The organism is Enterobacter cloacae complex sp. IR5418 (assembly GCF_049238105.1).
Classification (GTDB): domain Bacteria; phylum Pseudomonadota; class Gammaproteobacteria; order Enterobacterales; family Enterobacteriaceae; genus Enterobacter; species Enterobacter hormaechei.
Genome location: NZ_JBMKHS010000002.1, coordinates 1 through 230,184, shown reverse-complemented (window position 1 = coordinate 230,184; position 230,184 = coordinate 1). Strand labels below are relative to the sequence as shown.

Sequence of the window (230,184 nt, the reverse complement as noted above, 5' to 3'; positions counted from 1 at the left end):
AATGCCGCCTGTCGCGCCGTCCAGGTAATAGCTGGCCCACGCGCCGAGGAAGCTGGTGATGCTGCCAATGGCGACGGCAATCATCAGCAGGCGCGGAAAGCGATCGGTCAGCAGCCACGCGGTCGCGCCGGGCGTGACCACAAGGCAGATCACCAGAAACGCGCCGACGGTTTGCAGCGCCGCCACGGTAGAGACCGCCAGCAGCGTGAAGAAGAGAATTTTCAGGCGTTCCGGACGCAGGCCGATGGCGCGGGCGTGGTTCTCATCAAAAAAGGTCACCATCAGATCTTTCCATTTGAGCAGCAGGATAACCATCGACACCGCGCCGATAATCGCCAGCTGGACGATATCTTCCGGCGCAATGGCGAGGATATTGCCGAGCACGATGGTCTGAATGTTCACCGAGGTCGGGTTGAGCGAGACCATAAACAGCCCCAGCCCGAAAAAGGAGGAGAAGATCAGCCCGATAATGGCGTCCTCTTTCAGACGGCTGCGCTGGTTGAGAAACAGCATGCTGCCCGCCGCCAGTCCGCCGGATAAAAACGCCCCCAGCGAAAACGGCAGCCCGAGCATGTAAGCGCCCGCCACGCCGGGCACGATGGAGTGCGACAGCGCATCGCCGATCAGCGACCAGCCTTTGAGCATCAGATAGCAGGAGAGAAACGCGCACAGCCCGCCCACCATCGCCGAGACCCACATCGCGTTGAGCATGTACTCGTAGCCGAAGGGTTCGAGAAGCGCGTTCATTTGGCCTCCTGGCGGTGCGTCACGAAGGGGCGCTCGTCGTCGGTAATAATGCGATCTTCCGAGCCGCTGAGCACCACGTGGCGCAGCACGCCGCTGAAGGCGCGCTCCAGGTTGTCGGCGGTAAAGGTGGTGTCCGTCGGGCCGCTCGCCAGCACGGTGCCTTTGACCATCACCGTGTAATCGCAAAACTCTGTGACCGAGCCTAAGTTGTGGGTCGAGACCAGCATGGTTTTGCCCTCGTCGCGCAACTCCCGCAGCAGGCTGATGATCCTGGCTTCGGTTTTGACGTCCACGCCGGTAAACGGCTCGTCGAGCAGGATCACCTCACCCTGCTGGGCAATCGCCCGCGCCAGAAACACCCGCTTCTTCTGCCCGCCGGACAGCTCGCCGATCTGCCGATGGCGCAGCCCGAGCATATCCACGCGCTTCAGGGCGTCGGTGACGATCTGCTTATCGCGATCTCTGGGCCGACGCAGAAATCCCATATGCCCGTAGCGGCCCATCATTACCACGTCTTCAACCAGCACCGGAAACGACCAGTCAACCTCTTCCGACTGCGGCACGTAGGCGACCAGGTTCTGACGCAGCGCCCGGTGAGGCGGCAGCCCGAGAATAGAGATAGTGCCGCTCGCCGCCCGCACAAAGCCCATCACCGCCTTAAACAGGGTTGACTTGCCGGATCCGTTCACCCCCACCAGCGCGGCAATCGATCCGCCCGGTACGCTGAACGATGCGTCGCGCAGCGCCGTGTGGCCGTTGCGGTAGGTCACGGTTACGTCTGAGACAACAATCCCCTTCTGCATGGTTACTCCTTCATCCCGTCACGGATGCCCTGCACCAGCGTGCGGGTGGTGACGTTCAGCAGATCGATATAAGTCGGCACCGGGCCGTTTTCCGCGCTCAGGGAGTCAACGTACAGCACACCGCCATAGTGGGCGCCGGTTTCCCGCGCCACCTGACGGGCGGGCTTATCTGAGACCGTGCTTTCGCTGAACACCGCCGGGATGTGATGTTTTTTCACCAGATCGATCACCTTGCGCACCTGCTGGGGCGTGCCCTGCTGATCGGCGTTGATCGGCCAGAGGTAAAGCTCCTTCATTCCAAGATCCCGCGCCAGATAGGAGAAGGCGCCTTCGCTGGTCACCATCCAGCGCTTGTCTTCCGGGATCGCCGCGACCTGCTTACGCAGCGGTTCGAGGGTAGCGGTGATCGTCTGCTTGTAGGCTTCCGCGTTGCGCTGGTACGTCTTCGCGTTGGCCGGATCGTACTTCACCAGCGCGTCGCGGATGTTATCGACATAAATCAGGGCGTTGTCCGGCGACATCCACGCGTGCGGGTTGGGCTTGCCGTTATACGGCCCTTCGCTAATCCCCATCGGCGTAATGCCTTTGGTGACAATCACCTCCGGCACGCCGTTCAGATGCTGATAAAAACGCTGGAACCACAGCTCCAGATTCATGCCGTTCGCCAGGATCAGCTGCGCCTTCTGCGCGCGTTTGATATCCCCCGGCGTGGGCTGGTACTCGTGGATTTCCGCGCCCGGTTTGGTGATGGAGGTGACGTCTGCGGCATCCCCCGCCACGTTTTTCGCCATATCAGCAATGACGGTAAAAGTGGTGATAACCTGGAACTTTTCAGCCGCCAGCGCGCCCGTGGTGGTCGCGGTCATGAGCAGCGCGCCGAGCAACAGACGCTTCAATCCTTGCCGTGGATGCATCGCAGAAGTCTCCTGAGGTGATTAAATTCAAAGCAAAATTAGCCCGTGCTATAAGGTATAGCACAGGCTATATTTAAATGAAAATAGTTATCATTAAAGTTGTGTCAATGAAGGGCGTGCCTGATGGCGCTTCGCTTATCAGGCCTACGGTAAAGCAGATTGTAGGCCGGGTAAGCGCAGCGCCACCCGGCAAGAGGGCTGCCTACTGCCCGGCAAGGGCCTTATAAAACGCAGGATTCTCCCGAATCACGTTAAGTACCTTCGCCGCCAGCCCGGTTGGGTTACGGCGTTTGGACTCCCAGCTTTTTATCGTATCGACGCTCGTGCCAAGCGCCTTCGCCATTTCGCTTTGCGTGATATTGAGTTGCTCTCTAATGGCGCGCACATCAGCAATTTCATAGCGGGTTACTCTGGAAGCTGCTTTCCTTCTGCTGTGGATCTCAACGGCTTCTTCAAGCGAAGTTTTGAGTTCATCATAGATGCTCATTTTATACCTCGGAATAACATAAAGGTGTACATAGTACACTCTTAGTTAAAGATATAATAAGCTCTATTCGAAAAGTACAGGGCCAGATTCATAACAATCTGGCCCTGTACTTTCATGCGCTTTATTCAGATCAAACTTTAAACATCCGGAAACATCACGCTGTTCCCCGGCGCTTCCCTGTGCAGATGGATAAAGTTCAGGTGCCGTTCATACTGGTCCAGAATGTCCGTGATCACCTGCTCCTTGCTGTAATCCATCAGATCATTCCCCTGGCTGCCCTCCAGCAGGAAGGTCTCCAGCCGGTAGTAGGTCGACTTCCCGCTGCGCGCCCGGTAGGTGAACCCGGGCACCGAATACTGCTGCGGCCAGATCTGATAGACAAAGTTCTGCTCGTCGCCCATGTGCACCAGCAGATCCAGGTGCCCCAGGGTTTCGCCCTCCTCCGGTGGCAGGTTTTTCAGCTCCACGTAAGCACCGCGCAGCTTCAGCTCCTGCGCCACCTCTTCCATCGCCGGGAAGCACACCGTCTCCATCATCTGGCTGGTATAGCGCGTGCCCGGGTAGTTCATCAGGCGCGAGAGGCGTTTTTTCCAGCTCAGCCTGTCCTGCGCGCCCAGCGGACGCGGGGCGGTGTCGCGACTGGCGCTGACGCGGCGGTAGTCTTCCACCTTAAGCGATTTATACAGCCCGGCCATCACGAAGAAGATCACGAAGCTGAACGGCAGTCCCATGATCACCGTGGTGTTCTGCAATGCCGAAATGCCGTTGGTCATCAGCATGCCGAGCGTCAGCAGGCCAATGGCGACAGACCAGAAGATGCGCAGCCAGTTCGGCGCGTCGCTGTTAATGTCCTTCAGCTTCGAGGTGAAGTTCCCCAGCACCAGCGCGCCGGAGTCTGCCGAGGTGACGTAAAACAGCAGGCCGGTGATGGTTGCCACAGAGGCGCTAAAGGTGAACGCCGGGTACTGCGCCAGCAGGCTGTAGAAGCCGCGCTCCGGGTGCGCCATCGCTTCCTGGGCAAAGGTCGCGTTGCCGTGGATGATCTCATGCAGCGCGCTGTTGCCGAAAATCGACAGCCACAGCAGGGTGAAGGTGAACGGGATGATCAGCGTGCCCATCACAAACTGACGGATAGTGCGCCCGCGTGAAATACGCGCCAGGAACAGGCCGACAAACGGCGACCACGCCACCCACCACGCCCAGAAGAACAGCGTCCAGTTGTTCATCCACTCCACCGGACGGTCAAAGGCGAAGCTGTTCAGCGTCATGCCCATAAAGCGGTTCACATAGTCGCCCACGTTCAGCACTAAGGCATTGAGCAGGAATGAGGTGTCGCCCATAAACAGCACGAACAGGATCAGGCCCAGCGCCAGCGCCACGTTCAGCTCGGAGAGCACGCGGATGCCTTTATCCACGCCAGACGTCACCGAAATGGTGGCGATGATCACCGACAGCGCAATCAGCGCCGCTTTGGCCGCCATCGAATCCGGGATATCAAACAGCACGCTCAGCCCGTAGTTGAGCTGCACCACGCCAATCCCGAGCGTGGTCGCGATGCCGAAGATGGTGCCGATCACCGCCGCGATGTCGACCGTGTGACCAATCGGACCGTTAATTTTTTTACCGAAGATCGGGTAGAGCGCGGAGCGGATGGTAAGGGGCAAATTATAACGATAGCTAAAGTATCCGAGCGCCATGCCCATCAGGGCGTACATTGACCAGCCCGTCAGGCCGTAGTGGAACAGCGTCCAGACCATCGCCTGGCGCGCGGCCTCCATGGTCTGCCCTGCCCCTTCCGGCGGCTGCATATACTGCGTGACCGGTTCCGCCACGGAGAAGAACATCAGGTCGATGCCGATGCCCGCGGCAAACAGCATCGCGGCCCAGCTCAGCAGGCTGAACTCGGGCTTGGACTGCTCCGGCCCGAGCTTCACCGACCCAAAGCGCGAACAGGCAATGCAGACGACGAAGACGATATAAAGCGTCGCCGCCAGCAGGTAGTACCAGCCGAAGGTCTTCGACACCCAGTTCAGGGTGTGCCCAATCCACTCGGCAGAAAAATCACGAAAGAAGATCGTTGTCAGGGAAAACAACAAAATCAGCCCGGCGGAAGTATAAAAAACGACCGGGTTGATTTTGTCTTTTTCTCTGTCCTGTGAAAGGTCTGTCATCCAGTATCCCCACTGTTTTTGTAACTATTGAAATCCAAAATCGTAACAATTAAGACACATTTTATATTGAACGTCCAATCAAAAACCGCTTTAATGTATTACCAACGCTGATGAATGGAGTGGCAAAAATGCCCAAAGTGGGGATGCAGCCGATCCGGCGCAGGCAGCTTATCGACGCCACGCTGGAAGCAATAAATGAAGTGGGAATGCATGACGCAACCATCGCGCAAATCGCCCGTCGGGCGGGCGTGTCCACGGGGATCATCAGCCACTACTTCAAAGACAAAAACGGTCTGCTGGAAGCGACCATGCGCGACATCACCGGTCAGTTGCGCGATGCGGTATTAAGCCGTTTACGCGCCCTGCCAGACGGCAGCGCAGAGCAGCGTTTGCAGGCGATCGTCGGCGGCAATTTTGATGAAACCCAGGTCAGCGGCGCAGCGATGAAGGCCTGGCTGGCCTTCTGGGCGAGCAGCATGCATCAGCCGATGCTCTACCGTTTGCAGCAGGTCAGCAGCCGCCGGTTGCTCTCAAACCTGGTGTACGAGTTCCGCCGCGAGCTGCCGCGTGAACAGGCTGAAGAGGCGGGCTACGGCCTCGCCGCGCTGATCGACGGGCTGTGGCTGCGCGCTGCGCTGAGCGGCAAACCGCTGGATAAAACCCTGGCCCAGTCGCTCACCAGCCACTTTATCAGCCAGCATTTACCGACCGACTAACCGAGGAGAATTTATGTCCCGAATGGCAGAACAGCAGCTTTATATCAATGGTGGTTATACATCCGCCACCAGCGGTCGCACCTTCGAGACCATCAACCCGGCGAACGGTGAAGTTCTGGCGAGCGTTCAGGCTGCCGGATGCGAAGATGTCGATCGCGCCGTGGAAAGCGCAAAACGCGGGCAAAAAATCTGGTCGGCGATGACCGCCATGGATCGTTCGCGCATCCTGCGTCGCGCCGTCGATATCCTGCGCGAGCGCAACGACGAGCTGGCGAAACTGGAAACCCTCGACACCGGTAAAGCGTATTCCGAAACCTCAACCGTCGACATCGTCACCGGCGCGGACGTGCTGGAGTACTACGCGGGGCTGATCCCGGCGCTGGAAGGCAGCCAGATCCCGCTGCGCGAGACCTCATTCGTTTATACGCGCCGCGAACCGCTGGGCGTGGTGGCGGGCATCGGCGCGTGGAACTACCCGATCCAGATCGCCCTGTGGAAATCCGCTCCGGCGCTGGCGGCGGGCAACGCGATGATCTTCAAGCCGAGCGAAGTCACCCCGCTCACCGCCCTGAAGCTTGCGGAGATCTACACCGAAGCGGGCGTGCCGGACGGCGTGTTTAACGTCCTGCCGGGCGTCGGCGCGGAGACCGGCCAGTACCTCACCGAGCATCCCGGCATCGCCAAAGTCTCCTTTACCGGCGGCGTCGCCAGCGGCAAAAAGGTGATGGCGAATTCGGCGGCCTCGTCCCTGAAAGAGGTGACGATGGAGCTGGGCGGCAAATCCCCGCTGATTATTTTTGACGATGCGGATCTGGATCTCGCGGCGGACATCGCCATGATGGCGAACTTCTTCAGCTCCGGCCAGGTGTGCACCAACGGCACCCGCGTGTTCGTGCCTGCAAAATCGAAGGCCGCATTTGAGCAGAAAATCGTTGAGCGCGTGGGCCGCATCCGCGCGGGCGATCTGTTCGATGAAAACACCAACTTCGGCCCGATGGTCAGCTTCCCGCACCGCGACAGCGTGATGCGCTACATCGCCAAAGGCAAAGAGGAAGGCGCGCGCGTGCTGTGTGGCGGCGACGTGCTGAAGGGTGACGGCTTTGACAACGGCGCGTGGGTTGCCCCGACCGTGTTCACCGACTGCACCGACGAGATGACCATCGTGCGCGAAGAGATTTTCGGCCCGGTGATGTCCATCCTCACCTATGAAAGCGATGAAGAAGCCATTCGCCGCGCCAACGACACCGACTACGGTCTGGCGGCGGGCATCGTCACTGCCGACCTGAACCGCGCCCACGGCGCCATTCATCAGCTCGAAGCGGGCATCTGCTGGATCAACACCTGGGGCGAATCCGCCGCGGAGATGCCGGTGGGCGGCTACAAACACTCCGGTATTGGCCGTGAGAACGGCGTCATGACGCTTCAGAGTTACACCCAGGTAAAGTCCATCCAGGTTGAGATGGGTAAATTCCAGTCCATATTTTAACCGGGAGGTTTATTTGCATTTTGACTACATCATTATCGGGGCCGGCTCTGCCGGCAACGTTCTGGCGACACGACTGACTGAAGATCCGAACACCACCGTCCTGCTGCTTGAGGCGGGCGGGCCGGATTACCGCTTTGACTTCCGCACCCAGATGCCTGCCGCGCTGGCCTTCCCGTTGCAGGGTAAACGCTACAACTGGGCGTATGAAACCGAGCCAGAGCCTTTCATGAATAACCGCCGCATGGAGTGCGGACGCGGCAAAGGGCTGGGCGGCTCGTCGCTGATTAACGGCATGTGCTACGTGCGCGGCAACGCGATGGATCTGGACAACTGGGCGAAAGAACCGGGTCTGGAGCACTGGAGCTACCTCAACTGCCTGCCCTACTACCGCAAGGCCGAGACCCGCGACGTGGGGCCGAACGACTACCACGGCGGCGACGGTCCGGTGAGCGTGACCACCTCCAAACCGGGCGTGAACCCGCTGTTTGAAGCGATGGTAGAGGCGGGTGTGCAGGCGGGCTACCCGCGCACCGACGATCTGAACGGTTATCAGCAGGAAGGCTTCGGCCCGATGGATCGCACGGTCACGCCACAGGGCCGACGCGCCAGCACCGCGCGCGGTTATCTCGACCAGGCGAAACCGCGCCCGAACCTGACCATCCGCACCCACGCCATGACCGATCATATTATCTTTGACGGCAAGCGCGCGGTGGGCGTCGAGTGGCTGGAGGGCGAAAGCACCATTCCCTCCAAAGCGACAGCCAACAAAGAAGTCCTGCTGTGCGCAGGCGCTATTGCCTCCCCGCAGATCCTCCAGCGCTCCGGCGTGGGTAACGCTGAACTGCTGAAGCAGTTTGATATCCCGCTGGTACATGATTTACCCGGCGTAGGGGAAAACTTGCAGGATCATCTGGAAATGTACCTTCAGTATGAATGTAAGGAGCCGATCTCCCTCTATCCCGCCCTGCAATGGTGGAACCAGCCGAAAATTGGCGCGGAGTGGCTGTTTGGCGGCACCGGCGTGGGCGCAAGCAACCACTTCGAAGCGGGCGGGTTTATCCGCAGCCGCGAAGAGTTCGAGTGGCCGAACATTCAGTATCACTTCCTGCCGGTGGCGATTAACTACAACGGTTCGAACGCGGTAAAAGAGCACGGCTTCCAGTGCCACGTCGGCTCCATGCGCTCGCCGAGCCGCGGACACGTGCGCATTAAATCCCGCGATGCGCACCAGCATCCGGCCATTCTGTTCAACTATATGTCCCACGAGCAGGACTGGCAGGAGTTCCGCGACGCGATCCGCATCACCCGCGAGATCATGCACCAGCCTGCGCTGGACAAGTATCGCGGTCGTGAAATCAGCCCGGGCGTCGAATGCCAGACCGACGAACAGCTGGACGAGTTCGTGCGCAACCACGCCGAAACCGCGTTCCACCCGTGCGGCACCTGCAAAATGGGCTACGACGAAATGGCGGTGGTCGACGGCGAAGGCCGGGTTCACGGGCTGGAAGGGCTGCGCGTGGTGGATGCGTCGATTATGCCGCAGATTATTACCGGCAACCTGAACGCCACGACCATTATGATCGGTGAGAAAGTTGCCGACGCCATTCGCGGGCGCGCGCCGCTGGCGAAGAGCACGGCAGCGTATTATGTGGCGGATGGGGCGCCGGTTCGCCGTTAAGGTGCGTTTTTCCCCCTCACCCTAACCCTCTCCCCAAAGGGGAGAGGGGACGATGACACCCTCCCCCTTTGGGGAGAGGGCTGGAGTCTTTTACTGCCGAAATGCCTCAAGCCTTTTAATCTGCCGCCCTTGTTCGTCAAAATTCTCCGCTGCCAGCCAGGCGCGCAGTTCCGCATACCTTTGCGGCCATTCGCGGTCAATAATCGAAAGCATATCGCTGTCGCGGTTGCGGCCTTTGCGCACCAGCTTCTGGCGCAGGCGACCTTCCCAGACAAACCCCAGCCGCTCCGCCGCGTTGCGTGAGGCGATATTCATCGAATCGCACTTCCACTCCAGCCGACGGTACTTGTGCTCAAAGGCATTTTTCAGCAGCAGCCACACCGCTTCAGTCCCCACGCGCGTGCCCTTCATTCTGCGCGACCAGGTGACGTGGCCGATTTCCACCGAGCCCTGAAAGCGCTCTATCGCCATATAGCAGACCAGGCCTACCGCTTTTTCAGTGCGTAAATCGATGACGGCAAAGGGCACCAGGTCATCATCCAGCACCTTTCCAAGCACCCAGTGCGCGGTAGCCTCAACGCTCATGGGCTGAGTGCTGGCCAGCCACGTCCAGTCGCTGTCATCCCCCAGCGCGTAGGCCTCGTATAAATCAGCCGAATGACGATCGGCATCCAGCGGCTCGAGGCGGCAATACTGGCCGGTAAGCGGGGTGCGGGTTAACGCGCGGGCGCATTTCCAGTCCGGGACGATATCGTTAACGGTTTGACCATGTTGATTGATTTCGGGCACGGCAATGACTCCCTGAAAGGTAAGGAGTTTGTTATAGCAGGTTAAAAAGCGGGCGAAAAGAGAGAACGTGCAGGCCGGGTAAGGCGCAACCGCCACCCGGCACAAGATTACTTCAGCAGCTTCACCGTGGCGTCGATGTCGATTTCATCTTCGGTAAAGATCATGGTCGTATTCTGGAAGGTGGTGATCGCCAGCTTCTTCACCGTGCGCATTTCGCCCGGCTTTTTCTCGGTTTTCGGCTTGATGCTGTTCATCAGCAGCCCCACCGACAGCACCGCATTCTCTTTGTCGATTTTGGTGTCAACCGGCTCTTCCTCGCTGAACACCACGAAGGACTTGATTGAGGTGAGCTTCACGCGCTCGCCCGCAATATAGAGGTGCTTGCTCTCCGGGATCACCTTCACCGCATACGCGGAAAGGCCTTTGTTGTTGGTGGTTGGCTCGAAGGTCACCGCCGCATCTTTTTTAATCAGTTCAGGGTTGGCGACCTTAATCACATGAAAATAGCGGTTGTCGCCGTTTTCATCTTTGATAAATCCAAAGCCTTTATCTTTAAACCACGTTGTGATTGTACCGTTCATCGCTGTTACCGCCTGTCAGATCTTAAGACTAAAGTTTTGCAGCGCGCAGTGTAATGCACAATGGCTGAGGAGACAAAAAAAAGCCCCTGCACGGGCGCAGGGGAAAGTTCATGTCAGAGCTTTTTAGTATTGGTATTTAGTTAAACACCATCCCACCATCAATCAGCAGGGACTGGCCGGTCATGTAGTCGGAATCCGGTCCGGCGAGGTAAGAGACGCAGGCGGCCACGTCTTCCGGCTCGGACAGACGGCCAAGCGTAATGCGTTTGGCAAAGGTTTCCGTTCCGTAGCCGAGCGGTTTACCCGCCGCCTCGGAGACCTGACGGTCGATTTCTGCCCACATCGGCGTTTTAACGATCCCCGGGCAGTAGGCGTTAACAGTGATCCCCAGCGGGGCGAGATCCCGCGCGGCGGTCTGGGTTAAGCCACGCACCGCGAACTTGCTGGAACTGTAGACAGCCAGCTCCGGGTTACCGGTGTGGCCCGCCTGGGAGCAGGCGTTGATGATTTTGCCGCCGTGCCCCTCTTTGCGAAAGGCGTCAATCGCGGCCTGAATGCCCCAGATCACCCCTTTCACGTTGATGTTGTAAACCTTGTCGACAATTTCCGGGGTGATGGATTCGATTGGCGTGGACGGCGCGACCCCGGCGTTATTGACGATGACGTTGAAGCCACCCAGCGCGGTACGGGCTTTTTCCACCGCCGCAAACACCTGATCGCGGTCAGAGACGTCCACCTTCACGGCGACAGCCTTCCCGCCGTTGCGGGTGATCTCATCCGCGACGGTTTTCGCCGTCTCTTCGTTATAATCCGCGATAGCAACGGCAAAACCATCCTTCACCAGGCGAAGCGCGATCGCTTTCCCAATCCCCTGGCCGGAGCCGGTTACGAGAGCCACTTTTTGCATTTCTCTGTCCTTATGTTGATTCACAAAATCTGGCTGAGATGGAGCTGGCCCATCAGCAGCGGGTTATCGCTGTAGTCGACGGGAATGGCCACCACGGCCGGGCCATCGACATCCATTGCCGCACGCAGCGTCGGTTCCAGCGCATCGGCGCTTTCGACGGCAAAGCCTTTCGCACCGAACGCGTCGGCATAGGCTTTGAAATCGACCGGACCGAACTCCACGCCGGAGAGGCGCTGGTATTTTTTCTCTTCCTGAATGGCCACCATGTTGTAGGCGTTATCCACCCAGATGATGTGCAGCACGTTGGCGTTGAGGCGCACCGCCGTTTCCAGCTCCATGCTCGACTGTAAAAAGCCGCCGTCACCGGAGACCGACACCACCTTGCGCCCCGGGTTGACCAGCCACGCGCCAATCGCCCACGGCAGCGCCACGCCCATGGTCTGCTGACCGTTGGAGATCATCACCTGACGCGCGCGGAAGCTGTAGAGGTAGCGGGCGATCCAGATGTGGAAGCTGCCCATATCGACGGTGAGCGTCACGTCGTTGTTCACGATGTCCTGCATAGCGCGCACGATGCGCAGCGGGTGCAGGGCAAACTGGTTAAGCGATGCGCCGCGGCGGTCGAGGAGGTCCCGCTGATGCTGACGATCGACAAGAATTTCCGAGGCGCGCTGGCTGAGTTCAAGCTTGTGCTCAATGCGGCTGGCAAGCAGGTTTAGCGTGGCGGCAATGTCCCCGACCAGTTCCAGATCGGGAACATACTTGCGCTCCTCATAGGCGGGCAGCACGTCGATATGTACCAGCGTCGCGTCGCCGCTGTTCCACATGGACGGCTCGTACTCCACCGGGCTGTAGCCGATGCAGATGATCAGATCCGCCAGATGCAGCAGCCGGTCGCCCGCCTGGTTGTTAAACAGGCCGACGCGTCCGGCGAAGCGGGTAAAGTGCTCCTGGTTCACCGCCCCGGCGGCCTGGTAGGTGCTGGTGACCGGAATGCGGCTTTTTTCCAGCAGCTTGCGCAGCGCGGCGCTGTTCGCGGGCTGGCTGGCCATCAGCCCCAGCAGGATGACCGGGTTTTTGGCTTTGTCGATGAGCTTCGCCACGTCGTTAATGGCCGATTCGGGAGCCGGGCCCATCAGCGCCGGGCCGCTGGCAGGCAAAATCGCCCCCGTGGTGGGCTGGTCGACAATATCCTGCGGCAGGCTGACAAACGCCCCGCCCGGTCTGCCCTGCTCGGCAGCGCGAAACGCGTTGGAAACCACCTCGGCAATCGCGTCCGGTGAATTCACTTCGACGGCGTATTTGGTGACCGGGCTGAACATGGCAACGGTGTCCATGCTCTGGTGCACCAGCTTGGCTTTATCCGCCCGCTTCACCGCCCCGCCCAGCGCCACCACCGGGTCGCCTTCGCTGTTGGCGGTCGCAATGCCGGTGATCAGGTTCGAACAGCCCGGTCCGGAGGTGACCAGCGCCACCCCGGCTTTACCGGTCAGACGCCCTACCGCCGCCGCCATAAACGCCGCGTTAGCCTCGTGACGCACCGGGATAATCTCGATGGAGGAGTCCAGCAGGGAGTCGAAAACCTTGTCGATTTTTGCGCCGGGGATCCCGAACACCTGCTTCACACCCTGCGCTTCCAGCTGGCCGACAACCATATCGGCGCCGTGCGCCCACTGACGTGACTGTTTTTCACTGTTCACGGTAGTTCTCCTGTTAGTTTTCGACGGCGCGGATAGCCGCATCAAGATTGCTGGGGTGCAGGTTGGCCTGTAAAAACGCGCTGTCGGCGGGCAGGTCAATCATCAGCTTGTGGATCTCCCCGAAGGTGAGCACGCCGTTCTCCAGCTGGTAGTCGAGCAGGTGGCCCCCGCCCTGACGGTCGTCGGTGATAAAGTGTTCGTGATAGCCCGCCACGTTGATGCCCTGCATATGCTGCGGGGTGCGGAACCCAACCAGCACGCCTTCGCGCTGGTTAAAGCGGAACACCGGCTGGTCGTCCAGCACGTCGGTCATCGCCCGGTACGGCGGCGTCTGGCGTGGTACGGTGCGGGTGTGGGCGTGGCGGAAATTGCCGTCGATGCGCAGCGCACAGAACAGGTTATCGGAGGGGATTTGCTGGTCGATGACGTCGTGGATCTGCTGACGGCTAACCGGCCCGTCGAAGGTTTTGCGGTACTGCGGCTGGAACCAGGTCATCACCGCGAATGGCGTTTTCTGCTCCGGCTTCGCGGCCCGGGCGCTGCCGTCGGCGCGAAGCTGGTAAACCTGGCTGCTGAAGGCAATCATTTCGCCGTCCAGCTCGTTAAAGGTGCCGAGACCAAAATCACCGTGTGCCAGCAGGTCGGCAATGGTGGTCTCCCCTTCGTAGACGCCGCTTAGCAGGGCGCTCATTAGCGATGTCTGATAGATCACGCTGTCAGGATGCTGAGCCGAGAACCCGCGCAGGGTCTCGCATAAACTCGCCTCACAGTCGCATGCAGATGAACGCATCATCATGCCCGTCCTCTTCAACTTTATTTATAAAGGTTAAATAAATGTTGACCCGATTCAGCAGAGAGTTCCAATATAGAATCCATGCTGGTTTGAGACGTTTTTGATATGGAACTTCGTTATCTGCGCTATTTTGTCGCGGTAGCACGCGAGCGACACTTCACCAGGGCGGCCAAAGCGCTGGGTATTTCACAGCCTCCTCTGAGTCAGCAGATCAAACGGCTCGAAGAGGAAGTGGGCACGCCGCTGTTCAGGCGCCTGACGCGGGGCGTGGAGCTGACCGAGGCGGGGGAAGCCTTCTACGAGGACGCCTGTAAGGTCCTGGCGCTGAGCGATGCCGCGCTGGAAAAAGCCCGGGGCATCGCGCGCGGGCTGAACGGCAGCCTGTCGATTGGGATCACCAGTTCAGATGCTTTTCATCCCAAAATCTTCGCCCTGATACGTCAGTTTCAGGTGCAGAACATGGCGGTGCAGGTTCACCAGGTGGAAGCCAATATGTCGTCGCTGACGACAATGCTGGCGGAGGGCGAGCTGGATATCGCCTTTGTGCGCCTGCCGTGCGAGAGCAGCAAGGTGTTCGAGTTAAAAATCCTCGATCGGGAGCCGATGGTGGTGGCGCTGCATCGCGATCATCCGCTGGCGGCGTGCGATTCGCTGGCGTTAGAGCAGCTTCGGGATACGCCGGTGGTGCTGTTCCCGCAGGAGGTCGCGCCGGGGCTGTATGACCGCGTTTACGGCAGCTGCGAGCGGGCCGGAATCGATATGCAACACACGCTGCAATCTTCACAACTCTCCTCTTCCCTGAGCATGGTCTCCGCTGGCGGCGGGTTCGCGCTGGTGCCGAAATCCATGGCCGCTATTTCTCCGCCGAATGTCACCTACTATGCCCTGCGCTCACCGGAGCTTTATACCGATATCGCGCTCTGCTGGCGGCGCTTTGAACGCTCGCGAACGGTGAAGCGGTTTCTGGCGATGATGAGCGAGGGGTAACGACGGTGCGGCTGTGCCCGGCGGCGCTGCGCTTGCACGGGCCTACGGTTCGTGTCCCGGGTTAGTTGGCTTGTTCGCGGTTTTGTAGGCCGGGCAAGGCGTAGCCGCCACCCGGTAATGCCCTTCTGGAAGCCGCCTCGCAAACTTTTAAGCAACCTTATGTAATTCAGGGTTATCCCTTTTCATCACTTCTCCGCGGTCGTAAAGTGCCTGCGTTGCGGCACATCCGTAACCGGGCGTAGGAACCCGTTAGCATGACGTAACATTTTTGGACAAAGAGGATGCTAAATGGTTACTACCCCTGGATTTTCATACGTACGCGCTGAAGAAAGCGCTGTTCATCACCTTCTCCACCTTCAACTTTCCGATTCTGCGGATCTCTTTGAACTGGCTGACACCTGTGCGGCGTACGTAAGCGTACTGGTGGAAACGGACGATGCGGTGACATTTGCCACGCTTTGTAAACAACTGCTGGCTGCGCTGAAACGGCTGCGGGAATGCTGCGATGCCGAATTGCCTTCGTATCTGGTTGAACAGCTGATCGCAGGGGAAAAGATCGCCTCCTGTGCGCCGGACTGCTGGCAGGATACGGCGTTGCAGGTGGACTATGCCGTGGCGTTAACGCTGGCGGTGATGGGCGGGACGTTGCCTGGGGGCGTGGCGAAAGAACTCACCGGGCTGCTGCATGATATGGTCTGGCTGCTGGCGGAGTTTGTGAAGGAGCCTTATATAACGGCGCACTGAGGCGGGTGATGGGAGGTCGGGGTTCTGCTGGGTAAAAAGCAGGACTTTGGCCTTACTAAAAGAATAGCGTTGTTTGTTGAATGTCCGTTAAGAGCGAGGTGCGGACGCTCGCATCTTGCATCTTGTATCTAAACGCGCGTTGACTCAGGAGTTCCCTGATGAAATATCAATTGCCATTGGCCATTGCCACTCATCTCCCAGCATGAGGAACGAAGAGAGGCATTACTGCCATCTGGATCAAAAGTCTTGTAATGCAATATGGCGAAATTTTTTCTAACGATGATAAGTCTAAACTCGCCACTGTGAATTATTGGACGTTTATCTTCAGTAGAAAGCGCCTCTATTGTTTCTGCCCTATCAACCAACATGCCAGATCGCGTTATCTCTCGAAATTCCTCATGAAGTATCTCTTCAAGCCATTCCCGATCGTTCCGCTTATAATCATGTAGAGAACATTCAAGAGTTTTTAATCTCTCAAGGAGCATAGTATTGTCCTTATTACATTGGGCTATTAACTTTTAGGACAATGAACGCTGGAAAGCAACATCCGCTCCTGGCACAGAGTGGACATTCATATTCTTCTCCCTTCCTCTCTATCGGCTCGCCGCCACTTTCAGGTATGAATGCGTTTATCACCTTGTTTAGAAAAGCGATGGGCAGCACGGCCGCCCATTACTTTGCCGAACGGAAAAACAGTGGCCGTTAACCCGGCCCCTCGCTCCCCGCCGCCAGTAGCGGCACCACCACGTCGCTGATGGGCACCGCAATACCGTGCCTGCGACCGTAGCGCTGGATCACGCCGTTGCGGATATCCCACTCCATCGGGCGATCCGCCTGACGATCGGCGAGGATCGACGTGCCCAAATCCACTGGCGCACGCTGGAAGTTTGTCAGAATCTCCTCCGCCACCGCATCGTCCAGCTTCGCCCCTTCGGCGCGGGCGACGGTAAGCCCCTCGCGCAGGTAGGCCAGCGCCAGCTCGCTGATATCCTCGCGCCTGAACATCCCGGCGCGGCGATTGGCCAGCACCATCAGCCCGGCGACTGCGTTTTGCAGCAGCTTGCGCCAGGCGACGGTGGCGAAATCTGTCGAAAGTTCAACCGCGCAGCGCGTAGTTGCGAAGCGCCTCCACCACCCGCTGCGCCTGCGGCACGTCCGGCAGCGTCAGGCGCGGTTTTGCCCGCAGCCATACGGAGGCATCCGGCTCGCGCTGGGCCGGGAACCAGACTACCGAGGGCAGCACCGTTGCACCATTGACCAAAGGATAAAGCTGCGCCTTCTGCTCCACGCCGTTTTGCAGCGCGCAGACCACAGTGTTTTCATCGCACAGGGCGCGCAGCCACCCGGCGCTGTCGGCATTTTGCGTCGTTTTTACCGCCACAAAAACGAGATCGGCGGGGCGCGTAATGACGGCAGGATCGGTGAGTACCGGACCGGGCACCACGATTTCCCCCTCATCGTGACGCAGGCGCAATTCCGGGTGCGCGGTGCGACCGCACAGCAGCGGCGTGCGGTCCGCATCATGCAATACCGCGGCAATGGTGGTGCCAATCGCACCAGGACCAATCAGCGCAATGGATGGATAGTCAGACATGGGTCACTCCCCTTTTGCTAAGCCTGAAATCAGTTATACCACCCTGAAAAGAGCGCGCCACGCCCATTGTCTATACTCAACACATAACAGACAATGGAGTGCGCCATGCCCTTACCCGATTTTAAGTCCTCTGAACCTTATACCCTCGGCATTGAACTCGAACTCCAGGTGGTTAACCCGCCGGGTTACGATCTGAGCCAGGACTCTTCTGCCCTCATCGCCGCCGTCAAAGACGACATCAAAGGGGGCGAAGTCAAACACGACATCACCGAAAGCATGCTCGAAATCGCCACCGGCGTGTGCCAGACCATCGACCAGGCAGCGGCGCAGTTCTCGGTGATGCAGCAGAGCATCCTGCGCGCGGCGGCGGAGCAGCATATCCAGATCTGCGGCGGTGGGACGCATCCGTTCCAGAAATGGCAGCGGCAGGAGGTGTGCGACGACGATCGCTATAACGTCACGCTGGAGCGCTTCGGCTATCTGATTTTACAGGCGACGGTGTTCGGCCAGCATGTGCACGTTGGCTGTCGGACCGGGGACGATGCCATTTACCTGCTGCACGGCCTGTCGCGCTTTGTGCCGCACTTTATCGCCCTTGCGGCCGCCTCACCGTATATGCAGGGCACCGACACGAAGTTCGCCTCGTCGCGGCTGAACATTTTTTCGGGCTTCCCGGATAACGGCCAGATGCCGTGGGTTAACAGCTGGCAGGAGTTCGAAGGGCTGTTCCGCCGTCTGAGCGCCACCAGCATGATCGACAGCATTAAAGATCTGCACTGGGACATCCGTCCCAGCCCGCACTTCGGCACCGTGGAGGTGCGGGTGATGGATACCCCGCTGACGCTCGGCCACGCCATTAACATCGCCGGGCTTATTCAGGCGACGTCCCACTGGCTGCTGACCACGCGGCCCTATAAGCATCAGGAACGGGATTTTCTGCTGTACCGCTTTAACCGTTTTCAGGCCTGTCGATACGGGCTGGAAGGCATTCTGACGGACGTGCATACCGGCGAACACAAAACCGTGGCGGACGATATCGCCTGGCTGCTGGAGCAGGTTGCGCCGTCGGCCGAGAAGCTCGGCGCAACGAGCGCAATCAATGAAATTGCCCTGCTGTTAAAGCAGGGCAAGAGCGAGGCGCAGCGCATGCGGGACTTTATCGCTGACGGCGGCTCGCTTATTTCTCTGGTGCAGAAGCACTGCGAGCTGTGGGCGACGAGTCCGTAAGGCCGTGGCCCCACTCGCGCAGGCGCTGGAACAGCACGAACAGCGCGGGGATGAACACAATCCCCACCACGGTCGCCACCAGCATGCCGCTGAACACCGTGGTGCCGATGATGCGGCGGCTCTGGGCACCCGCCCCGGTCGCCAGCATCATGGGCAAAACGCCGATAATAAACGACACGGCGGTCATCATCACCGCCCGGAAGCGGCGCGATGCCCCTTCCCGTGCGGCATCGACAATCGCCATCCCGTCCATGCGCCGGGCGCGGGCGAACTCCACGATCAGGATCGCGTTTTTGGCCGCTAACGCGATCAGCAAGACCAGACCGATCTGCACGTACACGTCGTTGGCGTAGCCCGCCAGCCACAGCCAGACCAGCGCCCCGCCGATGGCGAACAGCACCGAGAGCATTACGCTCGCCGGCAGCGTCCAGCTCTCATACTGGGCGACGAGGAACAGCCACGCCATCACCACCGCCGCCAGTACGATCCATATTGCCTGATTGCCGGTCTGCTGCTCCTGATAGGACATGCCGCTCCAGGCGTAGTCGTACCCGGCTGGCAGGTTTTCCGCCAGGATTTCCCCCATCGCCGCCATCGCGGTGCTGCTGCTTACCCCTTCCGCTGCCGAACCGCTCACCGATACCGACGGGAACTGGTTGTACTGCTGAATAAAGGGTGCACCGACGGTCGGCGTGATGGTGACGAGGTTGCTCAGACGCACCCGCTCGCCGCTGTTGCTGCGCACGAACAGCTCGCTGATTTGCTCCGCGCGCTCGCGCCACTGCATTTCGTTCTGCATTACCACGTGGTAGACGCGGTTGTTGACGCTGAAATCCCCGGCGCGCGTGCCGCCGAAGGCGGTTTGCAGGCTGCTGAAGATGCGCGACACCGGCACGTCGAGGCGCGCGGCACGCTCGCGGTCAACGGTCAGCGTCAGCTGCGGCACGTTACTGCTCCAGGTAGTGAACACACGGCTCAGCTGCGGATGCTGATTAGCTTTCGCCAGCACCTCACGCGTCACCCGCTCCAGCTCCGCCGGGCTTTGCCCCGTCTGCGCCTGAATGCGCAGGTCGAAACCGGAGGCGTTGCCCAGCCCCGGCAGCGTCGGCGGCGCGAAGGTCATGATGGTCGCTTCCGGCAGAGCCAGCAGCTGGCGCTGAAGGGTGCCCATGACCTCATCCAGCGGCGGGCGCTCACTCCAGTCTTTGAGCATGATGGAGATAAACCCGCCGTTGGAAGCGCTGGTACCGTTGAGGATGTTAAACCCTGAAACCTGAATCACATCTTCCACCGCCGGGTTTTTAGCGATGAGTTCGCGCGCGGTGGTCATCACCGCTTCGGTGCGCTCCAGCGACGCCGCTTCCGGCAGCTGGACGCTGGCGAAGAAGTAGCCCTGATCCTCCTGGGGCAGGAAGCCCTTTGGCATCGACATAAAGCTGAAAACCACCACCGCCGCCGCGCCTGCGGTGGCCAGCAGCGCCAGCCACGGGCGCAGGTTTAATACGTTCACGATGCGGGTGTAGAAACCGCGTGCGGCATCCAGCCCACGGTTAAAGGCGCGATAAACTGCCGCAGGTTTCTCCGGGCGCGGACGCAGCAGCAGCGCGCACAGGGCGGGCGTCAGGGTCAGCGCCACCAGGCTTGAAAGCGTCACGGCGGTCGAGAGCGTCACCGCAAACTGGCGGTACAGCTCACCGACAATCCCCGGCAGGAGCGCCACCGGCACAAACACCGCCAGCAGCACCAGCGTCGTCGCGATGACCGGCCCGGCGATCTGGCGCAGCGCGAGCGAGGTCGCCGCCGTGCGGCTCTGCCCTTCCGCCATCAGCGTTTCGACGCTCTCCACCACCACGATGGCGTCATCCACTACCATGGTCAGCGCCAGAATAATGGCAAACAGGCTCAGCGTATTGGCGGAGTAGCCGAGCGTATAGAGCACCGCAAAGGTGCCCACCAGCGACACCGGAATGGCCAGGGCGACAATCAGCGTTGCGCGCCAGCTTTGCAGGAACAGGGACACCACGACCACCACCGCCAGCATCGTCAGCGCCAGCGAGACGCCGATCTCTTTGATGGTGGCGGCAACGAACGAGGTGGTGTCGAATTTAACTTCATAGACCAGATCGTCCGGGAAACGCGTGGACAACCGTTCCAGTTCCGCGCGCACCGCATCGGCCACGCGCAGGGCGTTGGCGGACGGCGTGGGGTAAATGCCGAGATAGGCGGAGTCGTGTCCGTTAAGCTGCGCGCCAGAGCTGTAGCTGCGCGAGCCAAGCTCGATGGTGGCGACGTCCTTCAGGCGCACCAGCTGGCCCATCTCCCCGGCGCGAATGATAATGCTGGCAAAGTCGTCGGCCTGGTTTAAGCGCCCCAGCCCGTTGATGGTCAGGGTCTGCTGCTGGCCGTTAAATACCGGCGGCGTGCCGACCTGACCTGCCGCCCCCTGCACGTTCTGCTCGCGCAACGCCTGCGCCACGTCGTCGGTGGTGACATTCAGGGCGTTCATGCGGTCCGGACGCAGCCAGATGCGCATGCTGTAATCCCGCGCGCCAAACATCTGCACCTGCCCGACGCCCTGCAGGCGGGACAGCGCCTCGCGCACCTGCGTGCTGGCATAGTTGCTGACGAACAGCGGCGTGTGGGTATTGTTCGGTGAGTAAAGACTTACCCCCAACATCAGGTTGGTGGCGCGCTTGCGCACCTGCACGCCGTTTTGCTGCGCCTCGGTCGGCAGCTGCGCCACGGCCTGCGACACGCGGTTCTGCACGTCGATGGCGGCGAGATCCGGGTCGGTGCCCGCCGCAAAGGTGATGTTCAGGCTGTACGTGCCTTCGTCCGAACTGGTGGACTCCATATAGAGCATGTGATCCACGCCGTTCAGCTGCGTCTCCAGCGGCGTGGCGATGGCCTCCGCCACGTCAGCCGAGCTGGCGCCCGGCCAGCTGGCAGAGACATTCACCACCGGCGGGGTGATCTGCGGGTACTGCTCCACCGGAATAATCCTCAGCGCGATGGCCCCCAGCAGGGTGATGACCAGCGCAATCACCATCGCAAAGCGCGGGCGTTTGATGAAAAACGTCAGCATGATGGCTCCTTAATTCAGTATCTGGACGGCAGCGCCGGGCTGCACGCGCTGCGCACCGTCAGTAATCGCTCGCTCACCGGGCTTCACGCCGGAGGCAATCTGGAACTGCTGGCCGATCTGCCCGGCAACCTTCAGCGGGCGCATTTCGGCTTTGCCGTCGGCATTGACCACCCAGGCAAAAAACCCGTCGCCGTTCTGCTGGACCGCGGCGGCGGGCAGGGTCAACACCGGCTGTTCGCTGGCCGGGCGCAAATACACGTTTACGTTGCCGCCGGGCAGGAGCTGATGGCGCGGGTTGGCGAACTCGGCGCGCAGCATCACGCTGGCGGTGCGCGGGTCGATGCGGTTATCCACGGAGGTCAGTTCCCCGCTGATGCGCTGGCCGTTGCTGTCAATCAGCGCCTGCCAGGCCTGCTTCATGGCTCGGATATCCGCATGCTGTCCGGCTTTAGTGGCAAACGCGCCCTCTTCCAGCGCAAAGGCAATGCGGATCGGATCAAGTTGCACCACCTCCACCAGCACGCCGCTGGCAGGGTTGACCAGGCTGCCGACGTGGAAGTTGCTGTGCCCCACGCGCCCGTCAATCGGCGAGGTGATGCGGGTGTAGTTGAGAGTGACGCTGCGGGTCTCGAGCCGGGCTTTCGCCTGCTCCAGCGCGGCGCTCGCGACGTCGCGCTGCATGCGGGCGTTGTCCACGTCGTGACGGCTGATGGCGTTGCTGCTGCCCAGGCTTTCGAAGCGGGACAGCTGCTGCTGCGCCTGACGCAGCGTGGCTTCGGCGCTTCTCACTTCGGCCTGCGCCAGACGGAGGGCGGCGCGCGGCTCGGCGTCGTCCAGTTCGAACAACACGTCGCCTTTTTTCACGTACTGCCCGTCGCGGAAGTGGATTCTGGTGATGACGCCCTCCGTACGCGCACGTAGCTCAACGGTGTGAATGGCTTCGATGCGGCCCGGGATCTGGCGCTCGGCGGCGTGGGCGGTCTGCTCCACGGTGGCGACACGCACGGGAATGGCGGCGGCGAAGACGGGTTGCAGGGTGCTGGCGAGGAGTGCGAACAGGAGCGGGAATTTCATTAAGAAGTACCTCAGTGTTTTCCCCTCACCCTAACCCTCTCCCTAAAGGGGAGAGGGAACTTGAACACCCTCTCCCCTTTGGGGAGAGGGCAGGGTGACGGGGGGCTTAGTTATGCAGACTTACGGAACCTGCGGGTCAGTCGCTTCTCGATTTCGACGACGAAGAACATCACCCCCGCCACCGCCAGCGTCACGAACCAGTAGCGCAGCGGCAGCGCTTCGGTACCGAACAGCATCTGCATAAACGGCAGGTAGATAATCGCAGCCTGGAGCAGGAACAGTACGCCCGTTACCAGCCAGATCCCTTTGTTCGCCAGCAGGCCACGGTTCAGGGAGAACCCGTCGGTGTTGCGGCAGTTAATCATGTATACCCACTGGGCGCAGACCAGCATCTGCAACAGCACGGTGCGGATGAACTCCGCGCTGTGGCCGCGCGGGGCCAGCCAGGCTTCCAGCGCAAAGGCGGCGATAGCAATCATGGTGCCGACGAAGGCCACGCGCCACACAGCGTAGGCGTCCATCACGTGCTGCCCGGTCTGGCGCGGCGGACGACGCATAATGTTGCGCTCGGCGGCCTCAAAGGCCAGGCCGAAGGAGAGCGTGGCGGAAGTCGCCATGTTCATCCACAAGATCAGTACCGGCGTGAGCGGAATGATGTTCCCCGCCAGCAGCGCAATCACAATCAATAGCCCCTGCGCCAGGTTGGTCGGCATAATGAACAGGATGGTCTTCTTCAGGTTGTCGTAAACGCGACGCCCCTCTTTCACCGCGCTGGCGATGGTGGCGAAGTTATCGTCCGTCAGGACCATGTCCGCCGCCTCTTTGGTCACTTCCGTGCCTTTGATGCCCATCGCGATGCCGACGTCCGCCTGGCGCAGCGCCGGGGCATCGTTCACGCCGTCGCCGGTCATACCGACGATTTCGCCTTTGTCCTGCAACGCTTTCACCAGGCGCAGCTTATGCTCCGGGCTGGTACGGGCGAAGATGTCATACTTCACCGCCGCTTCCGCCAGCTCGGCGTCGTCCATCTTCTCCAGCTGGTAGCCGGTGACCGCCTGCTCGCTGTTGGTGATCCCCAGCATCTGACCGATGCTCATCGCCGTCTGCGGGTGATCCCCGGTGATCATCTTCACGCGGATCCCCGCCTGCTGGCAGGCATTAATCGCCTCAATCGCCTCCGGGCGCGGCGGATCCATCATCCCGGCGATGCCGAGGAAGATCAGACCGTGGTTCAGGTCGTCGTGGGTTAATGCCTGCTCGCCATTTGCTGGCTTGAACGCCGCGGCGACCATGCGCAGTCCCTGACGTGCATAGCGCTCCATCTCGTTTTCCCAGTACGCGCGGTCAAAGGCTTGCGCACCGTTGCGGGTCTGCTGCTGCTCACACAGGGCGAAAATCACGTCCGGCGCGCCGGTAATCAAAATCTGCTCCTCACCGCCAATCTGGTAGTGGGTGCTCATGTACTTGTACTGCGAGTCGAACGGGATCTTGTTAATCAGCGTGGTCATGACCGGCGAGAGGTGGGCTTTCGCCGCCAGCACCTTCAGTGCGCCCTCGGTCGGCCCGCCGGTGATACCCCACAGGCCGCGCTCGTCCTGAATCAGCTGGCTGTCGTTGCACAGGTCGATGGTGCGCAGGTACTGCTCCAGCACGGTGCCCGGCTGGATCTGCACCGGCTCGTCGCTGCCTTCCAGATAGATGTGGCCCACCGGCTCATAGCTGTTGCCGTCCACGCGATAGCAGGCGTCGGCGGTGATGATGGCTTTCACCGTCATCTCGTTCATGGTCAGGGTGCCGGTTTTATCCGAGCAGACCACGGTCATTGCGCCCAGGGTTTCAACCGTCGGCAGCTTGCGGATAATCGCCCGCTTGCGCGCCATCGCCTGCACGCCCAGGGAGAGGATGATGGAGATAATCGCTGGCAGACCTTCTGGTACAGACGCGACAGCCAGGCTAATGAGGGAGAGCAGCAGCTCGCCCATCGGGATCTCGCGAAACACCAGGCTGAAGACAAACAGCGCGGCCATCATCGCCAGAATGATGGCGAAGATCGCTTTACCCAGCTTGTCCATCTGCACCAGCAGCGGCGTACGGTGTTTTTCAATGCCCGCCATCATCTGGTTGATGTGGCCGAGTTCGGTCTCCTGCCCCGTGGCAATGACCACGCCAACGCCGCCGCCTGCGCTTACCGTCGTACCGGAAAAGACCAGGTTCGTGCGGTCGCCCAGCGGTAATTCGCCGTTCAGCGGATTCGTGTGTTTATCCACCACGGTGGATTCACCGGTCAGAATCGCCTCTTCCACGCGTAAATTATGCGCTTCGATTAAACGCATATCCGCCGGAATACGATCCCCCGCGCGTAATACAATAATATCGCCCGGAACGATTTCCGTCGTCGGTATGGTTTCGTGGGTGCCATTACGAATAACACGCGCCTCGCTGGAGAGCATATTACGAATGCTCTTCAGGGATTTTTCCGCGTTGCTTTCCTGAATGTGGCCAATTAGGGCATTGATTACCGCCACGCCCAGAATAACCAGCGTATCAACCCAGTGTCCCATTACCGCCGTTAATACGGCTGCCGCCAGCAGGACGTAAATCAGCACATCGTTAAAATGCGCGAGAAAACGCAGCCAGCCCGGCTTGCCTTTTTTCTCCGGCAGCGCATTCGGGCCATGCTTCTGCAAACGCGCCTGCGCCTCGGTGCGGTCCAGGCCATTAGCCTGGCTCTGCGCCTGAGCAAGCACCTGCTCTACGGTCTGCTGGTACGCCTGCCCACCTGCGGGTGGCATATTCTGCGAGAAATTTTTTTTGGTCATGGTATTTTTCCTTCAATATCCGGTGGACGGAAGCCGGAATTCCTTTCTGGCTTTAAATAATTCATTTTAAAGTCTTGCGGGTTAAATTGATCTACCGCAATATATTGACTACCCGGTTATTCAAAACTGATTAAAATTATTTCGACGCGTTGATTTTTACAAAATATTTCTAAACCAACACTAAACGAGGAGGAAGCATGTTTGGTATTTATCGCGGACGGCGCCTGGCGTTATACATTGTCGCAGCCATTGTTATTGCGACGTTAATTGGATACAGCACCTATAGCTTTGTAAAATTATTTTCGTGATACAGACATTTATTTACATAGCGCGATATTAATTTAATCCTCAAGGTTAAATTAATCTCTTTCCGTACATTATTTGTCGGGGCATGGAATTATTTAATTAAAAAAGGGCCGGAGGGTTGATATTGCTTTACGTTAAAGGATGCCGGACAATGACATTTTTAACTGACGATTAACATTACGATGAAACACCCGTTGGAATCGCTGCTGACTGCGGGGGGCATTTTATTGATGGCCCTGATCTCTTGCTTACTGCTGCCCGCGCCGTCGCTGGGTCTGGTGCTGGCGCAGAAGCTGGTTCAGACCTTTCATATGGTCGACCTGAACCAGCTCTACACCATTTTGTTCTGCGTGTGGTTTTTACTGCTCGGCGCTATCGAATTCTTCATCCTGCGTTTCGTCTGGCGCCGCTGGTTCTCACTGGCGTCGTAAGCCAATAAAAAAGCCGGGTGGCGGCGATGCCTTACCCGGCCTGGATTTCTAATTTTAATGTGTCTGGCTGTGATTCTCTTTGCGGTACGCCCCGGGCGGCTGGTTGAAGGTGCGGGTGAAGATGCGCGTAAACGTCTGCTGCGAGTCAAACCCGTAGCGCAGGCAGATTTCGTACACGCGTTCGTCTGATTCACGCAGATCGCGTGCCGCCAGCAGCAGCTTGCGTTCGCGGATGTAGCGCCCCAGACTTTCACCTTTGTATTGCATAGACAGCCGCTGTAAATGCCACTTGGAGTAACCCGCATGACGGGCAATCTCTTCGATGCGTAACGGCTGATGCAGGTTGTCATCGATCCATTCGACAATCGTATCAATGACCTGAGCGGAAATCGTCATACTGCTCTCCCCCTCTGCTTCTCGCTTAAACATTATTCCCACCACTCGCGAAATTGTTGCGTGGTATCACTTACCCGTACCGGTTCGCCCAGTTCCGGCGTCAGCAGCCGATAGTTTTTATCCTTGCTGGCTTTCGCCAGCTGGATTAGAGGATCGTTCCAGGTATGTTTCGCCAGCACGAAGCGTCCGTTATGTCCCGGTACGACCGCTTTGGCATTGAGATCTGCCGAGGCCTGCGCCGTTTCCGCCGGATGCATATGGATGTACTTCCAGTCCTGGTCGTACTGCCCGTTCTCCATAATGGCCAGATCAACGCCGCCAAACTGCTCGCCGATAGATTTGAAGTGCGGGCCGTAACCGGAGTCGCCGCTGTAATAGACCTTCCGCTCCGGGGTGACAAACATAAAGCTGCCCCACAGGGTCTGGTTACGCTTAATGCCGCGTCCGGAAAAGTGGCGCGCTGGCAGCACATGCACCGTCAGCGCATCGCTGATATGTACCGACTGGTTCCAGTCCCGTTCATCGATAATGTCCTGGCTCATCCCCCAGTAGCGCAGGTGTGAACCGACGCCGAGCGGCGTGACCACGCGCTTCACCTTCGGCAGCAGCGCCTTGATGGTGGCGTAATCCAGATGGTCATAGTGATCGTGGGAGATAATCAGCAGGTCGATCTCCGGCATGCACTCCGCACGCCACGGATACTCCCCCGCAAAGGCTTTATTGAGGAACGAGAACGGCGCGGCGTAGTTACTCAGAACCGGGTCGATCAGAATGCGTTTTCCCGCCAGCTGCATATACCACGAGGAGTGACCGAGCCACACCAGCGTATCCTGGTCAGGCGACAGACTCGCCAGATCGGTTTTCACCAGCGGCAGCGGCTGCGCCGGACGGGCGTTTTCGGTTTTACGGGTCAGGAACTGCCACCACGCCACCAGCATATTTTGTTGCCCGGTAAAGCCCGGCGTTGGGAGCGTGTTATGGAATTGCCCGTCGCGATAGTGCGGGGAGGCTTCCACTTCAGAGAGCTGCGCGCCCTGCGGTGGCTGGCCAAATCCGGCGTTCAGTACAAACGGTAAACTGGCAGCTGAAGCAATAATCATGACTAATACCACGCAGATGAATAGAGGCTTTTTCATTTCCTGACCCGCCTACGCGCCCCGTCCGATGGTTTGCGCGGGTGATACTTGATTATGAGTGAGTAAGCACTCATTATAGAGAGGATGATTACGCCGTCAAGAAGGTTTTCGATCTTTGACATTCCGCGCTGCAGCGTAACAAGGGAAGTGTTTCAATCAGGGCTTTTACAATTGACGGGAGGAAAAATTTAGTGGCACGTCCGAAGAGTGAAGATAAAAAACAGGCCTTACTGGAAGCAGCCACCGCGGCATTTGCCCAGTCAGGTATTGCCGCCTCAACGGCGTTAATTGCCCGTAATGCGGGCGTCGCTGAAGGGACACTGTTTCGCTACTTTGCTACCAAAGACGATCTGCTGAATGCCCTCTACCTGCATCTGAAGCAGGATCTCTGCCAGACCATGCTGGCGAACCTCGATCGCACCCTCTCCGAGCCAAAAGAGCATACCCGCAATATCTGGAACAGCTATGTAGACTGGGGCATTCGTAACCCCCTGGCGCATGCGGCTATCCGCCAGATTGGCGTCAGTGAAAAGCTGAGCGCCGAAACGGAACAGGCGGTGAAAGAGATGTTCCCGGAACTTCATGAGTTATGCCGCCGCTCGGTGCGCCCGGTGTTTATGTCCGATGAATTCAAAACGTTTGGCGATGCGCTTTTCTTATCGCTGGCGGAAACCACCATGGAGTTTGCCACCCGCGATCCGTCTCGTGCCGTCGATTTTAAAGCGCTGGGCTTTGAGGCCATGTGGCGCGGGCTTGCAGAGGAAGAGATCCATGGACAGTAAATCCTTGCAGGACCATGCCAGACGCGTCGCGCTGGAGATGCCTTTCACCAAACACTGTTGGCCGTTTGGCCCGGAGTATGACGTGTTTAAGGTGGGCGGGAAAATTTTTATGCTGATGGCGACCGCGCACGGTCGGCCCCACGTCAGCCTGAAATCCGACCCGGAAAAATCGCTGCTTAATCAGCAGATTTACCGTGGCGTGGAGCCGGGCTATCACCTCAATAAAAAACACTGGATTTCACTCTACGGCACGGACGACGTCACGCCTGAACTGGTCACCGACCTGATTACGGATTCGTGGAATCTGGTCGTTGATAAACTGCCAAAAAAAGATCAGAAGTGGATTCGGCCAACCTGATTGTTCGTCTGAGACGAACAGAATAAGCGCTCGAATCGCACTTATCTTTTCCCGCTTCGCGCGGTAATCTGCTTTCCTTTCACGCCCGCCCGCGGGCGAATTTCATCACCAGGAGTTGTTATGGATATTATTTCTGTCGCCCTGAAACGCCACTCAACCAAGGCGTTCGACCCAGCCAAAAAACTGACCGCAGAAGAAGCGGAAAAAATCAAAACGCTGCTGCAATACAGCCCGTCCAGCACTAACTCCCAGCCGTGGCACTTTATTGTTGCCAGCACTGAAGAGGGTAAAGCGCGCGTGGCAAAATCCGCGGCGGGCACCTATGTGTTTAACGAACGCAAAATGCTGGATGCCTCTCACGTGGTGGTGTTCTGCGCGAAAACCGCGATGGACGATGCCTGGCTTGAGCGCGTTGTCGATCAGGAAGAGGCTGATGGCCGTTTCGCCACGCCCGAAGCCAAAGCCGCGAACCACAAAGGCCGCTGCTATTTTGCCGACATGCACCGCGTGGATCTGAAAGATGACGACCAGTGGATGGCGAAGCAGGTTTACCTGAACGTCGGTAACTTCCTGCTGGGCGTGGCCGCGATGGGCCTGGACGCGGTGCCAATTGAAGGCTTTGACGCGGCTATTCTTGATGAAGAGTTTGGCCTGAAAGAGAAAGGCTTCACCAGCCTGGTGGTGGTCCCGGTCGGGCATCACAGCGTGGAAGATTTCAACGCCACGCTGCCGAAATCTCGCCTGCCGCTGAGCACGATTGTGACTGAGTGCTAAGCGCTTCTGGCACGCCATCTATCGGCGTGCCCGTTTTCAGTAAAGCGTTATCTGCGGATGCTTTACCCCGCACACCAGCGCATAACGCGTTAATGTATCGAGACTCGCCCGGGTAATATTGGCTTCCATTCGTGATACCGTCGGTGCGCTGACGCCCATCCGCTCCGCCACCTGGGCGCGCGTCAGACCAGCATGATTGCGCCATTGCGCCAGCATCTCCCGCAGGCGTTCCTTGCGCTCTTCCGCATCAAAGGAAGCCTGAACCTCTGAATCGCTTAACAGTTCAGCTCTGAGTTCGTCCCAGTCAATAATCTTCTTGCTCATCCAACATCTCCTGTTGTCGTTTCAGTGCCAGACGGAGTTCAGCAGAGGGCGTTTTTTGCGTCTTCTTGATAAACACCCGCAGCAGAAAAATGGTTCTTTCCCGCTGATAGACGTAGATCCCTCGAGTATGGATCAGCCCGACGGTTCTGATTTCAAACAAACCATTGGGTAAGGGTTTGCTGTCAGGTTCACGCAATACTGTCGGGTTGTTGCGTAATTTATCAAGCTGGCGAATCAGCTTCGCCTGTACTCCCGCAGGCAATGAGAGGATCTCCTCCCTGACCGCCGCATGAACGATAAGTCTGAACACGGTATTTCATCCCTGATAATATTAGCATATAAGGCAATTTGCATTAAAGGCTAATTTTGCCTTTCGTGACTCACCTTACCAGCTTATTTCAGGCAGGACCGGATCCGCGTTGATTCCCTGAAAGCCCCTCGCAAAAAACTTACTTCCCCTGCTCCGCCAGCCACGCCATCGCCCTCTCCCCTGCCTCATCCACGGGTAAATAGACCAGCAGCCGCGATCCGTTTCGCGGCGCGGAGTACCAGTACATCTGCTGAAGATGAAAATCCCCCAGCTCGGGATGGGTAAACAGCTTGAGCTGGTTCTCCACGCCGCGCACGTCGTTGCGCTGGTGCCACAGGGTTTTGAACTCCTCGGACACCGCAAAAAAACGCGCCAGCTTTGCTTCCCAGAGCGGGTCCCCCCGATGCTCAGCCATTGCCGCGCGGAAGTAGGAGACGAAAATCGGCAGCACGTCGTCACGTTTGCCGAGCCGCGCGCGCCAGGCCGGGTGGGTAAGAAACAGATAAATACAGTTGCGATCTTCCGGCGGGATGGCGTTGAAATCGACGCCCATCAGGTGTCCGAAGCTGTCGTTCCACGCCACGATGTCGAAATTGGGTTTCTGAATGCTGGCGGGTTTCGGCAGCAGGGTATCCAGCAGGCGACGCGTGCCTTCGCTGATCCCCTCGCAACACACCGACTGCGGGGCTTCACCCGGCGGCAACCCGGCGAGTACAAAAAGATGCCGGGCTTCGGTCGGGGTGCATTGCAGCGCTTTTGCGATGGCGGCCATCACCGCGCTGGACGGATTGACGTCCCGGCCCTGTTCCAGCCAGGTGTACCAGGTCACCCCGACATCCGCGAGCATCGCTACCTCCTCCCGGCGCAGGCCCGGCGTACGGCGGCGGCCGCTGCGCGGTAAGCCGAGGCGCTGCGGATCAAGGCTTTCCCGCCGTGCTCGCAAAAACGCGCCCAGCTGCTTGCGGGTGTCATCCTGAAGAGAGGTGACAGGTTCAGACATCAGCGCCATAACAACTCCTGCATGGTAGTGTCAGTACCAGTATAAGCAAGAACTGGTACCCGTTTATCAGATGGTTGATGCTACGACTCTACGCTGTTTGACGCAATGGAGTCACCATGAATACGTCAGTTGTTTCACCGGGTCGCGCGGGCCTGATTTTGCTGTTAACCGGCCAGATGCTGCCGCTGATTGATACCTCAATCACCAACGTGGCGCTGGATTCCATCACCCATTCGTTACACGCCACCGCCACCGAACTGGAGCTGATCGTCGCCCTCTACGGCGTGGCCTTTGCCGTCTGCCTGGCTCCCGGCAGCAAGCTGGGCGATAACCTTGGCCGCCGTCGCCTGTTTATGTGGGGCGTGGCGAGTTTTGGCCTGGCCTCGCTGCTGTGCGGCATGGCGGGCAATATCGAACAGTTGCTTGCCGCGCGCATTATTCAGGGCGCGGGCGCCGCGCTGATCATGCCGCAAATTCTCGCGACGTTGCATGTGACGTTAAAAGGAACGGCACACGCCAGAGCGATCAGCCTGTTCGGGGGGATCGGCGGAATTGCATTTATCGTCGGCCAGATGGGTGGCGGCTGGCTGGTATCGGCGGACATCGCCGGGCTGGGCTGGCGCAACGCCTTCTTTATCAACGTGCCGATTTGTCTGGTGGTGCTGGCGCTGAGCCGTCGCTACGTGCCGGAAACCCGCCGCGACACGCCGTCGCGCATTGACTGGATCGGTACCGTCCTGCTGACGGCGATACTGTGCTGTATGCTGTTCCCGATGGCGCTCGGCCCGCAGTGGCACTGGTCGTGGCCGCTGAAGGTCGCCCTGCTGGCGATTGTGCCGCTGGCCTGTTTGATGGTGCTGAACGCGCGAAAAAAAGAGCGTGAGAATGCCCATCCGCTCATCGCGCCGCGCCTGTTGCAGCTGCGCAGCATCCGCTTTGGCGTGCTGATTGGGATACTCTTTTTCAGCGTCTGGTCCGGGTTCATGTTCTGTATGGCGCTGACCATGCAAAGCGGTCTGGGAATGGCGCCGTGGCAGTCCGGAAACAGTTTCATCGCACTCGGCGTGACCTATTTTATTTCTGCCTGGTTCGCCCCGCGCCTGATTGCCCGCTACAGCACCAGCGCCATCCTGCTGACCGGGCTGGCAGTTCAGCTTGTCGGCCTGGTGGCGCTGATCGCCACGTTCCGTCACTGGGGAATGCAAAATACCGCGCTGACGCTGGCCCCGGCCACCGGGCTGGTGGGTTACGGGCAGGCGCTGATTGTAAACAGCTTCTACCGCATCGGGATGCGCGATATCCAGCCTGACGATGCGGGAGCCGCGAGCGCGATTTTAAGCACGCTGCAACAGGCTGCGCTGGGGCTTGGCCCGGCCATTTTCGGCGCGATTTTGCTGCACGGGCTGCAAAGTTATCACGGAGATTACACCCAGGCGGTCAACGTCTTCCTGATGGTGGAAACGGCCATGATGGTGGTCCTGGCGCTGGCCACGCTGCGTATGCGCCATCGTCTCTGTTTACCGGTCGTCAAGGCCTGCCCGGCGACAAAATAAAACTGCCTGAATTTGCATAATAGATCCGCAGCCGCCATTATGGGGCTGCATCAATACAGGAGACGTTATGCAGGAATTAATTGCTCAGGTTGAAGAGTTAGGGATTGAAATTAATCACACCACCTCTTTAGTGATTATCTTTGGTATTATTTTTCTTACTGCCCTTATCGTTCATTTTATTCTGCACAAAGTGGTGCTGCGCGCATTCGAGAAACGCGCGCAGGCCAGCAGCCATTTATGGTTGCAGATCATTACGCAGAACAAGTTATTTCACCGTCTGGCGTTTACCCTTCAGGGGATAATCGTCAACGTTCAGGCGGTTCTGTGGCTGCAAAAAGGCAGCGAAGCGGCGGAAATGCTCACCACCTGCGCAAAATTGTGGGTGATGGTCTATGCCCTGCTCTCCTTCTTCTCGCTGCTGGACGTGATATTCAATCTGTCGCAGAAAATGGCCACCGCGTCACAGCTCCCGCTGAAAGGGATATTCCAGGGCATCAAGCTGGTGAGCGCCATTCTGGTGGGGATTCTGATTATCTCCCTGCTGATCGGCCAGTCCCCGGCAATTCTGATCAGCGGTCTGGGTGCCATGGCCGCCGTTCTGATGCTGGTCTTTAAAGACCCGATACTCGGACTGGTTGCTGGCATTCAGCTTTCCGCCAACGATATGCTCAAGCTCGGCGACTGGCTGGAGATGCCGAAATATGGCGCTAACGGCACGGTAACGGACATTGGTCTCACCACTGTTAAAGTCCGCAACTTTGATAACACCATCACCACCATTCCAACATGGGCGCTGGTCTCTGACGCGTTCATCAACTGGAGCGGGATGTCCGCCTCCGGTGGTCGCCGCATTAAGCGCAGCCTGAATATCGATACCACCAGCATTCATTTCCTCGACGAGCAGGAGCAGCAGAAGCTGATCCAGGCGAAGCTGCTGAAGCCGTATCTGGCCGCGCGTCATGAGGAAATTAGCCTGTGGAATCAGCAGAACGGCGAAGGGGAATCGGTATTAAACCTGCGCAAGATGACCAATATCGGCACCTTCCGTGCCTACCTGAATGAATATTTGCGCAATCACCCGCGCATTCGCAAAGATATGACGCTGATGGTGCGCCAGCTCGCGCCGGATGCTAACGGGTTGCCGATTGAAATATATGCCTTCACCAACACGGTGATCTGGGCAGAATATGAAGATATTCAGGCCGACATCTTCGACCATATTTTCGCGGTGGTGGATGAATTTGGTCTGCGTATTCACCAGTCACCAACCGGAAACGATATTCGCTCGCTGGCAGGCGTTATCGCGCAATAATCAGGTGCTGGCGCGGGAAATAAAGCGCCAGTCCATCATTACCCTTTCCGTGGGCGCATCCGGGTTCTCGATCTTATTCAAGAGCAGATCGACCGCCTTGCGCCCGATATCCCGCGACGGCTGTTCAATGGTGGTGAGTGAAATCATCTCTGCCAGCTCGGTGCCGTCAAAGCCCACGACCGCGATATCCTCCGGCACCCGCAGTCCGGCCTGCTGAATGGCGCGCAGCGCCCCCGCCGCCAGCGTATCGGAAACGGCAAACACCGCATCCGGCGGATTTGTTTTTAACAGGTTTTGCATCGCCGCCATGCCCGCACCGGAGCTAAGCTCACTGGCATACTCCACCGCCTGATAGTCCAGATCCCGCAGGTGAATGACGCTCTTGTAGCCGCGCTCGCGCAGGCGGGCATATTTGTAGCTGAGGTCGTGGTTGATGAGCGCAATGCGTTTGCGTCCCCTGTCGGCCAGCTGGCTGACAACGTGCTGGGAGGCATCGACATCATTAATCCCCACGCAGGAGACCGCGCCCGCATCCGCGTATTCGGCGCACTGCACCCACGGCGCGTTGCCAATCAGCGCGGCCAGCTCCGGCAGTTTCGAGAACGCATCCATGGTGATAATGCCGTCGACAATTTTGCCGGAGAGCAGGCTTAAACCCGAGCGGGAGCGCTCAATGTCCGAGCCGGAATTGCACAGCAGAATGCGATAGCCGTTTTTCTCCGCCTCGGCTTCGATGCCCTTCACCACTTCGGCGCAGAACGGGTTGGCGATGTTCGAGACCATCACCAGGATCATATAGCTGCGGGCGGTGCGCAGCTGACGCGCCAGCAGATTGGGCTGATAGTTACTCTCCTGGATCGCCTGCAAAACGCGCTCGCGGTTTTTCGCCTTCACGGTATCGCTGTTATTCAGTACGCGGGAGACCGTTGCCACGGATACTCCGGCCAGTTGAGCGATTTTCTGAATTGACATAGCGACGATACATCCTGCGGTTAGCGTTTTGTGCAGGCTACCATAAATTGGTTGCCCGGCGAACCGGGCAATGCGTCAGTATCTTACGCGCACCCAGCGCTGTTGCTGATGGCTTTTCACAATGGCATCAATGATATACATCACGTTCGCGCCATCGTGGAAGGTGGCAAATGCAGGCTTTTCCGGCATCGCGCCCGCCTGCACGGCGCGGTAGAACTGCGCCATCATATTTTTAAAGGCATCCGGCCAGCCTTCAATGTGCCCGCCGGGGAAGTGGGCGCTGTCGGCCACGTCAGAGTTCATCAGGCCCGGATCGTCGCTGAGCGTCTGGTTGGCCCTGGCGCGATGGCCTATCCACAGCTGCTGGGGGATCTCCTGATCCCACGCCAGCGAGCGCTCGCTGCCGTTAATCTCAAACGTCAGGCGGTTTTTGCGCCCGGCGCTCACCTGCGAGACGCTAAAGCTGCCCTTGCTGCCGTCGTCAAAGCGGAACAGCACCGAGCCGAAGTCCTCGGTCGAGACCGGTTTGTCTTCATACTCCGCCTGCTCGTCATGGGAGAAGGTCTGATGACCGCCCGTGCTGGCCTTGCGCGTCGGCCAGACGATGGACAAATCAGCCATTACCTCGGTAATGCGCCTGCCGGTCACATACTGCACCGTATCGCACCAGTGGGAGCCGATGTCCGCCACCGCCCGCGATGCGCCGCCGAGCGCGGCATCCACCCGCCAGTTGTAGTCGGTTTCCAGCAGCATCCAGTCCTGCAAATAGCTGCCGTGCGAGGCAAACAGCCGCCCGAGGCTACCCGCGCGCATCATGCTCGCCGCCTGACGCACCATCGCAAACTGGCGATAGACAAAGCTCACGCCATGCACCACGCCCGCCTGCTCCGCCAGCGCCACCAGCTCGCGCGCCTCGTCCGGGGTCATGCACAGCGGCTTTTCGGAAAACACATGCTTACCCGCGCGCAGGATCTGGCGGTTAATTTCGGCATGCAGGTGGTTCGGCGTGCAGTTGTGCACCACGTGCAGACTGGGGTGGGCGAGCAGTTCCTCCACGCTGGCGTACGCGTGCGGCACGTTAAGCTGACGGGCCTTTTCCTGCGCCTTACCGAGCGCGCCGTCGCAGAGCGCGACCACCTGCACAAACCCGAGACGCCTGAGCGCCTCGATGTGTGCCGGGCCAATAAACCCGCTGCCGATAATCCCGACGTTAATCATGCCCGCCTCCTGCGGCGAAATCATCAAACACCCGCCCGGAAACGGGGATAATATGGCGGCGGATGAACTCGCTGCCTTCGCGCGCGCCGGTATCGCCATCCTTCAGGCAGCACTCCCATTCCAGCACCGCCCAGCCGTCGTAGTCGTACTGGGCCAGCTTGCTGAAAATACCCCTGAAGTCGATCTGCCCGTCGCCGGGCGAGCGGAAGCGTCCGGCGCGGTTGATCCACGGCTGATAGCCGCCGTAGACGCCGCTGCGCCCGTTGGGGCGGAACTCGGCATCCTTGACGTGGAACGCCTTAATGCGCGCGTGGAAGATGTCGATAAAGGTCAGGTAGTCCATCTGCTGGAGCAGCATATGGCTTGGATCATAGAGAATGTTGCAGCGCGGATGGTTATCCACCAGCGCCAGAAAACGCTCGAAGGTGACGCCGTCGTGCAGATCTTCCCCCGGATGCAGCTCAAAGCAGACGTCCACGCCCTGCTCGTCGAAGGTATCCAGTATTGACCGCCAGCGGGTTGCCAGCTCTTCGAACGCTTCCTGGAAACGCTGCTCGTTGTGCGGCGGCCACGGGTAGAAGAACGGCCAGGCCAGCGAGCCGGAGAAAGTGGCGTGTGCTTTCAGGCCCAGTCTTGCCGAGGCGACCGCCGCCTGCTTCAGCTTTTCCGTCGCCCATGCCCGGCGGGCCACGTCGTTGCCGCGCACGGTGGCGGGCGCGAAGTGGTCAAATGCCTCGCTGTAGGCGGGGTTTACCGCCACAAGCTGCCCTTCCAGATGGGTCGACAGTTCGCTGATGACCAGCCCGTGCGCAGCCAGCTTACCGGCGATGTCATCGCAGTAGGCCTGGCTCTCCGCCGCTTTTTCGACGTCAAAGATATGCGGATGGTTACAGGGGATCTGCACCGCTTTGTAACCCTTCGCCGCCGCCCATCCTGCCAGCCCGTCGAGCGAGTTAAACGGCGCTTCTGCGCCAATAAACTGCGAGAGAAAAATACCCGGTCCTTTTATCGTCCTCATACCACCTCCTGAACGTTACGCCTTGTCATCGTCATACTTAAACGTGAGAAGGAAAATCAGCGCGATCGCCGCGGCAGCCACCGCCGGGATCCACCAGAATGTGACCCACGCCTGCGGCACGGTTTGTCCTGCCACCAGGCGGTTATAAAGCGCGCCGGAAATCTGCGAGCCGAGCAGCATGCCGATGCCGTAGGTGAACATCACGATCATGCTCTGCGCCTGGCCTTTCACCTTTTCGCCCGCCACGCGGTCGGTGTAGATAAAGCCGACAACAAAGAAGAAATCGTAGCAGACGCCGTGGAGCAGAATGCCGAGGTACAGCAGGATGCGCCCTTCCTCGCTCACGCCCAGCGCGAACATGGCATAACGCACGAACCACGCCAGCATGCCGATCAGCAGCATATATTTCACGCCCAGACGACGGAACAGGAGCGGAATAACCAGCATGAAGACGATCTCAGACATCTGCCCGAACGACATGGCGGTGCTGACGTCGGCAATTCCGGCATCCGCCAGATACGAGGCGGTGTAGGCGTAATAGGTGCCGAGTGGGACGGAAATCAGCATTGCGCAGACGGAGAAGACGAAGAAGTGACGGGTTTTGAGCAGCGCGAAGGCGTCCGCGCAGAAGAGATCCCGCACCTTCACCGGCAGGCCTTTCGCTGGAGCTGGCGTGTGCGGCAGCGTCAGGCTGTAGAGCGCCAGCAGCACGGAGCTGACCGCCGCCACCTGGAAAATGGTGACGCTGGACGCCACGCCGGTGACGCCGATAAAAATACCCGCCACGATCCAGCCGATGGTGCCGAACACGCGCACCACCGGGAAGGTTTTATCCACGTTCGCCAGGCTGTGGAATGCGATGTTGTTGGTCAGCGCCAGCGTCGGCATATAGCAGAGCGTATAGCCAAACAGCAGGCCAATGAGCAGCGCGCCGTTTTCGGCAATCAGCGCCCCCGGCACGAACCAGAGAATGGCCGCCCCCGCCAGGTGCATCACCGCCATCACCTTTTGTGAAGCGAAGAAGCGGTCTACCAGCATGCCGAGCACGAACGGCGAGAGAATGGAAGCGATAGGCCCGGCGGAGAACGCATCGCCAATCAACAAAGACATGTTGTGCTGAGTCATCACCAGGCCAAGCGTGACCGACCAGCTACCCCAGATAAAAAATTGCAGAAACATCATCAGCGACAAACGCGGCACCAGCAGCCGGTGTTGCGTTATCGCCTTTTCACTACTCTCAGTTGACACCATGATAAGCCTCACCCGGAAAAAGTAATCGATTACAAATTCGCTCAATTGAAAAGTAATCGATTACAAAATAAAGATCCTGTGGATCGAAACAGAATTGGGAGAGGGGTCACGATAAAGGTGAAGGGGTGGTGCCGGGTGGCGGCTGCGCCTGACCCGGCCTGTTAAATAACGTCCACGAACATGTAGGCCCGGTAAGCGCAGCGCCACCGGGCGTGAAGGCGGGGGGATGGTGCGGTCTGGTGCCCTCACCCCGGCCCTCTCCTACGGGGCTGAGGGATCCCCAGTAATTTTTAAGCTGAAGCAATAAAGCGACTTCACAATGAACGATGGCTTGCAGCGACGTCCTGGTCCGGCTGTAAAGCGCCGAAGCGTTTCCGTAAGGCCGGGGCGAGGCGCAGGGATGCGCCGAGAGGGCGTGGCCTGCATGGATGCAGGCTCATGCCCGACCCGATAGCCTGAAGGAATAAGCTGAGGGCACCGCGAAGCGGCGATTTACCGCCGGGAGCCCGGGTCGCCAGGGCGGTGGCGATTGAACCGCCCTGGCACGTTCACCGGTCATGTCCTTACAGAGTAGCAAGGAACATAACGTGAACGGAATGACCACTACCGCCGTATGTGCCCCTCACCCTAACCCTCTCCCCCAAGGGGCGAGGGGATGGTTCACTGCTCGCATTAATTTGTGGGGATTCCTCAGCCTACGGGGAGAGGGTGCAAACACTAAAAACGGCAACCAGGTTGCCGTTTTGCTTTTACCTTCGTGAGAGCTTAAACGCCACAAACAGGAACAGCACCCACACCGGCAGCAGCATCGCCGAGAGACGCATCTCATCCATGGTGCACATCAGCACCAGAATCAGCCCCAGGAACGCAATACAGATATAGTTCCCTGCCGGATAGAGCAGCGCTTTAAACTGCGTCTCGCGTCCCTTACGGCGCATCGCCGCGCGGAAACGCAGGTGCGCGAGGCAGATCATGATCCAGTTCAGCAGCAGCGTCGCCACAACCAGCGCCATCAGCAGGCCAAAAGCCTGTTTCGGCAGCAGATAGTTGATCAGCACCACCAGCGAGGTGATAGCGCCGGAAAGGAACAGCGAGTTGATCGGTACGCCGCGACGGCTGACGCGGGTGAGGAACTTCGGCGCGTTGCCCTGCACGGAGAGGCCAAACAGCATGCGGCTGTTGGAGTAAACCCCACTGTTGTAGACCGACAGCGATGCCACGAGAATAACGAAGTTCAGTGCCGAAGCCACCACGTTGCTGTTCAGATCGTGGAAAATCATCACGAACGGGCTACTGTCGGATTTCACTTCTACCCACGGGTAGAGCGCCAGCAGCACCACCAGCGAGCCGATATAGAACAGCAGGATGCGGTACACCACCTGGTTGACCGCTTTCGGAATGCTTTTGTGCGGGTCGCGCGCTTCGGCAGCGGTAATACCTATCAGCTCCAGCCCGCCGAAGGAGAACATGATCACCGCGAGGGAGAGAATCAGCCCTTTCCAGCCGGTCGCCAGGAAGCCGCCGTGCTGCCACAGGTTGTCGATGCTCGCGCGCTCGCCGCCGTGGCCGGAGAACAGCAGCCACAGGCCAAAGCCGATCATGCCGATAATCGCCAGCACCTTGATCAGCGCAAACCAGAACTCGGTCTCACCATACAGGCGCACGTTCACAAGGTTAACGGCGTTAATGATGATGAAGAAGGCCGCCGCCCAGATCCACGTCGGGACGTCCGGGAGCCAGTACTGCATATAGATGCCAGCGGCGGTCAGCTCGGCCATGCCCACCAGGACGAACATCACCCAGTAGTTCCAGCCGGAGAGGAAGCCTGCGAACGGCCCCCAGTATTTGTAGGCAAAGTGTGCGAAGGAGCCAGACACCGGCTCTTCAACGACCATCTCACCGAGCTGGCGCATGATCAGGAAGGCGATAATCCCGGCGATAGCGTAACCCAGCAGAACCGCCGGGCCAGCCATCTGAATGGCGGGGCCGATGCCGAGAAACAGCCCGGTACCGATCGCGCCGCCGAGGGCAATTAACTGAATATGTCGATTTTGCAAACCACGTTGCAGCGTCGGACTCTGATCCGACGAGGCTTCAGCGCGACCATGGCCTGAAGCGGATGACGCGTCTTTCACGCCCTACCCCTGTCTCTTTTTTAGAAGGGGCACGTTTTAACACTTCATGCTGGTGGTAGCAAGCTTAACGCCGGGCCAGCGCATGCGCCCGGCGGATAAACCTTACGAGCCGATGATCCCGCCGTCGGCTTTGACGATCACCACCGTTGACGAACGCGGGCGTCCGTCCGGGCTGGCGTCTGGCCAGTTGGAAACTGCGCGCGGATTGGCCGGGTCGGTAATATCATCTCCGCCCTCCCCCGGATGCTGAATGTTGATAAACAGCGTCCGGTTGTCCGGCGTAAACGCAATGCCGGTGATTTCGCACCCGCGCGGCCCGGTCAGGAAACGGCGATACTCGTTGGTGCCCGGAATGGTGGCCACCATCTGGTTATTGCCCATCCCCTCGTACGCTTTCTTATTAATGGTGCTGGAGGAGACATCGGTCTGGATCCACAGCACGCCCTGATGGTCAAACGACAACCCATCCGGGCTGCCGAATGCCGCGCCCTGCATGGAGCCTTTGGCCTTCGGATCGTCGCCGTCGGTACGACCGGCCATAACCAGAATATCCCACTTAAAGCGTGCGGCGGCAGGATCAGCGCCGTCTTCGTGCCAGTGCATAATATGCCCAAACACGTTACTGGCGCGCGGGTTGGCGGCATCGACCGGCGCCTTGCCCTCCTTGCCGCGATCGCTGTTGTTGGTGAGCGTACAGTAGACGCTGCCGCTGGCGTGCGGGTCGACGGCTATCCACTCGGGGCGATCCATCTTCGTTGCCCCCACCACGTCCGCCGCCAGGCGGGTTTTAATCAGCAGATCGCCCTGGCTTTCGAAACCGTTGCTTTTATCCAGACCATTTTGCCCGAAGATCAGCGGCAGCCAGTCGCCGCTCCCCTCTTCGTTGAACCTGGCGACGTACAGCGTGCCGGAGGTCAGCAACTGCATATTGGCTTCACGGTTTGCGGGATCGTATTTTTTATCCGAGACAAACTTATAGATGTACTCAAACTTCTGATCGTCCCCCATATAGACCACCACGCGATTATCGGTGGCGAGCGTGACGGCTGCCCCCTCATGCTTGAAGCGGCCCAGCGCGGTGTGCTTGCGCGGGGTGGAGGTCGGGTTGTAGGGATCGATCTCCACCACCCAGCCGAAACGGTTGGGTTCGTTAGGGGTTTTATCGACGCTGAACCGGTCATCCACCTCGTTCCAGCGGTAGGATTCATCGCTGTCGCTGATGCCGTAGCGTTTTTCCAGCGGGTTGAGATCGGCTTTTTTCACAAAAATGTCCGACCAGTTCTCCTCGCAGGTGAGATAGGTGCCCCACGGCGTATGCCCGTTGGCGCAGTTCTGCATGGTACCCAGCACGCGCTCCCCCTGCGGGTCGGCGGCGGTTTTCATTAAATTCTGATGCCGCGCCGGGCCGGTAAGCTGCATCGGCGTATTGACGGTAATACGGCGAGCGAAGGAAGACGGACGCACCACCTCCCAGCCGCTGCCCGTTTTTTTCACTTCCACCACTGACACGCCCATCGCGTTCTGCCCCTTGCGGGCTTTGTCGAGGCTCCAGTTCGCCGTGCCGTCGGTAAACAGCATTCCGTTATCAATGTATTCATGGTTCATCGCCAGCAGGCCATGCTCCGGGTTTTGCCCCCCCTGCGGCAGGCTAAACCACGCCATGCCGTCGTGGTGCATGCCCGCCTGCACGGCCTGTTCGTCCGTGGTGTTGCTGGCGTCCGGCTTAAACGCTGGCATGTTATTTTTGATCCCCGTCGGATCGCCCCAGCGATAGAACGGACGGGCGATGTAGCCTTCCGGCACCCTGACCGTGTCTTCCGTGGAGACGTCAATGCTGGTAAAGCCCAGGGACACCGCCTTTGCCAGCGCGGAAGGCTTCGATACCGCGGCAATGGCATTTTCGGGTGTGATCAGATACGGGAATGATACGGCGGCCCCCGCGACGGCCCCCATCTGGAGAAAACGGCGGCGGGAGAGGAACACCTCAGCAACCTCGGAGAAAACCGGGTTAGCGCTGCGGTTAGTGATGTCGTCGCGATGTTCTTTTTTAAATACGGATTTGAGGGGTCTGCCCATAGCGGCTTCCTGTCATTGGCCAAGAGGTAAGGTTGTGGCGACCAGTGTAAGAAGCTTTTATTACAATTTTATAACACGCTAACGACGGGAGTGGGGCGTCCCTGCCCCGGATAACGAGGTGGAACGCTTAGAACTCGTAGCCAACCGAGACCTTAAAGGTACGCGGTTCGCCCTGAGTGATGTAGGTGCCGGAATCGTCCACGCTGGCCCAGTAGTTTTCGTTGGTCACGTTGTCGATGCCCGCCCGCACGGTCATCTGGTTTGCATTGTGATTCACCGCGAAGCGATAGCGCATGCCCAGATCCAGCGTGGTGTAACTGTCCAGCTTTTTGCTGTTCGCCAGGTCGGCATACTGCGTGCCGGAGTGGTTAACGCGCGCGGTCGCCGTCAGACCCTCAATCGGCTTGATGTCGTACTCTGCGCCCAGCACGGCGTAGAAGTTCGGAATACCAATGGCATCATTGCCCTGATTGACGCCATTTTTGGTTTTGGTCATCTCGGCCTGCAACCAGGTGGCGCTGGCGTTCAGACGCATCCCGAGCATTGGCTCGCCGAAGACGTTCAGCTCCACGCCACGGTTACGCTGCTCTGCGTCCAGGCCGTAGTGACCGCTGTCGTCGAGGATGGCCGACGGCATTTTGATCTCAAACAGCGCCAGGGAGCCGCCCACGCGACCAAAGTCCGCCTTCACGCCCACTTCGTTCTGCTTAGAGTGGACGATACCGGTGCTCTGACCGTAGTTGTTTGCTGAACGAGGCGCGGTTTCACCGGGCTGCAACGCTTCGGTGTGGTTGGCGTAGAGAGAGATTTCCTCCCACGGCTTATAGACCACACCGTAGGTGGGCATCCAGCGGCTGCCGTCAAAGCCGTCCGCGTCGTTTTCCGCACCGGTGATTTTGTTGTACCCGCGAATCACCACCTTCTGATGGCGCGCGCCTGCGGTGAACAGCAGCTTGTCGTCCAGCACGCCCAGGGTATCGCTCAGCAGCCAGCCCTGGGTACGGGTGCGCCCGCTGGTCAGCGGATCGCTGTATTTGCCGCCGGAGCCGCTGAAGTTGGTGCTGTCCGGCATAGCCACGCCGGTGTTGTGGTAGATGTTGGTGGTCGGGTTATCCGCCGCGGCCGACATTTTCCACGCGATTTTTTCGTTTTTGGTCATTGCGGAGTACCCGACGTTGACCTTGTGCGAGACGAAGCCGGTAGTGAAGTTACCGCGAATGCCCGCCATGCCGCTGACGGAATCGCTGATGCGGTTAGTATCAAGACGGCTGACCGTCGCGTTACCGCTTTTGTCCAGGAGCTTCGGCGCGCTGTAGATCCCTTCTTCGTGTGCGTGCTGCGCGCCGAGGCCGGTATACGCCGTCCAGTTATCGGTAATGTCGTACTCGCTGCGCCACATCCCGAATTCGTTTTCGATATCGCTGTAGGCCCATTTCTGCGAGAAATTGCGATCGTTCTTCGGCGGTTCTGGTACGAAGTCCACCGCCGAGATGTTGACGCTGGTCGGGCTGCCGTGGAAAGTTTTCTTCTGATAGCCCAGATCCAGCGAGGAGCGGAAACGGTCGCCTTTGTAGTCCAGACCGGTGGAGAGCAGCGTGGTGCGGCGGCGATCGTTCGGTACGCCGGTTTCCCCTTCGCGATGCACGAGGTTCACCCGCGCGCCAAACTGGTCGTTATCACCAAAACGGCGCCCCGCATCCAGCGTGGTGCCAATCTGGGAATCCGAGGTGTAGTCCACGCCCACTTTCGCCTGCGGGGTGTCGCCCGCGTGTTTTGGCTCAAGGTTGATCATCCCGCCCACGCCGGAGCTTGCCGCGCCGTTCATGAGGGAGTTGGCGCCTTTGAAGATCTCAATGCGGTCGACCATCTGGGCATCCACCACCTGACGCGGCAGCACGCCAGAAAGCCCACCAAAAGTCATGTCATCGCCGTCAAACTTCAGGCCGCGAATGCGGAAGGTTTCCGCGCTGTTACCGTACCCCTGAACGAACTGTACGCCCGCATCGTTGGCGACCACGTCAGCAATGGTTTTCGCCTGCTGATCTTCCACCAGCTTCGAGGTGTAGCTGATGATATTGAACGGCACGTCCATGGCGTTCTGCTGACCGAGCATCCCCATTCGTCCGCCGTTCGCCACCTGTCCGTCGAGGAAGGCGGGTACCAGCTGGTCGCCGCCGGGTTTGAAATCACTCCCCGCGGTGGACTGGACGACGATGGTGTCCTCTTTTTTCTCATCCGCCGCAAAAGCGGAGTGTGTAACCGCGCCAATGGCAAGCGCCAGCAGCGTTTTGTGCATTGTGGTGTTGTTCATTATGAGCTCTTAACGTGCGCGCAAAAATGACCCGTTGTCGGGCCTTAAATTTATTAAAAGAAATGCAAATGAGAACTATACGCATTATGCGTGCGTAATCAAGTGTCAATGGCATCTCTGCGCGAGAAGAGGCAAGAAACAATGCTGGGGGGACGTAAGGCGCGCAACCACCCCGAAACCGGGGTGGTTGCTAAGGGATTATTTTTTCTTGTAAATATCGGCAGTGCCGTGGATCTTGTTGTTGGTATTACCGGAAGTCAGCACCAGCACATCAGCACCTTGCTTATCGGCTTTCTCGATCAGCTCTTTTTTCGCATCGTCGACCGATACTTCATTGGAGGTGTTAACAGTACCGATTTTTTCATACTGTGATTCTACTTTCTCAAACTCGTTTTTCGTCAGCAGTTCAGCCGCAAAGGTATTGGTGGTAAACAGAAATGCAGCGCCCATCAAAATAGCAGTCGTTTTTTTCATAAACTTTTTCCTTGAGATTAATCAGCAACTACAAAAAGCCCCACCAGTAAGAGTGAGGTGTTATGAGCATGGTAGAGGAATTGCAAAATTGCCACAGCGTAAGAAAAATACTGTTATAACAGTCAATTGTGCTGTGAAAAACGTGCGTTAACGCTATTTTCGGCATGAGTGTTTCAGGGAGAAAATCAGCAGGACGTCACGCAGGCGGAAATCTGTGAAATGTAATGGCACGCCCTGTAGGATTCGAACCTACGACCTACGGCTTAGAAGGCCGTTGCTCTATCCAACTGAGCTAAGGGCGCACGGAGAAGAGTGTACTTCGCGGTGGTGAAACGCCTGGAATTATACGGTCAATGCGTAGTGAGTCAATGCCTTTTCCGCCTTCTCTGGCGATAATGACTAGTTGATTGTAAATACGGCTGTTTTTTCAACATTTATCCCTCTTTTACGGGCTGCGAAAAGGCTTAGCCGCTTTTAAGTAACGCCTGCTGTTTTCCTGTTCACTTCGCCTTCACACTGTCCTGCGGTATCCCGGCCGCCAGGAGGCTGGAAGTGGACAGGACGACGGAGTGACAGCGCCAGACCAGACAGGTTTCCCCTCGCACGTGCAACACATCTCACGCGACATTACAGGCATCAAGCTTGAACCCATTGTCGCCCTCTCCTCTTCGCGCACGGTAGGGGCCGAAGTGCTCAGCGTGTTGTCGCCGCATCAGCAAAGCGAAGGCTTTTTCCGCGACTTGTCCGCCGCCCGGGCACTTATGCTGCTGGAAGCACAGATCGCCGCGTTAAAAAACCCCTTCCCCTGTGACAACCTTTTCATAAATTTGCCGATAACCGTTCTGACCATACCGGAAATGTTCCAGCGTTTACTGCAACTGAATAGCCCACCGCTGAACATTGAACTCGTGGAACCTGCCTCGTTCTTTTCACTCTCAGACCCGGCACGTCTGAGGGTGAGTTGTGCACTTCAGCAGTTGACCGCGCAGGGACACCGGATCTGGCTGGATGATATTGATGAAGCGTCAGGACGTGCATTTTTAGCCTGCCGTCTGCCGTTAAGCGGAATAAAAATCGATAAGATCGCTTTCTGGCGTTTACGTGCAACGCCGGCGCTGACACAGCTGGTCACGCTTTGTTCAAAAATCGCTACGAATGTGCTCATTGAAGGCATTGAAACAGAAAGGGATCGTGCATGCGCACTTCAGGCTGGCGCGCGCTTCGGTCAGGGATATTATTGGCCATCCTGGAGATGGCAGGAGGACTGAACGGTCATCGCCAAGAGGGAAGCTATGCGAATGACAGTGCGCCGTTATCGGCGTCGTCGGACAGGAAGTGATTCACTGGGTTCTACGCACTCGCCTTTTGCTCTCCCATTTTTTGATCGTCTCGAATATTTGAGCCAGTCAATCAACCAGACCCGCAAAACCGATGCTCCCTTTATCATTCTGGTCACACAGGATAATTTTTTCCGTTCCGGTTTTCTGAGCGGGCAGTCGCCCCTGAGCAATTGCTGCGACTATTCCACGCTGGATGCCGCCCTCAGTGATTTGAATCACTGGCCTTCATCGCGTCTGGTCGTCGACATCGAGAGCCGCGCCTCGCCGCTCATTGACCTGCTGGACCGATTACGCCGCCACAGCCTGTTCGCCCCCTACCTGACACCCTACCTGCTCGTCCGCGCCGATGATTATGATGCCCGCCTGTTTTGTAAAGCGGCTGGCCCTTTTCATGTGCTTGAACGCCAGCTTACGGCGCTGGCTATGCAACAAACTTTGCTGGAAGCGCCCTCCCCTCCCGGACACCGTAAAGAGTGGTTTTCCCGGGATGAATGGCCGATCTTACAGGCGCTGTCGCAGGGTAGCTCCTTGCGCCAAATCGCGCAGTTACAGAACCGCCCTTACAGCCGCATTATTTACCGTCTCAGCTGCATCCTGGCGAAACTTGGGCTGAATCATCGTCATGAGTTGCTACATCTTCTCAACAACCTCTCAGATTTTACGTATTAACGTATTCAGTAACCCCTTAATTCCTAAAGACCTTTAGGAAATTACTTAGGATATATGTTAAATTTTTGTGTTTTTTAACAAAACTTTCGATTTTATAACTATTCCTAATTCTTCATCTTCAACCCTGCAAAATGCTGCCTGCACGCTCGATGAGAGTGGTTTTATCCATGCGTTAAGGTTCTGGCGTTTCCGTTAACAGGATGATAATGGTGTAAAAACAAGCGATTCACCTGTAAAAGAAAGCGATGAGAGGTGAAGAAAACAGCAGATAATGCTGTTCTGTTGTTTGGATCGTTAATCTGCCATGAGATGTTTGAAACGGGGGGATAACGTACGTACAAGCGGATATCTGGGAGGGCGGACGGGCGGGAAACAGGCTGTCACAGCCCTCGCATTTTTAACATTTGATTAACACACAGTAAGATCGTTTATTTTTTGTTATTACATAAAGATGAAAGTGTGTGGTAAATGCAATATCAGGACATTTTTGCTAATTTTAAAAAGTTAGCGATTCAGATCCAGAAGATAATAATCAGCAATATATGGATATTAATTTACAGGCTTTTCGGACAATACTTAAACGGTATAATAAGACGTGTTTGACACGCGAATAAGAAAAATCATTTTGCCATAACCAGCCTTATGAGATAACTGCGCTGAGGCATTGATATCACCACTACGTAAACAAGGATGCTTTCGCTCTTCCCAGGGACATTTACCGTACAAGGATCTGCGCAATTATCCTTCCGGCTTTTCGAGAGTTTTAACAAAACTCAGCATAACGCTTTTAACAATCTGAGGCATAAAAAATGAAACCGGCATCCGTTATCATTATGGACGAACACCCTATCGTCAGAATGTCGATAGAAGTCCTGCTACAGAAAAATAAAAACATCCAGGTTAAACTGAAGTCAGGCGACAGCCACGAAGTACTTGACTGTATACGCAATCACCCCATTGATCTGGTCATACTTGATATTGAAATGACGGGCACAGATGGGTTCGTATTACTGAAAAGAATCAGGAACTTAAATAAAGACATTAAGGTTCTTTTCCTCTCTTCAAAATCTGAAGCTTTCTACGCAGGGCGCGCCATCCGCGCCGGGGCAAATGGTTTTGTCAGTAAGCGAAAGGATCTGGGGGAAATTTATAACGCGGTGGAAATGATCCTGACGGGCTATTCTTTTTTCCCCTCAGAAACATTGAGCTTTATAAACCATCTTGGCTCCCGGACATGTGCCGCTGTGGATATGCCATTATCGAATCGTGAGGTGACGGTTCTGCGATATCTGGCGAACGGATTATCAAATAAGGAGATTGCGGATCAATTATTACTTAGCAACAAAACAATTAGCGCCCATAAGTCTAATATCTTTTCCAAGCTGGGTGTGCAAAGTATCGTTGAATTAATTGATTACGCGAAAGCGCACGAATTACTGTAACCCTGCACTCTCCCTGCAACGTATAACCGTAACAGGGAGAATATATCCGATTAATTATAATTAATCATGAATGTTGCATCGGCGTCAGCCCGGCCCGGCTGTGGGTTATCCGCCGTGGCGATATAATTGGCATAAAACGACAGTTCGGCATTTCCCTGCGCATCTACCGACACCGTCTGGCTCGCCTGCTGTAAGGCGAGGCGCGTTTTATCCCGGTCGAGGATCTCCACGGCCACGTTGCTGGCCGCGCTGGCATCATTCAGCGCCAGCAGGCTGTTATCATGCCCGTCAACCTTCCCCGTAAACGTGACCGAAGCCGCCCCAGGCGGGCATCCGGTCAGCTTAAGGGTGAACGGCACAGGCTGCGTCCGGCTTCCCGTTGTGCGAAGCTGCTTCGTTGGCCAGGTGCCGAGCGTGACGGTTTTATTGCTGTCGTCCCCCTCTGCCACGCAGGTAAAATCGACAATATTGCCGTAAAGCTGAATGTTAATTTCCCCAAGCGCCGTCTCTGCATACGCATGGGGGCAAAGCGCAAAGAGCGCGACGGCTAAACACCGCATCCCGTTTCGCATACCTGCTCCTTAGTCGTAGTCGACGCGTAAATAGCCGCGCGAGGTAAAACGCCCCTCGGCAGGTTTTTTCCCGGTCACGCTGACAGGCCACGCGCGGATCCCCACCTGCGCCTGCGCGCTGTCGTCCAGACGGAACGGAATTTTACTGGTCAGGTTGTTCGGCGTCAGCGGCACGCCATTACTGTTGGCAATCACAAAGCCCACATCCGCGTTATCGGAAACCAGCGTACTGCCTGAAACCTTCTCCGCTTCAACGCGCATCGTCAGCATGGCGTTCGCCTCGACGTTAGTGCATTTTATGCCGATGGTTTTGCTTTGCGCTGAAACACCCTCCGGCTTATTCCCGATGCCCGCTTTACTGAACAGGGAGGCGCCGATGTCCCCAAAATCGAACTCCACCACATTCCCGGCATTAATTTCACAGCTCTGAGGCACCTGAATGGTCCCGCTGTAGCTGATGGTATAGACCGGCGTGGTGAGGGGATCCGAGGAGGTGGTGGTGACGTAAACCCGGAACATGGTCGCCCGGGGGATCACCACCATATTGATAAAGCGTCGGGTCACTTTAAGCCGAAAGACGAGGCTGGAATCCTGTACGCCAAACGGTTTGTTTTTAGACACATTCGGGTGGCTCCCCATCTGAATGTATTTTTTGGGCGGATAAAACGTGCCAGCGTAGCTGTCGGTGATTTTCATCGCCCCGTCCAGATAGTCGTTAAGCTTCAGATACTGGTAGCCATCGCTGGTGCCCGTGACCGGGAAATCGGTCACATAGCTGCGCTTGGTGGTGTTCCCGATCGTTCCCTTAGGACAGACGGCGTTAACGCCCACCCACTGGGACTTCTCGCTGAGCGTGACCACCTGCCCCACCTGGTTATTGGAACTGTTGAATTTGTCCGTCAGGTCGTAATACACCTCCGTCGGTACGCCATTTTCATTGACGCAGACGGTGGCGAACGCCGCAGATACCGGCAAAAACGCCAGAAGGGATAACCCCAGATAATGGATTTTATTCACAGCGGATCCCCTTAAGTGTGATCGCCTGTTGCAGGCTCTGTTCTGGCAGGCTGTAAGGTGCACGACACTGGGACTGTTTCCCGTCTCCCCACTGAATCAGCAGTTCTCCGCTCAGCGGCAGCCCGCTCAGGTAAATCTGGCCGTCATCTCCCACCATGCTGGTGACGCCGCTTTTGGTTTCACGCACCACCGCCCCAAACGGTACAGGCTGGTTATCGCGCTTCACGGTGAGCAGCGCGCGCACGCCGATGCGGGTGTCAAAACTGGCGCGCACCAGCGCACCGTTCGTCGGCACGACGCTGGAAACGTTATTTTCAATGTCGGTGTTGTTGCTCATGGTGTTGGTGTCGAGCGCCACGCGGTTGTAACGGTACACCGTGGCGTACGGCATTACCGCATAGCCACGCCAGTCTGTTTTAACGCCGGTCTGGTTTTCGACGCTGACGCCTGACGCACCCGGCGCTTTGATCAGAACGTTGGTATCGCCCAGCGGCTGACTGAATGTGACGCCGTCGGAATGCCCCACCACGCCGCCGGAGAGCTGCCAGTTGAGGTCATGCTGATCCCGGGTGTAGTTGTAGCCCACGCCCAGCGTGCCGTACGTCGCCTGCCAGTTGGCACTGGCGCTGCCGCTGGCGCCGTTGTTGCTGGTGTGGCCCTGCGTGACGCTGTAGTTCAGGTTACGATCCTCGAGCAGCGTTCCGCTGATCCCGGTCTGCCAGCTGGTATCACCGTCGCTGTTACGGCTGGCTGAGGCCGTGGCATAGGCCCGGTCGATCGCGCTGTCGCGACGGTAGCCGTGACGGGTAAACAGGCTGAACGGGACGGAGACGTTGAACGAGGCGATCCGGTCGGTTCCGTCAATGCCGACGGACTTGTTCCACGACCAGGATAAGGCGTAGCTGATCCCTTTCACCCCGCCCGCGTAGCCGAGCTGGTACCAGACGTTGGACTCGCTGGTGCCCCAGTAGCTCTGCTGGCTGCCTGATACGTACAGCGAACCGTAATCGCCAAGAGACTGGGAGATATTGAGCTGGAAACGCCCTTTTTTATTCAGCGTCAGGTTGTGATAGCTCTGCACGTCCGGCACGCCGTCATCATCCTGATCGTCGCCATACTGGTAGCCTTCCATTGTGCGCCAGGCCACATCGTCGAGGGTGTAGAAGCCTTTGGTCGAGTAGCGATAGCCCAGCAGCTGGAAGTTGGTGCCGAATCCGTTAAGGGATTTGGCGTACAGGAACCGCAGGGACTGCCCTTCATGGCGGCTGTCATCCGCAAGCTGGCTGCGGGCATGCGTGAGGTCAAGTGAGACCGCCCCCCAGTCACCGAGGTTTTTCCCCGCGCCAATGGCAATGGCGGTATACCGCGAGGCCAGCTGCGTACCGCCGTACAGCGTATAGCCGTCGGCAAGGCCCGCTATCATCGTTCCCTGAGCGAAGAACGGCGTATCCTGCTCGCTGTTGCCGCTGCGATAATCCCCCGCCACCAGATCGTATTTCCAGCGTCCTTCACGCTGGAGCAGTGGGACGGTGGAATACGGTACGGTGTAGCGCTGTTGACTGCCGTCCTTCTCTTCCACCGTCACCTCCAGGTCACCGCTTGAGGAGGTCGGGTTAAGGTCGGTGATCGCAAAGGCCCCCGGCTGCACATAGCTCTGGTAAATCACGTATCCGTTCTGGCGGATCACCACTTTGGCGGGGGTGCGGGCGATTCCGCGTACGGTCGGTGCGTAGCCTTGCAGGCTGTCCGGGTACATGCTGTCGGACGAATAGAGCCGCCCACCGCGAAAACCGACGCTGTCGAAGACATCGTTACCGGTGTTGCTGTCACCCAGCACCAGCTCGCTTTTCAGCGGGATAATTGTACGCTGCGCCCAGGTGCCGATATTTTGCCAGCTGCTGTGCCGCTGGCCGTTGCTATCGGTGTAACGCCACGCGCCGTTATTGCGTAATCGCCAGGCGCCATAGTTCAACCCGCTTTGCAGGTTCAGATAGTAGCTGTCGTCGTCGCTGCCCCGGTTGCCGGTAAAGCTGTAGTTCAGCAGCGCGGCGGGGATGCCTTCATCCCACTGTTCAGGCGGAATATACCCCCGGGCGCTGTTTTGCATCGCCACCTGAGGCAGGCTGACGTTAAGGCGCAACGAGGCGAAGTTAAACGCCGTTTCGCTGCCGGGAATAGCCGTGGTGAGGGGAACGCAGGTATCGCCCTGCACGTTGCTCAGTTCCGGGAAGGCGGCGATATTGACGCCAAAGCGATCGAGCATCGCGCGCGTTATACACGGCGACAAACCGTCCGCGACCGGCGGCGTGTTGTCAGCTTGCTCAAACCGCACGTCCTGCGTGCCAATAAACTCATCGTTACGCCAGATATCGACGCGATAGACGCCCGGTGCCTGCTGGTGGCCTTTTTCAAAACGCGACAAATCCGCCACGTTCGCCGTGTCATCGGAGAGAAACGCCGGGTTAAAGTAGCTCTCGCCCCAGCCAGCGTGTGGCCAGAGCGTTGCCATCAGTGCCAGCGCAACCGGGCAGTAACGCCATTGAGTGTTCATCGCCCTGTCTCTGCTCACAGGCTGACGCTACGCGCCGGGGTAATGGCGCCATAGTCGTTCACACTCTGCCAGGAGAGCATGCCGCTCGTTGCGGTGGGCAGTACCTGCTGCGCCGAGCTTTTGGGGGCAACCATCAGGTTATCCAGGGTCTGACCGCCAAGTTTCAGATTGACCAGCGTGACGTAATACGGCGAGGCATTGCTCACCTTAAGATGGTTGCCGACGCGCTCAAAGCGCAGCTGTGAGAGCGCCTCTTCCGGCGGCATCGCCAGATTAGCCGGGCGAACAAACAGCTTGATGTGAGACAGAATGGCCAGTTGCAGGACGTTGTTGCCGTCCTGATGTTTTTTGCTGACGGAGGGAATCGCTTTGACGTTCATGTAAAAAAGCGATTCGCGATCGGCAGGCAGCGCCGGGCCTGCGTAGATAATGCGCAGGGTGTTTTCGCTGGCTGGCTCGCTGACAAACAGCGGCGGCGTGACGGCAAAGGTTTTTTCCTTTTGCCCGTTAGCATTTTCTATCCACGCGTTAATTAAATAGCGCTCTTGTTTATTGCTGTTGGTGATCGCCAGCGACGTTTGTTTTGCATCGGCCGGATAAATAACGCGCGTCGCGCCCAGCGCAATTCCGCCGGACGCATTCGCGCTGGCAGAAACCATCATCATAATAAAAGATAAAAACAGTCCAGGTTTAATCAGGGTGTTCATCACAACCGTACCTTTAATAATTAGTTCGCAGGCGTCAGGGATAAATCAACGTAAACCAGACATTCGACTGAATAGTGCCTGGTACAAGGTGTTCGGATATTGCCCGGTAGCGGGCGCTGAAATGAAATGCCAGCTCGCGGGTATTAATGGGCAACCAGCTCACCGCCGTCGCGTTCGGGATGATTTGGCGTTGCTGTTCGTCAAAAAGCGCCAGCCCGACACCACTGCTGACCGCGTTTTCCCCCGGCCGCGATGTCGCCAGGAAAACCTGCGGGTCTTCTGCCGGTGTCACTCCCTGGAACTGGATCCCTACGGTGCGGGAGACGTCCACGCTGCAATCCAGCAGGCGTACGGTGAAAGGCACATTAACCGTGGAAAAGCTGCCGACGCCGGAAAAGGCGTTTGTGCGGTATTGCCCCATATCCACGCGCATATTCTGGCTGTCCGGGGCCACGGCGCAGCCGCCGTTAACCAGCTCTCCCCTGAGGTGTACTTTGCCGCCGTCAATCACAACGGTATGTGCGTTTACCGCTGGGGCAATCGCAAGGGCACACAGCAGTATCCCAGTCCTTGTCATCCTTCGCTCCCGGTATAAGCGATTAAAAGACCTCTTCCCTGAGGCCAGCCACATCCCTGTATTCAGGCATTACTCGTATTTCATTACGAATGTTGCGTCCGCGTTGGCCTGGCCTGGCGCGGTGGTTGCCGCCGTGGCTTTATAGCGCGCGGTGAAGTTCAGGGTGTTAGTCCCTTCAATCAGACTCTGCGCCGCAGAGAAGGTGGCGCCATCCGGGGTCAGCGTGGTGGATTTGCTGTCGAGGATCTCAATGCCCACGCCCTTCGCGGAGTTGTCGTTGTTACCGGAGCTTACCGCCAGCAGCGTTTTGTCGGTGGCGTCGATCTGGCCGGTAAACGCGACAGCAGCGGTTTTCGCTACCGCAGGATCGCAGTCGTTCAGTTCGATGGTGAACGGAATATTGGAGGTGGTGTCACCCACTTTGGTGAATTTCGCGGTACGGTACTGGCCGAGATTAACCGTCTGCTCAGAAGAGTCAGTATTTACTGAACACGCGGCATTCACTAATTCACCTTTAAAATGCACCGTACCACCGTTTACAGATACAGGCGCTACCGGATCTTCTGCGTGAGCGGCACCCGCGACCAGGGCCAGAGTTGCAATAACAGTAGAAGCAATGTTGCTGAGTTTCATGTCTATTCCTTTAAAATGTAAATAACCCTTCCCGCGCATATTCGGGAATAAGAAATACGTTCAATTAAAAAATTGAAGGCTTATTTCGGAGAGGACAAAGTAGCTCAGGAATCTATTTTGTAATATGTCAAAACGCTGCCATTTTGCCAGGTCACATCCTAATCCCCTCTAAGAAATTGACCATGCCCCCGGAAGGGGTTTTGCAGTCCAGCGATGAAATCTCGTAAAGGGTGACTGACAGCGGCGCTCGCTTCTGACAAAATACAGGCAATCCCCCCTTTCTAACGTTACAGACGGAATCTTCTCTCTGATGGCAGCAAAGATTATTGACGGTAAAACGATTGCGCAGCAGGTGCGCTCTGAGGTTGCGGAAAAAGTGAAGGCGCGTAAAGCCGCCGGATTTCGCGCCCCCGGGCTGGCCGTTGTGCTGGTTGGCAGCAACCCGGCTTCGCAAATTTATGTCGGCAGCAAACGCAAAGCGTGCGAAGAGGTGGGGTTCGTCTCCCGCTCTTACGATCTGCCGGAAACCACCAGCGAAGCAGAACTGCTGGAACTGATCGACACCCTGAATGCCGATAAAGAGATCGACGGCATCCTGGTTCAGCTGCCACTGCCTGCGGGCATTGACAACGTGAAGGTGCTGGAGCGCATCGCGCCGGACAAAGACGTTGACGGCTTCCACCCGTATAACGTGGGCCGCCTGTGCCAGCGCGCGCCGCGCCTGCGTCCGTGCACCCCGCGCGGCATCGTGACGCTGCTGGAGCGTTATAACATCGATACCTACGGCCTCAACGCCGTGGTGATTGGCGCCTCCAACATCGTGGGCCGCCCGATGAGCATGGAGCTGTTGCTGGCGGGCTGCACCACCACCGTCACCCACCGCTTCACCAAAAACCTGCGTCACCACGTCGAAAACGCCGATCTGCTGATCGTGGCGGTCGGCAAGCCGGGCTTTATTCCGGGCGAGTGGATCAAAGAGGGCGCGATTGTCGTGGACGTGGGGATTAACCGTCTGGAAAACGGCAAAGTGGTCGGCGACGTAGTGTATGAAGATGCCGCGGCGCGCGCGTCTTACATTACCCCGGTCCCGGGCGGCGTAGGCCCGATGACGGTAGCAACACTGATTCAAAATACCTTGCAGGCGTGCGAGGAGTATCACGACGTAGAGGACGCGTAATCATGGCAACTTTTTCTTTAGGTAAACACCCGCACGTTGAGCTGTGCGATCTGCTGAAGCTGGAAGGCTGGAGCGAAAGCGGCGCGCAGGCGAAAATCGTTATCGCGGATGGGCAGGTGAAAGTAGACGGCGCGGTGGAAACCCGCAAGCGCTGCAAAATTGTCGCGGGTCAGACCGTGAGTTATGCAGGTCAGAGCGTGACCGTGAGGGCCTGAGGCCCCTCACCGTAACCCTCTCCCCAAAGGGGAGAGGGAACAGTCCGAACGCCGTTTGTAGGTCGGGTAAGGCGTAGCCGCCACCCGGCAATTTCTCTCACAATCCCCTCACATCCATCACGGTTAATTATCGATCAACTTCAAATAATCACTATTTCATCTGTTGAAAGGTAAGATTTCAGTTGCGCGTTTTTCAGACTTTCCCCACGATAAGTAGAACGTTCTACTAAAACGTTCTACTTACAATAACAGCGCTAAAAAAAGCGCTACTCGGGGGAAATCAGCATGAGTCTGATATCAGGGTTTGTTAAATCGCTGTCTAAATTATCGATGATTGGTCGCGCCTTAATGCTGCCAATTTCACTGCTTCCCGCTGCGGGCCTGCTGCTGGCCTTCGGCGATAAGTTCCACCTGCCGCTGATGATGAACGCTGGCGGGGTTATTTTTGATAACCTGCCGATGCTGTTTGCCATCGGCTCTGCCGTGGGTCTGGCGTCGGAGTCCGGTATCGCGGCGCTTTCTGCGGCGGTGTCGGTGTTTGTCACCAACATCACCATCAGCACCGTGCTGAGCATTACGCCGGAAATGGCCTCTCAGGGCGGGAAATACGCTATGGTCGTCGGCATCCCGACGCTGCAAATGGGCGTCTTTGGCGGCCTGATCTGCGGTATTCTTGCGGCCTGGTGCTACAACCGCTTCCACACCATGCAGCTGCCGGAGTTCCTCGGCTTCTTCTCCGGTAAGCGTTTTGTGGCGATTGCGACGGCGTTTCTGTCGTTCCTCCTCGGCCTGCTGCTGCCGTACGTCTGGCAGCATATTCAGTCCGGGATCGATGCCCTGTCCGTGGTGGTAAACGGCGACAACCAGGCGGCCTCGACCTTTATCTTCGGCCTGGTAGAGCGCGCGCTGATCCCGCTCGGCCTGCACCACATCTGGTATCCGTCGTTCTGGTATTCGTTCGGGGATTACACCACCCAGGCAGGCCAGGTGATCCACGGCGACCAGACTATCTGGTTCAAGATGCTGGAAGAAGGGGTAAAATCCTTTAGCAGCGACACCTACCAGAACGCAGGGAAGTTCATGCAGGGTGAGTTCCCGCTGATGCTGTTCGCGCTGCCCGCGGCATGTCTGGCGATGTACCACGAAGCGCACACCAAAAATAAGAAAATCGCGGCCGGTATTCTCTTCTCTGCGGCGCTAACCTGTTTCCTGACGGGGATCACCGAGCCGGTGGAGTTCACCTTTATCTTCGTGGCGCCGATTCTCTACGTTTTCAACGCCATCATGGCGGGTCTGGCGTACATGACCATGTACCTGCTGCATGCGCATATCGCCAAATCGTTCTCGGCGGGCTTTATCGACTACCTGTCGTTCGGCATCCTGCCGTCGTTTAACGGCTATCAGACCAACTTCCTGAGCGCCATTATCATCGGCATTCCGATGGCATTGATCTACTACTTCACCTTCCGCTTCGTGATCCGCCGTTTCGACGTGAAAACGCCGGGCCGTACTGAAGTGACCGCCAGTGCGAATGACAAGTCCGATTCCGAACTTGCCACCGAAATCATCGGCCTGCTGGGCGGTGCGCAGAACATTGATTCCGTCGGCTCCTGCATCACCCGCCTGCGTCTGGAAGTGGCGAAGAGCGATGCGGTGGACCGCGACGGGCTGAACGGGCTTGGCGCGCGCGGCGTGGTGTTCGTGGGCGACAACGGTATACAGGTGATTTTCGGGGCCAGAGCACAGTTTATCGCCCAGACCATGTCCACGATGATTGGCAAATAATAAGATGCCTGAAAGAGGCGTCTCCTGTAGGCTGGGGGACGCCTCTTATCTGGCTGATAATCGGTAAATTTCAGGGAGCGGTTTTGAAGAAAGTCAGCATTATTGATGTTGCAAAGCATGCGGGCGTGTCGGTCTCTACCGTCTCGCTGGTGCTGCGCCAGAAAGGGAAGATCTCAGAGGCGACGATCGGGAAGGTCAATGCCGCCATCACCACGCTGGGCTATGTTCATAACGTCGCCGCTGCCAACCTTCGCGCCAACACCTCCAACTTAATCGGCCTGATCCTGCGCGACTTCAGTGACAGCTTTTCCATTAAAGTGATGGCGAGCATCGTTCAGGAGCTGGAGAAGCAGGGTTATATGGTTTTTCTCGGTCAGCCGCTGAACGACGGCGAACATCTTGAACGGACCCTGCTCTCGTTTAAGCAGCAGGGCGTGGCGGGCGTCATCTACCTGGCGTCGGACACCCGCGCCGCCTCTCTCCCGGAACACATTCGTCACTGCCCGCTGCCGCTTGTGGCGGTTTCGCAGTCGTTGCTGGAAGAGAAATGCAATCTGGTGATGCGCGATAACCGCCAGGCGGCGAACCTGGCCGCGCGGTATTTTATTGAGCGCGGGCACCGCAACATCGCCTACATTGGCGGGCGCGACGGGTGCCGTATCCGCGAGCAGCGCCTGCTCGGTTTTCGCAGCGCGATGACGCAAAACGGGCTGGTCTGGCGTGAGGAATATTCTCCCGCCTGCACCGATGACACGCAGGCGGCGGCCATGGCGACTCGCCAGCTGCTGGAGAAGAACAATACGATTACCGCCCTGCTCTGCCATTCACCGGATGCAATGCTCGGTTCGATCTCGGGCATTCACCAGGTGGGGCGCACGGTGGGTAAAGACGTGTTTTTAACCCAGCAGGTGGCGCTGATTGGTTTTGAAGATATGCTTCACGTTAACCTCACATCGCCGTCGCTGACTTACGTGTCGTCTGCCAGTGAAGAGACAGGCCGCCAGGCGGCAGGGCTGATGATCCGCAGGCTGAAAGAGCCGGATCTGCAAACGCAGCGCATTACCCTCTCCGGGCAGCTTATTACGCGGGAATCGGCGTAAAATCAGAATTTAGCACAGGTTTGCTGCGGCGGATCTGCTGCTATATTCCCATGATTTGCCATGGATAAATGCAATGCCTACCGTTATCACTCACGCTGCCGTTCCTCTGTGTCTGGGCTTAGGGCTCGGAACCAAAGTCATCCCACCCCGCCTGCTGTTTGCCGGGATCGCCCTCGCCATACTGCCGGACGCCGACGTACTGGCGTTTAAATTCGGTGTCGCTTACGGCAATATTTTCGGCCATCGCGGTTTTACGCATTCGCTGCTGTTTGCCTTTGTTGTGCCGATACTTTGCGTGCTGGCAGGCCGACGATGGTTCCGGGCCAGCCTGACGCGCTGCTGGCTGTTTTTAACCGTGTCGCTGCTGTCGCACAGCCTGCTGGATTCGATCACCACCGGCGGGAAAGGCGTCGGCTGGCTGTGGCCCTGGTCGGATGAACGTTTCTTTGCACCGTGGCAGGTGATTAAGGTCGCGCCGTTTGCACTGTCGCGCTATACCACCCCGTACGGGCATCAGGTAATCATTTCAGAACTGCTGTGGGTGTGGCTGCCGGGGGCGGTGCTGATGGGAGTATTATGGTGGAAGAAGAGAAGGTAAAAAAAAGCCGGGTGGCGGCTGCGCCTTACCCGGCCTACTTTCACCTGTAGGCCCGGTAAGCGTTAGCGCCACCGGGCGTTACGGACTTACTTACGACGCCAGGTGGTCCCCTGCGGGCCATCCTCCAGAATAATGCCCATCTCGGTCAGACGGTTACGCGCCGCATCCGCCGCCGCCCAGTCTTTCGCCTGACGCGCTTCCAGACGTGCTTTAATCAGTGCTTCAATTTCCGCCACTTCGCCGTCGTCCGCCTGCGCACCGCTTTGCAGGAACACGTCCGGCTCCTGCTCCAGCAGGCCGAGCACGGAGGAGAGCTTACGCAGATGAGACGCCAGCGCATTCGCCGCCGCCATGTCTTCTGACTTCAGGCGGTTCACCTCACGCGCCATGTCGAACAGCACGGAGTAGGCTTCCGGGGTGTTGAAGTCGTCGTTCATGACATCAACAAAGCGGGCTTCGAACGCCTCGCCGCCTGCGGCCGGAACAGACCTGTCGGTGCCGCGCAGTGCGGTATACAGACGCTCCAGCGCAGCGCGCGCCTGCTTCAGGTTCTCTTCGCTGTAGTTCAGCTGGCTGCGATAGTGACCAGACATCAGGAAGTAGCGCACGGTTTCCGCGTCGTAATACTTCAGCACATCGCGCACGGTGAAGAAGTTGCCCAGCGATTTCGACATCTTCTCGCGGTCCACCATCACCATCCCGGAGTGCATCCAGTAGTTCACGTACTCGCCGCCGTGGGCGCAGGTAGACTGTGCGATTTCGTTTTCGTGGTGCGGGAACATCAGATCCGACCCGCCGCCGTGAATGTCGAAATGGTTGCCCAGCTGTTTGCAGTTCATCGCAGAACATTCAATGTGCCAGCCCGGACGCCCTTCGCCCCACGGGGATGGCCAGCTTGGTTCGCCCGCTTTGGACATCTTCCACAGCACGAAGTCCATCGGATTACGCTTCACGTCCACCACGTCCACGCGCGCACCGGCCTGGAGCTGGTCCAGATCCTGGCGGGAAAGCGCACCGTAGGTGGGGTCCGTCGGCACCGAGAACATCACGTCGCCGTTGTCCGCCACATAGGCGTGACCGCGTTCGATCAGCTTTTCGGTGATCTCGATGATTTCATGAATGTGATGGGTCGCGCGCGGCTCGCTGTCCGGGCGCAGAATATTCAGGGCATCAAAATCTTTGTGCATTTCCGCGATCATGCGATCCACCAGCGCGACAAAGCTTTCGCCATTTTCATTAGCACGTTTAATGATTTTGTCGTCAATGTCGGTAATGTTGCGCACGTACTTCAGGTTATAACCCAGGAAGCGCAGGTAGCGTGACACCACGTCGAACGCGACAAAGGTACGGCCATGGCCGATATGACAGAGATCGTAAACCGTAATACCACACACGTACATGCCAACTTCCCCGGCATGGATAGGTTTAAATTCCTCTTTTTGGCGCGTCATTGTATTAAAGATTTTTAACATCGAAGATTCCATGTAAACACGTGTGTGGATTGTTTGTTCCTTATAATACCCATAATTCGGAGTATGGTCAGCACACAATGCAAGGTGATCGTGTCCTGTGGTTATGCTATAACAAGCCCCTATATGTGACCCGAGCACGGGTCGACGCACCACAATAACGGAACAGGATGCAAAAATGGTTACTTTCCACACTAATCATGGCGATATCGTAATCAAAACCTTTGATGACAAAGCGCCTGAAACAGTTAAAAACTTCCTGGACTACTGCCGCGAAGGTTTCTACAACAACACTATTTTCCACCGTGTGATCAACGGCTTTATGATCCAGGGCGGCGGTTTCGAGCCTGGCATGCGCCAGAAAGAGACGAAAGAAGCGATCAAAAACGAAGCGAACAACGGCCTGAAAAACACCCGTGGTACGCTGGCAATGGCCCGTACTCAGGCGCCACACTCTGCAACCGCACAGTTCTTCATCAACGTAGCGGACAACGACTTCCTGAACTTCTCTGGCGAAAGCCTGCAAGGCTGGGGCTACTGCGTATTCGCAGAAGTGGTTGAAGGAATGGACGTGGTCGACAAGATCAAAGCCGTTTCTACTGGCCGCAGCGGTATGCACCAGGACGTTCCTAAAGAAGACGTTGTGATCACAAGCGTGACCGTCAGCGAGTAATTGGTGGCGACACTCTTTATTGCGGATCTGCATCTGCAAACAGAAGAACCGGCGATCACCGCCGGTTTTCTGCGTTTTTTACACGGTGAAGCGAAAAGCGCCGATGCGCTGTACATTCTGGGCGACCTGTTTGAGGCCTGGATTGGCGACGACGACCCGAACCCGCTGCACCGTGACATGGCTGCGGCCATTAAAGCACTGGTGGATTCCGGCGTCCCCTGCTATTTCATTCACGGCAACCGTGATTTCCTGATTGGCCAGCGCTACGCCCGCGAGAGCGGCATGACGCTGCTGCCGGAAGAGCAGGTGCTCGACCTCTATGGCCGCAATATTCTGATCATGCACGGCGATACGCTCTGCACCGACGATACCGGCTACCTGGCGTTTCGCGCCAAAGTCCACACCCCGTGGATCCAGAAAATGTTCCTCGCCCTGCCGCTGTTTATCCGCAACCGCATCGCCGCCAGAATGCGCGCGGGCAGCAAAGCCGCCAACAGCAGCAAATCGATGACCATTATGGACGTCAACCCGCAGGCGGTGGTGAACGTAATGGAAAAGCATCGCGTTCAGTGGCTGATCCACGGCCATACCCATCGTCCCGATGTGCATTCCCTTATCGCCAACGGTGAACCGGCCCATCGCGTCGTTTTAGGCGCCTGGCACAGGGAAGGATCGATGGTGAAAGTCACGCCGGAAGGTGTGGAACTGATCGCCTTCCCGTTTTAACCTCTCCCCGTTTTTTCGCCCATTTCTCGACAACGCAACCGTTTTCCTTGCCGGTATTACATGCTATTCTCTGTGCCCTCGAAAGCAGTGTGTTCCGCACCACAGGAGTTTTAAGACGCATGTCTTCCCGCAATAATCCGGCGCGTGTCGCCATCGTGATGGGGTCCAAAAGCGACTGGGCTACCATGCAGTTCGCCGCCGAAATCTTTGAAATCCTGAATGTTCCGCACCATGTTGAAGTGGTTTCCGCGCACCGTACGCCGGATAAACTGTTCAGCTTCGCCGAAAGCGCCGAAGTGAACGGTTACGAGGTGATCATTGCTGGTGCGGGCGGCGCAGCACATCTGCCGGGCATGATTGCCGCCAAAACGCTGGTGCCGGTACTGGGTGTTCCAGTACAAAGCGCCGCGTTAAGCGGGGTGGATAGCCTTTACTCTATCGTCCAGATGCCGCGCGGCATTCCTGTCGGTACGCTGGCGATTGGTAAAGCGGGTGCTGCAAATGCCGCCCTGCTGGCCGCGCAGATCCTGGCGACGCATGATAAAGACTTACATCAGCGTCTGGCTGAGTGGCGTAAAGCCCAGACCGACGAGGTGCTGGATAACCCGGATCCGCGGGGTGCAGCATGAAGCAGGTTTGCGTTCTCGGTAATGGTCAGCTTGGCCGCATGCTGCGTCAGGCCGGTGAGCCGCTGGGTATTGCCGTCTGGCCCGTCGGGCTGGATGCCGAGCCGGAAGCGGTGCCGTTCCATCAGAGCGTGATCACCGCCGAAATTGAACGCTGGCCGGAAACCGCCCTGACCCGCGAACTGGCGCGCCATAACGCCTTTGTGAACCGCGACGTATTCCCGATCATCGCCGACCGTCTCACGCAAAAACAGCTTTTCGATAAGCTCGGTCTTGCGACCGCGCCGTGGCAGCTGTTGTCTGACAAAAGCGAGTGGAACGACGTGTTCGCGATGCTGGGCGAACTGGCGATCGTGAAGCGTCGCGTGGGTGGCTACGACGGTCGCGGCCAGTGGCGCCTGCGCGCGCACGACACCGCCGAACTGCCGGACGACTGCTACGGCGAGTGCATCGTCGAGCAGGGCATTAACTTCAGCGGTGAAGTGTCGCTGGTGGGCGCACGCGGGCACGATGGCCGCACGGTGTTCTACCCCCTGACGCATAACCTGCATCAGGACGGCATTCTGCGCACCAGCGTCGTCTTTCCGCAGGCCAATGCCGACCAGCAGGCGCAGGCGGAAGAGATGCTTTCTGCCATCATGCACGAGCTGGGCTACGTAGGCGTGATGGCGATGGAGTGCTTCGTCACGCCGTCGGGCCTGCTTATCAACGAGCTGGCGCCGCGCGTGCACAATAGCGGCCACTGGACGCAAAACGGTGCCTCCATCAGCCAGTTCGAGCTGCATCTGCGCGCCATTACTGACCTGCCGCTGCCGCAGCCGGTGGTGACCAGCCCGTCGGTGATGATCAACCTGATCGGCACCGATCTGAACTACAACTGGCTGAAGCTGCCGCTGGTGCACCTGCACTGGTACGACAAAGAGGTCCGCCCGGGTCGTAAAGTGGGCCACCTTAACCTGAACGATACCGACACGGATCGCCTGAGCGCCACGCTGGAAGCGATTGTTCCCCTGCTGCCGCCAGACTATGCAAGCGGCATTGTCTGGGCGCAGTCAAAACTGAAGTAAGTATCCCCGCCGGGGAGTTGACCTTCCCCTTCCCCGGCGTACAATCCCCGCCCATTGCTGCTCAGTTTTCTTCTGGAATCATCATGAACGATGGAACGGACTATCGCGCGATCCTCGCGTCCGATACCCCAATAATCGACGTTCGCGCGCCGATCGAATTTGCCCAGGGTGCGATGCCCGCCGCACTCAACCTGCCCTTGATGAACGACGACGAGCGTGCCGCCGTCGGCACCTGCTATAAACGCGAGGGACCCGAAGCCGCACTGACGCTCGGCCATCGCCTGGTGAACGGCGAGACGCGAGAGGCGCGCATCAACGCCTGGCGCGAAGCCTGCCTGACCCATCCTGAGGGCTATCTCTGCTGCGCGCGCGGCGGTCAGCGCTCACACATCTCCCAGGCCTGGCTGAAAGCGGCGGGTGTCGATTACCCGCTGATCCGCGGCGGCTATAAGGCCCTGCGCCAGACGGCGATTCAGGTGACCGTTGAGCAGTCACAGAAACCGATGGTGCTTATCGGCGGCTGTACCGGCAACGGTAAAACGCTGCTGGTGAAACAGCACGTACAGGGCATTGATCTGGAAGGGCTGGCGCACCATCGCGGCTCGTCGTTTGGCCGCACGCTCACCCCGCAGCTTTCTCAGGCGAGCTTCGAGAATCACCTTGCGGTTGAGCTATTGAAAAAAGATGCCACGCGCTGGGTACTGGAGGATGAGGGCCGGATGATTGGCTCTAACCACCTGCCGGAGTGCCTGCGCGACCGCATGGCTGACGCCCCTATCGTGGTGGTCGAAGATCCGTTTGAGATCCGCCTGGAGCGCCTGCGCGAAGAGTATTTTGACCACATGTGGGCCGATTTTTCTGCTGCCTACGGCGAGGAAGCGGGCTGGAAAGCGTACAGCGAATACCTGCACCACGGCCTGTTCGCCATTCGTCGCCGTCTGGGGCTGCAACGCTTCGCGGAATTTACCGCCCTGCTGGACGCCGCGCTCGTCGCGCAACAGCGAACAGGCTGCACTGACGCACACTACAGCTGGCTTGCGCCGCTGCTGAAGGACTATTACGACCCGATGTACAGCTATCAGCTGGATAAAAAAGCGGAGAAGATTGTCTATCGCGGAACGTATGGCGAGATCGCTGACTGGCTTAATCGCTAAAAGAAAGCCGGGTGGCGGCTACGCCTTACCCGGCCTACATGTTCTACCCGTCTGTTCCCTCTCCCTTTCAGGGAGAGGGTTAGGGTGAGGGTTAGAAGTCGTAACGCAGACGCACCAGGTTCATGTCGCCCAGGTTGTCGGTGCTGGAAGTGAACACGTGTTCGTAATCCACACGGAAACCGTAGTCCAGCTGGAAGCTGATACCCACGCCGTTGTCGATACGCTGGTAGTTACGGCCATTCACGTACTCGATGCGGTCACCCATGAAGTAAGGCTGGATGGATTTCACCGCATACTGACCCACCGGGAACTTGTACCCGGCAAAGTATTCAATACCCCATGCATCACCGGCGAAGTAGTCGTTAACAGACACTTTTTTGGTGGTCATGAAGTTCTGATACCAGCCGCCGCCCGCGGAGAAGGTCCAGTTATCCGGCGTCCAGCTCAGCGCAGTACCGAGGATGTTCTGGTCGTAAGATTTGCTGTCGCCGTTGTCCGGGTTACGCATGTCCGCGCGAGTGTAGTTCCACGCGGCGCCCCAGGTCAGGTCGGTGGTCAGATGGTAATCAATACCCAGCGAGCCGCCGCCTTTACGCTTGTAACGCAGGCCGTTGCCCGGCAGGTATTCGCTGTCTTCAAACAGGTAAGAGGCGTAGATGTCGGCATCGCCCACGGTTTTCTTGTACTTCAGCATCTGGCGTGAACGGTAAGAACCGTCGTAGTCGCCGTTGATCCCGTTACCCGGCGCCTGACCAATCATGTCGTAGTCCCAGATATCGGTTTTCGCGCCCACCACATCATAGTACACGCTGTTCTGTTGACCGAAGGTCAGCGTACCCCAGGTGTCGCTCTTCAGGCCGGTGTAGAGCATACGACGTGAGGTGTCGTGCGCGCCGTCGGCATAGTGGTTATCCCAGTTAAACTGCGCCGGAATGTTCACACCCAGCTCGTAGTAGGTGATCCAGCTGATGTCATCGAACAGGTAGTAGTCTGCCGCGAAACGGAAGCGGGTACCGCCGTCAAAGCCGTTACGCTTGTAGCCGTTTTTGCCGTCATCACCGGTCATGTTCTGGAACTGAGGACGGATGCTGCCGCCAACGGTAAAGTTCAGGCGGCTCAGCGGGTTACCCGCCTGCGGATCTTGTTTCAGAAGGGTGATTTCCGCCTGCGAAGCGAAAGAAGCCAATGCCACTGCTGCGCCGATCGTTGTCGCCAGCGCTGTTTTTCTTATAGTCATTCTTTTTCCTTGATAGACACGCTGCTAAATATTTAGCTGGTGAATATTAACCGGAAAAATTCGGGCTGTGTGGGCGGGTTTTTAATGTTTTGTGCTACTAAATGCAGGGGCATTAACGATTTGTGCCGTTAAGCGACGACGCACCAGCAGAAATGCCGGTGCGTCATCATCACGTCAGTAAATTAGCTGACAAACTGGCGGAACAGCGCTTTACCTTTCAACAGCCGGGTTCCGAGCCAGCCGCCGCACAGGGACAGCAGCACGGCGCCGCAGATGGGCAGCGTTACCCACAGCCGCCAGTCAGGCTCCCACGGGAAGTCGAAGACTTTGCTCTGGAGTACCGCCAGCGCGGTTTCCGCCCCGATGGCCGCCACGAGGCCCGCTACCAGCCCGAGCAGGGCAAATTCGCTCCACAGCGTGGCGCGCAGCAGCCGTTTACTGGCCCCCAGCGTGCGGTAGACCATCAGCTCCTGATGACGCTGACGCATGCCCACCTGCACCTGCGCCAACAGCAACAGCACACCGCAGATTGTCACCAGCACCACCATCACCTCCAGCGCACGGCTCACCTGCTCCAGCACCAGCCCGACCTGTTTGAGGATCGCGCCGATATCCAGCAGGCTCACCGTCGGGAACTCCCGGTTAAGCTGGGTCAGCATGACGTTGCCGTTTTCCCAGCGGAAGCTGGTCAGCCAGCTCTGGGGCTGTCCGTCCAGCGCGCCCGGCGGGAAGATGAAGAAGAAGTTTGGCCGCAGGCTTTCCCAGTCCACTTTACGCAGGCTGGTGACTTTGGCGGTGAAATCCTGGGTATCGCCGGTGAAGGTGACGCTGTCTCCCAGCTTCACGTTCAGGCGCGTCGCCAGCCCCTCTTCCATCGACACCTCCCCCGCTTTCGGCGGCCAGGTGCCGGCAACGATCGGGTTATGGTCCGGACGTTTCTCCTGCCAGGTCAGGTTCAGCTCGCGGTTAAGCGATTCATCCTTATTGCCCTCCGTCGACTGGCCGTTGATCTGCGTCAGACGCGCCCGCACGATCGGATAGAACGACTCGGGGATAATGTGATGCTCCGACAGGAAGCCCTTCAGCGGCGTCACCTGTTCGGGGGCAATGTTGATCAGGAAATAGTTCGGGCTTTCCGGCGGAAGCTGCTGCTGCCAGCGATCCAGCAGATCCCCGCGAAGCACCAGCAGAAGCGCCAGCAGCATAAACGACAGCGAAAATGCCGAGAGCTGGCTGAGGGTGGACCACGGCTGATGCAGCAGACGGTTCACCGCCAGCCGCACCGGGAGTGATTTCACCGTCAGCTTTTTAAGCAGACTGAGCAACAGCCAGCCCAGCGCGCCGCACAGCAGCGCCAGCACCACCGCGCCTGCCAGTACCGCCCAAAGAAGCGTACTGCCGCCCATCAGCCAGGCCAGCAGCGCGACCGCCACCGCAATAATCACCGGCAGGTAAACCTTCAGCGGCCAGACGTTGGCCACCACATCGCGGCGCAGAACGCGCAACGGCTGGGTGGCGAGCAGCAGCCGGTACGGGCGTAACCCCACCAGCAGGGAGATCGTCGTCATCGCGCCAATGGCCCACAGCCACGGCCAGAGGCTTGCCGGGGGCAATGCAGCCGGAAGCACCGGTTTCAGCAGCACCATCAGCAGCTTTTCAAACAGCAGCCCTATCGCCCCGCCGGTAATAGCCGACAGCGCCAGCACCATCAGCCACTGGCCGACAATCAGCCTGCGCAGCTGCGCCCGGCCCGCGCCGAGGGTTTTAAGGATCGCCACCAGATCGTAGCGGCTGCGGCAGTAGTGCCCCATCGCCACGGCCACCGCCGCAATAGCCAGCAACAGGGTTAACAGCGCCGACAGCAGCAGGAACTGCTGAGAACGTTCGAGGGATTTGCCGAGTGCCCCCTCGTCCTGCTCCAGCCCGTACCAGCGGTGCTCCGGCTTGAGCTGCGGCAGAAGCCATTTTTCATACGCCTCCAGTTGGGCAGGCGTTCCGCCAAACTTATAGCGCCAGGTGACACGGCTGCCCGGTTGGACGGCACTGGTTTTCGCCACGTCGGCGGTGTTCATCAGCAGGCGCGGCGCAAGCTGGAACGGGTTAAAGCCGGAGTCAGGCTCCTGCACCACCTCCCCGGCGATTTTCAGCGTCGCGTCGCCCACGTCAATACTGTCGCCGGGTTTCAGGTTCAGCAGCGCCATCAGGCGCGATGCCAGCAGCACCGTGCCGGGCGTCGGTTTAAGCCCCGGCGGGCTGGTTTGTAAGTCACCGTACATCGGGTAGATGTCATCTACGGCTTTCACGCTGGCGAGCTGCGGCGTATCGCCCGCGAAGGTCATGGTCTGGAAGGTGATCTGCTCCCCCACCTTCAGCCCCTCTTTGCGCGCTGCCTCAATCCAGCCCGGCGGCACCGGGCGAGAACTTTGCAGGGTTCGATCCCCCGCCATAAATTCCCGGCTCTGCTGGCTTAGCCCCTTTTCCATACGATCGCTGACGCTGCCGAGCGCCAGCACGCAGGCCACCGCCAGGCTCAACGCCAGCCAGACAATCAGCAGCGAAGGCGAGCGCCATTCGCGCCAGAACCAGCGGGTAATCATGCTTCCTCCTGAAGAACACCGTTGACCAGCCGCAGGCGACGGTCGCAGCGTGCAGCCAGCTGGGGATCGTGGGTGACCAGAATCAGCGTCGTGCCGTGCTCACGGTTGAGGGAAAACAGCAGATCGGCAATTTTGTCCCCGGTTTTACGGTCGAGATTGCCCGTTGGTTCATCGGCAAACAGCACTTCCGGCCGTCCGTTAAACGCCCGGGCCAGCGCCACGCGCTGCTGCTCACCGCCGGAGAGCTGTGCCGGAAGATGGTCCAGGCGTTTCCCCAGCCCCAGCTGTTCCAGTAAGGCCTTCGCGTGATCGCGGCTTTCACGGGTATTTTCACCGCGCAGCAGGCCGGGTAGTTCAACGTTTTCCAGCGCGTTCAGCGTCGGGATCAGCATGAAGGACTGAAAGACAAACCCGATATGCCGGGCACGCAGCGCGGCGCGGGCCTCTTCATCAAGCGCGTGGAGAGGCTGGCCGACCAGGTTCACTTCGCCACTGCTGCCATCGTCCAGACCGGCGAGAATAGCCAGCAGCGTGGACTTACCGGAACCGGATTCGCCAATCAGGGCGATGGTTTCGGCACGTTTGACAACGAGTTCAACTCCGGTGAGGATGGAAAGCTCGTGTTCTCCCTGACCGACGGACTTCTTAAGACGATGAACTTCAACAATGTTTTCCGCTGGCATTTGCCCTTCCTGTTTTTGATACTGATGACCTTCCGCGCGGCGGCTGCGGACACGTTATTGATTCTGGGTGACAGCCTGAGCGCGGGCTATCGTATGGCCGCCAGTGCGGCCTGGCCCGCCCTGCTCAATGATAAATGGCAGTCCCGGACGACTGTCGTTAACGGCAGTATCAGCGGCGATACGTCGCAGCAAGGCCTGTCGCGCCTGCCTGCCCTGCTTAAGCAGCATCAACCGCGTTGGGTGCTGGTCGAACTCGGCGGCAATGATGGTTTGCGCGGCTTCCAGCCTCAGCAAACAGAGCAAACGCTGCGGACCATTTTGCAGACCATTAAGGCCGCCAACGCCCAGCCGCTGCTGATGCAAATTCGCCTGCCCGCTAACTACGGCCGTCGGTATAATGAGGCGTTTAGCGCGATCTATCCTAAGCTTGCCAAAGAGTTTGATATTCCGCTGCTGCCATTTTTCATGGAAGAGGTCTATCTGAAACCCCAGTGGATGCAGGATGATGGCATTCACCCCAATCGCGATGCCCAGCCGTTCATTGCCGACTGGATGGCAACCCGGCTGGCTCCTTTAGTAAAACATGACTCGTCAAACAGCTGAGAACCTGACAGGTAAAGTTATGCAAAAATCGGTCTTAATAACAGGATGTTCCAGCGGAATTGGCCTTGAAAGCGCCCTTGAACTGAAGCGTCAGGGGTTTTGGGTGCTGGCAGCCTGCCGCAAACCCGAGGATGTTGAACGCATGAGAGGGCTGGGATTTACCGGCATACTGCTGGATCTCGATTCGCCAGAGAGCGTGGAGCAGGCCGCCGATGAGGTCATCGCCCTGACCAACAACCGTCTTTACGGTCTGTTCAACAACGCGGGCTACGGCGTGTACGGCCCGCTTCAGACCCTCTCACGGGAACAGCTGGAGCAGCAGTTCTCCGCAAACTTTTTCGGTGCGCATCAGCTTACCATGCGCCTTCTCCCGGCCATGCTGCCGCACGGCGAAGGGCGCATCGTGATGACCTCCTCGGTCATGGGCCTGATCTCCACGCCGGGCCGCGGGGCTTACGCCGCCAGTAAATATGCGCTTGAAGCCTGGTCCGATGCGTTGCGCATGGAGCTGCGCCACAGCGGTATTAAGGTCAGCCTGATTGAGCCGGGTCCCATTCGCACCCGCTTTACGGAAAACGTTAACCAGACGCAGGCGGACAAACCGGTCGAAAACCCCGGAATAGCGGCGCGTTTTACGCTTGGCCCAGAAGCCGTCGTTGCCAAAGTGCGCCACGCGTTTGAGAGCGATACCCCTAAAATGCGCTATCCGGTCACGCTGGTGACCCATGCCGTCGGCTGGTTGAAACGCCTGCTGCCGGGGCGGATGATGGACAAAATTTTGCAGGGTTGAGTTGAAGCGACGACGCTTACCCCCATGTAAAGAGTAAACCGATAAAAGAGAATGCCGCATGTCCGTACAGAATATCGTCAACATAACTGAAGCTAACCTGCAACAGACGCTTGAACAGTCGATGACCAAACCGGTGCTGTTCTACTTCTGGTCTGAACGCAGCCAACACTGTCTGCAACTGACGCCGGTCCTGGAAAGCCTTGCCGCGCAGTACAACGGTCAGTTCATTCTGGCGAAACTGGATTGTGACGCCGAACCGATGGTCGCGTCCCAGTTTGGCCTGCGTGCGATCCCAACCGTCTACCTGTTCCAGAACGGTCAGCCGGTCGATGGCTTCCAGGGGCCGCAGCCGGAAGAGGCGATCCGCGCCCTGCTGGATAAAGTCCTGCCGCGCGAAGAAGAGCTGAAAGCGCAGGAAGCCATGGCGCTGATGCAGGAAGGCAAGTACGACGAGGCGCTGCCGCTGTTAAAAGACGCGTGGCAGCTGTCGAACCAGAACAGCCAGATTGGTCTGCTGCTGGCAGAGACCCAGATTGCCCTGCACCGCCCCGAAGACGCGGAAGCCGTGCTGAAAACGGTGCCGATGCAGGATCAGGATACCCGTTATCAGGGGCTGGTGGCGCAGATTGACCTGCTGAAACAGGCGGCGGATACCCCTGAAATTCAGCAGCTTCAGCAGCAGGTTGCGGACAACCCGGCGGATGCCGCGCTGGCAAGCCAGCTGGCGCTTCAGCTTCATCAGGTGGGGCGTAACGAAGAGGCACTGGAACTGCTGTTTAGCCATCTTCAGAAAGACCTGGGCGCCGCAGACGGTCAGGCGCGGAAGATGTTCCAGGAGATCCTCGCCGCGCTCGGTACCGGTGATGCGCTGGCGTCGAAGTATCGTCGTCAGCTGTACGCGTTGCTCTACTAACCCAAAAATGCCCGGTGGCGCTAACGCTTACCGGGCCTGGAAAAACCGATATTACCCCGTCTTTTTCAACTGCGTCACCACCAGCTGGTGGCGCGCGTTGTAAAACTTCCGATAGGTCAGGTAGCAGGCAATAATCGTCGACAGACTCGCCGTAGAGAGCAGCATAAACGTCACCATAATCTGGTACTTAATGGCTTTTACCGGATCGATACCGGCAAAAATCAGCCCCGACATCATTCCCGGTAAACTGACCAGCCCCACCGTTTTGGCGGAATCCACCGTTGGGATCAGCGAAGAACGAATGCTGTCGCGGATCAACCGCGCCGAGGCCACCTTAGGCGTCGCACCCAGGCTTAGCTTCTCCTGAAGCTGCTGCTGTTCACTGCTGAAGCGTTGCCCCAGATTGTTGTAGCACAACCCGACCGCCACCATCGCATTGCCCGCAATCATCCCGGAAATGGGGATCACCTGCATCGGCGTAAACTCAATCGAGCCGGAGAGCACCAGCACCGCCAGCGTTAACGCGGTTCCGGTGGCGATGGCGATAAACGATGAAATGAACGCTTTATCGATGTATTTACTGCGCTTCTGCGCATTCCACGCCGCGTTAAAGCAGATAAACAGCACCATCAACAGGGTCAGCACGGCATGATTGACGTTGAAGATGTATTTCAGCACATAGCCGACGATGATGAGCTGAATGACCGCGCGGGCGATACTCCACAAAATGTCTTTTTCCAGCCCCAGCTTTTCCCGGTAGCTGACCACAATCGCCACCAGTACCAGTACCATCGACAGCGCCAGCGATTCGTTGGTTATATTATGTTCACCCACGGTGAGCCTCCTGCATTTTCCCGCCCTGCGGCCTGAGCGTGATGACGTCATCCGCATGGGTAATTTCGTTTGAATCATGCGTCACCCACAGCACGGCAATATTCTGCTCCCGGGCGTAGCGATGGATAATGTCATTGACGTTGCGTTTGTTAGCGTCATCCAGCGCGCTGGTGATCTCGTCCAGCAACAGCGCCTTCGGCAGGAATTGCAGGTTACGGATCAGCGAGACGCGCTGCTTTTCCCCGCCTGACAGGTCGGCGATCGATTTGGTCAGCGTTTCCGGCGAAAGCCCAAACCGGGCCAAATCGTCGGCAAACTTTTTCGGTTCAGGCGTTTGGTTGCGAATGTCCCAGGGGAACACCAGATTGTCGTACACCGTGTCACCAAACAGGGACGGCGTTTGCACGCAGTATGACACCTGCTGGCGATAGCTTTCCGGTGAAAGCGTGGCGATATCTTTCCCTTCAAACAGAATGGTTCCTTCCGTCGGGCTGAGTAACGAGGCCACGATTTTCAGGAGTGTGCTTTTGCCGCACCCGGAGGGGCCGGTAATCAGTTTAAATTCGCCCGGCGACAGACAAAAATCGACATGCTGAAGCAGGGTAGTGTCACCCACGCGAAAGCCAACATCCCTGATACCCAGAAGATTTTTTTTATTATTCATTCCGATTCCGTTAAGCGCTGTAATAAGAACAGCCTTTAGCATAATCCTTTCCGGTATACAGCGCGAATAGCCTTAATCTATAGCAAGTGTTAAACTTTTTGTTCGCTAATTGTCACCTCTATAACTACAGGAAGTCAGCAACATGACACATATCTTTTATGAGTTCTCTTCCCTGAAGCCAGGTGTTCCTGATGTGGAAACATTAATGGAAGTCATCAATTCTTCAGAACTCACGCGTTTTGTCATGGGTGCTGAGGTGGTCGATTTTGTTAAGAAGGCGCTCATCGTTAACACCACGATCGGTAGCTTTAAAAACTGCTATTTTGCTTTCGATGACGGGGCTTACTTTCTTGAATTTGACGGCAAGGGTAAATCGAGACGCTTTACCGAGGTGCCGGACTGGTTCGTTTCTCCTGCGGAATTTGCCCGCTCGCAATGGCTGATTAACCATGACCTGGCCGATGTGAAGGCGACGACGTTTATTGACGTGCTGATGTCCTATCCGCTCAAAGAGCGCCGGGCGCACTGTAATCTGCTGTTTGGTCTGGATCTGCATAAGGTCAATGTGGTTCCGGCACCAACAGCGCCTGCCGGAAAAATGGGCAATAAAAACGGGAAAACCACCAAGCCGCGCGTCACGGATCTCGGCTCTTTTGAGCTATTTACCGCGTTCTTTGCGCGCATGAAAACCGCCGTCTATGCAAATGAATTCCCTACCCTACAGGTGCTGACCGGCCAGGAGGATCTGACAAAAGCGCCGCACAGCTTAAAGCAAGGGATCAGAACCTGGTTTAAAGCGATTACCGGCGATCTGCCGCCGAACAACAAACGTGTCGGGGCGGGCAATGCAGTGCTGTTCTGCGCCCCCATCCGCGAGCAGATCCAGCAGATAGAGGCCATCGGCCTGGAAAAATACTATCAGGGCTTATCGAAAGCCATCGCTGACGCCGGGGATGGGTTTATCACCGACTTCAGCTATACCTGGTCTGAAGCGTAACGCTTTGCGCCCCGCATCCCGAACGGGGCGTTTTATTTCTACAAGTCCGGTTCCCACCTCTTTACAGGGGCGAAAAGCCGTTCGTTAGCCGATATACTTACGTTCAACAAATACGCAATTTTTCTCGTTACGGCATGCAAAACAGGAGGTTTTTATGCTCATCGTTGTCCCTGTCCTTATTTTCGTTGCGCTGGTTATCGTGGGCGCAGGCGTCAAAATTGTCCCGCAGGGTTACCAGTGGACCGTCGAACGTTTCGGTCGCTACACCAATACGCTTCAGCCTGGTTTAAGCCTGATCGTCCCGTTCATGGACAGAATTGGGCGTAAGATCAACATGATGGAGCAGGTACTGGATATCCCTTCCCAGGAAGTCATCTCCAAGGATAACGCCAACGTCACCATCGATGCGGTGTGTTTTATTCAGGTGATTGATGCGCCGAAAGCGGCCTATGAGGTGAGCAACCTGGAGCTGGCGATCGTCAACCTGACCATGACCAACATCCGTACCGTGCTCGGCTCGATGGAACTGGACGAAATGCTCTCCCAGCGCGACAGCATCAATACCCGCCTGCTGCACATTGTGGATGAAGCCACCAATCCGTGGGGGATCAAAGTGACCCGCATTGAGATCCGCGACGTGCGCCCACCGGCAGAGCTGATCGCCTCCATGAACGCCCAGATGAAGGCCGAGCGTACCAAGCGCGCCTATATTCTTGAAGCCGAAGGGGTGCGGCAGGCCGAGATCCTGAAAGCGGAAGGGGAAAAACAGTCGCAGATCCTGAAAGCCGAGGGCGATCGTCAGTCTGCCTTCCTCCAGGCGGAAGCGCGTGAACGTTCAGCGGAAGCGGAAGCCCGCGCAACGCAGATGGTCTCCGAGGCGATTGCCGCCGGGGATATCCAGGCCGTGAACTACTTCGTCGCGCAAAAATATACCGATGCGCTGAAGGAGATCGGCTCTGCGAACAACAGCAAAGTGGTGATGATGCCGCTGGATGCCAGCAGCCTGATGGGATCTATCGCCGGGATTGCCGAACTGATTAAAGACGGCGGAAACGAGCGTAAAAAATGATTGAACTCATCGTTGCACATCCTCATGCGTTCTGGCTAAGCCTTGGCGGCTTGCTGCTGGCCGCCGAGATGCTTGGCGGCAACGGTTATCTGCTGTGGAGCGGTGTGGCCGCGGTGATCACCGGGCTGGTCGTCTGGCTGCTGCCTGTCGGCTGGGAGTGGCAGGGTGCGCTGTTTGCCGTACTCACGCTGGTGGCCGCCTGGCTGTGGTGGCGCTGGCTGAACAAACGGGTTCAGGCGCAGAAGCCCGTCGACGCACATCTCAACCAGCGTGGGCAGCAGATCGTGGGTCAACGTTTTACGCTTGATAACGCGCTGATCAACGGACGCGGTCATATGCGCGTGGGCGACAGTTCGTGGCCGGTGGTGGCCGATGACGACCTCAGCGCCGGCACGCGGGTTGAGGTCATTGCGGTGGAAGGCATTACCCTGCGGGTGAAATCCTGCCAGGCTTAAGCCTTGCGATGACAGCAGCCGGAAAGATTGTCGATAATCGGGCAGTCGGCGCTGTCATCTCCCGGGCAGGATTCCGCCAGCTGTAGCAACTGCTCACGCATCGCCTGTAATTCGATAATATGGCGTTCGATCTCCGCCACTTTTTCCAGCGTACGTTTTTTCACGTCGGCGCTGTGGCGCTTCGGATCGTTAAACAGGTTTACCAGCTCGCCGCACTCTTCCAGGTTAAATCCAACCTGTCTTGCCTGACGCAGTAACGTCAGTTCATCAAGATGCAGCTGCGTATAGCTGCGGTAGCCATTCTCACTGCGCAACGGTGGCGTCACCAGCCCTTTTTCCTCATAAAAGCGAATCGCTTTGCTGGTTAAGCCGGTTTTTTTCGCAACATCGCTGATATTCACATTTCCCCCTTGACCTTCCCCTTGATGGAAGGTTTAACCTTCATAACAGTTAGCGAAAAGCAGAGTGAAGGTCAACAATTGACCAGAACATTATACGGGAGTTTTGTTATGTCTCACACTATCGACCTGACACTGGACGGCCTCTCCTGCGGCCACTGTGTCAAACGCGTTAAAGAAAGCCTGGAACAGCGCCCTGACGTGGAAAGCGCTGACGTGACGATCGATCATGCCGCCGTAGTCGGCAGCGCCAGCGCCGAGGCGCTGATTGATACCATTAAACAGGCCGGTTACGGGGCGGAGTTAAGCCACCCAAAGGCTAAACCGCTGGCAGAGTCATCATCCCCGTCGGAAGCACTGACAGCGGCCACTCCTGAGCTTCCGGTAGCAGATGATCTTGATGACAGCCAACAGCTGCTGATCAACGGCATGAGCTGCGCCAGCTGCGTCTCACGGGTACAAAACGCCTTACAGGCAGTACCGGGCGTCGCGCAGGCACGGGTAAACCTGGCGGAGCGCACTGCGCTGGTGATGGGCAGTGCCTCTGCCGCAGATTTAGTGCAGGCCGTGGAGAAAGCGGGCTACGGGGCGGAGGCCATCGAAGATGATGCCGAGCGCCGTGAACGCCAGCAGGAAACGGCCATCGCCACCATGAAGCGCTTCCGCTGGCAGGCGATCGTCGCCCTGCTGGCCGGTATTCCGGTGATGGTGTGGGGCATGATGGGTGACAACATGATGGTCACCGCAGACAACCGCACCCTGTGGCTGGTGATTGGTCTGATTACCCTTGCAGTCATGGTGTTCGCTGGCGGGCACTTCTACACCAGCGCCTGGAAGAGCCTGAAAAACCGCACGGCGACGATGGATACGCTGGTCGCGCTCGGGACAGGCGCCGCGTGGCTGTATTCGATGAGCGTTAACGTCTGGCCGCAGTGGTTCCCGATGGAGGCACGCCATCTTTATTATGAAGCGAGTGCGATGATTATCGGTCTGATCAACTTAGGCCATATGCTCGAAGCCCGCGCGCGTCAGCGCTCGTCGAAAGCACTGGAACGATTACTCGATTTAACCCCGCCGACGGCCCGCGTGGTGACGGACGACGGGGAGAAAAGCGTTCCGCTCTCAGAGGTACAACCGGGTATGACGCTGCGCCTGACCACCGGCGACCGCGTGCCCGTCGACGGTGAAATCACCCAGGGCGACGCCTGGCTGGATGAAGCCATGCTGACCGGGGAGCCGATCCCCCAGCAAAAATCACAGGGCGATGCCGTTCATGCCGGTACGGTGGTGCAGGACGGCAGCGTGCTGTTCCGCGCCAGCGCTGTCGGTAGCCATACCACCCTTTCGCGCATTATTCGCATGGTGCGCCAGGCCCAGAGCAGCAAGCCGGAAATCGGTCAGCTTGCCGATAAAATCTCCGCCATTTTTGTGCCGGTGGTGGTCGGTATTGCCCTGCTGAGCGCGGCAATCTGGTATGTCTTCGGCCCGGCGCCGCAGATTGTCTACACTCTGGTGATCGCCACCACGGTGCTGATCATCGCCTGCCCTTGTGCCCTTGGTCTGGCCACGCCGATGTCGATTATCTCTGGCGTCGGACGCGCCGCCGAATTTGGCGTTCTGGTCCGTGATGCTGACGCCCTGCAACGGGCAAGCACGCTGGACACCCTCGTCTTTGATAAAACCGGCACGCTCACCGAGGGCAAACCGCAGGTGGTGGCCGTTACTACCGCTGGCTGTACGGAATCGGATGCCCTGCGCCTTGCCGCCGCGCTGGAGCAAGGCTCCAGCCACCCGCTGGCGCGCGCCATCCTTGAGAAAGCCGGTGATGCCCGCCTGCCGCAGGTCAGCAACTTCCGTACCCTGCGCGGTTTAGGGGTCAGCGGTGAAGCCGAAGGGCATACGCTGCTGCTGGGTAACCAGGCACTGCTAAATGAAAACGGGGTTGATACGTCCGCGCTGGACGCTGAGCTGCACGCGCAGGCCGCTCAGGGCGCGACGCCGGTTCTGCTGGCGAGGGATGGTCAGGTGGCGGCGCTGCTGGCCGTGCGCGATCCGTTACGTCAGGACAGCGTGGATGCCTTACAGCGCCTGCACCGCGCGGGCTATCGTCTGGTGATGCTGACCGGGGACAACCCGACCACCGCCAACGCCATTGCGAAAGAAGCCGGTATTGATGAGGTGATCGCGGGCGTGCTGCCGGACGGCAAAGCGGACGCCATCAAGAACCTGCAAAGTCAGGGTCGTCAGGTGGCGATGGTGGGCGATGGCATCAACGACGCCCCGGCGCTGGCGCAGGCTGACGTAGGCATTGCAATGGGTGGCGGGAGCGATGTCGCCATTGAAACCGCTGCGATCACCCTGATGCGTCACAGCCTGATGGGTGTGGCGGATGCGCTGGCGATTTCGAAAGCCACGTTGCGCAACATGAAGCAGAACCTGCTGGGGGCGTTCGTCTATAACTCACTCGGGATTCCGATTGCCGCCGGGATTTTATGGCCGCTGACCGGCACCCTGCTGAACCCGGTTGTCGCGGGTGCGGCGATGGCGCTCTCGTCAATTACCGTGGTGAGCAACGCCAACCGTCTGCTGCGGTTTAAACCGAAGGATTGAACCTTGTACCCGTACGCGCTAGCATGAACCTTTCCGTTTATGGAGCGCGTATGAGTCTGTTTAGCCGTATAAAAGCATCGTTTCGCGCCCTTTTCCCCCGCCGTTATTCCTGGCCCGGTATGGATATTTCGCTTCCGGGCGGGCAGCATCTGCACCTGGTGGGAAGCATTCATATGGGCACGCAGGATATGTCCCCCCTGCCCTCCGGCCTGATCAAACTGCTGAAGCGCGCCGACGCGCTGATCGTCGAAGCCGACATCTCCGGCCATGAATCGCCGTTTGCCGGGCTGGAAAGCGATCGCCCTCTGGCTGAACGTCTTAACGAGACGCAGCTGGCTGAGCTTACCCGTCTTGCGGATGAAACCGGCGTCTCACTCTCTATGCTCGACACCCTGCCCCTGTGGCAAATTGCCATGGTGTTACAGGCGACACAGGCGCAGCGCCTGGGGCTACGCGGTGATTACGGTATTGATTATCAACTGCTGAATGCAGCAAGGGCGCGCAACCTGTCCGTCATTGAACTGGAAGGCACGGACAGCCAGATTGCGCTCCTTCGCCAGCTTCCCGATGACGGCCTGATACTGCTGGATGATACCCTGACCCACTGGCACACCAACGCGCGTCTGCTGCAAACGATGATTGGCTGGTGGCTGGATGCGCCGCCCGCAGACGGTAAGCTGGCGTTACCGTCGACGTTCAGTGAATCGTTGTATGATGTGCTGATGAATGCGCGTAACCAGGCGTGGCGGGAGACGCTGTATGCCCTGCCTGCCGGTCGTTACGTGGTCGCGGTTGGCGCGTTGCATTTGTACGGAGAAGGGAATTTGCCGTCACTGCTGAAATAAAAAAATGGCCAATATCTCTATTGGCCCGTCAAAGAGGAATTTCATCGTTTTTATTATACCGAAGTGACCTTCGGCTACGCCGATTGTCGCTCAAAGTAACCATCACTGCCAATACTATTGCGCAAGATGGTGCTATTTTTTAGACAAACGTCAGGCGTATGCTGCTGGCATGAATCGCCTGTCGCAAGAAGGATAGCCATGACTCCCGCCGTTAAATTACTCGAAAAAAACAAAATTTCTTTCCGGATCCATACTTACGATCACGATCCGAACGAAACCAACTTTGGTGATGAAGTGGTGCGCAAGCTGGGGCTGAATGCGGACCAGGTCTACAAAACGCTGCTGGTCGCTGTGAATGGCGATATGAAGCATCTCGCCGTGGCGGTAACGCCCGTCGCCGGACAGCTTGATCTGAAGAAAGTCGCCAAAGCGCTGGGGGCCAAAAAGGTGGATATGGCAGACCCGATGGTTGCGCAACGCACAACGGGTTATCTGGTCGGCGGGATCAGCCCGCTCGGGCAGAAAAAGCGCCTGCCCACGCTGATCGATGCGCCTTCGCAGGAATTTGAGACGATCTATATTTCTGGCGGCAAACGCGGGCTGGATATCGAACTGGCCGCAGGCGATCTGGCGAAAATGCTGGACGCGAAATTTGCGGATATTGCGCGCCGGGATTAGACGAAAAAGCCGGGTGGCGGCTACGAGGTAAAAGCAAAACGGTAACAGGCGTTACCGTTTTTTGTGTTCGCGCCCTCTCCCGGTGGGAGAGGGTTGGGGTGAGGGCATCAGGCCGCACAACACTACTGCCAGCTTACCTCGCCCTTCGGCTCATACGCGTTCACGTCAATCGGCGAGTTCTGCTCGATGTACTGCTTCAACACTTCCGCATCAATAAACCCGGTGTTTACATAGCCCGGTTTGTTATCGATATGCGGATAGCCGTCGCCGCCGGTGGCGTTAAAGCTTAACGTTGCCAGACGGTAGGTTTTCGCCGGATCCACTGGCTCACCTTTGATTTTGAGATCGTTGAGCTTGCCATCTTTCGCCACAAAGCTGACGTTAGCAAACTGGGGATACGCCCCGGAGTCCGGCTTCATCTGCGCCACGGCGGTCAGGTAGTCAATGACCTCTTTCCCGCTCATGTCCGCATACACCACCACGTTGCCAAACGGCTGCACTTTGAGCACGTCTTTATAGGTGATGTTGCCGCCTTCGATGGAATCACGAATACCGCCGCCGCTCATCACGCCGAAATCCGCATTCGTACGTGCCATTTGCGCGGCCAGCACCAGACGCCCCATGTTGGTCTGCACGAAGCGGACTTTGCTGCGGTCCCCCTCCAGACGACCATTCAGCGTGCCAATTTTCACGTCCAGCTGCGCTTTCCCTTTGCTCTGGAACGGCGTCAGCAAAGAGAGCATCTGCTGGTTTTCAGCGATCTCAGGCGTGTAGAGCACGCGCTCACTTTTGCCGTCCGGGTAGGTCACTTTCTTCTTCAGGTTGACCGGTATGAGCTGATAGTGCACCAGCTTCATTTCGCCGTTACGGAATTCGAAATCCGCGCGGCCCACGTATTTACCCCATTCGTGGGCCTGCACAATCCAGATCCCGTTCTGACGGTCCGGCGCGCACGGCGTGCCCGGCACGTAGTCCACCTGCTTTTTGTTCTCCGACGCCATGCACACCGGATCCTGTGAGTGACCGCCCACAATCATCGCCAGCGAACCCGCCGGGAGGCTGCGCGCCATCTCCACGTCGCCCGGCGCATTGGAGCCGTGCTCGCCGTTATCGTAGTGCCCCATATGGGTGGTGGCGATAATCACGTCCGGCTTTTCGTTCTGTTGTAACTCCTGGATCACCAGCTTCGCTTCGTCTGCCGGTTTACGGAATTCGATGTCGGTGAAAAATTCAGGGTTGCCAATTTTCGCCGTATCGTCGGTGGTTAAGCCGATAACCGCGATCTTCAGATCCTGACGCTTAAACAGCGCCCACGGTTTAAACAGGCGCTCGCCGGTGCTTTTCTGATAAATATTGGCGGAAAGGAACGGGAATTTGGACCACTTCTCCTGCTGGCGCAACACGCTCAGCGGGTTATCAAATTCGTGGTTTCCGACGGCCATTGCGTCGTAACCAATTAAATTCATGCCGCGGAAATCAGGCTCGGCATCCTGCAAATCAGATTCCGGTACGCCGGTATTAATATCCCCGCCCGACAGCAACAGGACGCTGCCGCCCTGGGCCGCGACCTCTTTACGAATGCCGTCCACCAGCGTTTTTTGCGCCGCCAGGCCATATTCACCGTATTCGCTGCGCCAGAAATGGCCGTGATGATCGTTAGTGTGCAGAATGGTAATTTTATAGGTTTTATCTTTTTCATACGCCTGCGCAGGCAGGCTTGTCAGCCCCCATGCGGCGATCAGCGCCAGCGCGACGCCACGCTTTATCAACTTCATCTTCTCTCTCCCTGACCCATAGACAAACGCAAAAATTACAGTGACTCACAAGAATAGACAAATAAGTTTTCAGAATTGCGACTTTCTTCAAATGTCACGGACGGGTATGTTAGTCGGATAATAATTACTCCCTGCATCTCTAATAACAAATCGACGTGGTATTTATGGCAATCAGTGAATCAACCCAGCCCGTCCAGGGCGCTCCGGCGTCGCCGCCGAAATCGCGCACTTCCTTTAAAGTATTAGGCGCAATCAGTCTCTCTCATCTGCTCAACGACATGATCCAGTCGCTGATTCTGGCGATCTACCCGCTGTTGCAGTCGGAGTTCTCTTTAACCTTTGTACAGATCGGGATGATCACCCTGACCTTCCAGCTGGCCTCTTCACTGCTACAGCCGGTGGTGGGCTACTGGACAGATAAATACCCGATGCCATGGTCGCTGCCCATTGGCATGTGCTTCACCCTGAGCGGGTTAGTGCTGCTGGCCATGGCGGGCAGCTTTGAGGCGGTGCTGGTTGCCGCGGCGCTGGTAGGAACCGGTTCATCGGTATTCCACCCGGAATCGTCCCGCGTGGCGCGTATGGCCTCCGGCGGACGTCACGGGCTGGCGCAGTCTCTGTTCCAGGTGGGAGGGAACTTTGGTAGCTCTCTCGGTCCTCTGCTGGCGGCGGTGATTATCGCGCCCTACGGTAAAGGCAACGTGGCGTGGTTTGTGCTGGCCGCGCTGCTGGCGATTGTCGTGCTGGCGCAAATCAGCCGCTGGTATGCCGCGCAGCATCGCGTGAACAAGGGCAAGCCTGTCGCGAAGATCGCCAATCCTCTTCCGCGCAACAAAGTGATCCTTGCCGTTAGCGTGTTGCTGGTGCTGATTTTTTCGAAATATTTCTATATGGCGAGTATCAGCAGCTATTACACCTTCTATCTGATGCAAAAATTCGGATTATCGGTACAAAACGCCCAGTTCCACCTCTTTGCCTTCCTGTTTGCGGTAGCGGCAGGCACGGTGATTGGCGGCCCTGTCGGGGATAAGATTGGCCGTAAATATGTGATTTGGGGCTCTATCCTCGGCGTTGCCCCGTTTACGCTGGTTTTACCGTACGCAACGCTGGAGTGGACCGGGATTTTGACGGTGATTATTGGTTTTATTCTGGCATCGGCATTCTCAGCCATCCTGGTCTACGCGCAGGAGCTGCTGCCGGGGCGTATCGGTATGGTTTCCGGCCTCTTTTTCGGTTTTGCCTTTGGCATGGGCGGCCTTGGTGCGGCCGTGTTAGGGATGGTTGCAGACCACACCAGCATCTTCCTGGTTTATAAAATCTGCGCTTTCCTGCCTCTTCTGGGGATGTTGACCATATTCCTGCCTGACAATCGTCATAAAGCGTAGTTTCAGGGCTGCCAAAGTTAAACTTTGGCAGCCGGATAACCTGATGCCATAAGGCTTTCCCCTTCATCCTGCCCACAAACTTTGCTAAACCTGCCCTTTTTCACGCTCATTGCTCTTTTATTCTGATTTCAACAATTATTCATAAACATACGTGTAAAAATTGTCATAAACTATTAATCGGCTTTTTGGTATTTGCACCAAAAATGGATCACCCATCGCGAAAGGAGACGGAATGCACCACGCCACACCGCTTATCACCACCATTGTTGGTGGACTTGTGCTCGCTTTTATCCTCGGCATGATTGCCAATAAACTGCGTATATCGCCTCTTGTGGGCTATTTGATAGCGGGCGTGCTGGCAGGGCCATTTACGCCGGGTTTTGTCGCGGATACCAAACTGGCGCCGGAGCTGGCGGAACTGGGCGTGATCCTGCTGATGTTTGGCGTCGGACTGCATTTCTCCCTGAAGGATTTGATGGCGGTAAAGTCGATCGCCATACCCGGCGCGATTGCCCAGATAGGGGTGGCGACGCTGCTGGGCATGGCGCTTTCGGCGGTGCTGGGCTGGTCAATCATGACCGGTATCGTTTTTGGGCTGTGTCTTTCAACCGCCAGCACCGTGGTGCTGCTACGCGCGCTTGAGGAAAGACAGCTGATAGACAGCCAGCGCGGACAGATCGCGATAGGCTGGCTGATTGTAGAAGATCTGGTGATGGTGTTGACGCTGGTGCTGCTGCCCGCCGTCGCCGGAATGATGGAAAAAGAGAATATCGGCTTCGCCTCGCTGGCGCTGGATATGAGCATTACCATCGGTAAGGTGGTGGCGTTTATCGCCATCATGATGCTGGTAGGCCGCCGTCTGGTGCCGTGGATCATGTCCCGCAGCGCAGCCACCGGCTCGCGTGAACTGTTTACCCTTTCGGTCCTTGCGCTGGCGCTGGGCATTGCCTTTGGCGCCGTCGAGCTGTTCGACGTCTCCTTCGCGCTGGGTGCATTCTTCGCCGGGATGGTGCTGAATGAATCCGAGCTGAGCCATCGCGCCGCGCACGATACCCTGCCGCTGCGCGATGCGTTCGCGGTGCTGTTCTTTGTCTCCGTCGGCATGCTGTTTGACCCGATGATTCTGGTTCAGCAGCCGCTGGCCGTGCTGGGTACGCTGGCCATCATTATCTTTGGTAAGTCCGTTGCCGCCTTCTTCCTGGTCAGGATGTTCGGTCACTCGCCGCGCACGGCGTTGACCATCGCCGCCAGCCTGGCGCAGATCGGTGAGTTCGCCTTTATTCTGGCCGGTCTGGGCATGGCATTGAACCTGTTGCCACAGGCGGGACAAAATCTGGTACTGGCGGGGGCGATCCTCTCCATCATGCTAAACCCGGTCTTGTTTGCCCTGCTGGAGAAATATCTCGAGAAGACCGAAACCCTCGAAGAGCAGACGCTGGAAGAGGCAACGGAAGATGAGAAGCAGATCCCGGTGGATATCTGCAACCATGCGCTGCTGGTCGGTTTTGGCCGCGTCGGCAGCCTGCTGGGTGAGAAGCTGATGGCGCAGGGTATCCCTCTGGTGGTGATTGAAACCTCCCGCACCCGCGTCGACGAGCTTCGCGCGCGCGGCATCCGTGCGGTGCTGGGCAACGCTGCTAACGAAGAGATTATGAATCTGGCGCATCTGGACTGCGCCCGCTGGCTGCTGCTCACTATCCCGAACGGTTACGAGGCCGGGGAGATTGTGGCCACCGCCCGTGAAAAATGCCCGCATATCGAAATCATTGCCCGTGCCCATTATGACGACGAGGTGGAATACATCACCGAGCGCGGCGCGAATCAGGTGGTGATGGGCGAGCGCGAGATTGCGAATACGATGCTGACAATGCTGACGAAGCCGCCGGTTGAAGAGGCGGTGACGGGCTAGCTTGTGCGGTCTGATCCCCCCTCACCCCGGCCCTCTCCCCATAGGGGAGAGGGTGTTCAAGTTCCCTCTCCCCTATGGGGAGAGGGTCAGGGTGAGGGGTTTTCTTTTATCTGTCCCAATACGCCTCTTCGAGGCTGTCTTCCCGTTCCGGCAGCCCCCGCGTTAAGCGCGGAGAGTGCTGGTTCAGCACCTGGTAGCTCACGCGGTTCGCATACTTACACACCTGCGCCAGCGAGGAATAGGTCAGCCAGTTGAAGGTATGTTTGCTGGAATTCGGCACGTTGGTTTTGTGGTAGGCGTTGGCGGTGATGTCGTGCAGCAGCGCCGCCAGCGCGCCATCGCCTGCGCCGTTGGTGTTCATGATCTTCTCAGGTCCGCCCATATAGGGCGCAATGTGGGAGAAGATACGCAGCGGGTTGATGCAGTCTTTATGACGCATGGCGCGGCTGAACTCATACTGGTTAAATTCGGCGATTGCGCCCGGCAGCAGAGGGTGCTGGGTTTTACGCTTGCTCTCTTCTTCCGTGAAGCCCGCCATGTACAGTCCGACCGGCCCGGCGGTGCAGAGCACCAGATCCACCCAGTCCAGCGCTTTATCAGACGCCAGCAGCGGATCGCTTTCGCCGGTCAGCGCTTCGGCTTCTTCTTCGTTCATCGCCAGAATAGAAACGTGTTCTTTCAGGAAGGTCTGCCACCACGTCGGGTTGTCGGCAATCACGAATTTGGTGCCCAGCGTCAGGACCACAGGCACGTTGTATTTCTTCGCGTACTCGATGGCCTTCATGGTTGCGTCCGGCATCGGTTCGCCCGGCTTGCAGCGCACCAGATAGGAGGTCAATACCAGCGCAGACGCGCCCGCGATCACCTCTTCCGGGATACTTTCGGCGCGCAGCTTGTTCATATGGCCGGGGCTGATGGCAAAGGTACGCTCGCCGGAATCGCTTATCAGCGTAAAGCAGCGGCCAATCGGTCCGTCAACGCCTTGCAGATAGTTCAGATCGGTGCGGCTGGAGGTATTGCACAGGTAGCGGTAGGCATAGCCACCGATTTCGATATTGCTGCACATCACGCCAAGCAGGACCGAGCGGTCATCTGCCAGAACAGAGTAGTTGTGCATGGTGTTGCCGATGGTGCCGCCAGCAAACTGATGGGTGATGAGATTTTCGCGCATCAGCTCCTGATACAGCGCTTCGGCCACGTCATCCTCAATCACCAGAGAGTGTCCGGCGCTCAGACCGTAACGCGCGACAAACGCATCATCCACTTTGGCTTCAATATCCACCAGCGTCTGATCGATACCGACCACCCAGGCAGCGCTGGTTTCGCTTTCCTGCTGAATTTGCTGTAACAGCGGGTCGCGGGCATCGACGGGGAAATAGTGTTTGGACTTACGTTTACCGGGAAATTTCATGGTCTGAACTGTGCAAAGAATACGGGCCGGGAATGGTAGCACAAACCCGGTCCGTAACGCGATCAGCGGCGGGTGGTGACCAGTGACACCATCATGTCGATGTGTTCAGGGGAGTCGTTAAGCGCCGGAATGTACTCGTACTTTTCACCGCCAGCCTCAAGGAAAAATTCCCGGTTTTGCACCGCGATCTCCTCCAGCGTTTCCAGACAGTCCGCCGAGAAGCCCGGCGACATCACCTGAATGTGCTTCACGCCCTTCTCGCCCAGCATTTTGAGGGTTTCATCGGTGTACGGCGTCAGCCACGGCTCGCGGCCAAAGCGCGACTGGAAGGTCATCATCACCTTCTCCGGCGGCAGGCCGAGGGCGGAGACCAGCTCGCGAGTGGTATCGCGGCAGCGCTGGGGGTAATCATCGCCTTCGTTGGCGAAACGCTGCGGAATACCGTGATAGGAGAGCAGCAGCAGATCCGGCTCGCCATGTTTTTCAAACGACGCGCGCGCGCTGCTGGCGAGCGCCTGAATGTACAGCTCGTTATCGGCGTAGTCGCGGATAAAGGTAATGCCCGGTATACGGCGGCGGGTCGCCAGAATACGCGCCAGTTCGTCCCAGACGGCAGCCACCGTGGAGCAGGAGTACTGCGGATAAAGGGCGAGCACCACAATGTGCTCAACGCCCTGCGCCAGCAGAGAGTCGACGGCGCTTGCCAGGGACGGCTTGCCGTAGCTCATGCCGAGCGCAACGGGCATCTCCGGCAGGCGGGCGGCCAGCGCTTTTTCCTGTCGGCGGCTGTACACCATCAGCGGCGAGCCTTCTTCCATCCACACGGACTGATAGAGTTTAGCGACGCGCGGAGAACGAATCGGCAGAATGACGCCACGCAGCAGCGGCCACCACAGCAGTCTCGGGGTATCCACGACGCGCGTGTCGCTTAAAAATTGTCGCAGGTAGCGTTTTACCGCGTCTGATGTAGGTGCTTCTGGAGTGCCCAGATTGGCAAGCAGGATGCCGGTTTTCGCCTGACTCATTCACGCCTCTTAACCATTTGATAGGTTGTCAATTGTAGCGGAAATGCGTTTAAACGAAACCCATTGCTGTAATAGGTAAGATGAGAATATTTCTCACCCGGAAGCCCGGGTGAGAGGCGCGCAATTAGCCGAGGATTTTTTCCAGCTCTGCACGTACGTCAGCCACGGCTTTGGTACCGTCGACTTTGGCGTATTTGGTGTTACCCGCCTGCGCTTCTTTGGTGTAGTAGCCAATCAGCGGCGCGGTCATCTGATGGTATTCCACCAGACGTTTACGCACGGTCTCTTCCTGATCGTCTTTACGGGTGGTCAGCTCTTCGCCAGTCACGTCGTCTTTGCCTTCAACCTTAGGTGGGTTGAATTTGATGTGGTAAACGCGGCCAGAGGCAGCATGCACGCGACGACCAACGATACGGTCAACGATCAGCTCGTCCGGTACGTCGAACTCCAGCACGTAATCCACGTTGATGCCCGCTTCTTTCATGGCGTCAGCCTGAGGAATGGTGCGTGGGAAGCCGTCCAGCAGGAAACCATTGCGGCAGTCTTCCTGAGCAATGCGCTCTTTCACCAGCGCGATAACCAGTTCGTCGGTTACCAGCTTGCCTGCGTCCATGATGTCTTTAGCTTGTTTGCCCAGCTCGGAGCCAGATTTAACAGCGGCACGCAGCATGTCACCAGTAGAGATTTGCGGAATACCGTATTTCTCCATGATGAACTGAGCCTGAGTTCCCTTACCCGCGCCCGGAGCGCCAAGCAGAATAATACGCATTGCGAAAATCCCCTCAAATGTCGATTCAATTTTTCAAAAGCGCTAAACAATACCACCAGAACGGGTATCGCTCAAGGAAGGCGGGGAGGCTGAAACGGTTAATGAGGGCAGATAATTTGGGAGAGTGCAGACAACTGCCCCTCACCCTAACCCTCTCCCCTTTGGGGAGAGGGCCAGGGTGAGGGGTCGTGTTGAATTACGCCAGCAGCAGCGCATTCACACGTTTAATGAACAGGTTAGGGTCTTCCAGCGTACCGCGCTCGGCCAGCAGGGACTGATCCAGCAGCAGTTCAACCCACTCGGCAAAGCGGGCGTCATCCTGGGTATCCGCCGCGCGTTTCACCAGCGGATGATCCGGATTAAGCTCAAAGATATATTTCACTTCCGGCACGGCCTGGCCCGCCGCAGCGAACAGTTTCGCCATCTGGGTGCTCATTTCGTCCGCATCGGTGGTGACAATGGCTGGCGTATCGGTCAGACGGTGCGTGAAGCGCACCTCTTTCACGCGGTCGCCCAGCAGGGTTTTCACGCGCTCAACGAACGGCTCCAGCGCCTTCTCGGCTTCTTTCGCGCTGTCGTCCACTTCATCCGCCAGCTTATCGATAGACTCGTCAGCTTTGGCAACAGACTGGAAAGATTTACCGTCGAACTCGGTCAGGTAGTTCATCATCCACTCGTCGATGCGGTCAGACAGCAGCAGCACTTCGATGCCTTTCTTACGCAGCAGTTCCAGATGCGGGCTGCTCTTCGCTGCCGCATAGCTGTCGGCGGTGATGTAATAGATCTTCTCCTGCCCTTCTTTCATGCGGGAAACGTACTCTTCCAGCGATACGGTCTGCGCGGAGGAGTCGTTGTGCGTGGAGGCGAAGCGCAGCAGTTTAGCAATGGTTTCAACGTTCGCGGTGTCTTCCGCCGGGCCTTCCTTCAGCACCAGGCCGAACTGTTTCCAGAAGGTTTGGTATTTTTCCGCATCGTCTTTCGCCAGTTTTTCCAGCATCTGCAACGCACGTTTGGTCAGGGCGTTACGCAGGTTACGGGTAACGGTGCTGTCCTGTAGGATTTCACGGGAGACGTTCAGCGGCAGATCGTTGGAATCAATCAGGCCACGCACAAAGCGCAGGTAGTTCGGCATGAACTGCTCGGCGTCGTCCATGATGAAGACGCGCTGCACGTACAGCTTCAGACCGTGCTTGTGATCGCGGTTCCACATGTCCCATGGCGCCTGCGCCGGGATGTACAGCAGGCTGGTGTACTCCTGCTTACCTTCCACACGGTTGTGGCTCCAGGTCAGCGGGTCGGTAAAGTCGTGGGCAATGTGCTTGTAAAACTCGTTGTACTCGTCGTCTTTAATTTCAGCTTTGTTGCGCGTCCACAGCGCCTGCGCCTTGTTGATTTTCTCCCAGGAAACCACGGTTTCGCCGTCTTTCTCTTCCTGTTTTTCAATCTCTACCGGCAAGGCGATGTGGTCGGAATATTTGCTGATGATGGAGCGTACGCGCCAGTCGTTCAGGAAGTCATCTTCGCCTTCACGCAGGTGCAGGGTGATTTCGGTGCCGCGATCCGCTTTGGTGATGTCATCAACGGTGTACTCGCCTTCCCCTTTGGATTCCCACAGCACGCCGTTCTCGGCGCTGTCGCCCGCCGCGCGGGTGCGCACGGTGACTTTGTCCGCCACGATGAACGCCGAGTAGAAGCCCACGCCGAACTGGCCGATCAGCTGGCTGTCTTTCGCCTGGTCAGAGCCCATGGACTCAAGGAACGCTTTGGTGCCGGATTTGGCGATGGTCCCGAGGTGGTCGATCACCTCGTCACGGTTCATCCCGATGCCGTTATCGGCGATGGTCAGGGTGCGATTCTCTTTATTGAACGAGACGCGCACGCGCAGTTCGCCGTCGCCTTCATACAGATCCGGGTTAGACAGCGCGCGGAAGCGCAGCTTGTCCGCCGCATCGGAGGCGTTGGAAATCAGCTCACGCAGGAAAATTTCTTTGTTGGAATACAGGGAATGGATCATCAGGTGCAGAAGCTGTTTTACTTCTGACTGGAAACCACGGGTTTCTTGTCCTTTCATCTAAGTCGACCTCAACAATGCCATTTAATGGGGTTGTAAAACGTTGAGTGAGAGATGGGGATAAGGGGGGAGATTTTCAAGCGGAGGCCGCGCGCGCAGCCTCCGTTTGGTCAGAAAATAATCTTGTGACGTCCGGCCAGAGAGTGCGACAGCGTGGTGCCGTCGACCATCTCCAGCTCACCGCCGACCGGTACGCCGTGGGCGATGCGGCTGGCGTCAACGCCGTACTGCGCGCACAGCTCGGCGATATAGTTGGCGGTTGCTTCCCCTTCCACCGTGGGGTTGGTGGCGAGGATCACCTCTTTGATCGTTTCGGACTCCAGGCGCTGTTCAAGGCGGTCGAGACCGATATCGTCCGGGCCGATGCCGTCCAGCGGGGAGAGATGCCCCATCAGCACGAAATAGCGGCCGGAAAACTGCCCGGTTTGTTCGATGGCGTAGATGTCCGCCGGACTCTCCACCACGCAAATCTGACCGTTTTCCTGACGACGCGGGTTCGTGCAGATGTTACATACGTCCTGCTCGGTAAAGGTCCGGCAGTCCGCACAGTGACCAATTTCTGACATGGCGCGGGTCAGAGCCTGCGCCAGGCGCATCCCGCCGCTGCGGTCGCGCTGCAATAGCGTAAACGCCATGCGCTGCGCCGACTTCGGGCCAACGCCCGGCAGGCAGCGCAGTGCTTCCATTAACTGCGTGAGCAGCGGACTGGTTTGCATCAGAATGGCATCTTAAAGCCCGGCGGCAGTTGCATACCGCTGGAAACAGAGGCCATTTTCTCTTTCTGGGTTTCGTCGATACGGCGAGCGGCATCGTTAAACGCGGCTGCAACCAGATCTTCCAGCATCTCTTTGTCGTCTTCGAGCAGGCTCGGGTCAATTTCAACGCGACGGCAGTTATGCGCACCGTTGATGGTCACCTTGACCAGACCGGCACCGGATTCACCCGTGACTTCCAGCTGAGCGATCTCTTCCTGCATCTTCTGCATTTTTTCCTGCATCTGCTGAGCCTGCTTCATCAGGCCACCCAGACCGCCTTTTCCACCAAACATAGGCTTCTCTCTTCTTTCACGTTAAGGATTACAACCGTAAGTCAGACTCACGATCAAATGGGGCGAATACTCTCTTCATCCAGATCGGCGTCGAAGAACCGGCGCAGGGTCTGGATGTTGTTATCCGCAATAATCGCCTCGCGCGCCTGCGCGAGCTTCTCTTCATAAATGGCCTGTCGCCACTCAAGCGGCGTTTTCACCGCCGGATTATCATCTTCAATGATAGTCAATTCAACCGGCACACCCTGTAATGCGCTCAGCGCCTCGGCCAGCGCCTTTTGCGCGCCAGGGGAGTTGAGGTGCCGCTGGCCCGGGCGCAAATGCAGACGCACCTGATTACCGTCCTGCTCTTTCCAGGCGTTCAGCGCGACCTGCTCCACCAGCTTCGGCAGGTGCAGTTTGCTGACCTCAGCGGCCCAGGCGTCGCGCTCGATGGACTCTTCCGCGAGCTTCGCGGACAACTCCGGGGTTTTTTCATGCTCCAGCGCCTTTTTCAGCGCTTTTGGCGTGGCGACCACTTCCTTGACCGTTTCAACAACGGTGGTCGCCTTCCAGCGGTATGCCTCTTCTTTCGCCGGGGCTTTTTGCTCGAGCGCGGACGGTGCCGGACGCGACTGTACGCGCTCCGTTACCGAGGCCAGTCGTTCAAGCGCGGCGTTGTTCACCGGCCGCGCTCTTGCAGGCGCTGCCGGTTCACTCTTTTTTGGTTTGGTTGCTCCCTGCGCACGTTGCAACTGGCTTCGTGCGGCAAGCACCGAACTGGTGGCATCCGACAGCGGCACATTTTGCTGCGGCGGCGGTGTCGGTTGCGGTGGCACCTGCTGCGGTGACATGACCGCGGTTGGCGCGACCGGCGCAAAGGACTGCCGGGGCGCTTCCGGCTCCGGCATTGGCATGCGCGGATGGAAGGCCAGCGCGCGGAGCAGCGTCATTTCAACGCCCATCCGGCGATCCGGTGCAAACGGCAGCTCTTTGCGGCCAATCAGCAGCGTTTGATAATAAAGCTGAACGTCAGCAGGCGGCACGGTGCGCGCAAGTTCACGCATCCGCGGTTCAATGGTCGCCATGTCTGCGCCAATGGCCGACGGAGACAGTTGCAGCATCGCCACGCGGTGCAGCAGGCTGAGCATCTCGACCAGTAGCGCTTCCCACTCAATGCCACGGGCGGCGGCGTCGTTGACGAGCGTCATCACCCGCTCACCGTTGGCGGCAATCATCGCTTCGATAAGCGACAGCGCCTGATCGTCATCCAGCGTGCCGAGCATGGTGCTGACCGCCTCGGTGGAGAGTTTACCGTCACCGCTGGCAATGGCCTGATCGGTCAGGCTGAGCGCATCGCGCAGGCTGCCGTCCGCCGCACGGGCCAGCAGTTGCAGCGCGCGAGGTTCGTGGACGATGTGCTCTTCATCGAGGATATGCTCAAGCTGCGCGCGGATCTGCTCAACGTCCAGCGCCTTCAGATGGAATTGCAGGCAGCGCGAGAGGATCGTGACCGGCAGCTTTTGCGGATCGGTAGTCGCCAGCAGGAATTTAACGTGCGCGGGCGGCTCTTCCAGCGTTTTCAGCAGGGCGTTAAAGCTGTGGCGCGACAGCATGTGCACTTCATCGATCAGATAGACCTTGAAGCGTCCGCGCGCCGGGGCGTACTGCACGTTATCGAGCAGATCGCGGGTGTCTTCCACTTTGGTACGCGAGGCGGCGTCGATCTCGATCAGATCGACAAAGCGCCCCTGCTCGATCTCCCGGCAGTTGTCACACACGCCACACGGGGTGGCGGTGATCCCGGTTTCGCAGTTCAGACCTTTTGCCAGCAGACGGGCAATAGAGGTCTTACCGACGCCGCGGGTGCCGGAAAAAAGATAGGCGTGATGGATGCGACCTAGCGACAAGCCGTTCGCCAGGGCCGTCAGCACATGTTCCTGACCGACAACGTCAGCAAAGGTTTGTGGTCGCCATTTACGGGCTAACACCTGATAACTCATGGGCAGGCTCTGCAACGCTGGAAGGTGAATTAATGGAGGGGAATGCTATCACAACCTCACCCATTGAGCGAGGTTGTGAGATACGGGATTAATGACCCGGGAATGGCACCAGGCTGTAGCTGGTAATACCCTGTTTTTCCAGGCGCTGCTCGCCACCGAGATCAAACAGGTTGATGATGAATGCCGCGTCGGTCACTTCCCCGCCCAGACGACGGATCAGCTTCACGGTCGCTTCGATGGTGCCGCCAGTTGCCAGCAGATCGTCCACCACCAGCACTTTGTCGCCTGGCTTGATGGCATCAACGTGAATTTCCAGCTGATCGGTGCCGTATTCCAGCTCGTAGCTCTCCGCAATGGTTTCACGCGGCAGTTTGCGCGGTTTACGCACCGGCACAAAACCCACGCCCATCGCCAGCGCAACCGGTGCGCCAAACAGGAAGCCACGGGCTTCGGTACCTACTACTTTGGTGATCCCGGCGTTTTTATAACGCTCGACCAGCAGTTCAATGCTGAGCGCGTACGCTTTCGGGTCTTCCAGCAAGCTGGTGACATCGCGGAAAAGAATGCCAGGTTTTGGATAGTCCTGGATACTTTTGATGCTATTTTTCAGATATTCAAGCTGCTGTGCAGTTGCGGTCATCGGTTTGTGCCTAAATGAAACAGTGTTACTCACGGCGCGCGACGAGTCGGTCAAAGTAACAGTTGTTTAACCTTTGACCAGGCGCACCTGTGCTCGAAAACGGTCGAATTTACTGGCTGTGCGCCATAATTGCAACCGCCATGATGAGGCTTCAGTGCTTTTGTTGCTTTTCATCAACCACGGGGATCCGCCACATAAAGATCAGCAGGCAGGCCAGGATCGCCAGCAGCAGAATACGCACCCACATCATTTTCACCAGCCATAACGAGACGGCAAAGGTGATCAGGATGAAGGCAATGGCGCGCAGCTTGGCTCCGGGCGGCATGGCACGGTGTTTTTGCCAGTGTCGCAGGTAGCCGCCAAACCACGAGCGGTACAGAAGCCAGTGGTGGAAACGCGGCGATGAGCGGGCGAAACACCAGGCCGCCAGCAGGATAAACGGGGTGGTCGGCAGCAAGGGCAATACAATGCCCAGCGTACCCAGCACTACCGCGAGCCAGCCAATGATGATTAAAATAGTACGCTGCATAATGCGAATCGTTATCAAACTGAACGGCTACTTTACCACTGGAGAGCGCATTGAAAACAGCACTACTTCTTGAGAAGCTGCAAAATCAGCTGATCGCTCTGCGGGCGCAGGCCACACCGCTGATGGGACATGCCACGCTGAAACCGCGCTTTGACCGGCAGCTTTTCCGCACCCGCAGCACCGTTATTCAGGATTACCTTGCTGAGATGCAGACCCACCTCGACGAGCTTCGCCACGCGGTTGAGAGTGAACAGCAGGAACAGGTGGCGTGGCTTGCGGCGCATCTTACCGAGCAGATCACCGCCCTGCATCGGGAAATCGCCGCCTGGCCGCTACGGGCGTGGGACAGCGCCTCGCCTGGACTCGGAAAATGGCAGCGTAAGCGGCTGGAGAACCAGGAGTTTGAGCGCCGTCTGTTTGAGATGAAGCGCGAGCGCGAAGCCCGCCTGAACAATAGCGAAACGCTGGAAGAGCAGCAGTTATTAATGCGTGAAATCAGCGCGCTGGAAGGCCGCATCGTCCGCTGTCGTCAGGCGCTGGATGAGATAGAACGCGTCATTGAACGCCTGACCCGTTAACAGGAGCCACACTGATGTCACTGGAAAATGCCCCCGACGAGGTCAAGCTGGCCGTCGATTTAATTATGTTGCTGGAGAATCACGCGATCCCGGCGGAGACGGTGCTGAAGGCGCTGGAGATTGTGCGGCGGGATTTTGAGGGGAAACTTCCCCCTCACCCTGCCCTCTCCCCTGAGGGGAGAGGGTAAAAGCAGCCCGCACCAGATTATTCCCTCTCCCTTCAAGGGAGAGGGTTAGGGTGAGGGTCATCCCCCTTAATCTCGCGCTTCACTTCCGTATGCTCATCGCCTTTCTCATTGCGCAGGTGCACTTCAAGCTGGTTGAAGGCGATATTAATGTTGTTTTCACGACACAGACGGTCAATCGTGCGGTTCAGCTCATCGACGGTGTAGCTGCGATCGCGCAATTCGCGTACGTACAGGCGCAGCTCATGATCCAGCGTGCTTGGCCCGAAGGTGGTGAAGAACACGTCAGGCGCAGGATCGTGCATCACTTTAGGATGCGATTTCGCGGCTTCCAGCAGAACCTCTTTCACTTTATCCAGATCTGAACCGTAAGCCACCCCGAGGCGAATCACCACACGGGTGGTGGTATCCGAAAGCGACCAGTTGATCAGGCGCTCGGTCACAAACGCTTTGTTCGGGATGATCACCTCTTTACGATCGAAGTCGGTGATGGTGGTCGCACGAATACGGATCTTGCTGACGGTCCCGGAGAAGGTGCCGATAGTGACGGTATCACCGATACGCACCGGACGTTCGAACAGGATAATCAGGCCAGAGACAAAGTTACCGAAGATCTCCTGCAAGCCGAAGCCCAGACCTACCGACAACGCCGCCGCCAGCCACTGAAGTTTATCCCACGAGACGCCCAGCGAACCGAATACCGTCATCGCCCCGACAATAATAATGACGTAGTTCAGGATGGTGGTAATGGCATACGACGCCCCCTGACGCAGGTTCAGCCTTGAGAGCACCAGCACTTCCAGCAGACCCGGCAGGTTGCGGATCAACGCCCAGGCCACCACTGACGACACCAGCGCAAAGAGCAGGCTGCCCATGGTGACGCTTTTCATTACCGCAGCGCCCGCTTCGGTACCGTTGTATTGCCAGAGGGTGATACTGTCGAGGTAGGCGAAGACGGTGATTAAATCAGACCAAATGGCCCAGAACATCACCGCAAACAGCGCGATCATCACCAGCATGGTGATACGCATCGTTTGCTGGTTAACCTGCTCCAGGGCAATGGTCGGCTCTTCCTGCGGCTCTGCCCCTTCAGCCCCCTCTTTCACCTGATGCTGCCGACGGGCAACAGCACGACGATACGCAATGCGGCGCGCCGCCACGCTCAAACCACGCAGCACGGTCTGGAACAGCAGGTTCCACACAATCACCAGATAAACCGTTTCGATCCAGCGGCCTGACAGACGAAGCGTGGTATAGAAGTAACCCGTCGCGGTCAGCACCATCAGCGCCAGCGGAATGATCGCCAGCACCGTTACGGTAACCAGACGAAGATTGTGAGACTCTTTATCCCGCCAGCTGTCGCGACACATTGGCCACATCAGGACGGCAATCAGCAGCAGGTTCAGCATAATCACCAGCTGCCCCAGCACGTCATCCATCAGATGCAGCGGCGAAAGCTCGGCCACAACAGACCAGAAGTGCAGCGGTAGCAGCGCGAGGCTGATGCGCACAATCTGGCGACGCCAGTGGCTGGTGAGTTTTTCCGGCATGTTGAAGTGGCGGACGGCGACGCCATCTTTTTCCAGCACTTTCCAGCACAGACCAAACACCAGCCAGAACAGCGCCAGCTTCTTGCTGAATGCCCACAGCAGATCGCTGATATTCAGCTGCATGGTCAGCAGGATCAGGCCCACGGCGAGTATCAACAGGCAGACCGGCAGAGCACGGATCAGGTCGATCAGGATCGCTTTCGGGGTGTGCAGCTGGCTGTCGTTACGCAGTTGCCCCACTTCCGAGGCCAGCTTCGCCTGGTACTGTTTCAGCCATTTCAAACGCCAGCGAATCAGCCCGGCAATCAATAACAGCGGTAATCCGGCCAGGAAGGCGATCATCACCGCAGGCCAGGCTTTCTCCCAGTTCACGGTAATTTTCATGCTTTTGATCTGGGATTTCAGCGTTTCCGGGAAAGATTTAAACCAGTCCCAGTCCATGGGTTTGTTGCTGTTCACCCAGAAAATCTGCTGGGTCAGGATCTCCTGGAGGCTTTTTGAAACGCTCACCAGCTGCTGCTGGTTGATTTGCAGGTTAATCGCCATCATCAGCTGATTGCCCAGCTGCTTGTTAAGCTGATCGAGCAGTTCGCGGCGCATGTCCACAACCTGTAACAGCGCGTCGTGAACTTCTGCGTTCACTTCACTTGAATGGCCCTCTTCCACTTTGGCAACGAAGGTATCACTCTGGAACAGCGCATCGCGCTGCTGGTTGACGTCAAACTGTTCAAGACGCAGATCCGCAATGCGGTTGGTCATGTCTTCCAGCTCGTCGGCGGACGGCAGCGTCTGCTGTTGCTGGTAGAGAATGCGCGACAGCAGCAGGCTGCCCTTCAGGACGGCAATCTGCTCTTTGACGTTACGCTCGGCCTGCAACGCGCGATCCAGCCAGTTTTTGACTTTGATATTTTGCTGCACCAGCGCGCTGCCGTTTTCCGTCGCCTGAATCAGACGCTCGCTCAACTGGTGGTTAATCTCCAGCTCCTGCTTCACCAGCGGGTTGGCCTGAATACGCGCCGTTTCGTCTGGCGAGACCGCTTCCTGCGCCGTTTTTTCGGTCAGCGTCAGGCGCTTGCTGTTCACCGCTTCCTGCAACAGCTGAAGCTGATGCTCAAGCCGGTTGATATTCGCGGTCACGTAGTCACGCTGTTTTTGCAGCGCATCCTGTAGCACCGTGTTGCCTTCCAGACTCTTGCGCTGCTGTTCAATCTCCGCGTTCAGCAACGTCTGCTGGATGTTCAGCAGCGTTTGCTGGGTGGGACGAAGCGCCCCTTCCCCCACGGTGATGCCATTCAGACGGTTACGTATCTGCTGAAGCTGTTGCGACGCGGAATACATGGCGTTCTGCACGCGCTCTGGCTGGGTTTGCAGCGAAACCAGCTGGCTGTTGTAGGTCGAGAGATCGGACTGCGCCGTTTGCAGATCGTCCAGCAACTGCGCCACGCGCGACTCAAGCTGGCGCAACGACAGCGTGGTAAGCGTTTTTCGGGTTTCATCGTCGTTATCGACGTCGCTGAGCGCATTCAGCGCCTCCGTAGCCTTACGCATGTTCTCCGGCGCCTGAGCCACCTTCTGTCGCAGCTGGGCCGTTTCGGCTTTGATGCGATCGATCTTGTCCAGCGTTTCCAGGGTTTCCGTCAGATCCTGCTGAACGAGTTTCTCCTGGGCGGAGAGATCTTTCTGCTTATTCAGGGTGTCGAGTTCCGCCTGAACCTCAGCACGCGTGGGAGTGTCACTGCCGTTGTCTGCACGGGCATACGAAAGCGGTGCGGCTGCAAAGTAAAACAGCAGGATCAAGAAAACGGCCAGAACAGGATGTTGCGAGCGATTGGTGTGCAGCATAGTCTTGAATGTGATGTGAGAAATGACCGGAAATAGTCGGGCGTGAAGGATATCACGCCCGGATGAAGCAGAATAGCACGAAGGTCAGCGTCTACAATTTTTACCGGGTTCGATCAGGCAGGGCGCGGGCTAAGTTTACTTTGAAGAGTCGGACAGAGCTGGCACATCTCGAGAAAAATTTCGACGTAGCTGCGCGCCTCTGACTTAAGATCGAACGACTCCGGGGCGAAAAGCCAGTTCTCCATCAGGCCGGAAATATAGCTGCGCATCAGGATCGCCGCCCGGCGGGTGAGTAATGTGGCGGGAAGCATTTTGGCCTGCATGCATTCCGTAAGCACCTGTTCGATGCGATCGTAGCTTTCCAGACACAGGTCGCGCTGCGCCTGCTGAACCACCGCCATTTCGCCAACGAACTCACATTTATGGAAGATGATTTCCATCATCAGACGGCGACGCTCTTCAACAACTGTCGCTTCAAGGATATATACTAGAATTTCTCTTAACACTGAGAGTGGATCGTGAGGGAATTTTGCCCGATACTCACTCTCAAGATCGCTAATGCTGGACTCTGAAAGCTCCCAGATTTCACCAAACAGGTCGGACTTGTCTTTGAAATGCCAGTAAATCGCTCCCCGCGTGACGCCAGCGGCCTGAGCAATCTGTGCCAGCGAGGTTGCCGAAACACCCTGCTGTGAAAACAAACGCATTGCCACATCAAGAATGTGTTGTCGGGTTTCCAGCGCTTGTTGTTTGGTTTTTCGTGCCATACGTTGATGAATTTACAGGAGTCAGATTTACATACATTTATGAATGTATGTACCATAGCATGACGATAATATAAACGCAGCAATGGGTTTTTAGACTCAGGACCCTTGATCAATTTGAAATCGGACACTCGAGGTTTACATATGAACAAAAACAGAGGGTTAACGCCTCTGGCGGTCGTTCTGATGCTCTCAGGCAGCTTAGCGCTTACAGGATGTGACGACAAACAGGCTCAACAAGGGGCTCAGCAGGTGCCAGAAGTTGGCGTCGTGACGCTCAAATCCGAACCTCTCCAGATGACAACAGAACTACCGGGCCGCACCAGCGCCTATCGCATTGCAGAAGTGCGTCCTCAGGTGAGCGGTATCATCCTGAAACGTAACTTCACCGAAGGCGGTGATGTCAAAGCAGGTGAGTCTCTGTATCAGATTGATCCAGCAACCTATCAGGCGTCTTATGAGAGCGCGAAGGGCGATCTGGCGAAAGCCGAAGCAGCGGCCAAAATTTCGCAGCTGACGTTGAATCGTTACAAGAAACTGCTCGGCACGCAGTACATCAGCCAACAGGATTACGACACTGCCCTGGCCGATGCGCAGCAAGCTAACGCAGCCGTTGTGGCGGCAAAAGCGGCGGTAGAAACCGCGCGTATTAACCTGGCCTACACCAAAGTGACCTCCCCTATCAGCGGTCGCATTGGTAAATCTGCCGTCACCGAAGGTGCGCTGGTGCAGAACGGTCAAACCACCGCGCTGGCCACCGTTCAGCAGCTTGACCCGATCTACGTTGACGTCACCCAGTCCAGCAACGATTTCCTGCGTCTCAAACAGGAGCTGGCCAGCGGTCAACTGAAACAGGAAAACGGTAAAGCCAAAGTGGAACTGGTTACCAACGACGGTATCAAGTTCTCACAGACCGGCACACTGGAATTTTCTGATGTGACCGTCGATCAGACCACCGGCTCTATCACCATCCGGGCGATTTTCCCGAATCCGGATAAAACCCTGCTGCCGGGTATGTTCGTACGCGCCCGTCTTGAAGAAGGGACTAACCCAAGCGCCATTCTGGTTCCGCAGCAAGGTGTGACCCGTACGCCACGTGGCGATGCGAGCGCGCTGGTTGTGGGCGCCGATAACAAAGTCGAAATGCGCAATATCACTGCAACGCAGGCGATTGGCGACAAGTGGCTGGTGACGCAAGGTCTGAAAGATGGCGATCGCGTAATTATTACTGGTTTGCAAAAAGTTCGTCCTGGTGCGCAGGTCAAAGCTCAGGAAGTGAAATCTGACGACAAACAACAAGCGTCGGCCGCTGGCCAGTCAGAACAAACCAAGTCTTAACTTAAACAGGAGCCGTTAAGACATGCCTAATTTCTTTATCGATCGCCCCATATTTGCATGGGTGATCGCCATAATCATCATGCTGGCCGGGGGGCTTGCGATCCTGAAGCTGCCTGTTGCGCAATATCCAACGATTGCGCCGCCGGCAGTGACGATCTCCGCAACCTACCCGGGCGCTGATGCCAAAACGGTGCAGGACACCGTTACGCAGGTTATCGAACAGAACATGAACGGTATCGATAACCTGATGTACATGTCCTCAAACAGTGACTCAACCGGTACGGTTCAGATCACCCTGACCTTTGAATCCGGTACGGATGCGGACATTGCGCAGGTTCAGGTGCAGAACAAATTGCAGCTGGCGATGCCCCTGCTGCCGCAGGAAGTGCAACAGCAGGGTGTGAGCGTCGAGAAATCGTCCAGTAGCTTCCTGATGGTTGTCGGCGTAATCAACACCAACGGCACCATGACGCAGGAGGATATTTCCGACTACGTGGGCGCCAACATGAAAGACGCCATCAGCCGTACGTCTGGTGTGGGTGACGTTCAGCTGTTCGGTTCCCAGTACGCGATGCGTATCTGGATGGATCCGAATAAACTAAACAACTTCCAGCTGACGCCGGTTGACGTGATTAACGCGATTAAAGCGCAGAACGCCCAGGTTGCCGCCGGTCAGTTGGGTGGTACGCCGCCGGTGAAAGGCCAGCAGCTTAACGCCTCTATCATCGCCCAAACGCGTCTGACCTCCGCCGATGAGTTCAGTAAAATTCTGCTGAAAGTGAATCAGGATGGTTCGCAGGTGCGCCTGCGTGACGTGGCGAAGGTTGAGTTGGGCGGTGAGAACTACGACGTAGTTGCGAAGTTCAACGGCAAACCGGCTTCCGGCCTGGGTATCAAACTGGCGACAGGCGCTAACGCCCTGGACACCGCGACGGCTATCCGTGCAGAGCTGAAGAAGATGGAACCGTTCTTCCCGTCAGGTCTGAAAATCGTTTATCCGTATGACACCACGCCATTCGTTAAAATTTCGATTCACGAAGTGGTAAAAACCCTGGTTGAGGCGATCATCCTCGTCTTCCTGGTCATGTACCTGTTCCTGCAAAACTTCCGCGCAACGCTGATCCCAACCATCGCCGTGCCGGTTGTACTGCTCGGGACCTTCGCGGTGCTGGCGATATTTGGCTACTCGATAAACACCCTGACAATGTTCGGGATGGTGCTCGCCATCGGCCTGCTGGTGGATGACGCCATCGTGGTGGTAGAGAACGTCGAGCGTGTCATGGCGGAAGAAGGCCTGCCGCCGAAGGAAGCAACCCGTAAATCAATGGGCCAGATCCAGGGCGCGCTGGTCGGTATCGCGATGGTACTGTCAGCGGTATTTATCCCGATGGCCTTCTTCGGCGGCTCTACCGGTGCGATTTACCGTCAGTTCTCCATCACCATCGTTTCGGCGATGGCGCTGTCGGTACTGGTTGCACTGATCCTGACGCCAGCCCTGTGCGCAACGATGCTGAAGCCGATTCAGAAAGGCGGCCACGGCGAGCACAAAGGATTCTTCGGCTGGTTTAACCGCATGTTTGATAAGAGCACGCACCACTACACCGACAGCGTGGGTAACATCCTGCGCAGCACCGGTCGTTACCTGCTGCTCTATATCATCATCGTGGTAGGGATGGCTTTCCTGTTCGTTCGTCTGCCAAGCTCGTTCCTGCCCGATGAAGACCAGGGCGTGTTCCTGAGCATGGCTCAGCTTCCGGCCGGTGCGACGCAAGAGCGTACGCAGAAAGTGCTGGATGAGATGACCGACTACTTCCTGACCAAAGAGAAAGACAACGTTGAATCCGTGTTTGCGGTTAACGGCTTTGGCTTCGCGGGTCGTGGTCAGAACACCGGTATCGCCTTCGTTTCTCTGAAAGACTGGTCTGAACGTCCGGGCGCAGAGAACAAGGTAGAGGCGATTACTGGCCGTGCGATGGGCACCTTCTCGCAGATTAAAGATGCGATGGTCTTCGCCTTTAACCTGCCAGCAATTGTTGAACTGGGTACGGCGACCGGCTTCGACTTCCAGCTGATTGACCAGGGCGGTCTGGGCCATGAAAAACTGACTCAGGCGCGTAACCAGCTGTTTGGTGAGGTGGCAAAACACCCTGACCTGCTGGTGGGCGTACGTCCTAACGGCCTGGAAGATACGCCGCAGTACAAAATCGATATCGACCAGGAGAAAGCTCAGGCGCTGGGCGTGTCCATCAGCGACATCAATACCACGCTGGGCGCGGCCTGGGGCGGTAGCTACGTCAACGACTTCATCGACCGTGGTCGCGTGAAGAAAGTGTACGTGATGTCTGAAGCGCAATACCGCATGCTGCCGAACGATATCAACAACTGGTACGTTCGCGGCAGCAATGGCCAGATGGTGCCGTTCTCCGCCTTCTCAACCTCGCACTGGGAATACGGTTCGCCACGTCTGGAGCGTTATAACGGCTTGCCATCGATGGAAATCCTCGGTCAGGCGGCACCAGGCCGAAGCACCGGTGAAGCCATGAACCTGATGGAAGAACTGGCCAGCAAACTGCCTGCGGGTATCGGCTACGACTGGACCGGCATGTCCTATCAGGAACGTCTGTCCGGTAACCAGGCCCCTGCCCTGTACGCCATTTCACTGATTGTGGTGTTCCTGTGTCTGGCGGCATTGTATGAGAGCTGGTCGATTCCGTTCTCCGTAATGCTGGTGGTACCGCTGGGGGTTATCGGTGCGCTGCTTGCCGCAACGTTCCGTGGGCTGACCAACGACGTTTACTTCCAGGTAGGCCTGCTGACAACCATTGGCTTGTCGGCGAAGAACGCGATACTTATCGTTGAATTCGCCAAAGATCTGATGGAGAAAGAAGGCAAAGGACTTATCGAGGCGACGCTTGAAGCGGTGCGTATGCGTCTGCGTCCAATCCTGATGACGTCCCTGGCGTTTATCCTGGGTGTTATGCCGCTGGTTATCAGCTCCGGTGCTGGCTCCGGCGCGCAGAACGCGGTGGGTACCGGTGTAATGGGTGGTATGGTCACGGCGACCGTTCTCGCCATCTTCTTTGTGCCGGTGTTCTTCGTGGTGGTTCGTCGCCGCTTCAGCCGTAAAAATGAAGATGTTGAGCACAATCACTCGGTAGAACATCACTGATACCGGTTTCACATGATAAAAAGGCCGCATTTGCGGCCTTTTTCATTTTCTGAAAATTCATAAAATAGACCTATTGTCATTCTATTTATTTTCTTCTTTTTAATAAGGCCTATCATAATAGGCTGATAACTTACACCAGGAACTTAGTCTTCTTTTATTCTCATTTCTCGGCGTAAATTATTCGGACTATTCCTAAGTAATGAAAAATATCTGAAGATGTCTGATTTCGGACTTCACATGAAACTTTGCGCTAACTCAATGAATTTTAAGGAAGCGATAAAAAACGTCTTTTTTATTGATTAACGCGTTCGCTGCAAAAGGTACATTTGCGTAAAGGCTCGCACAGTAACGATTTAATTGTAATTTTTCGTAATAGCGCGGTGAAATCTTGATCAGAGTGGCTTATAGTTAGAGTTATCAGGAACACAGCTCCCGTGTGGCTTAGCAAGTTGTATCCATCCCGACATGATGTTCGGTGAGTAAAAAATCACTCAGAAGGGGATGCGCTATGGACGAGTACTCGCCAAAAAGGCATGATATCGCGCAGTTGAAATTTCTCTGCGAATCCTTGTACCATGACTGCCTTGCCAATCTTGAAGAAAGTAACCATGGCTGGGTAAACGATCCAACGTCTGCTATCAATTTACAGCTCAACGAGCTGATTGAGCATATCGCTACCTTCGCACTTAATTATAAAATTAAGTACAATGAAGATAATAAGTTGATAGAGCAAATTGATGAATACCTGGACGACACCTTTATGTTGTTCAGCAGCTACGGCATTAACGCACAGGATTTGCAGAAATGGCGTAAATCAGGAAACCGTCTATTTCGCTGCTTCACGAATGTCAGCAGAGCAAACCCGGTTAGTCTTTCCTGTTAGAATTATTACAATTACTAAGGTGAATTTATGTCTGAAAAACCATTAACGAAAGTCGATTATTTGATGCGCCTGCGACGCTGCCAGTCAATTGACACCCTCGAACGTGTTATTGAGAAAAATAAATACGAGCTGTCTGATAATGAACTGGCGGTATTTTATTCAGCCGCTGACCATCGCCTTGCTGAACTGACCATGAATAAACTGTATGACAAGATCCCCTCATCGGTATGGAAATTTGTCCGTTAATCATTGAAGAGAGGCTGTAAAGGCACTACGCCCGTTGTTAAGCTGAATTTACCTTTCGTATTACGCTTCAAGTGCAAACGCCAGGTTCCCGTATAAAACGTATCTCTGCGCAAGAATGTTGTGATTTCCGTCACAGCCACTTTTAGGGAACGTTCCCTTTCTGGCTAATCCTCTTTACGCTACGTAAAACGATCCCAGAGAGGTTCCCATGAGTGAAGAAAAACAGAAGATGATTGCAGGTGAATATTACCGCCCTGGCGATGACACGCTGCGGGCTGACCGTTTACGCGCGCGTCATCTTATTCACCGCTATAACCATACCGCACCCGATGAGAAAGCCGAACGTCGCGCCGTGTTAGCTGAGCTGCTGGGCCAAAGCGAAGGTGCCTATATCGAGCCGAGCTTCCGCTGCGATTATGGCTATAACATCTATTTGGGTAACAACTTTTACGCCAACTTCGACTGCGTGATGCTTGACGTCTGTCCGATTCATATTGGTGATAACTGTATGCTCGCACCGGGTGTTCACATTTATACGGCCACGCATCCCCTGGATGCGACCGAACGTAACAGTGGGCTGGAGTACGGTAAACCGGTCACCATTGGAGATAACGTCTGGATCGGCGGACGCGCGGTGATTAATCCGGGCGTGACCATTGGCGATAATGTGGTGATTGCTTCCGGCGCGGTAGTGACCAAAGACGTCCCGGCCAATGCGGTCGTAGGCGGGAATCCGGCAAAAATCATAAAAATGCTCTAAGCGCATACTGAGTAACTGTTATGCTTTTTCCTGGCATAACTGTTACTTTCATCGCGTAAACCCCTCTCATAAAATAGGCTGATCACCTGTATTTTCAACAATCATAAAGGCAAAAAATGACAGAGATACAGCGCCTGCTTACCGCCACCATCGACGATCTCAATACCCGCGAAAAGCGCGACAATCGCCCGCGCTTTAGCATCAGCTTTATTCGCAAACACCCCGGTTTGTTCGTCGCCATGTACGCCGCCTGGCTGGCAACGCTTATCGTCATGCTGAGATCTGAAACGCTGGTCGATTCCGTCTGGCTGCTGGTTGTGCTGTTCGTGGTGTTTAACGCGTTTTTCTTTTTCGACGTCAATCCGCGTTACCGGTATGAAGATATCGATGTACTCGATTTCCGCGTGTGCTACAACGGGGAGTGGTACAACACGCGTTATGTGCCGCCTGAACTCATCGACAATATTATGCGTTCACCCTCAGTCGAAACCGGGCTTAAAGAGAAGCTACAAAAAATGGTTTCGACCAAAGGCGAACTGTCGTTTTATGACGTTTTTACCCTCTCCCGCCCTGCCAGTAGCTGACAGGGCTGCACCAGGAAAAGGCGCTGAGCATGTGTTTAGCGCCTTTTTTTACGCCCCTGCACCGCCTTAAAACGCGGGTTTGATTTGCAAATCACGTACAGACGCCCTTTACGTTTAACGATCTGGCAATCCGGGTGACGCTGTTTTGCACTGCGCAATGAGTTAAGCACCTGCATGATTAGCCTCGCTTCGCATCAAGAAAGCCGCCAAAACGCTTGCGGAAGCGCGCCGCGCTGCCATCCGTCGAGAAGGTCTTCTGCTTACCGGTATAAAACGGATGTGATTTAGAGGAGACATCAAGGGTGACGTAGGGATACGTTTCTCCCTCAAGCTCAATTTCACGGTCTGTCTTAATCGTAGAGCCGACTTTAAAGTATTCATTCGCCGTGGTGTCATGAAACACAACGGTACGGTAGGTTGGATGGATATTCGGTTTCATCTCTGGACTTCATGTATTGTTATAACATAACAAAATAATATCTGGGCTTTGCTGCAAAAACAACCCCTGTGACGCTCCACCTGTTTTTGAAAGGTTTATTCAGATACCTGCCTGAGACTGTCGCATGCTATAACGATATCATTTAACGATAAAAACCTTCTCCTCTGGCGCGGAATCTCCATGCCCCAGGCGGGCATAGGGAAAGGATAAAGCAGCATGCGAACCCGACATCTGGTCAACCTGGTAACAGGCGTATTGATCTTCTCAGTGCTGGTCCCTGTGTGCCTCAGTATCTGGCTGGCGCATCGTCAGGCAGAGGAGAAATTTGTGGATGCACTGGACATCTTCGCGTCACGCGTCCTGGTACGCACCGACAGAGTCGTCTCCCAGGCAAAACAGGCGCTCACGCACATGCAAACATTCGATGCGCCCCCCTGTTCCCCCCTGCATTTACGCGAGATGCGTCGGGTCGCATTTTCGTGGCGCTATATCCAGGAAGTGATGTATATCGAGAGTACGAAGCCGCTCTGCTCTTCTCTGGAACAATCCAGTAATACGGCAACCTTACCCCCTCCTATGCGAATCACCGGAGATGGTTACCGCGCGTGGCTCACCTCGCAGAACGACCTTGGTATTCACCGCTATATGGTCGTTATGGGGAAAGGCCATTATCTGGTCATGATCGATCCGGCATCACTGGTGGACGTTGTTCCGTTCGGTGATATTTCGATGGACGCCGCGCTGGTGGGCAGTTCAACCCATCGTATATTCGCCCACAGCAATCCGCCCGATCCGCACATTCTTACCAGGGTGAGTGATAAGCAGGACATTTCAAGCCTCCAGTACAACGGCTCGATGTATATTTTTAAACCCGTACCCGAGCTTGGTTTTACGGTAATCGCGTGGGCGTCGTTAAAACCGCTGGCGGAATCCTGGCACCAGCAGCTGATCATCTGGCTACCGGCTGGCATTCTGATAAGCCTGGTTGCTGCCCTTATTGTTCTGCGCATCCTCCGCCGTTTGTTATCCCCGCGTCACCGCCTGATCGACGCGATCAACAACCGGGAGATTGAGGTTCACTATCAGCCCATCGTGGCGCTGTGTAGTGGAAAACTGGTGGGTGCTGAAGCGCTGATGCGCTGGCCGCAGCCAGATGGCACTAACCTGTCGCCCGATCTCTTTGTTCCGCTGGCTGAGCAGACGGGGCTGATTTCAACGCTGACGCAACTGGTGGTGAATGAGGTGTTTGAGGATTTAGGCGCCTGGCTGCATCAGCATCCGTAAATGCACATCTCTGTCAATCTTGCGCCATCCGATTTAACGTCTCCCGAGCTGCCTCGCCTGCTGAGTCAGTTGCTCAACAAATGGGAAGTTCACCCGCGCCAGATCGCCCTTGAATTAACCGAGCGCGGCTTTGCCGATCCCGCCGTCAGCGTGCCTGCCATCGCTGCGTTTCGCCGCGCCGGGCACGCTATCTACATCGATGATTTTGGTACGGGTTACTCCAGCCTGAGCTATTTGCAGGATCTGGATGTCGATACCCTGAAGATTGATAAATCCTTTGTGGACGCGCTGGAGTACAAGCACGTGACTCCCCACATCATCGAAATGGCCAAATCGCTTAAGCTGGCGATGGTTGCAGAAGGCATTGAAACTGAAGGGCAGATTGAATGGTTGCATCGCCACGGCGTAGAGTACGGCCAGGGCTGGTATTTCAGCAAGGCGCTGCCTGAAGCGGATTTCATTCTCTGGGCCGGACATAACCTGGAGAAGCACATTACTTAAGGTACGATTTGATCACCTGCATCACGACCCCGAGATCGGCCTCGCGCTGCGCTTCCTCTGGCTCTTTCACCACGTGATCGGTTAAATGTCCCTCAATCACCTGCATCATCATGCCGTTTACCGCGCCCCTGATCGCCGCCAGCTGCTGTAACACCTCGGCGCATTCATGATCGCTGTTGAGCATTTTTTCCAGCGCAGTGCTCTGCCCCTGAATTTTCTTCAGGCGGGTCAATAACTTCTTTTTATCACGGACCGTGTGTGACATCGCTTAGCTCCTCTCTGGTGGCGTAAAAAGCATATCACGCTCTACTCCCCCTGGGTATTTTTCTACTGGGGGGTAGTATTAACCTACTGGGGGGGAGTACTATTCCCGGCATGTTTTCCACCCCGGAATATTCAATGAACGATTTTTCTTCTCTTCTTCAGCAGGGCAACGCCTGGCTGTTTGTCCCCAGCGCCATCCTGCTTGGCGCGCTCCACGGCCTTGAACCAGGCCATTCAAAAACAATGATGGCGGCTTTCATTGTGGCGATCCGCGGTACGTTGAAACAGGCAGTGTTGCTTGGGCTGGCCGCAACGCTGTCTCATACGGCGGTCGTCTGGATCATTGCGATGGCGGGATTATGGTTTGGTCGGGGATGGGATGCACATACGTCTGAGCCATGGTTTCAGCTGATCTCCGGGGTTCTGATCGTGACGATCGCCCTGTGGATGGCATGGCGGACCTGGCGGGAGAGCCAGCCGCATCACCACCATCATGATCATCACCACCATCATGATCATCATCACGACCACGCGCATCATCATGACCACTCGTCTCCTCTGGTTGAAGAGGAGTGGCAGGATGCCCACCAGCGCGCACACGCCCAGGACATTAACCGACGCTTCAAGGGTAGAGAGGTCACTACCGGGCAAATCGCGTTATTCGGCCTGACCGGTGGGCTTATCCCCTGTCCGGCCTCCATTACGGTGCTGCTGATCTGCCTGCAACTGAAACATTTTGCGCTCGGCGCCACGCTGGTGTTCAGCTTCAGTATCGGACTGGCGCTCACACTCGTTGCTTCTGGCGCAATTGCCGCATTAAGCATGAAACACGCGGCGAAGCGCTGGCCCGGCTTTAGCGCCTTTTCGCGCAAGGCGCCGTGGATCTCTGCGGCACTGATCGCGCTCGTCGGGATTTATATGGGCATTCACGGCGTAAGCGGGATCCTGGGATAAGCATTGCGGCCACAACAGTGGCCGCACGTTACCGCTCAGCCGTTCTGCTGCCAGCTAAAGTTATAGTGCAGCTGGCGGTTTTGCAGAATGAAGGCCGGGGCCACGCTCGGGCTCCATGAGTCGTCTCCCCCTACGCCCATGTGAAACGCGTCAAGATTCAGCCAGCAGCCAGCCTCTTCCCGCAGCAAATGCTGATGCGTTGTCTCATGCAGCTGCCGCTGGCTATAACGGCTCAGTGAGAAATGGAACTGTCCCTGCAACTGATGGGAGCCAAACGTCAGCTCGCGGGTGTCGCAGCGCAAACCGTTCTCCGTCGGGAAGATATACGGTGTATGCATCTCTTCCAGCGGTAACGCCCATCGCCCCTGCTGCGCCGCCAGTTTTCTGTCCGGATAGTTCTCCAGCGGACCCAGCCCCAGCCAGCGCACCGTTTCCGGGATATCCGCCAGCATAACGCTCAGGCCCACGCGAGCAGGCTCAGGAATATCAGACGCCACCGTCACCTGCACATCACCGTGCAGCACACCGTGGTCATCAATCCGCCAGACCTTGCAGCTGATAAACAGCGCTTTACCCTGATGCTCCCAGACGTGCTGCGTGGTCACCACCACCTCACGGGCATGCTGCTCCGCTTCACACTGGAGGAGGCGCGCGGACATCTCATACATCCCTGCCGCTTTCCAGCGCTCCACCCACGCGTTCGGATCGATGCGGGTCGCCTCGCTGACGCCAATGTCATTGTCCAGCGGGGCGCGGGTAAAGTTATCCGTTAGCGGGGAACGGAGCGTTTCAGTGCTCCCATTCCACCACTGGGTCAGGTTTCCGGTGAGACGGCAAAACTGCCAGCGCTGCTGCTGATGAGTGATATCCAGCACCTCGTCCTGCACCGTTAGCTGCGGAGGGATCCCGCCTGCTTTCGGTGGCGCAAGGTACAGCGGAGCCGGGAGAGGCCACTGATCCCAGGCACAACGATGGCCGGGTGGCGACCACGGCGTGGCCTGCGGCTGAACAACCTCCACATTGAACCAGACCTCGCCCGGCTCAGCGGCAAGTTCAGGCAGCGGGATCTCAACGCGCTGCGTCCCCTGGGGTGCCACAGAAAGGGCTATTTCGCCAGAGGCCAATACCGCACCGTCACGCGCCACCGACCATTGCAGATGCTCGTTGTCAGTATGACGGAACAGATAATCGCTCTGGATCTCGACCACCAGCGGAGCAGTGCTCACCAGCGTAAAGGTAAAGAACTGCTGGGCACGCTGTGCCTCGTAAAGGGCCGGGTGCGGGGTACGATCGGGAAACACCAGCCCGTTGAGACAGAACTGACGATCGTTAGGCGTATCGCCAAAATCGCCGCCGTAGGCCCAGAATGCCGTGCCGTTTTCCGCTTTTTTCGTTAATGCCTGATCGACCCAGTCCCAGACAAAGCCTCCCTGCAACCGGGGATGGCTGCGAAATGCCTGCCAGTAGCTGGCAAAGCCGCCAAAGCTGTTACCCATCGCGTGGGCATACTCGCACAGGATCAGCGGACGGGTTTCGTCCGGCATGCCGATCCACTTTTTAATCGACCACTTTGGCACCGCCGGGAACGGCTGATCCTGATCGACGCGGGCATACATCGGGCAGACAATATCGGTTGCCGCCGTGCTGGCGCCGCCGCCTTCGTACTGCACCGGCCGCCTGGGATCGGTGGTTTTCAGCCAGCGGTACAGCGCATCGTGGTTCGCCCCATGACCAGACTCATTCCCCAGGGACCAGATGATAATTGACGGATGATTCCGGTCCCGCTGCACCATACGCGTTACGCGTTCGCTCATGGCAGGCAGCCAGCGCGGATCGTCCGCCAGGCGGCTCATCGGCACCATGCCATGGGTTTCAATATTCGCCTCATCGACCACGTACAGGCCGTAGCGATCGCAAAGCGTGTACCACAGAGGATGGTTCGGATAATGCGAGCAGCGCGCGGCGTTGAAGTTATGCTGCTTCATCAGTTCAATGTCGCGGCGCATGGTCGCCTCATCCATCACCTGCCCCTTCTCAGGATGATGTTCATGACGGTTCACGCCGCGGATCAACAGCGGTTTGCCGTTAAGCTTCAGCAGACCGTTGCTGATGTCGACGCGTCTGAAGCCAACATCGCAGGCTTCAATCTCCAGCACGTTGCCCTGCGCATCCCGAAGCGACAGGGTCAGACGATAGCATTCCGGTGTTTCAGCGCTCCACAGCGCGGGATTGTTCACGGGCATCGCCACCGTGAGCCGCTCCGCCCAACGGCCACGTTCATCCACAATGGCCGATCCGGGTTGTTGCGTGGTTCGCGCACAGGCTTCGCCGTTACGCCACAGGGTAAACGCCACCTCGCATTCGGCGTAGCGTGATCCTTCCAGCGCAACGTCAACCCTGAGTACCGCCCGATCGCATTCGGCATTCAGATCGGTCACGATCTGATAATCGGCAATCCGCGTTTCCGGCTTGTGCAACAGCGAGACGTCACGAAAAATGCCGCTCATCCGCCACATGTCCTGATCTTCCAGGTAACTTCCGTCGCACCAGCGTAACACCATCACCGCCAGGCGGTTCTGCCCCGGTCGCAGCAAGGCGCTGAGGTCGAACTCAGCAGGCAGACGGCTGTCCTGCGAATAGCCCATCCACTGGCCGTTACACCACAGATGAAAAGCTGAATTCACCCCGTCAAAAATAATGCGGGTTTGCCCGCCGCTCAGCCAGGCATCATCCATCTCAAATGTGAGCGAGTAACAACCGGTTGGGTTTTCAGCCGGAACATACGGCGGGTTCACATTTATCGGATAGGTGACGTTGGTATAAATGGGGATATCAAATCCTTCCCTCTGCCAGTTCGATGGCACAGGCGTCTCAACGGCATCCGCCAGATCGTCCGTGACCCATACCTCGGGAACCTGCTCTGGCGCCGGGAAAAAGCTGAATCGCCAGACGCCATTCAACAAGCGCCTGCTCAGCGAAGGCTTATCCTCACGGGCAACGGTTTCATCGCGCCAGCTATGAAACGGCGCGTGCGCGGCCAGACGGTTCCACTGCGTTACGCCGGGGTTTTCCCAGTCACGACGGGCCAGAAGTGCGCTGAGGGTCAGCGGCAATGTAGAAGACATATCAACCTCTTTGCGAAGCGCTCACAATTTTAATCAACATGCCCTGGTAAACGGTGGCGGTAAAGACTTTGATCGTCACCAGGCGAGGCCGATCACAAAAGCGCTAGCGGCGCGCCAGTTTCTCCGCCAGTAACGCCAGCGTTCTTAGCTGTTGCGCCAGATCTTCACGATCGGCCTGCTGTGCGGCGCGCGGCGCGGTGGAATGACGAACGATCAAGGTAACGGGAAGTTGTTCTTGCCAGCGTTCCTCATGATGGACAGGCGCCATGAGCCACTCCACGCTGCGTTCACCGGCCTCGCGGAACGCCTGCCGAACGGTGGTCAGCGGAGGCGAAAACCACGCGCTGTCTGCCGTATCATCAAATCCGACAACCGAGATCTGACCCGGTACGGCAACGCCTTTTTCAGCACAGGCGCGTATCACGCCGAGCGCCATCTGATCGTTAGCGACGAGGATCGCCTCTGGCAGTTCTGCCCCCGCTAGAAGCTGATGCCCTTTCTCATAGCCCGAGGCCGCGCTCCAGTCCCCCTGAACGACGGCAAACGCCTCCACGCCAGCCTCAGCCAGCGTGGTTTTCCATCCCGCCAGACGCGCCCGGGCAGAGACAGAACTTTCCGGCCCAGCGAGCAGTGCAATTCGCTGGTGCCCCAGCGAAAGCAGATGCTCCGCCCCCAGGCCAGCGCCCTGTTCGGCATTGAAAACGAGGCTGTTAACCTGTGCGGAGGGGGAAACATCGAGAAAAAGAACCGGGACCGGCGAGGCCATTTCCTGATGCATTTCTGCCTGCGTATCTTCCAGCGGAACGTTCACCAGCAGCGCCTCTACGCGCTGCGCCAGTAACTCCTGCAAGGCAGCCTGACACTGCGCGGGCTGCTCCACCATAGAGATGAGCACGCTTGCCCCCTGCTCCACTGCCCGGGATTTTACAGCTGAAGCGATTTGCGACGGCGCATGCAGCGCCAGATCGCTGGTCATCAGCCCCAGCGTGCGGGTCCGTTTCCCGGCCAGCTGCTGCGCGCCACGGTTAGGCACATAGTGTAGCGCCGCCATGGCCTGCCGGACCTTTTTCCGCGTGCGGGCAGAAACGTGTTCCGCGTCGTTAATCACCCGGGAAACGGTCTGATAAGAAACGCCCGCCACGCGGGCAACGTCATAAAGAGTGATCGCTTTCATACATTCTGGCGTCGCAAAAAGAGAGGTCACTATTCTGACACAGTTACACCATCATAGCCTGTGAGCGCTTCGCAAAATTAAACAATCTGCTCCGGCTGCGATGCGTTTTGCACGCGCGGCCTCTGGCGAAACCACGGCAAACAGAGCTGGATCAGCGGGCCGATGGTTAATGCATACAGCACGGTTCCTACGCCAAACGCTCCTCCGAGGAGGTAGCCGACGATCAACACGGTCACCTCGATCGCGGTACGCACGCTGCGGATCGACCAGCCCAGCCGGGCGTGGATACCGGTCATCAGGCCGTCGCGCGGGCCTGCGCCAAAGCCCGCGCCGATATACATCCCGGTGGCAAGGGCGTTAACCACAATGCCGGAAACCAGCAGGATAATGCGCACGGGCAGCGAGGTCAGTTCCGGGATCAGCGCCATTGACGCATCTGCCGCCAGACCGATACAAATCACATTACTGATAGTCCCCAGCCCCGGCAGCTGACGCAGCGGGATCCACAGCAGCAGCACCGCTGCCCCGGTTAAAATTATCACCGTACCGATGCTCATTCCGGTCTGGATGGCGATGCCAAGGTGAAACACATCCCACGGGTCGACACCCAGGTCCGAACGAATAAACATCGCGGTTGAAAGCCCGTACAGGCCTAAACCGACATAAAGTTGTACCAGACGACGTACCATTTTCTTTTCTCCCAGGAACCAGGTTCCATCTTCGGTGAAAATGGCACTATGATTAATGTCCAGTTTTCAAATAGTGGACTGCACATGTCATCACGTCGTTTTGGAAGCCAGTCTCTGGTACGCCTGTTAGGGCACTGGCAGCAAGCCTCTTCCCGCACCCCGCTGTGGCGCCAGCTGGCTGATGCGTTACGTCTGTTAATTCTGGATGGCAGGCTGGCGCTAAACACCCGTCTGCCCGGAGAGCGGGAACTGGCCGCCGCACTGGACGTCAGCCGCACCACCATCAGCAGCGCGCTGGCGCATCTGCGGGAAGAGGGTTATCTGGAGAGCCGTCAGGGCAGCGGTTCGCGGGCGATCCTGCCCGACAGCCGTGCTGTTCCCACGCTTTCCACTGCCAGCGCGGCGCTGGATCTCTCAACCGCCGCGCTCAACGCGGGGCCAGAGATCCACCAGGCCTACACCCACGCGCTGACGGCCATCACGCCGAATCTGGCATTGACGGGGTACGATCAGCTTGGGCTTCCGTCGCTGCGTGAAGCTATCGCCGCCCGCTACACCGCACGCGGTCTGCCCACCCGGGCAGATGAAGTGATGGTGGTGAACGGTGCCGTCAGCGGCTTCGCCCTGATCTTAAGAATGATGACCGGCCCCGGCGATCGTGTGGTGGTGGATCATCCCACCTACCCGCTGGCGATAGCCGCCATTCAGGGGGCGCTGTGCCGACCCGTGGGCGTCTCGTTGCCTGAAACGGGCTGGGATACCGACGGTTTTGCCGCAACGCTTGCCCAGACCGCCCCGCGTCTGGCCTATCTGATGCCGGATTTTCATAATCCGACGGGGCGCTGCATGGATGCCGCAACGCGCCAGACCATAACCGATATCGCCGCGCAAACCCGCACCACGCTGGTGGTGGATGAAACCATGGTCGATCTCTGGTTCGATGCTCCCCCGCCGCCGCCGCTGGCCGCCTTCAACCCGGAGGCCGCGGTGATTACGCTGGGTTCCGCAGGAAAAAGTTTCTGGGGTGGGCTTCGTCTCGGCTGGATCCGCGCCTCGTCCCGCACTATCGCCACGCTCGCGCAGGCGCGCGACACGCTGGATCTCGGCTCTCCGGTGCTGGAACAGCTGGCCACGCTGTGGCTTATCGAAAACAGTGAAACCTTCCTGCCTGCTCGTCGGCAAATGCTGGCAGAACGGCGCGACCGCTGCGGCCAGATGCTGCGCGAACATTTCCCCGAATGGCGTTTTCAGGAAGCGGAGGGAGGGCTTTCATACTGGATTGAATTGCCCGGCATGCTGGCAACTCAACTGGCGGCACGCGCCGAGACGACAGGTATCATTATGGGCACCGGCACGCGCTTTGGGCTTTCAGGCGCGTTTGACCGCTATCTGCGTATGCCCTTCTCACTCAATCCGCCAGAACTTGAAGAGGCTTTATTGCGAATCAAACCGCTGTGGCTTGCGTTAAATAAAAGTGTAGCGCCAGTAAAACGGAGCCTGGTGTAAATTATTCGCCAGAAACAATAAAAACTGCTGACTGTATCGCATGCAGTCAGCAGTTTTTATGAAGAACAACTTAATGTTGAGGTGGAATCGGGAAGCCTTTCAGCGAAATAATGAAATTTTCACCTTCTTTCTTTATTTTTGCACCGGTATCACACCAGTCAGACGCAATTCGAAAGAACTCATCACTTCCAACATTCCAGCCAAGACGAACATGTTTCACGTAGCCGGAACGTAACAGGTTGCAGGCCTCGTTGTAGTCACTGGCAGTCGATAGTTGTTGTTTCATTTTCTCTTCTTCAGAAGTTTACGTAGTGCTTTGATTTCTTTAGGAGTAAATGGAGTTACGCTCTCTTCTTCCGTATGCTGATTATCAACATCCTCTTCCGATACTCCCGCCTCTTCTACTGCTTCAAATGCCAGCAGCAGCAGTTTCTCTGTGGTCACGCTTAAATTTTCATTATTGACTTCCGCATAGTGGCGAAGTCTTTCTTTTAGCGCTTCATCAATCTTTACGTTTAAAACCGCAGTTACCATGATTGTCACATCCTTTCGGAACACGTGTTTAATTTAATACACGAAGATAAGTTTGTTATCCAGATATATATTTTTTGCTTATGACAAAATAAAGACATCCGAAAATAAAATGGCAGTCTATTATTACAGGTTTATGACAATATTATTTCAGTTGAATGAAGTCTGTATTACACGGAACAAAATAGCCGCATCATTTAAGCGGTTATAAAGGGGGAGCGACTGGAGAGGAGCACAAATGGGTGGGGGCCCTGCCAGCTACATCCCGGCACCCACGTCGTCTGCCCTGGCTGCTTCCTTCCGGACCTGACCTGGTGAACAGAGTAGCGTTGCGGGAGAACCAACAGAGCCCCCATTGAGAGCGTTGATAACCAACGCGCTGGCGCATTATCCCCATGAAGCACCGCAATTGCAAGCCGCTGGCAACCGGATGCTGGATTATTGCGCAAACTGACCCGACAATGGGGTTTATCTTCGTATAACATTACCCTTCGCTGATTTCCCGCAGGAGAAACAATGGACGAACATGACACTTTCCCACAGCGAGTGTGGCAAATCGTGGCCTCAATTCCGGAAGGTTGTGTCACAACCTATGGGGAAGTCGCCCGGCTGGCAGGTTCTCCGCGTGCGGCGCGTCAGGTTGGCGGCGTACTAAGAAGGCTACCGGAGGGAAGTACGTTACCGTGGCACCGGGTCGTCAATCGCCATGGCGCAATTTCCCTCACCGGGCCAGACTTACAGCGCCAGCGGCAGGCATTACTTTCAGAAGGGGTGCAGGTATCCGGGGCAGGACAGATTGATATGCAGAAATATCGCTGGGCGTACTGACGCCCTCTTCGTCAACATGAAGAGGGCGAAAGAGGATTACATCTGTGTTGGCGGTGTCGGCAGAGTCGGCTGATTGGTCTGCGTTGCAACAGGCACTTCTGTTTGCTGCACCGGTACCAGAGTCAGGTCGATTTTGGTGCCGCCTTTGTTGACCGCTTCCTGCACGGTATCGGTGATAAAGACCAGCTTATCGTTGATCGTTACCGCCGCGCTCAGGAGGATGCGCGCATTAGGCTGCACGTCAGACGGGTTGTACGGCAGCACAAAGCTGAACGGCGCCTGTTTACCCTCTGTACGAACCGCGCGCTGCGCAAGCACTTTGGACGGCGCATCCGCCAGGGAAGCATCAGACAGCGTGACCGTTAAAACCGCATCCGGCGGCAGCGCAACCTTCTGTTTGATCCAGATCGTACCGGAAACATTTGGCTGCTGAATAGCTTGCTGTGAAAGGGTGTTAATCCCGTTTGCGCTTGCTGTTGGCACCGGCACATCGGCACTCTTACCAGCACAGGCGGACAACGCTACCGCAATTGCTACACCACTGAGCATAGGCACGAGTTTCATTGAAGTCTCCTTATCATCAATGCACCAGCGGGATCGATCCCATCTGATGTCGTTTTATTCACACAACGAATACAAGTGTGGCACAAATCACGGATTTATGCCTAATTTCGTCCGGATATTAAGATTATTCTACCCATCGGACCACTTTCATTTCTGCGTTATAATCAGCGTATCTTTCGCCACGGCGTTTATTGAGGACCACTATGAGTCAGGCACTGAACAATCTGCTGACATTGCTGAACCTGGAAAAAATAGAAGAAGGGCTTTTTCGCGGACAGAGCGAAGATTTAGGTTTACGCCAGGTTTTTGGCGGCCAGGTCGTGGGGCAAGCGCTGTATGCCGCAAAGGAGACCGTCCCGGCAGACCGTCTGGTGCACTCGTTTCACAGCTACTTTTTACGCCCCGGTGACAGCGCTAAACCGATTGTGTACGACGTGGAAGTTCTGCGTGACGGCCAAAGCTTCAGCGCCCGTCGCGTGGCGGCCATCCAGCATGGCAAACCCATCTTCTACATGACCGCCTCGTTCCAGGCGCCAGAGCCGGGCTATGAGCATCAAAAAATGATGCCGCCTGCCCCGTCACCGGACGATCTGAAATCGGAAACCGAGATTGCCCGCGCGCTGGCGCATCTTCTTCCGCCGCAGGTTAAAGAGAAATTTCTCTGCGATAAACCGCTGGAGATCCGCCCTGTCGAGTTCCACAACCCGATGAAAGGCCACGCCGCCGAGCCGAAACGCCAGGTGTGGATCCGGGCCAACGGGACCGTACCGGAAGATTTCCGCGTACATCAGTATCTGCTGGGTTACGCCTCAGATTTCAACTTCCTGCCAGTGGCACTACAGCCGCACGGCGTGGGCTTCCTGGAAAAAGGGATGCAGGTGGCAACGATTGATCATTCCATGTGGTTCCACCGCCCGTTCAACATGAATGAGTGGCTGCTTTACAGCGTGGAGAGTACGTCTGCCTCAAGTGCGCGAGGATTTGTGCGCGGAGAGTTTTATACGCAGGATGGCGTGCTGGTGGCGTCTACCGTGCAGGAAGGCGTGATGCGTAATCGCGGATGATGTTGTGCGGCCTGATGCCCTCCCCCTGGCCCTCTCCCACAAGGAGAGGGAATAAACATTAAAAAACGGCAACCAAAGGTTACCGTTTTGCTGTTTATTAGGCGTTATACGCATTCTCGCCGTGGCTGTTGACGTCCAGGCCTTCGCGCTCCTGCTCTTCAGGCACGCGCAGTCCAACGGTCATATCAGCCAGTTTGTAACCGATAAAGGCCACAACACCGGACCAGACAACGGTGATCGCGATGCTTTCCAGCTGTACCAGCACCTGATGCATCATGGTCACGCCTTCTGCGTAACCTACGCCGCCCAGAGATTGGGCAGCAAAGATCCCGGTCATGATACAGCCGATAATGCCGCATACACCGTGTACGCCAAACACATCACACGGATCGTCAACGCGCAGAACACGTTTCAGTGCGGTAACGCCCCACAGCCCCGCCAGACCCGCGACGATACCGATCAGCAGTGCACCGCCTACGCCCACGTAACCGCACGCTGGGGTAATACCCACCAGACCTGCAATCGCTCCAGAACAGGCACCCAGCAGCGATGGCTTGCCGCGGACGGCCCACTCGCCAAATACCCACGAAAGGATAGCGCCAGCGGTTGCCACCACGGTATTCACGAAGGCCAGCGCGGCGATTTCGTTAGCAGCGCTGGCTGAACCCGCATTGAAGCCGAACCAGCCAAAGTAGAGGATGGCGGTGCCGGTAAAGACCATCGGCAGATTGTGCGGCTTGAAGGCTTCCTTCCCGAAGCCCACGCGCTTGCCAATCAGGTATGCGCCTACCAGACCGGCTACCGCGGCGTTGATGTGTACAACGGTGCCGCCCGCAAAGTCCAGCGCGCCATGAGAAGCTAACAGACCACCGCCCCAGACCATATGTGCAATCGGGATATAGGAGAGCGTCAGCCAGACCACCACGAAAATCAGTACCGCAGAGAAGCGGATACGCTCAGCCAGCGCGCCCACAATCAGCCCCACGGTGATGCAGGCGAATGAGCCCTGGAACGCGACATGAATATACTGATAGAAGCTGCCCATCACCGCGGTCAGCTCGATATTTTTCAGCATCGCCCAGTTAACGTTGCCGAAGAAGGCGTTGCCCTCTCCGAAGGCCAGCGAGTAACCGTAAACCACCCACAGCACGCACACCAGCGCGAACGTGACGGCAACCTGCGTCAGCATGGAGAGTACGTTTTTGCCGCGGATCAGACCGCCGTAAAATAGCGCGATCCCAGGGATTGTCATGAACAGCACCAGCGCGGTGCAAATCATCATAAAGGCGTTATCGGCTTTGTCTGCCACAGCCGGTGCAGCCATTGCCAGGCCCGGCAGCAGTGCCAGCGACCCCAGAGCTGTTTTCATTGTTGCTATCTTCATTTTCTCGATCCCTATCACTGTGTGCCAGGAGTTACTTACAACGCCGCTTCGTCAGATTCGCCGGTACGGATGCGAATGACGCGCTGTAGTTCGGCAACGAAAATTTTGCCGTCGCCAATTTTTCCGGTGTAGGCCGCTTTGCTGACGACATCAATCACCTCATCAAGCTGATCGTCGGCAATCGCCACATCAATCTTCACTTTTGGCAGGAAGTTAACGCTGTATTCCGCCCCGCGATAAAGCTCGGCATGACCCTTCTGACGCCCAAAGCCTTTCACTTCGGTGACAGTCAGTCCCTGAATACCCATGGAAGACAGCGCTTCACGCACGTCTTCGAGTTTGAATGGTTTGATTACCACCGTAACCAGCTTCATATATCCCCTCCAGTCAGAATTCGGTAATGGCCGCAGCTAACACGAAAGGGATATTGCAAAGGGTGTGCCAGAACTGAAATGTGAGCAGGAAAGCGGCGCAGCGCGCAGATATCGAGAAGGGGTGAAAAAAAACGCACCATGGCAGTGCAGGGTGCGTTTCAGTTTTGCACCAACGGTTATGACTGTTAGCGCATTGCCTTGTTATGGTGCATCAGGCGCTGAGTGACTCTTCCTCGCGCACGCTGGCGGCCAGCTCATCGCCTGCCAGCTGCAACTGATACATCTGCCAGTAACGTCCTTTCGCCTCAAGCAGCGCTCTGTGCGTGCCCCGTTCAACGGCCTGGCCACGGTGCAGCACCAGAATGGTATCGGCATCGACGATCGTTGAGAGGCGGTGGGCGATCACCACCAGCGTGGTGCGATCCCGCACGGCAGCCAGCGCCTGCTGGATCGCCTGCTCGGTGCCGGAGTCAATGCTTGCGGTCGCTTCATCCAGGATCAGTACCTGCGGCGTCTCAATCAGCACGCGCGCCAGCGCAAGAAGTTGCTTTTGCCCGACAGAGAGGTTGTTGCCCTGCTCCCCCAGCCGGGTATTGATCCCCTCAGTTAACCCGCGCGCCAGATCCGCCAGCTGCACCGTTTCCAGCACGTCCCAGACCTGCTCCTGCGTAAAGGGCCGACCCAGCGTGACGTTGGCGTAGAAGGTATCGGCCAGCACGACCGGATCCTGCTGCACCATCGCGACGCCCTTACGCAACGCGTTGTGGCTAAGCGAGGCGAGAGGCCGTCCGTCCAGACGGATCTCCCCCTGCGTCAACGGATAGTAGCCCATCAGCAAACTGGCGAGCGTGCTTTTGCCACTGCCGGTATGCCCAACCAGGGCGACAAAACCGCGCGACGGCACTTCAAGGTTGATATCCTGCAAGACCAGCTGGTCGTCGCGGTAGGCAAACGAGACATGATCAAACGCTATGGTTCCACTTTCCAGCGGGCGTTCGTCATTGCCATAGGTCTGACGCGGCCTGTCCATCAGCTCGAACACGCGCTCGCCCGCGACCACCGCCTGTTGCAGCATCGATTGCTGCGTGGTGAGTTCGATCAGCGGTTCGTTAAGGCGGCCAAGGTAGCTGATAAACGCGTACAGCACCCCCACCTCAATGGTTCCGCGCGTCGTCAGGCCAAACAGCATCAACAGCCCGCAGAGCACCAGCGCAGAGAAGAGGCTCAGCAGCGGACGTAACAGGAAGCCGTCCAGACGTAACGTCTGCATCCGCGCCATATAGTGCGAGCGGCTGGCCTCCCCCATTCGCTCGCCAAAACGCGCCTGCTGGCGAAACTGCTGGATAACGCTCATGCCGTTGATCACTTCGTTAAAGCCATCATTGATATCTGCGAGGTAAGCGCGCACACGACGAACAATCGGCGTGCTGTAGCGCTGGTAAATCACCATCACAATCAGCACCGCCGGGAAAATGGTGATCGCCACCAGCGCCATTCGCCAGTCCAGGCTGAACATCGCGACCAGCATCGCGCCAATCAACGCGGCACTACGCAGAACCGTTGCGACAACGGTTACATAGAGGTCGCGGATCACCTCGGTGTCATTGGTGACGCGCGAAATGACCTGCCCGACCGGCTGAGTATCAAACTCGCTCAGCGGCTGGCGCAGCGCGGCATCCATCACATCCGTGCGTAGCTGCTGAACCACGCCCACGGCGGCCCGGTTAAACAGCAGCGATTGCGCGTAGTGCAGCCCCGCCGCCGTCAGCTGTAGCCCGACATACGCCACGCCCAGCCCCGCCACCAGCCCCAGCGGCAGATAGCTTTTCGCCACCATGTTATCGATGAAATAACTAATAAGCAGCGGACCGGTGACCTCCGCAATCGCGGCGATCCACAGCAACAGTACAGCGATGGAAAGCGGTTTACGCCACGGTGAGCCATAGGCGAGCAGGCGTTTTAGCGTCGGCCACATCTGTCCAAACTTACGCATCGGCGACCTCCTCATCCAGCGCGGCTTCAAGCTGTTGATAGCGGTACATATCCCGATACCATCCGGTCTGCCCGGTAAGCTGATCATGCTGACCACGCTGAGCAATATGCCCATGCTGAAGCACAAGAATTTCACTGGCTTCTGTCAGCGCCGACAGACGGTGTGCGCTGATGATGACCGTGCGCCCCTCCCCCCACTGGCGAAGGTTATGCAGAATTTGATGTTCAGTACGCCCGTCAACCGCCGAAAGCGCATCATCCAGAATCAGGATCTCAGCGTTCAGCAGCAGCGCGCGGGCAATAGAGATACGCTGTTTTTGTCCGCCGGAGAGCATAACGCCCCGCTCACCCACTTCCGTATCGTAGCCCTGCGGCAGACGCAGAATATCCTCATGCACGCTGGCTAAGCGCGCCACGTGCTCGATCTGGTCCTGTGTTGCCGTCGGGCACCCGAGCGCGATATTGTTGGCAATGGTGTCTGAAAACAAAAACGGCGTCTGGCTGACGACCGCCAGACGGCTGCGCCAGTCATCCAGCAGCAGGCGCGGCAGCGGAACGTCGTGGAAGCGGATATCGCCCTCGCTCACGTCAAAATGACGCTGAATAAGTGACAGAATGGTACTTTTTCCGGCCCCCGTCGGGCCGCAGATGCCCAGCATCTGACCTGGACGCAGCGTGAAGCCGACGTTTTCAAGCACCGGGTGTTCCGTTTGCGGGTAGATAAAGGCGCGAATATCCGCCTTCAGGATTCCCGGACCTTCAGGTACTGGCTCGCTGCCATCGTTCACCACCGGCACTTCCGCCAGCATGGCGCGGATGCGGCTGTAAGCGGCGCTCCCGCGTTCAACGATATTAAACATCCAGGCCAGCGCCAGCATCGGCCAGATCATCAGCCCGAGGTACATCGCAAAGCTGGTTAACTGCCCGAGGGTCATGGTGCCTCGCACCACCATCCAGCTGCCGCCGCCCACCGCCAGCAGGTTCGCCATGCCAATCGCAATATAAATGGTTGGATCGAAACGGGCGTCGATACGCGCCACGCGCATGTTTTTCGCACCGGTGTCGGCGGCGTCTGCGGCAAACAGCGCGGACTGCCTGTCCTCCAGACCAAACGCTTTAATCATGCGGATGCTGGTCATGCTCTCCTGGGTGCGATCGTTCAGCGACGAGAACGCCGCCTGCGCCAGCTTAAAGCGTTCATGCAACTGCTCGCCGTAGCGGTTAATCGCCAGCGCCATCAGCGGCATCGGCAACAGCGCCAGCAGCGTCAACTCCCAGCTAATTTGCGTAGACATGACAATCAGTACCGCACAGCCCATTACCAGGGAATCCACAAGCGTTAATACCCCTTCACCTGCGGCAAACACCACGCGATCCACGTCGTTAGTGGCGCGGGCGATGAGATCCCCGGTACGGTGACGCAGATAAAACTCAGGGTGCTGGCGGCTCAGCTGACGATAAAAATCCTCGCGCAGCTCAACGGCAAGCTGATAGGACGCGCCGAACAGCAGCACGCGCCAGACATAACGCAGCAGGTAAACCACCACGGCCGTCAGCACCAGCGTACCGACCCACATCATCACCCGTACAGCGGTGTAATGTTGTTCCGTGACGCCATCCACGACGTATCCCACCACTTTGGGCGGGATCAGTTGCAGGATGGCAATGATAATAAGCAGGGCCACCGCGCCGAGGTAGCGTTGCCACTCCCGACGGAAGTACCAGCTTAATTGGGCAAATAATCGCACGCGGTATTTTCCTGAAGGTATTTTATGAAGTTATTCAATGGGTAATGCTGTGGTGTATTTAATCTGTTCCATGGCGAAACTGGAGGTGACATCGGACAAGCCCGGTACGCTATTGACCAGCCGCTTGTAAAAATCATCGTAGCGCTTCATGTCTGCCACCTGAACGCGCATCAGATAGTCATATTCCCCCGCCATGCGCCAGAAGCCCAGCACCTCGGGCATATCGGAAACCTGGGTGACGAAGCGGCAGTACCATTCGCTGCTGTGATGCTGCGTTTTTATCAGGACGAAAGCGGTCAGTCCAAGCCCCAGTTTTTCGGGATCCAGCAACGCCACCCGTCCCAGCAGAATGCCGTCATCTTCCAGCTTCTTGAGGCGCTTCCAGCATGGTGTGGTGGTCAGATTAACGGCATCTGCCAGCGCCTGCAAAGAGAGGGTGCAGTCGCTTTGCAGCAAAGAAAGAAGCTTGCGGTCAATTTTATCTAGCATACTCACCTCGCAGAGAAAATTATTCTCCTTACATTCTATTTTAAAGGCCAGATAGCAACAATTTTTTCTGTGCTTTTCGCTATGCTGGGCACAAAATGACAAACGGATAACTACGATGAATAGCACCTGGGTTAAACATGCCATCAGCGAAATAAATGCCGACTATCAGCGCTCGGCAGACACCCACTTGATCCGCCTGCCTCTGCCTGGATTTCCCGGCATCCAGCTTTACCTGAAGGATGAAAGCACTCATCCTACCGGCAGCCTGAAGCATCGCCTGGCGCGTTCACTCTTTTTATACGGTTTATGTAACGGCTGGATTAAAGAAGGCACCACGATTATTGAATCGTCGTCCGGCTCAACTGCCGTCTCCGAAGCCTATTTTGCCCGCCTGCTCGGTCTGCCGTTTATCGCCGTCATGCCTGCCTGCACGGCGAAACGTAAAGTCGAACAGATCGAATTTTACGGCGGACGCTGCCACTTTGTGGAAAGCGCCTGCGAAATCTATGCGGCCTCCGAAATGCTGGCCCGCGAACTGAATGGCCATTATATGGACCAGTTCACCTTCGCCGAGCGCGCCACCGACTGGCGGGGCAATAATAACATTGCGGACAGCATTTTCCGCCAGATGACCCACGAGCCGCACCCCGTCCCCGCTTACATTGTCATGAGCGCGGGCACGGGCGGAACCTCCGCCACCATCGGACGTTATATCCGCTGCCAGGGTTATGATACGCAGCTGATGGTGGTTGACCCGCAGAACTCGGTATTCCTCGATTACTGGCAATCCCGGGATGCCAGCCTGCGCAGCCCAGTGGGTAGCAAGATCGAAGGGATTGGCCGTCCGCGCGTCGAACCCTCATTCATTCCGGACGTTGTGGATGAGATGCTCCGCGTGCCGGACGCCGCCAGCGTCGCGACGGCGCACTGGCTGGAGACACAGCTTGGCCGTAAAGTCGGGGCTTCCACCGGCACCAATATGTGGGGCGCGCTACAGCTGGCCGCGAGGATGCGTGACGAAGGCCGTACCGGATCTGTCGTCACGCTGCTGTGCGACAGCGGAGAGCGCTATCTGGACACCTATTACAACCCAGATTGGGTACAGGCCAATATTGGCGATGTTGAACCGTGGAAAGCGCAGATTTCGCAGCTGGTGAAATAAAAAAAGCCAGGCTTTAGCCTGGCTTGCTGGAAGGATCTCACTATTCGGGGGAATATGGGAGGTTATTTTTGTCCAGCCAATGCGTCAAAAAATGGGACACGGCTTCGTTACGACAGTGCCCGATAACCGGTAAATGCGGGAGCGCGGCGATAAGTTGCGGCATCGCGTTCCCCATAATCAGCCCACGGCCAACGCTGCTCAGCATCTCGTGGTCGTTCATGGCATCGCCAAAGGCCATACAGTCCTGCATCGTCAGCCCCAGATGATCGCTCAGCACCGCGAGAGCGGAACCTTTATTACAGCCCACCGGCAGCACTTCAAGACAGTCCACCGCCGAGAAGGTCAGGTGCGCCCTGTCGCCCAGCGCCTCATTAAGCTGAATACGCAGGCGGCAGAGATCGTCGTGATCGCCACAGAAGCAGATCTTGGTCACCTTGTGTGCCGGAATACGGCGCAAATCGATTAGCTGATATTTAAAGCCGCTGTAGACGTGAGCGTGCAGTAAGTCCGGAAGCTCACGCCCGGTAAACCAGCCTTCATCGTTAAAAACATGCACGCTGGCCTGCGTATCCCAGGGGCTGTGCAGGACAATGTCCGCCACTTCCGGATTCAGATCCTGACGGTGCAGCACATCGCCGTCGACGGAGTGAATGCGCGTCCCGTTGCCGGTGATCAGGAACGCCTCGAGGGAAAATGTTCCCAGCAGATGGCGCATCTCCAGCACATGACGACCAGTGGCAAACGTCAGGGTGACTTCACGCTCGCGCAGGCGCTTAAGTGTGTTCAGGGTTTGCTCTTCTAAACGGTGATCCGGCATTAACAGCGTGCCGTCCATATCAAATGCAGCGAGCCGAGCCATGATTACTCCCGAAATGTGATGCGGTTAACTTGTGCACCAGTATTACGTGAGATATACGGAAGTAATAGTGAATAGATGATAATTATTGTTCCGGGTTTTCCATGCGCCAGCTTAACCGTCTTAACCAGTATCAACGTCTGTGGCATCCCTCCGCCGGCGCGCCGCAGCAGGTGACCATCAGTGAACTTGCCAGCCGCTGCTTTTGCAGCGAGCGACATGTACGCACCCTGCTGCGTCAGGCACAGGAGGCGGGCTGGCTAAGCTGGCATGCCCGGTCCGGCCGAGGAAAGCGTGGGGAATTACGCTTTCACGTCACCCCGGACTCGTTGCGTAATACGATGATGGAAGCCGCTCTGAAAAGTGGCCAGCAGCACAATGCGCTGGAGCTGGCCCAGCTCGCGCCTGAAGACTTGCGATCGCTGCTGCATCCTTTTATGGGCGGGCAGTGGCAGAACGATACGCCGACGCTGCGTATTCCCTACTATCGCTCGCTGGAGCCGCTTCAGCCGGGGTTTTTACCTGGCCGGGCGGAGCAGCATCTGGCGGGACAGGTATTCTCTGGTTTGACCCGTTTCAATGGTAACAGCAGTGAACCCACTGGCGATCTGGCGCATCACTGGGAAGTCTCTGCTGACGGCCTGCGCTGGCATTTCTACATCCGCTCCACCCTGCACTGGCATAACGGCGATAAAATAGAGACGGTACAGCTCCGGCAAAGCCTGACGGCGCTGTTATCCCAGCCCGGCATGGGCACGCTTTTTCGCAGCGTCCAGTGTATCGAAACCACGCATCCGCAGTGCCTGACGTTTATTCTGCATCAACCTGATTACTGGCTGGCGCACAGGCTGGCAACCTACTGTAGTCGTCTGGCGCATCCTGAGTACCCCGTGGTGGGCAGCGGTCCCTTCCGGCTAAGCGTTTTTGAGCCTGAGCTGGTGCGTCTGGAAAGCCATGATCAATATCACCTCAGCCATCCGTTGCTTAAGGCTATCGAGTACTGGATCACGCCGCAGCTTTTTGACTACAGTCTGGGCACCAGCTGTCGCCACCCGGTGCAAATCGCCATTGGCGAGGCCGACGAGCTGGCCAGTCTGCGGCTGGTGAGTAACAGCACCAGCCTCGGCTTCTGTTACCTCACGCTGAAGCAGAGTCCGCGTCTGAGCGAGCTACAGGCAAAGCGGCTGATTAATATCATTCATCTCTCAACGCTTCTGCACACGCTTCCCCTGAACGAAGGGCTTATCACCCCTACCGAGGAACTGCTTCCCGGCTGGGCGATCCCCCAATGGCCTGATTTAACCGACGTTGCGCTGCCAGAGACATTGACGCTGGTTTACCACCTGCCGGTTGAGCTTCACACCATGGCCAGCCAGTTAAAAGAATACCTTGCGCGACAGGGTTGTGAACTGACCGTCATCTTTCACGACGCCAAGACGTGGGACGGATGCCAGCAGCTTGCCGATGCAGACATTATGATGGGAGACAGACTGATCGGCGAAGCGCCAGCGTACACCCTTGAGCAGTGGCTCCGCTGCGATGCACTCTGGCCTCATCTGCTGAGCGCACCGGCATACGCCCATTTGCAGGCCACGCTGGATGCGGTGCAGACGCAGGCGGACGATCGGGATCGACACGCAGGACTACAGGCTATCTTCAGTCGGTTAATGGAGACAGCCGTCCTGACGCCGCTTTTTAACTACCAGTATCAAATCAGCGCGCCTCCGGGCGTCAACGGGATACGCCTTAACACCCGCGGCTGGTTTGACTTCACCGAAGCCTGGCTTCCTCCCCCAAACGCGTGAAGAAGCTGGTCGCCGCTTTAGCCAGGCGTTAACATGACGCTTTTACTGTAACTGTCGAGATGATCTATGAAACGTGCTGTCGTCGTGTTCAGCGGAGGACAAGATTCCACAACCTGCCTGATTCAGGCGCTTCACCAGTATGATGAAGTTCACTGCGTCACTTTTGATTATGGTCAGCGTCATCGCGCTGAAATCGATGTCGCTCGTGAACTGGCCCTGAAACTGGGCGCCCGCGCTCATAAAGTGCTGGACGTGACGTTGTTAAATGAACTGGCCGTCAGCAGCCTCACCCGCGACAGCATTCCAGTGCCTGATTACGAACCGGATGCCAGCGGCATTCCGAACACCTTCGTACCGGGCCGCAACATTCTCTTCCTGACCCTGACGGCGATCTATGCTTACCAGGTGAAAGCCGAAGCGGTGATCACGGGCGTGTGTGAGACCGACTTCTCAGGCTATCCGGACTGCCGGGATGAATTCGTGAAAGCACTCAATCACGCCGTCGATCTGGGAATGGCAAAAGAGACCCGCTTCGAAACGCCGCTGATGTGGCTGGATAAAGCCGAAACCTGGGCGCTGGCCGACTACTGGGGCAAGCTGGATGTCGTTCGCAATGAGACCCTGACCTGCTACAACGGCATTAAAGGGGACGGTTGCGGACAGTGTGCCGCCTGTAACCTGCGCGCGAACGGGCTGAATCATTATCTTGCAGATAAAGCGGGCGTGATGGCCGCGATGCAGAAAAAAACCGGCCTGAAATAAGGGCGACCTGACCGTGCTGTCGAACGGTAAGTGGCGACAGCACGGTTATTCCTGAACATTTCTTACGCGATCATCAGTTCCAGCTTTTCGCGCAACTCCCCTTCCAGCGGTAACGCTTTCTGCGTTTTGAGATCGATACAAACAAAGGTGATCAGCGCATCGGCCACCACCTGCCCTTCAGGATCCAGCGTAACGATCTGACTCAGCACGCCGCTTTTGCCATTCAGTTGTTGGACCTCACTGGTTACGGTAAGCACATCCCCCAGCACGGCCGGGCGGCGGTAGTTAATGTTGATATTGACGACCACAAACGCGATGTTGTGTGCGGTCAGCCACTGGAAACTTTCACTGTTCTCCAGACCGTCCCAGCGCGCCTCTTCAAGAAATTCAAGATAGCGGGCGTTATTGACGTGCTGATAGACATCGAGGTGATAACCACGGACTTTGATTTGTGTCTGCATAGCGCAATAGCCTTTCGTTGTTATAGGTTCAGAGGTCATAACTGGTATGACCTCTTTATCCTGGCAAATTTTTGCCGCAGTGCAAGTGATTACGCGATTACAGCGTCAAGTGTGCGAGATTGCGCTCAACCAGCGCGCTGCCCACACCCGGCACCTGCTTGAGATCGTCAAGGGTTTTGAAAGGACCATACTCTTCACGATAGCTGACGATGGCCTGCGCTTTTTTGAGACCCACGCCGTTCATTACGCGAGCCAGATCTTCTGCGGACGCAGTATTGATACTGACCCGCGTACCTTCCTCTTCGGCCGCTTTCGGGCTGGCCGTCGCGTTGGCTTTGCCATGACCTTGTGATGTTGCCTCCGCCTGGTTTTGTGCAGCCTGCGCTTTAGCCGCAGGTGTCGCCGCCAGCGCACTCGCACTCATCCCGGAAGTGGCAATAGCCAGTGTAATTAACAGTGCTTTGATTCCACATTTCATGCTGTTTTCTCCTTGTTTGTTGACAGCCACGCCACGATAGCCGCACGGGAAAACAGGGACAAACAGCAGATTGCAGAAATGGAAAAGGCCGCGAAAGCGGCCTTTAGTTTTTGCAGAGCGTTACGAAAATCTGCGAGCAGATACGTAATTATTGCTCCTGAGTGACCGCATCACCCAGCTTGATTTTGGCTTCTTTACGCAGGTTGCTCATCATCGCTTCGAAGGCAATCTGGGCATTGTTCTGGGTAATTCCCTGAACCATGGCCTTCTTCTGCGCCTCTGGCAGCGTACCGGCTTTCACTTCATCCAGCGCCAGAAGAACCACGTTACCCTGCATATCGGTTGTGGTGCCAAAGACAGGTTTGTCTTTCGCTGGCAGGCTCAGACCAAACGCCGCCTGGCTGACAGGATCCTGACCGGTACGGCTCAACGTTTTGGCTTCGCCAAAGCTCAGGCCAGCCGCTTTCAGCGCATCGTTCTTACCGGCTTTCAGATCGGCCAGAATTTTCTCTGCATCCAGTTTTGCCTGCTGTGCCGCTTTGTTGTGTTTCACCAGCGCCACTACCTGATCTTTCACTTCCGCCAGAGGTTTCACTGCCTCGGCTTTGTGCTCGCTGACGCGCAGTACGAACGCACGGTCACCGTCAACGGTAATGATGTCGGAGTTACTGCCCGGCGTACCGTTCTCACCTACCAGACCACCATTGAAGATGGCATCTGCAACCGGTTTGAAGTTCAGTTCTTCCGGCAGGTTTTCGTGGCTGAACCAGCCCGTCTCAACCGCTTTCACACCCGCAGCCTGCTCAGCGCCCGCCAGTGATTCGTTATCGTTGCTTGCGGCATCGCTCACCTTCTGTTGCAGTGCATAGAAGGCGTCCAGCGCTTTCTCCTGCTTCACTTTCGCAGCGATATCATCACGAACGTCAGCCAGCGGCTTGGTTTTCGCCGCCACGACATCGTCCAGACGTGCCACCAGGAAACCAACGGAGGATTTGATCACACCAGACAGCTGACCTTTCTCTTTCAGGCCTGCATTTTTCAGCTCGTCAGGGGTAGTGGACGCTTCCAGCCAGCCCATATCACCGCCGTTTTTGGCAGAAATAATGTCGGTGGATTTTGCTTTCGCGACGGTGGCGAAATCAGCGCCTTTGTTCAGCTCGTCCAGTACGGCTTTCGCTTCTGCTTCCGTTTTGGTCTGGATCACGCTGTAACGGTTACGCTGCGGCTGGGTGAACTGATCCTGATGCTGGTCGTAATAAGACTGGATCTCCGCGTCAGTCGCGTTTTCCTGCATCGCAGCTGCATCCAGCTTGATGTAGCTTACGCGGAACTGTTCCGGCGAGATGAAGTTGTTCTTGTTTTGCTCGTAGTAAGCATTAACTTCAGCGTCGCTAACCTGCTGTTTCGCCGCCAGTGCGTTGACATCAATCGTCGCTTCGCGCACCACGCGTTGCTGCGCCACCAGGGCCGCCAGCTCTTCAGTTTCGCCTTTCAGCATGAAATCTGTGCCCACCACAGCGTTGATCAGCTGTTGCGTGGTCAACTGGTTACGCAGCGCCTGAGCGTACTGGTCAGCCGTCATACCCATCTGGTTAACAATGCTGTTGTAACGCGCGTTGTCGAATTTCCCATTCGACTGGAAAGCCTGCGTCGAGAAGATGGCTTTTTTAACCTGCTCATCGCTGATGCCCAGACCGAGGCTTTTCGCGTACTGATCCAGCAGCGCTTCGTCGATAAGGCGGTTCAGCGTCTGCTGACGCAGGTTTTTCATATAGCCTTCGTTGGCTGCAAGTTCAGAGTATTGGTCGCCCAGCTGTTGCTGCATGCGGTTACGTTCACCAGCAAAAGCGTTCTCGAACTGCCCACGGCTAATTTCCTGGCCATTCACTTTTGCGGCGTAGTTCGCGCCACCGCCGATGAGGTAACTACTCACACCGGTCAATATGAACGACACGATAATGATACCGAAAATAATCTTGAGCACGAGACTGTTAGCAGCCGTGCGTAAGCTGTCCATCATGGTGTAACAACACTCCGCTGTAGGTGACTGGTTACCTGACGCTGACGGAAAATCCTGACCGTCGCGCGTAAAGGCGTATTGTGACAAGAAAACAGGGCAATTGTCAGCCCACAACTCGCATAAACTCGCACAAATCAGGTCTGGACAAACAAAAAAGGCACATCAAACGATGCGCCCTTGTACTTTTCAGCTTCCCTGGAGCGGGAAAGCAATCAGTTTACTGCGTCTTTCAGCGCTTTACCTGCACGGAAACCCGGCACTTTAGCGGCAGCAATGGTGATCTCTTTACCGGTCTGAGGGTTGCGGCCAGTACGGGCTGCACGCTCTTTAACCGCAAAAGTACCGAAGCCTACCAGTGCAACGTCGTCTCCAGCTTGCAGAGATTCAGTAACAGAAGCAATTAAAGCATCTAAAGCACGTCCAGCTGCAGCTTTAGAAATATCAGCACCCGCAGCAATTTTGTCAATCAGTTGAGATTTATTCACTGTTCTCTTCCTCTCTTTATAATTTATATCGCACCTGAATCCTTCACAGCGCGACCGCGCAGCAGTTATATCAGTCCTGCTATGACCTTACAACACCCGTTGTTGATGGCTAACTCAATCAGCAATCTAAATTAGCTATACAAAAAAAGGCTGGCAAGTACGAAATGACTTACCAGCCTTGTTTTTATTGGCGCTCTTTGCGCGAGGTCACTATTTTGCGGTTACAACCTGCATTCCTGACGGTTCATTTTGCAGTGCGAGAGTCAGAACTTCCTCAATGCGTTTCACCGGATGGATCTGCAAGTCAGCAATAACGTTGTCCGGAATCTCTTCCAGATCGCGTTTATTTTCGTAAGGGATCAATACGGTTTTGATCCCACCGCGGTGTGCCGCCAGCAGTTTTTCTTTTAACCCGCCGATTGGCAGTACCTGACCACGCAGCGTAATTTCACCGGTCATGGCCACATCCGCACGAACCGGGTTACCTGTCAGGCAGGAAACCAGCGCCGTACACATGGCAATACCCGCGCTTGGGCCATCTTTCGGCGTCGCTCCTTCCGGAACGTGAACGTGGATGTCGCGTTTTTCGTAGAAATCCGGGTTGATACCCAGTTTTTCCGCACGCGCGCGCACCACGGTCAGCGCCGCCTGGATGGACTCCTGCATCACTTCACCCAGCGAACCGGTGTAGGTCAGCTTACCTTTGCCCGGGACACAGGCGGTTTCGATGGTCAGCAGATCGCCGCCCACTTCCGTCCATGCCAGACCGGTCACCTGACCAACGCGGTTTTCGTTGTCCGCGCGACCGTAGTCGAAGCGCTGAACGCCCAGGTACGCATGCAGGTTGTCGCCGTTAATCACGATGTGTTTCAGGCTCTTATCCAGCAGCAGCTGTTTTACCGCCTTACGGCACAGTTTTGAGATTTCGCGCTCAAGACTACGCACGCCCGCTTCACGGGTGTAGTAACGAATAATGCCGACAATGGCGCTGTCCTCAACGGTCAGCTCGTTAGCTTTCAGCGCGTTACGCTCAATCTGCTTCGGCAGCAGGTGCTGCTTAGCGATGTTCAGCTTCTCGTCTTCGGTATAGCCGGACAGACGGATCACTTCCATACGATCCAGCAGCGGCGCTGGAATGTTCATGGAGTTGGAGGTCGCGACGAACATCACATCGCTCAGGTCGTAGTCGACTTCCAGATAGTGATCGCTGAATGCGACGTTCTGCTCTGGATCAAGCACTTCCAGCAGCGCCGACGCCGGATCGCCACGCATGTCCGACGACATTTTGTCGATCTCATCGAGCAGGAACAGCGGGTTTTTGACGCCCACTTTCGCCATCTTCTGGATCAGCTTGCCCGGCATCGAACCGATATAGGTACGACGGTGACCGCGGATTTCCGCTTCATCACGCACGCCACCCAGCGCCATGCGGATGTATTTACGTCCGGTCGCTTTGGCAATGGACTGCCCCAGAGAAGTTTTACCTACCCCTGGCGGTCCTACCAGGCACAGGATTGGGCCTTTAATTTTGTTTACACGGCTCTGTACCGCGAGGTACTCAAGAATGCGGTCTTTCACACGTTCCAGGCCGTAGTGGTCGGTATCCAGGATCTCCTGGGCCTGACGCAGGTCTTTTTTGACCTTACTGCGGGCATTCCACGGAACCTGCACCATCCACTCGATGTAGCCACGTACAACGGTCGCTTCCGCCGACATTGGAGACATCATTTTCAGCTTCTGCAACTCAGCTTCGGCTTTCTCTTTCGCCTCTTTCGGCATCTTCGCCGCGTCGATCTTACGCTTCAGCGCTTCGTTTTCATCCGGTGCGTCGTCCATCTCGCCGAGCTCTTTCTGAATGGCTTTCATTTGCTCGTTCAGATAGTACTCACGCTGCGATTTTTCCATCTGCTTTTTGACGCGGTTGCGAATGCGCTTCTCAACCTGGAGCAGATCGATCTCAGACTCCATCATCGCCATCAGGTATTCCAGACGTTCGTTAACGTCGGACATTTCCAGCACGGACTGTTTGTCAGCCAGCTTCAGCGGCATGTGTGCGGCGATGGTATCCGCCAGACGTGCAGGATCGTCGATGCTGTTCAGCGACGTCAGCACTTCAGGTGGGATTTTCTTGTTCAGCTTGATGTAGCCTTCGAACTGGCTGATCGCGGTGCGTACCAGCACTTCCTGCTCGCGCTCATCAAGTTCCGGGGAATCAAGGTACTCTGCCTTCGCAGAGAAGTGCTCGCCATCGTCTGACAGAGTGGTAATACGCGCACGCTGTAGGCCTTCCACCAGCACCTTCACGGTGCCGTCTGGCAGCTTCAGCATCTGCAAAATAGAGGCCACGGTCCCGACGGTGAAAAGATCGTTTACACCCGGCTCATCCGTTGATGCTTCCTTCTGCGCGACCAACATGATTTTTTTATCATGATCCATGGCGGCTTCGAGGCAACGGATAGATTTTTCCCGCCCTACAAATAAGGGTATGACCATGTGCGGATAAACCACCACATCGCGCAACGGCAATACGGGGATTTCAATGCGTTCAGAACGCTCAGGATTCATAGAGCTCTCTCTTAGTTTAGTGTCCGCCAGGTAAACTGGTCATGTAACTGTGCTTCACACAACCATTAACATGTAATCCAGTATATGGGGATGTTTCCCATACATTCAACGCCATGAATACGGAAAAAGTAAAGGGGAGATAAAATCCCCCCTTTTTGATTAACTGATTGTATGAAATGGTGAATTATTCGCCAGATGCCTGCTGCGCTTCCGGTTTACCGTAAATCAGTAACGGCTTGGTCTGGCCACCAATGACGGACTCATCGATCACCACTTTTTCGACGTCTTCCATGGAAGGAAGATCGTACATGGTGTCGAGCAGCGCGGCTTCCACGATAGAACGCAGGCCACGGGCACCGGTTTTACGCGCCATCGCTTTCTTGGCAATCGCGTCCAGCGCTTCGTCACGGAATTCCAGCTCAACGCCTTCCAGATTGAACAGCGCCTGATACTGCTTGGTCAGCGCGTTTTTCGGCTCTTTCAGGATCTGAATCAGCGCGTCTTCGCTCAGTTCGTTCAGGGTCGCCACAACCGGCAGACGGCCGATAAATTCCGGAATCAAACCGAATTTGATCAGATCTTCCGGTTCAACCTGCGCCAGCAGCTGGCCTTCATTTGGTTTTTCAGACGTGGCTTTCACCGTTGCGCCAAAACCAATGCCGGAGCCGGTTTCCACACGATGAGAGATCACTTTATCCAGGCCTGCAAACGCACCACCACAGATAAACAGGATCTTGGAGGTATCAACCTGCAAGAATTCCTGCTGCGGATGTTTACGTCCACCCTGCGGTGGCACCGCCGCAACCGTACCTTCAATCAGCTTCAGCAGCGCCTGCTGCACGCCTTCGCCCGATACGTCACGGGTGATGGACGGGTTGTCTGATTTACGAGAGATTTTGTCGATCTCATCGATATAGACGATCCCGCGCTGGGCTTTCTGTACGTCGTAATCGCACTTCTGGAGCAGCTTCTGGATAATATTTTCAACGTCTTCACCCACATAACCGGCTTCGGTCAGGGTGGTGGCATCCGCCATAGTGAACGGAACATCCAGCAGGCGCGCCAGCGTTTCCGCCAGTAGGGTTTTACCGGAACCGGTCGGCCCAATCAGCAGAATGTTACTTTTGCCCAGTTCTACGCCATTGCTGGTATCGCCGTTACGCAGACGTTTGTAGTGGTTGTATACCGCCACCGCCAGCACTTTTTTCGCCTGCTCCTGACCAATGACATAGTCGTCCAGGTGGTGGCGAATCTCGTGTGGCGTTGGTAACGCGCTGCGCTCACGGTGCGGCGCGACTTCTTTAATCTCTTCGCGAATGATGTCGTTACATAAATCGACGCATTCGTCGCAGATATACACGGACGGCCCGGCAATCAGTTTACGCACTTCATGCTGGCTTTTGCCGCAAAAAGAGCAGTACAGCAGTTTGCCCGAACCATCTTTGCGTTTATCTGTCATGAGTCCAAACCTCTTTTTAAGTTCTATGTGCCGCACATGACGACGCAAATGCCATTCTCAGACGCAAGCTGCTTCCAGGCAACGTGCCGCCCTACCTTAGTATAGCGGCACACTCGCGTCGCGGGCATCAATTACGATGGGTCAAAATGGAGTCGACTAAGCCGTACTCAACTGCCTCTGGTGCAGAGAGGAAGCGATCGCGCTCGGTATCGCGCTCGATCTGCTCGAGAGGTTGACCCGTATGCTGCGCCATAAGTTCATTCATGCGCGCTTTTACTTTCAGAATTTCACGGGCGTGGATTTCAATATCCGTCGCCTGGCCCTGGTAACCACCCAGCGGCTGGTGAATCATCACGCGGGAGTTAGGCAGGCAGAAACGCTTACCTTTCGCCCCTGCGGTTAACAGGAAGGCACCCATGGATGCCGCCTGCCCCATACAAATGGTGCTGACATCCGGCTTGATGAATTGCATGGTGTCATAAATAGACATGCCCGCCGTAATCACACCGCCCGGCGAGTTAATGTACAGGTAAATGTCTTTTTCCGGGTTTTCCGCTTCCAGGAACAGCATCTGCGCCACGATCAGGTTAGCCATATGGTCTTCCACCTGGCCGGTCAGAAAGATAACGCGTTCCTTGAGCAGACGGGAATAGATATCGAAAGAACGCTCACCGCGTGAGGTCTGTTCAATAACCATTGGCACCAGCGCCATATGGGGTGCAAAGTTATCTCGTTCGCCACTGTATGACATTTCCGTCTCCTGGTTCAAAATTGAAAACACCTGCTGTACTGATTGTAACCTTATGGACGGATTATCAGCCAGTCTCAATCATCGTGATTACATACTAATGGGGGTCGCCACGCCCTATTTCAAGCATAACAACGTTTTGTTGTAACGCTAACACTGAAAGGGCGTTTTAGCACCCTTCCAGGACTAAAGCTGTGATAAAAAAAACCCGTCGCCGGAGGGCAACGGGTTTTTTGTTCAAACTTTAAACCGTTGGGGCGAAATTACGCCTGCTGGTTCATCAGTTCGGTGAAAGAGGTCTCTTTTTCGGTTACTTTCGCTTTCGCCAGTACCGCTTCAACAGCCTGCTCTTCCAGTGCGACGTTGCGCATGTTGTCCATCAGCTCTTTGTTCTTACCGTAGAACTCGATCACTTCTGATGGATCTTCGTATGCAGAAGCCATCTCTTCGATCAGGCCTTTCACACGCTCTTCGTCAGCTTTCAGCTCGTGGGTACGAATCACTTCGCCCAGCAGCAGGCCAACAACAACGCGGCGTTTCGCTTGCTCTTCAAACAGCTCGCGTGGCAGTTCCATCGCTTGCTGCTGGTTGCCGCCGAAACGCTGTGCAGCCTGACGGCGCAGAACGTCGATTTCGCTGTCGATCAGGGCCGCTGGAACGTCGATGTCGTTCGCTTTCACCAGACCTTCAATCGCCTGAGACTTCACACGGTTACGTACAGCGCCGTTCAGCTCGCGTTCCATGTTTTTACGCACTTCGGCACGCAGGCCCGCAACTGAACCATCTTCCACGCCGAAACGCTTGATGAATTCTTCAGTCAGTTCTGGCAGTTCGCGCTCTTCCACTTTCTTCAGGTTGATGACGAACTTCGCTGCTTTACCTTTCAGGTTTTCAGCGTGGTACTCTTCAGGGAAGGTCACGTCGATGGTGAACTCTTCGCCCGCTTTGTGGCCTTTGATACCGTCTTCGAAGCCTGGGATCATACGACCCTGGCCCATCGCCAGTACGAAATCAGACGCTTTACCGCCTTCGAACTCTTCGCCGTCTACTGAACCGGTGAAGTCGATGGTTACGCGGTCTTCCGCGTCAACAGCGCCTTCTTTCTCTTTCCAGTTCGCCTGCTGCTTACGCAGGGTATCCAGCATGCCGTCAACGTCTTCATCGGTCACGGAAACGATCGGTTTTTCAACTTCGATTGATTCCAGACCTTTCAGCTCAACTTCCGGGTACACTTCGAACTCTACAGAATAGGTGAAGTCTTCGCCCTGCTTGTATTCGCCCGGAACGTAGTTCGGTGCGCCAGCTGGATTGATTTTTTCTTTGATGATCGCGTCGATAAAGTTGCGGCTCATCAGTTCACCCAGCACATCCTGACGCACGGAAGCGCCATAACGCTGAGCAACAACATTCATTGGTACTTTGCCCTTGCGGAAGCCGTCAATACGTACTTTTTTTGCTACGTTGACCAGCTCGCTTTTCACAGCAGTTTCGATGCTGTCAGCAGCGATAGTAATCGTTACACGGCGGCCAAGGCCTTGAGTGGTTTCAACTGAAACTTGCATCTTGTTACCTCAAAAAAATCACAGTGCTCGGTCAACTCTGAATCTGTCTGTTATACCGGGATGCTCTCTTATGTGCAGATTCACATTCCCTGTCGCCAGAATCATCCCGAAGACATTCAATAAGACGCGGCATTATAGCGGCATCACTTAGGTGAGTCGAGAACGGTTGGAGCATGTTGCTGCGGCTTTTTTCACACTTTAAGGCTATTTTTAGCCTTAAAAACGCGCCATCCGCTCAAAACTCAGACAAAACAAAACGGCCCGAAGGCCGTTTTGACGAAATCTGTAAGCAACATACTGGAAAAACTCCGGCGGTTGCAAATCCGATTTATCAGGCGATGGTGCCTGCACCCCGACAAGGCGGTGATGCGAATACCGTATCCTGTAGCCCTTCCCATTCCTTAATGGTGTAGGTATGCAGCGCCAGCGCATGTACGGTTGTGGAGAGTTCATCCGTCAAGGTGCTGTAGATCAAGCGGTGTCGGTTCAGGAAACGTTCTCCCGTGAAGCGATCACTGACCAGAACCACTTTGAAGTGGCTTTCAGAACCTGCCGGCACGTTATGACGATAGCTTTCGTCGACAACTTCGAGAAACACAGGGTTGAACGCTGCCCTTAATTTTTCTTCTATCTGTTCACGTATCATCATGAAATCACTCCTCCGACAACGCTAAGATGTCACCCATCCCTTTAAATATTAGCCGCTTTTACCGGTTCCATTACACCTTGACAACAAATATTTAGCTTTCGTCTGATTTTCTCATCCAAACGAATGAAGTTCACTATGAGGTTCATACGTTTTGTCACTTACAGGCAAAGAAAAGCGGACAGCTGGTCAGTTTTCAGACAAGGCGATGAATTTACATGCGTTGACCACTTCCCCTGGCCGTTGGCGATGTTATGATGGCGGCAATTTTTCTCTCTTTGCTTACGATTCGTTGAGAACCCGAAAATGTTAAAAAAAATCTTCTTTCCGTTGGTAGCACTCTTTATGCTCGCTGGTTGCGCGACCCCGCCAACGACCATTGACGTTTCACCAAAAATTACCCTGCCTCAGCAGGATCCAAGCCTGATGGGCGTCACGGTCAGCATTAACGGCGCCGATCAGCGTCAGGACCAGGCACTGGCGAAAGTGACCCGCGACAACCAGCAGGTGACGCTGACCGCCTCCCGCGACCTGCGCTTCCTGTTGCAGGAAGTACTCGAGAAACAGATGACCTCCCGTGGCTACATGATTGGCCCAAGCGGCGCGGTTGACCTGCAAATCATCGTGAACAACCTGTACGCTGACGTCTCCCAGGGTAACGTTCGCTACAACATTGCGACCAAAGCCGATATCGCCATCATCGCTACCGCGAAGAACGGCAACAAAATGAACAAAAACTACCGTGCAAGCTATTCCGTTGAAGGCGCATTCCAGGCCTCCAACAAAAATATCGCTGACGCGGTTAACAGCGTGCTGACGGATACCATTGCCGACATGGCACAGGACACCAGCATTCACGACTTCATCAAGCAGAACGCCCGTTAATCCTGCTGACTGACCCGGTGCTTCACCGGGTCAGTTCATAAGAACATGTCCAGTCACTACTTACGCATTTTCCAGCAACCGAAATCAGCGATTCTGCTGATCCTTGGCTTCGCCTCCGGTTTACCCCTCGCGCTCACCTCCGGCACGTTACAGGCGTGGATGACGGTCGAGAATATCGATCTTAAAACCATTGGTTTCTTTTCGCTCGTCGGTCAGGCCTACGTTTTTAAATTTCTGTGGTCGCCGGTGATGGACCGCTATACCCCGCCGTTCCTCGGGCGGCGTCGTGGCTGGTTAGTGATGACGCAGGTGCTGCTGTTGCTGGCCATTGCCGCAATGGGTTTCCTTGAGCCGTCAACACAGCTGCGCTGGATGGCCGCGCTTGCGGTGGTCATCGCCTTCTGTTCCGCTTCGCAGGATATTGTTTTTGACGCCTGGAAAACGGACGTTTTGCCAGCAGAAGAGCGGGGTGCCGGTGCGGCAATCAGCGTGCTTGGCTACCGCCTGGGTATGCTGGTTTCCGGCGGGCTGGCACTGTGGCTTGCCGACCGCTATCTCGGCTGGCAGGGAATGTACTGGCTGATGGCCGCTCTGCTGATCCCCTGCATTATTGCCACGCTATTCGCGCCTGAACCGAGCGATGTGATTCCGGTCCCCCGCTCGCTGGAGCAGGCCGTCGCCGCGCCGCTCCGCGACTTCTTTGGTCGCAATAATGCCTGGCTGATCCTGCTGCTGATTGTCCTTTATAAGCTCGGCGATGCTTTCGCCATGAGTCTGACCACCACCTTCCTCATTCGTGGCGTCGGGTTTGACGCAGGGGAAGTCGGCGTGGTGAATAAAACGCTGGGGCTGTTTGCCACAATCGTCGGCGCGCTGTACGGCGGCGTATTAATGCAGCGCCTGACGCTGTTCCGCGCTCTGCTGATCTTCGGCATCCTTCAGGGCGCATCGAATGCCGGTTACTGGCTGCTGTCGATTACCGACAAGCACATGATCAGCATGGCGACGGCGGTATTCTTTGAAAACCTGTGTGGCGGTATGGGCACCGCAGCATTTGTTGCCCTGCTGATGACGCTGTGCAATAAGTCATTTTCCGCCACCCAGTTTGCGCTGCTCTCTGCTCTTTCCGCCGTCGGGCGCGTATACGTTGGCCCTGTTGCAGGCTGGTTTGTTGAAGCCCACGGCTGGCCGACATTTTATCTCTTCTCGGTGGTTGCGGCCGTGCCGGGGATTTTATTGCTGCTGGTCTGTCGCCAGACGCTGGAATATACCCAGCGAACGGAACACTTCATGCCGCGCACGGAATATCAGGCCGCCTATCGGTTTGCCCTGCGCCTGCTGATGGCAGGGTGTCTTGCACTGGTAGTGTGGCTAGCGGTACTCATCATGAATGCGACGACCACCTTGTCGCTTCCTTTTGAAACGCTGCTGCTTGATGCAGGCGTGTTTCTCGCCGTGGTCGGGATCCTGACCGGTGGGATGCTGGATTTCATGTCATTGCGAAAAACGCAGATGACATGAAGTAAAAAACGAAAGGTTATTTCCCGTTGTAATAACGACCCGAAATTATAACGGCGAAATAACCGCCATCGGCAAAAAAAAATATTTGTTGTTTTGTGCGGGATAGCATTCGGAAATTATTGGAGCTTATTTCGCTACGCTATTTTTCATTAAACGATTCAGCATTCGAAAGATTGAATTTTCGTTTTTTAGTTGTCTTTTTAATGATAATTAATTGTTAATTATTTGTGTATTTTCTGCAATGGTTATACCAATTGTCCCTTTTGCGGTATGCTGGGGCACCCTTTCGTTATAACGCCCACTCCGTGCGGCTTCCGTCTGGAAACGCGACATAATTTGCAACACTTGTGACATGTGCGGCAGAACCCGGTAACACCTTCCTGACACAGGGCTAATGATGTTTACAGTAATGTAACCTTCCCGTAAAATGCCTCCACACTTTAAACGCCACCAGACTCCCGTGGAATTGAGGTCGTTAAATGAGACTCAGGAAATACAATAAAAGTTTGGGATGGTTGTCATTATTCGCAGGCACTGTATTACTCAGTGGCTGCGATTCTGCACTACTAGACCCCAAAGGACAGATTGGACTGGAACAACGTTCATTGATACTGACGGCTTTTGGCCTGATGTTGATTGTGGTTATTCCTGCCATCTTGATGGCTGTTGGTTTCGCCTGGAAGTATCGTGCGAGCAATAAAGATGCGAAGTATAGCCCTAACTGGTCACACTCCAATAAAGTGGAAGCTGTGGTCTGGACGGTACCTATTCTGATCATCCTGTTCCTTGCCGTACTGACCTGGAAAACCACTCACGCACTTGAGCCAAGCAAACCGCTGGTTCACGATGAAAAACCGATTACCATTGAAGTGGTCTCCATGGACTGGAAATGGTTCTTCATCTATCCAGAACAGGGCATTGCTACCGTGAATGAAATCGCCTTCCCGGCGAACACTCCGGTTCAGTTCAAAGTGACCTCCAACTCCGTAATGAACTCCTTCTTCATCCCACGTCTGGGCAGCCAGATTTACGCGATGGCCGGTATGCAGACTAATCTGCACCTGATCGCGAATGAAGCAGGCACCTACGACGGTATCTCCGCCAGCTATAGTGGCCCGGGCTTCTCGGGTATGAAGTTCAAAGCTATCGCTACGCCAGACCGCGCGACTTTCGACCAGTGGGTTGCAAAAGCGAAGCAGTCTCCAAACACCATGTCTGACATGGCGGCGTTCGAAAAAGTGGCTGCACCTAGCGAATATAACAAGGTGGAGTACTTCTCTAACGTGAAACCAAATCTGTTCAAAGATGTTATTGGCAAATTTATGGATCACGGCATGAGCATGGACATGACCCAGCCTGAAGGCGAGCACAACACGCACCAGGGTATGGAAGGCATGGACATGAGCCACGCGGAAACCGCTCACTAAGGGGCCGAGAAAGAAAATGTTCGGAAAATTGACATTGGATGCGGTGCCGTACCATGAACCCATTATCATGGTTACGATTGCTGCAATTATCATTGGTGGCGCGGCCTTAGTTGGCCTCATCACTTACTTCGGTAAGTGGAGCTACCTGTGGAACGAGTGGCTGACTTCGGTTGACCACAAAAAACTCGGCATCATGTACTGCATCGTCGGTATCGTCATGTTAATTCGTGGCTTTGCGGATGCGATCATGATGCGTAGCCAGCAGGCGCTCGCTTCTGCGGGTGAAGCAGGCTTCCTGCCACCGCACCACTACGATCAGATCTTTACCGCCCACGGCGTTATCATGATCTTCTTCGTGGCGATGCCGCTGGTTATCGGTCTGATGAACGTTGTCGTTCCGCTGCAAATCGGCGCGCGCGACGTGGCGTTCCCGTTCCTGAACAACCTGAGCTTCTGGTTCACCGTTGTCGGCGTTATCCTGGTTAACCTGTCACTGGGTGTGGGTGAATTTGCCCAGACCGGCTGGCTGGCCTACCCGCCGCTTTCGGGAATTGAGTACAGTCCGGGCGTAGGTGTTGATTACTGGATTTGGGCGCTTCAGCTCTCCGGTGTCGGTACCACCCTGACCGGTATCAACTTCTTCGTGACCATCCTGAAGATGCGTGCACCTGGTATGACGATGTTCAAGATGCCGGTATTTACCTGGGCATCTCTGTGCGCCAACGTACTGATTATCGCGTCGTTCCCAATTCTGACCGTCACCATCGCGCTGCTGACCCTGGATCGCTATCTGGGTACCCATTTCTTCACGAATGATATGGGTGGCAACATGATGATGTACATCAACCTGATTTGGGCCTGGGGTCACCCGGAAGTGTACATCCTGGTTCTGCCGGTGTTCGGTGTGTTCTCCGAAATCGCGGCAACCTTCTCGCGTAAACGTCTGTTTGGTTACACCTCTCTGGTGTGGGCAACCGTGTGTATTACCGTCCTGTCGTTCATCGTCTGGCTGCACCACTTCTTCACCATGGGTGCGGGCGCGAACGTAAACGCCTTCTTTGGTATTACCACCATGATTATCGCGATCCCGACCGGGGTTAAGATCTTCAACTGGCTGTTCACCATGTACCAGGGCCGTATCCAGTTCCACTCCGCCATGCTGTGGACTATCGGCTTCATCGTGACCTTCTCCGTAGGTGGGATGACCGGCGTACTGCTGGCGGTACCAGGTGCTGACTTCGTTCTGCACAACAGTCTGTTCCTGATTGCGCACTTCCATAACGTGATCATCGGCGGCGTGGTCTTCGGCTGCTTCGCTGGCGTGACCTACTGGTGGCCAAAAGCGTTCGGTTTCACCCTGAACGAAAAATGGGGTAAACGCGCGTTCTGGTTCTGGATCATCGGCTTCTTCGTGGCGTTTATGCCGCTGTACGTGCTGGGCTTCATGGGGATGACCCGTCGTCTGAGCCAGCAAATCGATCCGCAGTTCCACCCAATGCTGATGATTGCAGCGGGCGGCGCAGCGCTGATTGCCTGCGGTATTCTGTGCCAGCTGATTCAGTACTACGTGTCTATCCGTGACCGTAACCTGAACCGTGACCTGACCGGTGACCCGTGGGGCGGCCGTACGCTGGAGTGGTCTACCTCTTCTCCACCTCCGTTCTATAACTTTGCCGTCGTACCGCACATTCATGAGCGTGATGCGTTCTGGGAAATGAAAGAAAAAGGTGAAGCGTACAAGCAACCTGAACATTACGAAGAGATCCATATGCCGAAAAACAGCGGTGCGGGCATCGTGATTGCCGCCTTCGCAACGGTATTTGGTTTCGCAATGATCTGGCACATCTGGTGGATGGCGATTGTTGGCTTCGCTGGCATCGTAATCAGCTGGATTGTGAAGAGCTTTGACGAGGACGTGGACTACTACGTACCAGTCCGTGAAGTTGAAAAGCTGGAAAACCAGCATTTTGACGAGATTTCTAAAGCGGGGCTGAAAAATGGCAACTGATACTCTGGCGCACTCGACTGCCCACGCGCATGAACATGCGCACCATGATACAGGACCGACCAAAGTCTTCGGTTTCTGGATCTACCTGATGAGCGACTGCATCCTGTTCTGCTGTCTGTTCGCAACCTATGCCGTTCTGGTGAACGGCACAGCGGGCGGCCCGACCGGTAAGGACATCTTTGAACTGCCGTTCGTTCTGGTTGAAACCGCACTGCTGTTATTCAGCTCCATCACCTACGGTATGGCGGCTATCGCCATGTACAAAAACAACAAGAGCCAGGTTGTCTCCTGGCTGGCGTTGACCTGGCTGTTTGGTGCTGGCTTTATCGGGATGGAAATCTATGAATTCCATCACCTGATCATGGAAGGTTTCGGCCCGGATCGTAGCGGCTTCCTGTCAGCGTTCTTCGCGCTGGTAGGTACCCACGGTCTGCACGTGACCTCGGGTCTGATCTGGATGGCAGTGCTGATGTTCCAGATCTCCCGTCGCGGCCTGACCAGTACTAACCGTACCCGTATCATGTGCCTGAGCCTGTTCTGGCACTTCCTGGACGTGGTATGGATCTGTGTGTTCTCTGTTGTCTATCTGATGGGGGCGATGTAATGAGTCATTCTAACGATCATGGCGCTTCCCACGGCAGCGTAAAAACCTATATGACAGGTTTCATCCTGTCGATCATTCTGACGGTGATCCCGTTCTGGATGGTGATGAACGGTTCTGCATCCAAGCCGGTTATCCTGGGCGCAATCCTGGTGACCGCGGTGATTCAGATTCTGGTGCATCTGGTTTGCTTCCTGCACATGAACACCAAGTCCGATGAAGGCTGGAACATGACGGCCTTTATCTTTACCGTGATTATCATCGCTATCCTGGTAGTCGGTTCCATCTGGATTATGTGGAACCTTAACTACAACATGATGGTTCACTAAGAGCGGCGAGTATGTTTAAGCAATACCTGCAAGTCACGAAACCAGGCATCATCTTTGGCAACCTGATCTCCGTAATCGGAGGGTTCCTGCTGGCCTCTAAAGGCAGCATTGATTACGCCCTCTTTATTTACACGCTGGTCGGTGTGTCACTGGTGGTTGCGTCCGGTTGTGTATTTAACAACTACATCGACATGGATATCGACAAGAAGATGGAAAGGACCAAAAATCGGGTGCTGGTTAAAGGCCTGATTGCCCCTTCCGTCTCGCTGGTGTACGCCACCTTGCTGGGTATTGCTGGCTTTATGCTGCTGTGGTTTGGTGCTAACCCTCTGGCCTGCTGGCTGGGGGTGATGGGGTTCGTGGTGTATGTGGGCTTCTACAGCCTGTATATGAAACGTCACTCCGTCTACGGCACGCTGATTGGTTCTCTCTCCGGCGCTGCGCCGCCGGTGATTGGCTACTGCGCCGTCACGAACGAGTTCGACAGCGGTGCGCTCATCCTGCTGGCTATCTTTAGCCTGTGGCAGATGCCGCACTCCTACGCCATCGCGATTTTCCGCTTTAAGGATTATCAGGCGGCGAACATTCCGGTTCTGCCGGTCGTGAAAGGCATTTCAGTTGCCAAAAACCACATCACGCTGTACATCATCGCTTTTGCCGTGGCAACGCTGATGCTCTCTCTGGGCGGTTACGCCGGATATAAATATCTGGTGGTAGCAGCCGCGGTGAGCGTCTGGTGGCTCGGCATGGCCCTGCGCGGTTACAAAGTGGAAGATGACAAAGTCTGGGCACGTAAGCTGTTTGTGTTCTCAATTGTCGCCATCACCTCTCTGTCCGTGATGATGTCCGTCGACTTCATGGTGCCAGATTCACAAAACCTGCTGACTTACGTCTGGTAAGCTGGCTGAAGTGAAAACGCCGGGTTTAGCCCGGCGTTTTTTATTGGTGCGGCGTCACCCCTTTCTTCAATAGTATATTGCCGTATTTCGCGGTCTCCCCCGTCACCACAATGGCGTACGCTTTCTGTGCCCGCGCATAAAACGCATACCGATCGATACGCGTAATCCCCTCCCCTTCCGCCTCACCGAAGAGTGCGTGGCGATAGCGCGCTTCCACCCGTATATCAAGCGTATCCCCGTCGACAGGGGCCATCATCACCAGCGGTGGCGCATAGCTGTCGAGTTCAAACAGCGGGATCACCGCCGCCAGCAAATCGCTGACGAGCAGGCCATCTGCGCGGATCACCTTTGGCCCCAGGCTATGCGCGGGAAAGTGCGCATCTGCAAAAATAATCTCGTCACCATGGCCCATTTCTGCCAGCGTTTTCAGCAGCTCGGGTGAAATCAGTGGGGATATCGTTTTAAGCACGGGTTTGCTCCTCAGGATAGAAATAACGGTAACGATAGTGGACCCGATCGCGAGCAGCCTCAGCGCTGGACGTTTCTCCGACGCCCCACCATCCGTATAAAGACGCCCCCAGCACGGTCGTATCAGCGTCTTCAAGCACCTTCACCGGGATCCCAAGCGCATTGGCCTTAAGCTGGTTCCACAGCCTGTTGCGGCTACCTCCCCCCACCAGCAGGAGTTCACGCGCCTTAAACTGCGCAATCGCCTCCAGCGCCAGGAGGTTTTCTTGCAGATGCACCGTGAGTCCTTCCAGGGCTGCGCGGTAAAAATGCGCTGGCGTGGTGTTGAGCGTAACGCCCTGCCAGCCCGCGAGCGGGGAATCGAGCAGTTGGGTATTCATCGTGACGCCATCCGCGCCGTGCGGGATCGCCGCCGCCTGAGTCAGGATGGTGTCCCAGTCGGCATCAGGCGACCAGAACAGCGCGCGGATCCACTCCAGCACGCCAGACGCCAGATATTGCAGTCCCGGATTATAAAGCCCCGTCCGGCTATCCAGTTCGCAGGTTGCGCCCGGGTATTGCACCAGCGAGGCGGTATTAACCTGCGAGGTGCGCGCCATCAAAATCTCCCAGGTTCCCGACGAGAGAACCGGCTCATTAACCCCCGCACCGGCACCAAAAAGGGCGAACTGCGTGTCGTGCCCGGCGGAGATCACCGGCACGCCGCAGGGCAATCCGAGCCTGGATGCCGCGTCGGGCTGCAATTCACCCATCATTTCGCCGGGGGAAACCAGCGGCGGGAAAAGGGAATGAGGGACGCCTGTCCTGCTTAAGATCGTTTCGCTGAAGCGCCGCTGATGGAGATCGAACATCTGGCTGGTACCGGCCATCGTGAGATCGGTCGTCATCTTTCCGGTCAGGCGATGGTTGATAAGCGAGGAGATAAAAAGCCAGGCGTGAGCACGCTGTAACAGTTCGGGATGGTTGTCCTGAAGCCAGCGTAGCTTATACAACGTGTTAAAACTAAACTGGCCAACGCCGGTGATCTGCTGTAGTTCAGCCGGAGAGCACGAACGGGCAACCGTCTCCATCACCGGCACGGTGCGTGGGCATTTCCAGCTAATGATCGGGTAAAGCAGCGCTCCACGCTCATCCACCAGCGCGCCATCCACGCCAAAGGTCGTCACACTCATTCCGCACAGGTGATGCTCGCTCAGCACTGCGCTGATTTTCTGACAACAGACGGCAAAACGTTGCATGATGGCGTCGAGCGACCACTGGTGCCAGGCCGGATTTTCAGCGGCGCTCTCGCTTTCATTTGCCACCGCGGCGCGCGCCACAATATTCCCTTCAGGATCCAGCGCAATGGCGCGCACGTTAGTCGCGCCACAATCGAGAACCAGAAAACATTTTTTCATCGCGGTCCCCACAGGCTGCCAGCCCGCCAGAGCAGGCTGACAGGCCGGTTTAATGTTTGTATAACGGTCCGTAATTTTCACAGGCGCGGTAATCCTGCCCTTCTGGATCCATACCGTGAGCGCCCCAGGCCGTCGGCCGATAAATCAGCGCCTCCGGCACGTTATGCATGCACACAGGAATACGCAGCATGGACGCCAGGGTGATGAAATCAGCCCCGACGTGCCCGACGGTTAATACCCCGTGGTTAGCGCCCCAGTTCGCCATCACTGAATAGACGTCGCTGAACGGGCCTTTCCCGGTCAGGCGTGGGGCAAACCAGGTGGTCGGCCAGGTTGAATCGGTGCGCTGATTCAGAATGTCATGCACCTGTTCCGGCAACTCAACGCTCCAGCCTTCCGCTATCTGTAATACCGGCCCCACGCCCTTAATGAGGTTTACGCGGGTCATGGTAAATGGCACGCCACCCCGGGTGAGGAAGTTTGATGAGAAACCGCCCCCGCGGAAGTATTCATGCACCGCCGGACACCAGTGGGTTGCGGCCAGGCACGCGCTGGCTTCCTGCTCAGTAATGTCCCAGTGCGGTTTCAGGGTCGGTTTTCCCTCGGCGTCTTTCTGCTCCGCGGTACCGTCCAGCGCCGCCGAGCCGGAGTTGATCAGATGAATAATGCCGTGTTCAGCCCGTCCAGTGAGCTTCTGGCCGGTCACACGCTCCACCGACTCCGGCGACCAGTAGGTGCGTACATCAGCAAAAATCTGCGCAGTACCGGTCATCAGGTGCCCAAACAGCATCGCTACCCCGTTCAGGCTGTCATTTTCCGTCGCCACCACGAACGGCTGGCGAATACCGTTCCAGTCGAAGGAGCTGTTCAGCAGCGCTTCTGCGGTATCGCCATTCGGATAGTGATCCGTCCAGTGGCGCTGCCCCTGGAAGCCGGACGCAATGGCGTTATAGCCCAGCGATTCCTCCACGCGGCCCATCGCAGCAAGTTTGGGGTTGCCCTGCATCATGTCGCGAATGCACATCGCCATCAGCAGGCTTTCGCGTAAAATCGCGGCATTTTCCTGTTCATTGCGGCGATACTGCACCGCGTTTTTATCCTCGCCGAAACGGAAATGGGCTTGCGCCCAGTCCAGGGCCAGCTCAAGTTCTTGTTCGTCGTAAATCTTATGATCGATGCGGCGACGCAGTTCGGTCATATCCACCGCCTGCACCTTCATCCCCAGCCAGGATTCAAAGAAGTTGTGATCGACAATCGAGCCAGCGATACCCATCGAGACGCCGCCCACCGACAGATAACTTTTCCCCTTCATGCTGGCGACCGCCAGGCCCGCCCGGGCAAAGCGCAACAGTTTTTCCTCAACGTCTGCCGGGATGGCCTCATCGCCCGCATCCTGTACATCGTGGCCGTAAATGGAAAACGCCGGGATCCCTTTCTGATTATGCGCCGCCAGCGCCGCCGCAAGGTATACCGCCCCCGGACGCTCGGTGCCGTTAAAGCCCCAGATCGCTTTCGGACGCAGCGGATCCATATCTATGGTTTCACTCCCGTAACACCAGCAGGGGGTGACGGTGATCGTCAGACCCACGTGGCACGTGCTGAACTTCTCTTCACACGCGGCAGACTCCGCCATTCCGGCAATACAGCTATCAGCAATCACGCACTCGACGGGCGTACCGCAGGGGTGGCGTAATTTTTCACTGAGTAGCGCCGCCGTGGCTTTCGCCATGTTCATGGTCTGCTCTTCCAGAGACTCGCGTACCCCCATTCGGCGGCCATCAATAACAGGTCGAATGCCAATCCGGGGTAACGCTTTTATCGTTTTCATAGCCCTTCCTCACGTTGGTTAACCTATCCGTCTCAGGGGGCATCGCCGTGAAAAAGCGCCCGGGCAGCACCGTGAACGGAAAGCGGTGAAATTTGCTAACTCGAATTAGCTTAGGGTTCACTCTAAAAATGAGACAAGGTAAATGTGCAGGATCTGTGAGCAAATTCACGATGAGAGGTCAAAATTCGATCAGCGTCAGGTATTACGATTCAGCAAAAATAAAATATATCTTTTAAATTCAATCAAATAACAAAATACCTTTGCACGGCGTCACAATTTGAATACAAATGATTTGGCTAAATTATGACCCTAAAATAGCTTTTAAGGACGAAAGCTAAGTCGAGTTAGCTTATTAACCACATCACTGTGCCTTGTGATTCATTGCCTTTCCAACACAGGAATTTTGCAATGTCAGAGACTCTTATTCAGATGACGCGCATCACCAAACGCTTTCCCGGCGTGCTGGCGCTGAATCAGGTTGATTTCGATTTACGCCGCGGCGAAGTTCATGCCCTGTTAGGTGAAAATGGTGCCGGAAAATCGACGCTAATGAAAATATTGTCCGGTGTTTACCAGCCCGATGCCGGTGAAATTCGCTTTGAAGGGCAATCCGTATCATTCAGCGATCCGCTAAGTGCTCAGCACGCAGGTATTACGATTATCCATCAGGAATTTAATCTCTTTCCCGATTTAACCGTGGAAGAGAATATCTTTATTGGCCGTGAGTTTTGCAAAAAGAGTCGCTGGCAGTTAGATAAACGCGCCCAGCGACAGGCAGTTGAGAAAATACTGCACACGCTGAATTTAAAAATCGCCCCTGACACCCGCGTCAGTGAATTAACCGTAGCCCAGCAGCAGATGGTGGAAATTGCCAAAGCGATTTCGGTTAATGCCAAAGTGCTGATCATGGATGAACCCACCGCCGCCCTGACTGAAAGTGAAATAGAGAGTCTGTTTGACGTCACGCGGATGCTCAAGGCTCAGGGCACGGGGATTGTCTATATTTCGCACCGTCTGGAAGAGCTGGCGCTGATCGCCGATCGCGCCACCGTCATGCGCGACGGACAATACATCGCCACAGTGGATTATGAAACGGTCCAGATTGGCGAGCTTATCGCCATGATGGTTGGCCGCAATCTCGATAACATCTACCCAAAACGGCCGCCGCCTCAGCGTAGAGAAAAAGTGCTGGAGGTGAACGGCCTGTCGCGTAACGGCGTACTGCATGACATCTCCTTCACCCTCTGGCGCGGTGAGATCCTCGGCCTCGCTGGCTTAATGGGCGCAGGCCGAACGGAACTGGGCCGTGCCCTGTTCGGTGCCGATGCGATCGACGGCGGTACCCTGACGCTGAACGGCATCCCCACCCGAATTAAAAACGTGGCTGACGCCATTGAAAAAGGCATCAGCTATTTAACAGAAGACCGCAAAAAAGAGGGACTCGCCCTCGGCCTTTCCGTTGAGATGAACATTATGCTCGGCAATTATCCGGACTACGCCGGTGCCGCGGGTCATGTCAACGAAAAACGCTGCCGGGAGGCCAGCCAGAAACTGGTGGATGCACTGCGAATAAAAACGCCGTATCTGGAACAGGCGGCACTGAATTTAAGCGGCGGTAATCAACAGAAGATTATTATTGCCCGCTGGGTCTGTAAAGACACCGATATTTTAATTTTTGATGAGCCAACCCGGGGAATTGATGTCGGCGCCAGGCGGGAAATTTATGAATTAATGAACCGCCTTGTCGCGAAAGGTAAATCGATCATCATGATTTCATCCGAACTGCCGGAAGTATTAGGAATGTGCGACCGCATACTCGTGATGCGCAGCGGCCGCATAGCCGGTGAAATAGAGGCTGAGCACGCCACCCAGGAAAAAATCATGCAATACGCCACGCTGGAGGATTAATCATGTCCGTTACCGTTCCATCGCCGCAAAGCGGAAACCCTACGATGAAAATAAATAAAGCGCTCCTGATGCGTCTGGCGCCCCTTTTAAGCCTGGTGCTGCTGGTTCTGTTTTTCAGCTTCAGCTCACCGTTCTTCTTTAATACTGAAAATATCATGACTATCGCCCTGCAAACGGCGGTGATTGGCATCATGGCCATTGGCGTGACCTTTGTGATTATTACCGCCGGGATCGACCTGTCACTCGGTTCGGTGGTAGCGTTCTCCGGTGTTGCCGTTGGCATAACCGCCGGGTTCGGTATGCCGCTGCCGGTCTGTATTCTGGCGGGCGTGCTGGCCGGTGGCGTATGCGGGTATGTGAACGCCTTTCTGGTCACCAAAATGACCATTCCACCGTTTATTGCCACCCTCGGCCTGATGATGTCGGTACGCGGCATCAATATGGTGATGACCGATGGCCGCGCGATCTATTTTTCTGACTACCCACAGTTCAAGCTGCTGGCGCAGGGCCGCCTGTTCGACATTCTGCCTTATCCGGTGTTTTACCTGGTCATCGTGGCGCTGATCGCCATGTGGATCCTGAAGAAAACGGTGATGGGCCGCTATATCTACGCAGTCGGCAGCAATGAAACGGCGGCACATCTTTCCGGGATCAACGTCCAGCGCGTGAAAATTTTCGTTTACGCCTTCTGCGGTCTGTTAACCGGCGTGGCCGGGGTGATCCTCGCCTCTCGTCTCAACTCCGGCCAGCCAACCGTAGGCGTAGGTTATGAGCTGGAAGCCATTGCGGCGGTCGTGATCGGCGGGACCAGTCTGATGGGCGGCGTGGGCACCATTGGCGGCACCATCATAGGCGCGTTCATTATGAGCGTGCTGAAGAATGGCCTCAATCTCATGGGCGTGTCCCAGTTCTGGCAGATGGTGGCGATGGGCGTGGTCGTCGTTGCCGCCGTCTACCTGGACACGTTACGTAAAAGAATGCGTTAGGTTCTCGATACAACAAGCCCTGCCAACCCTACAACGGAGCAAAATAATGAAAACCAGCCATATCCTGAGCGCCCTGTCGCTCGTTGCCATCCTGTCCAGCAGCGCGCTGGCCAAAGATTTAAACCTGCCGGTGGTCAGTAAAGGTTACCAGCACGAATTCTGGCAGACGGTCAAAATGGGGACGGAAGCTGCCGCAAAAGAGTTAGGTGACAAAACCAGCTACGTTGGCCCTGCCGATGAAACGCAAATCGCCGAGCAGATCCAGCTAGTCGAAAACACCATGGCACAAAAGCCAAACGGCCTGTTGCTGGCTGCCCTTGATGCAAACGCCCTTGCCCCGCTGGTGGAAACCGCCAACAGCCGGGGGATCAAAGTGGTGACCTTCGACTCAGGCGTGAACTCCGATATCCCGGCCAGCTTTGTCGCCACCAATAACCGTAAGGCGGGCGCACAGGCGGCGGATGCGCTGGCGGAGCAGGTTGGCCAGAAGGGGAAAGTGGGTATTATCGCCCACGTAGCCGGGACGACGTCAGCCATTGAGCGCTCTGAAGGGTTCAGCGAGCGGATGAAAGAGAAATACCCGAATATTCAGGTACTGCCAGTGCAATACAGCGATGGCGACCCGCAAAAAGCGATGGATAAAACCATTGATATGGTTCAGGCCAACCCGGATATCGCCGGTATTTATGCCACCAATGAAGGCTCAACCCTGGGCGTTGCGAACGCTATCGACAGCCAGAATCTGAAGGGCAAAGTGAAAGTCATCGGTTTTGACAGCACTGAAGCCATCATTAACTTCCTCAAAAACGGCGTGATTCAGGGCTTCGTGGTGCAGGATGCGTACCAGATTGGTTATCAGGGCATAAAAGCGCTGAACGCGGTAATTTCCGGACAAACAATGGCGAAAGAAATTGATATTCCAGTGAAATATGTCAATGCGCAGAATATCAACACTCCTGAAATTGATAAACTGTTACATCCATTTGGTAAAAAATAAGGATGTTCATGATGCGTGACGGCTATTTTCTCGGGGTCGATGTGGGTTCAGCCAGCGTGCGTGCAGGGCTTTACTCTGCGCAAGGCGCGCGGTTGAGCTTCGCGACTCGTCCGATTTCACAGTTTCACGCCAGCAACGCGCGCGTGGAACAATCCTCTGCGGAGATCTGGCAGCAGGTCTGCGCGGTGGTGCGGGAAGCCGTCGCCTCCTCTGGGATCTCACCCGACGCCATTCGTTCGATTGGCTTCGACGCTACGTGCTCACTGGTCGCGCTGGATGCGGACGGTAACGGCCTGAGCGTCTCCCCGGACAGCCCGGCCTCGCAGGACATCATTATGTGGATGGATCATCGTGCTCGCGAAGAGACCGTCCGCATCAATGCCACACGCGACCCGGCCCTGGGCTACGTGGGCGGCGAGGTGAGCATTGAGATGGAACTGCCCAAACTGCTGTGGTTGCAGCGGCACCATCCTGACACCTGGGATCGGGCCTGGCGTTTTTTCGACCTGGCCGATTTTCTGGTCTGGAAAGCGACGGGCCAGGACGCCGCCAGCCTGTGCACCCTCACCTGTAAATGGAACTACCTTGCGCATGAGGCGCGGTTCAGCGAGTCGCTGCTCAGGGATGTGGGGCTGGAAACCTTACTGACTAAAATTCCCGATACTATTCTGGACGTTGCTGAATGTGTCGGGAAACTCAGCCCGCAGGCAGCGCAAGCGCTGGGTTTGCACGAAGAAGTGGTGGTGGCAAGCGGCATGATCGATGCCCACGCAGGTGGCGTAGCGCTGACCGGATCCCATCCGGAAGGCACGCTGGCGCTCATCAGCGGGACCTCGAACTGCCACATGCTCGCCAGTCAGACGGAGATCAACACGCCCGGCGTCTGGGGGCCTTACTGGAGCGCCATGCTGCCGGGCTACTGGCTGACGGAGGGCGGGCAAAGTGCTGCCGGAGCGCTGGTGGACTGGACGTTGCGCGAGCACGGTGCCAGTGCAGACCTGTTTGCCAAAGCAGAAGCGGCGCAACGTCATCCGGTGGCGCTGCTCAACGACTGGGTAGCCGCACTAGAGCAGGAAGAGAAGTATCCCACCCGCAACCTGCACATTCTGGCCGATCACCACGGCAACCGTTCGCCGCGTTCGCGTCCGGATGCGCGGGGCAGCGTGGTCGGCCTGACATTAGAGACCGGTGAACGCGCGCTGGCGAGGCTTTATCTGGCCACGCTACAGGCCATCGCCTATGGCACGCGACACATTATGGATACCCTGAAACACCACGGGCACAGCTTGTCGCGCATTGTCATTTGTGGCGGAGCCACTCATAACCGGCTCTGGCTGCGGGAGTATGCCGATGCCACGGGCTGCGATATCCATCTTTTAGCCGAAGAAGATGCCGTCACCCTCGGCGCGGCCATTTGTGGCGCTGTGGCGAGCGGTGCATGGGCAACGCTGACCGACGCTACCCGTGAAATGGTTAAAGCTGGCGACATCATCACCCGTCGTCCGGAAACCGCAGCCTTCCACCGGCAAAAATATGAGGCGTACCTGATGCTGTGGACCCAGCAGCAGTCGCTTAATATCCTGATGCAGCAGGAAATGTAATGGCAGGATGCATATGCTTTATCAGCAGTTTTTTTACGTACGTTAAGGATTGAGGCGTAGCAATGGCCAAAACAGTTGAACAGATAGCGAAGGATCTGAATTTATCCGTCACCACCGTGCGGCTGGTACTGGGCGGGAAAGCCGAACAGTACCGGATCAGTGTGAAAACACAGTCCCGAATTAATGAACACGTTGAGCGCTTCGGCTATACCCTCAACCATTCGGCACGCAGTCTTAAGCTAAACAAAACCGAGACGCTGGGGCTTATCGTGCCCAACATCTCGAACGTGTTCTTTGCAACCCTCGCCGAGAAACTCGAACTGCGCTGCCGCCGTTCGGGCTACCAGCTGATGATCAGCTGTACTTACAACGATGTGGATTACGAAAATAAGCTGGTGAAAGCCCTGATGGCGCGCAACGTGGACGGCTTGTTCATCGTTCCCTCGACGCTGGAAAACCAGCAGCATCATTTGCGGCAGATCCAAAAACCCCTGGTGCTCCTCGACCGGGATTTTGGCTTTACTGACAACGCGCTGGTTGAGAGTCATAACGAGGCCGGGGGGGATGAACTGGCCCGGAACATGCTGGCAGAGAGCAAAACGCCGCTCTGGTTCCTGGTGGGCGATACCGCCCTGCCCAGCATTACGGACCGTCTGAACGGCTATTTGCAGGCCCTGAAAGCCGCCGGTATTCACCACCGCGAGTGGGTCATCGAAGGGCCAGACAATACGCCGGAAGGGGGATATGCCCTGATGGATTCGCTTATTGACAGCCAGGGTGTGCCGCAGGCGTTTATCGCCTCATCGTTACCGGTACTGGAAGGGGCAATCGAAGCCCTGCGCACGCGTACCGGCACCGTGCCCCCACACATCAATATCGGCACCTTCGATGAGCACCCCATGCTGGGGTTCCTGCCTAACAGCGTCTGGTCCATGCAGCAGGATGAAGATACCTGGGCGGAAAAAGCGTTTGAACTGATGCAGCGAGCCATCGACGGCGAAGCGGTCAACGAGACGGCGAAAGTCGATATGAAGCTGGTCAAACGTTCCCGCCAGTAAAAATAAAACTGTACCCGGAGAATAAAAATGGAACGAGCCCGATTAGCCAGAGACATTATCGACACCTGCCTTGAGATGACCCGGATGGGGTTAAATCAGGGCACCGCAGGCAATATCAGCGTTCGCTATCGCGACGGCATGCTGATTACGCCCACCGGTATTCCCTACGAGCATCTGACCGAAGAGAGTATCGTCTATGTCGATGCCAAGGGACGGCACGAAGAAGATAAACTGCCGTCCAGCGAATGGCGTTTTCATCAGGTTGTGTATCAGACCCGCCCGGACGCTCACGCCGTCGTCCATAACCATGCGGTTAACAGCACCGCCGTCTCGATACTCAACCGCCCTATTCCTGCCATTCACTATATGATTGCCGCCGCCGGGGGAAACTCCATTCCCTGCGCGCCTTACGCGACCTTCGGGACACGCGCGCTGTCAGAGCATGTCGCGGTCGCGTTACGCGATCGTAAAGCGACGCTGTTGCAGCACCACGGGCTGATTACCTGCGAAGAAAATCTCGAAAAGGCACTATGGCTGGCGCAGGAGGTCGAGGTGCTGGCAAAACTCTACCTGGCCACGCTGGCGATTGTGGATCCCGTTCCGGTACTCAGCGATGAAGAAATTGCCATTGTTCTTGAGAAATTCAAAAGCTACGGGTTGCGCATTGAGGCGTAATTTTTTATCCGGGGGTGCTTTTATTACACCCTCGTAATATCTCTTAAACAAACACCTATTTACCGCACTTATCACCCCGCCTAAACTATGGCCTGCTTTTTGGTAGAGGTGGTAATGAACGATTACAAAATGACGCCAGGCGAGCTACGCGCGACCTGGGGTTTAGGGACTGTGTTTTCGCTACGGATGCTTGGCATGTTTATGGTCCTGCCTGTTCTGACCACGTACGGCATGGCGCTACAGGGGGCCAGCGAAGCGCTGATTGGCCTTGCGATTGGCATTTACGGTCTGGCGCAGGCCATTTTTCAGATCCCGTTTGGGCTGCTTTCCGATCGCGTTGGGCGTAAACCGCTGATTGTCGGCGGGCTGGCGGTGTTTATTATCGGTAGCGTCATTGCTGCGCTTTCAGATTCTATCTGGGGCATTATTCTTGGTCGCGCGCTTCAGGGATCAGGGGCGATTGCCGCCGCCGTGATGGCGCTCCTCTCAGATTTAACCCGCGAGCAAAATCGGACGAAAGCGATGGCCTTTATTGGCGTCAGTTTTGGCATCACCTTCGCCATTGCCATGGTATTAGGACCGATTATTACTCATGCCCTTGGCCTCAACGCCTTGTTCTGGATGATTGCCGTTCTCGCCGCCACAGGCATTGTCATTACCCTCTGGGTGGTGCCAGACAGCAAGAATCATGTTCTGAACCGCGAGTCGGGCATGGTCAAAGGTAGCTTCAGTAAAGTACTGGCTGAGCCCAGACTGCTGAAACTCAACGTTGGCATTATGTGTCTGCACATTTTGTTGATGTCTACCTTTGTCGCGCTGCCCGGCCAGCTTGCCGCTGCGGGCCTGTCCGCCGCCGAACACTGGAAAGTATATCTGGTAACGATGCTGATTTCGTTTGCTTCCGTAGTGCCGTTTATTATCTATGCCGAAGTTAAGCGTCAGATGAAACGGGTATTCCTGGGCTGCGTGACCCTGATTGTGATTGCAGAAATTATTCTCTGGGGTGCAGGCTCACACTTCTGGGAATTGATTATCGGCGTTCAGCTCTTTTTTCTGGCGTTTAATCTGATGGAAGCCCTCCTCCCCTCGCTTATCAGCAAAGAGTCACCGGCAGGATATAAAGGCACGGCGATGGGCGTTTATTCCACCAGCCAGTTTCTGGGCGTCGCGATTGGCGGCTCGCTGGGTGGCTGGGTTGACGGGATGTTTGACGGCCAGACCGTGTTTCTGGTTGGCGCGCTGCTGGCAATGGTATGGCTGGCCGTGGCAAGCACGATGAAAGAGCCGCCTTATGTCAGCAGCCTGCGCGTGGAAATTCCGGAAGGCGTGGAGATAAACGCCTTGCTGCAACAGCGTCTGGAAACAAAAGAAGGGGTTAGCGAGGTCTTCATTGTCCCTGAAGAGCGTAGCGTCTACGTCAAAATTGACAGTAAAGTGACCAATCGCTACGAAGTCGAACAAGCCCTGGTTTAAGCGACTGTTCAATCATGTCAGGCACATTTCGCATGTGCCTGACCGCACCGAGAAATCATTCATATAATCTATATAAAAATACGTTACCCCACACTCCAGGAAATATAATCTTCCATTTTGTTTCAGGATAACCGTAAAACGTTACCATTTTTCACTGTTTTTAGCTTAACTCCCGCGCACAGCAGTTAAAGTAATAATAAAATTCACTCAACAATTCATTTCATAAAATGTATTCACATCACCTTAAAACAGTCGTTAAATTTCCTACATTGTATAACGTCAAATTCTAAATACACTTTTGTCTGGGCATGAAACTCAGAGGCTATGTTTATGGAAGGGACATGCTGTCAATAATATAGGTAACTGTTCTTACTTTATTTTTATTAACATGTTATGGATTAACAAATGAAAAAGATTCTTCTCGCTTCAACCCTCGCGCTGTGTGTCACTTCAGCGTTTGCCGCCGATCCTTCGGCTGTACTGAAAGTTAAAGGCACCCTTACCAACGCGGCGTGTACTCCGGAACTGAGTAACGGCGGTGTTGTTGATTATGGCATGATCCGTCTTGGCGAACTTTCTGCGACCGCGACAAACCAGCTTGGTCAGAAAAACATCGATCTGACAATTAGCTGCGCCAGCAATACAAAAGTGGGTTTTCAGGTTGATGATGACCGCAACAGTTCCGACGCGTATCTGACCGTTGAAAATGCATACTTTAATGGTTCTTCAGCATCACTTGGCTTTGATACCTATGGTGTTGGTGTGACTGACGGAGGTGTGAAAATCGGAAGCTGGGCGGTAAGCGCCAGGACCGACAGTATTCTTGCTGATGGTAAATCCGTAGACTTTATTTCAAGCCCGGACTGGAGCGATAGCGGCGCACCAAACTGGACCTCCAACGCCACAAAGGGCCAACTGTCTCCGACCCGAGCGGTCTACAGTGTAGCCGCTACAGGTACGCTGGAACCCGTTGCATTTAAATCTGTGACTTTCCCACTTCAGGTTTCTCTGGCCATTCAGAATACCGCCACGCTTGCCATTACCGACGATACCGCAATTGACGGTCAGGCAACGATTACGCTGAAATATCTGTAATTCCTGTTTAGCGGATTCCAGATTCATAAAAAAAGAGCCGTTCATTATGACGGCTCTTTTACTCTTTTCTCTGAAATTAATCGCGGAAGTTTTTAAACTGGAACGGCTGACCTAAATCGCCGCCGCGTACCAGCGCCATAACGGACTGGAGATCGTCGCGAGATTTCCCGGTCACACGAATTTCTTCGCCCTGGATCTGCGCCTGGACCTTCAGCTTGCTGTCTTTGATGAGCTTAACGATCTTCTTCTGCACCGCGCTCTCAATACCCTGCTTCAGCTTTGCTTCTACAAACCAGTTCTTACCGCTGTGCACAAATTCGTCTGGTACATCGAGAGACGTTCCTTCGATGCCGCGCTTTAACAGCTTGGCGCGCAGAATGTCGAGCAGCTGATTCACCTGGAAATCAGACTCGCTCAGCACCTTAATGGTCTTATTTGCGTCGTTCAGCTCAAACGACGCCTCAACGCCACGAAAATCAAAACGTGACTCAACTTCGCGGGTTGCGTTCTCAACGCCGTTGCGAACTTCCTGGATATCAACTTCGGAAACAATATCGAAAGATGGCATCTTTTCTTCTCCCTTCACTTTTGTTGCGTTGCATAATACCCGCTACGAGGCATAACTCAACAGAAGCTTAGCTGTATAATTAAGCTGTAACACCTGGCGCAGTTGCAGGTGAGGAGGAACAATGAAAATTACAGTGCTCGGATGCGGAGCGCTTGGCCAGCTGTGGCTGACCGCGCTGTGCAAGCACGGACATGAGGTTCAGGGCTGGCTGCGCGTGCCCCAGCCCTATTGCAGTGTCAACCTGATTGGTGAAGACGGAACCATTTTTAATGAGTCCCTCACCGCGAACGATCCGGATTTCCTCGCGCAAAGCGACCTGCTGCTGGTGACGCTCAAAGCGTGGCAGGTTTCTGACGCGGTAAAAGCGCTGGCCGCGCAGCTCCCCCCCACTTCCCCCATTCTGCTGCTGCATAACGGCATGGGTACACTTGATGAGCTGAAAAGCGTTCCACAGCCCCTGCTGATGGCGACCACCACGCACGCTGCACGTCGCGACGGCAATATCATCGTGCATGTCGCCAGCGGCGTGACGCATATCGGTCCGGCCCGCGAGCAGGATGGCGATTACAGCTATCTGGCCGATATCCTGCAAAAGGTATTGCCGGACGTCGCCTGGCACAACAACATCCGCCCTCAGCTGTGGCGCAAGCTGGCGGTAAACTGTGTGATCAACCCGCTGACGGCGCTGTGGGACTGCCCGAACGGCGAGCTAAAAAACCATCCGCAGGAGATAGCGACGCTGTGCGAAGAAGTCGCTTCGGTGGTGGAGCGTGAAGGCTTGCACACCTCTGCGGATGATTTACGCTATTATGTCGAGCAGGTGATTGATAGCACTAAAGAAAATATCTCTTCGATGCTACAGGACGTACGTGCGTTACGTCACACCGAAATCGACTATATCACCGGCTATCTGTTAAAGCGCGCCCGTGCGCACGGTATCGCGGTACCTGAAAACGCCCGCCTGTACGATCAGGTTAAACGTAAGGAGAATGAGTATGAGCGCGTCAGCACTGGTATGCCTCGCCCCTGGTAGCGAAGAGATGGAGGCTGTCACCACTATTGATTTACTGGTGCGGGGCGGTATCACGGTGACCACCGCCAGCGTTGCCAGCGACGGCAACCTTGCGGTCACTTGTTCACGCGGGGTGAAAATCCTGGCGGATGCCCCGCTTGTGCAGGTAGCGGACGGTGATTACGACATTATCGTGCTGCCCGGCGGCTTAAAAGGCGCGGAGTGTTTCCGCGACAGCCCGCTATTGGTCGAAACCGTGCGACAGTTTCATCTTTCCGGGCGTATCGTCGCCACCCTCTGCGCCGCCGCCGGAACGGTGCTGGTTCCGCACGACATATTCCCCATCGGTAATATGACCGGCTTCCCTGCGCTAAAGGAGACGATCCCGGAAGACCAGTGGGTGGACAAACGCGTTGTCTGGGATCCGCGCGTTAACCTGCTCACCAGTCAGGGGCCAGGCACCGCGATTGATTTTGGCCTGAAGATTATCGACCTGCTGGTCGGGCGCGAGAAAGCGTACGAAGTGGCGTCATCGCTGGTGATGGCGGCGGGGATTTATAACTACTATGAAGAGTAGTGCATAAAAAAAGCCGGGTGGCGGCTACGCCTTACCCGGCCTACATGTGCTCATCTTTTCTCCCTCTCCCTGTGGGAGAGGGCCGGGGTGAGGGCATCAGGCCGCACTCCCCGACAAGAAACTACGGACGATATACCTTCACGTTCGCGAAGCCCTGCTCACGCAAATACAGCGCCTGCAAACGGCTCATGACCCCGCGTTCGCACCACAGCAGATACGTTTTGCTCTGGTCGAGGTCGCCAAACTGGGTGCTCAGCTTGTAGAACGGCAGTGATACTACCTCCACGCCTTCCACCTGCAACGGCTTGTCATCCTGCTCATCAACAGAACGGATATCCAGAATCGTATCGTTAGCACCAAAGCCGCTGACGGTTTCAACTTCTACCACTTCCTGCTCGGTCTGCTGGGCAATCTCGCGGATATCGATGTTAGACGCTTCCGCCACCACTTTTTCCAGGATGCTGAAATCGAAGTTCTCTTCTTCCGCTTCGATCTTCGCCTTCACCGCTTTGATGGTTGGACTTTTTGAGATCACGCCGCAATATTCCGGCATGGTACGGGCAAAATCTTCAGTACCGATTTTGCGCGCCAGATCGATAATGTGCTCTTTATCGTGAGAGATCAGCGGACGCAGGATCAGCGTATCAGACACGTTGTCGATAAGACGCAGGTTGGTCAGCGTCTGGCTGGAGACCTGCCCCAGCGCTTCACCGGTGACCAGCGCCTGCACGCCGTAGCGCTCAGCCACTTTGGACGCCGCGCGCACCATCATGCGCTTCAGCACCACGCCCATCTGCCCGTCGTCCACTTTTTCAAGGATTTCACCGACGACCGGCTCAAAGTTGATCGCCACAAAACGTACGCGGTGAGAGCTGCCGAAGCGGTTCCACAGGTAATGCGCCACCTGACGTACGCCGATTTCATGCGCCGCGCCGCCCAGGTTAAAGAAGCAGTAATGCACGCGGCAGCCGCGACGCATCAGCATATAGCTGGAGACGCCGGAGTCGAACCCGCCGGAGATCAGCGACAGCACATCTTCCTGAGTGCCGATAGGGAAACCGCCAATTCCTTCGTAGCGGCCCTTTACCAGCAGCAGACGATCGTTCTCGATCTCAAGGTTAACGGTGACGTCCGGGTTAGTCAGTCGCACGCGCGCCGTCTCGACGTGCTGGTTCAGACCGCCGCCGACGTAGCGTTCAACTTCAATAGAGCTAAACTCATGCTTACCGCGGCGCTTCACGCGCACACAGAACGTTTTCCCTTCGATCTGGTCGCGGTACTGTACCAGCGCCTTTTCGAAGATATCGTGCATATCGGTGAAGGGAACGTCTTCCACTTCCAGAATATGGTGAATACCCGGGATACGGGTCAGCGCGTCGCGAATATCAAGACGTTTGTTTTCGTCTTTCGCGCGGACTTCAACGTGGTCCCAGTGACGCACCACGGCGAGCGTTTCGTCGTAGTGTTTTAATACGTTACGAATGTTCCCGGTGAGAATTTTAATAAAGCGCAAACGCACGGATTGGCTTTTGATGGTGATTTCAGGGAACAATTTAATGATAAACTTCATGGCGGCAATGTTTCTTAGGCAAGCTTATAAAGGCTTGTAGTGGAAAATGATACAGCAGCCCACACCCGTGGCTGCATCCAGGCGCGCAAGTATACCACCATCGCGCCACTCGCGTTATTTGATAATTGCCCCGAGTCCGTTACCATGTCAGGGCGAAAAATTTAAGAGTCAATTCACTATGCCGAAGAAAAACGACGCACCGGCCAGTTTCGAAACTGCGCTGAGTGAACTGGAGCAGATCGTTACCCGTCTTGAGAGCGGCGATCTCCCGCTGGAAGACGCGCTCAACGAATTTGAACGCGGCGTGCAGCTTGCGCGCCAGGGGCAGGTAAAACTCCAGCAGGCCGAGCAGCGTGTACAGATCCTGCTTTCCGACAGCGAAGACGCTAAAACCACGCCATTCACACCGGACGCCGAGTAAATGGATTTTACCAACGCGCTTCAGGCGCGCGTCGTTCGCGCCAACGACGCGCTGCGCCGTTTCATTGAGCCGCAGCCTTTTCAGAACACTCCACTGGTAGAAGCCATGCACTATGGCGCACTCTTGGGGGGTAAACGCCTGCGTCCGTTCCTGGTGTATGCCACGGGCAACATGTTCGGTATCAGCGATAACACGCTGGACGCCCCGGCAGCCGCCGTGGAGTGTATCCACGCCTATTCGCTGATCCACGATGATTTGCCAGCCATGGACGATGACGATCTGCGTCGCGGTCAGCCAACCTGCCATATCAAATTTGGCGAAGCGAACGCGATTCTGGCGGGGGATGCGCTGCAAACCCTGGCCTTCTCGATTCTGAGCGATGCGCCGATGGTTGAGGTGAGCGATCGCGATCGTCTGGCAATGGTGTCCGAACTGGCAATGGCCAGCGGTGTGGCCGGGATGTGTGGCGGCCAGGCGCTGGATTTAGAGGCTGAAGGTCGTCAGGTGACTCTGGAACAGCTGGAGCGCATCCACCGTCACAAAACGGGCGCGCTGATTCGTGCAGCCGTTCGCCTGGGCGCGTTGAGCGCGGGTGAACGCGGGCGCAACGCCCTGCCGATTCTGGACAGATACGCAGAAAGTATCGGTCTGGCATTCCAGGTTCAGGATGACATTCTGGATGTGGTGGGCGATACTGCAACATTGGGAAAACGTCAGGGTGCGGATCAGCAGCTTGGCAAAAGTACCTACCCCGCCCTGTTGGGCCTTGAGCATGCCCAACGTAAAGCCCGGGATCTGATAGACGATGCCCGCCGGTCGCTGAATGAGCTGGCCGCGCAATCGCTGGATACCTCGGCACTGGAAGCGCTAGCGGACTACATAATCCAGCGTGATAAATAAACTATAAATCTCGATGAGCCTTTGATGAGTTTTGATATTGCCAAATACCCGACACTGGCGTTAGTTGACTCCACTCAGGAGTTACGTCTGTTGCCGAAAGAGAGTCTGCCGAAGCTGTGTGACGAGCTGCGTCGCTACCTGCTCGACAGCGTTAGCCGCTCCAGCGGCCACTTCGCCTCCGGACTTGGCACGGTTGAGCTGACCGTGGCGTTGCATTACGTCTATAACACGCCGTTCGATCAGCTTATCTGGGATGTCGGCCACCAGGCCTATCCGCACAAAATTCTGACCGGACGTCGCGATAAAATTGGCACCATTCGCCAGAAAGGTGGCCTGCACCCGTTCCCGTGGCGCGGCGAGAGTGAATATGACGTGCTGAGCGTCGGCCACTCTTCCACCTCGATTTCAGCAGGTATCGGTATTGCCGTTGCCGCCGAAAAAGAGAACAAACAACGCCGCACCGTCTGCGTGATTGGCGACGGGGCGATCACCGCCGGGATGGCCTTTGAGGCCATGAACCATGCGGGCGATATCAAACCGGACATGCTGGTTATCCTCAACGATAACGAGATGTCGATCTCCGAGAACGTCGGCGCGCTGAATAACCATCTGGCGCAGCTGCTGTCCGGCAAGCTTTACTCCTCACTGCGTGAAGGCGGTAAAAAAGTCTTCTCCGGCGTGCCGCCGATCAAAGAGCTGCTTAAGCGTACCGAAGAACACATCAAGGGCATGGTCGTGCCGGGTACGCTGTTCGAAGAGCTGGGCTTTAACTATATTGGCCCGGTGGACGGCCACGATGTGCTGGGTCTGGTGACGACGCTTAAAAACATGCGTGACCTGAAAGGCCCGCAGTTCCTGCATATCATGACCAAAAAAGGGCGTGGCTACGAACCGGCGGAAAAAGATCCGATCACCTTCCACGCCGTACCGAAATTTGACCATACCAGCGGTTGTCTGCCAAAAAGCAGCGGCGGCATGCCGAGCTATTCAAAAATCTTTGGCGACTGGCTGTGCGAAACGGCGGCGAAAGACGACATGCTGATGGCGGTGACCCCCGCCATGCGTGAAGGCTCCGGCATGGTGGAGTTTTCCAAAAAATACCCGGACCAGTATTTTGACGTTGCCATTGCCGAGCAGCACGCCGTTACCTTCGCTGCGGGACTGGCAATTGGCGGCTACAAGCCGGTGGTGGCGATCTACTCCACCTTCCTGCAACGCGCCTACGATCAGGTTATCCATGACGTTGCCATCCAGAAGCTGCCGGTGCTGTTTGCTATCGATCGTGCGGGCATCGTCGGGGCTGACGGACAGACGCACCAGGGGGCATTTGACCTCTCATTCCTGCGCTGCATCCCGGACATGGTGATCATGACGCCAAGCGACGAAAACGAGTGTCGTCAGATGCTTTATACCGGCTATCACTATCAGGACGGCCCCTGCGCGGTACGTTATCCACGCGGTAATGCCCTTGGCGTTGAATTACAGCCGCTGGAAAAACTGGACATCGGTAAAGGCCTGGTGAAACGTCGCGGTGAAAAAGTGGCGATCCTGAACTTTGGTACGCTGATGCCGGAAGCGGCAAAAGTCGCTGAAAACCTCAACGCGACGCTGGTGGATATGCGCTTTGTGAAGCCGCTCGATGAATCTCTGATTCTGAGCATGGCGGAAAGCCATGAGGTGCTGGTCACGCTGGAAGAGAACGCCATCATGGGTGGCGCGGGCAGCGGCGTGAACGAAGTGCTGATGGCGAACCGTAAGGCCGTGCCGGTGCTTAATCTCGGCCTCCCTGACCACTTCATCCCACAAGGCACTCAGGACGAAGCGCGCGCCGACATTGGTCTGGACGCCGCCGGTATCGAAGCCAAAATCCGCACCTGGCTGGCCTGATCCCTCCCCTTTTCTGCTCCTGCTATGCTTAAACACAGTGTTTAAACAGCAGGAGCGGAACCATGCAATACACGACATTAGGAAAAACGGACCTTAAGGTGTCCCGGCTTTGCCTGGGGTGCATGACGTTTGGCGAGCCTGACCGGGGGAATCATGCCTGGACGCTGCCGGAAGAGAGCAGCCGCCCCATCATCAGGCGCGCCATTGACGGCGGCATCAACTTTTTCGATACCGCTAACAGCTACTCCGACGGCAGCAGCGAAGAGATTGTGGGCCGCGCCCTGCGTGATTTTGCCCGTCGGGATGATATCGTGGTCGCCACCAAGGTGTACTACCCGTCAGGCGATCTGGCTGAAGGCCTTTCTCGCGCGCAAATTCTCCGTTCCATTGATGACAGCCTAAGACGCCTGAACATGGATTACGTCGACCTGCTGCAAATTCACCGCTGGGATTACAACACCCCGATTGAAGAGACGCTTGAAGCGCTAAATGACGTCGTGAAAGCCGGTAAAGCACGCTACATCGGCGCATCGTCCATGCATGCGTCGCAGTTTGCCCAGGCGCTCGATCTCCAGGCGCAGCACGGCTGGGCGCGCTTTGTCACCATGCAGGATCACTACAACCTGATTTACCGGGAAGAAGAGCGCGAGATGCTGCCGCTCTGCTATCAGGAAGGCGTGGCGGTGATCCCCTGGAGTCCGCTGGCGCGCGGGCGATTAACCCGTCCGTGGGGGGAAACCACCGCCCGGCTGGTATCGGATGAAGTGGGTAAAAACCTGTATGACGATACAGAAGCCAGCGATGCGTTAATTGCCGAACGTCTGGCCGGGATTGCCGACGATATCGGTGCAACGCGCGCGCAGGTGGCGCTGGCGTGGCTGCTGAGCAAGCGCGGTGTCGCCGCGCCGATTGTGGGCACATCGCGGGAAGAACAGCTGGATGAGTTGTTGAGTGCGGTGGATTTATCGCTGACGCCGGAGCAGATTGCCGAGCTGGAAACGCCGTATCAGCAGCATCCGGTGGTTGGGTTTAAGTAAACACTTGCCGGGTGGCGGCTTCGCCTTACCCGGCCTACGATCGCACCCTATTTGTAGGCCGGGTAAGCGCAGCGCCACCCGGCAATACACTCACCCAAAGTGATCGTACCCTTTCCAGTCAAGCGTAACCGGGGCGCCGTCGCGGACAAACAGCAGCCCTTCACTTTCCGGCATCACCTGCCCGATACAGGTAAATTTCGCCCCCAGATGCGCTAACGCCACATCCAGCGTCCCGCGATTCAGTTCGGGAACGGTAAAGCACAGCTCATAATCTTCCCCACCGGATAACGCCCAGCGCAGCGCCTGTTCAGGCCCGACATGGCGAAGCAGCTGCTCTGACAGGGGGAACAGATCCAGATCGATGCGCGCACCCACGCCGCTGGCTTTCAGAATATGACCAAGATCGGAGATCAGCCCGTCAGACAGATCGATAGCCGAACTGGCCCGCTCGCGCAGCGCCTGACCGTGCAAAATACGCGGCGTGGGTCGCAGGTGGCGTTTCACCAGGTACGCCGCATCGTCAGCATCTTCAACCGCTAAACGGTTCTGAAGGATCGCCAGCCCTGCCGCGCTGTCCCCCGGCGTACCGGTGACATAGATCCAGTCGCCCGGTTTTGCGCCCGAGCGTTTGAGCGCGCGCCCGGCAGGCACATAGCCGTGGATCGCCAGGGTCATCGAGAGCGGACCGGCAGTGGTATCGCCGCCAATCAGCTGCATATCGTAATAATTCAGCTGTTCAAACAGCGCATCGCTGAAGGCTTCAAGCCAGGCTTCATCCACCTCCGGCAGCGTCAGAGCCAGCGTCAGCCAGGCCGGGTCGGCGCCCATTGCCGCCAGATCGCTGACGTTGACCGCCAGCGCCTTATACGCCAGGTCAGCGGGATCGATATCGGGCAGGAAATGACGCCCACACACTAAGGTGTCGGTGCTGATTGCCAGCGTCTGTTTTTCAGGAATATTGAGAAGTGCACAGTCATCGCCAATGCCGGTTTCAACATCAAGACGAGAGGTTCTGACACGGTCGAAATAACGGGCAATCAGGGAGAATTCGCCGCATGCCATACGTTATGCCTCAGCAAATAAAAGAAAAAACCGGAGTCCTGCACTGCCGATACGGCAATGCAGGACTCCGGTTTGCGGATCACTTTTTGTGGGGACGGATCGCAGGTGCGGCTTTATCCAGCACGCCGTTAACAAACTTGTGGCTGTCTTCAGCGCCGAAGGTTTTCGCCAGTTCGATCGCTTCGTTGATGGCCACTTTGTACGGCACATCATCACGTTTTGACAGCTCAAACAGCGCGATACGCAACACTGCTTTTTCGACCTGGCCCAGCTCTTCGAGCAGACGGGACAGGTATGGCTTCATCAGACCATCGAGATACGCGCTATTAGTCGCCACTCCCGACAGCAGTTCACGGAAGTACAGAACGTCAACGTCTTTCACGTCCTGTTCTGACAGGAACTGGTATTCAACATCAGCGATGTCGTTCTGGGACAACTGCCAGGAGTAAAGCGCCTGAACGGCACATTCACGGGCGCGGCGACGAGCAGCAGGTTTCACGGAATTCCCCTTACAAAAAAATCAGGCCTTAATGGCTTTCAATACATTGATCATTTCAAGCGCGGTCAGTGCAGCTTCTGCACCTTTGTTACCGGCTTTGGTGCCAGCACGTTCGATGGCTTGTTCAATACTTTCGGTAGTCAGTACGCCGAACGCAACAGGAATTTCAGCATCCTGTGCAACGTGCGCCAGACCATTGCTTGCACCGCCCGCAACGTATTCGAAGTGCGCAGTGCCGCCACGAATAACAGTACCCAGCGCAATCACCGCGTCGTATTTACCGGTTTTCGCCAGCGCGCCCGCTGCCAGTGGCAGTTCGTAAGCACCTGGTACCCAAACGACGGTAATGTTGTCATCTTTAACCTGGCCGATACGTTTCAGGGCGTCAACCGCACCTTCCAGCAGGCTATCGTTGATGAAGTTGTTGAAACGCGCGATGGTGATGGCGACGCGAGCGTCCGGGGTAGCTACAGCAGCTTCAATAATGTTCATACTCTTCCTTTACGGGTTCATTTGGCCCCGCAGGGGGGCGGATTTTATCATAATACTTTGCGCACTGCTTCCCTATTTCAGGAGCAATTACGCTGTCGTTAAATGGAGGCAGACATCCGGACCTACCGGACGGATCTCGCTGAATGAGAGTTGCGGCGCGTCGGCCAGTTTTTCAAGGCCGGGCAGCACAAACAGGCCGCGCGCGTCGTAACCTAATAGTTTAGGCGCAACGTAGACGAGAAGCTCATCCACCAGCCCCGCCTGGAGCAGCGCACCGGCGAGCGTCGGACCGGCTTCGACCCAGATGCTGTTGACCTGCTGTTTGCCGAGCAACATCATCAGCACCACTAAATCCAGATGTCCGTTATGCTCCGGCACCATAATGCTGCGTACGCCTTGCGGCCAGTCGCGCGTATCTTCTTTGGTGCGGGCAATCCAGGTTTCACCCGGCTGCTGCACGATACGGTGCTCTGGCGTCACGCGGTTCTGGCTATCAATAATAATGCGCAGCGGCTGACGCAGATTCTCCTGCGGATAAAGTGCCTGGGTATCGGCATTCAGCTCATCCCAGCGCACGGTCATGGCCGGATCGTCAGCCAGCACCGTTTCACTGCTGGTGAGAATAGCATGGCTTTGCGCGCGCAGACGTTGCACATCGCGCCTTGCCTGCGGCGAGGTGATCCACTGGCTTTCGCCGTTCGCCATCGCCGTGCGGCCATCCAGTGACGCGCCAAGCTTAAGCTGGATAAACGGGAAGCCGGTGCGCATGCGCTTCAGGAAGCCTTTGTTGATGGCTTCCGCATCCTGCATCATCAGGCCGTGACTGACGTCGATCCCCTCCTGTTGCAGACGATACAGCCCGCGGCCCGCCACCTGCGGGTTGGGATCCTGCATGGCGGCAACAACGCGCGAGACGCCCGCCGCAATCAACGCTTCACAGCACGGTGGCGTACGTCCGTGATGGCTGCATGGCTCCAGCGTTACGTAGGCCGTCGCGCCACGCGCTTTCTCACCCGCCATGCGCAGGGCATGCACTTCAGCATGCGGCTCGCCTGCGCGATAGTGAAAACCTTCCCCCACAATCTCGCCATCTTTAACAATGACGCACCCGACATTGGGGTTAGGGTGAGTGGTAAACCGACCGCGCTGCGCCAGCTTCATGGCGCGCGCCATGTACATCTCATCGTGCATGAGCTTAATCCTGTAAGCGGGCGATCTCTTCGCCAAACTCTTTGATGTCTTCGAAGCTGCGATAAACGGAGGCGAAGCGGATATAGGCGACTTTATCGAGCTTTTTCAGCTGTTCCATCACCAGATTGCCGATCATTTTGCTCGGCACTTCCCGCTCACCTAACCCCCGCAGATAAGATTTGATATGGTTTAACGCCATTTCGACGTCATCGGAGCTGACGGGCCGTTTTTCCAGCGCCTTGAGCATCCCGCTACGCAGTTTTTCTTCATTGAACGGTTCGCGCACATCGTTACTTTTTACCACGCGCGGCATTACCAGCTCTGCCACCTCAAAGGTGGTGAAACGCTCGTTGCACACCAGACACTGCCGACGACGGCGCACGGAAGACCCTTCGCCTACAAGACGCGAGTCGATGACTTTGGTATCCACAGCGGAGCAAAATGGGCAATGCATACGATGTCCCTGTTATCTGGTTAACTGATTTCTATTTTACCCTGAACTGGCCCGACAACAAAGGAAGAGCTTTTTGAGACAAAGGATCTATGCCTGGGGGCACTATCCTGTCTACCATTGCAGCAATCTGTGATTTCAAGGAATTAAACGCAATGACAAGACGTTACCTGAAAATAGTGCTGGTGGGGAGCCTGTTCACGCTCAGCGCCTGCGCACAGCAAAGTGAAGTCCGCGAGATGAAACAAAGCGTAAATACGCTGAACATGGCGATGGACAAACTTAACAAAGAAACCGTGAAGATCACCCAGCAGAACGCGCTTAATGCGAAATCCAGCAATGGCGTTTATTTACTGCCAGGCGCAAATACGCCCGCGCGCCTGAACAGCCAGATTGGTACGTTAAAGATGTCTCTGGTGAATGTTGCAGCGAATGCCGATGGTACTCGCGCAACATTACGCATTCAGGGTGAATCCAACGATCCGCTTCCCGCGTTCAGCGGCACCGTAGAGTGGGGCCAGATTCAGGGCACCACGGAGAACTACCAGGAAGTGAACGTGAAGAATCAGCTTTTCACCGCCCCTGCCAGCACGCTGGCGCCGAGCGATGTTGATATCCCGATCCAGCTGAGCGGACTCACGCCAGAACAGTTGGGCTTTATCCGCATTCACGACATTCAACCCGCCGCGCAATAACCCTCCCTTTTAGCGGAGTGAAATGTCACTCCGCTAACATTTACATTTCGTATGGATTGGCAACATAAATGATTGCCGCTACAATCCCGCCCGTCTAAAGTACGCAAACGTGAACGCAATCGATTACGTGTGTGAGCGATATGTGAAACAACACATATTTTTGTGAGCAAGGATTCCTATAATAGGCTCCGCAGAAACACGAAATATTTAGAAACGCAATTCGCGCATTTTTCACTCCCGGAAGGGAATTTCAATCAGTGGCATGATTATGAAAAAAACATTACTCGCAGCCGGTGCAGTTCTGGCACTGTCCTCCTCTTTCACTGTTAACGCAGCGGAAAACGACAAACCACAATACCTCTCCGACTGGTGGCACCAGAGCGTTAACGTGGTAGGCAGCTACCACACCCGTTTCGGACCACAGATCCGTAACGATACTTACCTCGAGTACGAAGCGTTCGCTAAAAAAGACTGGTTTGATTTCTACGGTTACATGGACGCACCGGTATTCTTCGGCGGTAACACCGATGCGAAAGGTATCTGGAACCACGGCTCCCCACTGTTCATGGAGATCGAACCGCGCTTCTCCATCGACAAACTGACCGGTACCAGCCTGGCGTTTGGTCCGTTCAAAGAGTGGTATTTCGCGAACAACTATATCTACGACATGGGCCGCAATAAGTCTGGTCGTCAGAGCACCTGGTATATGGGTCTGGGTACAGACATTGAGACTGGCCTGCCGATGAGCCTGTCCATGAACGTCTACGCAAAATACCAGTGGCAGAACTACGGCGCCGCGAACGAGAACGAGTGGGACGGCTACCGTTTCAAAGTGAAATACTTCGTGCCAATCACCCAGCTGTGGGGCGGCAACCTGAGCTATATCGGCTTCACCAACTTTGACTGGGGCTCAGACCTGGGCGATAACGACTTCCGTGACCTGAACGGTAAGAAAGCGCGCACCAATGATTCTATCGCGTCCAGCCACATCCTGGCGCTGAACTACGATCACTGGCACTACTCTGTTGTTGCGCGTTACTGGCACAACGGTGGTCAGTGGAACGACGACGCCAGCCTGAACTTCGGCAACGGCGACTTCAGCGTCCGTTCTACCGGTTGGGGTGGTTACCTGGTCGTGGGTTACAACTTCTAATCCAGCGTTGAGTGCCGGGTGGCGGCTTCGCCTTACCCGGCCTACAAAACCCGATAACGTCGCAAATTGTAGGCCGGGTAAGCGAAGCGCCACCCGGCGCATAAGCCAGCTCAGGCGCTGGCTTTTTACTGCTTCACCTTGCGCAAAAAATCCGCCAAAGATCTGTCCGCGCTTTCGCTAAAGCGTCTTTCCGTCAGCGTAATATGCAAACACCGGTCGAGACGGAAACAGCGGTAGTCATCGCGCCGCTCACACCATGCCGCCAGCAGCCAGTGCTCTCCCCAGAAGAACAGCCCCAGCGGCTGAACCTCACGCCAGGTTAACTGCCCGGCTTCATCCCGGTAGTGCAGCGCCAGCACACGCAGGGCAGAAATTGCCTGGTGGATCACGTCGAAACCACTACGGGAGTGTGGCTGAAGGGCAATATCCGGCGCGTAAATCCGCGTCTGTTCAGCTTTGCGGCGGCTCTCTTCTGGCAGGATCGCCAGCACTTTCTCCTGAGCCGACTCCAGTTCGCGCGACAGCGATTCCCCGCCCCAGGTTTTGAGCAGGCGAATCGCCACCATCAGCGCCTCGGACTCCTTGTTGGTCAGCATCAGCGGCGGTAAATCAAAACCCGACATCAGCCGATATCCGCTTCCCGCCTCGCCTTCCACCGGCACGCCGGAAAGCGACAGGTCGCGGATATCGCGGTACACCGTGCGCTCGGACACGCCAAGCCTTTCCGCCAGATGCGCTGCCGTTGTCAGACGCCTGCCCCGCAGGATCTGCACAATCTGGAACAAACGGTCAGCGCGTCGGGTCATCGGTTTACTCTCATACCGGTTGATGGAGGCCGACGCGATTACCTTCGCTGTCGGTAAACAGGGCTATAGTGCCAATGCCTTGCGGCAGTTCCAGCGGGCCAAACACACACTCGCCGCCCGCAGAGGCAATGCGATCGAGCGTAGCCGCCAGATTGTCAGTATGCAGGTAAATAATAGCGCCCTGCAAAGACGGTGTAATGCCGTCAAATTTTGCCAGCGCCCCGCCGGTATACGGATCCTCATGCGGGAAAACGGCCAGCTCCGCACAGTCCATCTTCTCGCGACGCAGCGCGAGCTGCATCACCGGCTCATAAAATTTAATGGCGCGATCCATATCCGAGACCGGAATTTCAAACCAGTTAATTACGCTTTTCATACATCCTCCTGCCTGTTGTTTGGGTTCAGAAGGAGTCTACGACAGGGCTCCTGACAGCATACTGTCAGGAGTGTTTGTCAGGAGCAGATAAAAAAAACCCCGGTCAACAGACCGGGATTTCAATAACGCGCTAAACGTCGGCTTACGGCAGAATGGACGGCTGATCCGCCCCTTCTTTTTCGACCTTCTGCTGGAGCAGGTGCTCGCGCTTCATGCCCAGTTTCAGTGCCAGCGCGGACGCGACGTAGATAGACGACGCCGTACCGATGGAGACACCAATCAGCATGGTCAGCGAGAAGCCTTCCAGCACCGGGCCACCGAACAGGAACAGCATCAGGATCACCATCAGGGTGGTACCGGAGGTGATCAACGTACGGTGCAGCGTCTGGGTCAACGACACGTTAAAGATTTCGTACGGCGTACCGCGACGGATCTTACGGAAGTTTTCACGAATACGGTCAGATACCACGATACTGTCGTTCAGTGAGTAACCGATAACGGACATCAGGGATGCCACGATGGTCAGGTCAATCTCAATGTGGAACAGAGACAGTATGCCCATGGTGATCACCACGTCGTGCGCCAGGGCGATAACCACACCGGCCGCCAGTCGCCACTCGAAGCGGAAACCGACGTACACCAGGATGGAGATCAGCGCCACCAGCAGCGCCATCGCACCGGTCTGCGCAAGGTCTGCACCGACGCTCGGGCCGACAAACTCAATACGCTTAACCGTTGCATCCTGGCTGGTCGTTTCGTTAATCACCTGAACGACCTTACTGCCCAGCTCCTGGCTGCCATTGGCATCGTGCACCGGCGGCATACGCACCATGATGTCGCGGCTGCTGCCAAAGTTCTGCAACAGCGGCTCTTCAAAGCCCGCTTTTTGCAGCGATTCACGCATCTGATCCATATCGACCGGTTTTTCCAGGGTAATTTCGATCACCGTACCTCCGGTGAAATCCAGACCCCAGTTAAAGCCTTTCACGCCCATAACGGCGATGGACAAGATCAGCAGTAACCCTGAAATGCCGAAGGCCCAGTAGTCCCAGCGCATAAAGTCCCAGACTTTACGGCCGTGGTTCAATTGTTCAACAGTATATTCCTGTGCCACAACGCACTCCTCAGATAGACAGCTTTTTGACGCGCTTGCCGCCGTACAGCAGGTTCACGATGGCACGGGTGCCGACAATAGCGGTAAACATCGACGTTGCGACACCGATACCGGTAGTAATCGCAAAGCCTTTGATCGCGCCAGTACCCACTGCATACAGGATAAGAACCTTAATCAGTGTTGTTACGTTCGCATCGAAGATGGAGCTGAACGCCCCTTTGTAGCCTTCTTCAATCGCCTGCTGTACAGAGCGACCGTTGCTCAGTTCTTCTTTGATACGTTCGTTTATCAGTACGTTGGCGTCGACCGCCACCGCAAGGGTTAGAACGATACCCGCGATACCTGGCATGGTTAGCGTCGCCCCCGGCAGCAGGGACATAATGCCGATGATCAGCACCAGGTTGGCAATCAGCGCGGAGGTCGCAATCAGACCGAACTTCTTATAGAAGAAGATCATGAAGATGATGGACACCGCCAGACCAGCCAGACACGCTTCCAGACCCTGTTTGATGTTCTGCATACCCAGGGTTGGACCGATGGTACGTTCTTCAACAATCTGGATTGGCGCAATCAACGCACCGGCACGCAGCAGCAGAGAGAGCTGACGCGCTTCGTTCGGGTTGCTGATACCGGTAATACGGAAGCTGTTACCCAGACGAGACTGGATGTTGGCGATGTTAATCACCTCTTCCTCTTTCACCAGTACCGCACGGCCATTGGCGTCTTTCTTACCGCTGTCTTTGTACTCCACGAACAGGGTCGCCATCGGTTTACCGATGTTGTCCTTGGTGAAGTTAGACATGATGTTGCCACCTGCGCTATCCAGCGAGATGTTAACCTGCGGCTGGTTGTACTCATCCTGGCTTGAAGTGGAGTCGGTGATATGGTCACCGGTCAGGATCACGCGTTTGTACAGCACAACCGGCTGGCCTTCGCGGGTCTGTTTCACTTCGGAATCGCCCGGCACACGGCCTGAGGCCGCAGCAGCCTGATCGACGTTGGAGTTAACCAGACGGAACTCCAGGGTCGCCGTCGCGCCCAGAATCTCTTTCGCACGGGCGGTGTCCTGGATACCTGGCAGTTCGACCACGATACGGTCAGCACCCTGACGCTGTACCAGTGGCTCCGCCACGCCCAGCTGGTTTACACGGTTACGCAGAATGTTGATGTTCTGCTGAACGGCATATTCGCGCGCTTCACTCAGACGCGCGTCGGTCATTACCGCACGCAGCTGGTTGCTGCCCTGAGAGGTGATCACCAGATCGCGGTGACGCTGAGACAGATAGGTCACAGCCTGATCGCGTGCCGCGCTGTCGCGGAACGTGATGCTCATGCCGTAGTTATCTTCTTTACGTACGGTGGTGTACGGAATGCCCTTATCGCGCAGATCGCTGCGCAGGCTGTCGATATTCTGTTCCTGTAGCTTGCCGAGCGCGGTATCCATATCCACTTCCATCAGGAAGTGAACGCCGCCACGCAGGTCAAGACCCAGTTTCATTGGCTCTGCGTTCAGCGCAGCCAGCCAGCGTGGGGTTGCAGGAGCAAGGTTAAGCGCCACGACATATTTATCACCCAGCACGCCCATCAGCGCTTCACGTGCGCGGAGCTGCGTGTCGGTGGTGTCGAAGCGAGCAAGAATTGCGCCCTCTTCCAGTGCCACAGACTTAGCGGTAATTTTTTCTTCTTGTAACGTTTTCTGGACCTGGATCAGCGTTTGCTCACTGGCGGCGACACCGCGCGCGCCAGTGATTTGAACGGCCGGATCCTCACCATACAGGTTGGGAAGCGCGTACAGCAGGCCGACGATAATCACGACGACCAGCATGATGTACTTCCACAAAGGATAACGGTTTAACACGGCAGTTCCCTTTGGGAAAAGTTGGGATTACAGCGCCTTCATGGTGCCTTTCGGCAGAACGGCAGCTACGAAGTCACGTTTGATAACCACTTCAGTGGTGTCGTTGAGGGCGATAGCAATGTAGCCGTTTTCCGCTACTTTGGTTACGCGACCCACCAGGCCACCATTAGTCAGGACTTCATCGCCTTTCGCGATGGAGTTCATCAGGTTTTTGTGCTCTTTAGTACGCTTCTGCTGTGGACGCAGGATCATGAAGTAGAAGATCAGACCGAACACAACCAGCATCAGAATCAGAGACATCGGGCTGCCCTGCGCTGGTGCACCCGTTGCTGCTACCGCATCAGAAATAAAAAAGCTCATTCAAATTCCCTCATTATTAAAATTAATCAACGTTCAACGGTGGAACATCCCGCCCCTGACGTTGGTAGAAATCGGTCACGAAGCTCTCTAATTTACCCTCTTCGATAGCCTTACGTAAACCAGCCATTAAGCGCTGATAATAACGAAGATTATGAATGGTATTGAGACGCGCACCTAAAATCTCATTGCAACGATCGAGATGATGCAGGTACGCGCGAGAATAATTGCGACAGGTATAGCAATCGCACTCGGAATCGAGCGGGCTGGTGTCACTCTTATGCTTCGCGTTACGGATTTTCACCACGCCATCGGTAACGAACAGATGACCGTTACGCGCGTTTCGGGTTGGCATGACGCAGTCGAACATATCAATGCCGCGACGTACGCCTTCCACCAGATCTTCTGGTTTACCTACACCCATCAGGTATCGTGGTTTATCCGCCGGGATTTGCGGGCAAACATGCTCCAGAATACGGTGCATATCTTCCTTCGGCTCACCCACAGCCAAACCGCCGACAGCGTAGCCATCAAAGCCTATCTCTACCAGACCTTTAACCGAGATATCGCGTAAATCTTCGTAAACGCTGCCCTGAATAATGCCGAACAGCGCATTTTTGTTTTGCAGGGAGTCAAAACGGTCACGGCTACGCTTCGCCCAGCGCAGGGACATCTCCATGGAGCGTTTCGCGTAATCCCAGTCCGCCGGATACGGCGTACATTCGTCGAAGATCATCACGATATCGGAGCCGAGATCGTACTGAATCTCCATGGATTTTTCCGGATCGAGGAAGATCGGATCGCCGTTAATCGGGTTACGGAAATGTACGCCCTGCTCGGTGATTTTACGAATATCGCCCAGGCTGAAGACCTGGAAACCGCCGGAGTCGGTGAGAATGGGGCCTTTCCACTGCATAAAATCGTGCAGATCGCCGTGGAGCTTCATGATCTCCTGACCCGGACGCAGCCACAGGTGGAAGGTGTTGCCGAGGATAATCTGTGCGCCAGTGGCTTCAACTTCTTCCGGCGTCATCCCTTTTACGGTGCCGTACGTGCCCACAGGCATAAACGCGGGGGTTTCTACCACGCCGCGATCAAACACCAGACGACCGCGACGCGCGCGGCCATCGGTGGTATCGAGTTCAAATTTCATTTTTTCTCCGACGTCAGAAAAACAGTCCAACGTTGTAACACGGTGCCGCGGACTTATTCCCCGACACGCTCATTCAAAGCCTGCGGATTGTACGTGATAAACATCGCGTCACCGTAGCTAAAAAAGCGATATTTTTGTTCTACCGCAGACTTGTAGGCGTTCATCGTATGCTGATACCCCGCAAACGCGGAGACCAGCATAATCAGCGTCGATTCAGGCAGATGGAAGTTGGTCACCAGCGCATCAATGACTTTGTACTGATAACCCGGGTAGATAAAGATCTGCGTATCGCCAAAAAACGGCTCAATCAGCTCGCTTTTCGCGGCCTGCGCGGCGCTCTCAAGGGAACGTACCGACGTTGTACCCACGGCCACAACGCGGCTACCGCGCGCTTTCGCCGCCAGCACCGCGTCCACAACCTCCTGCGGCACTTCGGCATACTCGGAGTGCATGATGTGGTCTTCGATGCTGTCCACGCGCACCGGCTGGAACGTACCCGCGCCGACGTGCAGCGTCACGAACGCCATCTCAATGCCTTTGGCGCGCAGTTTTTCCAGCAGCGGTTCATCAAAGTGCAGACCCGCCGTTGGCGCCGCCACTGCGCCAGGCTTCTGGCTGTAGACGGTCTGATACAGCTCGCAGTCGGCCTCTTCGTCCGGGCGCTCAATATACGGCGGCAGCGGCATGTGGCCGATGGTGTTCAGGATATCGAGCACCGTACGCTCGTCGTTGAATTCCACTTCAAACAATGCGTCGTGACGCGCGGTCATGGTCGCTTTGATGCTCTCGTCATCCCCCAGCAGCAGCTCAGCGCCCGGCTTCGGCGCTTTGGATGCGCGAATATGTGCCAGAATACGTTTATCATCGAGCATACGTTCGACCAGCACTTCAATCTTGCCGCCGCTGGCTTTACGGCCAAACAGACGCGCCGGGATCACGCGGGTATTGTTAAAGACCAGCAGATCGCCAGAGTTGAGCTTGTCGAGCAGATCGGTGAAAGTACCGTGCGTCAGCGCGCCCGTTGGCCCGTCCAGTGACAGCAAGCGACAGCTGCTACGCTCAGGCATGGGGTAGTGAGCAATCAGGGATTCAGGTAGTTCAAAGGAGAAATCGGCGACGCGCATGACGTATACTCGTGACTTAAAAACAGGCGGCATAGTCTAGTGCTCACACCCTTTTGCTGCAACAACTAGCCGCTTCTGGACAAATAAAACGCATGAATTTTCTCGCTCACCTGCATCTCGCTCATCTCGCGGACAGCTCCCTTTCCGGCAATTTGCTGGCCGATTTTGTGCGCGGCAACCCTGCGGAAGCGTATTCCCCCGAGGTTGTCGACGGGATTTTTATGCATCGCCGTATCGATGTGCTGACCGATAACCTGCCGGAAGTGACGGAAGCCAAAGCCTGGTTCCGCCCCGAAACCCGCCGCGTGGCGCCGATCACGCTCGACGTCATGTGGGATCACTTCCTGTCGCGCCACTGGTTACAGTTGTCGCCTGACATGTCGCTGCCTGAGTTTGTGCGCTACGCCCACGCGCAGGTGTCGATCATTTTGCCGGACTCCCCGCCGCGCTTTGTGAATCTGAATAACTATCTGTGGTCTGAACGCTGGCTGGAGCGATACCGCGAGATGGATTTCATTCAGAACGTGCTGAACGGCATGGCGAGCCGTCGCCCGCGGCTGGACGCGCTGCGCGACTCATGGCATGACCTGGATGAACATTACGATGCGCTGGAAACCCGCTTCTGGCAGTTCTATCCGCGTATGATGGCGCAGGCAAAAAACAAAGAACTGTGAAGTCGGTTCGATTGATAGGTAAAAGCTGGTGGAACGATTGTTACCACCTCTTTGTCTTATTCCCGTACTGCCTCTATACTGGCCCGCGTTGCGTTCTAAATAACCTTAGTATCTACAGGAGAATCATATGGTTCTGGTAACTCGTCCGGCTCCGGATTTTACAGCTGCCGCCGTTCTGGGCAACGGTGAAATCGTTGAAAACTTCAACTTCAAACAGCACACCAACGGTAAAGCGACCGTTCTGTTCTTCTGGCCAATGGACTTCACTTTCGTTTGCCCGTCTGAGCTGATCGCGTTCGACAAACGTTACGAAGAATTCCAGAAGCGTGGCGTGGAAGTGGTTGGCGTCTCCTTCGACTCTGAATTTGTACACAACGCATGGCGTAACACCCCTGTCGAAAACGGCGGCATCGGTGCGGTGAAATACGCGATGGTTGCGGACATCAAACGCGAAATCCAGCAGGCTTACGGTATCGAACATCCGGACGCTGGCGTTGCACTGCGTGGCTCTTTCCTGATCGACGCGAACGGCATCGTTCGTCACCAGGTTGTGAACGATCTGCCGCTGGGTCGTAACATCGACGAAATGCTGCGCATGGTTGACGCGCTCCAGTTCCACGAAGAGCACGGTGAAGTGTGCCCGGCTCAGTGGGAAAAAGGTAAAGAAGGTATGGCTGCTTCTCCAGACGGCGTAGCTAAATACCTGTCTGAGAACGTATCCAGCCTGTAATCGGCACGGTTTACGAAAAAACCCGCGAATACGCGGGTTTTTTTATACCTGATGCTTTATGCCGCGCCGTCTTTTTTTACCTCGCGCCAGATGCGCCATGCCATACCCGCAAGCACCATCACCCCTGCAATCAGTACGCCCCAGACCATCAGCGTTTTCATCCTGCTTTCCTGCTCTGCCGCAGACGTCGCGGTTAAACGCGCCTCGCCACCCAACGGGACAGGTTCCAGCGTATCGGCCACCGGCAGGGCTGCCAGATCGTAGGTTTTACGTAGCCCGGCCGGGATCAGCATATCCGTCTCCACGCTCGCCGGTTTCGCGGCCCCGTTCCCCCACGCAAGCAGGTACGGCCCCTTCCCTTGCGCATTGAACACCAGATCATAGCGCACCCGTTGCCCGATCACGCCCGGCAGGTTCTCAGGCAGACGCGCATTGAGGGTCTTAATTTTTACCGCCTCGACCAGCCCGCCCGAGAGCGGAACAGGTTCAGACGTTTTACCGCCGAGCTGGTAGACCACCTCTTTTTTCAGCGTGTGCCACCGATCCTTGTCTGCCCCCCGCCATGCTATTTCTGCCGGGAGAACACCCTCGCCATTCAGCATGAAGCCGATCGCACTCAAAGGCTGCGGACGCATCCAGCGCCACACGGCTTCGCTTTCGGATAACCGCTCCCCCTCTCCCGCCAGGCTAATGTGTTCCGATTCCGGCTGCGCTGGGGTGTTAATCGCGTTGACGCCGGTTAACGTCAGAGCAGAACGCCCCGTGTTCAGCACTAAAAGCAGATAACGATTCGCCTCAGGGGATAACACCAGATCGGTATCGATGCGATCGAGCTTCAGGCGATCCTGTCCGCTCACCACATCCAGCAGCGGCATCTCTTCACGCAGGGCATACCAGTTTTTCAGATCCTCGCTGTAATAGACCGAGGCCGTCCCCTGCCACGAGCCATCCGGCGTCTCCCAGTTTAACTGGAGCTGAGAGAGCGGAACCTCCGTCGCGTTTTCCGGCAGGGTCAGCAGATAGTGCTGCCCGGAAGACGCCGCGTGCTGCCCTTCCAGCACAATTTCCACGCCGTTTCTGGCCCGTAGCATGATTTTATCGCCACTCCCCTCTTCCCCGCCCGGTGAGGCGTTAAGCGCAAAGAGGCGCAGCGCCGTGGTGGTCAGTGCTGGCTGTGGGCGCGTCGTAGTAATCAGGCTGAACGGTACCGGCTCGCCCGACTGATTAAACACGCGGACGTCGCGCAAATCGGGCGATGTGCTCTGCTGATAAACCGCCAACGGCAGCATGACCCGATACCACGGCGAAGAGGCAGAGGTATCAAGGGACAGGCCGTAGGCATAATCACGTGGGGATTCCGCTGGCGCGCCTTCGCTGAATGCAGGACCGGCCAGGGCCAGCAGCGCTGAACAACAAACCGCTTTCATCCATTTCATTTTTCTTCTCCTGCCTTAGGCGGTAGCGGCGAGAAATAGCCCACAATCAGCACCAGGATCGCCACGCCAATAAACGCGACGGCGCGCGCCAGGCCACCACCGCCCGCGCTGTCCACCAGCATCAGTTTAAGCATCACCACGCCCAGCAGCACCGCACCGCCAAGCCACTCCTGGCGGGAGGCCCGACGGGTGGCGCGGATCATGACCACCAGCGCGCAGAACATCCAGAACAGGGCAAAGGTGGTCTGGATAAGCCGCGAATGCCACAACGACTCCATATTCCAGGCCACCTCACCGTACCACGCCAGCGCGCGAAGCAGCGCGCCGTTAAGCCACCAGAAGCCAAACGCCATCAGCACAACGGCGGGCCACGGGCGGGATTGCGCAAGCGATGCCGGGTAGTAGCGATCCACAGCCCGATAAAAGACCACCAGCCCCAGCAGCGCAAACGCCGCCCCTTCCTCAAGCGGGTTCACCAGCGGCAGCCATGTCTGCCGGTAGACCACCCCGTCCTGGAAATTGGTCACCACCAGCAATACCATGAGTGCCACCACCACTGGGATCACGGCAAGGCAGGCATAGAGGGCTGGCCATGCCCGGAACGGCCACACGCGTCGGCGTACTGTCGCGGAGAGCGCCATAATCACTCCGCCGCCGACAGCCATCGCAATGCCGCTTCCCCAGGCCGCCATGCCCCATGGCAGGGAACGGGCAAACCAGTAAATCTCGGCGGCCAGGGCGAGTAAAATCATCCACACCAGCGACAGGTGCAGCCCCATTGAGGTGCGCGCCAGAAGTTTATCTTCGTCGCGCCGCAGGAGCATCAGGGCGGCAGGCAGCGCCATACCCCAGGCCAGATTTGCCCAACCGGCCGCCAGGATCTGCTGTTGCCAGACCTGATACAGCACCATCAGCAGCATCACCGGCCACAGCAGCCATTTGCTGGCATCCAGCTCCCGCCATGCCAGACGAGCGGCAGCCTGCCGCCAGCCCCAGGCCGACGCCGCCGTCAGGGCCAGCACACCTGCCAGAACCGATAACTCCTGCTTCAGGATCAACTGTGACGCACCCAGCAGCGCCACTAACCAGAACAGCAACCCACCGGCCAGCAATACCCAGCTGCCCGGCAGCGCAATTTTCCGCCACAGCCAGGCCGCAGCCAGCCAGCAAAGACTAAGCACCGCGAAAATAAGCAGCAGGCTCAGCGAGGTGACGCCGTCCATTTGCGCCCATATCGCGCTGCCGAGCGCCAGCACCAGCAGCGCCGTCCCGCTATAGCTCATGCGCCGCTGCTGCTGTTGTACGCCCAGCCAGAGGATCCCCAGCCCTTCCAGCGCCCAGGCCATCGCCGTCCAGCGCGCCGAAAGCGCCAGCGGAATGGCAAGCGTGGCAAACCCGCCGCCGATCGCCAGCGCCGCCATAACCAGTGGTCGCCCGATGGAGGGATAGCGTCGTAGCGCGAGGAACGCCAGTGAGAGATAAAACGCACCATAGCCCAGCGCGCCGATCGCCGGGCCGTACGTCCAGTGTGACGTCATGCCGTACTGCATCCCAAACCCCACCAGCGGCGGGGCAAACAGCAGTACGCCATCAATAATCTGTTTGCCTTTTTCCTGCGCCCGCAGCGACAGCGCTACGCTAAACACGCCAAAAATAAGCGTATTGGCGATCAGGAACAGCTGAGAGATAACATAGTCTTCCGGCTGGTAGTCGCTCAGCCCCCACACCCCGCCAACGCCGAATGTAAAGAGCAGCCCGAGCAGGTTTAGCTCGCGCCAGTGCTGCCAGATGCTGATAACGAGAATGCCGATGGACAGCAGAAGATAGAAGGAGAACAGCGCCACAAAGCTACCGCCCCCGGTAGAGAGGAGCAGCGGCGCAAGATACCCGCCGAGGCTCGCCAGCATGGCAAGGCTGAGCGCCTTTTGCAGCATGGCCAGTCCGACGCTCGCCGCGCAAATCACCACCAGCAGCGCAAACGCCAGCGTCATCGGCAGCATCTGCCACAGCCGGAATGCGCCAAAGACGGTCAGGTAGAGCACGCCGGTCGCTCCGCCCTGGAGGATCAGCGCGTAAATCCGCTGTCTGTGCCGCAGCCGCCATCCAATGACCAGCAGCACCATGGCAAACAGCGCCGTGGCCGCCAGGCGAAGCTCAAGCGGAAACAGTGAATGCTCAACCGTATAGCGCAGCAGGAAAGAGAGGCCGAGGAAGAGCAGCACAATCCCCAGTTTTGCCAGCGGATTGCCCTGCATAAACCAGCGCGTCAGCGAGGTCAGGATGCCGCCAAAGGCGGAAGGTCGTTTTGCCGCCTGTACAGGCGCAGGTTCAGCTTCAGTGACGGGCGGTGCGGGACGCCAGGGATCGACAGGTGCGGTAACGGCCTCGGCCACCGGCGCTGGCTCCTCCAGCGGCGCGGCAGTTTGAACCCGCTCCGGCGCTTTATCAGCCACACCGCGCTGCTCAAGCGCCTCAATGCGCTGGCGAAGCCGGGCGATCTCCTGCCTCGCCGCCGTGCTTCGGTTAAACCCTATCACCGCCAGCACGGGTGCCACCACCAACGCAAACACCAGGAACAAACAGCCAAGGATGTAAAGCTCGTCCATGTTTCCACCTTCACCGTAAACGATCCGTTAAGATTGACACAACTCGTTGCATTTGCGCCATCTTAAAAGGTGAAAACCACTCTGCCTGCGCTTAGCTGCCGAACCAGACCGCCGCAGAGATCCCTGGAAGCGACAGCACGCTTTCCTGGAACGTCGCTTTACCCTCTTTGCTCTTCCACGTTTTACCGGCCAGCAGCGGTGAATCTTCCAGCACCACTTCGCACGCCTCGCCCCGGTTGATCGCCACCAGCACGCGCTGCTGGTTATAGACGCGGACAAACACCACCACGTTATCATGGGCGTACATCACCTGACAGCCCCCGTAGCGCAGGGCCTGGCTCTGCTTGCGCAGCGTCGCCATACGCTGGTACAGGCTGAACAGGTCCTGATCCTGCTTTTCAGATCCCCACGGGAAAGTTTTACGGCAGAACGGATCGTTATTACCGTCCAGCCCCACTTCATCGCCATAGTAGATGCAGGGTACGCCCGGCCAGGTAAAGAGCCAGGTCACCGCCAGCGGCAGACGCGCCACATCCTTACCCAGCAGCGATTTAAATCGCGCGGTATCGTGGCTGTCGAGCTGGTTAAACATCCGCAGCTGCTGCTGATGCGACAGGCCAGCGCGATAGTTCTCCATCCACGCCATGCAGGTTTCGGCGTCAATATGCTGCGGATCGTAAGAGATATCGGTGTTAGCGAGGAACCCCCACAGCGGGAAGGTGAAGCCGCGATAGTTCATCGCCGCGTCTTCTGCATCAGCCTGCAACCACTGGCGCGCGTCGCCAAAGTGCTCCCCGAACACGAATGCTTCCGACCGGGCCGCTTTCGCCGATCGGGTAATGGCGGCGACATGCTGAAGGTTATTCCGCGCCCCGCCTGCTTCACCCAGCATATGCACCACGTCCAGCCGCCAGCCATCCATGTTCCACGGTGCTTTCAGCCAGTGGCGCACGATGCTGTCATCGCCGCCGTAGATCTCATTCACCAGCGATGGCGACTGGAAATCGAGCTTTGGCAGGCTCGGGTAGCCCAGCCAGTCCAGGGCGAGGCCATTCTCGTCAAAACTGTACCAGTCGCGCTGCGGCGAATCCGGGTTGTGGCATGCGCCCCCCATCGACTGATTGTGGCGGTCAAACCACGCGTGAGAATCACCGCTGTGATTGAACACGCCATCAAGTATCAGGCGCATACCCTCTTTTTGCGTATTGTGCCGCAGCCGCAGCAGCGCCTCGTCACCGCCAAACTGCTCGTCAACGTGGCGATAATCCTGCGTATCGTATTTATGTACGCTTGGCGCTTTAAACACCGGGTTCAGGTACAGCGCCGTCACGCCGAGCTTTTTCAGGTACGGCAGCTTTTCGCTGATACCGTCGAGATCGCCGCCGTAAAACGTCGAGCCGCCAGCCTGAGCCGTCACCGGTTCATCCCATTTTTTCAGGATGATGTCGTGACCGACCGCATGATGGTAATAAACCTTGTCCTGATCGGCGGTGCGCTTTTCACTGCGCGCAAAGCGGTCCGGGAAAATCTGATAAAAGACCTGATCGTTAACCCACTGCGGGCCGTTATCCGGGTGATCCACGGCAAATTGCTCCAGCCGGGCCGGAGGAAAACGGCTGAAGCCCTGCGGGGTAAACCACAGCTGACGGTTGTTCCACAGCAGTTTGAAGCTGTAGCGACGGCGCGGCTGTCCGCTGCACAGGTCGATATTCACCCGCCACGCCGTGACGCCCGCCTGCGGCTGGCTGCGCACTTTATGCATTTTCAGCGACGTTTCTTCGTTATCCACTTCAGCGCGCAGGGTCACACGTTCAGGCTGGTTGTCCCCTGCCAGCCAGAGCGTAATCACAAGGTTGTCTTTGTTTTGCTTAACAAATGGGGCAACCGGAAGGTGCCAGGCGTTTAACATCACGAATCCCCTTTGATGAAATTGACGTCACCTTGCCACAGGGTGATTAAAGATAGCTCATCGTGTTCGGGATTATTGGGGGAGGAGAACGGAGGAGGAGATTTTTTCCAGGTCAAAAGGGAGTGTAGGCCGGGTAAGCGCAGCGCCACCCGGCATTTTTACCTTACTGCGCTTCCGCCAGCTGACGGTCGCGGCGACATTTAAACATCCAGCCCACCAGCAGCAGGACGATCCACGCGAAGCCCACGTACAGGGAGATACGGGTATCCGGGTGGTAGCCAATCAGGCCAATGATGAAGACCAGGAAGATGAGGCCGACAATGGTCGTTGCCACCCCACCCGGCACCTTAAACTTCAGCGCTTTGGCCTCTTCTGGCGACAGGCGGCGACGGAACGCAATCTGCGACAGCAGGATCATGATCCACACCCACACGGTGGCGAAGGTCGCCAGCGACGCGATCACCAGGAAGACGTTCTCCGGCATGATGTAGTTCAGGTAAACCGAGAATAGCAGCGCCACGGTCATCACCACCACCGTTACCCACGGGGTGCCGCGACGCGAAGTTTTGGCAAACACCTTCGGGGCACTGCCCTGCTCCGCCATGCCGTGCAGCATGCGGCCCACGCCGAACACGTCACTGTTGATGGCCGACAGCGAGGCGGTCAGCACCACAAAGTTGAGAATGCTGGCAGCAAACGCAATGCCCATATGCTGGAAGGTCAGCACAAACGGGCTGCCGTTGGTGCCCACCTGGTTCCACGGATAGATGGACATAATCACAAACAGCGTGCCCACATAGAACACCAGAATACGCATCGGCACTGAGTTGATGGCGCGCGGAATAGACTTCTCCGGATCTTTCGCTTCCCCGGCGGTGATGCCGATAATCTCAATACCGCCGTAGGCGAACATGACCATCTGGAGCGACATGACCATCCCGAGCCAGCCGTTGCTGAAGAAACCGCCGTTGCTCCACAGGTTATGGATGCCGGTTGGCTGACCGCCGTTGCCGATACCCCAGATGATAATGCCGAAACCTGCGAGGATCATGATGATAATGGTCGCGACTTTAAAGAAGGAGAACCAGAACTCCAGCTCACCAAACACCTTCACGCTCATCAGGTTAACGGCGCAGATGATCAGCACCACGCTCAGCACCCAGATCCAGTGCGGCACGGCGGGGAACCAGACCCCCATGTAGATGCCAAACGCCGTCACATCGGCAATGGCGACAATCAGGATTTCGAAGCAGTAGGTCCAGCCGGTGATAAACCCGGCCAGCGGGCCGAGGTTTTCCTGCGCGTAGCGGGAGAAGGAGCTGGCAGACGGGTTGTGAACCGACATTTCGCCGAGGGCGCGCATGATGATATAGGCCGCAGCGCCGCCGATGATGTAGGCCAGCAGAACGCTTGGACCGGCCATTTTGATGGCATCTGCCGAGCCATAAAAAAGACCGGTGCCGATAGCCGAGCCCAGCGCCATAAAGCGGATGTGACGGGTGCTCAATCCACGTTTAAGTTTGTTAGTGCTTTCCATTAAAATCTTGCCATTCAACACGAAAAAAACAAAAAACCACGGGGCCTTAAGCCCCGTGGTTAAACAATTTGTTGCCGTTGATTAATGGGCGTTGGTTGCCACCTGACGCCCGGCCGCACGGTCCCAGATAATGGCCAGAACCAGCGCTACAACGGAAGGCATCAGCCAGGCCAGGCCCTGCTCGGACAGCGGCAGACGCTGTGTCCAGGCTGGCAGGATGTCTGCGAATGCTGATGCTTTGATCCCGTCAAGGATACCAAAAATCAGGCTGATAAACATGGCTGGCGCAATAATTCGCGTCGAGTTATGCCACCACGGACGGGTGAAGCTCAGCACTACCAGCACGATACACGGCGGGTAGATCGCCGTCAGCACCGGAATTGACACCTGAATCAGGTGGCTCAGACCGAGGTTTGACACCGCCATGGAGAAGATGCCGAGAATAAACACCAGCGTGCGGTAAGAGAGCGGCAGATACTGGGCGAAGAACTCCGCGCAGGCGCAGGTCAGGCCCACCGCCGTCACCAGACAGGCCAGGAAAATCAGTGCCGCCAGCAGCATGCTGCCTGCACCACCAAAGGTGTGCTGCACGTAAGCATGCAGGATCGCCGCGCCGTTTGCGCTCTGATCAACCAGCGTTGCGCTATCTGAACCCAGACGGAACAGCGCCAGATACAGCAGCGTCAGGCCGACACCGGCCATCAGGCCAGCCCAGATGGTGTAGCGGGTCAGCAGACGCGCTTCGGTCACACCGCGGGAACGCGCGGCGTTAACGATAACGATACCAAACACCATCGCACCCAGCGTATCCATCGTCAGATAACCGTTCACGAAACCGTTTGAGAACGCGGCGTTCTGGTAGGCGTCCATCGCGGTGCTGATCGGACCCGCAGGCCAGACGATGGCCGCAACGGCCAGCACAATCAGCGCTACAATTTTCAGCGGCGCCAGGAAGTTACCTACGGTATCCAGCAGTTTACCCGGATAGAGAGAAACCAGAATCACGATGGCGAAGTAAATGAGGCTGTAAATAAACAGCGGCATCGCGCCGTCACCGGTCAGCGGGGCGATACCCACTTCAAAGGAGACGGTCGCCGTACGCGGGGTCGCGAACAGCGGGCCAACGGCCAGATAGCAGACGGTAGCCAGCAGCACGCCAGCCACTTTGCCAATCGGGGTGCTGAGGCTGTCCACACCGCCACCGACTTTCGCCAGCGCGATAACGGTCAGTACCGGCAGGCCCACGGCAGTAAGCAGGAAGCCAAACGCAGCTGTCCAGACGTGTTCACCCGCCTGTAAGCCAACCATTGGAGGGAAAATGATGTTGCCTGCGCCAACGAACAGCGCAAATGTCATAAAGCCCAGCGCGATAATGTCACGCGATTTCAAGTGATGGGTCATAAAACCTTACTGCCTGTGGATGTGGTGTTGAAAACGTTGAGATTTTCGCCATCCCTGACGGGACGATACAGCGGAAAATTTGCTCAATTTCAGCGGGATATGCTCCCGTCCTGGCGTGGCGAAGAATAGTTTTTCGATTTACCACGCAAATACAGTCGGTCTGACAGTATATGGGGGGCAATTTAAACGCTTATAACGTTTAAAGGCAAGAAGGGATCGTAAAACCAGAACAATATGCCAGCATGAAAATGCAGACCAACATTATATGCCATATATAAGAAAAACTCATGGCTAATCATGCGAACAAAAAAGCACCAGCCGTATAATATTCATTCGCGTTTCGCTTGACTGCAAAGCAAACGGGCCAGCAATCGCTGGCCCGTGGAAAGGTAGCCTGACACACTCGCCGTCAGGCGCGCTTTTTGGCAATTAATCGTTCCGGGATAACGAAACTAAAGCGCGTGCCCTTACCCAGGGTACTTTCGATATTGAGCCGGCTTTCGTGGTGGCTGACGGCATGCTTCACGATAGCCAGCCCCAGTCCGCTCCCGCCGGTCTGCCGCGAGCGCGCCTTATCCACCCGGTAGAACCGTTCGGTGAGACGCGGAAGGTGTTCAGGCCCAATCCCCGGCCCGTTGTCCTCGACGCTAAACTCAGCCCCCGCCAGGGTATGCTGCCAGCGCACCGTAATATGCGTCCCTTTCGGGGTATGATTCACGGCGTTATAGACCAGGTTTGAGATAGCGCTCCGCAACTCATCTTCACTGCCCAGCACTTTCAGCGTGTTATCAACGTCAAAAGCCAGCGTGTGCTGATTATGACTCAGCGTTTGGGCTTCGCGCTCCACCACCCGCAACATCATCGGCACATCAATGATGTCATTTAGCGCCAGCGACGGGGCGGCCTCAATTTTTGAAAGCGTCAGCAGTTGTTTAACCAGCCCTTCCATGCGGAACGTCTGCTCACGCATGGTATGCAGCGCTTTCTCACGCGGCGCCCCCTCAAGCGTTTGCTCCTGCATCATCTCCAGGTAGCCCTGAAGCACCGTCAATGGCGTACGCAGCTCGTGGCTGACGTTAGCAAAGAAGTTGCGGCGAGCGCCCTCAAGCTGGTGCATCTGGGTAACGTCACGTGCCACCATCAGCCACTGGCGATCGCTGTAGGGCATCACGCGGATTTCCAGATGGCGACCGTTATTGAGCTTAAGGTTGTGCGGGCGGGAAAAATCCCGCTTTTTCAGATACAGCGTGAACTCGGGATAACGCAGAAGGTTCAGGATGTTCTGGCCATTATCATCCGGCCAGCGCAGGCCCAGCAGCTGTTGTGCGAGGCCATTACACCAGAAGATCGTCCCTTCTTCTGTTGTCAGGATCACCGCATCCGGCAGCGACTCCGCACCGCTGCGAAAGCGTTTGATCAGGCTTCCCAGCTCGCGACGGCGCTTTTTATTACGCATCTGCATCTGGTGCAGGCCGTAGAGTAGCGGTTCCCAGCTTCCGCTTCCCGGCGGGGGGGTCATACTTCTGTCGACCCATAGCCACCAGGAGAGACGCAGTAAATTCCAGAAATGCCAGACGAGCAATCCCGTCACGGCCACCAGTAAAAACCACGGCAGATAGCCAAAAATAGCCCCCAGAATGAGGGCCGGAATACAACATAAGATCAGTTCAAAGACGAGCCTTTTCCATGACAGACGTTCCAGCACGCGTCACACTCCTGTCATTGTTCAGAAACGGGTCGAGAAACGATAACCCGTGCCGCGGACCGTCTGTACCATGCGATCGTGGCCGCTCAGTTCCAGTGCTTTACGCAGGCGGCGAATATGGACGTCAACCGTTCGGTCTTCGACATAGACGTTAGTTCCCCAGACGTTATTCAGCAACTGTTCGCGGCTGTAAACGCGCTCCGGGTGTGTCATAAAGAAGTGCAGGAGTTTAAATTCGGTTGGCCCCATATCGAGGGGGTTTTCACCGGTCATGACCCGGTGTGAAGTGGGATCCAGACTCAGACCCTGCATCTCAATCACCTCTTCCACCGCCATCGGTGAAATTCGGCGCATCACGGCTTTAATACGCGCCACCAGCTCTTTCGGGGAGAACGGTTTGGTGATGTAATCGTCCGCGCCGGTTTCCAGACCGCGCACGCGATCCTCTTCCTCGCCGCGCGCCGTGAGCATCACCACCGGGATATCGCGGGTCATCGCCTCGCGTTTGATATGCTTGATAAACTGCAATCCGGAACCGCCAGGCAGCATCCAGTCCAGCAGGATCAGATCGGGCCAGGGTTCATTCAGCTGATTCACCGCGCTGTCATAATCTTCCGCTTCAACCGGCTGGAAGCCATTTTGTTCAAGCACGAAGCACACCATTTCACGGATCGGAGCTTCATCTTCTACGACCAGAATACGTCTCGCCATACTTTGCCCTGTCTTATCGTATTTAAGTTACAAGTCTGTGATGCGGCGTCATTATGCGTCAGATTTATGACAGATTTATGAAAAACATTACCACTATAAATGGCAAACTGTTGTTTTATTACAGCGGTTATTTTCCGTTCCCCGAAAGTTTATAATCCTGCTTTCTTATTATTGCCACGGATCTCTTATGCGCATACTTCACACCTCAGACTGGCACCTGGGTCAAAATTTTTACAGCAAAAGCCGCGCCGCGGAACATGACGCGTTCCTGAACTGGCTGCTGGAGACGGCTCAGGCTCATGAGGTGGACGCAATTATTGTGGCGGGCGACATTTTCGATACCGGATCGCCGCCGAGCTATGCGCGTGAGCTGTACAACCGTTTTGTGGTCAACCTCCAGCAAACCGGTTGTCACCTGGTGATTGTCGCCGGAAACCATGACTCCGTGGCGACGCTGAATGAATCCCGCGACATTCTGGCGTTCCTCAATACCACCGTGGTGGCCAGCGCCGGACACGCGCCGCAGATCCTGAAAAAACGCGACGGCACGCCGGGCGCGGTGCTGTGCCCAATCCCGTTTTTACGCCCGCGCGATATCGTGCAAAGCCAGGCCGGTCTGTCCGGCAGCGAAAAACAGCAGCATCTGTTGCAGGCCATCACCCACTATTATCACCAGCAGCATACGCAAGCCTGTGCCCTGCGCGGCGAACAGGCCATTCCGATCATTGCCACCGGACACCTCACCACCGTCGGGGCCAGTAAGAGTGACGCGGTGCGCGAGATCTATATCGGTACGCTGGACGCGTTTCCGGCGCAGAACTTCCCGCCCGCCGACTACATTGCTCTCGGGCATATCCACCGGGCGCAGGTCATCGGCGGCTGCGAGCATATCCGCTACTGTGGCTCCCCTGTTCCGCTCAGTTTCGATGAAACCGGTAAGGCCAAGTCCGTGCATCTGGTGAGCTTCACCGACGGCAAACTCAGCGCCGTCGAGACGCTGGAGGTGCCGGTCACCCAGCCGCTGGCGGTGCTGAAAGGCGATCTTGCCGCGATTACGGAACAGCTTGAGCAATGGCGCGGCGCAGAGCTTGATCCGCCAGTCTGGCTGGATATTGAAATCACCACTGATGAGTACCTGCATGATATGCAGCGAAAAATTCAGGCGCTGACCGAAGATTTGCCGGTAGAGGTGCTGCTGGTGCGCCGCAGCCGCGAACAGCGCGAGAAAATTCTGCTGAGCGCCCAACGTGAAACGCTAAGTGAACTTCGGGCAGAAGAGGTATTCGAGCGGCGGCTGGCGCATGAAGAGATGGACGACGCCAGACGCGTCAGGCTGAACGAGCTGTTTATTCAGACGCTGCACGCCCTCAATGACGAGGAAGAAAACGCATGAAAATTCTGAGCCTGCGTCTGAAAAACCTGAACTCGCTCAAAGGCGAGTGGAAAATTGATTTCACCGCGGAGCCGTTCGCCAGCAACGGGCTGTTTGCCATCACTGGCGCCACCGGCGCGGGGAAAACCACGCTGCTCGACGCCATCTGCCTGGCGCTGTACCACGAAACGCCGCGTCTGAATAAGGTCTCCCAGGCGCAAAACGACCTGATGACGCGCGATACCGCAGAGTGTCTGGCAGAGGTGGAGTTTGAGGTGAAAGGCGTGGCATATCGCGCTTTCTGGAGCCAGAACCGCGCCCGCAACCAGCCGGACGGGAACTTACAGGCACCGCGCGTGGAGCTGGCCCGCTGTGAGGATGGAAAAATCCTGGCGGATAAGGTCACGGATAAGCTGGAACAAACCGCCGCGCTGACCGGGCTGGACTACGGTCGCTTTACCCGTTCGATGTTGCTCTCCCAGGGGCAGTTTGCCGCCTTCCTGAATGCTAAACCGGGCGATCGCGCAGAACTGCTGGAAGAACTGACCGGGACGGAAATTTACGGCCAGATTTCCGCCATGGTTTTTGAAAAACACAAAGTGGCACGCAACGCGCTGGAGAGGTGCGAAGCACAGGCCGCAGGCGTTGTGCTGCTGAGTGAGGAACAGCAGCAGCACTTGCAGCAACGTTTGCAGGCACTTACTGACGAAGAGAAAATCCTGCTGGCACAGCAGCAGAGCCAACAGAAAGATTTTCAGTGGATTACGCGTAACGACGAACTGATACGTGAACAGCAGCGCGCAGCCGCTTCGCAGCAGCAGGTGCAACAGGCACTGACGGACGCCGCGCCCCAACTGGCGAAGCTCCAGCTGGCACAGCCCGCCGCCCAGCTACGTCCCCTGTGGGAGCATCAGCAGGAGCAGACCACCCGCCTTGCGCAGACAACAGCGCGAATTGTTGAAGTAAATACTCGCTTACTCGACAGAGCGGCGCAGCGCTCGCGTATCCGTAACGGTGCGCTACGCAATCGTGAACAGTTGCAGACAGAGCACACGGCACTGACGCAGTGGCTCACCGAACACGATCGTTTTCGTCAGTGGGGGCAGGAAATTGCCGGCTGGCGGGCGCATTTTGCGCAACTGAGTCGCGATAAAAATCAGCTTGCTGCCCAGGCAGCGCGCATGGCTGAACTTCGCCAGAAGCTGGCTGAGATGCCGGAGAGCACGCTTACGCTGACGGCTGAGGATCTCGCGACGGCAATGGAGCAACAGGCGCAATCGCGGGCGCTCCGCCAGCGCCTGACCGCGCTTCACGCTCGCTATCAGCCGCTGCAAAAACGACTGCGACAGAATGCAGAAAGCGTGCAGAAAGCGCAGGCGGAGCAGGTTAAGCTCAATGACACGTTGACCCTGCGGCGTCAGCAGTATAAAGAGAAAAATCAACACATTGCCGACCTGAAAGCGCTCTGTGAGCGTGAAGCGACAATCAAAGATCTTGAGAACTATCGTGCTCAGCTGGAAGCAGGTAAGCCTTGTCCACTCTGCGGTTCACGCGAACACCCGGCGGTCGTCCAGTATCAGGCGCTTGAACTGACCGACAATCAGCGCCGCCGCGACGCGCTGGAGAAGGAGGTTGCCGCGCTAAAAGAGGAAGGATTGCTGGTACTCGGGCAGGTGAATGCGCTGGCCCAACAAATCCAGCGCGAGACAGACGAAGCCCAGACTCTTACTCAGGAAGAGCAAGCACTCACTCAAGAGTGGCTGGAGGTCTGCACATCCCTGAACATAGCCCTGAATATTCAGGATGATATCGCCCCCTGGATGCGCGAACAGGAGCAGTACGAACGCCAGCTTTATCAGTTCAGCCAGCGTCTGACGCTGCAAAACCAGCTCAATGAACAGGAAGGTCAGGCGCGCCAGTACCAGCAGCAGCTGACGGCGACGCGTCAGGCATTGGCGGCCTCGCTAGAATCACTGTCGCTTAACGTGCCCGATGAAGGCGCTGAAAACGCCTGGCTGAGCGCGCGCGAAAGCGAATATTCCCGCTGGCAGGAAAAACAGACCCAGCACGTTACGATTCAGGAACGGATTAACGCCCTGACGCCCGTTCTGGATACGCTGCCGGTTTCCGATGACGCAGAAGCCGACGCGGTGATCCCTGAGAACTGGCGCGGGATCCACGACGAATGCGTGTCGCTGCAAAGCCAGCTCACCACCCTACAGCAACAGGAGACGCTTGAGCGTGAACGGCTCCAGCAGTCACAGGCTCAGTTCAGCGCCGCGCTGACCGCGAGCTGCTTTGCCGATCGGGAGGCATTTCTCTCCGCCCTGCTGGATGAGGCGTCGATCCGCCAGCTTGAACAGCAAAAGCAGACGCTGGAAAACCAGCTTCAGCAGGCCACGGCGCTCTCCGTGCAGGCAAGTCAGCAGCTTGAGGCGCATCAGGCACAGCGCCCGGAGGGGCTGGAAACCGACGCCGCCACCCTTCAGACCCGGTTGCATCAGCTGGCGCAACAGCTTCGGGATAACACCACGCATCAGGGGGAGATCCGCCAGCAGCTCAAACAGGATGCCGATAATCGTCTGCACCAGCAGGCACTGATGCAGCAGATTGAGGAGGCGGCGCGTCAGGCCGACGACTGGGGCTATCTCAATGCGCTGATAGGCTCCAGCACAGGCGATAAATTCCGTAAATTCGCCCAGGGGCTGACGCTGGATAACCTGGTGTGGCTTGCCAACCAGCAGCTTAACCGTCTGCATGGTCGCTATCTGCTTCAGCGTAAAGCCAGCGACGCGCTGGAGCTGGAAGTGGTCGACACCTGGCAGGCCGATGCGGTACGCGATACGCGCACCCTTTCCGGCGGGGAGAGTTTCCTGGTCAGTCTGGCGCTGGCCTTAGCGCTTTCCGATCTGGTCAGTCACAAAACGCGCATTGACTCGCTGTTCCTGGATGAAGGGTTCGGGACGCTCGACAGCGAAACGCTGGATACCGCGCTGGATGCGCTCGACGCGCTGAACGCCACCGGAAAAACCATCGGCGTGATAAGCCATGTAGAGGCAATGAAAGAGCGTATTCCGGTGCAGATCAAAGTGAAGAAGATCAACGGGCTGGGATATAGCAGGCTGGACAGGGAGTTTGCGGTACAGTAAATGGGGGGATGGTGCGCTCTGGTGCCCTCACCCTGGCCCTCTCCCACGGGGAGAGGGAACAAACATCAAAAAGCCGTTGTGCGTTTATTCCGGCCACAGCCACGCCGCGCCGCGCACGCCGCTGGAATCGCCGTGGACGGCTTTGCGGATCGGCGTTTCGCACTCGCCGCCAAATACCCACTGTTTCACCAGCGTGGGCACCGTCGCGTACAGGCGGTCGACGTTGCTCATGCCGCCGCCCAGCACAATTACGTCGGGATCGAGAATATTGATCACATGCGCCAGTGATTTTGCCAGCCGCATTTCGTAGCGGCTGAGCGCCAGTTCAGCCACCGGATCCTGCTCTTCTACCAGACGCATAATCTCGTTACCTTTCAGCGGCTGGCCGCTCAGACGATGATAATCGGTGGCAAACCCCGTGCCGGAAATAAAGGTCTCAATACAGCCCTGCTTACCACAGTAGCACGGCATTTCGGCGCGGTATTTGAGTTCATCTTCGTCCATCCACGGTAACGGGTTGTGCCCCCACTCACCCGCGGTGCCGTTACCGCCAATATGCGAGCGTCCGCCGAAGGCCACGCCCGCCCCGCACCCGGTGCCGATGATTACCGCAAATACGGTCTGCGCGCCAGCCGCTGCGCCATCGACGGCCTCAGACACCGCCAGGCAGTTAGCGTCATTTGCCAGACGCACTTCCCGGTTCAGACGCTGGCTTAGGTCTTTATCAAACGGCTGACCGTTGAGCCAGGTGGAGTTGGCGTTTTTCACCACGCCGGTATACGGCGAAATGGAGCCGGGGATCCCCATCCCGACCGTCCCCGTCTCGCCCGTTGCCTGCTCTGCCATATCGACCAGGCGAGCAATCGTCTCAAGGGTCTGGTGATAATCATCGCGCGGCGTAGGCAAGCGGTGGCGAAACAGTTGCTCCCCCTGCTCGCTCAGTGCAATGACTTCTGTTTTGGTGCCGCCCAAATCAATCCCAATACGCACAAGACACTCCTCATTTTTTTGATTATCAACAGAGTAGAAGCCCGCTTCCCGATTAGCAATGCAAGCGATGCGACAATTCGTTATCATGCCCGCTGATTTAACGACAAGGCCGTGGAAATTATCATGCTGTGGTTCAAAAATTTGATGGTTTACCGTCTCAGCCGCGACGTTTCGCTGCGTGCAGAAGAGATGGAAAAACAGTTAGCCGCTTACTCCTTTACCCCTTGCGGTAGCCAGGATATGGCAAAAACCGGCTGGGTTCCGCCAATGGGTTCTCAAAGCGATGCGCTGACCCGCGCCAGCAGCACGGGGCAAATTATCGTATGCGCCCGTAAAGAAGAGAAGATCCTGCCGACGCCCGTGGTTAAGCAGGCGCTCGAAGCGAAGATCTTCAAGCTGGAAGCTGAACAGGGCCGGAAGCTTAAAAAAACCGAAAAAGATTCGCTGAAGGATGAGGTACTGCACTCGCTGCTGCCGCGCGCCTTTAGCCGCTTTAGCCAGACCATGATGTGGATCGACACCGTGAACGGGCTGATCATGGTGGACTGCGCCAGCGCCAAAAAAGCGGAAGATACGCTGGCGCTGCTGCGTAAGAGCCTTGGCTCATTACCCGTGGTACCGCTGGCGCTGGAAACACCAATTGAGCTGACCCTGACCGAGTGGGTGCGCAGCGGGACTGCCGCGCAGGGCTTCCAGATCCTCGATGAAGCAGAGTTGAAAGCGCTGCTGGAAGATGGCGGCGTGATCCGCGCGAAGAAACAGGATCTGGTGAGCGACGAAATTGCCGTACACATTGAAGCGGGCAAAGTGGTGACTAAACTGGCACTCGACTGGCAGCAGCGCATTCAGTTTGTGATGTGTGATGACGGCTCCGTGAAGCGCCTTAAATTCTGCGATGAGCTGCGCGATCAGAACGAAGACATCGACCGCGAGGATTATGCTCAGCGCTTTGACGCAGACTTTATCCTGATGACCGGCGAACTGGCGGCGTTGATCCAGAATCTGGTGGAAGGTCTCGGCGGCGAAGCGCAGCGCTGACAGGCAAAACGTAGGCCGGGTAAGCGAATGCGCCACCCGGCATGCTTTTATTTCAGATAGCGGCACAGATAAGAGGTTGGCTCTGCAACCTGTAAATGGAATTCGCTGTGGCCTGGCACGTTGAAAACCTGCCCGGCACTATAGACTTTCCACTCCGTTTCACCCGGCAGCAAGACGTTCAGCGCGCCGCTGACCACCGTCATCTCTTCCGCTTCTGCGGTGCCAAAGGTGTATTCCCCTTCCGCCATTACGCCGACACTGGCGCGGCCAGTGCTGCTGCTGGTAAAACCAATGGATTTCACTTTACCGGAAAAGTATTCGTTACTTTGAAGCATGAACTGGCCCTTATATTTATAGAGAAAAATCCACTATAGGGGCCATGCTCATGACCTGTCACGCAAAATCATTACACCAGTAATTCTGACGCCAGGCGCGCCATCAGGACGTTAGAGAGCAGCACCGGAACATCCAGCGCCTTTTGCAGTAAATCACGATGCCGCTGATGGAAGCCCAGGCAGTCCAGCATCAGGACATCCGCTCCTCTGTCGATCAACTCCTGCCCGGCCGCAATCAGCTTCGCTTCGCTGTCCCAGAACGGGTTTGCCAGCGCGTACAGCGGGGTGTGCTCCAGCGCGGCCCACTTCACCGTCTGGTTATCCAGCAGTTCCTCAACGGGAACGATGACCCCAACCTGATGACCATCAACAATTGACGCCACCAGCGGCGGAATGATCCGCATCGGTTCGAGCAGAATGGCATTACGCGCGCTGAGACCTTTAACGGGTGCCGTACTCATCAGCAGGATGACGTCTTAGTCCTGATTATCTAGCACTTCTATTACGCCCTGTAGCGCGCGCTCGATTTTCTGGCGCGACACATGCGCCAGTTTGCCGTCACTGAGTAACGTTGCCAGGGGATCTTCCCCCTCCCCGACCGCGTAGTCTTCCATGACCTCTTCCCGGCTCAGCTTCCCTAACAGACTGAAATGCGTAATCTGTTGTTCAGAGACATGCTCCGTTAAGAGCGGTAATACTTCGCTTACAGGCACCACACCAATCGTGAGGATCGCCAACGTCGCCTTCATTTTGATCGCCTTCCGTTACTACCACAACTGCCACACAGGTACAGGCTCACTACGCTGTACCGTTCATTTATTCAACAAAACAGCACCAAGCGTAGCAGGGGATCTCTACACCGTAATGTAAAGATCGACGGGCCTTTCCGAATCCACCTGTAATAACTAAATATTAACTGCTACTTAACATCGGCGATAAGTTAAAAGTGTGATTCAGGCACGGTTGTAACGAATTCGGCTCCCTGTCAGGACTTTTCGGGATCCTCATAGCGCCGTTTCGCATCCAGCGCTTCCTGTTCAGTTTCATGTTCACTGATCAGCGAATCGGGTTTGGGGTGGTCGGCACGCAACTGGTACCAGGTTACGGTCTGATCGCCATTACCCTTTTCAACGGTAACGATGCGGGCTTCACGTGGATAGGGAGGTCTGGTTGGCATAGCTCATCCTTTTTTTATGTCTGAGCTATGAGTATAGACGGCTGTTAGCTGGCGCAAGCCAAACGCAGGGCGGTAATAATCTGAATCGCAACTTTCTCGGGTGACGCAGACGCATCCACAACGTGGTGCGCCGCCTCGCGGTACAGTGCATCGCGTTCGGCGAGCACGTCGCTGACCTCTTCACTCAGCGGTTTCGCGGTCAGCGCCGGACGCTGCCCCTCTTCCGGAAACGCCTCCAGGCGCCCCACCAGCGTCGAGACCGGGGCACAGAGATAGATTACGACGCCCTTTTCGCGCATAAACTGGCGATTATATGGCGCCAGAATAATGCCGCCACCGGTCGCAATCACGGTTGACGGTAAGGTCACCGCTTCCAGCGTGGCCGTTTCGCGCGCACGGAAGCTCTCCCAGCCCTCACTCTCCACGATATCGGCAATCGTCTGACCAGCATTCTCTTGGAGCCAGTGGTCAGTATCAACAAACTGACTCTGGCACAGACGCGCCAGCGCCAGACCAACGGTGGTTTTCCCACAGCCGCGAGGGCCAACTAAAAAGATGGGTGGGTTCATAACCAGGTGTTCCCCTTGCTGCCGGATAACTGAAGGCTGTAAAGAAATGATTGCAGAAGATGTTGCGCTAACTTTACTGCAAAGCGGTACGGAATGACAAGCCTGTGGAAGCCACACTGTACCACAAAACAGCCCGGAGGAGGATTACGCCGGGCGGCGCTTCACTTCCAGCAGCCATTTATCCAGCTCGGCGGCAAACTGCTGGCGATCGCGCTGCGACAGGCTATCCGGCCCACCGGTTTGCACGCCGCTGGAACGAAGCGTATCCATAAAATCACGCATGGTGAGCTTCTCCCGGATCGTTGCCGGCGAATAACGTTCTCCGCGCGGGTTCAGCGCCGCCGCCCCTTTCGCCAGTACATCGGCAGCCAGCGGGATATCTGCGGTGATCACCAGATCCCCTGCGTCACACAGACGCACTATTTCGTTATCCGCCACGTCGAACCCGGCCGGAACGCGCAGAGAACGGATGTATCTGGAGGGCGGCACGCGGATGTTCTGGTTCGCCACCAGCGTCAGCGGCATCTGCACGCGCTCGGCAGCACGAAATAAAATCTCTTTAATCACATTCGGACACGCGTCCGCATCAACCCAAATCGCCATAGTCTCTCCCCATTATGATTCTGGCGACTATTGTCGCCTGCATTTCGTTGTTAAGCTATCTGTGAGAGATAACAACGCATAATAACGGAGAGACGTGATGGATAAGAAAATCGGGTTTATCGGCTGCGGAAACATGGGTAAAGCTATCCTCGGCGGACTGATTGCCAGCGGGCAGGTGCTGCCGGGGCAGATTTGGGTCTATACCCCATCACCGGATAAGGTCGCGGCGCTGCGTGATGAGTATGGTGTCAACGCCGCCGAAAGCGCACAGGAAGTGGCTCAGGTAGCGGATATTGTCTTTGGCGCCGTGAAGCCGAATATCATGATTAAAGTCCTGAGCGAAATCACCTCAAGCCTGAACAAAGAGACCCTGGTGGTGTCGATTGCCGCAGGCGTGACTCTCGATCAGCTCGCCCGCGCACTGGGCCACGACCGTAAGATTGTCCGCGCCATGCCAAACACCCCGTCGCTGGTGAATGCCGGTATGACCTCCGTTACCCCGAACGCGCTGGTCACATCTGAAGACGTGGCGGATGTACTGAATATTTTCCGCTGCTTTGGCGAAGCCGAAGTGATTGCCGAACCGATGATCCACCCGGTTGTCGGCGTGAGCGGCTCTGCCCCGGCGTATGTCTTTATGTTTATCGAAGCCATGGCCGATGCCGCCGTGCTGGGCGGGATGCCGCGCGCACAGGCCTACAAATTTGCGGCGCAGGCGGTGATGGGCTCGGCCAAAATGGTGCTGGAAACGGGTAAACATCCGGGCGAACTGAAAGATATGGTGTGCTCGCCGGGTGGCACAACCATTGAAGCCGTGCGCGTGCTGGAAGATCGTGGGTTCCGCTCCGCCGTGATCGAGGCGATGGAAAAATGTATGGAAAAATCAGAGAAGCTGAGTAAGTCCTGATGCGTCATGCCGGGCGTCAGGCGGCCACTTCGGTGCGGCCCCGTCCGGCATTTTTGGCTTTATAAAGGGCCACGTCAGCCGCCTTTAGCCATTCGCGATAGTGGGTGAACTGTGCACCCCAGGGGGCAACCCCAACGCTGATACACAACCTCGCCATTGGCGCGCCGTGCAGCGGCATGTTGACCAGCCGTTCATGGACGCGCGACATCGCAGCAATCGCGCTGTCGGCAGGCGTGCCGGACATAATCACCGCAAACTCATCCCCTCCGAAGCGGCCAATATAATCGCCTGAGCGCAGGGTCAGCTGAAGCTGGCGCGTGATGGCGACAATCGCTTCATCTCCCACGTCATGCCCCCAGGTGTCGTTGATCGTCTTAAAGTGATCGATATCGATGAGCAGTATCGTCGCCTGTCGATGACTGCGACGGCAGGCCTCAAATTCATTACGCAAAAGCGTTTCCCAGTGACGGCGGTTGAACACGCCGGTCATTCCGTCGCGGGTACTCATCAGCTCAAGCCGACGTTTATGCTCTGCCAGCCGGATCGCCGTGCGGTGACTCAGCCAGGCAAACAGCATGGGGTAAACCATCAGCACGGGAAGCGTCAGCCACAACGTCAGCGGTTCAGAGGTCAATACCACAGGCGTGCCCGTGAATTGCACGGTGAGCAGGGCAGACAGGGCAAGCAGTGCGACTCCTGTCAGAAATGACCGGCATCCCCCCGATCCCATCATATTCATGCCGATCATCACGATCAGCGCCGCCGCTGGCAGCGCATTGCATCCTGTCAGCCCCATCCAGACGCCGGCAACGATGGCATCGACTTTCAGATTAACGACTTCCCTGCTGTGGGGTTCAGCCGAACGAAAAGCCAGCTGCCAGGCCAGATGGGGCCAGACAAAGACCCAGCCCACCAGCAATAACCACCAGACACCGGAAAGAAACTGACTTACCAGAACGCTGGCAAGCGGAACAAACAGCGCCGCCAGACCCACGATGCGTGCCAGTCGTATACGCCGGGCAAATCGCAGACCGGAACGGTATGAATCATCCTGAGAAAGCTGCTGGTACCACGCTTCCCGAATGTTCTCGTGAGTGTCATAAAACTCATCATTCATCATTTTTGGGAATATTCTGAAACATTTTCCCAAATTATAGAGAGGGGGTTAGCGGGGAAAGTATGAAATTTCGGGTGAGCCACAGCCGCGACTCACCCGTTCGCACTACGCCTGTTTCTTCAGGCACGCGCTCATGAACTTGCTGCGATCGTCCCCTTTCAGCATCTGCTGTGTCGCCTGGGCGTTGCACTCGCGCATTTTTTGCTGCTGCGGGGTCAGGCTTTTTTCACCCGGTTTGGTCGCACCATTTTTAAGGCAGTCGCTCATATACGTTTTACGGGCATCCCCTTTCAGACTTTGCGATGTCGCCTGTTGGTTACAGGTCGTCATGCGCTGCTGCTGGGGTGTTAACGTTTTCTCTTCCGCGTGTGCTGAGGCGACCAGACACAGGCCAGAGAGCAGGGTAACCAGTATTGTTGTTTTCATTGCACCATCCTTTATGTGAAGTTCCACGTTAAGTCTGGTTCGTTACGGAAAAAAAACCACCCTGCGCCCCTGATTTTTGCCGGGTTTCCCGATTATTTCAGTCCCGTCGCGGCACAATGATCGTTAATCAGTTTCCCCGGGGGGAGGCGATAATTAATAGCGGAAATTATGCGGTGAAAAGTGTGCTCTGCCTCAATTTAAGTTCCCCTGAAAAAATGTGTAAAAATAAAAACAGAGCGACGCCAGGCATCCTGCATGACAATTCTGTGACACGTCATTTCACCTCAGGCAGTTTAGCTGCGAGGATGCCTTAAAAGCTTCTTTACGTATTGCTGAAGCAGCTCCGCATCTTCCGCAGGCACCTGTGAATCAGGACGCGCTTTTTCCAGCGCGCCTTCAACGTTGTCGATCAACGCCTCCTGTTCCGGCTTTGCCATCTGTCGCAGCAGCGCCGTCACAACGATTTCCAGCGCCTCAACCTGGGCAACCAGCTCTTTCGACTCTTCTTCCTTTTGGGCAAGCTTAACCAACAACTCAGCAATGAGATTTTTCATGGTGCTATTTCCTTATGTGATTTCCCCTGAAATTAACACCCTCACTGAATAATGAAAAGCATGGATTAGCTTTATCTTATGCAAAAGTGACATCGCTGCCAAAAAAGATATTTAGAAGCGAAAGCGAAACGTTTTTCTAAAACAAAGGCGCCGCATTTCGTTATATAAAAATGCGGCGTTCATAAGAATAAATAATATATTATCGCGTTTACCGGGCCGACTTTGACTCAGCGATTTGCCTGCGACGGCGCAAGGCAAAGGCCAGTTGAATAATATTCAGAAGTACCACCACCGCCGTCGCGGCAAATACCCAGCGGAAACCCGCCATCGCCGAGACCGAGGCGCCAATAAGCGGACCCGCTACGTTGCCTAAATACATGAACGACTGGTTGTAGCCAAAAATGCGGCCGGTGACCTGGTCACTGGAATATTTCACCAGCAGCGTCTGAACGGCGGGCAGCATGGCACCATCCGCAAAGCCAAGCAGGAAGCGCAGGATACCGAGCTGAAGGGGTGTGGTGACGAACGACATGGCGAAGAAGAGGATCACGGCAATGATGAGCGTTGCCATCAGAATACGTGCCGTACCGATCCTGTCGCCCAGTTTCCCCAGACGCGGAGCGGACATGAGCGCCGACACGCCAGGCACGGCGGCAATCATCCCGCTCAGAAACGCAATGTTGTTGCTGTCCGGCTCCATCGACTTGATAAACAGCGCCAGAATCGGCCCCACCGAGCCGTTGCACAGCTGGATCACCATTGTCGTCACAAAGAGGCTAATCATCAGGCCTGGATAAGGCAGCGAGGCGAAAACCGCCTTTCCGCTCAGGCGTTCGGATTTGCTGACAACCGGTCGTCCACCCTCTTTGATCAGAAAAAGGGTAACCAGGAAGCTGATCGTCAGCAGGATGGCGGTAATGATAAAGACCGCACGCAGCCCGACATGGTCAGCCAGGAAGCCACCGAGCAGTGGGCCGCCAATCACCCCGCTGATCTGGGCGGTGGAAAGCGTGCTCAGTGCCCAGCCACTCCGCTCACGCGGCACCTGTGAGGCCACCAGCGCCATGGCATTGGGAATGTACCCGGAAGTCAGCCCCATTATCGCCCGCAGAATAAACAGCTGCCAGACGTTAGTCGCGAAGGCCTGGAGCAAAATGGCTATCGCCATCCCCAGCGAGGCGCGGAGCAACATCAGTTTGCGCCCCTTGCGATCCGCCAGGCTGCCCCACATCGGTGACACAATGGCGGACACCAGAAACGTCACGCTGAACGTCAGGCCGGACCACATAGAGAGCGCTTCATGGGAAGTAACCCCCAGCTGCGACACGTACAGCGGCAGGAAGGGCAATATCTGGCTGATAGCCAGTCCGGTGAAGAAGCAGCCGAACCAGACGGAAATGAGGTTAACTTTCCAGGATTCCATAACAGAAATAGTCTTCATTTTTAGGCGAATTCGCCGACAGATTAGCAAGTTACGCGCATTGACATAGCGCCAGAGATGCGGACTTGCAGACTTTGGTGTTTTATCTTCCCAGTCATCATATTTGTGAAATAAGTCACAATTTATCCAATTTTCGGCGGAAGATTATGCTTCATCGACATAATCCATAGCCGCGCATCCCCAGATGGAAATGGTTGGCATGGGCGGCATTATAGTCCGGACCCAGACCGTTACCGTAATAGCCACAGCTTGCCGAGAGCAGGGCCTGTAGCCAGGGCTGCGTCTTTTCCGCTTTCCAGCCGTTCAGGACGGTAACGCGCTGTCCATTTGCCAGCCTGAAAGCGCTGATATCGAGCGCATTCGCCGTGGCATGTTCACTGCGCCGCGCATCCGGGCGGCTGTAGATATTACGGCAGGCGAAGCTACCCAGATGTTCGATACGCGTCAGCTCGCTTCCGGTCCAGGTTTTGGTGAGCGGCCGGGCCTGCTGGCTGACAAACAACGCCGAGCTTAACGCCAGGGGGCAACTGGCCAGAAAGCTGCTGTTCAGGCTCACCGGGCCAAAATCGCGCACGCGCACCACGTTACTCAGCGGACACTCACCGGCGCTGTCAGCGACAGCCTGGGTACGGATAAGCCGACGTTGATTCGCCTGCGCTAACAGGCTTTCGCATGCCTGCGGTGTTAAACGTCGAAGTTTAAACTGGGTTATTTTTCCGGGCGGATCGTCAAGCGTAAGCGGCACGAAAGGGTTGTAATGCGGCGGCAACCAACGGTAGCCCACCGTGGCGATCCCGGCAATAACAATAAGAATAAGCAGACTTTTTCCTTTCACGCGCCCCCCTTCAACTTCCCTCAAAACATTATGGCAGAAGGCCGCGAAACCCGCCGGGCATCGTGGTATGTTATTGGCTTTTCGTCAGACTGGAAGAGAGTGAGATGGCAAAGCAGCGCGTAGGTATTGTCTTTGGGGGAAAATCGGCAGAGCACGAGGTGTCATTGCAGTCGGCTAAAAATATCGTTGATGCGATTGATAAAAGCCGTTTTGACGTGGTGCTGCTGGGCATTGATAAACAGGGCCAGTGGCATGTGAACGATGCCAGCCAGTATTTGTTACATGCTGACGATCCGGCGCACATCGCCCTTAATCCTTCTGATATCAGCGTCGCAACGATTCCAGGCGTGGCACAGGGACAGCTTATCGATGCCAGGAACGCGCAGGCGCTGGCACAGATTGACGTGGTGTTCCCCATCGTTCACGGCACGCTGGGCGAAGATGGCTCTCTGCAAGGTATGTTGCGGATGGCGAACCTGCCGTTTGTCGGCTCCGATGTGCTGGGCTCTGCCGCCTGCATGGATAAAGACGTCACTAAACGTTTGCTGCGCGACGCCGGTCTGAATATTGCGCCGTTCGTGACGCTCACCCGCGCCAACCGCGATAAACACAGCTTCGCGCAGATTCAGGCGCAACTCGGCCTGCCGCTGTTCGTGAAACCGGCGAATCAGGGCTCGTCCGTCGGCGTGAGCAAAGTCACCAGCGAAGCGCAGTTTAACGATGCCGTTCGTCTGGCCTTCGAGTTTGACCATAAGGTGGTGGTTGAGCAGGGAATTAACGGTCGTGAAATTGAGTGCGCCGTACTCGGCAACGATTTCCCCCAGGCGAGCACCTGCGGTGAAGTGGTGCTGAACAGTGACTTCTATTCCTACGACACCAAATATATTGACGACAAAGGTGCTCAGGTTGTGGTGCCCGCCGCGCTCGATCCTGACGTTAACGACAGGATCCGGGCGATCGCCATTGAAGCCTGGCAGGCGCTGGGATGCAGTGGGATGGCGCGCGTCGACGTGTTTCTGACGCCGGATAACGAAGTGGTGATTAACGAAATCAACACCCTGCCGGGCTTTACCAATATCAGTATGTACCCGAAACTGTGGCAGGCCAGCGGGATAAGCTATCAGGAACTGATCACCCGCCTGATTGAACTGGCGCTGGAGCGTCACGCCGCTGACAGCGCCCTGAAAAGTTCCGTTAACTAACGGTTAGTCGGCTTTCTCTGCCGCCGTCGTCTCATCGGGACGACGGCGGATAATGAATCCCGCCAGCCAGAAACTGATTACCCAGGTCACCAGCCCAACCGCATAGGTTTGCCAGCCTTTCGCTTCAAATCCCAGCAGCCCGACAACACCGTTGAGAATAAAGATCAGCCCGATCGCAAATGCGTAGTAATGCCAGTCACGGCGTAGTTTGGAAGTGAGCTTCATGACAACTCCGGCAGAAAAAAAACTATCCTCTCACAGTTTGATGAAAGCGTCTGTGGCGGATACGTAAATTCTGAAATGCAGCGCAGTTTCACTTATGTTATCAATTTGTGACGTGATGCAGAAATCGACAATCCAGGAGGAATCCTGAGCCGAATTTCCCACGATTCTGATATTGACAAATGCTATGACCTGTCACACTCACCCTGTACGACGCGTATTAAAACAGAGTGTTATTTTCGGGAGGTCTTATGGCAGACTTTACATTGTCGAAACCGATTTTTGGCGGAAAACAACCAAAAACCTCCACAGCGGGGAATATTGCCTATGCCCTGTTTGTTCTGTTTTGTTTCTGGGCAGGTACCCAACTGCTGAACATGCTGGTGCATGCCCCTGGCGTGTATGAGCATCTGATGCAGGTTCAGGATACAGGCCGCCCGCGCGTTGAAATCGGCTTAGGCGTGAGCACCGTATTCGGACTCATTCCCTTCCTCGCGGGCAGCATGGTTTTAGGCGTGATTGCGCTCGTCCTGCGCTGGCGCAGTCGCCACTGATTACAGTCCCATACAGCGAGCCCGACGATCGTCCACGCGTTTCGCGAACCAGGCGGTCGTCAGGTTACGCGTGATCTTCGGGCTTTCAAGCTGAATGCCTGGCAGAATCGCTCTTGGTAATGCCTTTCCACTTTTCTTCTCGGCCAGCGCAAAGACCTGCTTATACAGATCCGTTTTCTCAAACGCCAGGCTGTCGCCCTTCTCCAGCTGTCGGCGAATGTCGCTGTTGCTCATCTCCAGCGTCGTCGAAAGCTTTCGTACCGCACGTTCGGTGGTTCCGGCCTCACTGCTGCCGTAGGCAATGAGATCGCCGTCGAGGGCGAGCTTGACACCGCTGGCGCGGCTTACAGCATTCTGGAAGGCCGCATTTCGGCTGGCGTACCAGCCCGCGTTAAAGTCCGCAAAACGATACAGCGGTTTATCGTAACTGGCCGGATAATTCAGCAAGTGATACGTCCCAAACCACAGTCCACCGCGCAGGGAGAAGACCTCCTGACGCACCGTACCGTCGATATCCCACGGATAACCATCGGTATGTTTTTCCGCGAAGGCGATACTGACCTGCATCGGACCGCCGGTATGCACCGGATTCAGCGAGCCAAACAGCTTCTGCCCCATCGGCACCATATTGATGAAATCATCGAAAATGGCGCTGAGCTGTTTCTCGGTTTTCACCGTATCCAGCCGTTCGCTGTAGCTTTTACCGTTTGGCGAGGTGATTTTAAGGGCGGTATGCACCAGGAAAACCGGGATATGCATCGACTCGGCCCGGCGGTCAATCTCCTTCCAGGCGATTTTGTTCAGGCCAGGCACGACAGGATCGGACTGATACATCGATTCCTGCTGCGCCACCGCCAGCACCGAGCAGATATTCTCCTCAGTGGGCGCGATCTTCTGACTTTTGAAGGTTGTGGCCAGCGCATCAGCCCACGCACTGCGATCCTTCACGCTGGCGGGCATTTTTTGCCGCACCACGCTCGCCACATCAACGGGCTTCTCCCCTTCTTTGAGCGGGGCGGCCCCTTTTTCGGCACAGCCCGCCAGCACGAAGGCGGCAAGTAACGTCAGCGGTAATGCACGTGGTACGGCAAATGGCATAGCAATTCCTTTTTAACCTAATGTATGGGTGACTTCCTGCAAGTCCTTATCGTCCAGCTCACGCTCGAAACTGCGTAAACGTTTGTAGATGGACATCAGCTCCACCAGCGTAGTCCAGGAGCTAATCAGGTACTGGAACGAACCGCGAACCTGACCAAAGACGTTGGTGATCTGGGTCATCAGACCGAGCGTAATCGTACCCGCAACGATGGACGGGAACAGCAGGAACAACCCGAAAACGTTATCAACCTGAAGATAAAGAATGCGCGCAATATTGAAATACATGTAATGGAAATAGAGGCGGAAGTAGTTACGACGTACGGCGCCAAACAGCTCACGCACGGTAGGCGGTGACGCACGGTTGGCATCATCTTCGCCATACACCAGCTCTTTACGGTAGGCCGCTTCCACGCGCTGGTTTTTAAACTCCAGCCCCGGCAGCTTGATCCCCACGACCGCCAGCAGCCCCGTCCCCATCAGTGACCAGACAATCGCGGCGATCACCAGGCCGTACGGCAGATGGCCGACAATCGGCAGCTCCGGAACGTGCGACGAGAGCGTTACCAGCACCGGCAGGAAGGCGATCAGCGTCATGATGGCATTGATAAAGCTCACGCCCATATCTTCCAGCGTAGAGGCAAAACGCATGGTGTCTTCCTGCACACGCTGTGCGGCACCTTCGATATGACGCAGGTGCTGCCAGTGCGCCATATAGTGTTCGTTCATCGCGGTACGCCAGCGGAACACGTAGTGGCTGACGAAAAAGTTATTCATCACGCCGATCACCACGGCGATCAGGGCGATGCCGAGGAAGATCCCCACCTCATGGTAGAACTGGTTTATGGTCACTTTGTGCGGCGAACTCAGCGCCGTCTGGATCAGATCGTAAAACGGCGCATACCAGGCGTTTACTGCTACGCCCACTTCCACCAGGAACCAGGTGACAAAGATGATTAATGACGTGCCGAGAATCGACCAGTATTGCCAGCGGTGAGGAGAATAGACGAACCAGAACATGGCGAAAAGCCCTACGCAGAGCACGTAGTAAGCGTAGAAAAGCAGATAGCTCATGGACCAGAAGCGCGCTGCGCTAATGGGAATGTCGCCCGTCGCGCCCGTAAGACGGGTCAGCCACGCGCCTCCACCGGCCTGCCAGAAAATGACAGCCAGCAGTGCCCAAATAAATGCCGACAGGAAAAATGGCCCCGGCTTTGGGAAAAAAGACTTAAACATTGTGCTTCCTTCTTGTTGTTATGGCTGTTGCTGTGTTCAACATATCGCCACACGAAACCTTGCCTGTGCCAGCCTACCGGTTCAGGCAAAAAAGTCAGACCTGCGGGTGAATTATTAGTTCGCTTTCCGGCTTCAGGAATTGTTTCGGTGCGTTTCATTCGCAACAGCGATCGTAGCGTCTATCATACGGTCGATGTCACAAAATGGGAGCCACGCCGCAAGTAAATTGTTCAAATTTACCCACGGTTACGTTTTTCTCGCTATCGTTATGCAAATCGGGCCATTGCCCGACACCGATTAGTAGTATAAATACCCGTAACTTTCCTTATTCACTTGATGGATGCTTTTCGTTGAAACGTTGTCTGCTCTCTTTCGCCGCGCTGTGTGCGGTGAGCCTGTCCACCGCTCAGGCAGCACAGCCTCTGACGGCCCCGGTTCTGGCCTCTGACATTGCCGATCGCTACGCAAACCTCATTTATTACGGCAGCGGTGCGACGGGAATGGCGCTGGTGGTGATCGACGGTAACCAGCGAGTGTTTCGCAGCTTCGGTGAAACACGACCGGGAAATAACGTTCGCCCGCAGCTGGATTCCGTGATCCGCGTGGCGTCGATAACCAAGCTGATGACCAGCGAAATGCTGGTGAAACTGCTCGATCAGGGCGTGGTGAAACTCGACGATCCGCTCAGCAAATACGCGCCGCCCGGCGCTCGCGTGCCGACATATCAGGGAACGCCGATCAGACTGGTGAACCTGGCGACCCATACCAGCGCCCTGCCGCGAGAACAGCCTGGTGGCGCTGCGCATCGCCCCGTCTTTGTCTGGCCAACCCGCGAGCAGCGCTGGAACTACCTGAGCACCGCCACCCTGAAATCAGCCCCTGGCTCGCAGGCGGGTTATTCTAACCTGGCGTTTGATCTGCTGGCCGACGCACTAGCGACGGCCTCAGGTAAACCCTACCCTCAACTGTTTGAAGAGCAGATCACGCGTCCGCTCGGAATGAAAGATACCACCTACACCCCCTCCCCGGATCAGTGCAAGCGCCTGATGGTGGCGGAAAAAGGGGCCAGCCCGTGTAACAACACGCTGGCGGCCATTGGCAGCGGTGGCGTTTACTCCACGCCTGGCGACATGATGCGCTGGATGCAGCAGTTCCTCTCTTCGGATTTTTACGCGCGCAGCAACCAGGCCGATCGTATGCAGACGCTCATCTACCAGCGCGCTCAGCTACGCCGCGTCATTGGCATGGATGTTCCTGGGAAAGCCGATGCCCTCGGCATGGGCTGGGTGTATATGGCACCAAAAGATGGCCGACCGGGGATTATTCAAAAAACTGGCGGGGGTGGCGGATTCATCACCTACATGGCGATGATTCCGCAATCAAACGTGGGAGCGTTTGTGGTGGTCACCCGCTCCCCGAACACACGCTTCGTGAATATGAGCGATGGCGTGAATAACCTGGTCGCTGAACTGAGCGCCAATAAAGCGCAGGTTCTTACGGCCTCGAACTAGCCTCAATAGTCCGTGGGCAAACGGTTGATACTGACCAGTTTGCCCCGGCTCATATTGATATAGTTCCCCTGCCGCAGCGCCGCCAAAACTTCTGCAACAACCGAGCGTGAAATACGCGTGCTACGCTGAATATGATTCATAACGCCAATTTTTGAACGCAGCGTGTCATCCCACTCGGCCATATTGATCAGCATCGCCCGGATCTGGCTATAGGAATTATTTCCGACCAGCTGCGTATCACGCTTCCCGAGAATATGGTTAATCCAGGACAGCCAGCAGAAAGCATCCTGCCAGAGATGCTGTTGCTGAATAAGTTGACACGCGCGAGAGGCTGGTAAATAAAATCCTGAACAGGGCGTTTGTGCCATCAGGGAATATTCCAGATAGCTGTCATTTATCCATGCGCTTAAACCATAAATAAAAGGTGCCCGTGCGATCCCCACAAGAAGTTCATCAGATTTACGGTGGACGGCGACAAGTCCGGATTGTATTACAAAGGTGGATGGCTCATCATCATTATTATTACCGGTTGTTATTAATTGCTGTGGATCATTCTTAAAAAGGGTACCGGCGACTTCCAGACACGTTATGAGCCGGCTTAATTCAGAAAGTGGTTTCGCATTAACGTTCATGCATACCTCAAGTCATCTGTATCTGTCGGTTCTTTATTATTTTTAAACCATATAAAAAAGCGTGGGTAAAATCCCCCGCGCTTTCTATTTTACCAGGTGTATTTCACACCCAGGTTTGCACCCCAGTTCTGGTCAACGTCGCCGCCGCCCAGATAGGTCGCATCAGTGTAAGCACTGAAGTTTTTCGTGAAGCTGAACTGCGTGCCCAGTCCCACGCGAACCGCAGAGCCTTCCACGCCGTTATCAATGCTGTCATTGTTGATGTCAGCATTGTTGTCGGCATCGTCATACACGTAAGCCAGTTTGAAGTAAGGCGTTAACGCCTGCTCGCCGCCGTAGTTGAAGGTATAACCTGCATCTACGCCCAGTTCATAACGCATACTGTCGTAAGACTGGCCATCGATACGCATGTCGTTGCTTAACTGATAGTCATCACCGGACTGGAACAGGCCAGAGATCGCCGCGTAAGGCGTGACGTAGCCAGACAGGTTGGGTTTCCAGTCATAGCCCAGCTTCATCCCGAAACCAACGGCGTCAGTGGTCGTATTACCGTCAACATATTGACCGTTGCTCATGGTAGCAGAGAGGTCATTGTTAAAGCGGGTGTAGCTCAGGGAGCTGTCGAGGAAGATGTCGTTCATGAACTTCGCCGACGCGTAGATCATCGCAGTCTGGCTATCCTGATCGACCTGACCCGAACGATCGCTGATATCACCCTTCGCGAAACCAGCCGCACCACCGACAATCCACTTCGCGTTATTACCGTCGATCTGAGTGTCCAGACCAACCATAATGCCGCTTACGTCCTGATCGTAGCTAACGGTGCCATTATCTGCGTCAAAGTTGCCGCCAAAATAGCTCACCCACGCTCCACCGTTATCCGCCAGGCCGTGACGGCTGTTGGTCAGACGCGTACCCACGGTATCCTGTTGCAGATTCCAGATGTTGGTATTAGCAGAAGGGATGCTCAGCGCCATGTTGGCGTAGTCAGTCAGCTCTTCCTGCTGGAGAACAACGGTGTCGCCCTTCTGCTGCGCCTGATAGGTGTAAGCCCCTAAATCGGCTTTATTTGCCGCAGTAAAGCTGGCAGCGGTACCCGCGTTATTGTCATAGACGCGAACGATCTCTTTGTTTTTGTAGTCAGCAACAGAGCCTGCGCCAGTTGCATCGTCGATGCGCACTTTATAGTTACCGGCAACATCACCGTTCACCGCCAGGTGACCGTCAGAGTTCAGCGCAACAACACCATAGTCGTAGCCCGCTTTATAGCGATCGTTGGTGATATAGCGAGCGTTATCCAGGTCGCTGTTCAGCACATAATCGCGGCTGGCGACGTTGAGCACACCGCCGTCGGTCAGCACCATGTTGTGCGTATCAACCTGACCCAGACCCAGCGCCAGCTCCGCACCGTTGTCCACGGTAATGGTGTTGGCATACAGCTCTGCGGTCTCTTCAGTCAATGCCGCACGGCTGCCGCTGTCCAGATACAGGCTGTCGGTTGCTACCCCACCGCTGTCGCCAATATTCAGCTCAGACGCATTGGTCAGGGTGATGGAATCCGCCAGCAGGCCGGAGTTTTCAACATTGACCTGAGACTGGTTGTTCACCGTCAGCGCGTCGATGTTGGAGATCTTACGGGTATCCCACTCGGAACCGTTATTCAGCGCCACGTTGAACAGGCCGCTCTGATACACCTCTTCGCCCGCTACGTGACCGTTGCTGTCGAAGGTAGAATCAGGCCAGATGCTGTTTGGAGAAAGCGTGTGCCAGTCTACTTCGCTGTAGCCTTCACCATACATTTGCGCCGTGCCGATGGCTTCAACGCTGGACTGCGCGGCACCCACCCATTTGCTGCCATTGGTCAGCGTGACATCCAGCTTGTCGGTATCATCCCAGCCGTTGGTCGTTGGGTTATAGACACCGTCATTGGTGGTATCCGTTGCCGGATCGCCATTCTCGTAGAAGTTGTTATCAAAGGTGCTGGCGAAAAGGATATCGCCGGTAATGGTAGAGTGATCGAAGGTGGCGGTGGTCTGCATGGCGTTATCAGACGCGCTGGCCGCAACGATCAGCGCCGCATCATCCGCAGCCGTGGCGTTGGTTTCACCGTAGTCACTCGGCTTCGCCGTTTGACCATAGAAGCCGCTGGTACCCAGATCGCTGTACGCGCCAGAGGTCAGCACGGAGTCTTTTACCACCAGCGTATCGGTAAAGATATTGCTGTTGTTTGCCACGCCTTCAACACCGTCGTATGGTGTGTTATCCAGTTCATGATAACCCTGCGTCAGTGTGATACCCGCGACGTGGGAATTGTTCTGAATAACGATATCAGATTCTACGTCCAGGGTGATGGCGTTACCCAGACCATAGGTGTCCAGATAATGCGTTTCTGAGGTTTCGCCATTGACGACATCATACGCGTAATGCTCGTAGGTATCGTTGATGGTGGAGTTATCAACAGTCAGGCCAAAACGATCATACTGGGTATGACGGGTGCCGTCGGTATCCGTACCATCTGCACACATCGTGGTCATACACTCTGACGTGATCATGCCGTTAATGGTGCTGTTAGAAATACTCAGCGTGTTCGCACGGCCATTGACACCATCATCCAGATAGTATGTCGAAATAACCCCGTTCACGGTTGATTTATTCACGACCGGATAAATATCACCGTCATGTCTGGCGTCTGAATAATCCCAGTCAGCGTAGCCATTAAACCACGGCGTGGACGCCGTATTGTCATATCCAAAAGTATTATATGTCGTTCCTGATATATCTTTCGCATTGGCCTGAGAAGCGATAGCCAGGGTGCAGGCTAATGCAAGTTGAGATACAACCAGTTTCTTTTTCCATGTTTGCATTGGGTCATCCCTCCTCAGGGACGTAAGCAAGTTTGTCCATCAAATCATTTGGCAATGTTTAATTGCGGAAGGAATTATGCAGTTTCACTTCGAAAAGGTTCAATGAATGATTCCATTAAGTCCGCATTCAGACAAATAAGATCTCCTACCCGACTTTATATCAGACATTATAAATAAAAATCTTAAAATCAGCACCTTGAACGATTATTCCATTGGCTGTGAAAATATAATAAAAAATAATAGATCATTTATAATGATACTTTCACTTCAATACAGAAATAACGCCAATATCTCTGCGCGTCTAAAAAGCCAAATTAATTTCCCGGTTAATAAATGTATTGCTGCGAGCCGTGGCGCATGTTGCAAAATCAAAAAGCCCACTTTAGTAAAACACCTCCCCCCACTTTCAGGTACACTGTCCCTCTTTGTTCCACAAACATCAGGCATACCATGACCGATTTAATTGCACGTCCCCGTCGCCTGCGCAAGTCACCCGCACTGCGCGCCATGTTTGAAGAGACAACACTGACCTTAAACGATCTGGTGTTGCCGATTTTTGTTGAAGAAGAGATCGATGACTACAAAGCCATCGACGCGATGCCCGGCGTGATGCGCATTCCTGAAAAGCATCTGGCCCGCGAGATTGAACGCATTGCGAATGCGGGGATCCGCTCGGTGATGACGTTCGGCATCTCCCACCACACTGACGCGACCGGCAGCGATGCCTGGAAAGAAGACGGCCTTGTCGCCCGTATGTCGCGCATCTGTAAAGAGACTGTGCCGGAGATGATTGTCATGTCCGATACCTGCTTCTGCGAATACACCTCTCATGGCCACTGCGGTGTGCTGTGCGATCACGGCGTGGACAACGATGCGACCCTGCTGAACCTTGGCAAGCAGGCGGTAGTTGCCGCCGCTGCGGGTGCGGATTTCATTGCGCCTTCTGCGGCAATGGATGGGCAGGTACAGGCGATCCGCCAGGCGCTGGACGCTGCGGGCTTCACCGATACCGCCATCATGTCCTACTCCACCAAATTTGCCTCCTCTTTCTACGGCCCATTCCGTGAAGCTGCGGGCACGGCGCTGAAAGGGGATCGTAAAACCTATCAGATGAACCCGCTGAACCGCCGCGAAGCGATTCGTGAATCTCTGCTCGATGAAGCGCAGGGCGCAGACTGCCTGATGGTGAAACCGGCGGGCGCGTATCTGGATATTCTGCGCGACATTCGCGAACGCTCCGAACTGCCGCTGGGCGCATACCAGGTGAGCGGCGAGTACGCGATGATCAAATTCGCCGCGCAGGCGGGTGCCATCGACGAAGAGAAAGTGATCCTGGAAAGCCTCGGTGCGATCAAGCGCGCGGGCGCGGATCTGATCTTCAGCTATTTCGCGCTGGATCTCGCTGAGAAAAAAATCCTCCGTTAATCTTCACCAAACTGCAATACAACCGACATCTGCTCCTTCTACTGTCTGGGCAAGACGGCAGGAGGAGTGATCAATGTTTAGTCTCGACAGCGTTCTTGATGACCTTTGGCCTCAGGCGAGGCCCGCACCCTGGCAAAAAAGTCTGTTAAAAAGACTGCTCCACGAAGACGAATTTCAGCAGTTTGCCGCCAGCCACCGTCACCTGAAAGGGCTGGATATGGTGGAGCAAGTTCTGGAACACCTTGATATTCTCTGCTCCGTTTCCGCCCGCGATCTCGAACAAATCCCCGAACACGGCCCACTCATAGTGATAGCTAACCACCCGACGGGCACCCTGGATGGGCTGGCGCTGCTGTACGCCGTTTCCCGCGTACGCCGCGACGTCCGGGTTGTCACCAACCGGATGCTGTCCCACCTTGAGCCTCTGAGTTCATTGTTTATCCCCGTGGATAATATGGGCGGCAGAACCGCAAAAGCATCTCTGATGCAGATGGAACAGCATCTGCAAAATGCCGGTGTGCTGATCTTCTTTCCGGCGGGCGAAGTCTCCCGCCCAACGCGCAAAGGCATCCGCGATAAAAAATGGCATCCGGGCTTTTTCAAGCTGGCCAGCAAACTACGTGTGCCGCTACTCCCCGTACATATTCAGGCGCACAACAGCGTGCTGTTTTATGCCAGCACGCTGGTCTCACCAACGATTTCCATGCTACTGCTGATGCAACAGATGTTTCGCCGCCGTCACAGCCAGCTGCCGATCAAAATCGGCCAGCAGATTGCCTGGAATGACCGCTTTAGCGCTACCCTTTCATCGCGTGAGATGGCCGAGCAGTGCCGTCAGCACGTGATACGACTTGGCAAGGGATTGCCTGGCGTCTTTAAAACCCAGTGCGCCATTGCCCGCCCGGAAGACAGGGCCACGCTGAAGCGCGAACTGGCGCAGGCCGAGTGTCTGGGGAAAACCAGCGATGGTAAGACCATCTATCTTTGGCAGCGCAACGGACAGGAAGAGGCGCCTTTGCTGCGCGAGCTGGGGCGGCTGCGCGAGATTGCCTTTCGTGCCGTGGAGGAAGGCAGCGGGAAGCGCCGGGATACCGACAGCTACGATGATGACTATCTGCATCTCATTCTATGGGATGACGATGACCTGGAGATTGTCGGCGCGTACCGTTTTATGCCAACGGCCATGCAGGTGGAAAAGCGCGGCGTCGAGGGGTTATACAGCTACAGCCTGTTCCACTACGACGAAAGGATGCAGGACATACTGGAGCACGGCATTGAGCTGGGACGAAGCTTTATACAGCCGCGCTACTGGGGACGTCGCGGTCTGGACTATCTGTGGTCAGGCATTGGCGCCTATCTGGCGCGCTATCCGCACTACCGCTACCTGTTTGGCCCGGTGTCTATTTCCGGTGGCCTGCCGCCTGCGGCACGGGATCTGCTGGTGGCGTTTTACCGCCTGTGGTTCCCGGCCAGCCATCCGTTAGCCGCTTCGCGTCAACCCTACCCGGCCTCACTTCCGGACGTACTGGCGCAATTTGGCGGGGTGGATTACGTGGACGATCTGACAAAGCTGAAAACGCTGCTCGGCAACCTGGGTTGCGGCATTCCGCCGCTCTATAAACAGTATTCCGAGCTATGCGAGCCTGGCGGCGTGCAGTTTATTGATTTTGGCAGCGACCCGGCGTTCAACAACTGCGTTGACGGGCTGGTGCTGGTGGATTTGTGTTACCTGAAGGCGAACCGCTATCAGCGGTATATAGAAGCACACCTTTAGTATTTGTAGGCCGGGTAAGGCGTAGCCGCCACCCGGCTTTTGTGCTCCGTTCTTGCCGGGTGGCGCTGCGCTTACCCGGCCTACATGAACCGCGGAAACGATGAATTATGGACGGTAAAACGGCTTATCCCCCAAAATCGTCGCCCGCTGCATAATCCTTCGCTGCGGCAGGTAATCCGAATTCGCATAGTGCTGCGTGACGCGGTTATCCCAGATCGCCAGATCGTTCTCCTGCCAGCGCCAGCGCACCTGAAATTCCGGTTTAGTGATATGCGCAAACAGGAAGCCGAGCAGCGCCTCACTCTCTTTTTCCGCGAGGTCCACAATGCGCGTGGTGAACCCTTCGTTCACAAACAGCGCCTGTTTGCCCGTGACCGGATGGGTACGCACTACCGGATGCAGCAGCGGGGGATGTTTTGCGACCGCATCCAGCCAGCGCTGGTGTTCCTCTTCGCTTTTGCGGTACTTGTATTCCTGGAACGATTTTTTGAAGTCATGTTCCGCCCGCAGGCCGCTCAGCAGCGCCCGGAACGGTGCGGAGAGCGCCTCAAAGGCCGCAATGCCGCTGGCCCACAGCGTATCGCCGCCGGTTTCCGGCAGCAATTTTGCCGCCAGAATCGCGCCCGCGGGCGGCGTCTCAATAAAGGTCACGTCCGTATGCCAGTTGTCATTATCGGGCGGATTATCGTTATGGGTGTCCAGAACGATGATTTCCTCCACCCCTTCCGCATGCGGGTAAACCGGGTGGATATGCAGGTCGCCAAAACGCAGGGCCAGCGCGCGCTGCTGCTGTGGGGTAATGGCCTGCTCGCGCAGGAACACCACCTGATGGCGCAGCACCGCATGGTACAGCTGCTCAAACTGGTTATCGCTCAGCGGACGGGTTACGTCCAGGCCTGACACCTGTGCGCCAATGTACGGCCCCAGCGGGGTAATGGTCAGACGTTCACTCATTGTATTTCTCCATGCCAGGGCGTCAGGCGACGCTGTAGCGCGCGCAGTCCCAGTTCTAATCCAAAGGCGATCGCGGCGATCACCGCGATCCCTGCCAGTACCACGTCAGTCGCCAGGAACTCTCCCGCCGACTGCACCATGAAGCCCAGGCCGCGCGTGGCGGCAATCAGCTCTGCCGCCACCAGCGTGGACCAGCCCACCCCAAGGCCAATGCGCAGCCCGGTTAAAATCTCAGGCAGCGCGCCGGGTAAAATGACGAACAGCAACACCTGGGCGCGGCTGGCCCCCAGCGACTGCGCCGCGCGAATGCGTACCTGTTGCGCACTCTTTACCCCAGCCAGGGCCGACATCGCGACCGGTGCGAAAATCGCCAGATATATCAGTAAGATCTTTGATGTTTCGCCGATGCCAAACCAGATCACCATCAGCGGCAGGTAAGCCAGAGGCGGTACAGGGCGGTAAAGTTCGATCAGCGGGTCGAGTATGCCGCGCACCGTCGGACTCAGTCCCATCGCGATCCCCACCGGAACGCCAATAATGACCGCTGCCAGCAGCGCCACCAGAATACGTGTCAGACTGGCGCCTAAATGCTGCCAGAGCGTGGCATCCATAAAGCCCTGCGGCCCGGCGATGGTAATCAGTTTTTCCAGGACCTGGCCTGGCGGGGGCAGAAACAGCGGGCTGACCCACTGCTGCGCGGCAACCGCCCACCATACCGCCAGCAACACCACCAGCGTGCCGACGCTTAACGTGAGCTGGCGCGAGAACGGCCAGCGTAAGGCGAGACGCGTCCGCCGCGTTTTTTCACTGAAAACAATGCTCATGAGAAGGCCTCCCGTTGCTCAAACACGCGGCTTAAGACGTATTCACGCTGTTCAATAAACAGCGGGTCGGACTTGATGCTGCGTACCGGCTCTCCCGCCACATAGCGCCGGGCAAACTCAAGCGGTAAACGTTCCAGCACGCGTCCCGGCCCGGGTGATAACAGCACCAGTTCGGTCGCCATAAACACGGCCTCTTCGATGTCATGAGTAATCAGCAGCACCTGCTTGCCGGTTTCGTGCCACAGGCGCAGCAGCAGGGTTTGCATCTGCTCGCGGGTGAAGGCATCCAGCGCCCCGAAAGGTTCGTCCAGCAACAGCAGCTGTGGGTTTGCCGCTAGCGCACGGGCGATCCCGACGCGCTGACGCTGCCCGCCCGAAAGCTGCCAGATGAAGCGTTTTTCAGCCCCCTCCAGCCCGACCTTTTTCAGCATGTCGCGCGCCGTATTCAGACGCTGTTCACGCGCTACGCCAGCCAGTTGCAGACCAAACGCAACGTTTTCCTGCACGTTTCGCCACGGAAGCAGCCCTTCGTTCTGAAAGACCACGCCCCGCTCTGCGCCCGGCCCCGTTACCCGTTTCCCTTCCAGGTGGATCGTGCCGTGCTGATACGGTACAAACCCGGCGATCAGGTTCAGCAGCGTGGTTTTCCCGCAGCCGGACGGACCCAGCACCACCAGCAATTCACCGCTGTCCAGCGTCAGGTTGATCGCTTCCAGGGCCGGTTTGCCGCCGTAATCGGCAGACAGGTTTGTAATGTTCAGCATCGCTGCCCCCTTATTTCACAAAGCGATCGGTCACGAACTGGCTGTAATCCGCCGCCACCGCAGGTACTTTGCCCTGCTCTTTGAGGAACGTCGCAGTGTCGACAATCGCTTTGCTCACCGGCCCGTTCAGCTGCTGGACCTGCTGCGCAGGCGTCAGATAGGTATTGCCTTTCACCAGCCCCGGCACGTCCGCTTCCGGCACGCCGCTCAGACGTGAGAGTTTCTCCAGGTTGGCGGGCTGTTTCAGCCATTCATCCGGGTTGCTGATATAGGGTTGCTGGGCGTCAATGGCGCTTCTGGCGAAGGCTTTCACCACTTCAGGGTGTTTTTCAGCAAAGTCCTTACGTACGACCCAGACATCAAGGGTTGGCGCGCCCCACTGCCCCACTTTTTCGGAGTCGGTCAGCACGGTGCCCTCTTTTTCCAGCTCGTTGACGGCGGGCGCCCAGACGTATGCTCCGTCGATGTCGCCACGCTGCCAGGCGGCAATAATCGCCGGAGGTTGCAGGTTAATGATTTGCACCTGGCCCGGCTTAATGCCCCAGTGTTTCAGCGCGGCCAGCAGGCTGTAATGCGTAGTAGAGATAAACGGCACCGCGATGCGTTTGCCGATCAAATCTTCGGGTCTGGTGATGGTTTTCTTCACCACCAGCGCTTCGGAATTTCCGAGCTGCGAGGCGAGCAGGAAGACTTCGATCGGCACCTGCTGGCTGGCTGCTATGGCCAGCGGGCTGGAGCCAAGGTTGCCAATCTGCACGTCGCCCGAGGCAAGCGCCCGCACAATCGCCGCGCCGCTGTCGAACTTGCGCCAGTCGACTTTCGCCCCGCTCTCTTTGGCGAAGGTGTTATCCGCCTGCGCGACTTTCGCCGGTTCCGCAGAAGTCTGATACGCCACGGTGACGTCCACCGCCTGCGCCTGAAAGCCCACAGCGCCAGTGCGCCGAGAAGTGTGATTCGCGATGAAATTGCCATAGTGCCTGCTCCCCTTGTTGTTATGGAGGCAGTATTTCCGGCGCAGGAAGTTTGATAAAGGAATAAAAAAGAATCGCTAATGACGATTCGTTTTTAGAAAAAAAGCGGGAAAGGATAGTGAATTTTGTGCGGTTGTTTCGCCGGGTGGCGCTGCGCTTACCCGGCCTACGGTTCGTGCAGTTTGTAGGCCGGGTAAGGCGCAGCCGCCACCCGGCAAAGACCTCAGCGCTGCGCGTTAAGCTCAGCAATATCTTTCGGCGTGGTGCGACAGCATCCGCCGATTAACTTCGCTCCCGCTTCCAGCCACTGCGGTAAATATCCTGCCAGCGTCTCGCAGGCTTCACCGTGGTGATGCCAGGTTTTGCTCACTGCATCATAATGCTCGCCCGAGTTCGGGTAGACCACCAGCGGCAGCGACGTCAGGCTGTGCAGATGAGTCAGCGCCGCGGTGGTGTTTTCCAGCGCGATACAGTTGATCCCCAGCGCGACAACCTGCGGATAGTTTTCCAGCACAGAAACGACATCCCGCAGCGGCGTCCCGTCGCTCAGGTGCTCGCTGTCACGCAGGGTAAATGAGAACCATGCCCGGGCGCGGGGATACGCCGTGAGCAACGCCGCCAGCGCCTTTATTTCCGGGAACGACGGCAGCGTTTCACAGGCCAGCAGATCCGCGCCTGCATCCAACAGCGCCTCCACGCGCGGGCGGTGGAATTCTGTGAATTCTTCAGCGCGACGCACGTAGTCACCGCGATATTCAGATCCATCGGCAAGATACGCGCCGTACGGCCCTACCGACCCCGCCACCAGCAGCGTGCCCGCCTGTGCGTTCTCCGCCAGGTATGCTTCGCGTGCTTTGCGTGCCAGCTCTACGCTTTTACCAATCAACGCCCGGGATTGCGCCTCGTCCAGCCCGCGTGCGGCAAAACCCGCAGACGTGGCCTGATAGCTGGCGGTGATCGCCACCTGTGCCCCCGCGCGGTAGTAGTTGAGGTGCACGTCACGGATCAGCTCAGGGTTTTCCATCAGCACTTTGGCCGACCAGAGGTTGTCGGCAAGGTTACAACCGCGCGCTTCCAGCTCCGTTGCCATCGCCCCATCCAGCACAATAAACGGCTGGTTTTCAAGGAGGGCGGTAAGCGGATTATTCTGCGACATGTTCAGGCTCCTGCGTGGTCAGATTTCGGGTCAGGTAGTACGCACCATAGCACAGGGCGACAAACGGAAGCCCGCAATAAAGGGCAATACGCTGGCTGGGATCAAACCACAGACCAACGCAGGCCACCAGGCAGAGGATGAAGCCGAGCACGGGCACCAGCGGATACCATGGCGCGCGATACTGCAACGCCGATAGCGGCTGCCCGGCTTGCACGTGACGGCGACGAAACATGAAGTGCGACGCGCAGATGCTGATCCACACCGCCACCACCGCAAAACCGGAAATAGCAGACAGGGCCACAAACACCGTATCCGGCGCGACCACGCTGGAGAACAGCGCCAGCACGCCGCCCAGCATGGAAACGGAGAGCGCCGTCAGCGGCACGCCGTTTTTGTTGACGCGGGCAAAGCAGCGCGGCAGCGTTTTCTCGTTCGACAGGGACCAGAGCATACGGCCAGAGGCGTACAGGCCCGAGTTCGCCGCCGAGAGGATCGCCGTCAGGATCACGAAGTTGAAGATATCAGCCGCATATGGAATGCCGACCTTTTCAAACACCAGGACGAACGGGCTTTTCTCCACGCCAGCCTGCTGCATCGGGATCAGCGCCGCCAGCACAAACACGGTGCCAATAAAGAAGATGATGAGCCGCGCGATGGTAGTGCGGATAGCGACCGGAATAACCTTGTGCGGGTTTTCCGTTTCCCCCGCCGCGATGCCGATAAGCTCCGTACCCGAGAAAGCAAAGTTGACCGCCACCATGGTCATCAGGATCGGCAGACCGCCGTGCGGGAACCAGCCTTCAGCGGTGATATTGCTCAAGCCCGGCGCGGGTGAACCGTCCTGCATCGGGATAAAACCGAAGATCGCCGCGCCGCCAAGAATAATGAAGGCGATGATGGTGATGACTTTCACCAGCGAGAACCAGAATTCCCCTTCGGCGAAGAAGCGCGTGGAAATCACGTTAAGGCCAAAAATCACCACGCAAAAGACAACGCACCACGTCCAGACGGGAACCTGCGGAAACCAGTACTGCATACAGAAACCGGCGGCGGTAAAGCTCGATCCCAGCGCCACTGTCCACGTAAGCCAGTAGAGCCACGCCACGGTATACCCTGTCGCCGGGCCGAGATAGCGAGCGGCGTAGACGTGGAACGCGCCGGTCTCGGGCATCGCCACGGAAAGTTCGCCCAGACATTGCATAACCAGCCAGACCACCAGCGCACCGATAAGATACGCCAGCAGCGTGCCCGCCGCGCCAGTTGTCGAAATGATGTATCCGGTATTGAAAAATAACCCTGTGCCAATAACGCCGCCCAGCGAGAGCATAATCAGGTGGCGGGTTTTCATGGTGCGCTTAAGCTGCCCGTTTTGTTGTTCTGTTTGCATATTACCTTCTAAACGTATGGACATCTAAACATCCAAAGAAGGGTGTTATACCGCGATTGTTAACAAAAAGCCACCCGCCGCGACTTCGGCGCAATTATTGGTAAATCCTTAAATCAGTTCTATAGTCGACACAGTTTCTTCTTCACCAGGACTCACTATGCGATTTAACGGACTGACCAAAGGTTTCTTTATTCTCATCCTTGCCCTTGTTACCTGGGCTTTCTTTGACGTGCTGTCGCCCTATTTCTCGGCGATTCTTTGGGCTGCGATCCTGACCATCATTTTCAACCCGGTGAAAAACAAACTGCGTACCGCACTGGGCGATCGCAACGGGCTGGCTTCACTCCTTACCCTCGGCATTATCTGCCTGATCGTGTTTATTCCGTTGATGGTGATCCTTTCTTCGCTCGCGGTGGAACTGAACATGGTTTACACCAAGCTGCAACAGAACAATACGCAGTTCCCGGAAGTGATCGCAGGTATCTTCAACCGTCTGCCGGACTGGGCCAGCGGCTTCCTGGCGGATCACAACCTGACCAATGCCGCGCAGATCCAGAAAAAACTCTCTGATGTTGCGTTACAGGGCGGGCAGTATCTGGCAGGAAGCGCGTTCCTGATCGGTAAAGGGACGTTCGGCTTTGCTATTAGCTTCGGCATTATGTTGTATCTGCTGTTTTTCCTGCTCAAAGACGGGCCTTATCTGGTGCGCCAGATCCTCGACTCGCTGCCGTTGTCTGACTTCGTCAAACAGCACCTGTTTGCTAAATTTGTCGGCGTGTCACGTGCCACCGTAAAAGGCACGGCGGTCGTAGCGGTGGTGCAAGGTACGCTTGGCGGAATTGCCTTTGCCATCGTCGGTATTGACGGTAGCGTACTGTGGGGTGCGCTGATGGCGTTCCTCTCCCTGGTGCCTGCCGTCGGCTCGGCTATCGTCTGGGTTCCCGCCGCCATCTTCCTGTTTGCCACCCACCAGTTGTGGCAGGGTCTGTTCATTGTGGGCTTCTTTGTCATTATCGTCGGGCTGGTGGACAACCTCTTACGTCCGCTGCTGGTGGGCAAAGACACTAAAATGCCGGACTACCTGATACTGATCACCACGCTTGGCGGTATGGAGCTGTACGGCATTAACGGCTTTGTGATTGGGCCACTGATTGCCGCCCTGTTTATCGCCTGCTGGAACCTCTTCTCCGGCCGCGACCACGCTGGCAACGCCGAGGAGCTGGACGCAGAGTTTATCGAAGAGGGAAAAAATCCTCCGGATCTCTAACGAAACGCGTTCTGTCAGGCGGCCCTGTGCCGCCTTTTTTTTCGCGATAAATCAGGCGTTTTCTATAATCTGAAAAGAACGCTCTTCCACATTTGTCGTAGAAGGATCCAACTGGTGCGAATCGCCACGATCACAAACTGGGCTTATGGTGTCACAGTGTGCCTGACCATTGCCTCCGGCATCGTCATGCTGATGGCTTCCCATGCCGACAACGTCGAACGTCAGGCTGTTAAACAACGACAAATTTTTGACCAGCTTACGGAAGAGATTGAAGCAGAAACCTGGATGCTCTCCGATCTAGCGCGCCTTTACGCCATCAAAAAAGAGCCCGAGGTGGACTTTGTTGAATAAATCGAACTTTTGCTGAGTTGAAGGATCAGATCACGCATCTTC

At 56.5% G+C, this 230,184-nt stretch carries 206 protein-coding genes, 1 tRNA gene, 1 other RNA gene, 6 pseudogenes and 1 other annotated feature (1 of these 215 only partly in view); of the genes and pseudogenes, 89 read left to right on the top strand and 125 right to left on the bottom strand.

Going from position 1 to position 230,184, the window contains the following annotated elements:
- The 5 genes from sitC to betT form a co-directional block, all read right to left on the bottom strand.
- Window positions 1-747, bottom strand: the 5' portion of a protein-coding gene (gene sitC / locus ACOTX7_RS02760; protein WP_221257038.1) for a metal ABC transporter permease. 102 nt of this gene lie to the left of the window's left edge; 747 of the gene's 849 nt are visible here — the first part of the coding sequence; the start codon lies at window positions 745-747; its stop codon lies off the left edge, out of view.
- Entirely contained in the window at window positions 744-1,550 is an 807-nt protein-coding gene (sitB, locus tag ACOTX7_RS02755; protein WP_221257037.1) for a manganese/iron ABC transporter ATP-binding protein, read from the bottom strand. Before sitB ends, sitC begins: the two co-directional genes overlap by 4 nt.
- A gap of 2 nt (window positions 1,551-1,552) precedes the next feature.
- The gene (locus ACOTX7_RS02750) at window positions 1,553-2,464 is read right to left on the bottom strand and encodes a metal ABC transporter substrate-binding protein (RefSeq protein ID WP_221257036.1); all 912 of its coding nucleotides are present in this window, start codon (window positions 2,462-2,464) and stop codon (window positions 1,553-1,555) included.
- 202 nt (window positions 2,465-2,666) lie between these two features.
- Window positions 2,667-2,951, bottom strand: coding sequence for a NadS family protein (nadS, locus tag ACOTX7_RS02745; protein WP_221813030.1), 285 nt, complete (start codon window positions 2,949-2,951; stop codon window positions 2,667-2,669).
- A gap of 137 nt (window positions 2,952-3,088) precedes the next feature.
- Window positions 3,089-5,122: a choline BCCT transporter BetT gene (gene betT / locus ACOTX7_RS02740; RefSeq protein ID WP_006809692.1), complete on the bottom strand. Its 2,034-nt coding sequence runs from the start codon at window positions 5,120-5,122 to the stop codon at window positions 3,089-3,091.
- A 128-nt stretch (window positions 5,123-5,250) separates the two neighbouring features.
- Here betT and betI point away from each other — a divergent pair, with 128 nt between their 5' ends.
- Genes betI through betA form a run of 3 tightly spaced genes read left to right on the top strand, consistent with a single transcriptional unit; the run spans window position 5,251 to window position 9,002 of the window.
- The gene (betI, locus tag ACOTX7_RS02735; protein WP_003858827.1) at window positions 5,251-5,838 is read left to right on the top strand and encodes a transcriptional regulator BetI; all 588 of its coding nucleotides are present in this window, start codon (window positions 5,251-5,253) and stop codon (window positions 5,836-5,838) included.
- Between the two features lie 13 nt (window positions 5,839-5,851).
- Complete coding sequence (gene betB / locus ACOTX7_RS02730) at window positions 5,852-7,324, top strand: betaine-aldehyde dehydrogenase (RefSeq protein WP_221257035.1); 1,473 nt, start codon at window positions 5,852-5,854, stop codon at window positions 7,322-7,324.
- 13 nt (window positions 7,325-7,337) lie between these two features.
- The gene (betA, locus tag ACOTX7_RS02725; protein ID WP_221257216.1) at window positions 7,338-9,002 is read left to right on the top strand and encodes a choline dehydrogenase; all 1,665 of its coding nucleotides are present in this window, start codon (window positions 7,338-7,340) and stop codon (window positions 9,000-9,002) included.
- Window positions 9,003-9,092: 90 nt separating this feature from the next.
- Here the strand turns inward: betA and ACOTX7_RS02720 are convergent, their stop codons facing one another.
- The 5 genes from ACOTX7_RS02720 to budA form a co-directional block, all read right to left on the bottom strand.
- Window positions 9,093-9,791 carry a GNAT family N-acetyltransferase gene (locus ACOTX7_RS02720; protein ID WP_221813028.1) on the bottom strand — a complete coding sequence of 233 codons (699 nt, stop codon included), beginning with the start codon at window positions 9,789-9,791 and terminating at the stop codon, window positions 9,093-9,095.
- Window positions 9,792-9,898: 107 nt separating this feature from the next.
- Window positions 9,899-10,372 carry a cold-shock protein gene (locus tag ACOTX7_RS02715; protein WP_221257034.1) on the bottom strand — a complete coding sequence of 158 codons (474 nt, stop codon included), beginning with the start codon at window positions 10,370-10,372 and terminating at the stop codon, window positions 9,899-9,901.
- 136 nt (window positions 10,373-10,508) lie between these two features.
- Window positions 10,509-11,279 carry a (S)-acetoin forming diacetyl reductase gene (locus ACOTX7_RS02710; protein WP_032673599.1) on the bottom strand — a complete coding sequence of 257 codons (771 nt, stop codon included), beginning with the start codon at window positions 11,277-11,279 and terminating at the stop codon, window positions 10,509-10,511.
- A gap of 20 nt (window positions 11,280-11,299) precedes the next feature.
- On the bottom strand, window positions 11,300-13,021 hold the full coding sequence (alsS, locus tag ACOTX7_RS02705; protein ID WP_260630775.1) for an acetolactate synthase AlsS: 1,722 nt from the start codon (window positions 13,019-13,021) through the stop codon (window positions 11,300-11,302).
- A complete protein-coding gene (budA, locus tag ACOTX7_RS02700; RefSeq protein WP_221257215.1) occupies window positions 12,993-13,772 on the bottom strand; it encodes an acetolactate decarboxylase in 780 nt (259 codons plus the stop codon). The genes alsS and budA overlap by 29 nt, the downstream gene beginning before the upstream one ends.
- A gap of 105 nt (window positions 13,773-13,877) precedes the next feature.
- Between budA and ACOTX7_RS02695 the strand changes: the two genes are divergently transcribed.
- Both ACOTX7_RS02695 and ACOTX7_RS02690 read left to right on the top strand, forming a co-directional pair.
- Complete coding sequence (locus ACOTX7_RS02695) at window positions 13,878-14,759, top strand: LysR family transcriptional regulator (RefSeq protein WP_221813026.1); 882 nt, start codon at window positions 13,878-13,880, stop codon at window positions 14,757-14,759.
- A gap of 288 nt (window positions 14,760-15,047) precedes the next feature.
- Window positions 15,048-15,503, top strand: a complete 456-nt coding sequence (locus tag ACOTX7_RS02690; RefSeq protein WP_221813025.1) for a hypothetical protein — start codon at window positions 15,048-15,050, stop codon at window positions 15,501-15,503.
- A 128-nt stretch (window positions 15,504-15,631) separates the two neighbouring features.
- On the opposite strand, the gene ACOTX7_RS02685 is transcribed toward ACOTX7_RS02690, so the two are convergent.
- Entirely contained in the window at window positions 15,632-15,988 is a 357-nt protein-coding gene (locus ACOTX7_RS02685; protein WP_221813023.1) for a DUF4440 domain-containing protein, read from the bottom strand.
- A 134-nt stretch (window positions 15,989-16,122) separates the two neighbouring features.
- Between ACOTX7_RS02685 and ACOTX7_RS02680 the strand changes: the two are divergent.
- Window positions 16,123-16,209, top strand: a pseudogene (locus ACOTX7_RS02680) (AraC family transcriptional regulator); the annotation flags it as partial.
- Here ACOTX7_RS02680 and ACOTX7_RS02675 read toward each other — a convergent pair.
- Window positions 16,206-17,097: pseudogene (locus ACOTX7_RS02675) on the bottom strand (oxidoreductase). The pseudogenes ACOTX7_RS02680 and ACOTX7_RS02675 sit on opposite strands and share 4 nt — an antisense overlap.
- Before the next feature lie 105 nt (window positions 17,098-17,202).
- On the opposite strand from ACOTX7_RS02675, the gene ACOTX7_RS02670 reads away from it, so the two are divergent.
- Window positions 17,203-18,324: a YbdK family carboxylate-amine ligase gene (locus ACOTX7_RS02670; protein ID WP_221257030.1), complete on the top strand. Its 1,122-nt coding sequence runs from the start codon at window positions 17,203-17,205 to the stop codon at window positions 18,322-18,324.
- Here the strand turns inward: ACOTX7_RS02670 and ACOTX7_RS02665 are convergent.
- The 3 genes from ACOTX7_RS02665 to ACOTX7_RS02655 all read right to left on the bottom strand — a co-directional run bounded on the left by ACOTX7_RS02665 (window position 18,275) and on the right by ACOTX7_RS02655 (window position 25,302).
- On the bottom strand, window positions 18,275-21,409 hold the full coding sequence (locus ACOTX7_RS02665; RefSeq protein WP_221257029.1) for an efflux RND transporter permease subunit: 3,135 nt from the start codon (window positions 21,407-21,409) through the stop codon (window positions 18,275-18,277). The genes ACOTX7_RS02670 and ACOTX7_RS02665 overlap by 50 nt on opposite strands.
- 9 nt (window positions 21,410-21,418) lie before the next feature.
- Complete coding sequence (locus ACOTX7_RS02660) at window positions 21,419-22,483, bottom strand: efflux RND transporter periplasmic adaptor subunit (protein WP_221257028.1); 1,065 nt, start codon at window positions 22,481-22,483, stop codon at window positions 21,419-21,421.
- A 110-nt stretch (window positions 22,484-22,593) separates the two neighbouring features.
- Window positions 22,594-25,302: a cation-transporting P-type ATPase gene (locus tag ACOTX7_RS02655; protein ID WP_221257027.1), complete on the bottom strand. Its 2,709-nt coding sequence runs from the start codon at window positions 25,300-25,302 to the stop codon at window positions 22,594-22,596.
- A gap of 488 nt (window positions 25,303-25,790) precedes the next feature.
- Between ACOTX7_RS02655 and ACOTX7_RS02650 the strand changes: the two genes are divergently transcribed.
- Window positions 25,791-26,039, top strand: coding sequence for a DUF1158 domain-containing protein (locus ACOTX7_RS02650; protein ID WP_041910998.1), 249 nt, complete (start codon window positions 25,791-25,793; stop codon window positions 26,037-26,039).
- 54 nt (window positions 26,040-26,093) lie between these two features.
- Here the strand turns inward: ACOTX7_RS02650 and ACOTX7_RS02645 are convergent, their stop codons facing one another.
- Both ACOTX7_RS02645 and ACOTX7_RS02640 read right to left on the bottom strand, forming a co-directional pair.
- Complete coding sequence (locus tag ACOTX7_RS02645) at window positions 26,094-26,435, bottom strand: RamA family antibiotic efflux transcriptional regulator (RefSeq protein ID WP_221813021.1); 342 nt, start codon at window positions 26,433-26,435, stop codon at window positions 26,094-26,096.
- Window positions 26,436-26,467: 32 nt separating this feature from the next.
- Window positions 26,468-27,571 carry a RomA family MBL fold metallo-hydrolase gene (locus tag ACOTX7_RS02640; protein ID WP_221257025.1) on the bottom strand — a complete coding sequence of 368 codons (1,104 nt, stop codon included), beginning with the start codon at window positions 27,569-27,571 and terminating at the stop codon, window positions 26,468-26,470.
- 191 nt (window positions 27,572-27,762) lie between these two features.
- On the opposite strand from ACOTX7_RS02640, the gene ACOTX7_RS02635 reads away from it, so the two are divergent.
- The 3 genes from ACOTX7_RS02635 (at window position 27,763) to nfsB (ending at window position 29,485) form a co-directional block, all read left to right on the top strand.
- The gene (locus ACOTX7_RS02635; RefSeq protein ID WP_032673605.1) at window positions 27,763-28,353 is read left to right on the top strand and encodes a TetR/AcrR family transcriptional regulator; all 591 of its coding nucleotides are present in this window, start codon (window positions 27,763-27,765) and stop codon (window positions 28,351-28,353) included.
- On the top strand, window positions 28,343-28,711 hold the full coding sequence (locus ACOTX7_RS02630) for an MmcQ/YjbR family DNA-binding protein (RefSeq protein ID WP_221257024.1): 369 nt from the start codon (window positions 28,343-28,345) through the stop codon (window positions 28,709-28,711). The genes ACOTX7_RS02635 and ACOTX7_RS02630 overlap by 11 nt, the downstream gene beginning before the upstream one ends.
- 120 nt (window positions 28,712-28,831) lie before the next feature.
- Window positions 28,832-29,485, top strand: coding sequence for an oxygen-insensitive NAD(P)H nitroreductase (gene nfsB / locus ACOTX7_RS02625; protein ID WP_003858884.1), 654 nt, complete (start codon window positions 28,832-28,834; stop codon window positions 29,483-29,485).
- A gap of 36 nt (window positions 29,486-29,521) precedes the next feature.
- Here nfsB and ACOTX7_RS02620 read toward each other — a convergent pair whose 3' ends face one another.
- The 3 genes from ACOTX7_RS02620 to ACOTX7_RS02610 form a co-directional block, all read right to left on the bottom strand.
- Window positions 29,522-29,809, bottom strand: a complete 288-nt coding sequence (locus ACOTX7_RS02620; RefSeq protein ID WP_015571209.1) for a helix-turn-helix domain-containing protein — start codon at window positions 29,807-29,809, stop codon at window positions 29,522-29,524.
- On the bottom strand, window positions 29,790-30,119 hold the full coding sequence (locus ACOTX7_RS02615; RefSeq protein WP_047355385.1) for a type II toxin-antitoxin system RelE/ParE family toxin: 330 nt from the start codon (window positions 30,117-30,119) through the stop codon (window positions 29,790-29,792). Before ACOTX7_RS02615 ends, ACOTX7_RS02620 begins: the two co-directional genes overlap by 20 nt.
- A gap of 139 nt (window positions 30,120-30,258) precedes the next feature.
- The gene (locus ACOTX7_RS02610; protein WP_047355384.1) at window positions 30,259-31,128 is read right to left on the bottom strand and encodes a helix-turn-helix transcriptional regulator; all 870 of its coding nucleotides are present in this window, start codon (window positions 31,126-31,128) and stop codon (window positions 30,259-30,261) included.
- A 107-nt stretch (window positions 31,129-31,235) separates the two neighbouring features.
- Between ACOTX7_RS02610 and ACOTX7_RS02605 the strand changes: the two genes are divergently transcribed.
- Together ACOTX7_RS02605 and ACOTX7_RS02600 are read left to right on the top strand one after the other, a co-directional pair.
- A complete protein-coding gene (locus ACOTX7_RS02605; RefSeq protein WP_221257023.1) occupies window positions 31,236-32,672 on the top strand; it encodes an MFS transporter in 1,437 nt (478 codons plus the stop codon).
- Between the two features lie 67 nt (window positions 32,673-32,739).
- Window positions 32,740-33,984, top strand: coding sequence for a mechanosensitive ion channel family protein (locus tag ACOTX7_RS02600; RefSeq protein WP_006809725.1), 1,245 nt, complete (start codon window positions 32,740-32,742; stop codon window positions 33,982-33,984).
- On the opposite strand, the gene ACOTX7_RS02595 is transcribed toward ACOTX7_RS02600, so the two are convergent.
- The 9 genes from ACOTX7_RS02595 to ACOTX7_RS02555 all read right to left on the bottom strand — a co-directional run bounded on the left by ACOTX7_RS02595 (window position 33,985) and on the right by ACOTX7_RS02555 (window position 45,741).
- Window positions 33,985-34,956: a LacI family DNA-binding transcriptional regulator gene (locus ACOTX7_RS02595; RefSeq protein WP_221257022.1), complete on the bottom strand. Its 972-nt coding sequence runs from the start codon at window positions 34,954-34,956 to the stop codon at window positions 33,985-33,987. It lies immediately after the preceding gene.
- Window positions 34,957-35,031: 75 nt separating this feature from the next.
- On the bottom strand, window positions 35,032-36,174 hold the full coding sequence (locus ACOTX7_RS02590; RefSeq protein ID WP_221813019.1) for a Gfo/Idh/MocA family protein: 1,143 nt from the start codon (window positions 36,172-36,174) through the stop codon (window positions 35,032-35,034).
- On the bottom strand, window positions 36,167-37,192 hold the full coding sequence (locus ACOTX7_RS02585; protein ID WP_221257020.1) for a sugar phosphate isomerase/epimerase family protein: 1,026 nt from the start codon (window positions 37,190-37,192) through the stop codon (window positions 36,167-36,169). Before ACOTX7_RS02585 ends, ACOTX7_RS02590 begins: the two co-directional genes overlap by 8 nt.
- A 15-nt stretch (window positions 37,193-37,207) precedes the next feature.
- Window positions 37,208-38,443: an MFS transporter gene (locus tag ACOTX7_RS02580; RefSeq protein ID WP_205924294.1), complete on the bottom strand. Its 1,236-nt coding sequence runs from the start codon at window positions 38,441-38,443 to the stop codon at window positions 37,208-37,210.
- A gap of 749 nt (window positions 38,444-39,192) precedes the next feature.
- Entirely contained in the window at window positions 39,193-40,578 is a 1,386-nt protein-coding gene (gene pheP, locus ACOTX7_RS02575) for a phenylalanine transporter (RefSeq protein WP_213828768.1), read from the bottom strand.
- A 102-nt stretch (window positions 40,579-40,680) separates the two neighbouring features.
- Window positions 40,681-42,654: a PhoX family protein gene (locus ACOTX7_RS02570; protein ID WP_221257019.1), complete on the bottom strand. Its 1,974-nt coding sequence runs from the start codon at window positions 42,652-42,654 to the stop codon at window positions 40,681-40,683.
- Window positions 42,655-42,781: 127 nt separating this feature from the next.
- On the bottom strand, window positions 42,782-44,965 hold the full coding sequence (locus ACOTX7_RS02565; protein ID WP_221813017.1) for a TonB-dependent receptor: 2,184 nt from the start codon (window positions 44,963-44,965) through the stop codon (window positions 42,782-42,784).
- 198 nt (window positions 44,966-45,163) lie between these two features.
- Window positions 45,164-45,439 carry a DUF1471 family periplasmic protein YahO gene (gene yahO, locus ACOTX7_RS02560; protein ID WP_006809733.1) on the bottom strand — a complete coding sequence of 92 codons (276 nt, stop codon included), beginning with the start codon at window positions 45,437-45,439 and terminating at the stop codon, window positions 45,164-45,166.
- Between the two features lie 225 nt (window positions 45,440-45,664).
- Window positions 45,665-45,741: transfer RNA gene (locus ACOTX7_RS02555), tRNA-Arg, on the bottom strand.
- 303 nt (window positions 45,742-46,044) lie between these two features.
- Here ACOTX7_RS02555 and ACOTX7_RS02550 point away from each other — a divergent pair.
- From ACOTX7_RS02550 to fimZ, 3 genes are all read left to right on the top strand, one after another.
- Window positions 46,045-46,707, top strand: a complete 663-nt coding sequence (locus ACOTX7_RS02550) for an EAL domain-containing protein (protein WP_125357886.1) — start codon at window positions 46,045-46,047, stop codon at window positions 46,705-46,707.
- A gap of 24 nt (window positions 46,708-46,731) precedes the next feature.
- A complete protein-coding gene (locus ACOTX7_RS02545; RefSeq protein ID WP_032673616.1) occupies window positions 46,732-47,448 on the top strand; it encodes a helix-turn-helix transcriptional regulator in 717 nt (238 codons plus the stop codon).
- 809 nt (window positions 47,449-48,257) lie between these two features.
- Window positions 48,258-48,890, top strand: coding sequence for a fimbria biosynthesis transcriptional regulator FimZ (gene fimZ, locus ACOTX7_RS02540; protein WP_221257017.1), 633 nt, complete (start codon window positions 48,258-48,260; stop codon window positions 48,888-48,890).
- Window positions 48,891-48,940: 50 nt separating this feature from the next.
- Here fimZ and sfmF read toward each other — a convergent pair whose 3' ends face one another.
- From sfmF to fimA, 6 genes are all read right to left on the bottom strand, one after another.
- Entirely contained in the window at window positions 48,941-49,462 is a 522-nt protein-coding gene (gene sfmF / locus ACOTX7_RS02535; RefSeq protein ID WP_006809811.1) for a fimbria assembly protein, read from the bottom strand.
- A 9-nt stretch (window positions 49,463-49,471) separates the two neighbouring features.
- The gene (gene fimH, locus ACOTX7_RS02530; RefSeq protein ID WP_047355332.1) at window positions 49,472-50,479 is read right to left on the bottom strand and encodes a type 1 fimbria D-mannose specific adhesin FimH; all 1,008 of its coding nucleotides are present in this window, start codon (window positions 50,477-50,479) and stop codon (window positions 49,472-49,474) included.
- Complete coding sequence (locus ACOTX7_RS02525; RefSeq protein WP_221257016.1) at window positions 50,472-53,030, bottom strand: fimbrial biogenesis usher protein; 2,559 nt, start codon at window positions 53,028-53,030, stop codon at window positions 50,472-50,474. Before ACOTX7_RS02525 ends, fimH begins: the two co-directional genes overlap by 8 nt.
- A gap of 14 nt (window positions 53,031-53,044) precedes the next feature.
- Complete coding sequence (fimC, locus tag ACOTX7_RS02520; protein WP_221257015.1) at window positions 53,045-53,737, bottom strand: type 1 fimbria chaperone FimC; 693 nt, start codon at window positions 53,735-53,737, stop codon at window positions 53,045-53,047.
- 34 nt (window positions 53,738-53,771) lie between these two features.
- A complete protein-coding gene (gene fimI, locus ACOTX7_RS02515) occupies window positions 53,772-54,314 on the bottom strand; it encodes a type 1 fimbrial protein subunit FimI (protein WP_032673618.1) in 543 nt (180 codons plus the stop codon).
- A gap of 69 nt (window positions 54,315-54,383) precedes the next feature.
- Complete coding sequence (gene fimA / locus ACOTX7_RS02510) at window positions 54,384-54,947, bottom strand: type 1 fimbrial major subunit FimA (protein ID WP_032673619.1); 564 nt, start codon at window positions 54,945-54,947, stop codon at window positions 54,384-54,386.
- 310 nt (window positions 54,948-55,257) lie between these two features.
- Here fimA and folD point away from each other — a divergent pair, with 310 nt between their 5' ends.
- From folD to ACOTX7_RS02485, 5 genes are all read left to right on the top strand, one after another.
- Window positions 55,258-56,124: a bifunctional methylenetetrahydrofolate dehydrogenase/methenyltetrahydrofolate cyclohydrolase FolD gene (gene folD, locus ACOTX7_RS02505; RefSeq protein WP_006809817.1), complete on the top strand. Its 867-nt coding sequence runs from the start codon at window positions 55,258-55,260 to the stop codon at window positions 56,122-56,124.
- 2 nt (window positions 56,125-56,126) lie between these two features.
- Window positions 56,127-56,339 (top strand): ribosome-associated protein YbcJ, encoded by a 213-nt coding sequence (gene ybcJ, locus ACOTX7_RS02500; protein WP_221257013.1) that lies wholly within the window; start codon window positions 56,127-56,129, stop codon window positions 56,337-56,339.
- 285 nt (window positions 56,340-56,624) lie between these two features.
- Window positions 56,625-58,124 (top strand): PTS transporter subunit EIIC, encoded by a 1,500-nt coding sequence (locus ACOTX7_RS02495; protein ID WP_039273257.1) that lies wholly within the window; start codon window positions 56,625-56,627, stop codon window positions 58,122-58,124.
- A gap of 83 nt (window positions 58,125-58,207) precedes the next feature.
- Window positions 58,208-59,224, top strand: coding sequence for a Mal regulon transcriptional regulator MalI (gene malI / locus ACOTX7_RS02490; protein ID WP_221257012.1), 1,017 nt, complete (start codon window positions 58,208-58,210; stop codon window positions 59,222-59,224).
- Between the two features lie 73 nt (window positions 59,225-59,297).
- On the top strand, window positions 59,298-59,822 hold the full coding sequence (locus tag ACOTX7_RS02485; protein ID WP_221813015.1) for a metal-dependent hydrolase: 525 nt from the start codon (window positions 59,298-59,300) through the stop codon (window positions 59,820-59,822).
- Between the two features lie 86 nt (window positions 59,823-59,908).
- On the opposite strand, the gene cysS is transcribed toward ACOTX7_RS02485, so the two are convergent.
- Window positions 59,909-61,294 carry a cysteine--tRNA ligase gene (gene cysS, locus ACOTX7_RS02480; protein WP_221257010.1) on the bottom strand — a complete coding sequence of 462 codons (1,386 nt, stop codon included), beginning with the start codon at window positions 61,292-61,294 and terminating at the stop codon, window positions 59,909-59,911.
- A gap of 175 nt (window positions 61,295-61,469) precedes the next feature.
- Between cysS and ppiB the strand changes: the two genes are divergently transcribed.
- From ppiB to mnmH, 5 genes are all read left to right on the top strand, one after another.
- Entirely contained in the window at window positions 61,470-61,964 is a 495-nt protein-coding gene (gene ppiB / locus ACOTX7_RS02475) for a peptidylprolyl isomerase B (RefSeq protein ID WP_000256009.1), read from the top strand.
- 3 nt (window positions 61,965-61,967) lie between these two features.
- Complete coding sequence (gene lpxH, locus ACOTX7_RS02470) at window positions 61,968-62,690, top strand: UDP-2,3-diacylglucosamine diphosphatase (RefSeq protein ID WP_221257009.1); 723 nt, start codon at window positions 61,968-61,970, stop codon at window positions 62,688-62,690.
- Window positions 62,691-62,809: 119 nt separating this feature from the next.
- On the top strand, window positions 62,810-63,319 hold the full coding sequence (purE, locus tag ACOTX7_RS02465; RefSeq protein ID WP_221257008.1) for a 5-(carboxyamino)imidazole ribonucleotide mutase: 510 nt from the start codon (window positions 62,810-62,812) through the stop codon (window positions 63,317-63,319).
- Entirely contained in the window at window positions 63,316-64,383 is a 1,068-nt protein-coding gene (purK, locus tag ACOTX7_RS02460; RefSeq protein WP_047355325.1) for a 5-(carboxyamino)imidazole ribonucleotide synthase, read from the top strand. The genes purE and purK overlap by 4 nt, the downstream gene beginning before the upstream one ends.
- A gap of 83 nt (window positions 64,384-64,466) precedes the next feature.
- Window positions 64,467-65,537, top strand: a complete 1,071-nt coding sequence (gene mnmH, locus ACOTX7_RS02455) for a tRNA 2-selenouridine(34) synthase MnmH (RefSeq protein ID WP_221813013.1) — start codon at window positions 64,467-64,469, stop codon at window positions 65,535-65,537.
- Window positions 65,538-65,628: 91 nt separating this feature from the next.
- On the opposite strand, the gene ACOTX7_RS02450 is transcribed toward mnmH, so the two are convergent.
- The 3 genes from ACOTX7_RS02450 to ybbA form a co-directional block, all read right to left on the bottom strand.
- Window positions 65,629-66,774 carry a porin gene (locus tag ACOTX7_RS02450; RefSeq protein ID WP_000155505.1) on the bottom strand — a complete coding sequence of 382 codons (1,146 nt, stop codon included), beginning with the start codon at window positions 66,772-66,774 and terminating at the stop codon, window positions 65,629-65,631.
- Between the two features lie 182 nt (window positions 66,775-66,956).
- Complete coding sequence (gene ybbP, locus ACOTX7_RS02445; RefSeq protein ID WP_221257006.1) at window positions 66,957-69,371, bottom strand: putative ABC transporter permease subunit YbbP; 2,415 nt, start codon at window positions 69,369-69,371, stop codon at window positions 66,957-66,959.
- Window positions 69,368-70,054: a putative ABC transporter ATP-binding protein YbbA gene (gene ybbA, locus ACOTX7_RS02440; protein WP_006809828.1), complete on the bottom strand. Its 687-nt coding sequence runs from the start codon at window positions 70,052-70,054 to the stop codon at window positions 69,368-69,370. The genes ybbP and ybbA overlap by 4 nt, the downstream gene beginning before the upstream one ends.
- Here ybbA and tesA point away from each other — a divergent pair.
- Genes tesA through ACOTX7_RS02425 form a run of 3 tightly spaced genes read left to right on the top strand, consistent with a single transcriptional unit; the run spans window position 70,025 to window position 72,360 of the window.
- Complete coding sequence (tesA, locus tag ACOTX7_RS02435) at window positions 70,025-70,657, top strand: multifunctional acyl-CoA thioesterase I/protease I/lysophospholipase L1 (protein ID WP_221257005.1); 633 nt, start codon at window positions 70,025-70,027, stop codon at window positions 70,655-70,657. The genes ybbA and tesA overlap by 30 nt on opposite strands.
- Window positions 70,638-71,447: an SDR family oxidoreductase gene (locus ACOTX7_RS02430; protein ID WP_006809829.1), complete on the top strand. Its 810-nt coding sequence runs from the start codon at window positions 70,638-70,640 to the stop codon at window positions 71,445-71,447. The genes tesA and ACOTX7_RS02430 overlap by 20 nt, the downstream gene beginning before the upstream one ends.
- Window positions 71,448-71,505: 58 nt before the next feature.
- On the top strand, window positions 71,506-72,360 hold the full coding sequence (locus ACOTX7_RS02425; protein WP_006809830.1) for a co-chaperone YbbN: 855 nt from the start codon (window positions 71,506-71,508) through the stop codon (window positions 72,358-72,360).
- Between the two features lie 51 nt (window positions 72,361-72,411).
- Here ACOTX7_RS02425 and fetB read toward each other — a convergent pair whose 3' ends face one another.
- Window positions 72,412-73,194: an iron efflux ABC transporter permease subunit FetB gene (gene fetB, locus ACOTX7_RS02420; protein ID WP_205921323.1), complete on the bottom strand. Its 783-nt coding sequence runs from the start codon at window positions 73,192-73,194 to the stop codon at window positions 72,412-72,414.
- On the bottom strand, window positions 73,187-73,858 hold the full coding sequence (gene fetA / locus ACOTX7_RS02415) for an iron efflux ABC transporter ATP-binding subunit FetA (protein WP_221257004.1): 672 nt from the start codon (window positions 73,856-73,858) through the stop codon (window positions 73,187-73,189). The genes fetB and fetA overlap by 8 nt, the downstream gene beginning before the upstream one ends.
- Window positions 73,859-74,000: 142 nt before the next feature.
- On the opposite strand from fetA, the gene ACOTX7_RS02410 reads away from it, so the two are divergent.
- The 3 genes from ACOTX7_RS02410 (at window position 74,001) to ACOTX7_RS02400 (ending at window position 76,379) form a co-directional block, all read left to right on the top strand.
- On the top strand, window positions 74,001-74,855 hold the full coding sequence (locus ACOTX7_RS02410; protein ID WP_205924307.1) for a hypothetical protein: 855 nt from the start codon (window positions 74,001-74,003) through the stop codon (window positions 74,853-74,855).
- 154 nt (window positions 74,856-75,009) lie between these two features.
- Window positions 75,010-75,924 carry an SPFH domain-containing protein gene (locus tag ACOTX7_RS02405; RefSeq protein WP_003858941.1) on the top strand — a complete coding sequence of 305 codons (915 nt, stop codon included), beginning with the start codon at window positions 75,010-75,012 and terminating at the stop codon, window positions 75,922-75,924.
- Complete coding sequence (locus ACOTX7_RS02400; protein WP_221257003.1) at window positions 75,921-76,379, top strand: NfeD family protein; 459 nt, start codon at window positions 75,921-75,923, stop codon at window positions 76,377-76,379. The genes ACOTX7_RS02405 and ACOTX7_RS02400 overlap by 4 nt, the downstream gene beginning before the upstream one ends.
- Here the strand turns inward: ACOTX7_RS02400 and cueR are convergent.
- The gene (cueR, locus tag ACOTX7_RS02395) at window positions 76,376-76,780 is read right to left on the bottom strand and encodes a Cu(I)-responsive transcriptional regulator (protein WP_006809835.1); all 405 of its coding nucleotides are present in this window, start codon (window positions 76,778-76,780) and stop codon (window positions 76,376-76,378) included. The genes ACOTX7_RS02400 and cueR overlap by 4 nt on opposite strands.
- A 108-nt stretch (window positions 76,781-76,888) precedes the next feature.
- Here cueR and copA point away from each other — a divergent pair, with 108 nt between their 5' ends.
- From copA to ybaK, 3 genes are all read left to right on the top strand, one after another.
- A complete protein-coding gene (gene copA / locus ACOTX7_RS02390) occupies window positions 76,889-79,387 on the top strand; it encodes a copper-exporting P-type ATPase CopA (RefSeq protein ID WP_221257002.1) in 2,499 nt (832 codons plus the stop codon).
- A 50-nt stretch (window positions 79,388-79,437) separates the two neighbouring features.
- Complete coding sequence (locus ACOTX7_RS02385; RefSeq protein WP_032673623.1) at window positions 79,438-80,232, top strand: TraB/GumN family protein; 795 nt, start codon at window positions 79,438-79,440, stop codon at window positions 80,230-80,232.
- Window positions 80,233-80,430: 198 nt separating this feature from the next.
- On the top strand, window positions 80,431-80,910 hold the full coding sequence (ybaK, locus tag ACOTX7_RS02380; protein ID WP_010428207.1) for a Cys-tRNA(Pro)/Cys-tRNA(Cys) deacylase YbaK: 480 nt from the start codon (window positions 80,431-80,433) through the stop codon (window positions 80,908-80,910).
- Window positions 80,911-81,032: 122 nt separating this feature from the next.
- Here ybaK and ushA read toward each other — a convergent pair whose 3' ends face one another.
- Window positions 81,033-82,685, bottom strand: a complete 1,653-nt coding sequence (gene ushA, locus ACOTX7_RS02375; RefSeq protein WP_047355316.1) for a bifunctional UDP-sugar hydrolase/5'-nucleotidase UshA — start codon at window positions 82,683-82,685, stop codon at window positions 81,033-81,035.
- A 164-nt stretch (window positions 82,686-82,849) separates the two neighbouring features.
- Between ushA and ACOTX7_RS02370 the strand changes: the two genes are divergently transcribed.
- The gene (locus ACOTX7_RS02370) at window positions 82,850-84,070 is read left to right on the top strand and encodes an MFS transporter (RefSeq protein ID WP_006809839.1); all 1,221 of its coding nucleotides are present in this window, start codon (window positions 82,850-82,852) and stop codon (window positions 84,068-84,070) included.
- A 232-nt stretch (window positions 84,071-84,302) separates the two neighbouring features.
- Complete coding sequence (gene ybaL / locus ACOTX7_RS02365; RefSeq protein ID WP_000546191.1) at window positions 84,303-85,979, top strand: YbaL family putative K(+) efflux transporter; 1,677 nt, start codon at window positions 84,303-84,305, stop codon at window positions 85,977-85,979.
- A 106-nt stretch (window positions 85,980-86,085) separates the two neighbouring features.
- On the opposite strand, the gene ACOTX7_RS02360 is transcribed toward ybaL, so the two are convergent.
- The 9 genes from ACOTX7_RS02360 to ACOTX7_RS02320 form a co-directional block, all read right to left on the bottom strand.
- A complete protein-coding gene (locus ACOTX7_RS02360) occupies window positions 86,086-87,390 on the bottom strand; it encodes an inosine/guanosine kinase (protein WP_006809840.1) in 1,305 nt (434 codons plus the stop codon).
- Between the two features lie 62 nt (window positions 87,391-87,452).
- On the bottom strand, window positions 87,453-88,415 hold the full coding sequence (gene hemH, locus ACOTX7_RS02355) for a ferrochelatase (protein ID WP_205924309.1): 963 nt from the start codon (window positions 88,413-88,415) through the stop codon (window positions 87,453-87,455).
- Between the two features lie 124 nt (window positions 88,416-88,539).
- Window positions 88,540-89,184, bottom strand: coding sequence for an adenylate kinase (gene adk, locus ACOTX7_RS02350; RefSeq protein WP_006809841.1), 645 nt, complete (start codon window positions 89,182-89,184; stop codon window positions 88,540-88,542).
- Between the two features lie 196 nt (window positions 89,185-89,380).
- A complete protein-coding gene (gene htpG / locus ACOTX7_RS02345) occupies window positions 89,381-91,255 on the bottom strand; it encodes a molecular chaperone HtpG (RefSeq protein ID WP_006809842.1) in 1,875 nt (624 codons plus the stop codon).
- 110 nt (window positions 91,256-91,365) lie between these two features.
- Window positions 91,366-91,971: a recombination mediator RecR gene (gene recR / locus ACOTX7_RS02340; RefSeq protein ID WP_006809843.1), complete on the bottom strand. Its 606-nt coding sequence runs from the start codon at window positions 91,969-91,971 to the stop codon at window positions 91,366-91,368.
- A complete protein-coding gene (locus ACOTX7_RS02335) occupies window positions 91,971-92,303 on the bottom strand; it encodes a YbaB/EbfC family nucleoid-associated protein (RefSeq protein WP_003858972.1) in 333 nt (110 codons plus the stop codon). Before ACOTX7_RS02335 ends, recR begins: the two co-directional genes overlap by 1 nt.
- 53 nt (window positions 92,304-92,356) lie before the next feature.
- Window positions 92,357-94,285, bottom strand: coding sequence for a DNA polymerase III subunit gamma/tau (gene dnaX, locus ACOTX7_RS02330; protein WP_032673624.1), 1,929 nt, complete (start codon window positions 94,283-94,285; stop codon window positions 92,357-92,359).
- Window positions 92,963-93,027: a sequence feature (DnaX frameshifting element), on the bottom strand. It overlaps the preceding gene by 65 nt.
- 88 nt (window positions 94,286-94,373) lie before the next feature.
- On the bottom strand, window positions 94,374-94,925 hold the full coding sequence (gene apt, locus ACOTX7_RS02325) for an adenine phosphoribosyltransferase (protein WP_000127359.1): 552 nt from the start codon (window positions 94,923-94,925) through the stop codon (window positions 94,374-94,376).
- A 151-nt stretch (window positions 94,926-95,076) separates the two neighbouring features.
- Window positions 95,077-95,454, bottom strand: coding sequence for a DUF454 family protein (locus ACOTX7_RS02320; RefSeq protein ID WP_421626042.1), 378 nt, complete (start codon window positions 95,452-95,454; stop codon window positions 95,077-95,079).
- A gap of 50 nt (window positions 95,455-95,504) precedes the next feature.
- Between ACOTX7_RS02320 and priC the strand changes: the two genes are divergently transcribed.
- Window positions 95,505-96,032, top strand: a complete 528-nt coding sequence (priC, locus tag ACOTX7_RS02315; protein ID WP_221256999.1) for a primosomal replication protein N'' — start codon at window positions 95,505-95,507, stop codon at window positions 96,030-96,032.
- 14 nt (window positions 96,033-96,046) lie between these two features.
- A complete protein-coding gene (gene rsmS, locus ACOTX7_RS02310; protein WP_006809845.1) occupies window positions 96,047-96,220 on the top strand; it encodes a pleiotropic regulatory protein RsmS in 174 nt (57 codons plus the stop codon).
- Between the two features lie 32 nt (window positions 96,221-96,252).
- On the opposite strand, the gene mscK is transcribed toward rsmS, so the two are convergent.
- Window positions 96,253-99,609: a mechanosensitive channel MscK gene (gene mscK, locus ACOTX7_RS02305; protein ID WP_221813005.1), complete on the bottom strand. Its 3,357-nt coding sequence runs from the start codon at window positions 99,607-99,609 to the stop codon at window positions 96,253-96,255.
- Window positions 99,610-99,722: 113 nt separating this feature from the next.
- Window positions 99,723-100,376: a multidrug efflux transporter transcriptional repressor AcrR gene (gene acrR, locus ACOTX7_RS02300; RefSeq protein WP_006809847.1), complete on the bottom strand. Its 654-nt coding sequence runs from the start codon at window positions 100,374-100,376 to the stop codon at window positions 99,723-99,725.
- A 141-nt stretch (window positions 100,377-100,517) separates the two neighbouring features.
- On the opposite strand from acrR, the gene acrA reads away from it, so the two are divergent.
- The 6 genes from acrA (at window position 100,518) to ACOTX7_RS02270 (ending at window position 107,353) form a co-directional block, all read left to right on the top strand.
- On the top strand, window positions 100,518-101,711 hold the full coding sequence (gene acrA / locus ACOTX7_RS02295) for a multidrug efflux RND transporter periplasmic adaptor subunit AcrA (RefSeq protein WP_006809848.1): 1,194 nt from the start codon (window positions 100,518-100,520) through the stop codon (window positions 101,709-101,711).
- 22 nt (window positions 101,712-101,733) lie between these two features.
- Window positions 101,734-104,880, top strand: a complete 3,147-nt coding sequence (gene acrB, locus ACOTX7_RS02290) for a multidrug efflux RND transporter permease subunit AcrB (protein ID WP_006809849.1) — start codon at window positions 101,734-101,736, stop codon at window positions 104,878-104,880.
- A gap of 508 nt (window positions 104,881-105,388) precedes the next feature.
- A complete protein-coding gene (gene tomB, locus ACOTX7_RS02285) occupies window positions 105,389-105,763 on the top strand; it encodes an Hha toxicity modulator TomB (protein WP_006809850.1) in 375 nt (124 codons plus the stop codon).
- 27 nt (window positions 105,764-105,790) lie between these two features.
- Window positions 105,791-106,009 carry an HHA domain-containing protein gene (locus tag ACOTX7_RS02280; RefSeq protein WP_001291436.1) on the top strand — a complete coding sequence of 73 codons (219 nt, stop codon included), beginning with the start codon at window positions 105,791-105,793 and terminating at the stop codon, window positions 106,007-106,009.
- A gap of 208 nt (window positions 106,010-106,217) precedes the next feature.
- On the top strand, window positions 106,218-106,769 hold the full coding sequence (maa, locus tag ACOTX7_RS02275; RefSeq protein WP_205921332.1) for a maltose O-acetyltransferase: 552 nt from the start codon (window positions 106,218-106,220) through the stop codon (window positions 106,767-106,769).
- A gap of 116 nt (window positions 106,770-106,885) precedes the next feature.
- Window positions 106,886-107,353 carry a YlaC family protein gene (locus ACOTX7_RS02270; protein WP_006809852.1) on the top strand — a complete coding sequence of 156 codons (468 nt, stop codon included), beginning with the start codon at window positions 106,886-106,888 and terminating at the stop codon, window positions 107,351-107,353.
- A 35-nt stretch (window positions 107,354-107,388) separates the two neighbouring features.
- Here ACOTX7_RS02270 and ykgO read toward each other — a convergent pair whose 3' ends face one another.
- Together ykgO and ACOTX7_RS02260 are read right to left on the bottom strand one after the other, a co-directional pair.
- Window positions 107,389-107,529: a type B 50S ribosomal protein L36 gene (gene ykgO, locus ACOTX7_RS02265; RefSeq protein ID WP_003859006.1), complete on the bottom strand. Its 141-nt coding sequence runs from the start codon at window positions 107,527-107,529 to the stop codon at window positions 107,389-107,391.
- A gap of 2 nt (window positions 107,530-107,531) precedes the next feature.
- Entirely contained in the window at window positions 107,532-107,792 is a 261-nt protein-coding gene (locus ACOTX7_RS02260; RefSeq protein WP_006809853.1) for a type B 50S ribosomal protein L31, read from the bottom strand.
- A 216-nt stretch (window positions 107,793-108,008) separates the two neighbouring features.
- Between ACOTX7_RS02260 and ACOTX7_RS02255 the strand changes: the two are divergent.
- A pseudogene (locus ACOTX7_RS02255) lies at window positions 108,009-109,577 on the top strand (EAL domain-containing protein).
- Here ACOTX7_RS02255 and ACOTX7_RS02250 read toward each other — a convergent pair.
- A complete protein-coding gene (locus ACOTX7_RS02250; RefSeq protein WP_006809855.1) occupies window positions 109,570-109,842 on the bottom strand; it encodes a metal-sensing transcriptional repressor in 273 nt (90 codons plus the stop codon). The pseudogene ACOTX7_RS02255 and the gene ACOTX7_RS02250 sit on opposite strands and share 8 nt — an antisense overlap.
- Window positions 109,843-109,976: 134 nt before the next feature.
- Here ACOTX7_RS02250 and ACOTX7_RS02245 point away from each other — a divergent pair, with 134 nt between their 5' ends.
- Window positions 109,977-110,795, top strand: a complete 819-nt coding sequence (locus tag ACOTX7_RS02245) for a nickel/cobalt efflux protein RcnA (RefSeq protein WP_213828588.1) — start codon at window positions 109,977-109,979, stop codon at window positions 110,793-110,795.
- A gap of 35 nt (window positions 110,796-110,830) precedes the next feature.
- Here ACOTX7_RS02245 and ACOTX7_RS02240 read toward each other — a convergent pair whose 3' ends face one another.
- The 3 genes from ACOTX7_RS02240 to ACOTX7_RS02230 form a co-directional block, all read right to left on the bottom strand.
- Window positions 110,831-113,920 (bottom strand): beta-galactosidase, encoded by a 3,090-nt coding sequence (locus ACOTX7_RS02240; RefSeq protein WP_221256996.1) that lies wholly within the window; start codon window positions 113,918-113,920, stop codon window positions 110,831-110,833.
- Window positions 113,921-114,023: 103 nt separating this feature from the next.
- Window positions 114,024-115,094, bottom strand: coding sequence for a LacI family DNA-binding transcriptional regulator (locus ACOTX7_RS02235; protein ID WP_221256995.1), 1,071 nt, complete (start codon window positions 115,092-115,094; stop codon window positions 114,024-114,026).
- Window positions 115,095-115,171: 77 nt separating this feature from the next.
- A complete protein-coding gene (locus ACOTX7_RS02230; RefSeq protein ID WP_221256994.1) occupies window positions 115,172-115,783 on the bottom strand; it encodes a YczE/YyaS/YitT family protein in 612 nt (203 codons plus the stop codon).
- An 84-nt stretch (window positions 115,784-115,867) separates the two neighbouring features.
- On the opposite strand from ACOTX7_RS02230, the gene ACOTX7_RS02225 reads away from it, so the two are divergent.
- Window positions 115,868-117,289, top strand: coding sequence for a PLP-dependent aminotransferase family protein (locus ACOTX7_RS02225; RefSeq protein WP_221256993.1), 1,422 nt, complete (start codon window positions 115,868-115,870; stop codon window positions 117,287-117,289).
- Between the two features lie 70 nt (window positions 117,290-117,359).
- Here the strand turns inward: ACOTX7_RS02225 and ACOTX7_RS02220 are convergent, their stop codons facing one another.
- The 3 genes from ACOTX7_RS02220 to ffs form a co-directional block, all read right to left on the bottom strand.
- Window positions 117,360-117,575, bottom strand: coding sequence for a hypothetical protein (locus tag ACOTX7_RS02220; protein WP_006809861.1), 216 nt, complete (start codon window positions 117,573-117,575; stop codon window positions 117,360-117,362).
- Window positions 117,572-117,823 carry a hypothetical protein gene (locus tag ACOTX7_RS02215; RefSeq protein WP_221256992.1) on the bottom strand — a complete coding sequence of 84 codons (252 nt, stop codon included), beginning with the start codon at window positions 117,821-117,823 and terminating at the stop codon, window positions 117,572-117,574. Before ACOTX7_RS02215 ends, ACOTX7_RS02220 begins: the two co-directional genes overlap by 4 nt.
- A gap of 246 nt (window positions 117,824-118,069) precedes the next feature.
- Window positions 118,070-118,166, bottom strand: an RNA gene (ffs, locus tag ACOTX7_RS02210) — signal recognition particle sRNA small type.
- Window positions 118,167-118,336: 170 nt separating this feature from the next.
- Here ffs and ACOTX7_RS02205 point away from each other — a divergent pair.
- On the top strand, window positions 118,337-118,648 hold the full coding sequence (locus ACOTX7_RS02205) for an MGMT family protein (protein ID WP_006809863.1): 312 nt from the start codon (window positions 118,337-118,339) through the stop codon (window positions 118,646-118,648).
- Between the two features lie 36 nt (window positions 118,649-118,684).
- On the opposite strand, the gene ACOTX7_RS02200 is transcribed toward ACOTX7_RS02205, so the two are convergent.
- Window positions 118,685-119,212, bottom strand: coding sequence for a YbaY family lipoprotein (locus ACOTX7_RS02200; protein ID WP_006809864.1), 528 nt, complete (start codon window positions 119,210-119,212; stop codon window positions 118,685-118,687).
- 203 nt (window positions 119,213-119,415) lie between these two features.
- Between ACOTX7_RS02200 and tesB the strand changes: the two genes are divergently transcribed.
- Complete coding sequence (gene tesB, locus ACOTX7_RS02195) at window positions 119,416-120,276, top strand: acyl-CoA thioesterase II (protein ID WP_047355304.1); 861 nt, start codon at window positions 119,416-119,418, stop codon at window positions 120,274-120,276.
- A gap of 97 nt (window positions 120,277-120,373) precedes the next feature.
- Here the strand turns inward: tesB and amtB are convergent, their stop codons facing one another.
- From amtB to ACOTX7_RS02170, 5 genes are all read right to left on the bottom strand, one after another.
- A complete protein-coding gene (gene amtB, locus ACOTX7_RS02190; protein WP_032673626.1) occupies window positions 120,374-121,660 on the bottom strand; it encodes an ammonium transporter AmtB in 1,287 nt (428 codons plus the stop codon).
- Between the two features lie 35 nt (window positions 121,661-121,695).
- Entirely contained in the window at window positions 121,696-122,034 is a 339-nt protein-coding gene (gene glnK, locus ACOTX7_RS02185) for a P-II family nitrogen regulator (RefSeq protein ID WP_006809867.1), read from the bottom strand.
- A gap of 211 nt (window positions 122,035-122,245) precedes the next feature.
- Entirely contained in the window at window positions 122,246-124,027 is a 1,782-nt protein-coding gene (locus ACOTX7_RS02180; protein WP_221256991.1) for a SmdB family multidrug efflux ABC transporter permease/ATP-binding protein, read from the bottom strand.
- Entirely contained in the window at window positions 124,020-125,774 is a 1,755-nt protein-coding gene (locus ACOTX7_RS02175; RefSeq protein ID WP_221256990.1) for a SmdA family multidrug ABC transporter permease/ATP-binding protein, read from the bottom strand. Before ACOTX7_RS02175 ends, ACOTX7_RS02180 begins: the two co-directional genes overlap by 8 nt.
- Before the next feature lie 30 nt (window positions 125,775-125,804).
- Complete coding sequence (locus tag ACOTX7_RS02170; protein WP_015571267.1) at window positions 125,805-126,263, bottom strand: Lrp/AsnC family transcriptional regulator; 459 nt, start codon at window positions 126,261-126,263, stop codon at window positions 125,805-125,807.
- 115 nt (window positions 126,264-126,378) lie between these two features.
- Between ACOTX7_RS02170 and ACOTX7_RS02165 the strand changes: the two genes are divergently transcribed.
- The gene (locus ACOTX7_RS02165; protein WP_205921340.1) at window positions 126,379-127,425 is read left to right on the top strand and encodes a PLP-dependent cysteine synthase family protein; all 1,047 of its coding nucleotides are present in this window, start codon (window positions 126,379-126,381) and stop codon (window positions 127,423-127,425) included.
- A gap of 40 nt (window positions 127,426-127,465) precedes the next feature.
- Here ACOTX7_RS02165 and cof read toward each other — a convergent pair whose 3' ends face one another.
- A complete protein-coding gene (cof, locus tag ACOTX7_RS02160) occupies window positions 127,466-128,284 on the bottom strand; it encodes an HMP-PP phosphatase (RefSeq protein WP_221256989.1) in 819 nt (272 codons plus the stop codon).
- 101 nt (window positions 128,285-128,385) lie between these two features.
- On the opposite strand from cof, the gene ACOTX7_RS02155 reads away from it, so the two are divergent.
- Window positions 128,386-130,086, top strand: coding sequence for an SgrR family transcriptional regulator (locus ACOTX7_RS02155; RefSeq protein ID WP_221256988.1), 1,701 nt, complete (start codon window positions 128,386-128,388; stop codon window positions 130,084-130,086).
- Between the two features lie 66 nt (window positions 130,087-130,152).
- Window positions 130,153-130,848: a 7-cyano-7-deazaguanine synthase QueC gene (gene queC, locus ACOTX7_RS02150; RefSeq protein WP_045142053.1), complete on the top strand. Its 696-nt coding sequence runs from the start codon at window positions 130,153-130,155 to the stop codon at window positions 130,846-130,848.
- Window positions 130,849-130,910: 62 nt separating this feature from the next.
- On the opposite strand, the gene ACOTX7_RS02145 is transcribed toward queC, so the two are convergent.
- From ACOTX7_RS02145 to bolA, 9 genes are all read right to left on the bottom strand, one after another.
- Window positions 130,911-131,309, bottom strand: a complete 399-nt coding sequence (locus ACOTX7_RS02145) for a YbgC/FadM family acyl-CoA thioesterase (RefSeq protein ID WP_213828349.1) — start codon at window positions 131,307-131,309, stop codon at window positions 130,911-130,913.
- 97 nt (window positions 131,310-131,406) lie between these two features.
- A complete protein-coding gene (locus ACOTX7_RS02140) occupies window positions 131,407-131,787 on the bottom strand; it encodes a helix-hairpin-helix domain-containing protein (RefSeq protein ID WP_221256987.1) in 381 nt (126 codons plus the stop codon).
- A gap of 148 nt (window positions 131,788-131,935) precedes the next feature.
- Window positions 131,936-133,807, bottom strand: a complete 1,872-nt coding sequence (gene ppiD / locus ACOTX7_RS02135) for a peptidylprolyl isomerase (protein WP_205924321.1) — start codon at window positions 133,805-133,807, stop codon at window positions 131,936-131,938.
- 212 nt (window positions 133,808-134,019) lie between these two features.
- Entirely contained in the window at window positions 134,020-134,292 is a 273-nt protein-coding gene (hupB, locus tag ACOTX7_RS02130; protein ID WP_002444653.1) for a nucleoid-associated protein HU-beta, read from the bottom strand.
- Window positions 134,293-134,502: 210 nt separating this feature from the next.
- A complete protein-coding gene (gene lon, locus ACOTX7_RS02125) occupies window positions 134,503-136,857 on the bottom strand; it encodes an endopeptidase La (protein WP_006809878.1) in 2,355 nt (784 codons plus the stop codon).
- A gap of 184 nt (window positions 136,858-137,041) precedes the next feature.
- Entirely contained in the window at window positions 137,042-138,316 is a 1,275-nt protein-coding gene (gene clpX, locus ACOTX7_RS02120) for an ATP-dependent protease ATP-binding subunit ClpX (protein WP_006809879.1), read from the bottom strand.
- 127 nt (window positions 138,317-138,443) lie between these two features.
- The gene (clpP, locus tag ACOTX7_RS02115; RefSeq protein WP_006809880.1) at window positions 138,444-139,067 is read right to left on the bottom strand and encodes an ATP-dependent Clp endopeptidase proteolytic subunit ClpP; all 624 of its coding nucleotides are present in this window, start codon (window positions 139,065-139,067) and stop codon (window positions 138,444-138,446) included.
- Window positions 139,068-139,327: 260 nt separating this feature from the next.
- The gene (gene tig, locus ACOTX7_RS02110; RefSeq protein ID WP_006809881.1) at window positions 139,328-140,626 is read right to left on the bottom strand and encodes a trigger factor; all 1,299 of its coding nucleotides are present in this window, start codon (window positions 140,624-140,626) and stop codon (window positions 139,328-139,330) included.
- A gap of 331 nt (window positions 140,627-140,957) precedes the next feature.
- Window positions 140,958-141,275, bottom strand: a complete 318-nt coding sequence (gene bolA / locus ACOTX7_RS02105) for a transcriptional regulator BolA (RefSeq protein WP_006809882.1) — start codon at window positions 141,273-141,275, stop codon at window positions 140,958-140,960.
- Window positions 141,276-141,578: 303 nt separating this feature from the next.
- On the opposite strand from bolA, the gene ACOTX7_RS02100 reads away from it, so the two are divergent.
- The 7 genes from ACOTX7_RS02100 to cyoE all read left to right on the top strand — a co-directional run bounded on the left by ACOTX7_RS02100 (window position 141,579) and on the right by cyoE (window position 148,942).
- Window positions 141,579-142,157 carry a lipoprotein gene (locus ACOTX7_RS02100; protein ID WP_006809883.1) on the top strand — a complete coding sequence of 193 codons (579 nt, stop codon included), beginning with the start codon at window positions 141,579-141,581 and terminating at the stop codon, window positions 142,155-142,157.
- A gap of 45 nt (window positions 142,158-142,202) precedes the next feature.
- The gene (ampG, locus tag ACOTX7_RS02095) at window positions 142,203-143,678 is read left to right on the top strand and encodes a muropeptide MFS transporter AmpG (RefSeq protein ID WP_047355294.1); all 1,476 of its coding nucleotides are present in this window, start codon (window positions 142,203-142,205) and stop codon (window positions 143,676-143,678) included.
- 479 nt (window positions 143,679-144,157) lie between these two features.
- Window positions 144,158-145,105 carry a cytochrome o ubiquinol oxidase subunit II gene (cyoA, locus tag ACOTX7_RS02090; RefSeq protein ID WP_006809886.1) on the top strand — a complete coding sequence of 316 codons (948 nt, stop codon included), beginning with the start codon at window positions 144,158-144,160 and terminating at the stop codon, window positions 145,103-145,105.
- A 16-nt stretch (window positions 145,106-145,121) separates the two neighbouring features.
- Window positions 145,122-147,113 (top strand): cytochrome o ubiquinol oxidase subunit I, encoded by a 1,992-nt coding sequence (cyoB, locus tag ACOTX7_RS02085; RefSeq protein WP_006809887.1) that lies wholly within the window; start codon window positions 145,122-145,124, stop codon window positions 147,111-147,113.
- A complete protein-coding gene (locus tag ACOTX7_RS02080; RefSeq protein WP_003859057.1) occupies window positions 147,103-147,717 on the top strand; it encodes a cytochrome o ubiquinol oxidase subunit III in 615 nt (204 codons plus the stop codon). Before cyoB ends, ACOTX7_RS02080 begins: the two co-directional genes overlap by 11 nt.
- Window positions 147,717-148,043 carry a cytochrome o ubiquinol oxidase subunit IV gene (locus ACOTX7_RS02075; protein ID WP_006809888.1) on the top strand — a complete coding sequence of 109 codons (327 nt, stop codon included), beginning with the start codon at window positions 147,717-147,719 and terminating at the stop codon, window positions 148,041-148,043. Before ACOTX7_RS02080 ends, ACOTX7_RS02075 begins: the two co-directional genes overlap by 1 nt.
- Window positions 148,044-148,054: 11 nt before the next feature.
- Window positions 148,055-148,942 carry a heme o synthase gene (gene cyoE, locus ACOTX7_RS02070; RefSeq protein ID WP_221256986.1) on the top strand — a complete coding sequence of 296 codons (888 nt, stop codon included), beginning with the start codon at window positions 148,055-148,057 and terminating at the stop codon, window positions 148,940-148,942.
- 40 nt (window positions 148,943-148,982) lie between these two features.
- Here cyoE and fucU read toward each other — a convergent pair whose 3' ends face one another.
- From fucU to fucI, 3 genes are read right to left on the bottom strand one after another with little or no spacing between them, the layout of a single operon-like run.
- Window positions 148,983-149,411 (bottom strand): L-fucose mutarotase, encoded by a 429-nt coding sequence (gene fucU, locus ACOTX7_RS02065; protein WP_125357850.1) that lies wholly within the window; start codon window positions 149,409-149,411, stop codon window positions 148,983-148,985.
- Complete coding sequence (gene fucK, locus ACOTX7_RS02060) at window positions 149,404-150,807, bottom strand: L-fuculokinase (RefSeq protein ID WP_221256985.1); 1,404 nt, start codon at window positions 150,805-150,807, stop codon at window positions 149,404-149,406. Before fucK ends, fucU begins: the two co-directional genes overlap by 8 nt.
- Before the next feature lie 49 nt (window positions 150,808-150,856).
- On the bottom strand, window positions 150,857-152,635 hold the full coding sequence (gene fucI, locus ACOTX7_RS02055) for an L-fucose isomerase (RefSeq protein ID WP_125357854.1): 1,779 nt from the start codon (window positions 152,633-152,635) through the stop codon (window positions 150,857-150,859).
- Between the two features lie 408 nt (window positions 152,636-153,043).
- Here fucI and ACOTX7_RS02050 point away from each other — a divergent pair, with 408 nt between their 5' ends.
- The 8 genes from ACOTX7_RS02050 (at window position 153,044) to ACOTX7_RS02015 (ending at window position 162,428) form a co-directional block, all read left to right on the top strand.
- The gene (locus tag ACOTX7_RS02050) at window positions 153,044-154,543 is read left to right on the top strand and encodes a sugar ABC transporter ATP-binding protein (protein WP_221256984.1); all 1,500 of its coding nucleotides are present in this window, start codon (window positions 153,044-153,046) and stop codon (window positions 154,541-154,543) included.
- 2 nt (window positions 154,544-154,545) lie between these two features.
- Entirely contained in the window at window positions 154,546-155,529 is a 984-nt protein-coding gene (locus tag ACOTX7_RS02045) for an ABC transporter permease (protein ID WP_039273230.1), read from the top strand.
- A 46-nt stretch (window positions 155,530-155,575) separates the two neighbouring features.
- Entirely contained in the window at window positions 155,576-156,526 is a 951-nt protein-coding gene (locus ACOTX7_RS02040) for an ABC transporter substrate-binding protein (RefSeq protein ID WP_221256983.1), read from the top strand.
- 11 nt (window positions 156,527-156,537) lie between these two features.
- Window positions 156,538-158,127, top strand: coding sequence for an FGGY-family carbohydrate kinase (locus ACOTX7_RS02035; protein ID WP_221257212.1), 1,590 nt, complete (start codon window positions 156,538-156,540; stop codon window positions 158,125-158,127).
- Between the two features lie 62 nt (window positions 158,128-158,189).
- Entirely contained in the window at window positions 158,190-159,185 is a 996-nt protein-coding gene (locus ACOTX7_RS02030) for a LacI family DNA-binding transcriptional regulator (protein ID WP_006809896.1), read from the top strand.
- A 27-nt stretch (window positions 159,186-159,212) separates the two neighbouring features.
- Window positions 159,213-159,860 carry an L-fuculose-phosphate aldolase gene (gene fucA, locus ACOTX7_RS02025; RefSeq protein WP_221256982.1) on the top strand — a complete coding sequence of 216 codons (648 nt, stop codon included), beginning with the start codon at window positions 159,213-159,215 and terminating at the stop codon, window positions 159,858-159,860.
- A gap of 114 nt (window positions 159,861-159,974) precedes the next feature.
- A complete protein-coding gene (locus ACOTX7_RS02020; RefSeq protein ID WP_221813003.1) occupies window positions 159,975-161,333 on the top strand; it encodes an MFS transporter in 1,359 nt (452 codons plus the stop codon).
- A gap of 405 nt (window positions 161,334-161,738) precedes the next feature.
- Entirely contained in the window at window positions 161,739-162,428 is a 690-nt protein-coding gene (locus tag ACOTX7_RS02015) for a DUF1120 domain-containing protein (RefSeq protein WP_006809899.1), read from the top strand.
- Window positions 162,429-162,504: 76 nt separating this feature from the next.
- Here ACOTX7_RS02015 and ACOTX7_RS02010 read toward each other — a convergent pair whose 3' ends face one another.
- Window positions 162,505-162,996 (bottom strand): YajQ family cyclic di-GMP-binding protein, encoded by a 492-nt coding sequence (locus ACOTX7_RS02010; RefSeq protein WP_023293165.1) that lies wholly within the window; start codon window positions 162,994-162,996, stop codon window positions 162,505-162,507.
- 121 nt (window positions 162,997-163,117) lie between these two features.
- On the opposite strand from ACOTX7_RS02010, the gene panE reads away from it, so the two are divergent.
- Together panE and yajL are read left to right on the top strand one after the other, a co-directional pair.
- Window positions 163,118-164,029, top strand: coding sequence for a 2-dehydropantoate 2-reductase (gene panE, locus ACOTX7_RS02005; protein WP_221813001.1), 912 nt, complete (start codon window positions 163,118-163,120; stop codon window positions 164,027-164,029).
- Window positions 163,992-164,585 (top strand): protein deglycase YajL, encoded by a 594-nt coding sequence (yajL, locus tag ACOTX7_RS02000; protein ID WP_006809902.1) that lies wholly within the window; start codon window positions 163,992-163,994, stop codon window positions 164,583-164,585. The genes panE and yajL overlap by 38 nt, the downstream gene beginning before the upstream one ends.
- A gap of 121 nt (window positions 164,586-164,706) precedes the next feature.
- On the opposite strand, the gene thiI is transcribed toward yajL, so the two are convergent.
- Window positions 164,707-166,155, bottom strand: a complete 1,449-nt coding sequence (thiI, locus tag ACOTX7_RS01995; RefSeq protein WP_006809903.1) for a tRNA uracil 4-sulfurtransferase ThiI — start codon at window positions 166,153-166,155, stop codon at window positions 164,707-164,709.
- Window positions 166,156-166,333: 178 nt separating this feature from the next.
- Here thiI and xseB point away from each other — a divergent pair, with 178 nt between their 5' ends.
- The 4 genes from xseB to ACOTX7_RS01975 all read left to right on the top strand — a co-directional run bounded on the left by xseB (window position 166,334) and on the right by ACOTX7_RS01975 (window position 170,400).
- Complete coding sequence (gene xseB / locus ACOTX7_RS01990; RefSeq protein ID WP_003859094.1) at window positions 166,334-166,576, top strand: exodeoxyribonuclease VII small subunit; 243 nt, start codon at window positions 166,334-166,336, stop codon at window positions 166,574-166,576.
- Window positions 166,577-167,476, top strand: coding sequence for a (2E,6E)-farnesyl diphosphate synthase (gene ispA, locus ACOTX7_RS01985; RefSeq protein ID WP_006809904.1), 900 nt, complete (start codon window positions 166,577-166,579; stop codon window positions 167,474-167,476).
- Window positions 167,477-167,500: 24 nt separating this feature from the next.
- Entirely contained in the window at window positions 167,501-169,363 is a 1,863-nt protein-coding gene (gene dxs / locus ACOTX7_RS01980; protein ID WP_221256980.1) for a 1-deoxy-D-xylulose-5-phosphate synthase, read from the top strand.
- 62 nt (window positions 169,364-169,425) lie between these two features.
- Window positions 169,426-170,400, top strand: a complete 975-nt coding sequence (locus ACOTX7_RS01975; RefSeq protein ID WP_006809906.1) for an aldo/keto reductase — start codon at window positions 169,426-169,428, stop codon at window positions 170,398-170,400.
- Between the two features lie 90 nt (window positions 170,401-170,490).
- Here ACOTX7_RS01975 and thiL read toward each other — a convergent pair whose 3' ends face one another.
- The 5 genes from thiL to nrdR all read right to left on the bottom strand — a co-directional run bounded on the left by thiL (window position 170,491) and on the right by nrdR (window position 174,098).
- A complete protein-coding gene (gene thiL, locus ACOTX7_RS01970) occupies window positions 170,491-171,462 on the bottom strand; it encodes a thiamine-phosphate kinase (protein WP_221256979.1) in 972 nt (323 codons plus the stop codon).
- Window positions 171,463-171,541: 79 nt separating this feature from the next.
- A complete protein-coding gene (gene nusB / locus ACOTX7_RS01965; RefSeq protein WP_006809908.1) occupies window positions 171,542-171,961 on the bottom strand; it encodes a transcription antitermination factor NusB in 420 nt (139 codons plus the stop codon).
- Window positions 171,962-171,982: 21 nt separating this feature from the next.
- A complete protein-coding gene (gene ribE, locus ACOTX7_RS01960) occupies window positions 171,983-172,453 on the bottom strand; it encodes a 6,7-dimethyl-8-ribityllumazine synthase (protein WP_003859098.1) in 471 nt (156 codons plus the stop codon).
- 87 nt (window positions 172,454-172,540) lie between these two features.
- A complete protein-coding gene (gene ribD / locus ACOTX7_RS01955) occupies window positions 172,541-173,644 on the bottom strand; it encodes a bifunctional diaminohydroxyphosphoribosylaminopyrimidine deaminase/5-amino-6-(5-phosphoribosylamino)uracil reductase RibD (protein ID WP_047355283.1) in 1,104 nt (367 codons plus the stop codon).
- A gap of 4 nt (window positions 173,645-173,648) precedes the next feature.
- Window positions 173,649-174,098: a transcriptional regulator NrdR gene (nrdR, locus tag ACOTX7_RS01950; RefSeq protein WP_003859099.1), complete on the bottom strand. Its 450-nt coding sequence runs from the start codon at window positions 174,096-174,098 to the stop codon at window positions 173,649-173,651.
- Between the two features lie 152 nt (window positions 174,099-174,250).
- Between nrdR and ACOTX7_RS01945 the strand changes: the two genes are divergently transcribed.
- Window positions 174,251-174,790, top strand: coding sequence for a DUF3251 domain-containing protein (locus ACOTX7_RS01945; protein ID WP_221256978.1), 540 nt, complete (start codon window positions 174,251-174,253; stop codon window positions 174,788-174,790).
- A gap of 268 nt (window positions 174,791-175,058) precedes the next feature.
- Window positions 175,059-175,943 (top strand): nucleoside-specific channel-forming protein Tsx, encoded by an 885-nt coding sequence (locus ACOTX7_RS01940; protein ID WP_032673778.1) that lies wholly within the window; start codon window positions 175,059-175,061, stop codon window positions 175,941-175,943.
- A gap of 125 nt (window positions 175,944-176,068) precedes the next feature.
- On the opposite strand, the gene ACOTX7_RS01935 is transcribed toward ACOTX7_RS01940, so the two are convergent.
- The 7 genes from ACOTX7_RS01935 to queA all read right to left on the bottom strand — a co-directional run bounded on the left by ACOTX7_RS01935 (window position 176,069) and on the right by queA (window position 182,731).
- Window positions 176,069-176,749 (bottom strand): helix-turn-helix transcriptional regulator, encoded by a 681-nt coding sequence (locus ACOTX7_RS01935; RefSeq protein WP_006809913.1) that lies wholly within the window; start codon window positions 176,747-176,749, stop codon window positions 176,069-176,071.
- A gap of 10 nt (window positions 176,750-176,759) precedes the next feature.
- Window positions 176,760-177,125, bottom strand: coding sequence for a VOC family protein (locus ACOTX7_RS01930; RefSeq protein WP_221256977.1), 366 nt, complete (start codon window positions 177,123-177,125; stop codon window positions 176,760-176,762).
- A 142-nt stretch (window positions 177,126-177,267) separates the two neighbouring features.
- A complete protein-coding gene (secF, locus tag ACOTX7_RS01925; RefSeq protein WP_006809915.1) occupies window positions 177,268-178,239 on the bottom strand; it encodes a protein translocase subunit SecF in 972 nt (323 codons plus the stop codon).
- Between the two features lie 10 nt (window positions 178,240-178,249).
- Window positions 178,250-180,097, bottom strand: coding sequence for a protein translocase subunit SecD (gene secD, locus ACOTX7_RS01920; RefSeq protein WP_003859106.1), 1,848 nt, complete (start codon window positions 180,095-180,097; stop codon window positions 178,250-178,252).
- Window positions 180,098-180,124: 27 nt separating this feature from the next.
- Window positions 180,125-180,457 (bottom strand): preprotein translocase subunit YajC, encoded by a 333-nt coding sequence (gene yajC / locus ACOTX7_RS01915; RefSeq protein ID WP_003859109.1) that lies wholly within the window; start codon window positions 180,455-180,457, stop codon window positions 180,125-180,127.
- Between the two features lie 22 nt (window positions 180,458-180,479).
- Window positions 180,480-181,607, bottom strand: coding sequence for a tRNA guanosine(34) transglycosylase Tgt (gene tgt / locus ACOTX7_RS01910; protein WP_003859110.1), 1,128 nt, complete (start codon window positions 181,605-181,607; stop codon window positions 180,480-180,482).
- A 53-nt stretch (window positions 181,608-181,660) separates the two neighbouring features.
- Window positions 181,661-182,731: a tRNA preQ1(34) S-adenosylmethionine ribosyltransferase-isomerase QueA gene (gene queA, locus ACOTX7_RS01905; RefSeq protein WP_221256976.1), complete on the bottom strand. Its 1,071-nt coding sequence runs from the start codon at window positions 182,729-182,731 to the stop codon at window positions 181,661-181,663.
- 92 nt (window positions 182,732-182,823) lie between these two features.
- Between queA and acpH the strand changes: the two genes are divergently transcribed.
- Together acpH and ACOTX7_RS01895 are read left to right on the top strand one after the other, a co-directional pair.
- Window positions 182,824-183,405 (top strand): ACP phosphodiesterase, encoded by a 582-nt coding sequence (gene acpH / locus ACOTX7_RS01900; RefSeq protein WP_047355281.1) that lies wholly within the window; start codon window positions 182,824-182,826, stop codon window positions 183,403-183,405.
- 127 nt (window positions 183,406-183,532) lie between these two features.
- Complete coding sequence (locus ACOTX7_RS01895; RefSeq protein ID WP_003859113.1) at window positions 183,533-184,135, top strand: peroxiredoxin C; 603 nt, start codon at window positions 183,533-183,535, stop codon at window positions 184,133-184,135.
- A gap of 56 nt (window positions 184,136-184,191) precedes the next feature.
- Here ACOTX7_RS01895 and ACOTX7_RS01890 read toward each other — a convergent pair whose 3' ends face one another.
- The 7 genes from ACOTX7_RS01890 to phoB form a co-directional block, all read right to left on the bottom strand.
- The gene (locus ACOTX7_RS01890) at window positions 184,192-185,571 is read right to left on the bottom strand and encodes a DUF3999 domain-containing protein (protein ID WP_221256975.1); all 1,380 of its coding nucleotides are present in this window, start codon (window positions 185,569-185,571) and stop codon (window positions 184,192-184,194) included.
- Complete coding sequence (locus tag ACOTX7_RS01885; RefSeq protein ID WP_221256974.1) at window positions 185,568-188,177, bottom strand: DUF2339 domain-containing protein; 2,610 nt, start codon at window positions 188,175-188,177, stop codon at window positions 185,568-185,570. Before ACOTX7_RS01885 ends, ACOTX7_RS01890 begins: the two co-directional genes overlap by 4 nt.
- 91 nt (window positions 188,178-188,268) lie before the next feature.
- Complete coding sequence (gene malZ, locus ACOTX7_RS01880) at window positions 188,269-190,086, bottom strand: maltodextrin glucosidase (protein ID WP_221256973.1); 1,818 nt, start codon at window positions 190,084-190,086, stop codon at window positions 188,269-188,271.
- 163 nt (window positions 190,087-190,249) lie between these two features.
- A complete protein-coding gene (proY, locus tag ACOTX7_RS01875; protein WP_221256972.1) occupies window positions 190,250-191,623 on the bottom strand; it encodes a proline-specific permease ProY in 1,374 nt (457 codons plus the stop codon).
- An 81-nt stretch (window positions 191,624-191,704) separates the two neighbouring features.
- Complete coding sequence (gene brnQ, locus ACOTX7_RS01870) at window positions 191,705-193,024, bottom strand: branched-chain amino acid transporter carrier protein BrnQ (protein WP_221256971.1); 1,320 nt, start codon at window positions 193,022-193,024, stop codon at window positions 191,705-191,707.
- Window positions 193,025-193,433: 409 nt separating this feature from the next.
- Complete coding sequence (gene phoR / locus ACOTX7_RS01865; RefSeq protein WP_047355276.1) at window positions 193,434-194,729, bottom strand: phosphate regulon sensor histidine kinase PhoR; 1,296 nt, start codon at window positions 194,727-194,729, stop codon at window positions 193,434-193,436.
- Window positions 194,730-194,750: 21 nt separating this feature from the next.
- On the bottom strand, window positions 194,751-195,440 hold the full coding sequence (gene phoB / locus ACOTX7_RS01860) for a phosphate response regulator transcription factor PhoB (protein ID WP_003859122.1): 690 nt from the start codon (window positions 195,438-195,440) through the stop codon (window positions 194,751-194,753).
- 187 nt (window positions 195,441-195,627) lie between these two features.
- Between phoB and sbcD the strand changes: the two genes are divergently transcribed.
- Together sbcD and sbcC are read left to right on the top strand one after the other, a co-directional pair.
- Window positions 195,628-196,833 carry an exonuclease subunit SbcD gene (sbcD, locus tag ACOTX7_RS01855; RefSeq protein WP_221256970.1) on the top strand — a complete coding sequence of 402 codons (1,206 nt, stop codon included), beginning with the start codon at window positions 195,628-195,630 and terminating at the stop codon, window positions 196,831-196,833.
- Window positions 196,830-199,961 (top strand): exonuclease subunit SbcC, encoded by a 3,132-nt coding sequence (gene sbcC, locus ACOTX7_RS01850; protein ID WP_221256969.1) that lies wholly within the window; start codon window positions 196,830-196,832, stop codon window positions 199,959-199,961. Before sbcD ends, sbcC begins: the two co-directional genes overlap by 4 nt.
- Before the next feature lie 84 nt (window positions 199,962-200,045).
- On the opposite strand, the gene mak is transcribed toward sbcC, so the two are convergent.
- Window positions 200,046-200,951: a fructokinase gene (gene mak / locus ACOTX7_RS01845; RefSeq protein WP_221256968.1), complete on the bottom strand. Its 906-nt coding sequence runs from the start codon at window positions 200,949-200,951 to the stop codon at window positions 200,046-200,048.
- A 123-nt stretch (window positions 200,952-201,074) separates the two neighbouring features.
- On the opposite strand from mak, the gene rdgC reads away from it, so the two are divergent.
- Entirely contained in the window at window positions 201,075-201,989 is a 915-nt protein-coding gene (gene rdgC, locus ACOTX7_RS01840; protein WP_221256967.1) for a recombination-associated protein RdgC, read from the top strand.
- 47 nt (window positions 201,990-202,036) lie between these two features.
- Here rdgC and ppnP read toward each other — a convergent pair whose 3' ends face one another.
- From ppnP to ACOTX7_RS01815, 5 genes and pseudogenes are all read right to left on the bottom strand, one after another.
- Entirely contained in the window at window positions 202,037-202,324 is a 288-nt protein-coding gene (gene ppnP / locus ACOTX7_RS01835) for a pyrimidine/purine nucleoside phosphorylase (protein ID WP_003859131.1), read from the bottom strand.
- Between the two features lie 71 nt (window positions 202,325-202,395).
- A pseudogene (locus ACOTX7_RS01830) lies at window positions 202,396-203,073 on the bottom strand (AroM family protein).
- Between the two features lie 236 nt (window positions 203,074-203,309).
- Complete coding sequence (gene yaiA / locus ACOTX7_RS01825) at window positions 203,310-203,501, bottom strand: protein YaiA (protein WP_003859135.1); 192 nt, start codon at window positions 203,499-203,501, stop codon at window positions 203,310-203,312.
- A 44-nt stretch (window positions 203,502-203,545) separates the two neighbouring features.
- Complete coding sequence (aroL, locus tag ACOTX7_RS01820; protein WP_221256966.1) at window positions 203,546-204,070, bottom strand: shikimate kinase AroL; 525 nt, start codon at window positions 204,068-204,070, stop codon at window positions 203,546-203,548.
- A 144-nt stretch (window positions 204,071-204,214) separates the two neighbouring features.
- Complete coding sequence (locus ACOTX7_RS01815) at window positions 204,215-204,673, bottom strand: YaiI/YqxD family protein (RefSeq protein WP_003859141.1); 459 nt, start codon at window positions 204,671-204,673, stop codon at window positions 204,215-204,217.
- A gap of 97 nt (window positions 204,674-204,770) precedes the next feature.
- Between ACOTX7_RS01815 and proC the strand changes: the two genes are divergently transcribed.
- Window positions 204,771-205,580, top strand: coding sequence for a pyrroline-5-carboxylate reductase (proC, locus tag ACOTX7_RS01810; RefSeq protein ID WP_022650449.1), 810 nt, complete (start codon window positions 204,771-204,773; stop codon window positions 205,578-205,580).
- A gap of 16 nt (window positions 205,581-205,596) precedes the next feature.
- On the opposite strand, the gene adrA is transcribed toward proC, so the two are convergent.
- From adrA to ACOTX7_RS01785, 5 genes are all read right to left on the bottom strand, one after another.
- Entirely contained in the window at window positions 205,597-206,700 is a 1,104-nt protein-coding gene (gene adrA / locus ACOTX7_RS01805) for a diguanylate cyclase AdrA (protein ID WP_221256965.1), read from the bottom strand.
- A 102-nt stretch (window positions 206,701-206,802) separates the two neighbouring features.
- Window positions 206,803-207,123: a phosphate starvation-inducible protein PsiF gene (gene psiF, locus ACOTX7_RS01800; protein ID WP_032673631.1), complete on the bottom strand. Its 321-nt coding sequence runs from the start codon at window positions 207,121-207,123 to the stop codon at window positions 206,803-206,805.
- Between the two features lie 293 nt (window positions 207,124-207,416).
- Entirely contained in the window at window positions 207,417-207,677 is a 261-nt protein-coding gene (gene iraP / locus ACOTX7_RS01795) for an anti-adapter protein IraP (RefSeq protein ID WP_003859148.1), read from the bottom strand.
- Between the two features lie 208 nt (window positions 207,678-207,885).
- Window positions 207,886-209,100 (bottom strand): multidrug efflux MFS transporter, encoded by a 1,215-nt coding sequence (locus ACOTX7_RS01790; RefSeq protein WP_205922927.1) that lies wholly within the window; start codon window positions 209,098-209,100, stop codon window positions 207,886-207,888.
- A 169-nt stretch (window positions 209,101-209,269) separates the two neighbouring features.
- Window positions 209,270-209,953 carry an extensin family protein gene (locus ACOTX7_RS01785; RefSeq protein WP_221256964.1) on the bottom strand — a complete coding sequence of 228 codons (684 nt, stop codon included), beginning with the start codon at window positions 209,951-209,953 and terminating at the stop codon, window positions 209,270-209,272.
- A gap of 104 nt (window positions 209,954-210,057) precedes the next feature.
- Between ACOTX7_RS01785 and ddlA the strand changes: the two genes are divergently transcribed.
- Entirely contained in the window at window positions 210,058-211,155 is a 1,098-nt protein-coding gene (gene ddlA, locus ACOTX7_RS01780; RefSeq protein WP_205922929.1) for a D-alanine--D-alanine ligase, read from the top strand.
- A gap of 3 nt (window positions 211,156-211,158) precedes the next feature.
- Here ddlA and ACOTX7_RS01775 read toward each other — a convergent pair whose 3' ends face one another.
- Window positions 211,159-211,380, bottom strand: coding sequence for a DUF2754 domain-containing protein (locus ACOTX7_RS01775; protein WP_000779380.1), 222 nt, complete (start codon window positions 211,378-211,380; stop codon window positions 211,159-211,161).
- A 248-nt stretch (window positions 211,381-211,628) separates the two neighbouring features.
- Between ACOTX7_RS01775 and ACOTX7_RS01770 the strand changes: the two genes are divergently transcribed.
- Window positions 211,629-211,931 (top strand): DUF2755 family protein, encoded by a 303-nt coding sequence (locus tag ACOTX7_RS01770; protein WP_000763135.1) that lies wholly within the window; start codon window positions 211,629-211,631, stop codon window positions 211,929-211,931.
- Here the strand turns inward: ACOTX7_RS01770 and ACOTX7_RS01765 are convergent, their stop codons facing one another.
- Both ACOTX7_RS01765 and sbmA read right to left on the bottom strand, forming a co-directional pair.
- Window positions 211,932-213,029, bottom strand: a complete 1,098-nt coding sequence (locus tag ACOTX7_RS01765; protein ID WP_006809940.1) for a DUF1615 domain-containing protein — start codon at window positions 213,027-213,029, stop codon at window positions 211,932-211,934. It abuts the gene before it with no gap.
- Between the two features lie 12 nt (window positions 213,030-213,041).
- A complete protein-coding gene (gene sbmA, locus ACOTX7_RS01760) occupies window positions 213,042-214,262 on the bottom strand; it encodes a peptide antibiotic transporter SbmA (protein WP_006809941.1) in 1,221 nt (406 codons plus the stop codon).
- A gap of 350 nt (window positions 214,263-214,612) precedes the next feature.
- Here sbmA and ampH point away from each other — a divergent pair, with 350 nt between their 5' ends.
- Complete coding sequence (gene ampH, locus ACOTX7_RS01755; protein WP_006809942.1) at window positions 214,613-215,773, top strand: D-alanyl-D-alanine-carboxypeptidase/endopeptidase AmpH; 1,161 nt, start codon at window positions 214,613-214,615, stop codon at window positions 215,771-215,773.
- A gap of 2 nt (window positions 215,774-215,775) precedes the next feature.
- Here the strand turns inward: ampH and ACOTX7_RS01750 are convergent, their stop codons facing one another.
- Both ACOTX7_RS01750 and ACOTX7_RS01745 read right to left on the bottom strand, forming a co-directional pair.
- Window positions 215,776-216,405: a helix-turn-helix domain-containing protein gene (locus tag ACOTX7_RS01750; protein ID WP_001102072.1), complete on the bottom strand. Its 630-nt coding sequence runs from the start codon at window positions 216,403-216,405 to the stop codon at window positions 215,776-215,778.
- A gap of 89 nt (window positions 216,406-216,494) precedes the next feature.
- Complete coding sequence (locus ACOTX7_RS01745) at window positions 216,495-219,269, bottom strand: autotransporter outer membrane beta-barrel domain-containing protein (RefSeq protein WP_221256963.1); 2,775 nt, start codon at window positions 219,267-219,269, stop codon at window positions 216,495-216,497.
- Between the two features lie 450 nt (window positions 219,270-219,719).
- On the opposite strand from ACOTX7_RS01745, the gene hemB reads away from it, so the two are divergent.
- Together hemB and ACOTX7_RS01735 are read left to right on the top strand one after the other, a co-directional pair.
- The gene (gene hemB / locus ACOTX7_RS01740; protein ID WP_006809944.1) at window positions 219,720-220,694 is read left to right on the top strand and encodes a porphobilinogen synthase; all 975 of its coding nucleotides are present in this window, start codon (window positions 219,720-219,722) and stop codon (window positions 220,692-220,694) included.
- A gap of 73 nt (window positions 220,695-220,767) precedes the next feature.
- Window positions 220,768-222,468: a lysophospholipid acyltransferase family protein gene (locus ACOTX7_RS01735; RefSeq protein WP_032673779.1), complete on the top strand. Its 1,701-nt coding sequence runs from the start codon at window positions 220,768-220,770 to the stop codon at window positions 222,466-222,468.
- A gap of 105 nt (window positions 222,469-222,573) precedes the next feature.
- On the opposite strand, the gene tauD is transcribed toward ACOTX7_RS01735, so the two are convergent.
- From tauD to mmuP, 6 genes and pseudogenes are all read right to left on the bottom strand, one after another.
- The gene (gene tauD / locus ACOTX7_RS01730; protein ID WP_221812999.1) at window positions 222,574-223,422 is read right to left on the bottom strand and encodes a taurine dioxygenase; all 849 of its coding nucleotides are present in this window, start codon (window positions 223,420-223,422) and stop codon (window positions 222,574-222,576) included.
- Window positions 223,419-224,246 (bottom strand): taurine ABC transporter permease TauC, encoded by an 828-nt coding sequence (gene tauC, locus ACOTX7_RS01725; RefSeq protein ID WP_221256962.1) that lies wholly within the window; start codon window positions 224,244-224,246, stop codon window positions 223,419-223,421. The genes tauD and tauC overlap by 4 nt, the downstream gene beginning before the upstream one ends.
- Window positions 224,243-225,010 (bottom strand): taurine ABC transporter ATP-binding subunit, encoded by a 768-nt coding sequence (gene tauB / locus ACOTX7_RS01720; RefSeq protein WP_006809948.1) that lies wholly within the window; start codon window positions 225,008-225,010, stop codon window positions 224,243-224,245. Before tauB ends, tauC begins: the two co-directional genes overlap by 4 nt.
- 10 nt (window positions 225,011-225,020) lie before the next feature.
- Window positions 225,021-225,982: pseudogene (gene tauA, locus ACOTX7_RS01715) on the bottom strand (taurine ABC transporter substrate-binding protein).
- Between the two features lie 222 nt (window positions 225,983-226,204).
- Entirely contained in the window at window positions 226,205-227,137 is a 933-nt protein-coding gene (mmuM, locus tag ACOTX7_RS01710; RefSeq protein ID WP_221256960.1) for a homocysteine S-methyltransferase, read from the bottom strand.
- The gene (gene mmuP / locus ACOTX7_RS01705) at window positions 227,124-228,524 is read right to left on the bottom strand and encodes an S-methylmethionine permease (protein ID WP_006809951.1); all 1,401 of its coding nucleotides are present in this window, start codon (window positions 228,522-228,524) and stop codon (window positions 227,124-227,126) included. The genes mmuM and mmuP overlap by 14 nt, the downstream gene beginning before the upstream one ends.
- Window positions 228,525-228,681: 157 nt before the next feature.
- Here mmuP and ACOTX7_RS01700 point away from each other — a divergent pair, with 157 nt between their 5' ends.
- Together ACOTX7_RS01700 and ACOTX7_RS01695 are read left to right on the top strand one after the other, a co-directional pair.
- Window positions 228,682-229,791 carry an AI-2E family transporter gene (locus ACOTX7_RS01700; RefSeq protein ID WP_006809952.1) on the top strand — a complete coding sequence of 370 codons (1,110 nt, stop codon included), beginning with the start codon at window positions 228,682-228,684 and terminating at the stop codon, window positions 229,789-229,791.
- 114 nt (window positions 229,792-229,905) lie between these two features.
- A pseudogene (locus tag ACOTX7_RS01695) lies at window positions 229,906-230,127 on the top strand (hypothetical protein); the annotation flags it as partial.
- Window positions 230,128-230,184: the final 57 nt, after the last annotated feature.

What these genes read in the sequence shown, in the direction of transcription:
- sitB (WP_221257037.1), bottom strand. Translation starts at nt 1,550, where the DNA reads ATGCAGAAGGGGATTGTTGTCTCAGACGTAACCGTGACCTACCGCAAC.
- ACOTX7_RS02750 (WP_221257036.1), bottom strand. Translation starts at nt 2,464, where the DNA reads ATGCATCCACGGCAAGGATTGAAGCGTCTGTTGCTCGGCGCGCTGCTC.
- nadS (WP_221813030.1), bottom strand. Translation starts at nt 2,951, where the DNA reads ATGAGCATCTATGATGAACTCAAAACTTCGCTTGAAGAAGCCGTTGAG.
- betT (WP_006809692.1), bottom strand. Translation starts at nt 5,122, where the DNA reads ATGACAGACCTTTCACAGGACAGAGAAAAAGACAAAATCAACCCGGTC.
- betI (WP_003858827.1), top strand. Translation starts at nt 5,251, where the DNA reads ATGCCCAAAGTGGGGATGCAGCCGATCCGGCGCAGGCAGCTTATCGAC.
- betB (WP_221257035.1), top strand. Translation starts at nt 5,852, where the DNA reads ATGTCCCGAATGGCAGAACAGCAGCTTTATATCAATGGTGGTTATACA.
- ACOTX7_RS02715 (WP_221257034.1), bottom strand. Translation starts at nt 10,372, where the DNA reads ATGAACGGTACAATCACAACGTGGTTTAAAGATAAAGGCTTTGGATTT.
- ACOTX7_RS02710 (WP_032673599.1), bottom strand. Translation starts at nt 11,279, where the DNA reads ATGCAAAAAGTGGCTCTCGTAACCGGCTCCGGCCAGGGGATTGGGAAA.
- alsS (WP_260630775.1), bottom strand. Translation starts at nt 13,021, where the DNA reads ATGCGGCTATCCGCGCCGTCGAAAACTAACAGGAGAACTACCGTGAAC.
- budA (WP_221257215.1), bottom strand. Translation starts at nt 13,772, where the DNA reads ATGATGCGTTCATCTGCATGCGACTGTGAGGCGAGTTTATGCGAGACC.
- ACOTX7_RS02695 (WP_221813026.1), top strand. Translation starts at nt 13,878, where the DNA reads ATGGAACTTCGTTATCTGCGCTATTTTGTCGCGGTAGCACGCGAGCGA.
- ACOTX7_RS02690 (WP_221813025.1), top strand. Translation starts at nt 15,048, where the DNA reads ATGGTTACTACCCCTGGATTTTCATACGTACGCGCTGAAGAAAGCGCT.
- ACOTX7_RS02685 (WP_221813023.1), bottom strand. Translation starts at nt 15,988, where the DNA reads ATGCTCCTTGAGAGATTAAAAACTCTTGAATGTTCTCTACATGATTAT.
- ACOTX7_RS02670 (WP_221257030.1), top strand. Translation starts at nt 17,203, where the DNA reads ATGCCCTTACCCGATTTTAAGTCCTCTGAACCTTATACCCTCGGCATT.
- ACOTX7_RS02665 (WP_221257029.1), bottom strand. Translation starts at nt 21,409, where the DNA reads ATGCTGACGTTTTTCATCAAACGCCCGCGCTTTGCGATGGTGATTGCG.
- ACOTX7_RS02660 (WP_221257028.1), bottom strand. Translation starts at nt 22,483, where the DNA reads ATGAAATTCCCGCTCCTGTTCGCACTCCTCGCCAGCACCCTGCAACCC.
- ACOTX7_RS02655 (WP_221257027.1), bottom strand. Translation starts at nt 25,302, where the DNA reads ATGACCAAAAAAAATTTCTCGCAGAATATGCCACCCGCAGGTGGGCAG.
- ACOTX7_RS02650 (WP_041910998.1), top strand. Translation starts at nt 25,791, where the DNA reads ATGAAACACCCGTTGGAATCGCTGCTGACTGCGGGGGGCATTTTATTG.
- ACOTX7_RS02645 (WP_221813021.1), bottom strand. Translation starts at nt 26,435, where the DNA reads ATGACGATTTCCGCTCAGGTCATTGATACGATTGTCGAATGGATCGAT.
- ACOTX7_RS02640 (WP_221257025.1), bottom strand. Translation starts at nt 27,571, where the DNA reads ATGAAAAAGCCTCTATTCATCTGCGTGGTATTAGTCATGATTATTGCT.
- ACOTX7_RS02630 (WP_221257024.1), top strand. Translation starts at nt 28,343, where the DNA reads ATGGACAGTAAATCCTTGCAGGACCATGCCAGACGCGTCGCGCTGGAG.
- nfsB (WP_003858884.1), top strand. Translation starts at nt 28,832, where the DNA reads ATGGATATTATTTCTGTCGCCCTGAAACGCCACTCAACCAAGGCGTTC.
- ACOTX7_RS02620 (WP_015571209.1), bottom strand. Translation starts at nt 29,809, where the DNA reads ATGAGCAAGAAGATTATTGACTGGGACGAACTCAGAGCTGAACTGTTA.
- ACOTX7_RS02610 (WP_047355384.1), bottom strand. Translation starts at nt 31,128, where the DNA reads ATGGCGCTGATGTCTGAACCTGTCACCTCTCTTCAGGATGACACCCGC.
- ACOTX7_RS02605 (WP_221257023.1), top strand. Translation starts at nt 31,236, where the DNA reads ATGAATACGTCAGTTGTTTCACCGGGTCGCGCGGGCCTGATTTTGCTG.
- ACOTX7_RS02600 (WP_006809725.1), top strand. Translation starts at nt 32,740, where the DNA reads ATGCAGGAATTAATTGCTCAGGTTGAAGAGTTAGGGATTGAAATTAAT.
- ACOTX7_RS02595 (WP_221257022.1), bottom strand. Translation starts at nt 34,956, where the DNA reads ATGTCAATTCAGAAAATCGCTCAACTGGCCGGAGTATCCGTGGCAACG.
- ACOTX7_RS02590 (WP_221813019.1), bottom strand. Translation starts at nt 36,174, where the DNA reads ATGATTAACGTCGGGATTATCGGCAGCGGGTTTATTGGCCCGGCACAC.
- ACOTX7_RS02585 (WP_221257020.1), bottom strand. Translation starts at nt 37,192, where the DNA reads ATGAGGACGATAAAAGGACCGGGTATTTTTCTCTCGCAGTTTATTGGC.
- ACOTX7_RS02580 (WP_205924294.1), bottom strand. Translation starts at nt 38,443, where the DNA reads ATGGTGTCAACTGAGAGTAGTGAAAAGGCGATAACGCAACACCGGCTG.
- ACOTX7_RS02570 (WP_221257019.1), bottom strand. Translation starts at nt 42,654, where the DNA reads ATGGGCAGACCCCTCAAATCCGTATTTAAAAAAGAACATCGCGACGAC.
- ACOTX7_RS02565 (WP_221813017.1), bottom strand. Translation starts at nt 44,965, where the DNA reads ATGAACAACACCACAATGCACAAAACGCTGCTGGCGCTTGCCATTGGC.
- yahO (WP_006809733.1), bottom strand. Translation starts at nt 45,439, where the DNA reads ATGAAAAAAACGACTGCTATTTTGATGGGCGCTGCATTTCTGTTTACC.
- ACOTX7_RS02545 (WP_032673616.1), top strand. Translation starts at nt 46,732, where the DNA reads ATGCGAATGACAGTGCGCCGTTATCGGCGTCGTCGGACAGGAAGTGAT.
- fimZ (WP_221257017.1), top strand. Translation starts at nt 48,258, where the DNA reads ATGAAACCGGCATCCGTTATCATTATGGACGAACACCCTATCGTCAGA.
- sfmF (WP_006809811.1), bottom strand. Translation starts at nt 49,462, where the DNA reads ATGCGAAACGGGATGCGGTGTTTAGCCGTCGCGCTCTTTGCGCTTTGC.
- ACOTX7_RS02525 (WP_221257016.1), bottom strand. Translation starts at nt 53,030, where the DNA reads ATGAACACTCAATGGCGTTACTGCCCGGTTGCGCTGGCACTGATGGCA.
- fimC (WP_221257015.1), bottom strand. Translation starts at nt 53,737, where the DNA reads ATGAACACCCTGATTAAACCTGGACTGTTTTTATCTTTTATTATGATG.
- fimI (WP_032673618.1), bottom strand. Translation starts at nt 54,314, where the DNA reads ATGACAAGGACTGGGATACTGCTGTGTGCCCTTGCGATTGCCCCAGCG.
- fimA (WP_032673619.1), bottom strand. Translation starts at nt 54,947, where the DNA reads ATGAAACTCAGCAACATTGCTTCTACTGTTATTGCAACTCTGGCCCTG.
- folD (WP_006809817.1), top strand. Translation starts at nt 55,258, where the DNA reads ATGGCAGCAAAGATTATTGACGGTAAAACGATTGCGCAGCAGGTGCGC.
- ybcJ (WP_221257013.1), top strand. Translation starts at nt 56,127, where the DNA reads ATGGCAACTTTTTCTTTAGGTAAACACCCGCACGTTGAGCTGTGCGAT.
- ACOTX7_RS02495 (WP_039273257.1), top strand. Translation starts at nt 56,625, where the DNA reads ATGAGTCTGATATCAGGGTTTGTTAAATCGCTGTCTAAATTATCGATG.
- ACOTX7_RS02485 (WP_221813015.1), top strand. Translation starts at nt 59,298, where the DNA reads ATGCCTACCGTTATCACTCACGCTGCCGTTCCTCTGTGTCTGGGCTTA.
- cysS (WP_221257010.1), bottom strand. Translation starts at nt 61,294, where the DNA reads ATGTTAAAAATCTTTAATACAATGACGCGCCAAAAAGAGGAATTTAAA.
- ppiB (WP_000256009.1), top strand. Translation starts at nt 61,470, where the DNA reads ATGGTTACTTTCCACACTAATCATGGCGATATCGTAATCAAAACCTTT.
- purE (WP_221257008.1), top strand. Translation starts at nt 62,810, where the DNA reads ATGTCTTCCCGCAATAATCCGGCGCGTGTCGCCATCGTGATGGGGTCC.
- purK (WP_047355325.1), top strand. Translation starts at nt 63,316, where the DNA reads ATGAAGCAGGTTTGCGTTCTCGGTAATGGTCAGCTTGGCCGCATGCTG.
- mnmH (WP_221813013.1), top strand. Translation starts at nt 64,467, where the DNA reads ATGAACGATGGAACGGACTATCGCGCGATCCTCGCGTCCGATACCCCA.
- ACOTX7_RS02450 (WP_000155505.1), bottom strand. Translation starts at nt 66,774, where the DNA reads ATGACTATAAGAAAAACAGCGCTGGCGACAACGATCGGCGCAGCAGTG.
- ybbP (WP_221257006.1), bottom strand. Translation starts at nt 69,371, where the DNA reads ATGATTACCCGCTGGTTCTGGCGCGAATGGCGCTCGCCTTCGCTGCTG.
- tesA (WP_221257005.1), top strand. Translation starts at nt 70,025, where the DNA reads ATGAACTTCAACAATGTTTTCCGCTGGCATTTGCCCTTCCTGTTTTTG.
- ybbA (WP_006809828.1), bottom strand. Translation starts at nt 70,054, where the DNA reads ATGCCAGCGGAAAACATTGTTGAAGTTCATCGTCTTAAGAAGTCCGTC.
- ACOTX7_RS02430 (WP_006809829.1), top strand. Translation starts at nt 70,638, where the DNA reads ATGACTCGTCAAACAGCTGAGAACCTGACAGGTAAAGTTATGCAAAAA.
- ACOTX7_RS02425 (WP_006809830.1), top strand. Translation starts at nt 71,506, where the DNA reads ATGTCCGTACAGAATATCGTCAACATAACTGAAGCTAACCTGCAACAG.
- fetA (WP_221257004.1), bottom strand. Translation starts at nt 73,858, where the DNA reads ATGAATAATAAAAAAAATCTTCTGGGTATCAGGGATGTTGGCTTTCGC.
- ACOTX7_RS02410 (WP_205924307.1), top strand. Translation starts at nt 74,001, where the DNA reads ATGACACATATCTTTTATGAGTTCTCTTCCCTGAAGCCAGGTGTTCCT.
- ACOTX7_RS02405 (WP_003858941.1), top strand. Translation starts at nt 75,010, where the DNA reads ATGCTCATCGTTGTCCCTGTCCTTATTTTCGTTGCGCTGGTTATCGTG.
- ACOTX7_RS02400 (WP_221257003.1), top strand. Translation starts at nt 75,921, where the DNA reads ATGATTGAACTCATCGTTGCACATCCTCATGCGTTCTGGCTAAGCCTT.
- copA (WP_221257002.1), top strand. Translation starts at nt 76,889, where the DNA reads ATGTCTCACACTATCGACCTGACACTGGACGGCCTCTCCTGCGGCCAC.
- ACOTX7_RS02385 (WP_032673623.1), top strand. Translation starts at nt 79,438, where the DNA reads ATGAGTCTGTTTAGCCGTATAAAAGCATCGTTTCGCGCCCTTTTCCCC.
- ybaK (WP_010428207.1), top strand. Translation starts at nt 80,431, where the DNA reads ATGACTCCCGCCGTTAAATTACTCGAAAAAAACAAAATTTCTTTCCGG.
- ushA (WP_047355316.1), bottom strand. Translation starts at nt 82,685, where the DNA reads ATGAAGTTGATAAAGCGTGGCGTCGCGCTGGCGCTGATCGCCGCATGG.
- ACOTX7_RS02370 (WP_006809839.1), top strand. Translation starts at nt 82,850, where the DNA reads ATGGCAATCAGTGAATCAACCCAGCCCGTCCAGGGCGCTCCGGCGTCG.
- ybaL (WP_000546191.1), top strand. Translation starts at nt 84,303, where the DNA reads ATGCACCACGCCACACCGCTTATCACCACCATTGTTGGTGGACTTGTG.
- ACOTX7_RS02360 (WP_006809840.1), bottom strand. Translation starts at nt 87,390, where the DNA reads ATGAAATTTCCCGGTAAACGTAAGTCCAAACACTATTTCCCCGTCGAT.
- hemH (WP_205924309.1), bottom strand. Translation starts at nt 88,415, where the DNA reads ATGAGTCAGGCGAAAACCGGCATCCTGCTTGCCAATCTGGGCACTCCA.
- adk (WP_006809841.1), bottom strand. Translation starts at nt 89,184, where the DNA reads ATGCGTATTATTCTGCTTGGCGCTCCGGGCGCGGGTAAGGGAACTCAG.
- htpG (WP_006809842.1), bottom strand. Translation starts at nt 91,255, where the DNA reads ATGAAAGGACAAGAAACCCGTGGTTTCCAGTCAGAAGTAAAACAGCTT.
- recR (WP_006809843.1), bottom strand. Translation starts at nt 91,971, where the DNA reads ATGCAAACCAGTCCGCTGCTCACGCAGTTAATGGAAGCACTGCGCTGC.
- ACOTX7_RS02335 (WP_003858972.1), bottom strand. Translation starts at nt 92,303, where the DNA reads ATGTTTGGTGGAAAAGGCGGTCTGGGTGGCCTGATGAAGCAGGCTCAG.
- dnaX (WP_032673624.1), bottom strand. Translation starts at nt 94,285, where the DNA reads ATGAGTTATCAGGTGTTAGCCCGTAAATGGCGACCACAAACCTTTGCT.
- apt (WP_000127359.1), bottom strand. Translation starts at nt 94,925, where the DNA reads ATGACCGCAACTGCACAGCAGCTTGAATATCTGAAAAATAGCATCAAA.
- ACOTX7_RS02320 (WP_421626042.1), bottom strand. Translation starts at nt 95,454, where the DNA reads ATGCAGCGTACTATTTTAATCATCATTGGCTGGCTCGCGGTAGTGCTG.
- rsmS (WP_006809845.1), top strand. Translation starts at nt 96,047, where the DNA reads ATGTCACTGGAAAATGCCCCCGACGAGGTCAAGCTGGCCGTCGATTTA.
- mscK (WP_221813005.1), bottom strand. Translation starts at nt 99,609, where the DNA reads ATGCTGCACACCAATCGCTCGCAACATCCTGTTCTGGCCGTTTTCTTG.
- acrR (WP_006809847.1), bottom strand. Translation starts at nt 100,376, where the DNA reads ATGGCACGAAAAACCAAACAACAAGCGCTGGAAACCCGACAACACATT.
- acrA (WP_006809848.1), top strand. Translation starts at nt 100,518, where the DNA reads ATGAACAAAAACAGAGGGTTAACGCCTCTGGCGGTCGTTCTGATGCTC.
- acrB (WP_006809849.1), top strand. Translation starts at nt 101,734, where the DNA reads ATGCCTAATTTCTTTATCGATCGCCCCATATTTGCATGGGTGATCGCC.
- tomB (WP_006809850.1), top strand. Translation starts at nt 105,389, where the DNA reads ATGGACGAGTACTCGCCAAAAAGGCATGATATCGCGCAGTTGAAATTT.
- ACOTX7_RS02280 (WP_001291436.1), top strand. Translation starts at nt 105,791, where the DNA reads ATGTCTGAAAAACCATTAACGAAAGTCGATTATTTGATGCGCCTGCGA.
- maa (WP_205921332.1), top strand. Translation starts at nt 106,218, where the DNA reads ATGAGTGAAGAAAAACAGAAGATGATTGCAGGTGAATATTACCGCCCT.
- ACOTX7_RS02270 (WP_006809852.1), top strand. Translation starts at nt 106,886, where the DNA reads ATGACAGAGATACAGCGCCTGCTTACCGCCACCATCGACGATCTCAAT.
- ykgO (WP_003859006.1), bottom strand. Translation starts at nt 107,529, where the DNA reads ATGCAGGTGCTTAACTCATTGCGCAGTGCAAAACAGCGTCACCCGGAT.
- ACOTX7_RS02260 (WP_006809853.1), bottom strand. Translation starts at nt 107,792, where the DNA reads ATGAAACCGAATATCCATCCAACCTACCGTACCGTTGTGTTTCATGAC.
- ACOTX7_RS02250 (WP_006809855.1), bottom strand. Translation starts at nt 109,842, where the DNA reads ATGTCACACACGGTCCGTGATAAAAAGAAGTTATTGACCCGCCTGAAG.
- ACOTX7_RS02245 (WP_213828588.1), top strand. Translation starts at nt 109,977, where the DNA reads ATGAACGATTTTTCTTCTCTTCTTCAGCAGGGCAACGCCTGGCTGTTT.
- ACOTX7_RS02240 (WP_221256996.1), bottom strand. Translation starts at nt 113,920, where the DNA reads ATGTCTTCTACATTGCCGCTGACCCTCAGCGCACTTCTGGCCCGTCGT.
- ACOTX7_RS02235 (WP_221256995.1), bottom strand. Translation starts at nt 115,094, where the DNA reads ATGAAAGCGATCACTCTTTATGACGTTGCCCGCGTGGCGGGCGTTTCT.
- ACOTX7_RS02230 (WP_221256994.1), bottom strand. Translation starts at nt 115,783, where the DNA reads ATGGTACGTCGTCTGGTACAACTTTATGTCGGTTTAGGCCTGTACGGG.
- ACOTX7_RS02225 (WP_221256993.1), top strand. Translation starts at nt 115,868, where the DNA reads ATGTCATCACGTCGTTTTGGAAGCCAGTCTCTGGTACGCCTGTTAGGG.
- ACOTX7_RS02220 (WP_006809861.1), bottom strand. Translation starts at nt 117,575, where the DNA reads ATGAAACAACAACTATCGACTGCCAGTGACTACAACGAGGCCTGCAAC.
- ACOTX7_RS02215 (WP_221256992.1), bottom strand. Translation starts at nt 117,823, where the DNA reads ATGGTAACTGCGGTTTTAAACGTAAAGATTGATGAAGCGCTAAAAGAA.
- ACOTX7_RS02205 (WP_006809863.1), top strand. Translation starts at nt 118,337, where the DNA reads ATGGACGAACATGACACTTTCCCACAGCGAGTGTGGCAAATCGTGGCC.
- ACOTX7_RS02200 (WP_006809864.1), bottom strand. Translation starts at nt 119,212, where the DNA reads ATGAAACTCGTGCCTATGCTCAGTGGTGTAGCAATTGCGGTAGCGTTG.
- tesB (WP_047355304.1), top strand. Translation starts at nt 119,416, where the DNA reads ATGAGTCAGGCACTGAACAATCTGCTGACATTGCTGAACCTGGAAAAA.
- amtB (WP_032673626.1), bottom strand. Translation starts at nt 121,660, where the DNA reads ATGAAGATAGCAACAATGAAAACAGCTCTGGGGTCGCTGGCACTGCTG.
- glnK (WP_006809867.1), bottom strand. Translation starts at nt 122,034, where the DNA reads ATGAAGCTGGTTACGGTGGTAATCAAACCATTCAAACTCGAAGACGTG.
- ACOTX7_RS02180 (WP_221256991.1), bottom strand. Translation starts at nt 124,027, where the DNA reads ATGCGTAAGTTTGGACAGATGTGGCCGACGCTAAAACGCCTGCTCGCC.
- ACOTX7_RS02170 (WP_015571267.1), bottom strand. Translation starts at nt 126,263, where the DNA reads ATGCTAGATAAAATTGACCGCAAGCTTCTTTCTTTGCTGCAAAGCGAC.
- ACOTX7_RS02165 (WP_205921340.1), top strand. Translation starts at nt 126,379, where the DNA reads ATGAATAGCACCTGGGTTAAACATGCCATCAGCGAAATAAATGCCGAC.
- cof (WP_221256989.1), bottom strand. Translation starts at nt 128,284, where the DNA reads ATGGCTCGGCTCGCTGCATTTGATATGGACGGCACGCTGTTAATGCCG.
- ACOTX7_RS02155 (WP_221256988.1), top strand. Translation starts at nt 128,386, where the DNA reads ATGCGCCAGCTTAACCGTCTTAACCAGTATCAACGTCTGTGGCATCCC.
- queC (WP_045142053.1), top strand. Translation starts at nt 130,153, where the DNA reads ATGAAACGTGCTGTCGTCGTGTTCAGCGGAGGACAAGATTCCACAACC.
- ACOTX7_RS02145 (WP_213828349.1), bottom strand. Translation starts at nt 131,309, where the DNA reads ATGCAGACACAAATCAAAGTCCGTGGTTATCACCTCGATGTCTATCAG.
- ACOTX7_RS02140 (WP_221256987.1), bottom strand. Translation starts at nt 131,787, where the DNA reads ATGAAATGTGGAATCAAAGCACTGTTAATTACACTGGCTATTGCCACT.
- ppiD (WP_205924321.1), bottom strand. Translation starts at nt 133,807, where the DNA reads ATGATGGACAGCTTACGCACGGCTGCTAACAGTCTCGTGCTCAAGATT.
- lon (WP_006809878.1), bottom strand. Translation starts at nt 136,857, where the DNA reads ATGAATCCTGAGCGTTCTGAACGCATTGAAATCCCCGTATTGCCGTTG.
- clpX (WP_006809879.1), bottom strand. Translation starts at nt 138,316, where the DNA reads ATGACAGATAAACGCAAAGATGGTTCGGGCAAACTGCTGTACTGCTCT.
- clpP (WP_006809880.1), bottom strand. Translation starts at nt 139,067, where the DNA reads ATGTCATACAGTGGCGAACGAGATAACTTTGCACCCCATATGGCGCTG.
- tig (WP_006809881.1), bottom strand. Translation starts at nt 140,626, where the DNA reads ATGCAAGTTTCAGTTGAAACCACTCAAGGCCTTGGCCGCCGTGTAACG.
- bolA (WP_006809882.1), bottom strand. Translation starts at nt 141,275, where the DNA reads ATGATGATACGTGAACAGATAGAAGAAAAATTAAGGGCAGCGTTCAAC.
- ACOTX7_RS02100 (WP_006809883.1), top strand. Translation starts at nt 141,579, where the DNA reads ATGTTAAAAAAAATCTTCTTTCCGTTGGTAGCACTCTTTATGCTCGCT.
- ampG (WP_047355294.1), top strand. Translation starts at nt 142,203, where the DNA reads ATGTCCAGTCACTACTTACGCATTTTCCAGCAACCGAAATCAGCGATT.
- cyoA (WP_006809886.1), top strand. Translation starts at nt 144,158, where the DNA reads ATGAGACTCAGGAAATACAATAAAAGTTTGGGATGGTTGTCATTATTC.
- cyoB (WP_006809887.1), top strand. Translation starts at nt 145,122, where the DNA reads ATGTTCGGAAAATTGACATTGGATGCGGTGCCGTACCATGAACCCATT.
- ACOTX7_RS02080 (WP_003859057.1), top strand. Translation starts at nt 147,103, where the DNA reads ATGGCAACTGATACTCTGGCGCACTCGACTGCCCACGCGCATGAACAT.
- ACOTX7_RS02075 (WP_006809888.1), top strand. Translation starts at nt 147,717, where the DNA reads ATGAGTCATTCTAACGATCATGGCGCTTCCCACGGCAGCGTAAAAACC.
- cyoE (WP_221256986.1), top strand. Translation starts at nt 148,055, where the DNA reads ATGTTTAAGCAATACCTGCAAGTCACGAAACCAGGCATCATCTTTGGC.
- fucK (WP_221256985.1), bottom strand. Translation starts at nt 150,807, where the DNA reads ATGAAAAAATGTTTTCTGGTTCTCGATTGTGGCGCGACTAACGTGCGC.
- fucI (WP_125357854.1), bottom strand. Translation starts at nt 152,635, where the DNA reads ATGAAAACGATAAAAGCGTTACCCCGGATTGGCATTCGACCTGTTATT.
- ACOTX7_RS02050 (WP_221256984.1), top strand. Translation starts at nt 153,044, where the DNA reads ATGTCAGAGACTCTTATTCAGATGACGCGCATCACCAAACGCTTTCCC.
- ACOTX7_RS02045 (WP_039273230.1), top strand. Translation starts at nt 154,546, where the DNA reads ATGTCCGTTACCGTTCCATCGCCGCAAAGCGGAAACCCTACGATGAAA.
- ACOTX7_RS02040 (WP_221256983.1), top strand. Translation starts at nt 155,576, where the DNA reads ATGAAAACCAGCCATATCCTGAGCGCCCTGTCGCTCGTTGCCATCCTG.
- ACOTX7_RS02035 (WP_221257212.1), top strand. Translation starts at nt 156,538, where the DNA reads ATGCGTGACGGCTATTTTCTCGGGGTCGATGTGGGTTCAGCCAGCGTG.
- ACOTX7_RS02030 (WP_006809896.1), top strand. Translation starts at nt 158,190, where the DNA reads ATGGCCAAAACAGTTGAACAGATAGCGAAGGATCTGAATTTATCCGTC.
- fucA (WP_221256982.1), top strand. Translation starts at nt 159,213, where the DNA reads ATGGAACGAGCCCGATTAGCCAGAGACATTATCGACACCTGCCTTGAG.
- ACOTX7_RS02020 (WP_221813003.1), top strand. Translation starts at nt 159,975, where the DNA reads ATGAACGATTACAAAATGACGCCAGGCGAGCTACGCGCGACCTGGGGT.
- ACOTX7_RS02015 (WP_006809899.1), top strand. Translation starts at nt 161,739, where the DNA reads ATGAAAAAGATTCTTCTCGCTTCAACCCTCGCGCTGTGTGTCACTTCA.
- ACOTX7_RS02010 (WP_023293165.1), bottom strand. Translation starts at nt 162,996, where the DNA reads ATGCCATCTTTCGATATTGTTTCCGAAGTTGATATCCAGGAAGTTCGC.
- panE (WP_221813001.1), top strand. Translation starts at nt 163,118, where the DNA reads ATGAAAATTACAGTGCTCGGATGCGGAGCGCTTGGCCAGCTGTGGCTG.
- yajL (WP_006809902.1), top strand. Translation starts at nt 163,992, where the DNA reads ATGAGCGCGTCAGCACTGGTATGCCTCGCCCCTGGTAGCGAAGAGATG.
- thiI (WP_006809903.1), bottom strand. Translation starts at nt 166,155, where the DNA reads ATGAAGTTTATCATTAAATTGTTCCCTGAAATCACCATCAAAAGCCAA.
- xseB (WP_003859094.1), top strand. Translation starts at nt 166,334, where the DNA reads ATGCCGAAGAAAAACGACGCACCGGCCAGTTTCGAAACTGCGCTGAGT.
- ispA (WP_006809904.1), top strand. Translation starts at nt 166,577, where the DNA reads ATGGATTTTACCAACGCGCTTCAGGCGCGCGTCGTTCGCGCCAACGAC.
- dxs (WP_221256980.1), top strand. Translation starts at nt 167,501, where the DNA reads ATGAGTTTTGATATTGCCAAATACCCGACACTGGCGTTAGTTGACTCC.
- ACOTX7_RS01975 (WP_006809906.1), top strand. Translation starts at nt 169,426, where the DNA reads ATGCAATACACGACATTAGGAAAAACGGACCTTAAGGTGTCCCGGCTT.
- thiL (WP_221256979.1), bottom strand. Translation starts at nt 171,462, where the DNA reads ATGGCATGCGGCGAATTCTCCCTGATTGCCCGTTATTTCGACCGTGTC.
- ribE (WP_003859098.1), bottom strand. Translation starts at nt 172,453, where the DNA reads ATGAACATTATTGAAGCTGCTGTAGCTACCCCGGACGCTCGCGTCGCC.
- ribD (WP_047355283.1), bottom strand. Translation starts at nt 173,644, where the DNA reads ATGCACGATGAGATGTACATGGCGCGCGCCATGAAGCTGGCGCAGCGC.
- nrdR (WP_003859099.1), bottom strand. Translation starts at nt 174,098, where the DNA reads ATGCATTGCCCATTTTGCTCCGCTGTGGATACCAAAGTCATCGACTCG.
- ACOTX7_RS01945 (WP_221256978.1), top strand. Translation starts at nt 174,251, where the DNA reads ATGACAAGACGTTACCTGAAAATAGTGCTGGTGGGGAGCCTGTTCACG.
- ACOTX7_RS01940 (WP_032673778.1), top strand. Translation starts at nt 175,059, where the DNA reads ATGAAAAAAACATTACTCGCAGCCGGTGCAGTTCTGGCACTGTCCTCC.
- ACOTX7_RS01935 (WP_006809913.1), bottom strand. Translation starts at nt 176,749, where the DNA reads ATGACCCGACGCGCTGACCGTTTGTTCCAGATTGTGCAGATCCTGCGG.
- ACOTX7_RS01930 (WP_221256977.1), bottom strand. Translation starts at nt 177,125, where the DNA reads ATGAAAAGCGTAATTAACTGGTTTGAAATTCCGGTCTCGGATATGGAT.
- yajC (WP_003859109.1), bottom strand. Translation starts at nt 180,457, where the DNA reads ATGAGCTTTTTTATTTCTGATGCGGTAGCAGCAACGGGTGCACCAGCG.
- tgt (WP_003859110.1), bottom strand. Translation starts at nt 181,607, where the DNA reads ATGAAATTTGAACTCGATACCACCGATGGCCGCGCGCGTCGCGGTCGT.
- queA (WP_221256976.1), bottom strand. Translation starts at nt 182,731, where the DNA reads ATGCGCGTCGCCGATTTCTCCTTTGAACTACCTGAATCCCTGATTGCT.
- acpH (WP_047355281.1), top strand. Translation starts at nt 182,824, where the DNA reads ATGAATTTTCTCGCTCACCTGCATCTCGCTCATCTCGCGGACAGCTCC.
- ACOTX7_RS01895 (WP_003859113.1), top strand. Translation starts at nt 183,533, where the DNA reads ATGGTTCTGGTAACTCGTCCGGCTCCGGATTTTACAGCTGCCGCCGTT.
- ACOTX7_RS01890 (WP_221256975.1), bottom strand. Translation starts at nt 185,571, where the DNA reads ATGAAATGGATGAAAGCGGTTTGTTGTTCAGCGCTGCTGGCCCTGGCC.
- ACOTX7_RS01885 (WP_221256974.1), bottom strand. Translation starts at nt 188,177, where the DNA reads ATGGACGAGCTTTACATCCTTGGCTGTTTGTTCCTGGTGTTTGCGTTG.
- malZ (WP_221256973.1), bottom strand. Translation starts at nt 190,086, where the DNA reads ATGTTAAACGCCTGGCACCTTCCGGTTGCCCCATTTGTTAAGCAAAAC.
- proY (WP_221256972.1), bottom strand. Translation starts at nt 191,623, where the DNA reads ATGGAAAGCACTAACAAACTTAAACGTGGATTGAGCACCCGTCACATC.
- brnQ (WP_221256971.1), bottom strand. Translation starts at nt 193,024, where the DNA reads ATGACCCATCACTTGAAATCGCGTGACATTATCGCGCTGGGCTTTATG.
- phoB (WP_003859122.1), bottom strand. Translation starts at nt 195,440, where the DNA reads ATGGCGAGACGTATTCTGGTCGTAGAAGATGAAGCTCCGATCCGTGAA.
- sbcD (WP_221256970.1), top strand. Translation starts at nt 195,628, where the DNA reads ATGCGCATACTTCACACCTCAGACTGGCACCTGGGTCAAAATTTTTAC.
- sbcC (WP_221256969.1), top strand. Translation starts at nt 196,830, where the DNA reads ATGAAAATTCTGAGCCTGCGTCTGAAAAACCTGAACTCGCTCAAAGGC.
- rdgC (WP_221256967.1), top strand. Translation starts at nt 201,075, where the DNA reads ATGCTGTGGTTCAAAAATTTGATGGTTTACCGTCTCAGCCGCGACGTT.
- ppnP (WP_003859131.1), bottom strand. Translation starts at nt 202,324, where the DNA reads ATGCTTCAAAGTAACGAATACTTTTCCGGTAAAGTGAAATCCATTGGT.
- yaiA (WP_003859135.1), bottom strand. Translation starts at nt 203,501, where the DNA reads ATGCCAACCAGACCTCCCTATCCACGTGAAGCCCGCATCGTTACCGTT.
- aroL (WP_221256966.1), bottom strand. Translation starts at nt 204,070, where the DNA reads ATGAACCCACCCATCTTTTTAGTTGGCCCTCGCGGCTGTGGGAAAACC.
- ACOTX7_RS01815 (WP_003859141.1), bottom strand. Translation starts at nt 204,673, where the DNA reads ATGGCGATTTGGGTTGATGCGGACGCGTGTCCGAATGTGATTAAAGAG.
- proC (WP_022650449.1), top strand. Translation starts at nt 204,771, where the DNA reads ATGGATAAGAAAATCGGGTTTATCGGCTGCGGAAACATGGGTAAAGCT.
- adrA (WP_221256965.1), bottom strand. Translation starts at nt 206,700, where the DNA reads ATGATGAATGATGAGTTTTATGACACTCACGAGAACATTCGGGAAGCG.
- psiF (WP_032673631.1), bottom strand. Translation starts at nt 207,123, where the DNA reads ATGAAAACAACAATACTGGTTACCCTGCTCTCTGGCCTGTGTCTGGTC.
- iraP (WP_003859148.1), bottom strand. Translation starts at nt 207,677, where the DNA reads ATGAAAAATCTCATTGCTGAGTTGTTGGTTAAGCTTGCCCAAAAGGAA.
- ACOTX7_RS01790 (WP_205922927.1), bottom strand. Translation starts at nt 209,100, where the DNA reads ATGGAATCCTGGAAAGTTAACCTCATTTCCGTCTGGTTCGGCTGCTTC.
- ddlA (WP_205922929.1), top strand. Translation starts at nt 210,058, where the DNA reads ATGGCAAAGCAGCGCGTAGGTATTGTCTTTGGGGGAAAATCGGCAGAG.
- ACOTX7_RS01775 (WP_000779380.1), bottom strand. Translation starts at nt 211,380, where the DNA reads ATGAAGCTCACTTCCAAACTACGCCGTGACTGGCATTACTACGCATTT.
- ACOTX7_RS01770 (WP_000763135.1), top strand. Translation starts at nt 211,629, where the DNA reads ATGGCAGACTTTACATTGTCGAAACCGATTTTTGGCGGAAAACAACCA.
- ACOTX7_RS01765 (WP_006809940.1), bottom strand. Translation starts at nt 213,029, where the DNA reads ATGCCATTTGCCGTACCACGTGCATTACCGCTGACGTTACTTGCCGCC.
- sbmA (WP_006809941.1), bottom strand. Translation starts at nt 214,262, where the DNA reads ATGTTTAAGTCTTTTTTCCCAAAGCCGGGGCCATTTTTCCTGTCGGCA.
- ACOTX7_RS01750 (WP_001102072.1), bottom strand. Translation starts at nt 216,405, where the DNA reads ATGAACGTTAATGCGAAACCACTTTCTGAATTAAGCCGGCTCATAACG.
- ACOTX7_RS01745 (WP_221256963.1), bottom strand. Translation starts at nt 219,269, where the DNA reads ATGCAAACATGGAAAAAGAAACTGGTTGTATCTCAACTTGCATTAGCC.
- hemB (WP_006809944.1), top strand. Translation starts at nt 219,720, where the DNA reads ATGACCGATTTAATTGCACGTCCCCGTCGCCTGCGCAAGTCACCCGCA.
- ACOTX7_RS01735 (WP_032673779.1), top strand. Translation starts at nt 220,768, where the DNA reads ATGTTTAGTCTCGACAGCGTTCTTGATGACCTTTGGCCTCAGGCGAGG.
- tauD (WP_221812999.1), bottom strand. Translation starts at nt 223,422, where the DNA reads ATGAGTGAACGTCTGACCATTACCCCGCTGGGGCCGTACATTGGCGCA.
- tauC (WP_221256962.1), bottom strand. Translation starts at nt 224,246, where the DNA reads ATGAGCATTGTTTTCAGTGAAAAAACGCGGCGGACGCGTCTCGCCTTA.
- tauB (WP_006809948.1), bottom strand. Translation starts at nt 225,010, where the DNA reads ATGCTGAACATTACAAACCTGTCTGCCGATTACGGCGGCAAACCGGCC.
- mmuM (WP_221256960.1), bottom strand. Translation starts at nt 227,137, where the DNA reads ATGTCGCAGAATAATCCGCTTACCGCCCTCCTTGAAAACCAGCCGTTT.
- mmuP (WP_006809951.1), bottom strand. Translation starts at nt 228,524, where the DNA reads ATGCAAACAGAACAACAAAACGGGCAGCTTAAGCGCACCATGAAAACC.
- ACOTX7_RS01700 (WP_006809952.1), top strand. Translation starts at nt 228,682, where the DNA reads ATGCGATTTAACGGACTGACCAAAGGTTTCTTTATTCTCATCCTTGCC.